Annotated in this window: 207 protein-coding genes, 2 tRNA genes and 5 pseudogenes (2 of these 214 cut by a window edge); 120 read left to right on the forward strand and 94 right to left on the reverse strand. The window is 73.8% G+C overall.

What is annotated here, in order from left to right:
- Positions 1–322 carry the 3' portion of a DUF1648 domain-containing protein gene (locus AC067U_RS15710; RefSeq protein ID WP_478830239.1) on the forward strand. Its footprint begins 155 nt before the window's first position, so only the last 322 of its 477 coding nucleotides appear in the window; its start codon lies off the left edge, out of view; its stop codon occupies positions 320–322.
- 33 nt (positions 323–355) lie between these two features.
- Here the strand turns inward: AC067U_RS15710 and AC067U_RS15715 are convergent, their stop codons facing one another.
- Complete coding sequence (locus AC067U_RS15715; RefSeq protein ID WP_478830240.1) at positions 356–2896, reverse strand: DUF4118 domain-containing protein; 2541 nt, start codon at positions 2894–2896, stop codon at positions 356–358.
- A gap of 432 nt (positions 2897–3328) precedes the next feature.
- Here AC067U_RS15715 and AC067U_RS15720 point away from each other — a divergent pair, with 432 nt between their 5' ends.
- The gene (locus AC067U_RS15720) at positions 3329–5263 is read left to right on the forward strand and encodes an APC family permease (RefSeq protein WP_478830241.1); all 1935 of its coding nucleotides are present in this window, start codon (positions 3329–3331) and stop codon (positions 5261–5263) included.
- A gap of 224 nt (positions 5264–5487) precedes the next feature.
- Here the strand turns inward: AC067U_RS15720 and AC067U_RS15725 are convergent, their stop codons facing one another.
- Positions 5488–6072, reverse strand: coding sequence for a TetR/AcrR family transcriptional regulator (locus tag AC067U_RS15725; RefSeq protein WP_478830242.1), 585 nt, complete (start codon positions 6070–6072; stop codon positions 5488–5490).
- 121 nt (positions 6073–6193) lie between these two features.
- Between AC067U_RS15725 and AC067U_RS15730 the strand changes: the two genes are divergently transcribed.
- Positions 6194–7045 (forward strand): class I SAM-dependent methyltransferase, encoded by an 852-nt coding sequence (locus tag AC067U_RS15730; RefSeq protein WP_478830243.1) that lies wholly within the window; start codon positions 6194–6196, stop codon positions 7043–7045.
- A 34-nt stretch (positions 7046–7079) separates the two neighbouring features.
- Here AC067U_RS15730 and AC067U_RS15735 read toward each other — a convergent pair whose 3' ends face one another.
- The 3 genes from AC067U_RS15735 to AC067U_RS15745 all read right to left on the reverse strand — a co-directional run bounded on the left by AC067U_RS15735 (position 7080) and on the right by AC067U_RS15745 (position 10913).
- Positions 7080–8102 (reverse strand): hypothetical protein, encoded by a 1023-nt coding sequence (locus AC067U_RS15735; protein ID WP_478830244.1) that lies wholly within the window; start codon positions 8100–8102, stop codon positions 7080–7082.
- Positions 8099–9397: an MFS transporter gene (locus tag AC067U_RS15740; protein WP_478830245.1), complete on the reverse strand. Its 1299-nt coding sequence runs from the start codon at positions 9395–9397 to the stop codon at positions 8099–8101. Before AC067U_RS15740 ends, AC067U_RS15735 begins: the two co-directional genes overlap by 4 nt.
- A gap of 97 nt (positions 9398–9494) precedes the next feature.
- The gene (locus AC067U_RS15745) at positions 9495–10913 is read right to left on the reverse strand and encodes a CBM96 family carbohydrate-binding protein (RefSeq protein ID WP_478830246.1); all 1419 of its coding nucleotides are present in this window, start codon (positions 10911–10913) and stop codon (positions 9495–9497) included.
- Positions 10914–11302: 389 nt separating this feature from the next.
- Here AC067U_RS15745 and AC067U_RS15750 point away from each other — a divergent pair, with 389 nt between their 5' ends.
- The 3 genes from AC067U_RS15750 to AC067U_RS15760 all read left to right on the forward strand — a co-directional run bounded on the left by AC067U_RS15750 (position 11303) and on the right by AC067U_RS15760 (position 14566).
- Positions 11303–12343 carry a vWA domain-containing protein gene (locus tag AC067U_RS15750; protein ID WP_478830247.1) on the forward strand — a complete coding sequence of 347 codons (1041 nt, stop codon included), beginning with the start codon at positions 11303–11305 and terminating at the stop codon, positions 12341–12343.
- 110 nt (positions 12344–12453) lie between these two features.
- A complete protein-coding gene (locus AC067U_RS15755) occupies positions 12454–13605 on the forward strand; it encodes an oxygenase MpaB family protein (protein WP_478830248.1) in 1152 nt (383 codons plus the stop codon).
- Positions 13606–13744: 139 nt separating this feature from the next.
- Complete coding sequence (locus tag AC067U_RS15760) at positions 13745–14566, forward strand: endonuclease/exonuclease/phosphatase family protein (protein ID WP_478830249.1); 822 nt, start codon at positions 13745–13747, stop codon at positions 14564–14566.
- A 158-nt stretch (positions 14567–14724) separates the two neighbouring features.
- Here the strand turns inward: AC067U_RS15760 and xdhC are convergent, their stop codons facing one another.
- The 3 genes from xdhC to AC067U_RS15775 are packed head-to-tail and all read right to left on the reverse strand — an operon-like array spanning position 14725 to position 19461.
- Positions 14725–15585, reverse strand: coding sequence for a xanthine dehydrogenase accessory protein XdhC (gene xdhC, locus AC067U_RS15765; protein ID WP_478830250.1), 861 nt, complete (start codon positions 15583–15585; stop codon positions 14725–14727).
- Between the two features lies 1 nt (position 15586).
- Complete coding sequence (gene xdhB, locus AC067U_RS15770) at positions 15587–17977, reverse strand: xanthine dehydrogenase molybdopterin binding subunit (RefSeq protein ID WP_478830251.1); 2391 nt, start codon at positions 17975–17977, stop codon at positions 15587–15589.
- On the reverse strand, positions 17974–19461 hold the full coding sequence (locus AC067U_RS15775; protein ID WP_478830252.1) for a xanthine dehydrogenase small subunit: 1488 nt from the start codon (positions 19459–19461) through the stop codon (positions 17974–17976). Before AC067U_RS15775 ends, xdhB begins: the two co-directional genes overlap by 4 nt.
- Positions 19462–20764: 1303 nt before the next feature.
- Between AC067U_RS15775 and AC067U_RS15780 the strand changes: the two are divergent.
- The 3 genes and pseudogenes from AC067U_RS15780 to AC067U_RS15790 all read left to right on the forward strand — a co-directional run.
- A pseudogene (locus AC067U_RS15780) lies at positions 20765–21336 on the forward strand (MBL fold metallo-hydrolase); the annotation flags it as partial.
- 292 nt (positions 21337–21628) lie between these two features.
- Entirely contained in the window at positions 21629–22639 is a 1011-nt protein-coding gene (locus AC067U_RS15785) for a LacI family DNA-binding transcriptional regulator (RefSeq protein WP_478830253.1), read from the forward strand.
- Positions 22640–22823: 184 nt separating this feature from the next.
- Positions 22824–23129 (forward strand): hypothetical protein, encoded by a 306-nt coding sequence (locus AC067U_RS15790; protein WP_478830254.1) that lies wholly within the window; start codon positions 22824–22826, stop codon positions 23127–23129.
- 189 nt (positions 23130–23318) lie between these two features.
- On the opposite strand, the gene AC067U_RS15795 is transcribed toward AC067U_RS15790, so the two are convergent.
- Positions 23319–24293, reverse strand: a complete 975-nt coding sequence (locus tag AC067U_RS15795) for an alpha/beta hydrolase fold domain-containing protein (RefSeq protein WP_478830255.1) — start codon at positions 24291–24293, stop codon at positions 23319–23321.
- Positions 24294–24696: 403 nt separating this feature from the next.
- On the opposite strand from AC067U_RS15795, the gene AC067U_RS15800 reads away from it, so the two are divergent.
- Entirely contained in the window at positions 24697–26112 is a 1416-nt protein-coding gene (locus AC067U_RS15800; RefSeq protein ID WP_478830256.1) for an amidase, read from the forward strand.
- A gap of 118 nt (positions 26113–26230) precedes the next feature.
- Here AC067U_RS15800 and AC067U_RS15805 read toward each other — a convergent pair whose 3' ends face one another.
- The 4 genes from AC067U_RS15805 to AC067U_RS15820 all read right to left on the reverse strand — a co-directional run bounded on the left by AC067U_RS15805 (position 26231) and on the right by AC067U_RS15820 (position 29922).
- Entirely contained in the window at positions 26231–27247 is a 1017-nt protein-coding gene (locus tag AC067U_RS15805) for a hypothetical protein (RefSeq protein ID WP_478830257.1), read from the reverse strand.
- Positions 27248–27261: 14 nt separating this feature from the next.
- On the reverse strand, positions 27262–28122 hold the full coding sequence (locus AC067U_RS15810) for a papain-like cysteine protease family protein (RefSeq protein ID WP_478830258.1): 861 nt from the start codon (positions 28120–28122) through the stop codon (positions 27262–27264).
- A gap of 348 nt (positions 28123–28470) precedes the next feature.
- Positions 28471–28641, reverse strand: a complete 171-nt coding sequence (locus tag AC067U_RS15815) for a hypothetical protein (RefSeq protein ID WP_478830259.1) — start codon at positions 28639–28641, stop codon at positions 28471–28473.
- Positions 28642–29022: 381 nt separating this feature from the next.
- Entirely contained in the window at positions 29023–29922 is a 900-nt protein-coding gene (locus tag AC067U_RS15820; protein ID WP_478830260.1) for an EamA family transporter, read from the reverse strand.
- Positions 29923–29941: 19 nt separating this feature from the next.
- Between AC067U_RS15820 and AC067U_RS15825 the strand changes: the two genes are divergently transcribed.
- On the forward strand, positions 29942–30469 hold the full coding sequence (locus AC067U_RS15825; RefSeq protein ID WP_478830261.1) for a MarR family winged helix-turn-helix transcriptional regulator: 528 nt from the start codon (positions 29942–29944) through the stop codon (positions 30467–30469).
- Positions 30470–30554: 85 nt separating this feature from the next.
- Here the strand turns inward: AC067U_RS15825 and AC067U_RS15830 are convergent, their stop codons facing one another.
- A complete protein-coding gene (locus tag AC067U_RS15830; protein WP_478830262.1) occupies positions 30555–31082 on the reverse strand; it encodes a hypothetical protein in 528 nt (175 codons plus the stop codon).
- 92 nt (positions 31083–31174) lie between these two features.
- Between AC067U_RS15830 and AC067U_RS15835 the strand changes: the two genes are divergently transcribed.
- A complete protein-coding gene (locus AC067U_RS15835) occupies positions 31175–31606 on the forward strand; it encodes a GNAT family N-acetyltransferase (RefSeq protein ID WP_478830263.1) in 432 nt (143 codons plus the stop codon).
- Positions 31607–31652: 46 nt separating this feature from the next.
- Here the strand turns inward: AC067U_RS15835 and AC067U_RS15840 are convergent, their stop codons facing one another.
- Complete coding sequence (locus tag AC067U_RS15840; protein ID WP_478830264.1) at positions 31653–32393, reverse strand: hypothetical protein; 741 nt, start codon at positions 32391–32393, stop codon at positions 31653–31655.
- Between the two features lie 494 nt (positions 32394–32887).
- On the opposite strand from AC067U_RS15840, the gene AC067U_RS15845 reads away from it, so the two are divergent.
- Complete coding sequence (locus AC067U_RS15845) at positions 32888–33787, forward strand: polysaccharide deacetylase family protein (RefSeq protein ID WP_478830591.1); 900 nt, start codon at positions 32888–32890, stop codon at positions 33785–33787.
- Positions 33730–34158 (forward strand): annotated as a pseudogene (locus tag AC067U_RS15850) (glycosyltransferase family 2 protein); the annotation flags it as partial. The gene AC067U_RS15845 and the pseudogene AC067U_RS15850, both read left to right, overlap by 58 nt.
- Before the next feature lie 39 nt (positions 34159–34197).
- On the opposite strand, the gene AC067U_RS15855 reads toward AC067U_RS15850, so the two are convergent.
- From AC067U_RS15855 to AC067U_RS15870, 4 genes are all read right to left on the reverse strand, one after another.
- Positions 34198–35022: a crotonase/enoyl-CoA hydratase family protein gene (locus AC067U_RS15855; protein WP_478830265.1), complete on the reverse strand. Its 825-nt coding sequence runs from the start codon at positions 35020–35022 to the stop codon at positions 34198–34200.
- Between the two features lie 129 nt (positions 35023–35151).
- Positions 35152–35469 (reverse strand): SH3 domain-containing protein, encoded by a 318-nt coding sequence (locus AC067U_RS15860; protein WP_478830266.1) that lies wholly within the window; start codon positions 35467–35469, stop codon positions 35152–35154.
- 201 nt (positions 35470–35670) lie between these two features.
- The gene (locus AC067U_RS15865) at positions 35671–36471 is read right to left on the reverse strand and encodes a VOC family protein (protein WP_478830267.1); all 801 of its coding nucleotides are present in this window, start codon (positions 36469–36471) and stop codon (positions 35671–35673) included.
- 204 nt (positions 36472–36675) lie between these two features.
- The gene (locus tag AC067U_RS15870) at positions 36676–37434 is read right to left on the reverse strand and encodes a CAP domain-containing protein (RefSeq protein WP_478830268.1); all 759 of its coding nucleotides are present in this window, start codon (positions 37432–37434) and stop codon (positions 36676–36678) included.
- Between the two features lie 647 nt (positions 37435–38081).
- Here AC067U_RS15870 and AC067U_RS15875 point away from each other — a divergent pair.
- Together AC067U_RS15875 and AC067U_RS15880 are read left to right on the forward strand one after the other, a co-directional pair.
- On the forward strand, positions 38082–38591 hold the full coding sequence (locus tag AC067U_RS15875) for a hypothetical protein (RefSeq protein ID WP_478830269.1): 510 nt from the start codon (positions 38082–38084) through the stop codon (positions 38589–38591).
- A 185-nt stretch (positions 38592–38776) separates the two neighbouring features.
- Positions 38777–39439: a lysophospholipid acyltransferase family protein gene (locus AC067U_RS15880; protein WP_478830270.1), complete on the forward strand. Its 663-nt coding sequence runs from the start codon at positions 38777–38779 to the stop codon at positions 39437–39439.
- Between the two features lie 80 nt (positions 39440–39519).
- Here AC067U_RS15880 and AC067U_RS15885 read toward each other — a convergent pair whose 3' ends face one another.
- Positions 39520–41727, reverse strand: coding sequence for a D-alanyl-D-alanine carboxypeptidase family protein (locus AC067U_RS15885; RefSeq protein ID WP_478830271.1), 2208 nt, complete (start codon positions 41725–41727; stop codon positions 39520–39522).
- A gap of 157 nt (positions 41728–41884) precedes the next feature.
- Here AC067U_RS15885 and AC067U_RS15890 point away from each other — a divergent pair.
- Positions 41885–42403: pseudogene (locus AC067U_RS15890) on the forward strand (cytochrome P450); the annotation flags it as partial.
- Positions 42404–42417: 14 nt separating this feature from the next.
- The gene (locus AC067U_RS15895) at positions 42418–42618 is read left to right on the forward strand and encodes a ferredoxin (protein ID WP_478830592.1); all 201 of its coding nucleotides are present in this window, start codon (positions 42418–42420) and stop codon (positions 42616–42618) included.
- Positions 42619–42646: 28 nt separating this feature from the next.
- On the opposite strand, the gene AC067U_RS15900 is transcribed toward AC067U_RS15895, so the two are convergent.
- The gene (locus tag AC067U_RS15900; protein ID WP_478830593.1) at positions 42647–43402 is read right to left on the reverse strand and encodes a class I SAM-dependent methyltransferase; all 756 of its coding nucleotides are present in this window, start codon (positions 43400–43402) and stop codon (positions 42647–42649) included.
- Here AC067U_RS15900 and AC067U_RS15905 point away from each other — a divergent pair.
- The 8 genes from AC067U_RS15905 to AC067U_RS15940 all read left to right on the forward strand — a co-directional run bounded on the left by AC067U_RS15905 (position 43328) and on the right by AC067U_RS15940 (position 50030).
- Positions 43328–44398, forward strand: coding sequence for a pentapeptide repeat-containing protein (locus tag AC067U_RS15905; RefSeq protein WP_478830594.1), 1071 nt, complete (start codon positions 43328–43330; stop codon positions 44396–44398). The two genes, AC067U_RS15900 and AC067U_RS15905, sit on opposite strands and share 75 nt — an antisense overlap.
- Positions 44399–44655: 257 nt before the next feature.
- Positions 44656–44877 (forward strand): hypothetical protein, encoded by a 222-nt coding sequence (locus AC067U_RS15910; RefSeq protein WP_478830272.1) that lies wholly within the window; start codon positions 44656–44658, stop codon positions 44875–44877.
- 33 nt (positions 44878–44910) lie between these two features.
- Complete coding sequence (locus tag AC067U_RS15915; protein WP_478830595.1) at positions 44911–45096, forward strand: Dyp-type peroxidase domain-containing protein; 186 nt, start codon at positions 44911–44913, stop codon at positions 45094–45096.
- Between the two features lie 17 nt (positions 45097–45113).
- On the forward strand, positions 45114–45302 hold the full coding sequence (locus tag AC067U_RS15920) for a Dyp-type peroxidase domain-containing protein (protein WP_478830596.1): 189 nt from the start codon (positions 45114–45116) through the stop codon (positions 45300–45302).
- On the forward strand, positions 45257–45850 hold the full coding sequence (locus tag AC067U_RS15925) for a Dyp-type peroxidase (RefSeq protein WP_478830273.1): 594 nt from the start codon (positions 45257–45259) through the stop codon (positions 45848–45850). The genes AC067U_RS15920 and AC067U_RS15925 overlap by 46 nt, the downstream gene beginning before the upstream one ends.
- Positions 45851–46034: 184 nt before the next feature.
- Entirely contained in the window at positions 46035–47342 is a 1308-nt protein-coding gene (locus AC067U_RS15930) for a molybdopterin molybdotransferase MoeA (RefSeq protein ID WP_478830274.1), read from the forward strand.
- 139 nt (positions 47343–47481) lie between these two features.
- Entirely contained in the window at positions 47482–47988 is a 507-nt protein-coding gene (locus AC067U_RS15935; protein ID WP_478830275.1) for a GNAT family N-acetyltransferase, read from the forward strand.
- A gap of 842 nt (positions 47989–48830) precedes the next feature.
- Positions 48831–50030: a S8 family peptidase gene (locus tag AC067U_RS15940; protein ID WP_478830276.1), complete on the forward strand. Its 1200-nt coding sequence runs from the start codon at positions 48831–48833 to the stop codon at positions 50028–50030.
- Positions 50031–50211: 181 nt separating this feature from the next.
- On the opposite strand, the gene AC067U_RS15945 is transcribed toward AC067U_RS15940, so the two are convergent.
- On the reverse strand, positions 50212–51171 hold the full coding sequence (locus AC067U_RS15945) for a GlxA family transcriptional regulator (protein ID WP_478830277.1): 960 nt from the start codon (positions 51169–51171) through the stop codon (positions 50212–50214).
- A 96-nt stretch (positions 51172–51267) separates the two neighbouring features.
- Between AC067U_RS15945 and AC067U_RS15950 the strand changes: the two genes are divergently transcribed.
- Positions 51268–51771 carry a PaaI family thioesterase gene (locus AC067U_RS15950; RefSeq protein WP_478830278.1) on the forward strand — a complete coding sequence of 168 codons (504 nt, stop codon included), beginning with the start codon at positions 51268–51270 and terminating at the stop codon, positions 51769–51771.
- Between the two features lie 165 nt (positions 51772–51936).
- On the opposite strand, the gene hypE is transcribed toward AC067U_RS15950, so the two are convergent.
- From hypE to AC067U_RS16025, 15 genes and pseudogenes are all read right to left on the reverse strand, one after another.
- Positions 51937–53010 (reverse strand): hydrogenase expression/formation protein HypE, encoded by a 1074-nt coding sequence (gene hypE, locus AC067U_RS15955; RefSeq protein ID WP_478830279.1) that lies wholly within the window; start codon positions 53008–53010, stop codon positions 51937–51939.
- Between the two features lie 163 nt (positions 53011–53173).
- Positions 53174–54286 (reverse strand): annotated as a pseudogene (gene hypD / locus AC067U_RS15960) (hydrogenase formation protein HypD); the annotation flags it as partial.
- Entirely contained in the window at positions 54283–54654 is a 372-nt protein-coding gene (locus AC067U_RS15965; protein WP_478830280.1) for a HypC/HybG/HupF family hydrogenase formation chaperone, read from the reverse strand. The gene AC067U_RS15965 and the pseudogene hypD, both read right to left, overlap by 4 nt.
- Before the next feature lie 73 nt (positions 54655–54727).
- The gene (gene hypF, locus AC067U_RS15970; RefSeq protein WP_478830597.1) at positions 54728–57154 is read right to left on the reverse strand and encodes a carbamoyltransferase HypF; all 2427 of its coding nucleotides are present in this window, start codon (positions 57152–57154) and stop codon (positions 54728–54730) included.
- Between the two features lie 26 nt (positions 57155–57180).
- On the reverse strand, positions 57181–57981 hold the full coding sequence (gene hypB / locus AC067U_RS15975) for a hydrogenase nickel incorporation protein HypB (RefSeq protein ID WP_478830281.1): 801 nt from the start codon (positions 57979–57981) through the stop codon (positions 57181–57183).
- Positions 57982–57984: 3 nt separating this feature from the next.
- Complete coding sequence (locus AC067U_RS15980; RefSeq protein WP_478830598.1) at positions 57985–58386, reverse strand: hydrogenase maturation nickel metallochaperone HypA/HybF; 402 nt, start codon at positions 58384–58386, stop codon at positions 57985–57987.
- A 179-nt stretch (positions 58387–58565) separates the two neighbouring features.
- Positions 58566–58673, reverse strand: a complete 108-nt coding sequence (locus tag AC067U_RS15985) for a DUF6893 family small protein (protein ID WP_478830282.1) — start codon at positions 58671–58673, stop codon at positions 58566–58568.
- A gap of 47 nt (positions 58674–58720) precedes the next feature.
- Entirely contained in the window at positions 58721–59245 is a 525-nt protein-coding gene (locus tag AC067U_RS15990) for a hydrogenase maturation protease (RefSeq protein WP_478830599.1), read from the reverse strand.
- 8 nt (positions 59246–59253) lie between these two features.
- Complete coding sequence (locus AC067U_RS15995) at positions 59254–60753, reverse strand: hypothetical protein (protein WP_478830283.1); 1500 nt, start codon at positions 60751–60753, stop codon at positions 59254–59256.
- Positions 60750–61541: a DUF6084 family protein gene (locus AC067U_RS16000; protein ID WP_478830284.1), complete on the reverse strand. Its 792-nt coding sequence runs from the start codon at positions 61539–61541 to the stop codon at positions 60750–60752. The genes AC067U_RS15995 and AC067U_RS16000 overlap by 4 nt, the downstream gene beginning before the upstream one ends.
- Positions 61538–62254: a DUF5947 family protein gene (locus tag AC067U_RS16005; RefSeq protein WP_478830285.1), complete on the reverse strand. Its 717-nt coding sequence runs from the start codon at positions 62252–62254 to the stop codon at positions 61538–61540. Before AC067U_RS16005 ends, AC067U_RS16000 begins: the two co-directional genes overlap by 4 nt.
- Positions 62251–62886: a hypothetical protein gene (locus AC067U_RS16010; protein WP_478830286.1), complete on the reverse strand. Its 636-nt coding sequence runs from the start codon at positions 62884–62886 to the stop codon at positions 62251–62253. Before AC067U_RS16010 ends, AC067U_RS16005 begins: the two co-directional genes overlap by 4 nt.
- Complete coding sequence (locus tag AC067U_RS16015) at positions 62883–64667, reverse strand: nickel-dependent hydrogenase large subunit (RefSeq protein WP_478830287.1); 1785 nt, start codon at positions 64665–64667, stop codon at positions 62883–62885. Before AC067U_RS16015 ends, AC067U_RS16010 begins: the two co-directional genes overlap by 4 nt.
- Before the next feature lie 89 nt (positions 64668–64756).
- Complete coding sequence (locus AC067U_RS16020; RefSeq protein ID WP_478830288.1) at positions 64757–65830, reverse strand: NADH-quinone oxidoreductase subunit B family protein; 1074 nt, start codon at positions 65828–65830, stop codon at positions 64757–64759.
- 88 nt (positions 65831–65918) lie between these two features.
- Entirely contained in the window at positions 65919–67613 is a 1695-nt protein-coding gene (locus AC067U_RS16025) for an enoyl-CoA hydratase-related protein (RefSeq protein WP_478830289.1), read from the reverse strand.
- A gap of 500 nt (positions 67614–68113) precedes the next feature.
- On the opposite strand from AC067U_RS16025, the gene AC067U_RS16030 reads away from it, so the two are divergent.
- The 3 genes from AC067U_RS16030 to AC067U_RS16040 all read left to right on the forward strand — a co-directional run bounded on the left by AC067U_RS16030 (position 68114) and on the right by AC067U_RS16040 (position 71168).
- The gene (locus tag AC067U_RS16030) at positions 68114–68482 is read left to right on the forward strand and encodes a hypothetical protein (protein WP_478830290.1); all 369 of its coding nucleotides are present in this window, start codon (positions 68114–68116) and stop codon (positions 68480–68482) included.
- A 125-nt stretch (positions 68483–68607) separates the two neighbouring features.
- Positions 68608–68681, forward strand: a tRNA-Gly gene (locus tag AC067U_RS16035).
- 3 nt (positions 68682–68684) lie between these two features.
- Positions 68685–71168: a hypothetical protein gene (locus AC067U_RS16040; RefSeq protein WP_478830291.1), complete on the forward strand. Its 2484-nt coding sequence runs from the start codon at positions 68685–68687 to the stop codon at positions 71166–71168.
- A gap of 453 nt (positions 71169–71621) precedes the next feature.
- On the opposite strand, the gene AC067U_RS16045 is transcribed toward AC067U_RS16040, so the two are convergent.
- Positions 71622–72188 carry a TetR family transcriptional regulator gene (locus AC067U_RS16045; RefSeq protein ID WP_478830292.1) on the reverse strand — a complete coding sequence of 189 codons (567 nt, stop codon included), beginning with the start codon at positions 72186–72188 and terminating at the stop codon, positions 71622–71624.
- Positions 72189–72372: 184 nt separating this feature from the next.
- Here AC067U_RS16045 and AC067U_RS16050 point away from each other — a divergent pair, with 184 nt between their 5' ends.
- Entirely contained in the window at positions 72373–73359 is a 987-nt protein-coding gene (locus AC067U_RS16050) for an aldo/keto reductase (RefSeq protein ID WP_478830293.1), read from the forward strand.
- Positions 73360–73397: 38 nt separating this feature from the next.
- Here the strand turns inward: AC067U_RS16050 and AC067U_RS16055 are convergent, their stop codons facing one another.
- On the reverse strand, positions 73398–74528 hold the full coding sequence (locus AC067U_RS16055) for a PI-PLC domain-containing protein (protein ID WP_478830294.1): 1131 nt from the start codon (positions 74526–74528) through the stop codon (positions 73398–73400).
- A 191-nt stretch (positions 74529–74719) separates the two neighbouring features.
- On the opposite strand from AC067U_RS16055, the gene AC067U_RS16060 reads away from it, so the two are divergent.
- Positions 74720–78823 carry a Pls/PosA family non-ribosomal peptide synthetase gene (locus AC067U_RS16060; RefSeq protein WP_478830295.1) on the forward strand — a complete coding sequence of 1368 codons (4104 nt, stop codon included), beginning with the start codon at positions 74720–74722 and terminating at the stop codon, positions 78821–78823.
- A 58-nt stretch (positions 78824–78881) separates the two neighbouring features.
- Positions 78882–80219: a M1 family metallopeptidase gene (locus tag AC067U_RS16065; protein WP_478830296.1), complete on the forward strand. Its 1338-nt coding sequence runs from the start codon at positions 78882–78884 to the stop codon at positions 80217–80219.
- A 27-nt stretch (positions 80220–80246) separates the two neighbouring features.
- On the opposite strand, the gene AC067U_RS16070 is transcribed toward AC067U_RS16065, so the two are convergent.
- Positions 80247–81002: a GntR family transcriptional regulator gene (locus AC067U_RS16070; RefSeq protein ID WP_478830297.1), complete on the reverse strand. Its 756-nt coding sequence runs from the start codon at positions 81000–81002 to the stop codon at positions 80247–80249.
- Positions 81003–81243: 241 nt separating this feature from the next.
- Between AC067U_RS16070 and AC067U_RS16075 the strand changes: the two genes are divergently transcribed.
- The 7 genes from AC067U_RS16075 to AC067U_RS16105 all read left to right on the forward strand — a co-directional run bounded on the left by AC067U_RS16075 (position 81244) and on the right by AC067U_RS16105 (position 88940).
- On the forward strand, positions 81244–82401 hold the full coding sequence (locus AC067U_RS16075) for an ABC transporter substrate-binding protein (RefSeq protein WP_478830600.1): 1158 nt from the start codon (positions 81244–81246) through the stop codon (positions 82399–82401).
- Positions 82402–82493: 92 nt separating this feature from the next.
- Complete coding sequence (locus AC067U_RS16080; protein ID WP_478830298.1) at positions 82494–83417, forward strand: ABC transporter permease; 924 nt, start codon at positions 82494–82496, stop codon at positions 83415–83417.
- On the forward strand, positions 83405–84259 hold the full coding sequence (locus AC067U_RS16085) for an ABC transporter permease (RefSeq protein WP_478830299.1): 855 nt from the start codon (positions 83405–83407) through the stop codon (positions 84257–84259). Before AC067U_RS16080 ends, AC067U_RS16085 begins: the two co-directional genes overlap by 13 nt.
- 8 nt (positions 84260–84267) lie before the next feature.
- On the forward strand, positions 84268–85395 hold the full coding sequence (locus AC067U_RS16090; RefSeq protein ID WP_478830300.1) for an ABC transporter ATP-binding protein: 1128 nt from the start codon (positions 84268–84270) through the stop codon (positions 85393–85395).
- A 251-nt stretch (positions 85396–85646) separates the two neighbouring features.
- The gene (locus AC067U_RS16095; RefSeq protein WP_478830301.1) at positions 85647–87533 is read left to right on the forward strand and encodes an HAD-IA family hydrolase; all 1887 of its coding nucleotides are present in this window, start codon (positions 85647–85649) and stop codon (positions 87531–87533) included.
- A gap of 13 nt (positions 87534–87546) precedes the next feature.
- Positions 87547–88125, forward strand: a complete 579-nt coding sequence (locus AC067U_RS16100; protein ID WP_478830302.1) for a GNAT family N-acetyltransferase — start codon at positions 87547–87549, stop codon at positions 88123–88125.
- A gap of 77 nt (positions 88126–88202) precedes the next feature.
- The gene (locus AC067U_RS16105; RefSeq protein WP_478830303.1) at positions 88203–88940 is read left to right on the forward strand and encodes an SAM-dependent methyltransferase; all 738 of its coding nucleotides are present in this window, start codon (positions 88203–88205) and stop codon (positions 88938–88940) included.
- Between the two features lie 34 nt (positions 88941–88974).
- Here the strand turns inward: AC067U_RS16105 and AC067U_RS16110 are convergent, their stop codons facing one another.
- Positions 88975–89211, reverse strand: coding sequence for an NUDIX hydrolase (locus AC067U_RS16110; protein ID WP_478830304.1), 237 nt, complete (start codon positions 89209–89211; stop codon positions 88975–88977).
- 233 nt (positions 89212–89444) lie between these two features.
- Complete coding sequence (locus AC067U_RS16115) at positions 89445–90095, reverse strand: TetR/AcrR family transcriptional regulator C-terminal domain-containing protein (protein WP_478830305.1); 651 nt, start codon at positions 90093–90095, stop codon at positions 89445–89447.
- Positions 90096–90166: 71 nt separating this feature from the next.
- On the opposite strand from AC067U_RS16115, the gene AC067U_RS16120 reads away from it, so the two are divergent.
- A complete protein-coding gene (locus AC067U_RS16120) occupies positions 90167–91675 on the forward strand; it encodes an FAD-dependent oxidoreductase (RefSeq protein WP_478830306.1) in 1509 nt (502 codons plus the stop codon).
- Between the two features lie 58 nt (positions 91676–91733).
- On the opposite strand, the gene AC067U_RS16125 is transcribed toward AC067U_RS16120, so the two are convergent.
- From AC067U_RS16125 to AC067U_RS16140, 4 genes are all read right to left on the reverse strand, one after another.
- On the reverse strand, positions 91734–92813 hold the full coding sequence (locus AC067U_RS16125) for a sensor histidine kinase (protein WP_478830307.1): 1080 nt from the start codon (positions 92811–92813) through the stop codon (positions 91734–91736).
- On the reverse strand, positions 92806–93501 hold the full coding sequence (locus tag AC067U_RS16130) for a response regulator transcription factor (protein WP_478830308.1): 696 nt from the start codon (positions 93499–93501) through the stop codon (positions 92806–92808). Before AC067U_RS16130 ends, AC067U_RS16125 begins: the two co-directional genes overlap by 8 nt.
- Positions 93502–93553: 52 nt before the next feature.
- The gene (locus tag AC067U_RS16135; protein ID WP_478830309.1) at positions 93554–94261 is read right to left on the reverse strand and encodes a VanZ family protein; all 708 of its coding nucleotides are present in this window, start codon (positions 94259–94261) and stop codon (positions 93554–93556) included.
- 187 nt (positions 94262–94448) lie between these two features.
- The gene (locus AC067U_RS16140; protein WP_478830310.1) at positions 94449–94841 is read right to left on the reverse strand and encodes a RidA family protein; all 393 of its coding nucleotides are present in this window, start codon (positions 94839–94841) and stop codon (positions 94449–94451) included.
- A 146-nt stretch (positions 94842–94987) separates the two neighbouring features.
- Here AC067U_RS16140 and AC067U_RS16145 point away from each other — a divergent pair, with 146 nt between their 5' ends.
- Positions 94988–95476 carry an STAS domain-containing protein gene (locus AC067U_RS16145; RefSeq protein WP_478830311.1) on the forward strand — a complete coding sequence of 163 codons (489 nt, stop codon included), beginning with the start codon at positions 94988–94990 and terminating at the stop codon, positions 95474–95476.
- A 41-nt stretch (positions 95477–95517) separates the two neighbouring features.
- Here AC067U_RS16145 and AC067U_RS16150 read toward each other — a convergent pair whose 3' ends face one another.
- The 3 genes and pseudogenes from AC067U_RS16150 to AC067U_RS16160 all read right to left on the reverse strand — a co-directional run bounded on the left by AC067U_RS16150 (position 95518) and on the right by AC067U_RS16160 (position 101868).
- Positions 95518–97806: a SpoIIE family protein phosphatase gene (locus AC067U_RS16150; protein ID WP_478830312.1), complete on the reverse strand. Its 2289-nt coding sequence runs from the start codon at positions 97804–97806 to the stop codon at positions 95518–95520.
- A gap of 163 nt (positions 97807–97969) precedes the next feature.
- Positions 97970–100591, reverse strand: a pseudogene (locus AC067U_RS16155) (ATP-binding protein); the annotation flags it as partial.
- Positions 100592–100767: 176 nt separating this feature from the next.
- A complete protein-coding gene (locus tag AC067U_RS16160; protein WP_478830313.1) occupies positions 100768–101868 on the reverse strand; it encodes a carboxylate-amine ligase in 1101 nt (366 codons plus the stop codon).
- Positions 101869–102039: 171 nt separating this feature from the next.
- Between AC067U_RS16160 and AC067U_RS16165 the strand changes: the two genes are divergently transcribed.
- The 4 genes from AC067U_RS16165 to AC067U_RS16180 all read left to right on the forward strand — a co-directional run bounded on the left by AC067U_RS16165 (position 102040) and on the right by AC067U_RS16180 (position 104386).
- Entirely contained in the window at positions 102040–102597 is a 558-nt protein-coding gene (locus AC067U_RS16165; protein WP_478830314.1) for a hemerythrin domain-containing protein, read from the forward strand.
- Positions 102598–102784: 187 nt separating this feature from the next.
- Complete coding sequence (locus tag AC067U_RS16170; protein WP_478830315.1) at positions 102785–103411, forward strand: nucleotidyltransferase family protein; 627 nt, start codon at positions 102785–102787, stop codon at positions 103409–103411.
- Positions 103380–103643: a BON domain-containing protein gene (locus AC067U_RS16175; protein ID WP_478830316.1), complete on the forward strand. Its 264-nt coding sequence runs from the start codon at positions 103380–103382 to the stop codon at positions 103641–103643. Before AC067U_RS16170 ends, AC067U_RS16175 begins: the two co-directional genes overlap by 32 nt.
- Positions 103640–104386, forward strand: coding sequence for a metallophosphoesterase family protein (locus tag AC067U_RS16180; RefSeq protein ID WP_478830317.1), 747 nt, complete (start codon positions 103640–103642; stop codon positions 104384–104386). Before AC067U_RS16175 ends, AC067U_RS16180 begins: the two co-directional genes overlap by 4 nt.
- 69 nt (positions 104387–104455) lie before the next feature.
- On the opposite strand, the gene AC067U_RS16185 is transcribed toward AC067U_RS16180, so the two are convergent.
- A complete protein-coding gene (locus AC067U_RS16185; protein ID WP_478830318.1) occupies positions 104456–105202 on the reverse strand; it encodes an HAD family hydrolase in 747 nt (248 codons plus the stop codon).
- Positions 105203–105329: 127 nt separating this feature from the next.
- Here AC067U_RS16185 and AC067U_RS16190 point away from each other — a divergent pair, with 127 nt between their 5' ends.
- The 3 genes from AC067U_RS16190 to AC067U_RS16200 all read left to right on the forward strand — a co-directional run bounded on the left by AC067U_RS16190 (position 105330) and on the right by AC067U_RS16200 (position 106746).
- Positions 105330–105524, forward strand: coding sequence for a CsbD family protein (locus AC067U_RS16190; protein ID WP_478830319.1), 195 nt, complete (start codon positions 105330–105332; stop codon positions 105522–105524).
- Positions 105525–105666: 142 nt separating this feature from the next.
- Complete coding sequence (locus tag AC067U_RS16195; RefSeq protein ID WP_478830320.1) at positions 105667–106224, forward strand: hypothetical protein; 558 nt, start codon at positions 105667–105669, stop codon at positions 106222–106224.
- 6 nt (positions 106225–106230) lie between these two features.
- The gene (locus tag AC067U_RS16200; RefSeq protein WP_478830321.1) at positions 106231–106746 is read left to right on the forward strand and encodes a hypothetical protein; all 516 of its coding nucleotides are present in this window, start codon (positions 106231–106233) and stop codon (positions 106744–106746) included.
- A gap of 95 nt (positions 106747–106841) precedes the next feature.
- Here the strand turns inward: AC067U_RS16200 and AC067U_RS16205 are convergent, their stop codons facing one another.
- Genes AC067U_RS16205 through AC067U_RS16215 form a run of 3 tightly spaced genes read right to left on the reverse strand, consistent with a single transcriptional unit; the run spans position 106842 to position 108759 of the window.
- Positions 106842–107081, reverse strand: coding sequence for a DUF6480 family protein (locus AC067U_RS16205; RefSeq protein ID WP_478830322.1), 240 nt, complete (start codon positions 107079–107081; stop codon positions 106842–106844).
- A 32-nt stretch (positions 107082–107113) separates the two neighbouring features.
- Positions 107114–108160 carry an NAD-dependent epimerase/dehydratase family protein gene (locus AC067U_RS16210; RefSeq protein WP_478830323.1) on the reverse strand — a complete coding sequence of 349 codons (1047 nt, stop codon included), beginning with the start codon at positions 108158–108160 and terminating at the stop codon, positions 107114–107116.
- Positions 108157–108759, reverse strand: coding sequence for a hypothetical protein (locus tag AC067U_RS16215; RefSeq protein WP_478830324.1), 603 nt, complete (start codon positions 108757–108759; stop codon positions 108157–108159). Before AC067U_RS16215 ends, AC067U_RS16210 begins: the two co-directional genes overlap by 4 nt.
- 298 nt (positions 108760–109057) lie before the next feature.
- Between AC067U_RS16215 and AC067U_RS16220 the strand changes: the two genes are divergently transcribed.
- From AC067U_RS16220 to AC067U_RS16240, 5 genes are all read left to right on the forward strand, one after another.
- On the forward strand, positions 109058–109705 hold the full coding sequence (locus AC067U_RS16220) for a HemK2/MTQ2 family protein methyltransferase (protein ID WP_478830325.1): 648 nt from the start codon (positions 109058–109060) through the stop codon (positions 109703–109705).
- The gene (locus AC067U_RS16225) at positions 109689–109928 is read left to right on the forward strand and encodes a CDGSH iron-sulfur domain-containing protein (RefSeq protein ID WP_478830326.1); all 240 of its coding nucleotides are present in this window, start codon (positions 109689–109691) and stop codon (positions 109926–109928) included. The genes AC067U_RS16220 and AC067U_RS16225 overlap by 17 nt, the downstream gene beginning before the upstream one ends.
- The gene (locus tag AC067U_RS16230; protein WP_478830327.1) at positions 109925–111010 is read left to right on the forward strand and encodes an iron-containing redox enzyme family protein; all 1086 of its coding nucleotides are present in this window, start codon (positions 109925–109927) and stop codon (positions 111008–111010) included. Before AC067U_RS16225 ends, AC067U_RS16230 begins: the two co-directional genes overlap by 4 nt.
- Before the next feature lie 163 nt (positions 111011–111173).
- A complete protein-coding gene (locus AC067U_RS16235; protein WP_478830328.1) occupies positions 111174–111584 on the forward strand; it encodes a hypothetical protein in 411 nt (136 codons plus the stop codon).
- 81 nt (positions 111585–111665) lie between these two features.
- Positions 111666–112373, forward strand: a complete 708-nt coding sequence (locus tag AC067U_RS16240) for a DUF6766 family protein (RefSeq protein ID WP_478830329.1) — start codon at positions 111666–111668, stop codon at positions 112371–112373.
- A 15-nt stretch (positions 112374–112388) separates the two neighbouring features.
- Here the strand turns inward: AC067U_RS16240 and AC067U_RS16245 are convergent, their stop codons facing one another.
- Both AC067U_RS16245 and AC067U_RS16250 read right to left on the reverse strand, forming a co-directional pair.
- Positions 112389–113084, reverse strand: a complete 696-nt coding sequence (locus AC067U_RS16245; protein WP_478830330.1) for a UdgX family uracil-DNA binding protein — start codon at positions 113082–113084, stop codon at positions 112389–112391.
- A 126-nt stretch (positions 113085–113210) separates the two neighbouring features.
- The gene (locus AC067U_RS16250) at positions 113211–113630 is read right to left on the reverse strand and encodes a MarR family winged helix-turn-helix transcriptional regulator (protein WP_478830331.1); all 420 of its coding nucleotides are present in this window, start codon (positions 113628–113630) and stop codon (positions 113211–113213) included.
- A gap of 159 nt (positions 113631–113789) precedes the next feature.
- Here AC067U_RS16250 and AC067U_RS16255 point away from each other — a divergent pair, with 159 nt between their 5' ends.
- The 6 genes from AC067U_RS16255 to AC067U_RS16280 all read left to right on the forward strand — a co-directional run bounded on the left by AC067U_RS16255 (position 113790) and on the right by AC067U_RS16280 (position 118612).
- Entirely contained in the window at positions 113790–114284 is a 495-nt protein-coding gene (locus tag AC067U_RS16255; RefSeq protein WP_478830332.1) for a DUF6153 family protein, read from the forward strand.
- 133 nt (positions 114285–114417) lie between these two features.
- The gene (locus AC067U_RS16260) at positions 114418–115092 is read left to right on the forward strand and encodes a DUF305 domain-containing protein (RefSeq protein WP_478830333.1); all 675 of its coding nucleotides are present in this window, start codon (positions 114418–114420) and stop codon (positions 115090–115092) included.
- A 179-nt stretch (positions 115093–115271) separates the two neighbouring features.
- The gene (locus AC067U_RS16265) at positions 115272–116621 is read left to right on the forward strand and encodes an MFS transporter (RefSeq protein ID WP_478830334.1); all 1350 of its coding nucleotides are present in this window, start codon (positions 115272–115274) and stop codon (positions 116619–116621) included.
- 2 nt (positions 116622–116623) lie between these two features.
- Positions 116624–117454, forward strand: a complete 831-nt coding sequence (locus tag AC067U_RS16270) for an SDR family NAD(P)-dependent oxidoreductase (RefSeq protein WP_478830335.1) — start codon at positions 116624–116626, stop codon at positions 117452–117454.
- 234 nt (positions 117455–117688) lie between these two features.
- Complete coding sequence (locus AC067U_RS16275) at positions 117689–118279, forward strand: DUF5709 domain-containing protein (protein WP_478830336.1); 591 nt, start codon at positions 117689–117691, stop codon at positions 118277–118279.
- Positions 118280–118375: 96 nt separating this feature from the next.
- Complete coding sequence (locus AC067U_RS16280; protein ID WP_478830337.1) at positions 118376–118612, forward strand: hypothetical protein; 237 nt, start codon at positions 118376–118378, stop codon at positions 118610–118612.
- Between the two features lie 99 nt (positions 118613–118711).
- Here the strand turns inward: AC067U_RS16280 and AC067U_RS16285 are convergent, their stop codons facing one another.
- The 3 genes from AC067U_RS16285 to AC067U_RS16295 form a co-directional block, all read right to left on the reverse strand.
- Entirely contained in the window at positions 118712–119518 is an 807-nt protein-coding gene (locus AC067U_RS16285; RefSeq protein WP_478830338.1) for a class I SAM-dependent methyltransferase, read from the reverse strand.
- Positions 119519–119752: 234 nt separating this feature from the next.
- On the reverse strand, positions 119753–120424 hold the full coding sequence (locus AC067U_RS16290; protein WP_478830339.1) for an NADPH-dependent F420 reductase: 672 nt from the start codon (positions 120422–120424) through the stop codon (positions 119753–119755).
- 21 nt (positions 120425–120445) lie between these two features.
- Positions 120446–120877 carry a VOC family protein gene (locus AC067U_RS16295; RefSeq protein WP_478830340.1) on the reverse strand — a complete coding sequence of 144 codons (432 nt, stop codon included), beginning with the start codon at positions 120875–120877 and terminating at the stop codon, positions 120446–120448.
- A gap of 247 nt (positions 120878–121124) precedes the next feature.
- Between AC067U_RS16295 and AC067U_RS16300 the strand changes: the two genes are divergently transcribed.
- The 3 genes from AC067U_RS16300 (at position 121125) to AC067U_RS16310 (ending at position 127432) form a co-directional block, all read left to right on the forward strand.
- Positions 121125–122363, forward strand: coding sequence for a serine hydrolase domain-containing protein (locus tag AC067U_RS16300; protein WP_478830341.1), 1239 nt, complete (start codon positions 121125–121127; stop codon positions 122361–122363).
- A gap of 81 nt (positions 122364–122444) precedes the next feature.
- A complete protein-coding gene (locus AC067U_RS16305) occupies positions 122445–124916 on the forward strand; it encodes a SpoIIE family protein phosphatase (protein WP_478830342.1) in 2472 nt (823 codons plus the stop codon).
- A complete protein-coding gene (locus tag AC067U_RS16310; RefSeq protein ID WP_478830343.1) occupies positions 124913–127432 on the forward strand; it encodes a SpoIIE family protein phosphatase in 2520 nt (839 codons plus the stop codon). Before AC067U_RS16305 ends, AC067U_RS16310 begins: the two co-directional genes overlap by 4 nt.
- Before the next feature lie 36 nt (positions 127433–127468).
- On the opposite strand, the gene AC067U_RS16315 is transcribed toward AC067U_RS16310, so the two are convergent.
- Positions 127469–128377, reverse strand: coding sequence for a Vgb family protein (locus AC067U_RS16315; protein WP_478830344.1), 909 nt, complete (start codon positions 128375–128377; stop codon positions 127469–127471).
- A gap of 47 nt (positions 128378–128424) precedes the next feature.
- Positions 128425–130098, reverse strand: a complete 1674-nt coding sequence (locus AC067U_RS16320; protein WP_478830345.1) for an ABC-F family ATP-binding cassette domain-containing protein — start codon at positions 130096–130098, stop codon at positions 128425–128427.
- Positions 130099–130224: 126 nt separating this feature from the next.
- On the opposite strand from AC067U_RS16320, the gene AC067U_RS16325 reads away from it, so the two are divergent.
- Positions 130225–130920 (forward strand): TetR/AcrR family transcriptional regulator, encoded by a 696-nt coding sequence (locus tag AC067U_RS16325; protein WP_478830346.1) that lies wholly within the window; start codon positions 130225–130227, stop codon positions 130918–130920.
- Here AC067U_RS16325 and AC067U_RS16330 read toward each other — a convergent pair.
- A complete protein-coding gene (locus AC067U_RS16330) occupies positions 130877–131356 on the reverse strand; it encodes a MarR family winged helix-turn-helix transcriptional regulator (protein WP_478830347.1) in 480 nt (159 codons plus the stop codon). The two genes, AC067U_RS16325 and AC067U_RS16330, sit on opposite strands and share 44 nt — an antisense overlap.
- A gap of 95 nt (positions 131357–131451) precedes the next feature.
- Between AC067U_RS16330 and AC067U_RS16335 the strand changes: the two genes are divergently transcribed.
- Complete coding sequence (locus tag AC067U_RS16335; RefSeq protein WP_478830348.1) at positions 131452–132312, forward strand: SDR family NAD(P)-dependent oxidoreductase; 861 nt, start codon at positions 131452–131454, stop codon at positions 132310–132312.
- Between the two features lie 27 nt (positions 132313–132339).
- Here the strand turns inward: AC067U_RS16335 and AC067U_RS16340 are convergent, their stop codons facing one another.
- Positions 132340–133173 carry an SDR family oxidoreductase gene (locus AC067U_RS16340; RefSeq protein WP_478830349.1) on the reverse strand — a complete coding sequence of 278 codons (834 nt, stop codon included), beginning with the start codon at positions 133171–133173 and terminating at the stop codon, positions 132340–132342.
- A gap of 122 nt (positions 133174–133295) precedes the next feature.
- On the opposite strand from AC067U_RS16340, the gene AC067U_RS16345 reads away from it, so the two are divergent.
- The 8 genes from AC067U_RS16345 to AC067U_RS16380 all read left to right on the forward strand — a co-directional run bounded on the left by AC067U_RS16345 (position 133296) and on the right by AC067U_RS16380 (position 141440).
- A complete protein-coding gene (locus AC067U_RS16345) occupies positions 133296–134213 on the forward strand; it encodes a DUF6891 domain-containing protein (protein WP_478830350.1) in 918 nt (305 codons plus the stop codon).
- A 282-nt stretch (positions 134214–134495) separates the two neighbouring features.
- A complete protein-coding gene (locus AC067U_RS16350) occupies positions 134496–136055 on the forward strand; it encodes a S8 family peptidase (RefSeq protein WP_478830351.1) in 1560 nt (519 codons plus the stop codon).
- A gap of 115 nt (positions 136056–136170) precedes the next feature.
- The gene (locus AC067U_RS16355; RefSeq protein WP_478830352.1) at positions 136171–137151 is read left to right on the forward strand and encodes an NmrA/HSCARG family protein; all 981 of its coding nucleotides are present in this window, start codon (positions 136171–136173) and stop codon (positions 137149–137151) included.
- 68 nt (positions 137152–137219) lie between these two features.
- Entirely contained in the window at positions 137220–139115 is a 1896-nt protein-coding gene (dnaK, locus tag AC067U_RS16360; RefSeq protein WP_478830353.1) for a molecular chaperone DnaK, read from the forward strand.
- Between the two features lie 181 nt (positions 139116–139296).
- Positions 139297–139752 (forward strand): hypothetical protein, encoded by a 456-nt coding sequence (locus AC067U_RS16365; protein WP_478830354.1) that lies wholly within the window; start codon positions 139297–139299, stop codon positions 139750–139752.
- A gap of 135 nt (positions 139753–139887) precedes the next feature.
- A complete protein-coding gene (locus tag AC067U_RS16370) occupies positions 139888–140421 on the forward strand; it encodes a type 1 glutamine amidotransferase domain-containing protein (protein ID WP_478830355.1) in 534 nt (177 codons plus the stop codon).
- Between the two features lie 10 nt (positions 140422–140431).
- The gene (locus tag AC067U_RS16375) at positions 140432–140932 is read left to right on the forward strand and encodes a rho GDP-dissociation inhibitor (RefSeq protein ID WP_478830356.1); all 501 of its coding nucleotides are present in this window, start codon (positions 140432–140434) and stop codon (positions 140930–140932) included.
- Positions 140925–141440 (forward strand): DUF6328 family protein, encoded by a 516-nt coding sequence (locus AC067U_RS16380; RefSeq protein ID WP_478830357.1) that lies wholly within the window; start codon positions 140925–140927, stop codon positions 141438–141440. Before AC067U_RS16375 ends, AC067U_RS16380 begins: the two co-directional genes overlap by 8 nt.
- Here the strand turns inward: AC067U_RS16380 and AC067U_RS16385 are convergent.
- Together AC067U_RS16385 and AC067U_RS16390 are read right to left on the reverse strand one after the other, a co-directional pair.
- On the reverse strand, positions 141404–142357 hold the full coding sequence (locus AC067U_RS16385; RefSeq protein ID WP_478830358.1) for an LLM class F420-dependent oxidoreductase: 954 nt from the start codon (positions 142355–142357) through the stop codon (positions 141404–141406). The two genes, AC067U_RS16380 and AC067U_RS16385, sit on opposite strands and share 37 nt — an antisense overlap.
- 207 nt (positions 142358–142564) lie before the next feature.
- On the reverse strand, positions 142565–143677 hold the full coding sequence (locus AC067U_RS16390; protein WP_478830359.1) for a carboxylate-amine ligase: 1113 nt from the start codon (positions 143675–143677) through the stop codon (positions 142565–142567).
- 343 nt (positions 143678–144020) lie between these two features.
- Here AC067U_RS16390 and AC067U_RS16395 point away from each other — a divergent pair, with 343 nt between their 5' ends.
- The 3 genes from AC067U_RS16395 to AC067U_RS16405 are packed head-to-tail and all read left to right on the forward strand — an operon-like array spanning position 144021 to position 150091.
- On the forward strand, positions 144021–144863 hold the full coding sequence (locus AC067U_RS16395; protein WP_478830360.1) for a hypothetical protein: 843 nt from the start codon (positions 144021–144023) through the stop codon (positions 144861–144863).
- Positions 144863–147205 carry a bifunctional serine/threonine-protein kinase/ABC transporter substrate-binding protein gene (locus tag AC067U_RS16400; RefSeq protein WP_478830361.1) on the forward strand — a complete coding sequence of 781 codons (2343 nt, stop codon included), beginning with the start codon at positions 144863–144865 and terminating at the stop codon, positions 147203–147205. The genes AC067U_RS16395 and AC067U_RS16400 overlap by 1 nt, the downstream gene beginning before the upstream one ends.
- Before the next feature lie 6 nt (positions 147206–147211).
- Positions 147212–150091, forward strand: coding sequence for a protein kinase domain-containing protein (locus AC067U_RS16405; RefSeq protein ID WP_478830362.1), 2880 nt, complete (start codon positions 147212–147214; stop codon positions 150089–150091).
- 106 nt (positions 150092–150197) lie between these two features.
- Here AC067U_RS16405 and AC067U_RS16410 read toward each other — a convergent pair whose 3' ends face one another.
- Complete coding sequence (locus AC067U_RS16410; protein WP_478830601.1) at positions 150198–151223, reverse strand: PHP domain-containing protein; 1026 nt, start codon at positions 151221–151223, stop codon at positions 150198–150200.
- A 94-nt stretch (positions 151224–151317) separates the two neighbouring features.
- On the opposite strand from AC067U_RS16410, the gene AC067U_RS16415 reads away from it, so the two are divergent.
- Both AC067U_RS16415 and AC067U_RS16420 read left to right on the forward strand, forming a co-directional pair.
- On the forward strand, positions 151318–151884 hold the full coding sequence (locus AC067U_RS16415) for a YbaK/EbsC family protein (protein WP_478830363.1): 567 nt from the start codon (positions 151318–151320) through the stop codon (positions 151882–151884).
- Between the two features lie 52 nt (positions 151885–151936).
- Positions 151937–152305, forward strand: coding sequence for a YbjQ family protein (locus AC067U_RS16420; RefSeq protein ID WP_478830364.1), 369 nt, complete (start codon positions 151937–151939; stop codon positions 152303–152305).
- Here AC067U_RS16420 and AC067U_RS16425 read toward each other — a convergent pair.
- Positions 152269–152778 (reverse strand): DUF3224 domain-containing protein, encoded by a 510-nt coding sequence (locus tag AC067U_RS16425; protein WP_478830365.1) that lies wholly within the window; start codon positions 152776–152778, stop codon positions 152269–152271. The genes AC067U_RS16420 and AC067U_RS16425 overlap by 37 nt on opposite strands.
- A 90-nt stretch (positions 152779–152868) precedes the next feature.
- On the opposite strand from AC067U_RS16425, the gene AC067U_RS16430 reads away from it, so the two are divergent.
- From AC067U_RS16430 to AC067U_RS16440, 3 genes are all read left to right on the forward strand, one after another.
- Positions 152869–153936 (forward strand): helix-turn-helix transcriptional regulator, encoded by a 1068-nt coding sequence (locus AC067U_RS16430; protein WP_478830366.1) that lies wholly within the window; start codon positions 152869–152871, stop codon positions 153934–153936.
- 158 nt (positions 153937–154094) lie between these two features.
- Positions 154095–154556, forward strand: coding sequence for a sortase-dependent protein (locus AC067U_RS16435; RefSeq protein ID WP_478830367.1), 462 nt, complete (start codon positions 154095–154097; stop codon positions 154554–154556).
- A 1-nt stretch (position 154557) separates the two neighbouring features.
- Positions 154558–155310, forward strand: a complete 753-nt coding sequence (locus tag AC067U_RS16440; RefSeq protein ID WP_478830368.1) for an RNA polymerase sigma factor — start codon at positions 154558–154560, stop codon at positions 155308–155310.
- Between the two features lie 217 nt (positions 155311–155527).
- Here the strand turns inward: AC067U_RS16440 and AC067U_RS16445 are convergent, their stop codons facing one another.
- The 3 genes from AC067U_RS16445 to AC067U_RS16455 form a co-directional block, all read right to left on the reverse strand.
- Positions 155528–155881, reverse strand: coding sequence for a hypothetical protein (locus AC067U_RS16445; protein ID WP_478830369.1), 354 nt, complete (start codon positions 155879–155881; stop codon positions 155528–155530).
- Between the two features lie 72 nt (positions 155882–155953).
- Positions 155954–156619 carry an MSMEG_1061 family FMN-dependent PPOX-type flavoprotein gene (locus tag AC067U_RS16450; RefSeq protein WP_478830370.1) on the reverse strand — a complete coding sequence of 222 codons (666 nt, stop codon included), beginning with the start codon at positions 156617–156619 and terminating at the stop codon, positions 155954–155956.
- A gap of 62 nt (positions 156620–156681) precedes the next feature.
- Positions 156682–157149 (reverse strand): MarR family winged helix-turn-helix transcriptional regulator, encoded by a 468-nt coding sequence (locus tag AC067U_RS16455; RefSeq protein ID WP_478830371.1) that lies wholly within the window; start codon positions 157147–157149, stop codon positions 156682–156684.
- A 201-nt stretch (positions 157150–157350) separates the two neighbouring features.
- On the opposite strand from AC067U_RS16455, the gene AC067U_RS16460 reads away from it, so the two are divergent.
- Positions 157351–158622 (forward strand): MFS transporter, encoded by a 1272-nt coding sequence (locus AC067U_RS16460; protein WP_478830372.1) that lies wholly within the window; start codon positions 157351–157353, stop codon positions 158620–158622.
- A 143-nt stretch (positions 158623–158765) separates the two neighbouring features.
- The gene (locus tag AC067U_RS16465) at positions 158766–160427 is read left to right on the forward strand and encodes a beta-N-acetylhexosaminidase (protein WP_478830373.1); all 1662 of its coding nucleotides are present in this window, start codon (positions 158766–158768) and stop codon (positions 160425–160427) included.
- A gap of 9 nt (positions 160428–160436) precedes the next feature.
- Here the strand turns inward: AC067U_RS16465 and AC067U_RS16470 are convergent, their stop codons facing one another.
- The gene (locus tag AC067U_RS16470; RefSeq protein WP_478830374.1) at positions 160437–161258 is read right to left on the reverse strand and encodes a glutamate ABC transporter substrate-binding protein; all 822 of its coding nucleotides are present in this window, start codon (positions 161256–161258) and stop codon (positions 160437–160439) included.
- A 342-nt stretch (positions 161259–161600) separates the two neighbouring features.
- Between AC067U_RS16470 and AC067U_RS16475 the strand changes: the two genes are divergently transcribed.
- From AC067U_RS16475 to AC067U_RS16500, 6 genes are all read left to right on the forward strand, one after another.
- Entirely contained in the window at positions 161601–162512 is a 912-nt protein-coding gene (locus AC067U_RS16475; RefSeq protein ID WP_478830375.1) for a hypothetical protein, read from the forward strand.
- 61 nt (positions 162513–162573) lie between these two features.
- Positions 162574–162646, forward strand: a tRNA-Arg gene (locus AC067U_RS16480).
- 31 nt (positions 162647–162677) lie between these two features.
- Positions 162678–164441 carry an ankyrin repeat domain-containing protein gene (locus AC067U_RS16485; protein WP_478830376.1) on the forward strand — a complete coding sequence of 588 codons (1764 nt, stop codon included), beginning with the start codon at positions 162678–162680 and terminating at the stop codon, positions 164439–164441.
- Between the two features lie 4 nt (positions 164442–164445).
- Positions 164446–164760, forward strand: coding sequence for a hypothetical protein (locus AC067U_RS16490; RefSeq protein ID WP_478830377.1), 315 nt, complete (start codon positions 164446–164448; stop codon positions 164758–164760).
- 360 nt (positions 164761–165120) lie between these two features.
- Entirely contained in the window at positions 165121–165606 is a 486-nt protein-coding gene (rraA, locus tag AC067U_RS16495) for a ribonuclease E activity regulator RraA (protein ID WP_478830378.1), read from the forward strand.
- A gap of 59 nt (positions 165607–165665) precedes the next feature.
- Positions 165666–166229 carry a TerD family protein gene (locus AC067U_RS16500; protein ID WP_478830379.1) on the forward strand — a complete coding sequence of 188 codons (564 nt, stop codon included), beginning with the start codon at positions 165666–165668 and terminating at the stop codon, positions 166227–166229.
- A 57-nt stretch (positions 166230–166286) separates the two neighbouring features.
- Here the strand turns inward: AC067U_RS16500 and AC067U_RS16505 are convergent, their stop codons facing one another.
- The 5 genes from AC067U_RS16505 to AC067U_RS16525 form a co-directional block, all read right to left on the reverse strand.
- Entirely contained in the window at positions 166287–167003 is a 717-nt protein-coding gene (locus AC067U_RS16505) for a transglycosylase SLT domain-containing protein (RefSeq protein WP_478830380.1), read from the reverse strand.
- 333 nt (positions 167004–167336) lie between these two features.
- A complete protein-coding gene (locus tag AC067U_RS16510) occupies positions 167337–168488 on the reverse strand; it encodes a phosphotransferase enzyme family protein (RefSeq protein ID WP_478830381.1) in 1152 nt (383 codons plus the stop codon).
- Positions 168485–169573, reverse strand: coding sequence for an NUDIX domain-containing protein (locus AC067U_RS16515; RefSeq protein ID WP_478830382.1), 1089 nt, complete (start codon positions 169571–169573; stop codon positions 168485–168487). Before AC067U_RS16515 ends, AC067U_RS16510 begins: the two co-directional genes overlap by 4 nt.
- A 174-nt stretch (positions 169574–169747) precedes the next feature.
- Positions 169748–170125 (reverse strand): VOC family protein, encoded by a 378-nt coding sequence (locus AC067U_RS16520; RefSeq protein ID WP_478830383.1) that lies wholly within the window; start codon positions 170123–170125, stop codon positions 169748–169750.
- Between the two features lie 9 nt (positions 170126–170134).
- Entirely contained in the window at positions 170135–171127 is a 993-nt protein-coding gene (locus tag AC067U_RS16525; RefSeq protein ID WP_478830384.1) for a dihydrodipicolinate synthase family protein, read from the reverse strand.
- A gap of 71 nt (positions 171128–171198) precedes the next feature.
- On the opposite strand from AC067U_RS16525, the gene AC067U_RS16530 reads away from it, so the two are divergent.
- Both AC067U_RS16530 and AC067U_RS16535 read left to right on the forward strand, forming a co-directional pair.
- Positions 171199–172206, forward strand: coding sequence for a LysR substrate-binding domain-containing protein (locus AC067U_RS16530; RefSeq protein WP_478830385.1), 1008 nt, complete (start codon positions 171199–171201; stop codon positions 172204–172206).
- 49 nt (positions 172207–172255) lie between these two features.
- Complete coding sequence (locus tag AC067U_RS16535) at positions 172256–173341, forward strand: S-(hydroxymethyl)mycothiol dehydrogenase (protein ID WP_478830386.1); 1086 nt, start codon at positions 172256–172258, stop codon at positions 173339–173341.
- Between the two features lie 98 nt (positions 173342–173439).
- Here the strand turns inward: AC067U_RS16535 and AC067U_RS16540 are convergent, their stop codons facing one another.
- Complete coding sequence (locus AC067U_RS16540) at positions 173440–174237, reverse strand: choice-of-anchor D domain-containing protein (RefSeq protein ID WP_478830387.1); 798 nt, start codon at positions 174235–174237, stop codon at positions 173440–173442.
- A gap of 337 nt (positions 174238–174574) precedes the next feature.
- Here AC067U_RS16540 and AC067U_RS16545 point away from each other — a divergent pair, with 337 nt between their 5' ends.
- The 4 genes from AC067U_RS16545 (at position 174575) to AC067U_RS16560 (ending at position 178466) form a co-directional block, all read left to right on the forward strand.
- Positions 174575–175879 (forward strand): alpha/beta fold hydrolase, encoded by a 1305-nt coding sequence (locus AC067U_RS16545; protein ID WP_478830388.1) that lies wholly within the window; start codon positions 174575–174577, stop codon positions 175877–175879.
- A 224-nt stretch (positions 175880–176103) separates the two neighbouring features.
- Positions 176104–176826, forward strand: coding sequence for a PIG-L deacetylase family protein (locus AC067U_RS16550; protein WP_478830602.1), 723 nt, complete (start codon positions 176104–176106; stop codon positions 176824–176826).
- An 86-nt stretch (positions 176827–176912) separates the two neighbouring features.
- Positions 176913–177746, forward strand: coding sequence for an enoyl-CoA hydratase/isomerase family protein (locus AC067U_RS16555; protein WP_478830389.1), 834 nt, complete (start codon positions 176913–176915; stop codon positions 177744–177746).
- Between the two features lie 132 nt (positions 177747–177878).
- Complete coding sequence (locus AC067U_RS16560; RefSeq protein WP_478830390.1) at positions 177879–178466, forward strand: putative glycolipid-binding domain-containing protein; 588 nt, start codon at positions 177879–177881, stop codon at positions 178464–178466.
- Here AC067U_RS16560 and AC067U_RS16565 read toward each other — a convergent pair.
- Positions 178456–179403 carry an SDR family oxidoreductase gene (locus AC067U_RS16565; protein ID WP_478830391.1) on the reverse strand — a complete coding sequence of 316 codons (948 nt, stop codon included), beginning with the start codon at positions 179401–179403 and terminating at the stop codon, positions 178456–178458. The two genes, AC067U_RS16560 and AC067U_RS16565, sit on opposite strands and share 11 nt — an antisense overlap.
- A gap of 72 nt (positions 179404–179475) precedes the next feature.
- Positions 179476–181143 carry a serine/threonine-protein kinase gene (locus AC067U_RS16570; RefSeq protein ID WP_478830392.1) on the reverse strand — a complete coding sequence of 556 codons (1668 nt, stop codon included), beginning with the start codon at positions 181141–181143 and terminating at the stop codon, positions 179476–179478.
- A 283-nt stretch (positions 181144–181426) separates the two neighbouring features.
- On the opposite strand from AC067U_RS16570, the gene AC067U_RS16575 reads away from it, so the two are divergent.
- From AC067U_RS16575 to AC067U_RS16585, 3 genes are read left to right on the forward strand one after another with little or no spacing between them, the layout of a single operon-like run.
- Positions 181427–182395: an NADPH:quinone oxidoreductase family protein gene (locus AC067U_RS16575; protein WP_478830393.1), complete on the forward strand. Its 969-nt coding sequence runs from the start codon at positions 181427–181429 to the stop codon at positions 182393–182395.
- Positions 182395–183585, forward strand: a complete 1191-nt coding sequence (locus AC067U_RS16580; protein ID WP_478830394.1) for an acyl-CoA dehydrogenase family protein — start codon at positions 182395–182397, stop codon at positions 183583–183585. The genes AC067U_RS16575 and AC067U_RS16580 overlap by 1 nt, the downstream gene beginning before the upstream one ends.
- Positions 183582–184694 (forward strand): acyl-CoA dehydrogenase family protein, encoded by a 1113-nt coding sequence (locus tag AC067U_RS16585; protein WP_478830395.1) that lies wholly within the window; start codon positions 183582–183584, stop codon positions 184692–184694. Before AC067U_RS16580 ends, AC067U_RS16585 begins: the two co-directional genes overlap by 4 nt.
- A gap of 196 nt (positions 184695–184890) precedes the next feature.
- Here the strand turns inward: AC067U_RS16585 and AC067U_RS16590 are convergent, their stop codons facing one another.
- Positions 184891–185124, reverse strand: a complete 234-nt coding sequence (locus AC067U_RS16590; RefSeq protein ID WP_478830396.1) for a hypothetical protein — start codon at positions 185122–185124, stop codon at positions 184891–184893.
- A gap of 136 nt (positions 185125–185260) precedes the next feature.
- Between AC067U_RS16590 and AC067U_RS16595 the strand changes: the two genes are divergently transcribed.
- The 3 genes from AC067U_RS16595 to AC067U_RS16605 are packed head-to-tail and all read left to right on the forward strand — an operon-like array spanning position 185261 to position 187094.
- A complete protein-coding gene (locus tag AC067U_RS16595; protein ID WP_478830397.1) occupies positions 185261–185800 on the forward strand; it encodes a GNAT family N-acetyltransferase in 540 nt (179 codons plus the stop codon).
- A 44-nt stretch (positions 185801–185844) separates the two neighbouring features.
- Positions 185845–186213 (forward strand): tyrosinase family oxidase copper chaperone, encoded by a 369-nt coding sequence (locus tag AC067U_RS16600; protein ID WP_478830398.1) that lies wholly within the window; start codon positions 185845–185847, stop codon positions 186211–186213.
- A gap of 14 nt (positions 186214–186227) precedes the next feature.
- On the forward strand, positions 186228–187094 hold the full coding sequence (locus tag AC067U_RS16605; RefSeq protein ID WP_478830399.1) for a tyrosinase family protein: 867 nt from the start codon (positions 186228–186230) through the stop codon (positions 187092–187094).
- Positions 187095–187184: 90 nt separating this feature from the next.
- Here the strand turns inward: AC067U_RS16605 and AC067U_RS16610 are convergent, their stop codons facing one another.
- Positions 187185–187463, reverse strand: a complete 279-nt coding sequence (locus AC067U_RS16610) for a chaplin (RefSeq protein ID WP_478830400.1) — start codon at positions 187461–187463, stop codon at positions 187185–187187.
- 171 nt (positions 187464–187634) lie between these two features.
- Between AC067U_RS16610 and AC067U_RS16615 the strand changes: the two genes are divergently transcribed.
- A complete protein-coding gene (locus AC067U_RS16615) occupies positions 187635–189209 on the forward strand; it encodes a carboxylesterase/lipase family protein (RefSeq protein WP_478830401.1) in 1575 nt (524 codons plus the stop codon).
- Here the strand turns inward: AC067U_RS16615 and AC067U_RS16620 are convergent.
- Entirely contained in the window at positions 189181–190275 is a 1095-nt protein-coding gene (locus tag AC067U_RS16620) for an alpha/beta hydrolase (RefSeq protein ID WP_478830402.1), read from the reverse strand. The two genes, AC067U_RS16615 and AC067U_RS16620, sit on opposite strands and share 29 nt — an antisense overlap.
- Positions 190276–190401: 126 nt before the next feature.
- Between AC067U_RS16620 and AC067U_RS16625 the strand changes: the two genes are divergently transcribed.
- Positions 190402–191436: a TolB family protein gene (locus AC067U_RS16625; RefSeq protein ID WP_478830403.1), complete on the forward strand. Its 1035-nt coding sequence runs from the start codon at positions 190402–190404 to the stop codon at positions 191434–191436.
- Positions 191437–191518: 82 nt separating this feature from the next.
- On the opposite strand, the gene AC067U_RS16630 is transcribed toward AC067U_RS16625, so the two are convergent.
- Positions 191519–192208: a GNAT family N-acetyltransferase gene (locus AC067U_RS16630; protein ID WP_478830404.1), complete on the reverse strand. Its 690-nt coding sequence runs from the start codon at positions 192206–192208 to the stop codon at positions 191519–191521.
- Positions 192209–192349: 141 nt separating this feature from the next.
- Here AC067U_RS16630 and AC067U_RS16635 point away from each other — a divergent pair, with 141 nt between their 5' ends.
- The 4 genes from AC067U_RS16635 to AC067U_RS16650 all read left to right on the forward strand — a co-directional run bounded on the left by AC067U_RS16635 (position 192350) and on the right by AC067U_RS16650 (position 195739).
- Positions 192350–193150: an alpha/beta fold hydrolase gene (locus AC067U_RS16635; protein WP_478830405.1), complete on the forward strand. Its 801-nt coding sequence runs from the start codon at positions 192350–192352 to the stop codon at positions 193148–193150.
- Between the two features lie 124 nt (positions 193151–193274).
- Positions 193275–194522 carry an MFS transporter gene (locus AC067U_RS16640; RefSeq protein ID WP_478830406.1) on the forward strand — a complete coding sequence of 416 codons (1248 nt, stop codon included), beginning with the start codon at positions 193275–193277 and terminating at the stop codon, positions 194520–194522.
- 51 nt (positions 194523–194573) lie between these two features.
- A complete protein-coding gene (locus AC067U_RS16645) occupies positions 194574–194984 on the forward strand; it encodes a VOC family protein (protein ID WP_478830407.1) in 411 nt (136 codons plus the stop codon).
- A gap of 47 nt (positions 194985–195031) precedes the next feature.
- The gene (locus AC067U_RS16650) at positions 195032–195739 is read left to right on the forward strand and encodes a (2Fe-2S)-binding protein (RefSeq protein ID WP_478830408.1); all 708 of its coding nucleotides are present in this window, start codon (positions 195032–195034) and stop codon (positions 195737–195739) included.
- Positions 195740–195745: 6 nt separating this feature from the next.
- Here AC067U_RS16650 and AC067U_RS16655 read toward each other — a convergent pair whose 3' ends face one another.
- From AC067U_RS16655 to AC067U_RS16670, 4 genes are all read right to left on the reverse strand, one after another.
- Positions 195746–196786 carry a hypothetical protein gene (locus AC067U_RS16655; protein WP_478830409.1) on the reverse strand — a complete coding sequence of 347 codons (1041 nt, stop codon included), beginning with the start codon at positions 196784–196786 and terminating at the stop codon, positions 195746–195748.
- Positions 196787–197005: 219 nt separating this feature from the next.
- Complete coding sequence (locus tag AC067U_RS16660; protein WP_478830603.1) at positions 197006–198757, reverse strand: S8 family peptidase; 1752 nt, start codon at positions 198755–198757, stop codon at positions 197006–197008.
- A 217-nt stretch (positions 198758–198974) separates the two neighbouring features.
- The gene (locus AC067U_RS16665) at positions 198975–200840 is read right to left on the reverse strand and encodes a pentapeptide repeat-containing protein (protein ID WP_478830410.1); all 1866 of its coding nucleotides are present in this window, start codon (positions 200838–200840) and stop codon (positions 198975–198977) included.
- A gap of 350 nt (positions 200841–201190) precedes the next feature.
- Positions 201191–202552: a cation:dicarboxylate symporter family transporter gene (locus AC067U_RS16670; protein WP_478830411.1), complete on the reverse strand. Its 1362-nt coding sequence runs from the start codon at positions 202550–202552 to the stop codon at positions 201191–201193.
- Between the two features lie 137 nt (positions 202553–202689).
- Here AC067U_RS16670 and AC067U_RS16675 point away from each other — a divergent pair, with 137 nt between their 5' ends.
- Complete coding sequence (locus tag AC067U_RS16675) at positions 202690–204360, forward strand: sensor histidine kinase (RefSeq protein WP_478830412.1); 1671 nt, start codon at positions 202690–202692, stop codon at positions 204358–204360.
- A complete protein-coding gene (locus AC067U_RS16680) occupies positions 204357–205079 on the forward strand; it encodes a response regulator (protein ID WP_478830413.1) in 723 nt (240 codons plus the stop codon). The genes AC067U_RS16675 and AC067U_RS16680 overlap by 4 nt, the downstream gene beginning before the upstream one ends.
- On the opposite strand, the gene melC2 is transcribed toward AC067U_RS16680, so the two are convergent.
- Together melC2 and melC1 are read right to left on the reverse strand one after the other, a co-directional pair.
- Complete coding sequence (gene melC2 / locus AC067U_RS16685; protein WP_478830414.1) at positions 205037–205882, reverse strand: tyrosinase MelC2; 846 nt, start codon at positions 205880–205882, stop codon at positions 205037–205039. The genes AC067U_RS16680 and melC2 overlap by 43 nt on opposite strands.
- Entirely contained in the window at positions 205879–206298 is a 420-nt protein-coding gene (gene melC1 / locus AC067U_RS16690; protein ID WP_478830415.1) for an apotyrosinase chaperone MelC1, read from the reverse strand. The genes melC2 and melC1 overlap by 4 nt, the downstream gene beginning before the upstream one ends.
- A 247-nt stretch (positions 206299–206545) precedes the next feature.
- Between melC1 and gad the strand changes: the two genes are divergently transcribed.
- Together gad and AC067U_RS16700 are read left to right on the forward strand one after the other, a co-directional pair.
- On the forward strand, positions 206546–207934 hold the full coding sequence (gad, locus tag AC067U_RS16695) for a glutamate decarboxylase (RefSeq protein ID WP_478830416.1): 1389 nt from the start codon (positions 206546–206548) through the stop codon (positions 207932–207934).
- 38 nt (positions 207935–207972) lie between these two features.
- Positions 207973–208539, forward strand: a complete 567-nt coding sequence (locus tag AC067U_RS16700) for a hypothetical protein (RefSeq protein WP_478830417.1) — start codon at positions 207973–207975, stop codon at positions 208537–208539.
- Between the two features lie 154 nt (positions 208540–208693).
- Here the strand turns inward: AC067U_RS16700 and AC067U_RS16705 are convergent, their stop codons facing one another.
- Entirely contained in the window at positions 208694–210499 is a 1806-nt protein-coding gene (locus AC067U_RS16705; RefSeq protein WP_478830418.1) for a sigma-70 family RNA polymerase sigma factor, read from the reverse strand.
- Positions 210500–210767: 268 nt separating this feature from the next.
- Positions 210768–211646: an IclR family transcriptional regulator gene (locus AC067U_RS16710; protein WP_478830419.1), complete on the reverse strand. Its 879-nt coding sequence runs from the start codon at positions 211644–211646 to the stop codon at positions 210768–210770.
- Positions 211647–211741: 95 nt separating this feature from the next.
- On the opposite strand from AC067U_RS16710, the gene AC067U_RS16715 reads away from it, so the two are divergent.
- Genes AC067U_RS16715 through AC067U_RS16725 form a run of 3 tightly spaced genes read left to right on the forward strand, consistent with a single transcriptional unit; the run spans position 211742 to position 213591 of the window.
- Positions 211742–212401, forward strand: a complete 660-nt coding sequence (locus AC067U_RS16715; protein WP_478830420.1) for a bifunctional 4-hydroxy-2-oxoglutarate aldolase/2-dehydro-3-deoxy-phosphogluconate aldolase — start codon at positions 211742–211744, stop codon at positions 212399–212401.
- Entirely contained in the window at positions 212398–213387 is a 990-nt protein-coding gene (locus AC067U_RS16720) for a PfkB family carbohydrate kinase (protein ID WP_478830421.1), read from the forward strand. The genes AC067U_RS16715 and AC067U_RS16720 overlap by 4 nt, the downstream gene beginning before the upstream one ends.
- A 36-nt stretch (positions 213388–213423) precedes the next feature.
- Entirely contained in the window at positions 213424–213591 is a 168-nt protein-coding gene (locus AC067U_RS16725; RefSeq protein ID WP_478830422.1) for a hypothetical protein, read from the forward strand.
- A gap of 92 nt (positions 213592–213683) precedes the next feature.
- Here AC067U_RS16725 and AC067U_RS16730 read toward each other — a convergent pair whose 3' ends face one another.
- Together AC067U_RS16730 and AC067U_RS16735 are read right to left on the reverse strand one after the other, a co-directional pair.
- On the reverse strand, positions 213684–214961 hold the full coding sequence (locus tag AC067U_RS16730; protein WP_478830423.1) for a serpin family protein: 1278 nt from the start codon (positions 214959–214961) through the stop codon (positions 213684–213686).
- Positions 214962–215052: 91 nt separating this feature from the next.
- Complete coding sequence (locus AC067U_RS16735) at positions 215053–216420, reverse strand: glycoside hydrolase family 18 protein (protein WP_478830424.1); 1368 nt, start codon at positions 216418–216420, stop codon at positions 215053–215055.
- 134 nt (positions 216421–216554) lie between these two features.
- On the opposite strand from AC067U_RS16735, the gene AC067U_RS16740 reads away from it, so the two are divergent.
- The 6 genes from AC067U_RS16740 to AC067U_RS16765 all read left to right on the forward strand — a co-directional run bounded on the left by AC067U_RS16740 (position 216555) and on the right by AC067U_RS16765 (position 221565).
- The gene (locus tag AC067U_RS16740) at positions 216555–217427 is read left to right on the forward strand and encodes an MBL fold metallo-hydrolase (protein WP_478830425.1); all 873 of its coding nucleotides are present in this window, start codon (positions 216555–216557) and stop codon (positions 217425–217427) included.
- A gap of 391 nt (positions 217428–217818) precedes the next feature.
- Positions 217819–218610 carry a sugar phosphate isomerase/epimerase family protein gene (locus AC067U_RS16745; RefSeq protein ID WP_478830426.1) on the forward strand — a complete coding sequence of 264 codons (792 nt, stop codon included), beginning with the start codon at positions 217819–217821 and terminating at the stop codon, positions 218608–218610.
- 164 nt (positions 218611–218774) lie between these two features.
- Positions 218775–218957 (forward strand): hypothetical protein, encoded by a 183-nt coding sequence (locus AC067U_RS16750; protein ID WP_478830427.1) that lies wholly within the window; start codon positions 218775–218777, stop codon positions 218955–218957.
- A 195-nt stretch (positions 218958–219152) separates the two neighbouring features.
- Positions 219153–220109, forward strand: coding sequence for an aldo/keto reductase (locus AC067U_RS16755; RefSeq protein WP_478830428.1), 957 nt, complete (start codon positions 219153–219155; stop codon positions 220107–220109).
- Positions 220106–221140, forward strand: coding sequence for a D-2-hydroxyacid dehydrogenase family protein (locus tag AC067U_RS16760; RefSeq protein ID WP_478830429.1), 1035 nt, complete (start codon positions 220106–220108; stop codon positions 221138–221140). Before AC067U_RS16755 ends, AC067U_RS16760 begins: the two co-directional genes overlap by 4 nt.
- A complete protein-coding gene (locus AC067U_RS16765) occupies positions 221137–221565 on the forward strand; it encodes an ankyrin repeat domain-containing protein (RefSeq protein ID WP_478830430.1) in 429 nt (142 codons plus the stop codon). Before AC067U_RS16760 ends, AC067U_RS16765 begins: the two co-directional genes overlap by 4 nt.
- Before the next feature lie 72 nt (positions 221566–221637).
- Here the strand turns inward: AC067U_RS16765 and AC067U_RS16770 are convergent, their stop codons facing one another.
- The gene (locus AC067U_RS16770; RefSeq protein WP_478830431.1) at positions 221638–222546 is read right to left on the reverse strand and encodes an ABC transporter permease; all 909 of its coding nucleotides are present in this window, start codon (positions 222544–222546) and stop codon (positions 221638–221640) included.
- Positions 222543–225189 carry the 3' portion of an alpha/beta fold hydrolase gene (locus AC067U_RS16775; RefSeq protein ID WP_478830432.1) on the reverse strand. The gene runs 116 nt beyond the window's last position, so the window shows 2647 of its 2763 coding nt (coding positions 117–2763); the start codon falls outside the window, past its right edge; the stop codon is at positions 222543–222545. Before AC067U_RS16775 ends, AC067U_RS16770 begins: the two co-directional genes overlap by 4 nt.

The raw sequence follows: 225189 nt of genomic DNA on the forward strand, positions 1-225189 counted from the left end.
CGACGGCTCCATACCCTTCTGGGCCGCGGCCCTCCTCCCCGGGCTGATCTGGGCCGCGGCCGTCCTGGCCGTCGTACTGGTGCGGTGGTGGCGCGGTGGAGCGGGCGCGAGCAGGAAACCGCGGGCCGGGACCGCCGTGACCCTGCTGTCCGGCGGAGTCTTCCTCGCCGGCGCGCAGGCGTCCGTGGTCCTGGCGAACCTGGACCACGCGGACTGGCGGCAGGCCGGATCGCCGAGCGCCTGGGTCGCGGCCGCCTGCGCGGCGACCGTACTCGCGGGTGCGGGCGGCTGGCTGGCCGTCCGTGGCCGGCGCCACCCCTGAGACCGAACGCCGTCGGCGCAGGTGCTCGCCTCGTCAGGCGGCTGCCGAGGGCGGAAGCGCCGCGGTCACCTGTGGCTGCTCTCCGGCCATCGGGAGGGTGAGCACCATGGTGAGGCCGCCGCCGGGGGTGTCCTCGGCGGTGAGGGTGCCGCCGACGGCCTCGGTGAAGCCGCGGGCGACGGCGAGGCCGAGGCCGACCCCGGCCCCGCGGGGGGCGTCGCCGTGCCGTTGGAAGGGTTCGAAGATGCGGTCCTTGGCCTCGTCCGGGACCCCGGGGCCCTGGTCCACCACGCGGAGTTCGACGCGGTCGTGCAAGGCGCTGGCGGTGATGAGGACCGGGTGTCCGTCGCTGTACTTGACGGCGTTCTCGACGATGTTGGCGACGGCACGTTCGAGGAGGCCCCGGTCGACCGCGACCATGGGGAGGGTCTCGGGGATGTCGAGTTCGACGCTGTCCTCCGGTACGCCGCCCAGGGCCATCGGCACGACCTCGTCGAGGTCGGTCTCGCGGATGAGGGGGACGACGGTGCCGGTGTTGAGGCGGGACATGTCGAGGAGGTTGCCGATCAGCGCCGCCAGGCGGTCCGCACCGGCTTCGATGCCTTCCAGCAGCTCGGCCCGGTCCTCTTCGGACCAGTCCACGTCCTCCGAGCGGAGGGAGCTGACGGAGGCCTTGATACCGGCCAGCGGGGTGCGCAGGTCGTGGCTGACCGCGGCGAGCAGGGCGGTGCGGATGCGGTTGGCCTCGGCGAGCCTGCGCGCCTCCTCGGCCTCGCCGAGCAGCCGCTGCCGGTCGAGCACGACGGCGGCCTGGGCGGCGAACGCGCCGAGCACGCGCTGGTCCTGGGCGGGCAGGACCCGTCCGGTCAGGGCCAGAGCCAGGTTCTCGCCGATCGGCATGTCGACGTCGGCGTCCTCCGGGCGGGCGACGGGCCGGCTGCCGACGGCGGCGACGGTGGTCCAGGGCTCGACCTCGCCGGCTCGTTCCAGGAGCACCACGGAGTTCATCGCGAACGTCTCGCGGAGCCGTTCCAGCAGCGCGTCCAGGGAGTCCTCGCCCCGTAGGACGCTGCCGGCGAGGAAGGACAACACCTCGGACTCGGCGCGCAGCCGCGCCGCCTGGTGGGTGCGGCGGGCCGCGAGGTCCACCACCGACGCCACCGAGACCGCCACCCCCACGAAGATCGCGATGGCCACGATGTTCCTCGGGTCGGCGATCGTCAGCCGGTGGAGGGGCGGGGTGAAGAAGTAGTTCAGCAGCAGCGAGCCGAAGGCCGCCGAGGCGAGCGCCGGCAGCAGCCCGCCCAGCAGGGCCGCCGCCACCGTGCAGGTCAGGAACAGCAGCATGTCGTTCGCCAGGCCCAGGTCCGGGAGGACCTGGCCCAGCAGCAGGGCGAGCAGGACCGGGCCGAGGATGCCGACCGTCCACCCCCAGACGATGCGGGCGCGGCCGAGCCGTGCGCCGCGGGCGATGGGGAGCCCGCGGCCCTTGGCGATGGCGTCATGGGTGACCAGGTGGACGTCCAGGTCCGGCCCGGACTCACGGGCGACGGTCGCGCTCACGCCGGGGCCGAAGACGTACTGCCAGGGCTTGCGCCGGCTGACACCGAGGACGATCTGGGTGGCGTTCACCCCCCGGGCGAACTCCAGCAGGGAGCCGGGGATGTCGTCGCCGATCACGTGGTGGAAGGTGCCGCCGAGGTCCTCGACCAGGGTGCGCTGGACGGCGAGTTCCTTGGGGGAGGCGGAGGTGAGTCCGTCGCTGGCGGCGATGTAGACGGCCAGGACCTCGCCGCCGGCGCCCTTCTCGGCGAGGCGGGCGGCGCGGCGGATCAGCGTACGGCCCTCCGGGCCGCCGGTGAGGCCCACGACGATCCGCTCGCGGGCCTGCCAGGTGGTGCGGATGTCGTGCTCGCCGCGGTATTCCCGCAGGTACTCGTCGACCCGGTCGGCGGTCCAGAGCAGGGCCAGCTCGCGCAGGGCGGTGAGGTTCCCCGGGCGGAAGTAGTTGGACAGGGCGGCGTCGACCTTGTCCGCCTTGTAGACGTTGCCGTGGGCCATCCGGCGCCGAAGCGCCTGCGGGGACATGTCCACCAGCTCGATCTGGTCGGCCCGCCGGACGACCTCGTCGGGGACCGTTTCGCGCTGCCGCACGCCCGTGATGGTCTCGACGACGTCGCCCAGGGACTCCAGGTGCTGGATGTTGACCGTGGAGACCACGTCGATGCCCGCCTGGAGGAGTTCCTCGACGTCCTGCCACCGCTTGGTGTTGCGGGAGCCGGGGACGTTGGTGTGCGCGAGCTCGTCCACCAGGGCGACCGCCGGCCGCCGGGCGAGGACCGCGTCCACGTCCATCTCGGCGAAGGTGGTGCCCCGGTACTCCAGCTCCCGCCGCGGTACGACCTCCAGGCCGTGCAGCATGACCTCCGTACGGGGCCGGTCGTGGTGCTCGACGAAGCCGACCACGCAGTCGGTGCCCCGTTCGATCCGGCGGTGCGCCTCGGCGAGCATCGCGTAGGTCTTGCCGACGCCGGGTGCCGCGCCGAGAAAGATGCGGAGCTTGCCGCGTCCCATGATCGTGACTCTTCTTCCGTTCAGGTTCGAAGCGGTGGCCCGTGCCGGCTCGGTGATGAGGTACCGGGGTGGGAGCGGTCCGCCTCAGGCCTCCGCCGGAGCCGGGCCATGTGAACACGCAGGTGGTTCGTGTTCTCACTGTAGATCGGCCGGCAGACCGCGAGCCGCTGACCGCGTGCAGAGGCCTTGACGAGGTCCGTACGGGTGAGGCGGGACCTTCGGCGCGGCCGTCACGCCGATGGCCGTCAGCGGCCGGTCGTACGCTGCGCCCCGTTCCTTCGCGCAGCACGCCACCGGAAGGAGGCGTTAAGGGCGCGTCAGGATTTCGTCAGAGGAGCCTATAGGCGTATTGGCCGTGTTTCGGCTGCGTACGCTGACCCAGCCGTCGACGCCGACGGCCGAATCCGTGCCGTACGACAGGAGCGCCCCGCCATGGCCACCCCTGCCCGCTCCTCCCGCCTTCGCGCGTGGATGCTGGAAGGCTTGACCGACCGCCGTCACAAACAGCAGCAGCAGCCGGAGAAGGCCCACGAGGGCAAGCCCTGGTACCGGGTGATGTGCCTGACCGGCCTGGACTACTTCTCCACCCTCGGCTACCAGCCCGGCATCGCGGCGCTCGCGGCCGGGCTGCTGTCGCCGCTGGCGACGATCGTGCTGGTGCTGCTCACCCTGTTCGGCGCGCTGCCGGTCTACCGCCGGGTCGCCAAGGAGAGCCCGCACGGAGAGGGCTCGATCGCGATGCTGGAACGGCTGCTGTCGTTCTGGAAGGGCAAGTTGTTCGTGCTGACCCTGCTCGGGTTCGCCGCGACCGACTTCCTGATCACCATCACCCTGTCGGCCGCCGACGCGACCGCGCACATGGTGGAGAACCCCCACCTCACCAGCACCCTGCACGGGCACGAGGTGCTCATCACCCTGATCCTGATCGCCCTGCTCGGCGCCGTGTTCCTCAAGGGCTTCAGCGAGGCCATCGGGCTCGCCGTCGCCTTGGTCGTCTCCTACCTGCTGCTCAACGCCGTCGTGGTCGCGGTCGGCCTGTGGCAGGTGGTCACCCACCCGCAGGTGATCACCAACTGGACCAACGCACTGACCACCGACTACGGCAACCCGGTCATGATGATCGCCATCGCTCTGGTCGTCTTCCCCAAGCTGGCACTCGGCCTCTCCGGCTTCGAAACCGGAGTCGCGGTCATGCCGCACGTGGAGGGCGAGACCGGTGACGACCCGGACAAGCCGGCCGGACGGATCCGCGGGACCAGGAAGCTGCTGACCACCGCCGCGGTCATCATGAGCGTCTTCCTGATCTGCTCCAGCTTCATCACCACGCTGCTGATCCCGGCGGACGCCTTCGAGTCCGGTGGCGAGGCCAACGGCCGGGCCCTGGCCTACCTCGCCCACGAGTACCTCGGCTCGGCGTTCGGCACCGTCTACGACATCTCCACGATCCTGATCCTGTGGTTCGCCGGCTCCTCGGCCATGGCCGGGTTGCTGAACCTGATGCCGCGCTACCTGCCCCGCTACGGCATGGCCCCGCACTGGGCGCGCGCCCTGCGGCCGATGGTGATCGTGTTCACCCTGGTCGCCTTCCTGGTGACCTGGATCTTCGACGCCGATGTGGACGCGCAGGGCGGCGCCTACGCCACCGGTGTGCTCGTCCTGATCACCTCGGCCGCCGTGGCCGTGACCATCGCCGCCCGCCGCGCCCGCGAACGCGGCTGGACCATCGCCTTCGGGATCATTTCCGCCGTCTTCATCTACACCACGGCCGTGAACGTGGTCGAGCGGCCGGACGGCGTGAAGATCGGCGCCTGTTTCATCGCCGGCATCATGGCGCTCTCACTCCTGTCCCGTCTCGCCCGCGTCTTCGAGCTGCGTGTGACGGACGTCGAGCTCGACGACATGGCGCAACGTTTCATCCGGGACACGGCCACCCGCACGATCCGCTTCATCGCCAACGAGCCGGACAACCGCGACAAGGCCGAGTACCGGGAGAAGATCGACCAGATCCGTGCCGACAACGACACCCCGACGGGCGACGACTTCGTCTTCGTGGAGGTCACCGTCCTGGACCCGTCGGAGTTCGAGGCCGGCCTGAGGGTCAGGGGCGAGGTCATGCACGACCGGTACCGGGTCCTCACCCTGGAGTCCTCCTCCGTCCCCAATGCCCTCGCCGCGCTCCTCCTGCACGTCCGTGACGAGACCGGGCAGCGGCCGCACATCTACTTCGAGTGGACCGAGGGCAACCCGCTCGCCAACTTCCTGCGCTTCTTCCTCTTCGGGCAGGGCGAGGTCGCCCCCGTCACCCGCGAGGTCGTCCGAGGCGCCGAGCCCGACCGGGCCCGCCGCCCGCACGTCCACGTCGGCTGACGGGCCCTCCAGGCCTGCGGCACATCCTTGCGGCGGTGCGTTCCGGGCTCGGCCGGGACGGCGGCAGCGGCACCTCGGCCTGCGCCGAGCCGGACCATCGGGGTTCGCGGCCAGCGCGGACGCCCACCGGCGCTGCGCCGCGCCGGGTCCGTCGCTGACCCCGCTCGGCCGGCAACTGCGCACCGGCCTGCAGCCGACCTGCTTCGCACGCCGGGGCCACCTGCTCAGGACGGGCCGGTCAGGGCGCGGACCAGTCGCTCGACCCGGTCCCGCGGGGGAGGGCTGCCGGGGCGGCTCGTCATCAGCAGGTGGTGCAGGGTGCCCACGATGGCCAGGGCGGCCACACCGGTGTCCGTGCCGGGACCGATGCGTCCCAGGCGCTGCTCGGCGTCGAGGTAGGCCTCGATGGAGTCCTGGATCGTGTCGAAGCCGGGGGCGCCCCCGGCCCAGGCCTCGCGGACCCGCAGGGCCGCCGCGGGACGGGTCACCGCCAGGCCGACGACCCCGGGGTCCAGGGACAGGACCGCCGCGGCCAGCTCCACCAGGTTGCCGCCCACCGAGCCCTCGCCCACCCTGCCGGGGAGCGTGGCCGCCAGCGCGGCCGAGCGGGTGAAACGGTCCAGCACCAGCTCCGCCACGAACTCGTCCAGCCCGGCGAAGTGGGTGTGCAGCACCCCCTTGGCGCAGTCCGCCTCGGCCGTGATCGCCCTGCTGGTCAGGGCGGCGGCCCCGTCCCGGGCCAGGACGCGCTCCGCCGCGTCGAAGAGCCGCTCGCGCAGATCGGGGATGGCCACTCCACGTGGTGACACCAAGTCCTCCCGGAGAACAGGGGATTGCAAGTATGGGCAGTCGCCCATACTGTTTGGGCGTGCGCCCATCCTAAGGTTCGGGCCGTCGATCCCGCATCCCCACGCACAGGAGGTCCCATCCATGCACGGCATCGCGAACACCGGCCAGGCCGAATCCTGGAACGGATACGAGGGCACCCACTGGGCCGCCCACCAGCACCGCTGGGACGCCGTCAACGCCGGATTCGACCAGCTGCTCTTCGACGCCGCGGCCATCACCCCCGGCGAACACATTCTCGACATCGGCTGCGGCGCCGGATCCACCACCCGGCAGGCCGCCCGCGCAGCAGGTCCCGACGGCCTCGCCCTGGGCCTCGACCTCTCCGGACCCATGCTCGAACGCGCCAGGGCGAGCGCCGAAGCCGAAGGCCTGCACCACGTCCGCTTCGAACACGGGGACGCCCAGGTCCACCCCCTCGCGCCCGGCGCCTTCGACCTCGCCATCAGCCGCTTCGGCATCATGTTCTTCACCGACCCCGCCGCGGCGTTCGCGAACATCGCCGGCGCACTGCGCCCCGGCGGCCGCGTGGCCCTGCTCTGCGCCGCCGAGCCCGAGGGCAACGAATGGCTCACCGCCCTGGCCGCACTCGGCGACATCCTGCCCCTGGACGGCTTCGGCAAGCCCGGAGGGCCGGGCATGTTCTCGCTCGCCGAGCCCGGCGCGGCGGCCGCCCCCCTGGCCGCGGCGGGGCTCCACGACGTCCGCGCCAGACACGTGACGGCGTACGGGACCTGGGGGCGCGACGCGGCGGACGCGGCCCGGTTCCTCCTGGACTCCGGGCCCGGCCGCCACCTCGTCGCCCAGGCCGGCCCCGGCGCCGGCGAGCACGCCAGGGCCCGCCTGACCGAAGTCCTGCGCCCCTACGAGGCCGACGGCGTCCTGCGCCTGCGCGGCACCGGCTGGATACTGACGGCCTCCGCCCCGCACGCCTGACGGCCCGCCGCGCCCGGGCCGCCTTCCGGCCGCCTCAGCCCGTCGCGGGAAGAGGCGCGGGGGAGTTGGCGCCCTGGACGAGGACACGGGGTGTGCCGCTGCCGTCGGCCGGGACCGTCCACACGTCGTTGGTGCCGTCGCCGCGCTGGAGGCCGTACGCGAGGGTGCGGTCGTCCAGCCAGGCCGCCTGGTCGTCCACCGACCTGGTCTCGGCCGACTCCGTGCGGCGTCCGGTGGCGAGATCGAGGACGGACAGGCGCCAGCCCTTGGCCGGGTCCGCGCCGACGGCCTGCTTGAAGGCGATACGGGTGCCGTCGGGCGACAGCGACGGGCATTCCACGTTGTCCGCGTTGTCGGTCAGCACACGCAGCGTCCGGGCCGCGACGTCCCCCTCCGCCAGGGAGCGAACGCCTCCGCTGGAGACCGTCGCGTAGAACCGGTTGGAATCGGCGGCGAACGTGACGCCCCAGACGTTGGTGTCCGCCGCACGGTGGCGCCGGCCGTCACGGAAGACCGCGAACTCCTCCAGGGAGCCGATGACCTCCCCCGTGCGCATGTCGAGGATGCCCGTACGGGTCGAGAAGCCCCCGCCGGCGTACGAGTCCCCGCCCACGAACAGCGTCCAGCCGACCATGCGGCCATCGGCGGAGACCCGGGTCCGGTTGGGGAGCCCGGTCAGGGACACGCTGCGCTTCACCCGGAGCTCCTCGTCGAGGACCAGCAGCCGGGGAGCGCTGAGCGCTCCGGCGGGCGTGAGGCAGGAGGTGGTGCCGCCCGCGGTGTACGCGCGGTCGCAGTGCTGCGAGGTGACGGTACGCGGGCCCGCGGGGTCGGCGAGCGACACCGTGGACAGCAGGCCGTTGCTCAGCACCCGGAGCCCGGGGCCGCCCGGACGGCCGGCGCCCGGGGAAGCGGCGGCGACCGGATCGGCGCCCGCGCCGGCACCGGGCTCCGCGTTCCGGCGGGCCACGAGGACGGTGGTGGTCGCCAGCGCCGCGAGCAGGACGGCGGCGATCACCGTGACGAGTATCCTGGCGCGCCGGCTGGGGGCGTTCATGAGGTGGTACGAGTCCTTTCGTCCGGGTTCGGCTGGGAGTCGGGGGCATCGGCGGACCGGGGCACGAGCAGGAACGCCGTCGCCACCCCGGCGAGGACGACGGCCACCGCCGCACCCCGGCTCGCCGCGGTCGATCCCCAGGCCTGCCACGCCAGTCCGAAGAGCACGGACGAGCCGAGGTAGGCCAGGGCCTGACCGCTCTGGATCAGTGCGATGCCGGTCGTCCGCAGCCGTTCCGGCAGGACCGGTCCCGCGAGCGCCATCAGCACCCCCTCCGTGGCGGCGTAGAAGGCACCGTTCAGACCGACGGCCAGGACCAGCAGCAGCGGGCCGTCGAGCGGGCCGTGCAGCAGCAGGTAGACGACCGCCAGCACGCCGTAGCCGCCCAGCATCACCGGCAGCCGCCCGACCCGGTCGGCGAGGGCACCCAGCGGGGCCGCGAGGAGGAGGTAGGAGAGGCTGGTCCCGACGGCCAGCAGCGGGAACCAGCCGATGGACAGCTGCTCGCGCCGCTGCAGCAGCAGGTACACGAAGCCGTCGCCGATGGTGGCCAGACCCAGCAGGCAGGCGGCGGCCACCAGCCGCCGGACCGGCCGGGCGCGCAGCAGCCCGCCGACCGCGCGCGGCGAGACGGTGCCCGCCGGCGGCCGGGCCTCCCGGTGGTCCCGTACGAACAGGACGAGGACCAGCACGCCCAGGGCCGCGATGCAGAAGCTGGTGACGAAGACGGCGTCGAACGACTGGGCGGCGGCCGTCAGGACGGCCAGCGCCACGAGCGGACCGGCGAACGCACCGATGCTGTCCATGGCCCGGTGCACCCCGAAGGCCCGGCCGAGGGCGTGCTCGGGCGTGGACAGGGTGATGAGCGCGTCGCGCGGCGCCGTGCGCAGTCCCTTGCCGGCACGGTCGGCGGCCAGCACCAGACCGATCGACGAGGCCGAACCGCCCACCGCCACCAGGCCGAGCTTCGCCAGCGCCGACAGGCCGTAACCGGCCCCGGCGACCGCCTTCCGCCGGCTGACCCGGTCGGCCACGTAGCCGCCGACGAGTCGGAGCAGGGCCGTGGCCCCGGTGTTGAGCCCGTCGAGGACTCCGTAGGCGGCTGGGCTGAGCTGCAGACCGAGCACGAGGTACAGGGGCAGGACCGCGGTGACCATCTCCGCGGAGACGTCGGTGATCAGGCTGACGGTGCCGAGCGCGAGGACATTGCCCCCGACCAGGGTCCACCGGCCGCGCCGGCCCGGTCCCGCGGTGTCGGCCGGCAGCTCCGTCCTGCCGATGGTGGAGAGATACACGGTGTGGTGACCTCCGGATGGGATGGGGTCGCAGAGGCCGCAGGCCGCCCGCCGCCGAAGGCGGCGTGCGGGCGGCGTGCGGCCCGGGCGGGCGGGATCAGTGGCAGGTGCCGGTGCCGCTGTCGTTGTAGGTCTTGCCCGCCTCCGGGACGAACTGCCAGTCGTAGCCGTTCGCGCGCAGGGTCAGCTTGAGCACGCCGAAGGTGTCGTTGTTGCGGGCCTCGCTGTTCGGCTGGATGGTGCCGAAACCGTAGAGGCCGGCGCCGCCCATGCCGGCGACGAACTGCCGCAGGCCGCGCGCGGAGTCCAGCTGGCCGCTCGGGTTCTGCGGGGCGAACCGCTCGTACTGGTGGTTGTGGCCGGTCAGGATGACCTCGGCGTTGTTGTCGTACAGCGCCTGGACGAGCGGGCCCGTCGAGGGGTCGCCGGCGTGGCTGGAGCTCGACGTCCAGCGCGGCTTGTGCCAGTAGGCCACCGTGCACGGCTTGTTGCTCGCGGCCAGGTCGGCGCGCAGCCACTGCTCCTGGGCGGACCCCACGCCCATGGCCGTCTCGGAGTTGAGCGCCACCACGTGCCAGTTGCCGAGGTCGTACGAGTAGTAACCGCGGCCCGAGGGACCCGCGTTGGCTCCGAAGTAGTTGTAGTAACCCGTGGCACCGGAGGTGTGGTAGTCGTGGTTGCCCGGCGCCGGCTTGGTGCGGGCCTTGTGACGGCCCCACGTCGGCTCGTAGTACGTGGCGAAGTCCGAGGCGGTGCCGTCCGGATAGGCGTTGTCGCCGAGCGTGAACACCGTGCCGGGGATGGTGTCGAGGAGCTTGGCCGTCGCGGTGTCGCCGGAGCCCGAGGTGGCGATGTCGCCCGCGCCGACGAGCACCGGGTCGCCGGACGGCGGGGTGGTTCCGGTCGGCGACGGCGTCGGGGTCGGCGTCGGCGTCGGACCGGCGCCCGTCTCGATCACCAACTGCGGTGCGGTGGAGCCGCTTTCGCGGGAGTCGTAGTCGGCCCCGTTGCTGCTCGACGAGGTGACGCCGATGCCGAACGTGCCGTTGCCCGTGACGTACGAGGTCACGTCCACCTCGTACCAGGTGTTGCGGGAGACCGCGCCGAGGGTCCCCAGCACGGCACCGTCGATGGACGGCCGGTTGGCGTACGTGACCGAGGTCTCGGACCACGAGGTGTTGGACATCGCGCGGAACGTGCCGCCGCTGCTGCTCTCCGCACCCGACACGTCGTCGACGTGGACGCGGAGCTTCGCCTTGGTGACCGGCTGGGTGAGGCCGGAGACGGCGAACTTCAGCAGCGTCTGCTTGACCGGGCTGTTGTCCACGCCGAGTTGCTGCGAGGCACCATAGTTCGTCGCGGTGTTCTGACCGTCGACGTAGGTGTCCGCGGTCGCGGTGAAGGTGGTGCCCGCCGCCGAGGCGGCGGGGGCGAGAACGGTCAGGGCGGCGGCGGCCAGGGCGGCCGAGGAGACTGCGCCGACGAGAGCCACCGTGGTGGTCTTCCGACTGGGCATGCGAAACCTTTCGCTCGCGGGACGAGGGCGTCACGGAACGTAAGGGCGCCACGATGCGCCCCGATGATGCCTTGAGGTTGCTCAGGTGTCCCTTGAATGAACCGCCGACGTCGCCGCCCCGACCACTGTCGGCCATGCCGGGACCGGCCCCTTGACACGAGTTCGCACGGTCGTGACGGCACGTCGGCCCACGATCCCCGCAGCGCGGAGCCGGCGGTGCACCTCGTCCCACTCGGGCGTGACGGGCGGCGGCGCCGGAGAACTCGGCCCACAGCCCCGCGCGGGCGAGGAGAGGCGAGGAGGGGCGGCACCGGCGGTCCGGGAGCGTTGTCAGTGGTGGGTGCGAGGATCGGGGTACCGAAGCGGAGAACGGAAACGGGGAGTTCGCCATGTCCGGAAACCAGAACTACATCAATCACGTCGCCCTCGTCCTGGACGCCAGTTCGTCCATGTCGCACCTGAGCAACAAGGTCATCGAGGTCGCCGACCAGCAGATCGCCTATCTGGCCCGCCGCTCCGAGGAATTGGACCAGGAAACCCGCGTCACGGTGTACGTCTTCTCGAACCGGGTGGAATGCGTCGTCTACGACAAGGACGTGCTGCGCATGCCGTCCCTCAAGGAGGTCTACCGGACCGGCGGAATGACGGCCCTGCTGGCGGCCACGCTGAAGTCGCAGCACGAGCTGGCGCAGACGGCCCAACTGTACGGCGACCACAGCTTCCTGACGTTCGTGCTGACCGACGGGCAGGAGAACGCGAGCCACCGCTGCCCGGGCACCCCTTCCAAGAACCCCCGTGACCTGGTGCGGTCCGTGGCCTCGATGATCGAGACGCAGGCGGACAACTGGACGCTCGCCGTCCTGGTCCCGGACCAGATGGGCAAGCGCGAGGCCATGCAGTACGGCTTCCCGAAGGACAACATCGCCATCTGGGACGCCACGAGCACCCAGGGCCTGCAGGAAGCCGGGCAGGTCATCAAGGAGGCCACCGAGAAGTTCATGGTGGGCCGCACCAAGGGAATCCGCGGATCGCGGGCCGTGTTCTCCACCGGCGCGGACGCGGTGAACAGCGACACCATCAAGGCGGCCGGCCTCAAGCCGGCGGAATCGTCGACGTACCGGCTCGTTCCCGTGACGCGTGATACGGCGATCCGGGAATGGGTCATCGAATCCGGGCACACGTACCGCACCGGCTGCGCCTTCTACCAGCTGAGCAAGTCGGAAAAGATCCAGGCGCGGAAGCAGATCGCGGTGCTGGAGAAGAAGTCGGACAACATCTACACGGGGCCGGAGGCCCGGACCCTGCTCGGCCTGCCGGACGCCGAGGCCCGCGTGAAGCCCGACCACAACGATGAGTTCACCATCTTCGTGCAGAGCACCAGCGTGAACCGGAAGCTGGTGCCGAACACCCGCCTCCTCATCATGACCTGAGACGTGTTTTTCGGCCATCGCCACCCTCGTTTCCCGTCGGCGCGCACGGGCGGAGCGCCGGGACACCGACACTTTCGTCGGACGATCCCGACGGCGAGGAGGCCGCTGCCATGCCGCACACCGAGGAAACCCTGGACGCGCTCAGGCGGGAAGGGGACCCGCTCGCCGACGGGGTGGTCGCGGAGCTCGCCGCCTCGGGAAAAACGGGCGAAGTCAACAGACTGCTGCGCGAGTTCACACGGAACGACCAGGCGTTTCCGGACGATCTGCCGGAGTGCGTGCGGGCCTACCTCGCCGCCACCGACCTCCTGCCCGACTGGGCCGACCCGGAGCGGATCGCGAGCGCGCACGCGTTCTTCGTCGACGACGGGGTGCACGTGGCGTCCGTCCTGTCGTACGGGGCGATGGTCGACTGCTATGCCGCCCCCGTCCCCTCACGGATCCTGGACCTGACCCACCGCCTGAACCGGCCGCACCGACGGCTCGCGGAGACCTCGCAGTTCGTGCTGCGACTGATGGACGAAGACCCGTACGGGGCCGGTGGTTCGTTCGTGCCGACCTTGCAGAAGACCCGCCTCATCCACGCAGCCGTCCGCCACCTCGTCGCGGGCTCGGGGCAGTGGGACGCGGAGCGCGACGGCGTCCCGGTCTGCCAGGAGGACATGCTCTCCGCGATGCTGATCTTCTCGGTGCACGTCCTGGACGGCATGGAACGGCTCGGGATCTCGGTCACCGAGCGGGAGGCGGCGGACTACTACTACGTGTGGCGGGTCGCCGGAGCCATGCTCGGCATCCGCGAGGACGTCATGCCGGCCACGCTCGCGGAGGCGCGCGAGGTGGACCGGATGATCGTCCGGCGGCACTTCGCGCCCTCGCCCGAGGGCATCGCCCTGACCCGCGGCCTCATCGACTTCTACGAGCAACTCGTGCCCGGCAAGGTCTTCGACGGCATCGTGCCGGCCATGATCCGGCAGGTGGTCGACCCCCGGGTCGCCGACGCCCTCAAGGTGCCCCGGCCCGGCCTGTTCAGCCGGATCACGGCCACCGGAGTCCGCCTCGTCCGCCGCCTGGAACGAGCGGAGGACGACAACGCCGCCGCCCGCGCCGTCCTGGACAAGGCCGGCCGGCTCCTCCTCTCCGGCAGCGTCCGCACTCTCACCGGTGGGGAACGCACCGCGCTCGACATCCCCACCGCCCTCCGCGAGCAGTGGGCTGCCGCGCCCCCGGGATGCCCCATGGGCGGCACCGCTCCTCGCACTTGAGGTCCGGGAGCCCGAGCACTGACGGGTGCCGGTGCCGGGGTCGTAGGGTGGTGCCGGAACACGTCCGATGACCCGGTGCACGGCGAGGTCCGGTGGCGTGGGCGTCGTCGAGGAGGAGGCGTAGGTGTTCGGCAGGGGCATGCGCTTGCTCGTGGGCGCCTCGATCGTGGCCTGCGCGGTGCTCGTCGGCCCCAGCGCGCCGAGCGGTGCCCCCTTCGCCGGGGCGCGGCCCGTCGAAGGCGTCGGTGAGGCCGTACCGAACCGGGTCATGACGTGGAACATCTGCAACCCCTGCGGGGCCGGGAACGCAGACCGCGCCGCGGAGATCGCCACGTACGCGCCGCAGGTCGTCGGCTTGCAGGAAGCGTGCGTGCGGGACGTCGAGGCGATCCGCAACCGGCTGGAGAGCCGGTACGGGCTGGTCTACCACGTCGAGTACGGGACAGTCCTGCGGAACTGGGGCCGCTGCGGGGGAGTGCCGTGGCGTCCGGGAGGATTCGGGCAAGCCGTACTCTCGGCGGCACCGATGAGCGGCCTCGTCACCGCGGAATACCCCGACGGCGGGTCCGAGGACCGCGGGTACATGGCGGTCACCACCACGGTGGGCGGCAGGCCCGTACGGGTGTTCAACACGCACCTTGCCCAGCGACGCCAGGAAGCGGTCCGGGCGGACCAGGTCCGCGTACTGGCCGCGGCCGTCGCCCGCCACGACCGCGCGATCGTGCTCGGCGACTTCAACGCGGTGCCGGACGCCGCCGAACTCACCGCGATGTGGGCACGGGCCACCGATACGGACCCCGCGTGCCGCCCGTCGTCCACCGGCACCTGCGAGCCGACCACCGACTGGCAGAGCAAGTTCGACTACGTCTTCCTGCGGGGCGTCGTCCCGCTCGGACACCGCGTGCATCCGACCGCGTACTCGGACCATCACCTGGTGCACGCCGACGTGGACACCAGGTGAGCGCGAGTCCGGCGGGTCCCGGCCGGTAACACGCCCCACTACGGGTAACACGTGTAACTCGTCGCACCTGTAACCCGTGGGCTGTGCAACGCATCCGGAGACCACGAGGCCGGGCGCGGTGATCCACGCCCGGCTTCCCGGTTCCCGTTACACGTGTCCTAGCGACTGCCGGCGCGGACGTACTCCGCCGCGACCGCGTCCGGCACCACCGCGCGGCGTTCCCGCTCGAAGGTCATGATCAGGTCCGCCGCGACGCTCACCGCGATCGTGGCGGGTTCCTTGCCGGTGATCTCGGTCATCCCGATCGGCGTCTTGATCCGGTCGATGGTCTCCGCATCGTGGCCGCCTTCGGTGGCCAGACGCTGCTTGAACCGGGACCACTTGGCGGACGAGCCGATCAGCCCGACCGAACCGAGACCGGGCGTACGCAGCGCGGCGTCACACAGCGCGGCATCCTCGGCGTGATCATGGGTCATGATCAGCACGTGGGTGCCGGGTGCCAGCTCCGCGAGCACCTCCTCCGGAAGCAGCAGCGTGTGGTGCACGTGGACGTCCGCCACCGCATCCGAGAGAACGGCGAGCCGTTCCTCGGTGAGCTGCTCGGGCCGGGTGTCGATCAGATGCAGATCGATGCTGTGGCGGGCCAGGATGCGCGCCAGCTCCAGTCCGACGTGACCGACCCCGAAGACCGCCACCGCCGGGACCACCGGCAGCGGTTCGAGCAGCACGCTGACGGCACCGCCGCAGCACTGCACGCCGTGCCGACTGGTCACCTTGTCGTTGAGGGCGAAGTCCATCAGCTCCGGCTCCGGATCGGGCATGCCGATCACTTCGCGGGCCCGGTCGATCGCGACGGCCTCGATGTTGCCACCGCCGATCGATCCCCAGGTCTCGGTCTGACCCACGACGAGCTTGGCGCCGGCCTTGCGGGGTGCGTGGCCGCGCACGGTCGCGACGGTCACGAGCACGCCGGGTTCCCGGCGAGCCCGCAACCGCGCGACCGCGGCCACCCACGTCATGTCAGGCATTACTCAGGGCGGTTGCGTCGGAAGCGATCTCGCTGTCGCCCGGCTTCGCATCAGCGTTCCGAGCCGTCTCGATCGCCCAGTACACAGCCTCCGGCGTCGCGGGGGCACCGAGCTCCACGCTGACTCCGGCCGGGCCGAACTCCGAAGCCGCCTGCCGCAGCGCCTCACGGACCGAGAAGGCCAGCATCAGCGGGGGCTCACCCACGGCCTTGGAGCCGTAGACGGCACCCTCCTCGGTGGCGTTCTGCATCAGCGTGACGTTGAACTCCTCGGGCATCTCCGAGAAGCTCGGCAGCTTGTACGTGCTCGCCGCCTGGGTCAGCAGTCGGCCCCGGTTGGGTCCGTTGCTGGTGTCCCAGCGCATGTCCTCGAGCGTCAGCCAGCCGGCGCCCTGCACGAAGCCGCCCTCGACCTGACCGATGTCGATCATCGGGGACAGGCTGTCGCCGACGTCGTGCACGATGTCCACGCGCCGCATGCGGTACTTGCCGGTGAAACCGTCCACCTCGACCTCGGTCGCGGCAACGCCGTAGGAGAAGTACTTGAACGGCGAGCCCCGGAACGTCTTCGCGTCCCAGTGCAGACCCTCGGTCCGGTAGAAACCGGCGGCCGACAGCTGGACCCGCTGGAAGTACGCCGTACGCACCAGGTCGTCCCAGGCCAGCTCCTTGTCGCTGCCCAGGACGCGGGCGACGCCCTCGACGATGCGCACGTCGGAGGCGTTCCCCCCGAGCTGGCCGGCGGCCACCTGCACCAGCCGCGCGCGCAGCTGCTCACAGGCGTTCTTGATCGCGCCACCGTTGAGGTCGGCACCGGAACTGGCCGCGGTGGCCGAGGTGTTGGGCACCTTGTCGGTACGCGTCGGAGCCAGCCGGACCTTGCTCAGCGGGATGCCGAGCGAGGTCGCGGCGACCTGCATCATCTTGGTGTGCAGGCCCTGGCCCATCTCGGTGCCGCCGTGCGTGATCAGGACGGAGCCGTCCTTGTAGATCAGCACCAGCGCGCCGCCCTGGTTGAAGGCGGTGAGGTTGAACGAGATGCCGAACTTGATGCCGGTCAGCGCGAGCGCCCGCTTGGTGTGCGGGTTCGCGGCGTTGAACGCCTCGATCTCGCGCTTGCGCTCGGCGATGGAGGCGTCCTCCTTCACCTGCTGCCAGATGCCGGAGATCCGCTCGGCCTGGGTGACCGGCTGACCGTACGGGGTGGTCTGGCCGAGGTTCGGCTGGTAGAAGTTGCGCTCGCGCAGCTCCATCGGGTCCAGGCCGAGCAGGGGCGCCACCCGGCCGAGGATGTCCTCCATCACCAGCATGCCCTGGGGGCCGCCGAAGCCGCGGAAGGCGGTGTTGGAGGTCTTGTTGGTCTTGGCGATGCGGCCGGCGACACGCGCGTTGGGGATCCAGTACGTGTTGTCGATGTGGCACAGCGCGCGGGCGACCACCGGCTCGGACAGGTCCAGGCTCCAGCCGCCGTCGCCGGTCAGCGTGGCGTCCAGGGCCTGGATGCGGCCCTCGGCGTCGAAGCCGATCTTCCACGTCGCGTGGAAGCCGTGGCGCTTGCCGGACATGGTCAGGTCCTGGGTCCGGTTGAGCCGGAGCCGGACCGGACGGCCGGTCAGCTTGGCGCCGAGCGCGGCGATGGCCGCGAACCCGTGCGGCTGCATCTCCTTGCCGCCGAAGCCGCCGCCCATCCGCAGGCACTGCACGGTCACTTCGTGGCTCTGCAGCCCGAGGACGTGCGCGACGATCTCCTGGGTCTCCGACGGGTGCTGCGTGCTGCTCTGGATGAACAGCTGCTCGTTCTCGTCGACCAGGGCCAGCGCGGCGTGCGTCTCCAGGTAGAAGTGCTCCTGGTCGGAGAACTGGAACTCGCCCTCGAAGACGTGCGCGGACTCGGCGAAGCCGGCCTCGATGTCGCCGGTCTCCATCAGGGGACGGGCGCCGTGGAAGCTCTCGGCCGCGATCGCTTCCTTCACCGTGATCAGCGCGGGCAGTTCCTCGAGCTCGACCTCGACGGCAGCCGCACCGAGCCGGGCCGCTTCCAGGGTCTCGCCGAGCACCCAGGCCACGGCGTGGCCGTGGAACATGACCTCGTCGGGGAACAGCGGCTCGTCGTGCTTGATGCCGGCGTCGTTGACGCCGGGCACGTCGGCGCCGGTCAGCACACGGACCACACCGGGCACGGCGAGCGCGGGCTCGGTGCGCAGCGCGGTGATCCGGCCGTGGGCCTTGAAGACCTGTACCGGGTAGGCGTGCAGGACGTCCTTGGTGCGGTACACCAGGTCGTCGGTGTAGAGGGCGTTACCCGTGACGTGCAGGTACGCGCTCTCGTGCGGCATCGAAATACCGACGGTGGGCTTCTCGGGGCGCTCGGACAGATGGCTCATGACGACACCGCCTCGGTGGTCTCGGCGAACAGCTTCAGCAGGCTCTGACCGAGCATCGCGGAGCGGTACTCGGAGCTGGCACGGTGATCGCTCATCGGCGTGCCCTGGGCGCGCAGCACCTCGGCCGCGGCCTCCACGGTCTCCGCCGTCCAGGCCTTGCCCTCGAGGGCGGCCTCGGTGGCGAGCGCGCGGATCGGGGTGGCGGCCACGCCGCCAAGGCCGATGCGGGCCTTCCGGACGATGCCGTCCTCGATCTCCAGCGCGAAGGCGACCGCCACGCTGGAGATGTCGTCGAACCGACGCTTGGCGATCTTGTGGAAGGCCGAGACGGGCGACAGCGGGAGCGGGATGCGCACCGCGCGGATCAGCTCGTCCGGACGGCGCACGCTCTGCCGGTACCCGGTGAAGTACTCGGCCAGCGGGACCTCGCGCTCGCCGTCGGCGTCGGCGAGCACCAGCGACGCCTCCAGTGCGAGCAGCACCGGCGGGCTGTCACCGATCGGGGAGCCGGTACCGAGGTTGCCGCCGAGGGTGCCGCTGTTGCGGATGAGCCGGGAGGCGAACTGCGGGAACAGCTCGGCCAGCAGCGGGACGCTGCCGTCGAGGCGGCGCTCGATCTCGGTGAGCGTGACCGCGGCACCGATCTCGATGTGGTCGGCCTCGACCTTCAGCTCACGCAGCTCGGGCAGCCGGTCGATGGCGACCACGCACTCGGCGCGCCGGGAACGGATGTTGACCTCGACGCCCCAGTCGGTGCTGCCGGCGACGACCACGGCCTCGGGGCGCTCGCGCAGCAGCTGCGTCGCCTCGGCCAGGGTGCTCGGCCGCAGGAACGTGCTGCCGTCCTGGGTGTACTCGGTGGCGGCCGGCTCGGGCGCGGGCTGCTCGCGGCGCTGCGCCAGCGGGTCGTCCTCGGTGGGCGCACCGACGGCGTACGCGGCATCGCGGATCGGGCGGTAACCGGTGCAGCGGCACAGGTTTCCGCTCAGCGAGTGCAGATCGAACCCGTTCGGGCCGTGCTCGTGGTCGCCGCCCTCGGCCGCGTGCGCGTCCGAGTCCGACTCCGGGGCCGCGTCCGCGCAGCGGTTGGGCCGGTAGTACTCGGAGGCCATGCTGCAGACGAATCCCGGGGTGCAGTAACCGCACTGGGAGCCGCCGCGGACCGCCATCTCCTCCTGCACCGGGTGCAGCGTGGCGGGCTTGCCGGGCTCGCCGGGGGTCGCGAGACCCTCGGCGGTGATGACTTCCTGACCGTCGAGCGCCGCGACCGGGACCAGGCAGGCGTTGACCGCCACCCAGTCGGTGGGCTTGTTCACCCCGGGACGTGCCACGAGGACCGAACACGCGCCGCACTCACCCTCGGCACAGCCCTCCTTGGTGCCGGTGAGGCCGCGCTCGCGAAGGAAGTCCAGCACGGTGGTGTGGGGAGCAGCCGGCGAAATCGGTGCTTCTTTCCCGTTGACCGTGATCCGGGCCGCTGTCATGACGCATCCCCATTTCGGTGCGCAGTCGATCTGATTGTCCTAGACGCCATTTTTCAGGAGCTTTCTAATTCGGTGACGCAGCTCAAGAGCCCGGAGAGCGCACATCAGCACGAGACGGCGTGCCGCAGGCGGTAAGAGGAACCGAAAGATACCGGGGCCGCAAACGGGCACGCCGGGAAAAAAGGGGGCTTTTCAGCAGCCGTGTGCTACACGACCCGGAGCCCATGCGATCTCGTGGGCGAGGCGCAGCAGTTCGGAGATGATCGACATCCGACTTCGCCCCCTTCGTCAGCTCACGAGTCGGTCGTTCGAAACTACGACGCCGCAGGTACATCGGTCAAGCTGACGTGCAGAGACATGGTGAATCCACCGAAGTCGGACCATGTCGGACAGCGGATCGCCTATATGGGCGAGGCCGCGGCCAGGTCTCCTTCTGTCGGCCGTGAGTGGGCCCCTCGGCCGGGAGGCCTGGCGCGCGATTCCGGCCCCCGCACCCCGCCGGCTGGATAGGGAACGCGCAGTTGCCATTGGCCAAAACACCTCGCCTGGCATCTGCTAGCTGAATGCGGCAAGAAAGTAGGCAGTTGCGCTTACTTCGGGTGGGATGCGTGTTCTGCCGTCGTCGAGCCGCGCTCCTGGCGCGCGTCCGCTGCGGCGCCGATGTTACGGAGAAGGGCGCCGACGCGCCGGCGTGGCGACCTCCGATGGCAACTTCACTGCAGGTCACGTGCCGACTACGTACACCGTCCGGCCGATTCCAGAACCTGAGAAGGAATCGAGCCGGTCTTGACGGAAAGATCAGGCCTTGTTTGACTCGCCGCCGACGGATTCGCAAGCGCGCATCACAATCGCGGGCAATCGACTTTCCGCACAGGCGTCGGGATCGTTGAGATATGCCGGTGTCAAGTGATACTCGCGCCGGAGAGCGAGGGGCGCCGTTGATCGGCGCCGTTGCCTCACCCCGCATTCCAGTTCACCACTCCCGTCGTGGCGGAGGTTCGGGGTGAGTGCGGGTGGGCGAAGCGCCCCCGATCGTGTTGCCGACCCTGCGCCATGCCGAGACCGATGACCTTCTCCGGAAACCCGACCTGATCCACAACGGCGTTCGTTTCACGGCGCAGAGCGAAATCTTCGACGGGCCGCTTCATCGGGCAATTCGCCGATCGGCTTCCCCCGCGTACCGTGGCGGCCGCGATGCCACCCGAGGACACCTAAGGTCAAAGCTTTGCGTTAGAGGGTCGTGCGGCTGTAACGGTGACTTTAATGCAAGCCGCTTGCGTTTAGGGCCGAGGGGTGTTGCCCCATGCCTACCTGGAACGTCGGCGACGTCACCGTTCACCGCATCGACGAGACCCTCCTGCCGCCCGCCACCGGACCATGGCTGCTGCCGGACGCCACCCCCGAGGTCGTCGCCGGACAGGACTGGCCGCGCCCCCACTTCGCCGACGGCGAAGGCGTCCTGCGCCTGCACGGTCACACCTTCGCGTTCACCACCGGCGGGCTGCGCGTCCTGGTGGATACCGGCATCGGCAACGGCAAGGAGCGCGCCAACCCCGCCTGGCGCGACCTCGACACCGACTACCTCAGGCGTCTCGCGGCCGCCGGATACGCCCCGGACTCGGTCGACCTGGCGGTCCTCACCCACCTGCACGCCGACCATGTCGGTTGGAACGCGCGTGCGGTGAAGGCGGTTGGGTTCCGACCTTCCCCCGCGCCCGCTACATCACCTCCCGCGCCGAGAGGGAGTTCTGGGCCGGCCAGGACATGGAGGAGGCGCGCCGGCAGATGTTCCGGGACTCCGTGGACCCGGTGGAGGAAACAGGGCTCCTCGACCTCGTCGACGTCCCCGCCGAGGGTGCCGTCATCGCCCCCTCCGCCTGCTCCCGACACCCGACTCCCGCCCGTCCCCGCCGACGCCTGCCGGACCGAGCCGCACTCGGTTACACGTGCCTGAACAGCCCGGTCGTGGCGGTCGGGGGTGTCGGCGGGCGGGAGGGTCGGCCGGGCCCGTGCAGTCGGCGTCGCTGCATGGCCCCGTGAGGCACCTTCACGGGTGGCTTGTACGGTCCTGCGGTGACTTGCGGCACTTCCTGGTAACGCGTGTAACCTGGGAGGTGCCGGTCAGTCGGTCAGATGAGGACGAGACAAGGGACGAGGCAGGAGCGCCATGGGCAAGGAGCCGACCACACCGACGGCCGTCACCAGCGCGGATGTGGCGCGCCTGGCCGGGGTGTCGCGGGCGACCGTGTCCTTCGTGCTCAACAACACGCAGGCGCACCGGGTCAGCGAGAGCACCCGCGCCCGGGTGCTGGCCGCGGCCCAGCAACTCGGCTACGTACCGCACGCCGCCGCCCGCTCGCTGCGGGCCGGCCGCAGCAACCTCGTGCTCATGCCGGCCTCCGTTGCCGCGGCCGGGCGCCTGGTCAGCGCCTGGGTCGACGACCTGGAGAGCGAGCTGGAACGCCACGGATACGTGCTCGTGCTGCACGCCGGCCGGTTCCCCGACCCGGTGAGCGCAGCCCGGGCCTGGGCCGAGCTGCGCCCGGTGGCCGTGCTGGCCCTGGACGGTGACAGCCTGTCCGGGCAGGCCGTGGACGTACTGACCAGGGCCGGAGTGCGCGGAGTGGTCGCGTTCGGGTCCCGTGAAGTGCCCGGCGCGCACACCGTCGAGCTCGACCAGGCGCGCATCGGCGCGACCGCCGCCATGCACCTGCTCTCCCGTGGACGCCGAAGCCTCGGCGTGATCATGCCTCAGGAACGAGGTCTGGCCGCCTTCGCCCGGCCGCGGCTGGCCGGAGCGGAGGGGGTCGCCGCCCGCAGTACGGCCACCGTCAGCGCGCTGGAGCTGTCCTTCACCCACGAATCCGCTGCCGAACTCGCGGCGAACTGGCGGTATGACGTGGGCCTGGACGGGGTCTTCGCCTACAACGACGAATACGCCGCCCTGCTCATGCACGCACTGCAGGCCGCGGGGGTTTCCGTGCCGCAGGACGTGGCCGTCGTCGGCTGCGACGACCTGGTGCTGTCGGCCCTGCAGCAGCCCGCGTTGACGTCCGTGCGGCTGGACCTGCCCACGCCCGCGGAAGTCGCCGATGCCCTCCACGGGCTGGTGGAGCGCGGCGTACCGCCGCAGGTTCGGGGCGTGGAGCCGGTACTGGTGCCCCGTCAGTCATCCTGAGCGGGCCGGCCTGCCTGAAGGCGCCGTTCACCCTGGGGCTACACGTGTTACCTCTTCGCGGCGCAGTAGCGGGGTGAAGGCCCATCACAGCAGGAGGGCGATTCCGGCCCCCGTGGTGGCGCCGGCCAGGGTGTCGCTGGGTCAGTGGGCGTGCAGCCAGGCGCGGCTCCACATCATCGCCGGCGTGAGGGCGGCGCCGGCCGCCCACCAGCCGCGCCGCCGGCCCGCGGGAACGAACAGGGCGGGCGACCGCGATCACCACGAGGAGGGCAGTTTCGGCCGAGTGCCCGGAGGGGAACGCACCGTGGTCCACCCGGACCAGGGGGTAGGCGGGACGACGCGGCCGGTCCACGCCGAGCTTCAGGGCCTGGACGACCAGGAGGATCAGCAGCCCGACCGGGACCACCACGCCCAGCGGTCCGCCGAACCAGTCGAGCGCGGCCGCGACGACGGCGTACGGGCTGTCGTGCGGGCCGCCCATCCACCGTAGCCACGCGTCGTCCAGGGCCTGGAAGGCCGGCCGCTCGGAGCGGGTGAGCAACACGGCCGTGAGGATGGCGGTGATGAGGAGGAAGAGGGCTCCGAGCAGGAGCGGGCGGTCTTGCGGCTCCCTCTCGCGGGCGGGGTGCGCGGGGCACCGTCGTGACGGGGCCCCGCGCCGGTGGTTCGGCGGCTCTGCTCAGGCGCCCAGGTGGCGGGCGAGGAAGGCGACGCTCTCGGTGACGATCGGCGTCACATCGGGGGTACCGAGGAAGATGTGGTCGGCGCCCGCGACCGGCCGCAGGGTGGCCTGTCCGCCCGCGCGCCGGAGGGCGGTGGCGAGGGTTTCGCTCTGGCTGTAGGGCAGGAGGCGGTCCGCCGTCCCGTGGACCAGGAGGAACGGGGGCGGGGTCGCGGTGGCCGCGTAGGTGACCGGGCTGGCGGCGCGGGCGAGTTCCGGCCACTGCGCCGGGGTGCCGCCCAGCAGGGCGCCGAACGGATCGGGGTACTCGGAGCCGTCCGGCGCGGGCGGCATCGGCAGCGGGTGGGAGAGCAGCGCGCCCAGGTCCGTGGCCGGGTACCAGCAGACGGCGGCCCGCACGGTGCTGTCCTCGCCCTGGACGCCCACGGCACCCTCCAGTGCCGCCGTGCCGGCGTTGGGGTCCGGCCGTACGAGCCCGGCGAGCGCGGCCAGGTGGCCGCCTGCCGACTCACCCATCACGCCGATCCGGTCCTTGTCGATGCCGAGCTCGGCGGTGAAGCGGCGGACGTAGCGGATGGCGGCCTTCGTGTCGTGCAGCTGAGCCGGGAACGGGGCCTCCAGTCCGTGCCGGTAGTCGATGTTGACCAGGGCGAGGCCGGCGCCGAGGACCGCGCCGTGCAGCAGGTCGACCGGCACGGTCGGCGGCGGATAGCGGCGGTCGCCCTCCAGCCAACCACCCCCGTGGATCCATACGACGGCGGGGACGGGCCGGTCGGACGCCGGGACCTGGACGTCGAGCAGGCACGGTCGGTAGCCCAGCGTGGCCGAGTAGGTCAGTCCGTCGAAGCGACGTACTCCGTCCTGGCCGACCAGCGGCGGAGTGGGGGCGCGGAAGGGCGGCGGCGGCCATGCTCCGAGGTCGGGTTCGGCGGCCGATCGTCCGGCCGGGGCCGCGGAAGGCGCTTGCGTCATGTCCCCCTGCTTTCTATGGGTGGATGAGATGGTGTTGTTACACGTGTAACACGAGAGGTGTGATGTAGTAAACGTCTCCGAAGATCGAAGGGATTGGCTGGCGTGGCCGCGAGGTTACACGAGACATCTCGGGGGCGGGGGTGTCTCGCTCGCGTGTCGGCGGCCGGCCTCCGACGCGTGCGGAGCGTGGCGATCCGCCACCCAGAGGCGGAGATGGGGATGGGGGTGCGGGTGGAGACGGATGCGGATGCGGGAAGGAGGTGAACGCAGATGCGGAATGCGGCATCGGCGTAGACCGGCCGGGTTTCCGAACGTCGCGCGGCGTGGCGAAACCCTCGCGTGTTACCCACTGGTAAGCAATGATGGCGGCCAACCATCCACGCGGCCGGGGGCTGAGGTAACGGTGACGACTTTCGACGAACGGGTCATGGTGCACGCTTTCCGCGACGACGCCCTGGGGGAGCACGACGCCGTCGGTCTCGCCGCGGCGATCAGGCGGGGCGAGGTGGGCGCCGCGGAGGTGGCCCGGGACGCGGCGGAACGGGTGAGGGTGGTCGAGGCACGGCTCAACGCGGTCCAGGCGCACGTCGAGGCCCCGCTTCCCGCCGCCGGCGCGGGCGGGGTCTTCGCCGGGGTGCCGACCTTCGTCAAGGACAACACCGACTACCGGGGACTGCCCACCGGTCACGGCAGCGCGGCCTTCACCCCGCGGGCCGCGCGCAGGCACGCGCCGTTCGCCCGCCAGTTCCTGAGCAGCGGTGTCACGGTGCTGGGCAAGACCCGGCTGCCCGAGTTCGGGTTCAGCCCGACCACCGAGTACGAGGAAGCCGAGCCGGTCCGCAACCCGTGGCACACGGGCCACTCGGCGGGCGGTTCGTCGGGCGGCAGCGCGGCACTGGTAGCCGCCGGAGCGGTGCCGATCGCCCACGCCAACGACGGTGGCGGCTCGATCCGGATCCCCGCCGCCTGCTGCGGCCTGGTCGGCCTCAAACCGACCCGGGGGCGGGTCGTGGCGAACGCCCAGAGCCGCCAACTGCCGCTCGACATCGTCAGTGACGGGATCGTCAGCCGTTCCGTGCGGGACGCCGCCGCGTTCCTCGCCTCCGCCGAGACGTACTGGCGCAACCCCAAGCTGCCGCCCGTGGGCCTGGTCGAAGGCCCTTCGGGGCGGCGGCTGCGCATCGGGTTCCTGCTGGACTCGCCGAACGGTGTCCGCTCCGACGACGCCACCCGCGCCGCGGTCACCGACACGGTGGCCGCCCTCGAACGGCTCGGCCACACCGTGGAGCCGGTCGAGCTGGCCATCGACCCGAGCTTCACCGACGACTTCCTCACGTACTGGGGACTGCTGTCCTTCCTCATCGGTGTCACGGGCCGGACGCTCGGCGCGGACTTCGACCGGCGCCGCATGGACGCCCTGAGCCGGGGGCTGCGGGAGGAGTACCTGCGGAACTGGCGGCGGACGCCGGGCGTGCTGCGGAGACTGAGGCGTACGGAGGCCGCCTACGCGGCGGCGTTCCGCGGCCGGGACCTCGTGCTGTCGCCCGTGCTCGCCCACACCACGCCGCCGATCGGACACCTCGGCCCGGACGTTCCCTTCCCGCAGCTGATCGAACGGATCCTCGCCTACGTGGCGTTCACCCCGGTCAACAACGTCGTGGGCACGCCTTCGCTCTCGGTGCCCGCCGCGCGCGCGACGGAGGAGGGTCTGCCCATCGGTGTGATGTTCTCCGGCCGCCCCGGAGGTGAACGGAAGCTGCTGGAGCTCGCGTTCGAGCTGGAGGCCGACCGCCCCTTCCGACGTATTCAGGACCTGTGACGGCGGACGTCAGCCCCCGGGTCCGTCGGACGGCGATCGGCGGGGGTGCGGACGGACGCGGGTTCCGGTGCCCGCGCCGCCCGTACCCTCGGTCATCGGATCAGGTCATCGGATCAGGTCATCGGATCAGGTCATCGGATCGGGCCCGGCTCCCGCGCCGCCGGCGGGCGTACACCACCGCACCGGTGGCCGCCGTCAGAGCCGCGGCTGCCGCGGCCGCCCCGGTCGCGGCGGGGTTCCCGGATCCGCCGGCCGCCGGTATCGCGGCGGCGGCAGCCGTCCCGGCCGGCTGCTCCTCGGTCAGGCCGGCGTACCCGCCGGCCAGGCCCTTGCGGTCGTACTCCGAGCCGGGCAGCTTGTCGCCGTAGCGGGCGGCGACCAGCTTCTGGTAGGCGGCCAGGGGAACGGAGTGCTTGCCGCCGAGGCCGGTGACCGCCTCCTTGTTGAGCGGTTCGACCATGCCCGCGGCGGTGAGCCGGTACCAGGCGTGGATCTGCGGCTCGGTGAAGCTGCGGGCCTGCGGGGTGCCGCGTTCGGCGAGGCTGACGTCCGTGTCCCCGTCCCGGATACCGGCCAGCTGCCAGCCCTCGGCGCCGACGTTCTGACTGCCGGCGCTGCCGTTGCTGTTGCTGTTGCTGTTGCCCTTGCCGTTGCCGCTGCTTCCCGCGGGCGAAGGGTTCCCCCGGGGTGCGAGCAGAACCGCGGCCTGCCGGCCGTCGGTGGCGGTCACCCGGGAGGCCAGGTAGGAGAGCCGCAGGGCGGTCTGCGGGGTCGCTCCCGTCCGGCCGGCCACGAACTCGGGGCTGATCTCGAACATCGGCACCGGGTCCTTGAGGTCGAACCCGGGAGGGGCGGCGGCCTGGGCGGGTGCGTTCCCGGGGGCCCCGGGGGCGCCGAAGGTACCGCCGTCCGCTGCGGCGGCGGCCCCGGGCTGCCGGGACGCGACCAGGAAGCGGGAGACGGTGTCGCGGACCTGGTCGGTACGGAGGGTCTGCTGGGCGGACTGGTATCCAGCGATGCCGCCGCCGTCCGCAGCCTGTGCGGAAACGTTTCCGCACAGGGCGGCGGCAAGGGCGGTGGTGGCGAGGACGGCCGCCCGGACGGCCGAGTGCCGGGCACGTCGCATGGTCTGCATGGTCGGTCTTCTCCTCAGCCCTGGATGCCGATGCGCGAGTGGGTCCACTGGAACGAGTTGTTGTTCACGTAGGTGTTGTAGTTCCACCAGGTGTAGGTCTGCGTGGTCTGCCAGGGGTCACCGACCGCGATCATGTTGCTGGCCTTGTCGTAGCCGTAGATGACGTTCATGTGGCCACCGCCGCTGCGCCAGCCGAACCGCACGGCGAACGGGCGGCCCGCGGCGATCTCGGCGGTCGACTCGCCGAACGAGGCGTTGCGGTACAGGCTGCGGCCGCTGTTGCCCAGCCCCGTCCCGGCCAGGCCGTTGGCCATGTCCTCCAGCGTCGCGGGCTGGTTGTTGCAGTCCACCCAGCGGCCCTGGGCGGCGAGCCGGCAGAACTGCTCCTGGCTGACGGTCCGGCCCCAGTACTTGGCGATGGTCACGCCGGAGGCGTCCCAGCACCACTGGGTCCTGACCTGCTTCTGCATGTCGATCCGGAGCGTCTTGGCCGTCGCGGGCTTCGGGTTCGGATCGGGGTTCGGCTTCGAGCCGCAGACCGGCAGGCCGGTGGTGTTCTCCTGGATGAACGCGTCGGCGATGTAGTACGAGCCGGTGTAGATCCAGCGCTGGTTGTTCTCCACGGTGTCGCCCGTGGTCCGGCAGGACATCTCGATCCGGGCGCCGGCCTTCGAGGAGCCGGTGATCCGGGCCGAAAGGGAGGGCTTCGCACGGTGGTTGACGGTGCTGAAGCGGCCCTGCCCGCCGTAGACCGTGCCGGTGACCGAGCCGGCGTGGGCGAGGGCGCCGAACCCGAACAGTGCGCCGCCGGAGAGCGCGGCGGTGACCGTGGCTATCAGTGCCTTTTTGCGGCGGGACGCGCGACGTCTGTGCATTGTGCTCCTTGCTCCGAGGGGTGGGGAACTCCCTGCCTGGCGGGTGCCGGGAATCCTGCCAGAGAGAAAGAAGCGAGCGGACGCCCTTGCTCTACGCGCGAAGATGTCGTTGATTGAACTACCGGAGCAAGGGAATTGACGATCCGTCACATGCCTTGCAGTGGAAGGGACTTGAGATGACAGCAGTCGCTGGTCCAGGCCATGTCCGCAGGTCCGGCAGCGTGTGGAATTTGCGGAAACTTGACGATGTGCAGCCAATCATTAGACGGGCTGTCAAATAGCCGAATCGCCGAGCGTATATGTCCTGTGACTCTCCATCATTTCCGGTCGGAGAATTTCGCGGAGACGTCAGCGGAACCTGTCCTTGGCCTTCTCCTTCACGCGGCGTGCCCGGCCGCGTGCTTCCAGAGCGGCGCCCTTGGCCGCCAGGGTGTTCTCGCCCAGGGCGCGGGCCGTCTTCTTCACGGCCTTGCCGGCCACGATCTCGAACTCGGCCTTCGCCCTCTCGCCGACACTCATGGTCGCCTCCTCTCCAGGCGTCCACGCGCGCGACCGAGTACGCCTCGCCGGCGGCCGCCCCGGGTGCGGACCTCCATCCGACCGCGACGCCGCACGCGGTCCGCAGCTGCTCGCCGGTCGCCGTGGCCCTACCGCCTTCGGCGGGCGCCTACCCGGTCCGGACGGCTTCAGACGCCGTTCGGCCCCCGCCCCGCCCCACCCGCCCCGGCGCGGCGCGGTGTGCGGTGCGGTGTGCGGTGCGATGCGCGGCGCGATGCGCGGCGCGATGCCGGACTGGGCTGCCGCGGAGCATGCCGGGCCCTGCGGGGTGTTGCGGCGTTCGGGGGCGTCCTGCCCCTGCCGGCCGGCCCGAAGCCCGGTCCGTCCGGGTGTCGGGCCCCGTCACGCGGTCACTCCTCCGCGCGACCGTCGCCGGGACCGGGCTCGTCGCCGGTGCCCGGTCGAGGGCCGGCCCAAGGCGACTCCGGCCAGGACGAGGGTCAGCCCGCACAGTTGCCGGCCGGTCAGTGCCTCACCGGCGACGAGGGTGCCCAGCAGGACGCCGGTGACGGGGTTGAGCAGGCCGATCAGGCCCACCGTCGCCGCGGGCAGGTGCCGCAGCCCGGTGAACCAGGCGGCGAAGGCCAGCGCCGTGCCGACCAGGGCGACGTAGGCGAACGCGAGGAGCCCGGACGCGGTGACCGGTGGGGGAGCGCCCTCCACGGCCGCGGCGACCGGGAGCAGGAACAGGCCTCCGGCGGTGAGCTGCCAGGCGGTCGAGGCGAGCACATCGGTCCCGGTGCTCCACCGCTTGGCCAGGACGTGTCCGAAGGAGGACACCAGCATCGCGGTGGCCGCGGCGAGGACGCCGGGCACGCTGACCGCGCCCGCCCCCGCGAGCAGCATGAGGCAGACCCCGCCGAGGCCCACCGCGGCGCCCGCCAGGTGCGCGGTGCCGGGCCGCTCGGCCACCAGGGGCCAGGCGATCAGCATCATCGTGAGGGGGGAGACCGCCATGACGGTCGAGGCGACGCTCGTCGGGAGCAGCTGGGAGGCGGCGTAGACGAGGACGAAGAAGACGCTCACGTTGAGCAGGCCGAGCACCGCGGACCGCCCCCACCAGACGCCGTGCGGCCGACGCCGGCACAGGGCCAACAGGACGAGGCCGGCGGGCAGGGCCCGCAGGGCGGCCCCGTACAGCGGATGGCCGGCCGGCAGGAACGCGTGGGTGACGAAATAGGTGGTTCCCCAGGCCACCGGCGCGACCGCGGTCAGCGCCGATCGGCGCACATTGGCTTCCATGGAAGGTAATATAGCTTCCATGGAAGATATTGAGTCCTCGGACGGGCACCGGCCCCCACCGCCGGACCGTGTGGCCCGCATCCAGGCCGACTGGCGTCGCGAACGCCCCGACCTCGACGTCGGCCCGCAAGCGGTCATCGGCCGGCTGCACCGTCTGGGTGACCGGATCGGGGCGGAACTCCGCCTCGTCTACGAGCGCTACGGCCTCGGCGAAGGGGAGTTCGACGTCCTGTGCGCGCTGCGCCGTGCCGGCGAGCCCTTCGAACGGGCCCCCGGCGAGCTCGCCGCGCACACCATGGTCACCACCGGCGCGATGACGAAGCGGATCGACCGCCTGGAGCGGGCCGGGCTCGTCACCCGCCGCCGTTCCGGCGACGATCAGCGCGGCCGGATCGTCGGCCTCACCACGGCCGGGCGCGACCTCATCGACCGGGCGTTCACCGACCACATGCGCAACGAACGCCGCCTGCTGGACCTGCTGTCACCGGCCGAGGCCGCCGCACTCGAAACCCTGCTCACCGCCTGGCTCTCCCGGTTGGAGGGCTGAGCCGGACGAACCGGGCCGGACATGGGCTGATTCAGTCGGGCCGAGCCGAGCCGGACAGGCGGGCGGGGCGAGTCAGACGTGCGAGTCAGACGCGCCGGGCGGGCGCGGAAGCCTTCCGGGCGGCGGCCGGCGCGGGCCGGGTGGCGCCCCGCGGCCAGACGATCTCCACGGGCAGTCCGGCCGTGCGGGCCGCGGCCACGGTCTCGGCGGTCCCGCCCCGGCCTCCCGGCAGGCCGTCCCACACGGCGACCAGCAGCCGGGCGCGTCCGAGCAGTACACGGTTGGCGGCGGCGTAGGCCGCCGTCGACGCCTGCCGGTAGGGCATGACCCTGACCGTGGAGGCGGCGCCGAGCAGCCGGTCGAATTCGGCGGCGTAGTGCGGTGCCACCATGCGGTCGCGGTAGTCGGCCGACGGCAGCACCGCCTCCAGCCGGCCACCCGCGTCGAGGACGGCGGCGGCGAACAACGCGTCCGCGCCCTCCGCCAGGCAGGAGAGTCCGATAAGCCCGTCCGCGGGATACCGGGCCAGGACGGCGTCCACGGCCTCCCGGATCGGAGCCACGCTCCCGGGGCTGATCCGCACATGACCCGTCACGGCCACCGTCGTCGTCATGCTCCGCCCCTCCGCCCCGCCACACCCTCATGCAGCCTCCGCCAGCCGCTATTCAGTTGTAGCAGGCGGACAGGTCCTGCTTGGGTCGGGCCATGAGCGCTGATCTGCCCCTCGGTTACGACGTGTCCACGGACCCCGCTCGGCTCGACCGCGCGGTCATCCACCAGTGGCTTTCCGGGGACGCGTACTGGGCGCGCGGCCGGTCCCGGGACAAGCAGGACACCGCCATCGACAACTCCCTGAACTTCGGGGTCTACGACCGTGCCACCGGCGCCCAGCTCGGCTACGCCCGTGTCGTCACCGACGCGACCACCTTCGCCTGGCTGTGTGACGTCTACATCGCCCGGGGCAGCCGGGGGAAGGGCCTGGGCCACGCGCTGGTCGACGCCGTCTGCGCCCACCTCGAACCGTTCGGGCTGCGCCGCGTGCTGCTGGCCACCGCGGACGCGCACGAGATCTACGCCGAGTCGGGCTTCGCGCCGCTCGCGACGCCGGGCAAATGGATGGCCCTCGGCGAACAGTAGGCAGGCCCTCTTGCCCGCTCCGGATCCCTCTGCCCGCTCCGGTTCGTCAGTCGCTCCGGTCCGTCAGCCGGTGCCGGTCGTGTCCCAGGCCGTGGTCAGGCCGTCGAGCCAGGCGGGCGGCAGTTCGGCGGCGTCCCACTCCTCCCTCAGTGAGGAGGCGTTCGAGCACGGCGAGGCTGGTGGGGGAGTGCAGGAGGGAGTAGCGGCCGTGGATCGCGGTCGGGCTGCCGGGCCCGTACTCGGAGTACAGCCGTTCCAGCCGCGCGCGGTGGGACGAGGCGAACCGGGTCAGCCGTCCCGCGTACGCGGCCCGGTGCCGGGCGCTCATGGTGCCGAGGACAGCGTGGAGCACCTGCTCGGACACCTCGGGGTCGAGGTCGGAGAGCGTGGTGAAGGAGAGGTGGAGGGGGGTCACCGCCACCTTGGCCCGCTCCACCTCCATCCGCCCGACGGGGGCGCGGGCCTCCGGTGAGTCTCCCGGCGCGTCGGCGCCGACCGCCTCCCGCAGCGCCCGTTCGGCGATGGCGCCGAGTCCCTCGACGGCGGCCTGGGCGCCGTCGAGCCAGCCGGACGCGTAGGGCTCGCCCTTGTCCTCCGGGGCGTGCTCCTCGATCCGGCTGATCTCCTCGTGCGCCTCGGCGAGTGCGCCGGCCTCGACGAGCTTGATCAGCTCCTCCGCGTCACCGGAGTAGACCCCCGCCCGGGCCAGGAGCTGGACGAGGGTCGTCTTCGCGTTGAGGACGCTGACCGCGTCCAGCTGCTGCAGGTCTTCGCCGGCGGCGGGCATGGGTTCCTCCTCGGTGATGGGGGCGCCGGGAGCGAGCCTACGCAGCCCGGCGCGTCCATCCGTCACCCGCACCGGTGCCCGACGCGATGTCGGGGACCGACCGGCCGCCGCGACCGGCCGGTGCGTCCCGCCCGCGGCTCGGCGCCGGGCTACTCGGGACCGCCACGGGGCCACCCCGGCGTCACCCCGGCGTCACCCCGGATCGGACCGGCCAGCGCTCGCGCATGGTCGCTGTCTCGCCCTGGAGTCGAGCGTGATCTCGTAGATGTCGCCGTAGCAGGCGTAGGGCCGCTTGACGACGCTGTGGTCGCGCAGGCAGCCGTCGATGTGTGCTTCGACTTTCCCGCCGGCGCAGTCGCACAGGACGGGGTGCGCGGCGCGGCGTCGGCGGCCGGGGCACCCGAGTCCGGCCCCGTCTTGTGGACACGTCCGGCCGCAGGCAGCGGCGGGTGCGCAGATGGGGGTACCTGCTGGTCCTGCCCGCCGTCGCCTACATGGCCCTGCTCCTCGGCACCCTGCTCGGCGGCCCCTCCCACCACGCCCCCTTCCTCCCGTCCGCGCCCGCCACCGCCCCCGCCCTCCGCCGACGCCACGGCCGGTGCCGGCGCACGCCCCGCCCCGTCCGCCGGCCGCCGGACCTCGCCTCCGGCGCCGGCCACGGCCACCGCCGGTGGTCGGGCGCCGACCGGCCGGCCCACCGGGGCCGCGCCGACCGGGCCCACGACCGGACCCGGACCCACCAAGCCGACGCCGGGCGGCGGCCGCGGGCGCGGCACCGCTCCGCCCGGTCAGGGCGGCGGAAAGCCGACCAGCCACCGCTGACGTGCCACAGGGACGACGACCACACCCCCGACGCGGCCACCCGTGAGCGCGGGACGTCCGCCTCCGTACCCGCCGCGATCGGCTCCGGCGGGCCGGCGATCGATGGGGCGGCCGGCCGCGCCACCGCCCCGGCGCCCCGCACGGTCTCCCTGACCTTCGACGACGGCCCCGACCCGGTGTGGACGCCGAAGGTCCTCGACGTGCTGCGGCGGTACGGCGTGCACGCCACCTTCTTCACCTTCGGCACCCGGGTCGCCGAGCACCCGGAGCCGGCCCGCCGGATCGTCGAGGAAGGCCGACAGGTCGGTCTGCACGGCTTCACGCACACCGACCTCGGCACCGCCTCACCTCACCCTGGCGGCGCTCGCTCGAACTGCGGCAGGACCAGCTGGTCGCCGCGGGTGCCACCGGGTGACCACCCCGCTGCTGAGGCCCCCGTACTCCGGCCTGTCCTGGCTGCTGGTGGCAGTGGGCGATCAGCGCGCTGCGGGCCGTCGCCGTGTTCGTGGCCGCGCGGCGTCATGTACGCAAGCGCCGGAAGCCGTGCGGCCCGCCGGTCGTGGAGCCGGTGAGCGTGATCGTGCCGGCGTACAACGAGAGCGCGGGCATCAAGGCGGCGGTCCGCTCCCTGCTGGCCTCCGACGACCTGGTCGAGATCGTCGACGACGGCTCCATGGACGGCGCCGCCGACATCGTCGAGGCCCTGCGGCTGCCCGGCGTACGGGTCATCCGACAGGAGAACGCCGGCAAGCCGGCCGCCCTGAACACCGGTATCGCCGCCGCCTCCTGCACCCTGCTGGTCATGGTCGACGGCGACACCGTCTTCGAACCGGACGCCGTCCGCATGATCGTCCAGTCCTTCGCGGACCCCCGCGTGGGCGCGGTGTCGGGCAACGCCAAGGTGGTCAACCGGGGCGGCCTGCTCGGGCGATGGCAGCACATGAGGCCGACGAGCCCGCGCGCCGGGTCCGGGTGGTCCGGATCAGTCGGCGAAGGAGCCGTGCCGGCCCGCGCCGGAGGAGAAGCGCGCGGCGCCGGAGAGCGTTTCGCCGGCCGAGAGCGGGACCATGCCGTGCCGGAGCTCGGCGGCCAGGGCGTCGGGCTCGGGCAGGCCGTGCTGTTCCCGTACGGACAGGCGGTCGTGGCGCAGGCAGAGCTGCGGGAACGCGGCGATCTCGCGGGCGAGTTCCTCCGCGGCCCGCCGGGCCTGCCCCGGCGGTACCAGGCGGTTGGCGAGCCCGATCGCGTGGGCCTCGGCGGCGGGGACCGGGCGGCCGGTCAGGATCAGGTCCATGGCGCGGCTCTCGCCGATCAGCCGGGGCAGCCGGACCGTGCCGCCGTCGATCAGCGGGACTCCCCAGCGGCGGCAGAACACCCCGAAGACCGCGTCCTCCTCGGCCACCCGTAGGTCGCACCACAGGGCCAGTTCGAGTCCGCCGGCCACGGCGTGGCCGGCGACCGCGGCGATGACCGGCTTGGTCAGGCGCAGCCGGGTGGGTCCCATCGGGCCGTCGCCGTCGGGCTCCACGCGGTTCCCGCGGCCGGTGCCGATGGCCTTGAGGTCGGCGCCCGCGCAGAAGGTGCCGCCCTCGCCCCACAGCACCGCGACCGACGCCGCGTCGTCCGCCTCGAACGCCCGGAAGGCATCGGCCAGTTGCCGGGCCGTGGGCCCGTCGACGGCATTGCGGGCAGCGGGCCGTGACAGCACCACGGTCGTCACGGGGCCGTCCCGCTCGACGCGGACGGTGGGGGCGTCGGTGGTGTCGGTGCTGTCGGCGGTGTCCTGTGCTGCCGGGGTATCGGTCATGGCGGCATTCTCACGCGGCGGCGGGGTGATGACCAGACCGGTGATCATGGCGTGGCGGTGCCGCCCGCCCCGTTCCGGCACGGGGCGGCGCCACCCGGCGGCACCGGTTCGGCATCCGGCACCGCCGGTTCAGCACCAGGGCAGGAGGGTGTAGTTGTGCACGTACCGGGCCGACACCCAGCCGGAGCGGCCGTGCAGCCGGTACCAGAGGTTGTTGCCCTCCACCCACTGGCCGTTGGCCTGGCAGGACAGCCGGAGCTCCTTCCACGGGTCCAGGCTGCCGACGATCCGGGCGGACGTGGTGGGGTGGGCGCGGACCTTCACCCCGGCCGAGCTCACGACCAGGCCGTTGGCGTGCGACGTCGTCGCCGCGGCGGTCCCGGCGAAGGCCAGCGCCGATGCGGCGGCCGCCGCGCCCGCGACCACGGTCCTGCTGAATCGGCCCACCAGCGTCTCCCATCCCACGACCGACGGGGCCGCCGGAAAGCGGCACCGGCGACGACCCTGCGGCACCGTCCGCGGTGCCACGGGGTCGGCACACCGGGCGTTCCCCCGATCGGCGGATGCCGGAAGCCGCCGGAAGCTGACAGAAGCCGCCGGAGGCACCGGAGGCCCCCGAAGCGGTCGGAGGCCGCCGGGCCGCCGTGGTCAGCTGCGGCTGGCCGGGGTCAGCAGCACGAAGTCCGCGTTCGACGGGTCGAGGCACACGGCCAGCCGGCCGACGCCCTCCGCGTCCTCCGGGCCCATCTGGACGGACCCGCCGTTCTCCCGCACCGCGGCGACCGCCGCGTCGCAGTCCGCGACCGCGAAGACCGGGTGCCAGTACGGCCGCCCGTTCGCCAGCGACAGCTGGTCCGCGGGCATTTCCATCAGGCCGCCGTGCATGCGTTCCTCGGGCAGCCCGGCCGGGGTGATGAGCGTGTACGTGCCCCCGCCGCCCGGCAGCCCCATGTCGCTGAACTGCCAGCCGAAGACACCACCGTAGAACTCCTTGGCGGCCGCGGCGTCGCTCGTGTACAGCTCGGTCCAGGACAGCGAGCCCGGATCGTCCACCAGCTCGACCCCCTTGTTGGTCCCCGGCTGCCAGACGGCGAACTGGCCCCCGAGCGGGTCGCTGTACTGGGCCATCCGGCCCCACTGCTCGAGGTCCATCGGCGCCACCCGCACCGTGCCCCCACCGCTCTCGACCGCCTGTGTCGTGGCGTCGGCGTCGGCGACGGTGTAATAGATCATCCAGGCCGAGCGGGCGCCTTCCTCGGTCAGTTTGCCGAGGCCTGCGACGATCTTGCCGTCCTTCCGGAACATCCCGCCCTCCATCTCCTCCCCCTCGCCCATGGACTCGTAGTCCCACCCCAGGACGGCGCCGTAGAAGGCCGCGGTGGCCCGGACGTCGGGCGTACCGAGGTCGATGAAGCACGGCGAGCCGGGGACGAAGTCGGTGGTGATCATGGGAATGTCCTTTCGCAGACCTCGTGTGACCTCAGCCTGGCACGGCCCACTGACACGCGCTTCTCGGCCGGGCGGCCGGCCCCGGGCTCCGGAGAGGGCCGGGCGAGGGCGGGACGAGGGCGGGACGCGGCCTGCGAGAGGCGGGGCGAGGGCGGGGCAAGGCGGAGGAAAGGACGAGGGGGAGGGAAAGGAAGGGGGCGGGCGTCAGCGGGACGCGCCGAACACCTGGGTCCAGTAGTTGTTCGGCTGGGCGAGGCCGACGCCGATCTCCTTGAAGGAGCAGTTGAGGATGTTCTGGCGGTGGCCCGGGCTGTTCATCCAGCCGTTCATCACCTGCTGGGGCGTCCCGTAGCCGTAGGCGACGTTCTCGCCGTAGGTGCTCCACCGGTAGCCGGCGCGGGTGATCCGGGTGCCGGGGTCGGAGCCGTCGGAGCCGGTGTGCGACATGTTCCGGTGGGCGGCCATGTCCTTGCTGTGGTTCTGCGCGGCGGCCGTCAGCTTCGCATTGACGGTGAGGGACGAGCAGCCGGCCTTCGCGCGCTCCTTGTTGACCAGCGCCACGACCTGGGCCAGGGGACCGGACACCGGGGTGGAGGCGGTCGGCTTGGGGGTGGTGGTCGGGGTCGGAGGCTTCTTCGTGGGCTTCTTGGTCGGCTTCGGGGCGGTCGTCGACCCGGGCTTCGTCCGGTCGGGGCGCGGCGTCTTCGTCGCCGGGGTCCGGGAGCGGTCGGCGTGGCCGCTGCCGCCGGTGCGGTCCTGGCCGTCGGCGGTCGCGGACGGCGTGGACCGTACGGCGACGGGTACGGACGGCTGTTCCGGCCGACTCTGGGCCGCGGTCCTTCCGGAACCGGACTCCTGCGTGTTCAGGCACGCCATCGCGGCCGTGGGTACGCCCACGATCCCCACGGCGAGGGCGGCTATCGATATTTTCCTGTAATGCGTGCTCTTGCGGTGCTTCTTCATGCGTGACCTCACTCGGTGTTCGCGAAGCTCCCCTGCGCCTGAGCTCCCAAGGGGCAGGGCGGGCGGCCATTCTTAGAAGCCCCGCAACGGCGTCGCAAGTCACCTCCGCCAGCCTCCGAAAACTTGTTGAAACCGAGCTTGAAATGCGGGGACGGACATGCAGCCCGTCTTCCGACCCGCTTCCGGGCCGGTCTTGACTGTTCGTCAAAAACCCTTCTGAGGTGCCCGGATGCTGAGACGCGCCGCGACGGCCGGGCTGCCCATTCCGGCGGACAGGGGGAATGTCGAGGTCAAACTCGACAAATCTCGATATTCCGCCGGCGTGGCATCGCCCCGTGCCTGCCGTTCCGCGGAAATCGCGCGTGATGCTTGTCACCGTTTCCGGAGGGAACCGCGAAGCGGAATCCTCCGCAGGTCACTGCCGTCGCATTCCGCTGCGGTCCGCCGGTCCGTCGCCGGCCCCTCGCCGGTCCGTCGCCGGCCCGGCGAGGCCCTCTGGTGGGCGCGCGGGACGGTCGGGCACCATCACTGCTCGGCTGACCCACTGCTCGGGCAATGCTCGGCCGACGCACCGACCGGCTGACGCACTGCCCGCTCCGCTGCCCGACAGGCTCCGTCACGTCCGACGTCCGCAGGAGGCATCCCAAGTGAAGGCCCGTTCCCTCGTCACCGCTCTGCTCCTGGTCCTCGGCGCACTGTTCGCACCGGGCTTCGGTGTCCTGACCGCCGCCACCGAGGCCCGCGCCGCCACCAAGATCAGCCATGCCACCGCCACCTCGATGTTCCGGCAGACCGGTATCACCTGGTCCTCCTCGGGCAACTGCTCCGACCGGAACAACCCCACGTGTACGTCCTTCGAGCAGCTCAACCTGGCCACGGCGCAGGGCGCCCAGACCCTCAAGCGCGCGAGCGGCTGCGCCCTGACCATCACCGGCGGCACGGAGACCGGACACGCGGGCGGTGCTTACTCCCACTGGAACGGCTACAAACTCGACTTCTCCCGGGGCACCTGCCTGACCAACTACATCAAGAACACCTTCGCCTACGCCGGAGTGCGCGGCGACGGCGCACCGATGTGGAAGTCCGGCGCGGGCAACGTCTACGCCGACGAGGGCAACCACTGGGACGTCCTCTACTACACCTGCGGCGGCTGCTGAGCCTTCCCCGGCGCGTGCCGCATGAGTACCCGTACTCATGCGGCACGGGGCCGCGCACGGCGGACCGTGAGGCGGGGTCCGGGGAGCAACGCGGCCGGGAGGTGAGCACGCGCGCCGATGTCCGGCGGCACGGGTCCCACGAGCATGGGGGGCGACGCGGCCCACCACCCCCGGAGAGGACCTCCATGCTCGGACGCATCGCCGCGGCAGCCGTTCCCGTACTCGGCCGCCTCGGCGTCTCCCGTGACGCATCGTTCCGGTACGAGCCCGGCACGGTGTTCGTCGCCAACCACACCTCCCTCGCCGACCCCGGCCCGGTGCTGGCGGCCCTGCACCGGCAGGGGATCGGGGTCACGGTGCTCGCCACCGCCGGTCTGTGGCGCGTGCCCGTCCTGCGGGGCCTGCTGGAACGAGGGGGGCACATCCCCGTCCACCGGGGCTCCGCCCGCGCGGCCGAAGCCCTGGACGCCGCGGCCCGGGTCCTCGCCTCCGGCGGCGACGTCCTCATCTACGGAGAGGGCCGGCTCCCGCTGCGCAGGGACGCGGCCGAGGCCCCGCCGGAGGAGTTCCGCACCGGTCCGGCACGTCTCGCGGCGCGTGCCGGAGCACCGGTCGTGCCCGTCGGCCAGGCGGGCGCGCGGCGCATCTCCTCCGGGAGCGGCACCAAGCAGGTGGCGGGGTTCCTGACCGCACCGGTCCGGCAGCCCCGCCTCCACGTCCACCTCGGTGCCCCGCTCGACCTGCCCGCGGACATCGGGGCCGCGACCACGGCCGCGCACCACGGCGTCACCGCCGCCTGGCGCACCGCGGCCCGGCGGCTGGGCGAACCGGCCGCCTTCACCGCCTGACCCCTTCGCCCCCCTGACCGGCCGCTCCGCCGGGAGCCGCGGTCCGCGGCGGGTCCCGGCGGGGTCCGGGGCGTGGACGCTCAGCGCAGGCGCAGCAGACGGGTGCCGATGGACGGCTCGGTCAGGCTCCGCTGGAGCGCCACCGGGACGGACTTGGCGGCCGGTCCGGACCCCACGGTCAGCGTGCCGACCTCGGTGCCCGCCGCGGCCTCGCGCGGCAGCCCGCCGGACCGGGTGGTCAGCTCCAGCCGGATCCGCTGGCCCGGCAGCCCGAGGAGCTCGCAGTCCCGGACGGCCACGACCGGGATCCGCCCGCCCAGCCCGTCGTCCACGTGTGCCACGACCTGCCCCTTGCGTACCGCCGGTGTCTTCACCAGTCCGTTCCGGACGGTCTCGATGATCTTCTTGCTGTTGGTCTTCACCAGCTTGAGGCTGTTGAGGGCCTCCGGGTCCGGCGGCGGGGCGTGCTGGTCCATGAGCGCGCCGATGACCAGCGCGGTGTCGTTCCCGACGGTCTTGTACGCGGCCCACAGCAGGGTGCCGCCCGCGGGCGTGCTCGAACCGGTCTTGATGCCGCGGATGCTCATGTTGGCCAGCAGCAGGTCGTCATTGTTGTTGTTGATGGGCTGGGGCAGTCCCGGGATCTGCGCGTTCGGCATGGCGACGATGGCGCGGAACGCCTCGTACCGCATGACCGCCTCACCCAGCTTCAGCTGGTCGGCGGCGGTGCTCACGGTCCCGGCGTCCAGTCCGCTGGGGTCGGTGTACACGGTGTCCGCCATGCCCAGCTCCTTGGCGGCCGCGTTCATCTTCGCCACGAAGGCGGCCTCGGAGTCGCTGCCGGTGTCCCAGCGTGCGAGGAGCCGGGCGATGTTGTTGCCCGACGGGATCATGAGCATCTTGAGCATGTCCTGCTGGCTGAAGCCCGTTCCGGCCCGCAGGCCGGTGATCCGCGACTCGCTGCCCGAGGTGCCGTCGGCCACCGCCTTGTCGTCGACCTCGATCCGTGGTCCGGCCTCGTTCTTCTTGAGCGGGTGGTTCTTGAGGATGACGTACGCCGTCATCACCTTGGCGACGCTGGCGGTGGGGACGGGCTTCTGCTCGCCGAAGACGGCCGCGTCACCGGACCCGGCGATCCGTACGGCGCCCTGCCCCTTCTCGGGCCAGGGCACGGTGATGTCTCCGGCGACGGTGTGGGAGGTCCCGGCCTCGGTGGCGGACATGGTGACGGCGGGCAGGGGGCGGAGCAGCTGGGCCGCCGCGCCCAGTCCGAGGAGCAGGAGCAGCGGCGGGGTCCAGATCTTCACCCGCCGGGCCGCCTTCCGCGGCAGGGTCGGCGGCGCGGGAGGGGTGTTGGTCAGCTGCGCGAGCAGGTCGAGCGGGGCGGGCCGCTCGGCGGTGACCTGATCGACGGGCCGCGCCGGCCCCGGCTCCGGCCCCGGCCCCGGCTGCCGGGACTGTGGCTGCGGGTGGCCGGACTTCTGGCTCTGCCGTGCCGGGTGCTCGGCGCCGGGCTTTGACGGCTTGACTGTCGGCGCGGGCTCAGGCGCGGGCTTGGGCTCCGGCGCGGGCTTGGGCTCAGGCTCGGGCGCTCGCGGCGGAATTCGCTCGCCTGCCGGTTCCGGTGCCTGGTCGGGCGTGGGCTCGCACTCCGGGTCCGTCGGCGGCTCGGTGGCAGCCTCGGCCTCGGCCTCGGCTTTGGCTTTGGTCTCGGGTGTCCGGTCGTGTTCCGTCCCGGACGTGCGCTCAGGTTCCCGTACTGACGCCGATCCAGAGGTCGGCTCCTCCGCCTCCTCCGCCTCCCCCGTCTCCTCCGGCTGCGGACCAGGCAGCGCCTCGGGCTCGCGTATGCGGCCAACGGTGCGCGGGGCATCGGCCGCGGCCTCCTCGCCTCGCACACCTCCAGTGTCTTCCGCAGTCGCGTCGTCCCCCGGCTGCTCCCCGGCCTGCGGGCTGCCCTGGTCGTCCGCCTCCTGCCCGTCCCCAGCGCCGCCCCGGGCGTCCGCGCGCTGTTCGCGGTCCGGCCTGTCCTGAGTGTCCGTACGCCCCTCGTCCTCGGCGGGCGTTGCCGGCTCGGACCCGTCTTCACCCCCGAGCCGCTCTCCGTCCTGCGTCCCGCCGGTACCGGACGCGTCTTCGTCGGTCTCGTCGGCCTCACCGGCCCGATCGGCCTCGTCGACCACGGGCGCCGCAGCCGGCGGTACCGCCAGGATCCTCGTCGGCTGGTCCGCCTCCCGCCGGGCCTCCGCCTCGGCGCCGTCGTCCTGCTTCCCCGATGTCGTCGTCATCAGCCGTGCCGCCCTGCCCGTTCTGTGTCCGCCTGGTCCGCCGGCGCCCGTGCGCGGCGCCGTCGACCGTCCAGATCAATTCCGGGCCGTCCGGGTTTCGTTCTTCCTCCTTCTGTAACCATTCGGTCATGTACCGGTCGCTGACGGCCCGGAGGCGTTCCCGATCCCGACCGCCCTGTTCCGCGACGTGCCCCGGCGCCGCACGCCCCTGCTCGGCCTGGACGACCCCGAGCACAACGTCCAGCGCCGGATGCTCATCCCCAGCTTCTCCGTCAAGCGGGCCAACGCGATGCGCCCGCGACCGCCTCCTCGCCTACCTGCACGGTCTGATCGAGGCCAAGCGAGTACGGCCGGGCGACGGCCTCCTCGACGAACTGGTCGCCGAACACCTCGCCGCGGGACGGTTGAACACCGACGAGGTGGCCGACCTGGGCCTCATCCTGCTCGTGGCGGGCCACGAGACCACCGCGAACATGATCTCCCTCGGGGTCTTCACGCTGCTCCGCCATCCCGAACAGCTGGCCCAGCTCCGAGCCGACCCGGCCCTATGGAGATCGCCCTCGGCACCCTGCTGCGCCGCCTCCCCGGGCTGCGCCTCGCCGCGCCCGCCGAGCAGATCCCGTTCAAGCCGGGTGACACCCTCCAGGGCATGATCGAACTCCCAGTGGCGTGGTGACCGCCGCGGGGCCCGTGCACATCGTGATCGACACCGGCCGCTGCATCGGTTCCGGCCAGTGCGCACGGACCGCCCCCGGGGTGTTCACCCGGGACGAGGACGGCCTGAGCGCCCTCCTCCCGGGCGCAGGGGACGCGCCGGACACCGCCGCCGTCCGGGAGGCGGCCCGCGCCTGCCCGGTGGCCGCCATCACCGTCCGGGCGGCCCGCACCTGACGCCCGGCCGCGCCTCCCCGCCGGCTGTTCAGCGCCGCGGGACGGCGCGGACCAGGAAGTGGTTCGGGGCGTCCTCGTACTCGTCCGGGTGCCAGCCCGTGGTTTCGAGCGCCGCACGGAGGTTGTGTTCGGCGAGGAGGTCGTCGGGGTCGAGGGGGCGGCCGTGGCGGGCGGCGCGCTCGGCGCGGCCGGACGGGTGGAAGAGGAGCAGGACCCCGTCCGGGGCGGTGACGCGGGCCCATTCGCGCAGGGCCGCGAGCGGGTCGGGGAGGTGGTCGAGCAGGCCCGCCGAGAAGATGCCGTGTACGGACCCGGCGGACAGCGGGAGCCGGGTGCAGTCGGCGGCCAGCAGGTGGCCGTGGTGGGTACGGCCGTGCCGGGCGGCGGCCGTCAGCATCGCCGGGGTGACGTCGATGCCGAGAACGCGGCCCCGGGGGCCGACCTGGGCCCGGAGCGCGGGCATGGCCCGGCCGGTACCGCAGCCGAGGTCCAGCGCGAGCCCGCCGCGTACCGGCCGGATGCGCGCGACCGCCGCCTCGTACGCGGGGGTCTGGTACGCGAACCGCTCCTCCCAGGCGTCGGCCCGGCGGGTGAAGAACGCCCGGGTGGCGGTGTGTTCGGCGCGGGCGGTCACCAGAGCCGCGAACCGGCCCAGGATCTCCTCGCCCCAGGGGCCGAGGACGGGCCGGGCCGGGGAACCGGCCTCCGGGTGGCCGCCTTCCACTGCGCCCGGCTCCACGGGGCTCGATTCCACGGTGCCAGGCTCCACGGCGCCCGGCTCCACCGCGCCCGGCGGCCCGGCGCCCGGCTCCGTGGTGCCGTCCTGCGGCAGGAACCGCACCCCCCATGCGCTGACGCCGATACGGAACGCCTGCTCCGGGTGGCCCTCGCAGGAGGCCAGGACCACCGCGCCGGCGGGCAGTTCCAGGGGATCGTCGGCGGGCCGCAGGCCAGGGGAGGGCAGGGGAGCCCCGCCGAAGAGGGGGTCGGTGAGGACGGCCGGGGTGAACTCAACCGGCCTGCTTCCGCCGGGTTCGCCGGAGGGGGCGCGGGCGGCCGTGCCCGAGCCCGCGCCCCGGGCCAGCAGGCGGGCGCCGGAACCCAGCGCGAGCACGGGCACCTCAGCGTCGAGGGCCGCACGTACGAGCGCGGTACCGGAGGCGGCCGAGGGGAAGGCGCCCGGAGTGGGGGACCGCGGGCTGCCCAGGATGATCAGGCCCTCCACCCCGCCGAGGTCGGTGGACGGGTCCTCGCCGTCCGCCGTCAGGACCGTCCGGGTGGCCAGACCTGCCGAGGCGAGCACCTTGCGCACGGCGAGCGGGGCCTCCGCGCAAGCGTGCTGTATGACGACGACCGCCATCCATCCCTCCTTACATTCGAGCCTGCCCCGTTGTTTCGGCTGGCATCTACGCCAGGATGCGCCCATGGAGGGTGCATATGCCAGAGCGTCTTCATCCGTGGGACGGCCCGGGGGCGGAGTCGGCTCGGCCACGGGGCGGTGACGGGCCCGCCGCGGCGTGGGGGCGGGAGGTGCCGGAGGGTGGCGGATGGCGCCGGAAGGGCTGGGAGACAGCACAAGGCCCCTGTGCGCCGAACACCGCTGATCGGCGCGCAGGGGCCTCACCGGTCATCCCGTGGCGGAGAGAGCCGCTCTTACGCCCCGGGGACCGGCGTGCGTGTCAGTCAACCAAGATCCGCCCGCTGGGGGAACTGGATTCGGACACGAAACGGGCTGTCGCAGCCCGTTTCCTTTCAGTTAATCATCCAAGATTCCGCCTGAGGCGCCCAGAGGGGCCTTCGTGGCCGATTCTGTGGATTCCGACCGGGCGGCCGGAGGAGGGTTGGAGGTTCCGCAGCACCTGCGACGGACTGCCGGCAGATGCCATTCGTTCGACATCGGCAAGCCTCGACGAGTGGCCGCAGTCGCGGTCCTGGTGCTCGCCGGCTGCGGAGACAGCGAGCCGTACACCGTCGAGGTCGAGTACACCCGCGCCAAAACGGGCCGCTGCGCGGCGTGGTCGCGGCGACCACCGGGCCGTGTTCGCCTGGGCGGAGCTGGACCCGGACTTCGCCAGATCGCGGATGCTGCTGGCCGTGTCGGAGAACGGCAAGCCCCTCGAGGACGCGGCCGGTCCGCGCCTGGTGGTTCCGCAGGACACCCGGCGTGGCCGCTACGCCTCCGAGCTGAACCAGCTGTGGGTCGGCTCCGTGGACGCCGCGGTCGACGGCACCGGCGGGGCGAACGGCGTCGCCGGCTGACCAGGAGGCGGACGGGGCCGCGCCGCGGCACTCCTGCTCCGCTGGACGACGACGGCCGGGCACCTCACCCGCGGCGACGCCCCGCCGCCCGAGCTCGAACTGCCCGGCTCCCGCGCCGCCGAGACCGGGGCTCCGGCCGGCGCCCGCCCGGCCCGGCTCACCCTGACCTTCGGCCTGGGCCCGGCCCTCTTCGACCGGACCGGCCTGACCGCCCCCTGACCCGCGGCACTCGCCCGCTGCCCGCCTCCCTCGAGGACCGTCTCGACCCCGCCCGCAGCGACGGGGACCTCCTCCTACAGATCGGCGCCGACGCCCCCTTGGTCACCGCACACGTCCTGCGCACCCTGCAGCGGTTCGCCCACGGCGAGGCCACCCTCCGGTGGACCATGACCGGTTCACGGCCGCCGACGGCCACCCCAACCTGATGGGCCAGATCGACGCCACCGACGACCCGGACGCCCCCCGCACCCTGCTGTCCGGCCCCGGAGTGCCGGCCTGGGTCGTCGGCGGCTCGTACGTGGTCATCCGGCGCATCCGTATGCTCCTCGACCACTGGGACACCCTGCCGCCCGCGCACCGGGAGCAGGCGCTCGGCCGGCACACGGCCGACGGTGCGCCGCTGACCGGCGGCACCGAACGCCCGCCCGTGGACCTCGCCGCCGTGCGCTCCGACGGGGTTCCGGTGATCGCCACCAACGCCCACGTGCGGGTCGCCGCCCCCGCCTCCAACGGCGGCTCCACCATGGTCCGGCGCAGCTGGTCTTACCACGACGGGCTGCGCGCGGACGGCACCCCTGACGCCGGGCTGCTGTTCGCGGCCCCGGCAGTCGGGCCCGCGTACCGGCTGTCCCCGTCCAGCACCGGCTGTCCCGTGGCGACGCGCTCTCCGGGTGCCTGGTGCACGAGTCGTCCGCGCTGTTCGCGGTGCCCGGCGGGATCTGCCCCGCCGGCCACGTCGCCCAGGCCCTGCTGAAGGGCTGCCCCCGGGCGCGCCGCGGGCCCCGGTACCCGCCTCCCCTCCGCGCCGGCGGGCCGCGAGGTCGCGGCAGCGCGGCCGGGCGGGCTCACGGCCGAGTCACGCCGGCCGTGAGCGAGCCGGAGCGCAACGGCAACCGTCCCGGCGGCGCACGGAAACGCGGAGGGCTGAAGGTCGTCCCATGTCTTCCGCGACCGCCACGGCCCCGACGCCCACCCCGAACGCCCCCGCGCCGGTCTGCGCGCCACCCGCCGCGCCGCGGTCCCCGGCCGTGCCCTGGGCGGCTGCGAGGGCACTGGCCCACAGTGCACCGCGGCCGGTCACCGCCCGCACGGTGCCGCTGCGCGCCGCGGCCGGGCTCACCCTCGCCGAGGACCTGCGCACCCTGCATCCGCTGCCCTCGTTCGACACGGCCGCCATGGACGGCTACGCCGTGGCCGCCGGGCCGGGACCCTGGCGGGTCCGCGGGGCCGTCCGCGCGGGCGCCGTGTGGGCGGGCGTACTCGGGGCGGGGGAGTGCGTGGAGATCTCCACCGGGGCTCCGGTACCGGCCGGGACGTGGGCCGTCCTTCCCCTGGAGTCGGCCGAATCGGTGGAATCGGCGGAGTCGGCTGATTCGGCGGATCCGGCGGACCCGGTGCGATCCGGCAGTGGCGCCGGCCGGGTCTCGGGGCCGGTGCTGCCACCCGGCCGCCATGTCCGCCGCACCGGCGAGGACGCCCCGGCCGGCCGCCGCCTCGCGCCGGCGGGCACCCGGACCGGCCCCGCGCTGCTCGGGCTCGCCGCCTCCTGCGGCCACGACACCCTCGCCGTGCGGCCGCGCCCGCGGGTCGGCGTGCTGGTCACGGGGGACGAACTGGACCACGCGGGCCCGCCGGGCCCAGGGCGGGTGCGCGACGCCCTCGGACCGATCCTGCCCCCGCTGACCGCCGCGCTCGGCGGCGAGACCGGCCCCGTCCGGTACGTCGCCGACCGGCCGGCGGGGCAACTGGCCCGGGCCGTGCGCGCGATGCGGGAGGCCGACGTCGTGGTGGTCACCGGCTCCACGTCCGTCGGCGTCACCGACCAGCTGCGCCGGTTCCTGAACGACGCCGGTGCCCGGATGGTCGTCGACACCGTCGCCTGCCGGCCGGGACACCCGATGCTGCTCGCCGAACTCGCCCCGGACCGCTGGCTGGTGGGGCTGCCCGGGAACCCGTACGCCGCCCTGGTCGCCGCCCACACCCTGCTCGGCCCGCTGCTCGCCGGCCTGTCGGGCCGTGCCCTGGACCCGCTTCCGCAGATCCCCGTCCGGGGCCGGGCGAGGCCCGCTCCCGGACGGACCCGGCTGGTGCCGGTCGCCTGGGAGGGCGCCGGGGCCAGGATCGCCGACGGGCACGGCGCGGCATCGCTACAGGGGGCCGCCGTGGGGGACGCGCTCGCCGCCCTCCCGCCCGGGTGGGCCGAGGGCGATCCGGCACCGCTGGTGCTGCTGCCCGGCCACTCCTGACCGCCCGTCACCCATCACCCGTCACCCGGCGGCCTGCACACGGATGTCAGGCGGCAGGGGACGTCGAGCAGCCGGCGAAAGGGAGCGGTGAACGGAACTTACCGGTGGCGCCGTCCGGCGTGCAGTGGAGAATGCGTCCATGCACATCAGAGCCGTGCGCCTGGACGAACTGCCCGTCCTCCAGGACATCGAGAGGGCCGCCGGGCAGTGCTTCCGAGATCTCGGCATGCCCGAGATCGCCGAGGACGAGCCGCTCCCGCTCGATGAGCTCGCCCGCTACCACCACACGGGGCTGGCCTGGGTCGCGGCCGACGACGCCGACGCCCCGGTCGCCTACCTGATCGCCGACCGCGTCGACGGCAACCTCCACATCGAGCAGGTCTCGGTACACCCGGACAGCGCGCGTCGGGGTATCGGCCGACTGCTGCTGGAGCATCTGGTGGCCCATGCCACGAGCGAGGCGGTACCCGCCCTGACCCTCACCACGTTCACCCACGTCCCCTGGAACGCCCCCTACTACGCACGCTGTGGTTTCCGGCTCATGGACGACAGCACGCTCACTCCCGGCCTGCGGAACATCCGCGACCGCGAAACGGAACACGGCCTGGACCGATGGCCTCGGACCTGTATGCGCCGGGCACTGTGACATCACGGTGACGGGATCAAGAGGCGGCGGACGGTTCGGCGACAGCCCGGAAACTCGGACGGCAATGGAGTCACCGTCATCGAGGTTCAGTCCCCCGCTCACGGAGCCGGACTCGTCGACCTCACCGTGATGCTGTGGTGCGAGGACGCCCCGCCCGGAGCGGGGGACGTGTGGGACCTGATCCTCGCGGGTCGCCCGAACCGCACCGGCATGTGGCACGAACTCGCTCCCGAGTTCGATGAGCGGGGCGTAGACCTCGTCCTCCGGTGAGTGCCCGCGCCAGGATCGGTGGCTTGCACGGAGGATCGGAAGGAAGCCGCCCCGAACAGCAGGGACTCCGCGCGGACGGCGGCCGACCGGCCCAGGAAGTCGGCGGTGCTGCGCTCAGCGGCGCGCGGCGTCACCGGCCCGCGCAGACGGACCCGACGGCCGTGCTCGGGCCTGTAGAAGGCGAGTCCGGCCCGCGGGCAGGCAGTCAACTGGCGGTCAACTGGCGGCCCTTGAGACTGAATCCGTGCTCGGCGAACTGCCGGCCGGAGCCGTCCACCCCTTGTGACCCGGCAGCAGATGCGCAATCGGTCCATGGAGCCGTCGACGGGAGGGGCGGGGCCGTACCGACGTCCGGAATCCGGAGCGCGCCGGTCGCCCGGCGAACGTGGCTGCTTGGTGAGGGAGTTCGGGAGCAGCTGTGTGCGAGGTGAAGGCGATGCGGGGGCCTGTGCAAGAAGTCTTGTTGAACTCGCCCCGAACCGGGGTTCGTTCTTGATTTGCTCCTGTCAATCGGAAGAGGGTTGCTTCGAACGTTTGACGCCCCACACGTCAACCGGAGGAGAACTCCCTTCATGGCAACTCACAAGCGTCCCAATCGACTTCGCTACGCATCGATCGCGACGGGAGCCGCTGCCGCAGTGGTCGCGGCCCTGTTTGCGGTGCCACTCGCCGGGGCGGCGACCCCCGCCGAGGGCACCGTGTACGGACTCGGCGCACCGGGCGCGGTGGACGGCAGCTTCGTCGTCATACTCGACGCATCCGCGAACAAGGAGGACCTGGCGAAGAAGTACGGAGGCACGCTGGAGCGCGCCTACGGCTCCTCCGTCAACGGCTTCTCCGCCTCAGGGCTCACCGAGAAGGAGGCCAGGCGGCTCGCCGCCGACCCCGCGGTCGGCACGGTCGTACAGAACAAGCGCTTCACCATCAACGAGACCCAGGAGAACCCCCCGTCCTGGGGGCTGGACCGGATCGATCAGACCGAGACAGCCGGTGACAAGAAGTACACCTACCCGGACAACGGTGGCGAAGGAGTGACCGCCTACGTCATCGACACCGGCGTCAGGATCTCGCACCAGGACTTCGGCGGCCGGGCCGCCCACGGCTTCGACGCCGTGGACAACGACGACAGCGCCGACGACGGCAACGGGCACGGCACCCACGTGGCGGGCACCATCGCGGGCACGTCCCACGGGGTCGCCAAGAAGGCCAAGGTCGTCGCCGTGCGGGTGCTGGACGACAACGGGTCCGGCACCACCGAGCAGGTCGTCGCGGGCATCGACTGGGTGACGGAGCACCACTCCGGCCCGTCCGTGGCGAACATGAGCCTCGGCGGCGGTGTGGACGAGGCACTCGACGCGGCGGTCAAGCGGGCCATCGACTCGGGCGTCACCTTCGCGGTGGCCGCCGGCAACGAGTCCCGGGACGCCGGTCAGGGCTCGCCCGCCCGGGTCCCGGAGGCCGTGACGGTGGCCTCCAGCACCGAGGGCGACGAGCAGTCGGACTTCTCCAACTTCGGCTCGGTGGTGGACCTGTACGCGCCCGGCTCGGAGATCACCTCGGCCTGGAACGACAGCGACACCGGCACCAAGACCATCTCCGGCACCTCGATGGCCACCCCGCACGTCGCCGGTGCCGTGGCCGTCTACCTGGCCGGCCACCCCTCGGCGACACCGGCCGAGACGGCCGCCGCACTGACCGGGGCGGCGACCGAAGGGGCGGTGAAGAACCCCTCCGCCGGCACCGTGAACAAGCTGCTGAAGGTGGCGCCGTAACCGGCACCGGCCCGCCCGGCCCCTCGCCCGTCCCTTCGGGGGACGCGGCGGGGGGCCGCCGAATTTCCCGCAGGCCGTGTCGTGTCCTGCCGGCCATGCGCCCACTGCACCGGCGCCGCGTTCATTCCTCCGCTCATGCGATCGGAGGACGGTCCGGCGGCGGCCAGGTGCGGCCGGCCGTTCAGCCCCGCAGGTGCCGGACGCCGATCCCGCGGCGGTCGCGGAGCAGGGTGCGCAGCGGTCCCGGGCCCTCGTAGCCGACACGGCGCGCCACCGCCGTCAGCGGGAGCGAGGTCGTCCGGAGCAGGTGCTCGGCCTGCTCGACCCGCAGGTCCTGCACCAGGCGGATCGGCGAACACCCCAGGATCCGGGTCACGGTGCGCTGCAGGGTGCGCTCGCTCACCCCCAGCTCGCGGGCGGCCTCCGCGATCGACAGCGGCTCGCCGATACGGGCCCGCACCCATTCCTCGAACGCCGACACCAGTGGATCGTGCCGGGCCAGCGCACTGGGGATCGTGTACGTGGCCTGCGACGCCCGGTCGTCCACCACCAGGTACCGCCGGACCAGGTCCGCGAGTGCGGGACTGTGCATCCGTACGATCGCCAGCGCCAGGTCGAGGTGGCTGAACGCCGCGCCGGCCGTGGTGACCCCGTCGCTGGTCGTCACCATGCGGCTCTCGTCGACGGCCACCTTGCGGTAGCGCTCCCGGAACACCGGGGCCAGCCACCAGCTGGTGGTGGCCCGCAGCCCGTCCAGCACCCCCGATTCGGCCAGCAGGAACGTACCCGTACAGGCGGTGGCGAGCGGGGTGCGCCGTTCCCTGGCCTCGGCGAGCATCCGGCGGGCCGCCCGGTGCGCGGGCGAGCCGACCACGTCCACCAGCGCCCCGGGCCGCCGCTCCATCAGCGCGGGTACCACCAGGATGTCGGCGTCCTCGGCCTCCGCGAGGCTCTCCGCATCCACCCGGTGGCCGAGCCCGGTCCGTACCCGCCGCCGTACCCCCACGGTGCGGATGTCGAACTCCGGCGGTGCCGCCCCGGCCACCTGACGGCGCAGGGCGTTCGCGGAGTGGAGCACGTCGAGGACTCCGGCGACCCCGGAGTCGAAGGCCCCGTCCAGGACGAGCACGGCTGCTTTCACGCCGTCACCCTAATGGACGCCGTGGTGTCGGAATCAGTGCGGAAGCTGCCGGTTCCGACACTCCCGGGCCGGGCCGGCCGCTCCTAGGGTCGAGCCATGACCACGCACCACACCACCCGGACCCGTACCCACAGCTGGCGGCCGCGCCCGGAGATGACGCCCGAGATCCTCTCGATGAGCGGCCTGGAGATCCTCCGGGCCGCCATCGAGGGGGACCTGCCCGACGCGTCGATCATGAGCACGCTGGGCTTCCGGCTCGTCGAGGCCGGCGACGGGTTCACCGTGTTCGAAGGCGACCCCGGCGACCACCTGCTCAATCCCATGGGCACCGTCCACGGCGGGTTCCTCGCCACCCTCCTGGACTCGGCCCTCGGTTCGTCCGTGATGACCCGCCTGCCTGCCGGGAGCACGTACACCACGGTCCAGCTGGGCGTGCACATGATCCGGCCGGTGCTGTCCGACACGCCGGCGCTCCGCTGTGAGGGCCGCGCCCTCCACGTCGGACGGACCACCGGCACGGCCGAGGCCCGGGTGGTCGGCACCCGCGACGGCAAGCTCTACGCCCACGCCACGACGACCTGCGCGATCCTCCGCCCCTGACCGTCCGAGGATTTCACCATCCGGATTTCACGACCCGAGCACTTCGCGCCCCGAGCACCTCACCGCCGGTGACCTCACGACCTGAGGACCTCACGACCCGAGGACCTCACGACCCGAGGACCTCGCGATCCCGGCGGCTGAGGGGCGGAGCACCGGCATCGGGGATCAGCAGATGCGCGGCAGCTGCTCCCCGACCGGCAGGTCGACGACGCGGGTACCGCCGAGCGCCGTGCGCGCCACCACCAGACCGGGATGGTCCGGGACCGCCTCACCGATCACCGCCGCGCCGTGGCCCAGCGGGTGCGCGCGCATCGCGTCCAGGACCGCGTCGGCGTGCTCGCGGGGTACGAACGCGACGAGCTTGCCCTCGTTGGCGACGTACATCGGGTCCAGGCCGAGGATCGCACAGGCGTTGGCGACGGCCGGCGGAACGGGGACCGCGGTCTCCCGGATCACCACCCCGGTACCGGAGGCCGCCGCGATCTCGTTGAGGGCGGCTGCCAGGCCGCCGCGCGTGGGGTCGCGCAGGACGTGCAGGTCCGGGGTGACGGCGAGCATGGAGGCGACGAGCCCGCCCAGGGCGGCGCAGTCGCTCGCCACGTCCACCCCGAACTCCAGCCCCTCCCGGACGCTCATGATCGCGACCCCGTGCAGGCCGATCCCACCGCTGACGATCACCACGTCGCCGGGGACCACCCGCTCCGGACGCAGGTCCACGCCCGCCGGGATCAGCCCGATGCCCGCCGTGTTGACGTAGATCCCGTCCCCGTGGCCAGCCTCCACCACCTTGGTGTCGCCGGTCGCCACCTCCACGCCGGCGGCCCGCGCGGCGGCCCCCAGCGCCTCCGCCACCCGCGCCACCGTGGCGACCTCCACCCCCTCCTCCAGGATGAACCCGCAGGACAGGTAGGCGGCCTGGGCCCCGCACATGGCCAGGTCGTTGACCGTGCCGTTGACGGCCAGGTCGCCGATGCTGCCGCCGGGGAAGAACAGCGGCCGTACGACATAGGAGTCGGTGGAGAAGGCCAGCCGGGCTCCGCCCAGGGTGAGTTGGGCGCCGTCACCCATACCGGCCAGCGCCTCGCCGCCGTACGCGGGGGCGAAGACGTGCCGGACCAGTTCGGCGGAGAGCGCGCCGCCCCCGCCGTGGCCCATCACCACCCGAGGGTGGTCGCGCAGCGGGGCCGGGCAGGTCCAGCCCGTCACATCCAGGGGTGCGGTCCCAGCGGTCTCAGGCAACGGGGCTCGTCTCCAGCGTCGTCGGGTCGGTCGAGGCCGGCACCGCGGGCGCGGGCCGGGCGGGTGAGGTCAGTGCGCTTCCGGCCAGTGCGTTCCCGGCCGGGGCGTTCCCGGCCAGTGCGCTTCCGGCCGGGGCGTTCCCGGCCAGTGCGCTTCCGGCCGGGGCGTCGGCGGTCCGCCGCGGGGACGGGTCCAGCCGCCGGTAGAGGTAGTACGCGGCGCACGCGCCCTCGCTGGACACCATCGTGGCGCCGAGCGGGGTACGCGGAGTGCAGGTGGTGCCGAAGGCCGCGCACTCCCGCGGTTTGATCAACCCCTGCAGCACCTCGCCGCTGCGGCATTCCGCGGGCTCCCGGGTGTTGATGCCGGTCACCGAGAACCTGTGCTCGGCGTCGAACTCCCGGTACTCCTCCGCCAGCCGCCAGCCGCTGTCCGGGATCACCCCGATCCCGCGCCAGGCCCGGTCGGTGACCTCGAAGACGTCCGCCAGCATGGCCAGCGCGGCCGGGTTCCCCTCGGGGCGGACGGCCCGCGCGTACGCGTTCTCCACCCGGTGTTCGCCGCGCTCCAGCTGCCGCACCGCCCGTCGTACGCCCTCCAGGATGTCCAGCGGCTCGAAGCCGGTGACCACGATCGGCACCCGGTGCCGGTCCGCGAGCTCCGGGTACTCGGCCGTGCCCATCACGCTGCACACGTGCCCGGCGGCGAGGAAGCCCTGCACCCGGCAGCTCGGCGAACCCATGACGGCCTCGATGGCCGGGGGCACCCGGACGTGGGAGACCAGCAGGCTGAAGTTCGAGATGCCGTGCCGCCGGGCCTGATGGACCGTCATCGCATTGGGCGGCGCGGTGGTTTCGAAGCCGATGCCGAAGAACACCACTTCCCGGTCCGGGTTCTGCCGGGCGATCTTCAGGGCGTCGAGCGGTGAGTAGACCACCCGGACGTCACCGCCCTCGCCGCGCACCCGGAACAGGTCCTTCCCGGTGCCCGGCACCCGGAGCATGTCCCCGAAGGAGCAGAAGATCACCCCGGGGCGGGAGGCGATCTCCAGGGCCTTGTCGATCACCTCCAGCGGGGTGACGCACACCGGGCAGCCCGGCCCATGGATCAACTCGATTTCCTCGGGCAGGAGTTGGTCGATGCCGTGCCGGATGATGGTGTGCGTCTGGCCGCCGCACACCTCCATCAGCGCCCAGGGCCGGGTGACCGTGGCCCGGATGTCGTCGAGCAGGCGCCCGGCCAGCTCCGGGTCCTGGAACTCCTCGATGTACTTCACCGCTGCGTCTCCTCCTGTGCCACGGCCACGGCCACGCCCGCGGCGCCGCCCGCCGAGGCTGCCGCCGCCTCCTCGCCGAAGGGCCAGACACCGTCGTCCGCCTCGGCGGCTGCCTGCTCCCATGGGTCGCCGAACTCTTCCTGGAGCATGCCGAGTTCGGCGAAGAGCTCCAGGGTCTGCAGGGCCGAGGCCTCGTCCAGGCGCTGGAGGGCGAAACCGACGTGCACGATGGCGTACTCGCCGACCCGGAGGTCCGGCAGGTACTCCAGGCAGACCTCCTTGACCACACCGCCGAAGTCCACGGTGGCCATGCGGGTGCCGTCCCGCTCACCGATGTCGATCACTTTGCCGGGTACCGCCAGGCACATGGCTCCTCCTCGCTGTGGGTGTTCCGGCTCTACGGGTTCTGGCTCTACGAGTTCTGGCTCAGTGGGTTCTGGCTCAGTGGGTTCTGGCCACGGGGGTTACACGTGTTGCCGCTGCGGCGCCCTCCCGCGCGGCCGCGACCATGAGCTGGCCCAGCGCCAGGCCGCCGTCGTTCGGGGGCACCTGCCGGTGGCGCAGCACGGTGAAGCCGGCCGCCCGGAGCAGTCGGGCGCACGCCGTGGACAGCAGGGTGTTGGCGAACACGCCGCCGGTGAGGGCGACCGTGCCGAGCCCGTACCGGTCACGGGCCATCGTGCTCAGGTCGGTGACGAGCCGGGCGACCGCGGTGTGGAACCGGGCGGCGATGACGGCCGGCGGGGTGCCGGCCCGGACGTCGGCCACGACGGCGGCCAGCAGCGGCGCGGGATCGGCGGCCAGCGGCTCCGGGTCCGGGGCGCCCGCGCCGGACGCGGCCCGCGGGCCGCGCAGCGCGAAGCGGTAGCCGGAGGCCGGACCGGCGTCCGCGGCCGGCGCGCCCACCGCCGCGGACTCCAGCTCGATCGCGGCCTGCGCCTCGTACCCGGCAAGGTGGCACACCCCGGCCAGGGAGGACACCGCATCGAACAGCCGGCCCATGCTGGACGTCGGCGCGCAGTTCAGGTTCCGCTCCAACTGACGGCGCAGCACGGGGAGTTCCGCCGGCGGGCAGGCGGCCGTACAGGGCAGCTCCGGCGCCCAGTCCAGGCCCGCCGCCCACAGGTGGGCCAGGGCCATCCGGTACGGCCGGCGCACCGCGGCGTCCCCGCCGGGCAGCGGCACGTACGACAGGTGCGCGAACCGCCGGTGCCCGCGGTAGTCCGCGACGAGCACCTCGCCGCCCCACACCGCCCCGTCCGTCCCGTACCCGGTGCCGTCGAAGGCGATCCCGATCACCGGGCTGCCGCCGTCCAGGCCGTGCTCGGCCATCGCCGAGGCGATGTGCGCGTGGTGATGTTGCACGTGTAGAAGACCGCGCCCGTCCGCCGCCGCCCGCTGCTCCGCCCAGCGGGTCGACCGGTAGCCGGGGTGCAGATCGGCCGCGAGCAGCCGCGGGGTGACACCGGTGAGGGACTCCAGCTGCGCTCCGGTGCGGGCCAGGACGGTGCGGGCGGCGAGCGAGTCCAGGTCGCCAAGATGAGCGGACAGCCAGGCCCGCCGGTCCCGGCCCAGGCAGAAGACGTTCTTCAGGTCCCCGCCCGCGGCCAGTACGGGCGGAACGGGCAGCGGGAGGGACAGCGGCAGCGGGGCGTACCCGCGGGACCGGCGCAGCACCAGCGGTTCCCCGTCACACACCCGCACCACCGAGTCGTCGCAGGGGACGTGGATCGGCCGGTCGTGGGCGAGCCAGCCGTCGGCGATCCCGGCGAGCAGCTCCAGCGCCTCCGCATCGTCGGTGACGATCGGCTCCCCGGAGAGGTTCGCGCTGGTCATCACCAGCAGCCGGGGACCGGGCGGATCGCCCGGCAGGCCGAGCAGCAGGTGGTGCACCGGGGTGTACGGCAGCATGAACCCCAGGTCGGGGCAGCGCGGGGCCACTTCGGGAGCGACCCCCCGCCCGCCCCCACCGGTACGCCGCCGCAGCAGGACCACCGGCCGTACCGGCCCGGTCAGCAGCCGCCGTTCCTCCGGCCCGGCCACGGCCAGCGCCTCCACCGCGGCCAGGTCCGGGGCCATCAGGGCGAACGGCTTGTCCCCACGGGCCTTGCGCCGGCGCAGCTCGGCCACCGCCGCGGAGCTGGTGGCGTCACAGGCCAGGTGGTAGCCACCGAGTCCCTTCACGGCCAGGATCCCGCCGTCGGCGAGCAGTCGGCGGGCCGCGGCGACGGGGTCCGCGGCGTCGGGGGCCCCGGCCTCGGGGTCCGCGCCGTCCTCCTCGCGCGGCGGGCGGCCGGTCAGGAACCGCAGCCGGGGCCCGCAGGCATGACAGGCCACCGGCTGGGCGTGGAACCGCCGGTCGGACGGATCGGCGTACTCGCGGGCGCAGTCGGGGCACATCGGGAAGCCCGCCATCGTGGTGTGCTCCCGGTCGTACGGCAGCGAGGTGACGATGGTGAACCGCGGCCCGCAGTGGGTGCAGGTGATGAACGGGTGCCGGTGGCGGCGGTCGCCCGGGTCGGCGAGTTCGCGCAGACAGTCGGCGCAGGTGGCGGTGTCGGGGGAGACCAGGGTGCGGGCGGCGCCCTCGCCGAGGGAGGCGAGGATGTGGAACCCGAGGGTGCCGGCGGTGGGGAGTTCGTCCTGGTGGACCGCCTCGACCAGGGCCAGCGGCGGAGCGTCGGAGGCGAGCCGGTCACAGAACTCCCGTACGGCCGCGGCCGGCCCCTCGACCTCCGCGATCACGCCCTCGGGGGTGTTGGTGACGTGCCCGGCCAGCCCCAGCGCGGTGGCCCGGGTGTACACGTACGGGCGGAAGCCCACGCCCTGGACGACACCGCGCACGGTGACCCGGCGACGCTGGAGCATGTCCATGGTGCTGCCGCTCCCGCCGGTCAGCGCTGCCCGACCGGGACCGTGGGCGTGCCGGGCCCGTGGCCATGAGCATGCGCATGCCCGTGGCCGTCGTCGTGCCCGTGCCCGTGCCCGTGGCCCGTGTACGAGTCGGGCCGTTGTGCCATGACCGGCGCGTGCGCCGCGCCTCCCGCGTGGACGGCCAGTGCCCGCTCCAGCACCAGCCCGAGGCCGGAGCCGCGCCTGGCCGAGGTCAGCACCACCTCCACCCCCGGGTTGACCCGCTGGACGTTCCCGCGGAAGGCGGCCTCGTCGAACTCGGCCGCCTCCGCGAGATCCGCCTTGGTGACCACCACCAGTTGGGCCAGCCCGAAGGCCGTCGGGTACTTCAATGGCTTGTCCTCGCCCTCGGTCACCGAGGCGAGCACCACGCGCAGGCTCTCCCCGAGGTCGTAGGACGCGGGACAGACCAGATTGCCCACGTTCTCCACGAACAGCAGCGGGGTTCCCTCGGGCAGCCAGCCGTCCAGGTGCCGGCCGAGCATGCCCGCCTCCAGGTGGCACAGCCCGTCGGTGAGGACCTGCTTGACGGGAACGCCGGAACGGGCCAGCCGCACCGCGTCGTTCTCGGTGGCCAGGTCCGCGGTGAGCGCGGCCGCCCCCACCCCCCGGTCCCGCGCCAGCTCCAGTTCCCTCTGCAGCAGTTCGGTCTTCCCGCTGCCGGGGCTGGAGAGCAGGTTGACGACGGTGGTGCCGGCCGCGGTGAGCCGGGCGCGCAGCGTCTGAGCGGTCTCGTCGTTCCGGGCGAGCACCGCCTGCTTCAGGTCGACCTCACGGCACATGGTTCAGCGCTCCTCGGGAATCGGTTCGCGGGTCCGGGCAGCGGCGCACGAAGGGCCGTCCTCCCAGGTCACACCGGCGATCTGCAGCTCACGGCCGGTCAGCAGCTCGGTGCCGGCCGCGCCGCCGCAGCCGGGACAGCACAGGTCCGGCGGCATGCCGACGGCCCACTCGGCCGTGCAGGAGGCGCAGCGCGCCCGGGCGGGCACCGTGGTGGTGACCAGTGCGGCGCCTTCCAGGACCGTGCCGGCACAGGCGAGTTCGAAGCAGAACGCCAGCGCGTCGGGCACCACGCCCGCCAGCTCGCCCACCTGGAGCCGTACCTCGCCGACGGCGGTCGCGCCGCCGGCCCGGGCCGCCTCTTCCACCTGGTTCACGACCGCCATGGCGATCGACATCTCGTGCACGGTCCTCATGCCTCCGTCCTGCCGCGGCTCATTACAGCGGCCGGAGCGGGCCGTGGCGGGCGGGCACGCCGTGGCGCCGCGCACCCGTAGGCCATTCGGGCGGGTGCGCGGCGCCACGGGGAGCGGAGCCGGACGGGCGGATCGGATCCGCGGATCGGATCCGCGGACCGGTGCGCGGTTCAGATCCTGCGGATGTGCAGGTACCGCCTGAGGTCGGGCAGCAGCCGGGCCATGACGGCGGCTGCGATGGCGGCGAGGAACGCGCCGCCGGCGGCTGACTTGTTCATGGGCATCTCCTCAGTTCAGCGGTTCCGAAAATCAGACGTTCTGGAGTTCAGCGGTTCTGGAGTTCAGCGGTTCCGATCAGGTCCAGGACCATCCGTACGGCCTCCGGCACGGCGGCGGCCACCGGGCCGCTGAGCCCGATGCCCTCCTCGACGCAGGCGGGTTCGCAGCCCAGGACGAGGACCCGCCGCGGCGGGGACCCGCCCGTCCCCGCGCACAGCGTGCCGAGCAGGGCGAGCACCGTATCGGGGGTCATGTGGTGGCCGTCGAGCACCGGGGCCCCGCCGGGGCCGGGGGACACCGGTCCGGCGGCCCCGTCCGGCTCGATCAGGTACAGGGTCCCGGGCGGGCCGCCGCGGGCGGTGGCGTCGACCAGGACCACGGTGTCGTACCCGTCGAGCATCTGGTACGCGAGGTGGACGCCGCGCACGCCGAAGTCCACCGCCTCGGTGCCGTCCGGCAGCGGGTGCCGGGCGGTCAGTTCGCGCACCGTCTCCACCCCGAACCCGTCGTCGCCGAGGAAGACGTTCCCGATGCCCGCGACCAGTGTTCCGCCCTTCACCGCTGCGTTCACCGCTGCGTTCACCCTTCCACTCCCCCTTCCGCTCGGCCTTCCCCTCGCCCTTCCACCAGGGGAGTGACCTCGTCCGGCTTGAAGTACAGGAAGCGGCCCTGCTCGCGGCGGATGTCGGCGCCCGGGTCGCCCTCCACCGTGACGGCGAGGTGCACCTCCCCGTCCACGTCGTGCAGCACCGCCTCCACCAGCGCGGGGCGGTCATGGAGGAACAGGTCCTGGGCGTCCGTGCGGCGGGCCCCGGGGCGCAGCAGCACCCGGCTGCCCGCGCCCACCGGCACACCGTCCACCCGGATGCGTTCCGGGGGCGGCGGGCCCGCGTCCGCCCCGGCGGGATCCCACCAGGGGGAGTCCGGCCGGAACAGGGCTTCCTCGTCGGGGAGTCGAGGTTCCGCGGGGCGCGGGAGCCGCCCTTCCGCGGCCGCCTCCCCGGTGATCTCGCGCAGGGAGCGCACCGCCCCGTGCAGCCGGTCCAGGACCTCCGCGGGCAGCGAATCGGCGAGGTCGATCACGGCGGCGGCCCGGTCGTCCGTGCCGCGCGCCTCGCGCTTCTCGTCCTCGGTCAGGGCGGCGGTGCGCAGGGCCAGGATCTCGTCGATCTCGGTGGCGTCGTACATGGCCCCGGCGCTCTCGGGTGCGATCGCCGGGTGGTCCTCCAGGATGATCGGGGAGGACAGGACCACGTCGGCCCGGCCGGGCCCGCCGGCGAGCACCGGCCAGGTGTGCCGGTTCTCGCACGCGGCCACCTCGGGCCGGGCCCACTCGGGGGGTTCCGTCATCGACAGGAAGGACCCGGCGTTCAGGCCGAGGAGCAGGTGGGCGCCGACCAGGGAGCGGGGCAGGGCCGCGTCCCGGTCGGCGGCCTCGATGCCGTCCTCCGGCTGCCAGCCGCTGGTGTTCTCCACCACGGCGGTGAGCCGGAACGCCCGGTAGGGGACGTCGAGTTCGGTGGCGTGCAGCCGGACCGTGCCGTGCACCGGGGCGCCCCGCCGGACCAGCCGGCCCACGGTGCGGCCGGTGTCGTCGAGGACCGGCTCGGTCTCCTCCCGGGCGGGCCGGGAGAAGGGGAAGACCAGCGCGTCGCCGGCGAGCCCGGCCACCGGCACCCGGAACTCCAGCCGCTCCTCGGTGGCCTCGTCCCAGGGGACCAGGACCCGGTCGGCCAGGTGCAGGGCATCGGTGTCGGTGAAGCCGCCGGGGCCGGCGCGCTGGACGGTACGCCGCAGGGCGTGCAGGAAGCGCAGCTCGACGGCGATCTCGGCGGCGCCCCGCGGCTCCATCAGCAGCTGGGTCTGCGCGGCCGAGTGCTCGCCGTGGGCGGGCCCCCAGGCCGGCGGGACGAGGACGCCGAACTGCCAGCGCAGCCGGTTCTTCGCGGCCGAGGCCCGGTAGGGGTAGAGCACGTAGCCCTCGAACAGGACGGCGTCGGCGACCTGCCGGGCGTGTGCGAACGGATCCCCGTCGGCCGTGCCGGAAAGGCCGGCCGGCGGGGCCTGGATGGCGGTCATCGCTGGGGCCTCTCACGGGAACGGGACAACAGGGCGACCGGCCGTACCGGAACGGAGCCGGGCGGCAGCGGGGGCGGCGGCGCAGGTGGCGCGGGCGGCGCGGGACGCGCGGAGGATCCGGGCGAGCCCGGAGGTCCGGGCGGTGGCGTGCTGCCCGGGCCCTCCCCGGCAGCCGCCAGCAGGGCGGCCACCGTCGCCTCCCAGGAGACGAGGGCGTGCCGGGAGCGGTAGGCGAGCAGTGCGTCCATCGTGTCGCGGGGCAGCCGCAGCCAGCCGCAGCCCGGGAAGTGCTGCTCCATCATCTCCCGCCACACGGCCACCGGAAGGCCTACGGCGGCCTCGCGGTCCCAGGGCACGGGAGCGACCCGGAAACCCCCGGCGCCGGTGAACGCCGTACCGGAGAAGAGCAGCAGCAGCGGCGCCTCGCCCTCGCGGAGCGCCGCGAAATAGCGGGTGGCCGCGATGTCCAGGTCGTACGTGCACGGCACCGGCATGTCGACCTCGGTCGAGCCGGTGAACGAGGGCACCATCAGCGACACCTGGGCGAACTGCAGCGGGTTCAGCGTGGAGTGCCAGCGGGAGCGCTCGCCGAACAGGTCGGTGAGCCCGGCCGCCTCCTTCGTCCCGTAGTCGCGCCGGGCGGGTTCGATGCGCAGCTGGCAGCGCAGCGCGAGGGCGTGCACGCGGGTGTCGGGGGCCGCGTCGATCCGCAGCCGGAACAGCAGGGTGGGGCCGGCCGCGTACGGGTCGGCGCGTACGCCCGTGCAGGAGAAGCGGAGCTCCGTCACGGCCGCACCGCCCCGCCGCCGCCGGGTGCCTGCGCGACCGTGCGGGCCTCGGCGCGACCCGCCCCGCCGTCGACGGGCCGGGCCCGCCGCTCGACCTCCGCGAAGAACTCCCGCAGCGCGGCCCGTGCCTCGGCCCCGCCGTCGAAGCCCTGCCAGAGCATCCGCATCCGGCCGACGAGCCGGTAGCAGACGTCGATCGGCACCAGGTGGCAGCTGGTCCGGCCGTCCTCCCGGTGCAGGAGCAGCGCCTCGACGTCCGGCCGCAGCGTTCCGGCGAGCGGTGTGGTCGCCAGCACCGACTGCCACAGCCCGGGGTCCAGTTCGCTCTCGGTGGCTCCCGCCGGGCTGGGGTAGAGGGCGACGAGCCGGTCGAGGGCGGCGTTGCGGAAGAAGAACGCCACCCCGACGGGGATCTGGAGCCGGTCCCAGGCGGCGTCGTCCAGCCGGTGCGCGGGATCGGACAGGTACCGGTCCGGCACGGCCCGGAACCTCCCGGTGGCGGCCTCGGGCCGGTCGAACAGCATCGTGCAGGCGGGGCAGGCGCACACCAGCGTCCGCCGCTCGACCTCCACCAGGTGGCGGTGCCCGTCCCCGGCCACCTCCGTCCCGCACAGCTCGCACCGTTCGGCCCGCGGCGGCCGCGGGCCGGTGAACCGGCGCAGCCCGCCCGGCCGCCGGGCCGGGGCGGCCGCCCCCGGAGCGGGGGCGCTCACCGGGCCCGGGCCGTGGCGGTCGCGGTGCTCGCTGCCGGGGGCCGGCCGATCTGGAGCAGCGGCGCGCTCGGGGCGGCCGGCTCCAGCTCCACCGACGCCACCTCCGGCGCCAGCGCCGCGAAGTCGTCCTCCAGCGCCCGTACGTCGGGCCCGCCGCAGCCACAGCCGCCGCCCGAGCCCGCGCCCTCGGCGGGGCGCAGCCTCAGGGCACCCGTGGCCGGGTCGAAGGCCACCAGCTCCACCGGCTGCGCCGAGGCCGCCAGCACCCGGCCGACACGCGTGCGCGCGTCCTCCGGGTGCAGGTCGTGCAGCGCCAGCAGGCTGCCCACCAGCGCGTCGTCGAGCAGCGGGGCGAGGCGGGCCGCGTCCAGGCCCGCCACCACCCGGGCCAGCCCGGCCCCGTAGAACTCCATCAGCACCCGGACGAGTTCCTCGGCGGCCGCACACGCCGCCCGGTCCCCGGTCGCGGCCAGCCCGTCGAGGATCTCCTCCACCCGCCGGCCCGCCTCGGCGGCGTCGGCGGGGCGGGAGCCACGTACTGCGGCCGCGGCCGGTACTCCGGCGGAGCCCCGTGCTCCGGCCGCGAGCGGTGCTCCGGCGGCGCCCGGTGCTCCGGCAGTGGTCGCGCTCATCCGCCCAGTCCGCTCAGCCCGGTGGGCACGTGCATCTGCTTGACGGTCTTCCCGCTGCCGACGTACATGTGCACCCCGCAGGGCAGACACGGGTCGAAGCTGCGCACGGTGCGCATGATGTCGATGCCCTTGAAGTTCTCCGGGGAGTTCTCCTCGAAGATGGGCGTGTTCTGGACGGCGTCCTCGTACGGCCCCGGGGTGCCGTAGGAATCGCGCACGCTGGCGTTCCACGGGGTCGGCGGGTACGGGTGGTAGTTGGCGATCTTGCCCTCGCGGATCACCATGTGGTGCGAGAGCACCCCGCGTACCGCCTCGGTGAACCCGCAGCCGATCGACTCGTCCGGCACCTCGAACTTCTCCCAGGTCTGGGTGCGTCCGGCGCGGACCTCGGCGAGCCCCTGCTCGGCGCAGTGCAGGGCGATGCCCGCCGCGTACGCCTGGAAGTACGTCCGGGCGCGGTTGCGCTCCAGGGCGTTGCTCCACTTGGGGATCCGCCACTCGAAGGTGGTCTCCGGCTTGGTCATGGTGCGCGGCAGGTTGATGACCACGCTGTGCCCGGTGGCCTTCACGTACCCGACGTCGACCAGACCGGACAGGGCCGTGGACCACAGGCGGGCGATGGGGCCACCGCCGGTGTCCAGGGCCAGGTGGTCCTTGCCGTCGAACCAGCGCGGGGACATCACCCAGCTGTACTTGTCGTCGAAGTTCCGCTTCTGCGGGGCCGGGATGGTGTGCTGGTTCCACGGGTGGCGCGGGTCCACCGGGTTGCCGAGCGGGTCGTGCGTGACGAACTGCTCCTGCCCGGCCCAGTCCTCGTAGTACGAGCTGCCCAGCAGGATCCGGATGCCGAGGTTGATCTCGGTGAGGTCGTTGGTGACGAGTTTCCCGTCCACGATCACGCCCGGGGTGACGAACATCTTCCGTCCCCAGTCGGTCATGTTGGCGTAGGTGAAGTCGCAGTACTCGGGGTCGTTGAGGGCGCCCCAGCAGCCGAGCAGCACGCGGCGGCGGCCGACCTCCTCGTACCCGGGCAGCGCCTCGTAGAAGAAGTCGAACAGGTCGTCGTGGAGCGGCACCACCCGCTTCATGAACTCCACGTACCGCATCAGCCGGCTCATGTAGTCGGTGAACAGCTGCACCGACGCGACGGTGCCCACACCGCCCGGGTAGAGCGTGGAGGGGTGCACGTGGCGGCCCTCCATCAGGCAGAACATCTCCCGCGTGTACCGGCTGACCTGGAGCGCCTCGCGGTAGAACTCGCCCTCGATGGGGTTGAGGGAGCGCATGATGTCGGCGATGGTGCGGTAGCCGTGCTCCGCGGCGTGCGGGGCCTCGGTGCGCTCGGCGAGCTCCAGCACCCCCGGGTTGGTCTCCCGGACCATCTTCTCGCAGTAGTCGACCCCGACCAGGTTCTCCTGGAAGATGTTGTGGTCGAACATGTACTCGGCCGACTCGCCGAGGTTGATGATCCACTCGCCGAGGTGCGGGGGCTTCACCCCGTAGGCCATGTTCTGCGCGTACACCGAGCAGGTCGAGTGGTTGTCCCCGCAGATGCCGCAGATCCGGCTGGTGATGAAGTGCGCGTCCCGCGGGTCCTTGCCCCGCATGAACACGCTGTAGCCGCGGAAGACCGACGAGGTGCTGTAGCACTCGGCGACCCGCTTCTGCTTGAAGTCGATCTTCGTGTGGATGCCGAGACTGCCCACGATCCGGGTGATCGGATCCCAGGACATCTCCACCAGGCCACTGCCGTCACCGGCCGCCTTCGTGTTCGCTGCCATCGTGTCTGCCGTGACCCTTCCTGGTTACCGGGAGGTGAGGGATGAGGGGGGTGAGAGGGGAGCTGTGCGTGCGGAACGGGCGGGAGGGGTCACCACGGCGGCCGGTAGCCGGTGGTGATCTTCGTGCCGGTCCGCCGCCACTTGGGCTCCTGGTCCACCGTGTGGGCGGTGACCGCCCGGAGCTTGCGGATCACCGCGCCGTACGCGCCGCTGGCCGTGGCGGACAGCTTCGCGCCGGGCGGCTCGTCCATGAACGGCATGAACTTGTCCGGGAAGCCCGGCATGGTGCACGCGATGCAGATGCCGCCCACGTTGGGGCAGCCGCCGACGCCGTTGATCCAGCCCCGCTTGGGTACGTTGCACTTCACGACCGGACCCCAGCAGCCCAGCTTCACCAGGCACTTGGGGGAGTCGTAGGTGTGCGCGAACTGGCCCTGCTCGTAGTAGCCGGCCCGGTCACAGCCCTCGTGCACGGTGTTGCCGAACAGCCACGTCGGACGCAGCTTGTCGTCGAGCGGGATCATCGGGGCCGAACCGGCCGCCTGGTAGAGCAGGTAGGTGAGCGTCTCGGCGAAGTTGTCGGGCTGGATGGGGCAGCCCGGCACGCACACGATCGGGATCCCGGCCTGCGACTTCCAGTTCCAGCCCAGGTAGTCCGGCACGCCCATGGCGCCGGTCGGATTGCCCTCCATGGCGTGGATGCCGCCGTACGTCGCACAGGTGCCGATGGCGACGACGGCCAGGGCCTTCGGCGCCAGCCGGTCGATCCACTCGCTGGTGGTGATGGGCTGGCCGGTCTCCGGGTCGTCGCCGAAACCGCACCAGTAGCCCTCGCGCTTGATCTGCTCGTTGGGGACGGAGCCCTCGACGACCAGCACGAACGGATCGATCTCGCCGCGCTCGCCCTTGAAGAACCACTCGATGAACGTGTCGGCGCCACCCACCGGCCCGCACTCGAAGTCGATCAGCGGCCAGTGCACCTGGATCTTCGGCAGACCGGGCAGGGCGCCCGTCACGATCTCCTCGATGCTCGGCTGCATGGCAGCGGTGAGGGCGACGGAGTCCCCGTCACAGCTCAGGCCGGCGTTGATCCAGAGGATGTGGATCGTGGGGTCGTCCGCCGCGGTGCGGTCGTCCGCCGCGACCTCGGTTGCTGCGTTCATGCGGATGCCTCCTCGGGGAGGTGGTCGGGGAGGGGCCGCTGCACGGCCCCACCCCTCTTGCTAGCAGGGGGTAGGGGTTCGTGCGCGGTCATGTACGGCCGGACCGGTGACCACGCACCGTGAGGTGCGGCGGGGCGCCGGTGAGGGGCTCCTTGCGGACGAAGGCCCGGCGCAGGGCGTGGAAGGGCGCGCCGGGGTCGTCGAACACGGCCCGCATCCGGGCGAGCTCGGCTTCCCGGTACGAGGCGAGCGGCCGCTCCGCCTCCTCGCGCTCGCGCCGCTCCTTCTTGGCGGCGATCCGGACGTGGACCCGGGGCAGCGCGGCCAGCCGGACGGCCAGCCGGGCCGTCTCCCCGGCGAACGCCTCCGGAGAGCAGGCGATCGTACGGTCGGCCAGACCGGCGCGGACCGCCGCGGCCGCGCCCATCGGCAGCGCGTCGCCCATCAGCCGTTCGGCCGCCGCCGCGCCGGCCCGGCGCGGCAGGGTGTACGTCCAGTACTCCGAGCCGTACAGGCCCATCAGCCGGTAGTGGGGGTTGAGGACCGTGCCGGCCCGGCACCAGACCTCGTCGGCGGCCAGTGCCAGCATCGCGCCGCCGGCCGCCGCGTTGCCGCCGAGGGCGGCGACGACCAGCCGGTCGGTGGTCGTCAGCACCGCCTCCACCAGGTCGTCCATCGCGTTGATGTTGGCCCAGGACTCGGCCGCCGGATCCGCGGCGGCCTCGATGACGCCGAGGTGGATGCCGTTGGAGAAGAAGTCGCGGCCGCCGCCGAGGACCAGTACGTCCGTGGGGCGGGCGCAGGCGGTCCGGTAGGCGTCCAGCAGCCGCCGGCAGCGGTCGGTGCTCATGGCGCCGCCGGGGAAGGAGAAGCTCAGGAAGCCGACCGCGCCCTCCTCGTGGTAGCCGATGTCCGACCAGGTGCGGTGCCCCACGGGTCCGGGCGGGGCCGGCACCTCGGGCAGGTCCGGCAGCCGGTCGCCGAGGGCCACGGTGGCCGGCAGCTTGACCGGGGCCGGTCCGCCGGCGGTGCGGCGGGCCCGCAGCTCCGGGATCCAGACGGCGCCGTCGACGGTGGCCCGGCAGACCGCGCCGGCCCGGGTGGCGAGCAGGGCACCGGGGGCGCCGCGCAGCCGGTCCTCCGGGTGGCCGCCGTGCAGGAACCACTCGGCGCCCAGCAGTTCGTCCCGTACGCCGGGCTGGGAGTCGGCGGCCCGCAGCCGGGCCAGCACCCGGGCGGTGGAGTCCCGCGCCCAGTCGATGCGGCGGTCCGCCTGCCGCACCGGCGGGCGGGCCGTCCCCGACGCCTGGGGGAGCGGCGCGTACGTCCCGGACGCGAAACGCTCCACGGCCAGCAGGACGGCCTCCAGGGCGGCGTCGGCGACCTCGCCCCGGTACAGCGCGCTCTTGCCGACCGGAGGCACCTCGCACGCCACGGTCGCCCACACGTCGCCCGCGTCCATCTCGGCGTTGGCCTGGAGCACGGTGACCCCCCAGCGGGCGGCACCCTCGTGCAGGGCGTGGTCCAGGGAGGACGGGCCCCGGTCGCCGGGCGGACCCGGGTGCACGATCAGGCAGGTCCGCCGCGACCAGACCTCTTCGGGCAGCGCGGTGCGCAGCATCGGCGCCACGACCAGGTCCGGGTCGTGCCGGTCGACGGCCGCCGCGAGGGACACCCCGGGCACGGCGAGCTCCACGGCCACCTGGTGGCCGTGGTCGCGGAGCTCGGTGTGGACGCGCTGGGTCAGGCTGTTGAAGGCACTGGCGACGAGCAGGATGCGCACGTGGTCTCCGGCGGTCGGGGTCGGTGGCCGGTGGAGCTCGGCCGGTGCTGCGGGGCGGGTCCGGCGGCGCCGGCGGGCGGAACGCGGCAGCCGCGCCCCACCCCGTGACCCGTGCATGACCGGCCGCCAGCGATGATCCGGGACGAGGTCCCGCCCGGCGGCGGCGCCGGGCAGCCGGGTCACTCGAAAGCGGTCCCGGCCAGGGCCGGTCGGCGGGCGCGCCCGACAGCTCGGCGCCGGGGGCGCGCCGGCTTCGGCGGCAGGCCTCGGGTGGCGTGCGCCTGCCCAGGAGAGGACGGTGGGTTACACGTGCTGATTGCCCGTTCCGTGGCTCTGGTCGGTACTGGCTGCTGCATTGCGGGGCCCTCGCCGCACTGCGCCTACAAGGGCCGGGCCAGTGGGTTACACGTGCAGAATCCGCGAACCTCACGCCGCTCACGGTCACCACCGGGCCCCTGCGTGGCAGGTGTGCCGGGTACCAGAGCGGGCAGGCGCCCGGCATGGCCTTCCAGCACCCCGCGAAACGGCGTGACGCCGGCCGGGGCGGCCGGTTCGAGCGGCTCGCCGAACTGGCCTCCAACTTCACCAGCTCCGCCCTGTTCTCCTGCTTCTGCGTCGCCCTGGTCGCCACCTTCGTGGCCGTGCACCTCGCCGGACTGCCCATCGAGTGGCAGCACCTCATCGGCGACGCGATGGGTGCGGTCTCGCTGCTCCTGCTGGCCCTGCTGAAGAACTCCGAACGCCGCGCCGAACACGCGATCCAGCGCAAGCTCGACGCGATCGCCACGGCACTGCTGGAGGAGGAACACCGGCCGGGCCGGGCGCGGAAGGGCCTGGAGGAGGCCATCGGCATGGACGAGGAGGTGTGAGGGAGCGCCAGGGCGCCGGGGGGGGCGGGAGCGGGCGCCGCGGAGGTGACGGGGGCCGCGCGGCCTGTGCCCCGCAATTCGATTGCCGCGCCTGGGGGATCGTCCCTAGGGTCGTCTCCATCGAACGGCGTGTAGCTCAGTCAGTCAGAGCACCGGGCTTCCGACCCGGGGGGCGCAGGGGCGGATCCTGCCACGCCGGCTTATGAACGAGAACGCTGACCAGCAGCATCCGACGACCCCCGGCCGTCCCGCCGGCTCGCCCACGACCGCGGCGACCGGCCTCGCCACCGCCTCGCCGGCCTACGCCGCGGGCCAGTTGGCACGTGCACTGCGCACCTCCGTGACGCACGCCGACCCGGCCGCCCGCGACCGCGCCGTCGGCCGGATGCAGAAGTGGCGTGCGGTGCTCGCGGGCATGGCGGACGGAAGCCTCACCATCGGTTCGCGCACCCCGGTCGCCGGACTGCCCGCCTGGGTCACCCCCGAGGTCGTCCGCGGCGGATTCGCCACCGGAACGCCCGCCGCGGCCGGGCCCCTCGCCCCGTACGAGGCGGATGCCGCCCGCCGGGCCGGCGTACCCGCCGACCGTGCGGCGCTCTTCGCGCACGCGCTGACCGAGCAGGGCCTCGCGGACCTGTGGCAGCTGCTGGACACCGGCCGTTACGAGGTGTCCCTGCCCGAGGAGGCGGCCCTGCTGACCGTCGCCTGGCTGGTCCGGGCCGACGACTTCGACACCGCCGCGGCCCTCGTGACGGAGCTTCAGCCCTTCGCCGACCGGCTGCGCTTCCTGCCCCGCCCGGCCGGACGGCCCGCCCCCGACGCGAGCGCGGTACACCGGCGGAGCGTCGGCGAGGTCTCGGACGCGCTGCGCGCCCGGGGGCCCAAGGCCGCGATCGAGACGCAGCGGGAAGCCCTGGGCGTCTGGCGGCCGTTCGACGACGAGCTCCTGGGCTACTGGCTGCGGTACGGCGAGCCGACCGCTCAGGGTGAGGCAGAAGCGGCAGGTCAGACCGGCGCACGTCCAGCCGGCGTACGTCCTGCCGACACACGACCTGCAGGTGGCCGTGCGGCCGGCCGGGGCCCGTCCGTCCCGCGCGTGCCCGGCGCCCGTCACAGCGACGAGGCACGCGGGCGGGCCGCCGCCCTGCTGGAGCACTACCGCGCCCTGGCCGCCGCCCACACGCGGTGCCGTAAGCACCGTGACCCGAAGTCCAACACCGGCATCATGCTGCGGGCCCTGGAGGAGGCCGCCGTCGGCCGCCCGCTCGCGCCCCGGCTCGCCGGACTGCTGCGCCACGCGGTGACCTCGGCGGTCGCCAAGCGCGGCCTGCCCGGTTCGGAGCGCCACTCCGGGCTGCGCGCCGTGCAGGCCCGCCAGGCGGCCCTGCCGGCCCACCACGAGATCGCAGCCGCCGTGGCGGACCGGCTCGCACCGCTGGACCAGCGGGCCGGCACGCCCGACGTGGACGGGCCGCTCGCCCCGGTCACCGAGGCGGAGGCCGCCGGGACGGGGCTGCCCGTCGGCACCGTCGTCCCGCCGCGCCTGCGGCAGGTGGTCCGCACCGCGCTCAGCGCACCGCCGGAGGAGCTCGTCGCGCGCGGCCTGGTCCCGTCCGCGGAGGTGCTGGCCGAGCTCGTCCCCCAGCTCGTGGCCAACGCCACGGCCCAGCGGTACGCGGACCCCGCCCTGCGCACCCTGGCGGCGGCCACCTACCGGGCGTTTCGGAACCGGCGTTCGCTGCTGCTGCTCAACCTGGCCCACCAGGTCCGGGTGGACGAGCTGCCGTGGGTCCGCGCCGTCGCCGGCCACGGCAGCGACGCGGACACGGAGGCTCGGGCACGGGCGGCGGCCGAGGCCGCGCTGCGCCGGCTCGGCGATCTGGCCGTCGGCGCGTTCCCGGGGACGCTGCTGCCGAACCCGCTGGTGCGCGAGATGTCCCACCTGGCCCGCCGGGCCGACCTTTCCGCGCCGTTCACCGAGGAGCTCGCGGCCGACATCTTCATGGGGACCTTCAGCCCGAAGTTCCTGACCGCCGCGCGCACCGCCGCCGACCTCCTGGAGGGCAGCCTCTACGCCCGGTACTACGGCATCGACTGCGCGGCGGTACGGAGCATGGCGGTGCTCCACGCCGCCGAAGGCCTCGGCCGGAAGGGTGCGGCCCGGACCGCCCCCGCGTTCGACCGGCTGTGCGGGGAGCGGGCCGGGACGGACGGGGCCCGCTCCTGGTCGCCGGCCGGCAACGGCACGGTCATCGAGCAGGCGCAGATCCTCACCACCCACAACCTGGCCGTCCTGGTGCGACACGCCGGCATCGCCCCCGAGGCGGGCTGGGAGGCCCTGGCCGAGGAGAGCTTCACGGCGGTGTGCCGGCTCGTGGCCCGCGTCCACGGCCACCCGCGCCCGCTCGGCACCATCAAGGACGCGGCGTACGCGTGGCGGCAGATGCTGTTCTTCCTGTCGCTGTGCCCGCCCGGCCGGCAGGCGGCGCTCGTCCAGCGGATGGCGGCGGAAGCCGCCGCGCAGCCGTGGCACACGGCCGCCCGCCTGGCCCCGGCGGTCGCCGGACTGCGCCTGGTCGCGGCCGGCGGCACCTTCGAGGCCGACGGCACCGCACTGGGCGGCCTGGCCCGCCGCTTCCAGGGCTGGACCACGACGGGCCACTGGATGCGTTCGGCCGACCGCTGAAGGGTCGGCCGTGCCGGCCCCAGCGGCGCCGTCGAGGTCCCTGAAGGGGGCTTCGCGCCGATGGGCCGGCCGAACTGCGGCCACCCGATGCGGGCAGGCCGTGAGGCGGCTGATGCGGAGGCTTCCCGCCCTTCGGTTCGGAAGTTACACGTGCAGATCCGAGCGTGACGGCCGTCCGGCTCGCTCGGCCGCGCACTGCGAACGTCCGTACCGGATCCGCCGGTCTGCGCCGCTGGGTGGGTTACACGTGCCGGGTCGTGGTGCCGAGGTGAAGGCGGGGCTCGCCGGCTTCCGGCAGAGCACATCTCCGTCGCCCGGATGCCATCGGTCGGCATGAGAGCCTCACACGGCTGCCCGGCCCCGACCTGTGGTGGTGGCGACACCCCCGCATCCTCACCGGGGACCTGGGGCGTTCGCTTGGTCCGGCGGGCGCCGTCGGCGGCACGCGCCGAGTTACCGGGCGGTCTGCCGCGGCTCGGTAACTCGTGTAACTGCATCGATCACCGCGGCCCGGTGCGCACCGCGCCGCTCCTCGCTCCAGTCGGATCCGGTGGCGGTGGTGAACCAGGCCTGGGCCAGCGCGAGCACCAGCGTCAGTACGTCGCCGGGGGCGTGGGCGGCGTCCACCCGGCCGTTCTCCTGCTCCGCGGCCAGCGCGGCGGTCTTGCGGACGTAGGCGGCGGCCTCCGGCTCCGTGGCCCCGGGCCGCTCCAGCCGCTTCCAGGTGACCAGCCGCATCAGCCGGGGGTCGGCGGTGAGGTGGTCGAAGATCGCCCCGGCGTAGCGCGGCAGGTCCTCGGCGTCGAAGGGGATCGACTCCGCGCCCGCGTCCAGCGCCTGCTGGATCACCTGGTCGAAGAGCTGCTCTTTGTTGCCGTAGTAGACGTAGATCATCCGCTTGTTCGCCCCGGCCGCCTCGGCGATCCGGTCGACCCGGGCTCCCGCGATGCCGTACTCGGCGAACTCGGCGAACGCCGCCTCGAGGATGCGCGCCTTGGTTGCCTGGGAGTCACGTGCCATGGGGCTCAGGCTAGCAAGTAACCAACCAGTTATTGACAAGCTCGACGCCCCTCACCATGATGGAACTAACCAGTTGGTTACTCATCGGGCCGCCGCCGGCGACCCGCTCGAAATCCGCCACGCCGATCCACCATGGACGTGGGCACGGACGTGGACGTGGACGTGGACTACGGAAGGAACCGTCATGGAACTGCGCGCACTGGGAAGCCAAGGCCTTCAGGTGGGAGCCCAGGGCCTCGGCTGCATGGGGATGTCCGCCTTCTACGGGGCCACCGACGAGGCCGAGTCGATCGCCACCATCCACCGGGCCCTGGAGCTCGGCGTCACCATGCTCGACACCGCCGAAGGCTACGGCCCCTTCCGCAACGAGCAGCTGATCGCCAAGGCGCTCGGCGGCCGGCCCCGCGAGCAGGTGGTGATCGCGACCAAGACCGGCATCGAGATCGACGACGACGGTAACCGCGTCGGCTTCAACGGCAGCCCCGAGTACATCCGGCGCGCGGCCGAGCGCTCGCTGCGCCATCTGGGCACCGACCACATCGATCTCTACTACATGCACCGCATCGACCCCGGCGTGCCCGTCGAGGAGAGCATCGGCGGCATGGCCGAGCTGGTGGCCGAGGGCAAGGTCCGCTACCTGGGCGTCAGCGAGGCCGCGGCGGCCACCATCCGCCGGGCGCACGCCGTCCACCCCCTCACCGCGGTGCAGACCGAGTACTCCCTCTTCGAGCGGGGCCTGGAGGCCAACGGGGTCCGGGACACCCTGGACGAGCTCGGCATCGGCCTCGTGGCCTACTCCCCGCTCGGCCGCGGCTTCCTCTCCGGCGCCGTCAAGAGCCCCGACGACTTCGCCGAGGACGACTTCCGCCGTACCGACCCCCGTTTCCAGGGCGAGAACTTCGCCGCGAACCTGGCCGTGGTCGGCGAGGTGCGCCGGCTGGCCGAGGAGAAGCGGGTCACCCCCTCCCAGCTCGCCCTGGCCTGGGTCCTGCGTCAGGGCGCGATCGCGATCCCGGGCACCAAGCGCCGCACGTACCTGGAGGAGAACGTGGCCGCGACGGAGGTGACCATCACGGCCGAGGACATCGCCGCGATCGAGGCGGTGGCCCCGCGCGGCGTCGTGGCGGGGGACCGGTACGCCCCCGAGCTCATGGGCTGGCTCGACGGCTGATCCCGGCCCTCCCGGCGGTCCCGCCCCTGGCCGGGTGCTCAGGGGCCCGCGTTGAGCTCCGCGACGATGGAGGCGGGGGAGTGCCCGCCGTTGTCCGACAGGCGGTGGAAGTCCACCGATACGTAGTTCGGGGTGCGGCCGCCGGACGCGGCGCGGCACTGGCCGGCGATGCGGTCGCGCAGCTTGCCGCCGTTGTCCAGGGCCGCCGTGAGAACGGTGGGCACGTTGCGGTGGTGGCTCATCGTGAACAGCCGCCGGAATCCGGGCTCCTGTCGGTCCAGCGGGATGCCCGGCCAGCGGCTGACGCAGGAGACGTCGTTGCCGAGGTCCCCCATGCTCCAGTAGTTGGCCACCGTCCAGGACTTGTCGTCCATGACGCCCAGGTGCTCGCGGTCGGACCGGTCCGAGAAGATCAGCAGGCGCTTGTTCGCGGTCACCAGGTCGGCCACCCTCGGCCAGCCGTGCTCCCGTACGCCCCACTGGTCGGGGCGGAAGAGGAGGTCGTTCAGGCCCCTGACCCTGGCCAGGGAGTTCCCCAGCTGACCGGCGCTGACGTAGTCCTCCAGGAAGACGGTCACCACCTCCTGCGGGTGGGCGGCGAGGAAGTCCACCACCGTCTGCATCGTGCCGTGGAAGGACTGCCGGGGCAGGGCGTACGTGGCGCCGGCGAAGGTCTTGCAGTCGCCGTGGCACAGGTACACGTCGCTGGGGTAGCAGTCGCTGCCGAAGCTGATGACGCACAGCCAGGTGCTGCGTTCGTACCAGTGCGTGTCCAGGCTCAGACCGCGGACGCCGTTCTCCAGCTGGTTCCGGACGGACTCGGCCTGGTTGACCGAGGTCCAGCGGGAGTCCTCGTAGTTGGTGAAGGAGTTGTGGGTGGTCAGGAAGGCGGTCTCGTCGAGCCGGCGGTCGCCCCAGAGGGCCGCCGCGGCGGCGGCCGTCGGGCGGGTGACCGCGACCGGGGCGGTGGTCACGGCCGGGGCTCCCGGCGGGGAGGCGGCCGGGGCCGAGGCGGCCGCGGTCGCCGCCGTGCCGAGGAGGACCAGCAGGAGGAGGAAGACGAAGGAGCGGCGGCCTGCTCTTCGTGGGAGCGCGGGCCGGGCGGTCCGCGTGCGGCCGGGCGGCGGGGTGCGGTCCCGTCCAGGTAGCGGCATGTCCATGTCAGTCATGGCGGGGAGGGTAGCGCGCGGGCCCGGCCGGTTCCAGGGTGAGGGCCGACGCCCCCGGATACGCAGAAGACACCGATCGTCACGCCAGGTGCACTAAACTGACGGGCTGTTTGGCGCTTTAGCGGAACAACCCGGAAGAAACCGGGCCACCCCGACACCCGGACGGGTTCCGGAGCGAGACGTGAGGGCCGATGGCAGCCACACCCGAGCACGGTGAACTCACTCTGACCGACGACGGCACGACGCCCGGGAGACCCGGGCAGGAGGAGACCGGCAAGTCCGCCCGGTTCACCACCGGGCCCGCAGCCCCGCCGCGCACCCTCGTCGACGTCTTCGACGCCACCGTACGGGCGCACCCCGAGGAGCCCGCCCTGGACGACGGCACCGCGCGGCTGACCTACCGGGCGCTGGCCGCCGAGGTCGAGCGGCGGCGGCGCGCCCTGGTGGCGGCCGGCATCGGCCTCGGCGACCGGGTGGGCGTCCGCGTGCCGTCCGGCACCAACGAGCTGTACGCCGCCGTCCTCGCGGTGCTCGCCGCCGGTGCCGCCTACGTACCGGTGGACGCCGAGGACCCCGACGAGCGCGCCGAACTGGTCTTCGCCGAGGCCGGGGTACGGGCCGTTCTGGGCGCCGGAGCGCGCATCGACCTCACGGGCGGTACCGCCGACACAGCAGGCACAGCAGGCACAGCAGGCGCGGCAGGCACAGCAGGCACAGCAGGCGCGGCAGGCACAGCAGGCACAGCAGGCGCGGCAGGCACAGCGGGCGCGGCAGGCGCGACCGGCGCGGCCGAAGCCGCGGCCCGGACCGACGCAGCCGCCGCGGCGGCCCGGACCGGCCCGGCGTCGCGCCGGCCCGGCCCGGAGCACGACGCCTGGATCATCTTCACCTCGGGATCCACCGGCAAACCCAAGGGCGTCGCCGTCAGCCACCGCAGCGCCGCCGCCTTCGTGGACGCCGAGGCCGCGCTGTTCCTTGCCGAGGAGCCCCTCGGACCCGGTGACCGGGTCATGGCCGGGCTGTCCGTCGCCTTCGACGCGTCCTGCGAGGAGATGTGGCTGGCCTGGCGCCACGGCGCCTGCCTGGTGCCCGTGCCCCGCTCGCGGGTGCGCAGCGGCGCCGACCTCGGCCCCTGGCTGGTGGAGCAGGAAATCACCGTGGTCTCCACCGTGCCGACCCTGGCCGCCCTCTGGGAGCCCGAGGCACTGAACGAGGTCCGGCTGCTGATCTTCGGGGGCGAGGCCTGCCCGCCCGAGCTGGGCCGGCGCCTGGTCACCGAGGGCCGCGAGGTCTGGAACACGTACGGCCCCACGGAGGCCACCGTCGTCGCCTGCGCCTCGCTGCTGACCGGGGAGGAACCCATCCGGATCGGCCTCCCGCTGGACGGCTGGGAACTGGCCGTGGTCGACGGGGCCGGCGAACCCGTTCCCATGGGCGGCAGCGGCGAGCTCGTCATCGGCGGCGTGGGCCTGGCCCGCTACCTCGACCAGGTGAAGGACGCCGAGAAGTACGCCCCGCTGGAGGCCCTCGGCTGGCCCCGCGCCTACCGAAGCGGCGACCTCGTCCGGGCCGAACCGGAAGGCCTGGTCTTCCTCGGCCGAGGCGACGAGCAGGTCAAACTCGGCGGCCGCCGGATCGAACTCGGCGAGGTGGACGCCGCCCTGCAGGCCCTGCCCGGAGTCTCCGCCGCTGCCGCCGCCGTACGCACCACGGGCGGCGGCACCCAGCTGCTCGTCGGCTACCTCGTCACCCAGCCGGGCTGGGACCGCGCGGCGGCCGTGGACCGGCTCCGGGCCGCACTGCCCGCGGCCCTCGTACCGCTGCTCGCACCGGTCGACGAGCTGCCGACCCGCACCTCCGGCAAGGTGGACCGGGACGCGCTGCCCTGGCCCCTGCCCGGAGCGGACCCCGCCGACGGCCCCGCCACACAGCTCCACGGCACCGAGGCCTGGCTCGCCGAACAGTGGCACGCGATCCTCGGCGTGTCCGTCACCGGACCCGACGCCGACTTCTTCGCGATCGGCGGCAGCAGCCTCGCGGCGGCCCGCCTCACCACCCGGCTCCGCACCCGCTTCCCGGCCGCCGCCGTCCTCGACCTGTACCAGCAGCCCACCCTGCGCAAGCTGGCCCGGCGCCTGGAGAAGGCCGCGCAGGAGGACACCGCGGCCCGGACGATCACCCCCGTGCCGCTCCGCACCCAGGTGGCACAGTGCCTCCTGATGCTGCCGCTGGCCACCCTGGTCGGTCTCCGCTGGACCGTGGCGGTGCTGGCCCTGGGCAACGTACTGCACCGCCACGGGGCCTACCCGTGGGCGCCGACCGCCTCGTGGTGGCTGGTCGCCGCCGGTGCCGCCGTGTTCTTCACCCCGCCCGGCCGGCTGGCGCTCGCGGCCGGCGGCGCACGCCTGTTGCTGCGCGGGGTGACGGCCGGACACCACCCGAGGGGCGGCAGCGTGCACCTCCGGCTGTGGACGGCCGAACGCCTCGCCGAATGCGCCGGCGCGCCCTCGCTCACCGGCTCCTGGCTGGAGCGCTACGCCCGCGCCCTCGGCGCCAAGGTCGGCCCCGAGGTGGACCTGCACTCCATGCCCCCGGTCACCGGCATGCTCAAGCTCGGCCGCGGCTGCGCCGTGGAGCCCGAGGTCGACCTCTGCGGGCACTGGCTGGACGGGGACCGCCTCGTCATCGGCCCGGTCAAGGTCGGCGCGGGTGCGGTGGTCGGGACCCGCAGCGTGCTGTTCCCCGGCGCGCGCGTCGGCAAGCGGGCCGAGGTGGCCCCCGGCTCCTCGGTGACCGGACAGATCCCGACCGGCCAGCGCTGGGCCGGGGCGCCCGCGGTCAAACTCGGCCGGGCCAAACACAACTGGCCCAGGGAACGCCCGCCCCGCTCGCTCCACTGGCGCGCCATGTACGGGGCGACCGGTTTCTGCTTCGTGGCCCTGCCGGTGTGCGCGGGCGTCCCCGCGCTGCTGGTGGCGGCCCCCTTCGTGCCCGCCGGCGCCGGTCCCGGCCGGGCCCTGGCCGGAGCCCTGCTCGCCGTCGTACCCGCTGCCCTCGCCTTCGGTCTCGCCTACGCCCTGCTGCTGTTGGGTGCGGTCCGGGCGCTCAGCATTGGGCTGCGCACCGGCAGCCACCCGACGCACAGCAGGGTCGCCTGGCAGGCGTGGACGGTCACCCAGCTGATGGACCTGTCCCGGCAGACGCTCTTCCCGCTGTACGCCGGCCTGATCACCCCGGTGTGGCTGCGGCTGCTGGGCATGCGGATCGGCCGGGGCGCGGAGGTGTCCACGGTGCTGGCGCTGCCGAGCCTCACCACCGTCGGAGACGGCGCCTTCCTCGCGGACGACACCCTGGCCGCGCCCTGCGAACTGGGCGGTGGCTGGGTGCGGATCGGGACCTCGGAGATCGGCCGCCGGGCCTTCCTCGGCAATTCCGGGATGACCGCACCGGGCCGCACCGTCCCCGACGGCGGGCTGGTCGGGGTGCTGTCCGCCACGCCGAAGAAGGCCAAGAAGGGCAGCTCCTACCTGGGTCTGCCGCCGGTCCGGCTGCCCCGCCCGGCCGCGGACACCGACCCGCTGCGGACCTACGACCCGCCCGCCCGGCTGCTGTGGGCGCGCGGCGCGGTGGAGCTGTGCCGGCTCCTCCCGGTGTTCTGTTCGGCGGCGCTGGCCGTTCTCGCCGTGGCGGCGCTCGCCGCGCTGCTCGCCGTGGCGGGCGGCCCGGGCGGCCCGGGCGGATGGCTCGCGGCGGCGCTCTCGGGCCTGGTCCTCCTCGCCGCGGGCACCGCCGCGTGCGCGGTCGCGGTGGCGGCGAAGTGGCTGCTGGTGGGCCGGCACCGGGCCGGGCAGCACCCGCTGTGGAGCGGCTTCGTGTGGCGCAACGAGCTGGCCGACACCTTCGTCGAGGTGCTGGCCGTGCCCTGGCTGGCCGGATCCCTGTCCGGTACGCCGCTGCTGGTGCTGTGGCTGCGCGCGCTGGGGGCCCGGATCGGCCGGGGCGTGTGGTGCGAGAGTTACTGGCTGCCCGAGACGGACCTGGTCGTCCTGGGTGACGCCGTCAGCGTGAACCGCGGCTGTGTGCTGCAGACACACCTCTTCCACGACCGGATCCTGCAGACGGATACTGTGGTCCTCCAGGAGGGCGCCACCCTCGGCCCGGGCGGGATCGTCCTGCCCGGGAGCACGGTGGGGGCCCGCAGCACACTGGGCCCCGCCTCCCTCGTGATGGCCGGCGAATCCGTCCCCGAGGACTCCCGCTGGCTGGGCAATCCGATCGAGGCGTGGCGGTCGTGACCGGTCGGCCCCCAGCACGAGGCCGCCCACGAGCACAGGGCAGGGAGCGGAAGCGGCAGTGAGCGGCCAGCAGACAGCGGGGTCCGACCCGTACTTCCCGGCCAACGGCGACGCCCGGTACCGCGTGCACCGGTACGAACTCGCCCTGGACTACCGGCCGGGCCCCAACCGGCTGGCCGGCACGGCCCGGCTCAGCGCGATCGCCGGGCGGTCGCCCCTCACCGAGTTCCACCTCAACCTGGCCGATTTCCGGATCGGGCGGGTGGCGGTGGACGGACGGGCCCCGCAGTACACCCACCGGGGCGGCAGGCTCCGGATCCGGCCGGCCAAGCCGCTGCCGGCCGGCGCCGCCTTCACCGTGGAGGTGCACTGGTCGGGCAACCCGAAGCCGGTCCGCAGCCCCTGGGGCGGTATCGGCTGGGAGGAGCTGGCCGACGGCGCGCTGGTGGCCAGCCAGCCGGTCGGCGCCCCGTCCTGGTACCCGTGCAACGACCGGCCCGCCGACAAGGCCGCGTACCAGATCTCGGTCAACACGCCGTCCGCCTACACGGTCGTGGCCGGCGGGCGGCTGCTCACCCGGACCGCCAGGGCCAGCACGACCACCTGGGTGTACGAGCAGCCCGCGCCGACCTCCAGCTACCTGGTCGGCCTGGCGGTGGGCACGTACCAGATGGTGCTGCTGGGCGACCCCGGGCTCGGCGGCGTCCCGCAGACCGCCCACGTGCCGCCGCACCTGCTGCCGCGCTTCTCCCGGGACTTCGCGCGCCAGCCCGTCATGATGCGGGTCTTCGAGGAGCTGTTCGGCCCGTACCCGTTCGGCGAGTACGCGGTGGTGATCGTCGACGAGGAACTGGACGTGCCGGTGGAGGCCCAGGGGCTCGCCCTGTTCGGCACCAACCACGTGGACGGTGCCCGCGGTTCGGAGCGCCTCATCGCCCACGAACTGGCCCACCAGTGGTTCGGGAACAGCGTCACCATCGCCGACTGGCGGCACATCTGGCTGAACGAGGGATTCGCGAAGTACGCCGAATGGCTCTGGTCGGAGCACTCCGGCGGCCGGCCCGCGCAGGAGCTGGCCGCGGTGGCCCACCGGCTGCTCGCCGCCAGGCCGCAGGACCTGCGGCTGGCCGATCCGGGCCGCAAGCTGATGTTCGACGACCGGCTGTACGAGCGCGGGGGCCTGGTCCTGCACGCGGTCCGCTGCGCCCTGGGAGACACCGCGTTCTTCGCCATGCTGCGGGCCTGGGCCGGGGCGAACCGCCACGGGGTGGTCACCACCGCCGCCTTCGCCGCCCATGTGGCGCAGTACGCGACCGAACCGGTGGACGGCCTGCTCCAGGCCTGGCTGTTCGAGCCGGGCCTGCCCGCGCTCCCGGGCCCGCCGGCCGCGGGGTGAGGCGCGGGACGGCGCGCGGGGCCGTGCTCAGTCCTCCGTGAGGGCCGGGCCGGTGCGGCGCGCCAGGGCGTTGTTGCCGATGGAGTTGTGCACGCTGAAGCTCACCGCGTCCGAGCGGTACCGGTCGTCGGACCATTCGACCGGGCGGCCCTCGCGGGTGGTGGTGATCCGGCGCACCCGCAGCAGCGGGCTGGTCCGGCGTACGTCCAGGAGTTCGGCGTCCTGGGCGCCGGCCGCGACCGCGTCGATCAGGTGCTCCCCGTAGGCGAACACCAGCCCCGTGTCGTCCAGCAGACGCTGCGTCACCGACGGGCAGTCCGGCTCGATGCGCTCGACGGCGGGTGCGATCCAGTCCGCGTACACGGTGCGTTCCAGCAGGACGGGTTCGCCGTCCAGGCCGCGGACCCGCAGGACGTGCAGCACGGGTGTGCCGGGCTTCACCTGGAGCCGCACCGCGTCGCGGTCGTCGGCGGGCCGGTACTCCGAGGACACCACCCGGCCGGTCGCGGTGCGGCCCATGGAGCCGGCCCACTGGGCGAAGCTGCGGAGTTCGGCGAAGCTCTGGCTGCGGCGGCTGGCCAGCACCACCCGGCGGGCGCCCTGCCGGGAGCCGATCAGGCCCTCGGTGGTGAGGGCGAGCACGGCCTGGCGGACGGTGCCCCGGGAGACGCCGAACCGGGCCGCCAGCTCCGTCTCGGCGGGCAGGAGCGCACCCACCGCGTACTCCTCGCGGTCGATCGCCCGGCGCAGTTCCTCGGCGATCTCTTCGTGCCGGGCCGTCATCGGTGTCAGTCCACCCTTCGTCGCCAACGCTGACTGTGCGCTATGCGGATGTCACATACAGCGTAAGCGGATATCCGGCGGAACCGGAACGTGGGGAGAGTGTCCAGGTCAACGGCCGAATATCGTCGCCTGCCGTTAACCGGAAGGTCATCGATGCCGGGCCTACTGGGGCCAACTTGTTCAGACAAGTTGCCATCCCCTCGATGCGCCCCCGCGCCGCCTCCCAGGAGAGACCGTGTCCCTGCCGAGACACCCGAGCAACACCGCCCTCGCCGGCTGCCTCGCCGTCGTCGCCGCCCTCACCCTCACCGCCTGCGGCGCCGCCCCCGAAAAGGCGTCGGCCAAGACCGCCACCGGCAAGGACGCGGCCACCGCGACCTCCGCCGCCGACTTCGGCGGCATGGACGCCCTCGTCGCGGCCGCCAAGAAGGAGGGCGTGCTGCACGCGATGGCCCTGCCCCGCGACTGGGCCAACTACGGAGCCCTCCTCGACGGCTTCACGCAGAAGTACGGCATCAAGGTCGAGGTGGAGAACCCCGACGGCAGCAGCCAGGACGAGATCAACGCCGTCACCAGCCGCAAGGGCCAGGACCGCGCCCCCGACGTCCTCGACCTCGGCACCTCCTTCGCCATCAGCGGCGCCCAGCAGGGACTCTTCGCCCCCTACAAGGTCGCCGCGTACGCCGACATCCCCGAGGGCCAGAAGGACGCCCAGGCCCGCTGGTACAACGACTACGGCGGCTACGTCTCCATCGGCTGCGACGCGGGGCGCGTCAAGAACTGCCCCACCACCTTCAAGGACCTCCTCAAGCCCGAGTACAAGGGCCAGGTGGCCCTGAACGGCAACCCGACCAAGTCCGGCTCCGCCTTCGGCGGCGTCTACGCGGCGGCGCTGGCCAACGGCGGCTCCCTCGACGACATCCAGCCGGGCATCGACTTCTTCGGACAGCTGAAGAAGAACGGCAACTTCACGCCGGTCGAGTCCACCCCGGCCACCGTCGAGAAGGGCGAGACGCCCATCAGCATCGACTGGGACTACCTCAACGCCGGCTACGCCGAGCAGTTCAAGGGCAAGGGCATCGACTGGAAGGTGTCCGTCCCCGAGGACGGCAAGTACGCCCAGTTCTACGCCCAGGCGATCAACAAGGACGCCCCGCACCCGGCCGCCGCCCGGCTGTGGCAGGAGTGGCTCTACAGCGCCGAGGGCCAGAACCTGTGGCTGAAGGGCTACGCCCGTCCGGTCCTCATGCCCGCCCTGGAGAAGGCGGGCACCCTCGACAAGGACGCCGCCGCCAAGCTCCCGGCGGTCTCCGGCACCCCGGCCTTCCCCACCGAGGCCCAGTCGACCAAGGCCAAGGGCGTCCTGGCCCAGGGCTGGGGCAAGGCCGTCTCCGGCTGACCCGCGTCCCCCTGCGCAGCGACACCCGCACCGACACCCGCACCTCCACACCCAGCCCACCGGCACTCCGACCCATCGACGTGATCACCGACATGAGCACACCTCCCGCCGCCGCCGCGCCCCCCGCGGCCGCGGCCGTGCCCGCCGCCCCCGCCGCCCGCACCGGGCGGCGGGCCCGCCGGGCCGGCGGAGCCCTCGCCACCGTCCCCCTGCTCCTCTTCACCGCGGTCGCCTTCGGCCTCCCCGCCGTCGCCATGCTCGACGGCGCCTTCACGGTCAAGGACCCGGCCACCGGCAGCACCGCCTACACCCTCGACAACCTGACCGCCTCCTGGCAGGGCGCGTACCTCACCGCACTGCTCGGCAGCGTGAAGCTGTCCGCCACCTCGGCCGTACTCGCCACGGTGCTCGGACTCCTGCTCGCCCAGGCCGTCGTCACCTCCCGGCACCGGGCCCTGCGCGAAGCCGTCCTCACCGCCTCCGGCGTCCTGGCCAACTTCGGTGGCGTCCCGCTCGCCTTCGCCTTCGTCGCCACCCTCGGCAACTCGGGCGTCCTGACCCGGAAGCTGGGCCTGGCCGACACCGGCTGGAACCTCTACAGCTTCTGGGGCCTGGTCCTCGTCTACCTCTACTTCCTCGTGCCCCTGATGGTCCTCACCATCACGCCCGCACTGGACGGCCTGCGCACCCAGTGGCGCGAGGCCGCACGCAACAACGGCGCCACCGGCCGCCAGTACTGGCAGCACGTGGCCCTGCCCGTCCTCGCCCCCTCACTGCTCGGCGGCTTCGTCCTGCTCTTCGGCAGCGCCTTCGCCGCGTACGCCACCGCCGCCGCGATGGTCGGCAGCTCGGTCCCCCTGGTCACGCTGCAGATCGCCGACGCGATCTCCGGCAACGTGCTCATCGGACAGGAGAACGTGGCCCTCGCCCTCAGCCTCGACATGGTCCTCGTCGCCGGCCTGGTGATGGCGGTCTACCTGCCCCTGCAACGACGGAGCGCCCGATGGCTCGCCTGACCACGACCACGGCGAACGCCGTGACCAAGACCCCCTGGCGGGCCCTCGTCCTGGCCGTGGCGGGACTGTACTTCCTGGTGCCGCTCGCCGCCTCCGTGATCTTCACCGTCGACGTCCCCGGCCAGGGCCTGAACCTCGACGCCTACGCCCGCATCCTCGACACCGAGGGCTTCCTGCCCAGCCTCCTGCTCTCGCTCGAACTCGCCGCCGCCACCATCGCGCTGGTCCTCCTCCTCATGGTCCCCGCGGCCGTCGCGCTGCGGCTGACCGCGAGCCCGCGACTGCGGGCCGTCGTCGAGGTGGTGTGCTCACTGCCGCTCGTCGTCCCGCCCATCGCCTTCGTCGCCGGCATCGGAACCGTCCTGAAGTGGGGCCCCGAACACCTCTCCCGCACCCCGCTCTTCCAGACCTTCGTCGCCGTCCAGAACCCGGACTTCCCCGTCGTCCTCGTCCTCGCCTACGTCGTGATGGCACTGCCCTTCGTGTACCGGGCCCTGGACGCGGGACTGCGCGCCATCGACGTGCGCACGCTCGTCGAAGCGGCCCGCAGCTGCGGCGCGAGCATGCCGCACGCCCTGGTCCGGGCCGTGCTGCCGAACCTCCGCGGCGCCCTGCTGAACGCCGCGTTCCTCACCCTCGCCCTGGTCCTGGGCGAGTTCACCATCGCCCAGCTGCTCGGCTTCCGGCCGTTCGCCGTCTGGATCGTGAGCACCAGCGGCTCGAACGCCCAGATGTCCGTGGCCGTTTCCGTGCTGAGCCTGCTGGTGACCTGGCTGCTGCTCCTGCTCCTCGCCGGCCTCGGCGGCCGCCGCTCCCCGTCCCCGACCACCGACCGGAAATGACACCCCTCATGAGCCTCACCGCCCCCTCGCAGGCCACGGCCGCCGTCCCGGCCGACGGGTCCGCCGCGGCCGCCACGGCCGGCGCGGCCACCGTGGAACTGCGCGGCCTGCGCCGGTCCTTCGGTGCCACCACCGCCCTCGACGGGCTCGACCTGACGGTGCGTCCCGGTGAACTGCTGGCGCTGCTCGGCCCCTCCGGCTGCGGCAAGACCACCGCCCTGCGCATGCTGGCGGGCTTCGAGACCCCGGACGCCGGCGAGATCCTCGTCGACGGCGAGGACATCACCAAGGTGCCGGCGCACCGCCGCGACGCGGGCATGGTCTTCCAGTCGTACAGCCTCTTCCCGCACCTGACCGCCCTCGACAACGTGGCCTTCGGCCTGCGCATGCGGGGGGTCCGCGCCGCCGAGCGGCGCGCCCGGGCCGCCGAACTGCTGGACCTGGTCGGCCTCGCCGACAAGGGCGACCGCTACCCCCACCAGCTGTCCGGCGGCCAACAGCAGCGCGTGGCCCTGGCCCGCGCCCTCGCCCTGCGCCCCCGCGTCCTGCTCCTGGACGAGCCGCTGTCCGCCCTCGACGCCAAGGTGCGGCTGACCCTGCGCGAGGAGATCCGCCGCCTCCAGCAGGAGCTGGGCATCACCACCCTGTTCATCACCCACGACCAGGAAGAGGCGCTGTCCATGGCCGACCGGGTCGCGGTCATGCGCGCCGGACGGCTGGAGCAGATCGCCGCGCCGGCGGAGCTGTACGCGCGACCGGCGACGGCCTTCGTCGCCGAGTTCGTGGGCACCATGAGCCGCCTCCCGGGCCGGCTGGGCCAGGACGGCGCGACCGTGGAGGCCCTGGGCCGCCGCCTCCCCGTCGACGGCACCCCGCCCGCCGTGGCGGACGGCGCCGAGGTCGACGTCCTCGTACGCCCGGAGTCCTTCCGGGTCGCCGCGGACGAGGCCGGGCCCGACCGGATCCTGGGCAGCTCCTTCCTGGGCGCCACCGTCCGGCTCACCGTGGCCCTCGCCGACGGGACCCTGGTCAAGGCCGACCTGCCCGCCCACGACGCCTCCCCGCTGACCGCGGGCACCGCGGTCCGCCTCTCGCTGCCGGACCGGCCGGTCCTGGTGGCCCCCCGGACCGCCTGAGCCCGGCCCAGCGGCGGCTGCACCCGGCACCCGCCTTCCGCCCACCCGCCTCCGGCCCCGGGCCGACGCCGCGCGGGACCCGTGCGCGCTCCGCGCCGGTTCTCGGTTCCCGCCTTCCGCGCCCGGCTCCGGAACCCGATACCCCCATGCCCGATACCCGTGCCCGGAGCGGTGGTTGGCGACCCCGCCCTGCTCCGGCCCACCGCCCCGCAGTACTGTCGATCAACACCCCGCTCCTGAAAGAGATCTTCGTGACGCCCCTCCAGACCCCCGCCGGGCCGGCGCTCCAGGCCGTCCTCTTCGACATGGACGGCACGCTCGTCGACACCGAGCAGCTCTGGTGGGACACCGTCGAGGAAGAAGCGGCGGGGCTGGGGTACGCCCTGGCCGAAACCGACCGGGCGGACGTACTGGGCCGTCCCGTGGAACACACCGCCGGCGTGCTGGCCGCGCGTACCGGAGGCTCCGCCGCCGCGATCGCCGCGGCGCTCCACCGCGCCTTCGCCGAGCGGGTCCGCGCCCGGGTCGTGCCCCGGCCGGGTGCGCTGGCCCTCCTCGGCGCCCTGCACGACGAGGGCGTCCCCACGGCCCTCGTCACGGCCTCCCCGCGGGAGGTCGCGGACACCGTGGTGGCCGCCCTCGCGGAGGCGGGCCACGGCGGGTTCACGGTCACCGTCACCGCCGACGACACCGCACTCACCAAGCCCAGCCCCGACCCCTACCTCGCGGCCTGCCGGGCCCTGCGCGTTCCGCCCGCGGCCTGCGTGGCCGTCGAGGACACCCCCACGGGCGTGGCCTCGGCCGAGGCGGCCGGCTGCCAGGTCCTGGCCGTGCCCTCCGTCACCCCGATCGCGTCGGCCCCCGGCCGCACCGTACTGGACTCCCTCGAACAGGCCACCCCGGAGGGGCTGCGCGCCCTGGTCGCCGGCGCGCCCGCGCCCCGCTTCCTCGTACCGGAGCTCACCACCCACCGCGCGCGGGCCGGCCGGCCGTTCACGGCCACCGTCGCGGGCCTGGTGCGCGGTGCCGCCCTCCCGGTGACCTTCGCCGCGGGCGCCGACCGCCCCGAGTGGCTCACGGTCCACGCCGACGGCACCCTGAGCGGCGTACCGGCACCCGCGAAGGCTCCGGCGGACCGTCCGGCCGCGGGCCCCGAGGCCGCCACCGCCACGGTCACCGCGGTGGACGCGCACGGTGCCACCGCCCACCTCACCGTCCGCATCCCGGTGGTGCGCCAGGACGCGCCCCCGCTCGACCGGATCCGGGTGATGAGCTGGAACCTGTGGGTCGGCGGCGGGTTCGTCGACGACCACCGCGACAAGCAGCTGGCGGTGCTGGCCGGCGCGAACGCCGACGTGGTCGGCCTCCAGGAGACGGCGGTGCACGCCGGGCCCGAACTGGCCGCCGCCCTCGGCTGGTTCCACCACTCCGCCGGAGAGAACCTCGCGATCCTGAGCCGGTACCCGGTCACAGCCGTCCTCGGCGACCCCGAGGTCGGCTTCTACGGCGCGGCCGGCGCCCGCATCCGCCTCGACGAGCACCCCGACGGCACCCCGCACGAGCTGGTCCTCTGGACGGCGCACCTCAACTACACCCCGTACGGCCCCTACGACGCCTGCTTCGACGGCCTCGCCGAACCCGAACTGATCGCCCGCGAGGTGGAGTCCGGCCGGGTCCGCGAGATCGAGGAGATCCTCGCGGCCATGGCACCGGAGCTGGGCGACGCCGACCGGACCCCGGTCGTCCTCACCGGCGACTTCAACACCCCCTCGCACCTGGACTGGACGGCGCACACCGCCGCCGCCGGACTGCACGGGGGGCACGGCCCGGTGTCCTGGCCCGTCTCCCGCGCCGTCGAACGCGCCGGCCTGCGCGACTCCTACCGCGAGGCCCACCCCGATCCGCTGACCGACCCCGGAACCACCTGGTCGCCCGTCCACCCGCGGCACGAGGACGGCAGCGGCCGCCCCGAGCCCCAGGACCGCATCGACTTCGTCCTCCACGCCGGCCCGCGCCTGACGGTGATCGACTCCACCGCCCTGGTACACGGCCGGATCAGCCCGTGGCCGGACGTCGCCGCCAACGACTGGCCCTCCGACCACGCGGCGGTGGTGACGACCTTCCGGTACGCGCGGTAGGCGGGCAGCGCGCGTGCAGATCGTCTCCCACCCCGAAGAGGCCGTTCCGGCCGCACTGCGCGTGCAGGTCACGGCCCTCCAGGACCAGGCCTGGCCGCCCCCGCCGGGCTCCGCCCGATCCCACGGGCCCTCGCACGACCCGGACCTGCACCCCCTGTCGATGCTCCTCCTGGACGGGGGAACGGTCCTGGCGGCACTGGACATCCTCTTCAAGGAGATCGTCCACGCGGGCGAGCGCTACGCCGCCGGCGGCCTGAGCACGGTGGTGACGGGACGCGAGGCCCGGAACCGGGGCCACGGCCGCCGCCTGGTCGCGGCGGCCCGGGAGACGATGCGCGAACGCGGCCTGGACCTGGGCCTGTTCACCTGCGACCGCCCGCTCCGGCCCTTCTACGAGAGCGCGGGCTGGCACCCGCTCCCGGGCACGGTACTGATCGGCGGCACACCGCAGACGCCCTTCCCCAGCGACCTGCCGGGCTTCGACAAGGTCACCATGGCCTGCTTCTTCTCCCCCAGGGCCCGCCGCGCCGAGCCGCTGTTCCACCACACCCGCATCGCACTCCACCCGGGGGAGACCGACAGGCTCTGGTGACGGCGCTGCCGCCGATACCGGTACGGGTGCGCGGAAATGGCGTGCGGGCACGAGGTACCGGATGGCACGCTCCGGCGGTGAACCGTGAACAGATCTCCAGGCTCGCCCATGCCCACCACCCGATCGCGGCCCCGCTCGACGACGACTCGGTGCGCCACCTGCTGGCCGGCGCTCTGCGGGCCGACGCCCGCCGTGTGCTCGACCTCGGCTGCGGCGGGGGAGAGTGGCTGCTGCGCGCCCTGACCGCTCATCCGCATCTACGGGCCGAGGGCGTCGACATCGCCGAGAGCGGCCTGGCGCACGCCCACCGGGCCGCGGCCCGGCTCGGGGTGGCGGACCGCCTGGTCCTCCACCCCGAGGACGCCGCGCACTTCACCTCCACCCACCCCTTCGACCTGGTCCTCTGCGTGGGCTCCACGCACGCCTTCGGCGGCCTGCTGCCCACCCTCGAAGCTGCCCGGGGTCACCTCGCCCCGGGCGGCCGGGTCCTCGTGGGCGACGGGTTCTGGGAGGGCGAACCGTCCCCCGGTGCCGCCGAACTCCTCGGCGACCTCGCCGACCTGCCGACCACGCTCGACCGGGTCACCGCGAACGGCTGGGTCCCGGTCCAGGGCCACATCAGCTCCCGCCGCGAACTCGACGCCTACGAATGGGCATGGACGGGTTCCCTGGCCGCCTGGGCCCTGGACCACCCCACCCACCCGGACAGCGCCCAGGCACTCGCGGCGGCCACGGCCCACCGCGACGCATGGCTGCGCACCTACCGCGACGCGTTCGGCTTCGTCACCCTCGTCCTCCGCCCGGCGCCCCACTGACCCTCGAGCCCTCCAGGACCTGCCTTCGCGGTGATCAGGTCCAGCCGAACTCGGTGTAGAGGCGGCCGGCCCGGATACCTTCGATGGCGGCCCGGGCGTAGGGGACGACCGGGTCCGGGAGGGCGGCGGCCGGCCACCAGCCCCAGGACACGCAGCGGTCGGGCTCCCGCACCTCCGGAGTGCCCGACCACCGGCGGGCACGGAACACCAACTGCATGCGGGGCTGCCCGCCGGGCCGGTCCACGACGTGCACGACGTGCGCCAGTTCCACATCGGCCGGCTCGATGCCGAGCCCGGGTCTCCTCGCCTTCGCGGTCCCCGCCGGGGATGCTCCACGTTCCCGGGTCGCAGATCCTTTTGTTCGCGTCCCGCAGGTGCAGGAGGTACCGGCCGTGCGAGTCCACCAGGAGCGCGGCGGTGCCTCGCGGTTCGGCGTCGGACGAGTCTGCCACTGGTGCCTCCGGAGGGGTGGTCGACGGGACCCGGTGCCGCCCGGGCGGGGGGTCAGCGGATGCCGTAGCGGGCCTCGATGCCTGCGATGAGCAGGTGGAGGCTTTCCTCGAAGCCCTGCTCGTAGTCCTGGAAGAGGTCGGCGCCGGCGGCGGCCGCGAGGGGGAAGTCCGCCATGCGCGCGGCGCGTTCGTCCACGTCGTAGCCCTCGCGGCGGTCGCCCGGGAGGGGTTCGACGCCCTGTTCCTCGGCGACGAACCCCAGGGTGAAGAAGTAGGCGGTGGTGAGGGCGCGTACGGCCTGGGGAAGGGTGAAGCCGGCGGCGGTGAGGGCGCGTAGGTTCTCCTCCAGCTGGACCGCGTGCTCGGTGCCGGTGAAGCGGGAGCCGCTGTAGACCTTCGCGCCGTCGCGGTAGCCGAGCAGGGCGGCCCGCAGGCCGGTGTTGGCGGTCGTGAGGCGTTCCTGCCAGGTGGCGTCGTCGGCGATCCGCTGTCCGGTGGTCATCCGCCGGTACATCTCCGTGGCCATCTCGTCCAGGAGTTCCTGCTTGTTCTTGAAGTGCCAGTAGAGGGCCGGCGCCTGGACGCCCAGCTCCTTCGCGATCGCGCGGAGGGTCAGTCCGTCGAGTCCGACCTCGTCGAGCAGCCGCAGTGCGGTGTCGACGGCCTGCTTCTTGTCCAGTTTCGGGGTTCTCCTGGTGACCACGCTTGACAGCTTAACACCGTTAAGCGCAAGCTGGGCGGGCCCTGCAACTTAACGGCGTTAAGGAGTTTGTCGTGGAGACGTACGCATCCGGATCCGCCCCGCACACCGGCGTGCTGATCGTCGGCGCGGGCCCCACCGGGCTCGCGCTGGCCGTCGACCTGGCCCGGCACGGAGTGGACGCCCTCGTCGTGGAACGGGCCGGCTCGCTCTTCCCCGGGTCGCGCGGCAAGGGCCTGCAGCCCCGCACCCTGGAGGTGCTCGACGACCTCGGCGTCCACGACGCCGTCCGCGCGGCCGGCGCCCCCTACCCGGTCGGGATGATCTGGCAGGACGGCACCCGCGCCGGCGAGCACCGCATGTTCGACGAGGCCGAGCCGAGCGAGGGCGCGCCGTACGCCGAGCCCTGGATGGTGCCCCAGTGGCGGACGCAGGAGATCCTCGCCGCGCGGCTCGCCGGGCTCGGCGGCCGCATCGCCTTCGGCCGGGAGCTGACCGGCATCGAGCAGGACGCGGACGGCGTGACAGCCACGTTCGCCTCCGGCGCACCCGTCCGCGCCCGCTACGCCGTGGCCGCGGACGGCGGCCGGTCCGCCGTGCGGCGCGCCCTGGGCATCGGCATGACCGGCGAGACGGTCGACCCGAACCCGATGCTGGTCGCGGACGTCCGCATCACCGGCCTCGACCGCGACCACTGGCACGTCTTCCCGCCGGCGGACGGCGAGGGCTTCCTCGCGATCTGCCCGCTCGCCGGTACCGCCGACTTCCAGGTGGTCGCCCAGTTCCCGGAGGGTACGGCCGCGGACCTCTCCCTCGACGGGATCCGCAAGGTGGTGGCCGCACGCTCGCACCTCGCCCCCGAGGACGTGACCGAAGTGCGCTGGGCCTCCGACTTCCGGCCGCGGGCCGCCATGGCCGATCGGTTCCGGGAGGGCCGCGTCTTCCTCGCCGGCGACAGTGCGCACGTGCACTCGCCCGCGGGCGGACAGGGCCTCAACACCAGCATCCAGGACGCGTACAACCTGGGCTGGAAGCTGGCCGCCGTACTGCGCGGGGAAGCGCGCGCGTCCCTGCTCGACTCCTACGAGGAGGAACGCCTGCCGGTCGCCGCCGAGATGCTCGGCCTGTCCACCCGCATCCACCGGGGGCAGGCCCGCCGGGGCGAGGCCACCCGGCAGCTCGGCATCGGCTACCGGGGCTCCGCCCTCGCGGTGGAGACCCGCACCGGCCTTGCCGAGGAGGCCCTGCGGGCGGGTGACCGCGCCCCGGACGGCACGCGCGCCGGCATCCGCCTCTTCGACGAGTTCCGCGGAACGCACTGGACCCTGCTGACCGTGGGCCCCGACCCCGCCCCCGCTCCCGTCCCGGTTTCCGCTCCCGTCCCGGCCCCCGCTCCGGACGCACCCCGGACCCTCCCCGGACTCCCGGAACTTCCCGCCCTTCCGGCCGTCCGCACGGTCCGCATCCCCTCCTACGAGGCGTACGGCGACGGCGTCTTCCTGATCCGCCCCGACGGTCACATCGCCTGGGCGGGTACCACCTCCGAAGGGCTGGCCTCCTACGTCGCCGCCCTCGCCGGCTGAAGGCCGCCGCTCCCGTACGGGGCGGAGCCGACCGGCGGAGGGCCCCGCTCGGGGATGCCTACGGAGCGCCCGGAAGCCGGGCCGTGACGAGGAGACCGCCGGCGGGGCGGGGGACGAGCTCCAGGGTCCCGCCGTGGGCGCGGACGATGCTGTGCACGATGGCGAGGCCCAGGCCGACGCCGGCGTGCTCGTCGGCGCGGACGCGGTCCGTGCCGCGCCGGAAGGGCTCGGTGAGGGTCGGGACCAGTTCCGGTGGCACGGGAGGGCCCGTGTTCTCGACCCGCAGCACGCTCGCATCCTGCCGCGCTTCGGTGTGGACCGTCACCGTGCCGCCGGCCGGAAGGTTGTGGACCACGGCGTTCTGGACGAGGTTCGTCACCATCCGCAGCAGGAGCTCCGCGGAGCCGCCGGTCCGGGTTGCCGCGCCGGTGACCTCCAGCGTGATCCCGCGCTGTTCGGCGAGGGGGAGGAGGGTTTCGGCGGCCTCTTCGGCGACGAGGGAGAGGTCGCAGCTCTCGCGGCCGACGTTCCCGCGGTCGCTGCGGCTGAGCAGCAGAAGGGCCTCGGTGAGGCCGATCGCACGCGTGTTGACGGTGTGCAGGCGCGCGAGGAGTTCGTCCCGGTCCCGTGTGGGGTCCCTGCGGGCGACGTCGAGCAGCGTCTTCGAGATGGCCAGCGGCGTGCGCAGTTCGTGGGAGGCGTTCGCGGCGAACCTCTGCTGCTCGGCGACGTGCGACTCGAGCTGTCCGAGCATGGTGTCGAACGCGTCGGCGAGTTCACGGAACTCGTCCCGGCGGCCTTCCATCCGGATCCGGTGGGACAGCGATCCGCTCCCGGCGGTCCGGGCCGCGGCCGTGATCCGGGTGAGCGGTGCGAGCATCCGGCCGGCCAGGAGCCATCCCCCGACGAGGCCGAACACGAGCAGGAAGCCCATCGCCGCAGCCGCGGCGGGGGCGAAGGTGTGCACCAGGAGGTAGCGGTTGGGCGAGATACCGAGGAGGCCCTGGGGGTTGTCGGGTACGTAGCGCAGCAGGAACCCCCACACCACGGCCAGCAGCAGGGCGCCGGCGAGGGCGAGGAACCCGGCGTAGCTGAGGGTGAGTTTCAGTCGGGCGCTGAGCCCTGCGCGTCTAGGCATCCGGGCTGTCCGGGCGGATGGCGTCGGGGGTGGTGCCGATGCGGTAGCCGACACCCGGCACCGTGGCGATGAGCCATGGTTCGCCGAGCCGTTTGCGCAGTGCGGAGACGGTGATGCGGACGGCATTGGTGAAGGGGTCGGCGTTCTCGTCCCAGGCCCGCTCCAGCAGCTCTTCGGTGCTGACGACACCGCCTTCGGCCGAGATGAGGACGTCGAGCACGGCGAACTGCTTGCGGGTGAGCGCAACGTACCGTCCGTCGCGGAAGACCTCGCGGCGGAACGGGTCGAGGCGCAGGCCCGCGATCTCGCGGACCGGCGGCCGGGCGTACGCGCGCCTGCGGTCGAGCGCCCGCAGGCGCAGGACGAGCTCCCGCAGCTCGAACGGCTTGGTGAGGTAGTCGTCGGCGCCGAGCCCGAACCCGGACGCCTTGTCGTCGATCCGGTCGGCGGCGGTGAGCATGAGGATCGGGATACCGCTGCCGGAGTCGACGATGCGCCGGGCGACCTCGTCGCCGGAGGGTCCGGGGACGTCGCGGTCGAGGACCGCGAGGTCGTAGGAGTTGACGCCGAGCAGCTCCAGGGCGGAGTCGCCGTCGCCGGCGATGTCGGCGGCGATCGCCTCCAGCCGGAGTCCATCACGGACGGCCTCGGCCAGGTAGGGCTCGTCCTCCACGATCAGTACGCGCATGTCCGAAGCCTAGGCAGCACGGCGTATCGCCGACGTATGCGAGGAGACCGGCTCAGGCGGCCAGGGTCGGCGGCGCGGGGCGGGGCCGGTCCGACGGCGCTTCCACCGGGCTGCGCCACCAGCGGCGCGACGCCAGCGCGGCCAGGGCGGCGCCGGTGGCGTTGACCAGTACGTCGTCCACGGAGGACACCCGGTCCAGGCTCAGGACGTACTGCGCGGTCTCGACGAGGACCGAGCAGCCCGCCCCGAGCGCCAGGATCCGCGGTACGGACGCCAGCGCCGCGAACCGCATCGGGGCGAAGAACCCCAGCGCAGCGAAGGCCAGTAGGTTGCCGCCGATCCCGATCGGCCCCATCGTGGCCAGGTCCTGCAGCGGTACCAGGCTCACCCGGCCGGGGACGATCCCGGCCCCGGCACCGGGCGTCATGATCATCCAGACGAACGGCACCGTCCCGTGGACCATGCCCACCTCCGCCAGCGACATCCGCCACGCCCAGGTGACGCCCGCGGCACGCCGACGGCGCGCCAGAGCCCACACCACGAGCAAGGCCAACGGCACCGCGACCAGCGTGACGAGCACCACGCCGTTGAACGTGCCGAAGCAGCCCTGCCACCGTCCGGCCAGGCACATCGGAGCGGACATCAGGAGCGGCCGCCGCACGATGAACAGGGCACCGGCCAGGCCGAGGACCGCCAGGGTGAGGGGCACGACCCCGCGCGTGCGGCGGGGTGGTACGGAGGGGGATGCGTCGTGGTTCATGCCCCTCATGGGAGACGGAGGGCCGTTGCGGTGGCGTATGCGGTTTTCGATACGCCGACGATAACGGTACACGTGTAACGCGATGGCTCGTGGGCAACGCCTTGTCGCAGAACGCCACTTCGGCGGTCAACACTTCGGCGGTCAACACGTTCAGCGGTCAACACGTCGGCGGTCGGTACGTCGGCCGTCAGTCGAGGATGGCGTCGATCTCCACCTCGACCAGCCAGTCGGGATCGATGAAGCGTGACACCTCGACGAAGGTGCACACCGGACGCACCGAAGCGAATCGCTCCCCGTGCGCCCGCGCGGCTTCCTTCCAGCGCGTCACGTCCGTGAGCATGACGCGCGTCCGCACGACGTCCTCCAGCGAGGCCCCGGCCTCCTTCAGCGCGGCTTCCGCGATGTCCAGGCACCGCACGGTCTGGGCGTGGACATCTCCCCTCCCCACGGTCGTGCCGTCGTCCCCGATCGGAGCCGTGCCGGCCACGGCGACGTGCTTCCCCTTGCGGACCGCCCGGGAAAAGCCGATCTCGGGTTCGAGCGGTGAGCCGGAACTGACCATCTGCCGAAGGTGATCCATGGCGCCATGCTCCCACGTCACCGGTCCGGCAGTTGTGACGCGCGGACGGGGCGGTGCGGGGCGGACGTTCCGGCGGTGCATGGGCGGGGGGTGACCGGGTAGGCGCACGGTGCGCAGCCGTGGCGCGCGTGCGTACGGAGGTCGGCATGACATCGCGATGGGCATCGGAGGCCGGGGTACCCGGCGGGGAACCGGAGGGATCCGGCGCCGAACGGTTCGCGGTGGAGGTGCGTCCCGTTCCGGGTGCGGTCGTCGTGACGCTCTCGGGGGAGCTCGACTACGACACCGCCGCCCCCTTGCGGTCGGCCCTGGAGGCCGCGCTGGCAGGCCCCGGGCCGTCCCGGCTGGTGGTGGACTGTGCCGGGCTGCGGTTCTGCGACTCGACGGGCCTGAACGTCCTCCTGCGTGCCCGCCTCGCCGCCCGTGCGGGAGGGGGCAGCGTGGAACTGGCCGAAGTACCCGATCAGGCGGCCCGGCTGTTCCGCATCACCGGCGCCGACCAGGTCCTCCCCGTACACCCCGACGTGGCCGCGGCACTGAACGGCAGCGGCAGTGCCGACGACAGCGGCAGCGCCGACGACAGCGGCAGCAGCAGTGGCAGCGACGGCGGCGGCCCCGGCGGGACCCGTTCCTGAGCGGCTACCGGGCAACTGCCCACAGCTCCCCGGCAGCCGCCTCAGGAGACCCGCACGACCACCAGGCTCGTGTCGTCGTCGGTGTCCCCGAGCACCGCCGCCATCAGCCGGTCCGCCCGTTCGTCCACCGGGCCGGGCCGCAGCTGCTCGGCCGCCCGGCGCAGCGTCTCCAGGCTCTCGTCCAGCCCGATGTGACGCCGTTCGACGAACCCGTCCGTGTAGAGGAGAAGGGTGTCCCCGGGCCGCAGACGGGTGGCCGACTCCTCGTACGCGGCCTCCGGGACCGCGCCGAGCAGGACGTTGTGCGGACCCTCCAGGAACCGGGCCCGCCTCCCGCGGAGCAGGAGCAGCGGAGGGTGGCCGGCGCCGGCCCAGCACAGCGACCGGTCGCCGGGGTCGAACAGGGCGCACACGACCGTCGCCGTGGGCTGCCCCGGCGCGTGCAGGGCGACCTCGTTGAGCCAGGTCAGCAGCCGGCCCGGGGTGCCGCCGGTGAAGGCCAGGCCGTGCAGCGCCCCGCGCAGGGCGATCATGGCGGTGGCCGACCCGATGCCGTGCCCCGCGATGTCACCGACCGTGACCAGCACCCGCCCGTCGGGCAGCGACTGCACGTCGTACCAGTCGCCGCCCACCCGGTACTCCGCGGCCGCGGGCCGGTAGCGGGCGGCCACCCGCAGCCCGGGCGGGGTCTCCAGGGCCGGGGCCTGCGGGACGATGGCCTGCTGGAGCCCCAGCACCAGGCGGTTGCGCAGTTCGGCCTCGGTGTGCGCGGCGGTGAGCTGGTCGAAGGTGGCGGTGAGCGCGAGTTCGGCGTGGTGCTCTGCCGACACGTCCTGGTAGACGCCGGTGATGCCGGTGAGGGTACTGCCGGTGAGCACCGGCTCGGCGGCGATCCTGACCCGGCGCACCCCGCCGTCGCCCCGGAACACCCGGACCAGGATCCGGCCGCCCTCGTGGCGGTCGGTGAGCCCGGCCAGCAGCCCGTCGAACCGTACGGTGTCCTCCGGGTGCAGGCGGCGCACCAACCCCCGCAGCGGCACGGGCGGGTCGGCGGGGTTCAGGCCGAACACCGCGTACGCCTGCTCGCCCCAGCGGGTACCGCCCCGCACCAGGTCGTCCTCGAAGACGGCCAGCCGGTCCAGGCGCGTCAGGGCCCGGATCACCGGCGGGCCGCGCAGGTCGTCGGTCCGCCACAGCACTGCGCTGTGCCCACGCCCCAGAGGAAGCACCCGTACCTCGGCCAGTACGGCCGCGGCGGGCGCCGGCGGGGCACGGCCGGCGTCCGCCGGCAGTGCGGGTGCGTACTGCGGCGCCCCGGTGGCGTCGGCCCGTGCGATCAGCCCGGCCAGTTCCTCGTACACGGCGGGGAGGACCTGGGCAGTGGTCCGCCCGGAAGGATCCTGCAGCGGGCCCAGGACCCGCAGGGCGGGCGGGTTGGCGTAGTCGACGACGTGCACGGGGGCGAACCCGCCCGGCGCTCTGTCCGCGGGCGGAACCACCACGCTGACCAGCATCGCCGGCAGGACGAGTTCGGCGAGCACGGAAGCGAGCCTCGGGGGCAGGGCAGGCCCGTCTTCCGTCCGGTCCAGCACGGGCTCGGCCGCCCGGCACAGGGAGGTGACGGCGGCCCGTACGCCGTCGTCGAGGGGCACCGGCCCGGGCCACACCACCAGCGCGAGCCCCGTGAGCCGTCCGGAGCGGCCGAGCGGGACCAGCCCACGGCCGGAGTCGGGACGCCGACCCGGCAGCCGCCCCTCCGCTCCCGGGCCGTCGGGGAACCAGGCGGGCACGCCCACGCTCAGGACGCGGTGCAGCGGGCCGTCGGCCTCGGGTGGGATCCACTGCCAGTGGCCGGCCTCCAGCGGGGTCGCCCCGGCCTGCCCGGCCAGTTCCAGGCAGTCCGTCTCGGTGCGCCGCCACAGGTAGACGGCTTCGGCGCCGAGCCGCCTCAAGCCGCCTGCCAGCAGGCTCTCGGCCGCGTCCCCGGCCGTTTCGGACACCAGGACCCGAGTGGTTCCCCGGCGGATCCGCCGGGCCTCGGCGGGCGGCAGCGAGGCGGGACCGAGGGTGCCGGGGTCGGTGTGGTCCCGATCCGGGCCGGCCGCAGCGTTGACGATGTCGGCGGCGAGGTCGACGGCACTCAGCCCGGTCGACCCGGCCAGCTCGAGCAGGTGGTCGTGGGCCTCGGCCGGAGACATGCCCCGCTGGGCCATGAGGACCCCGGCCGCGAGGTCCGTCAGGCTGCGCCGCGCGCGGTCGGCGCGCAGCGCCGCCACCTCGGCCGTGAGGTCCGTGACGGCCGAGGAGAGTTCGCTCTCGGACAGGGCCATCGGGGCTCCAGGTTCCGTCCGACCGGGCGCCGTTCCCGCGTGCTGCGCCCGTGTGCCGCTGCACCCCGATTCTAGATCCCCGGACCACGGGTGCGGCCCGGCCCCGGTGACGCCCCGGCACCGGTCCGGCACCGGCCCGGCACCGGTCCCGCACCGCGGGGCGTCACCGGGGCCGGAGCCGGGCTTGCAGCGTCATGAGCAGCTGCTCCGGGGCGACGGGTTTGACCACGTAGTCGGACGCGCCGGCGGCCAGCGCCTCGGTCCGGTCGCCGGGCATCGCCTTGGCGGTCACCACCACCACGGGTACGTCCCGCTGCCGCGGCATGGCGCGGATCGCCCGGGTGGTCGCGTAGCCGTCGAGGCCGGCCAACATCAGGTCCATCACCACCAGGTCGACTTCCGGGTGCGCGGCCAGCAGTTTGATCCCGGACTCGCCGTCGTCCGCGATCAGCACGTGCATGCCGGCCGACTTCAGGACCTCGGTGAGCGCGTGGACGTTGCGCGTGTCGTCGTCGATCACGAGGACCGTCCGGTCCCGCAGGTCCTCGTCGGCCTCGCCGCCCGCCGCCGCTGCGGCCACCGTGTCGGAGGCGTCGGACCTTCCGGTACGGGCGCGTTCCTGTGCGTCGTCGGCCGCGGCCCGGGCCCGCGCCTCCGGCTTGCCCCCGTGCTCCGGCAGGTAGAGGGTGAAGCGGCTGCCCCGGCCCTTGGTGCTCTCGACGGTGATGGTCCCGCCGAGCAGGCGTGCCACCTCGCGGCTGATCGACAGGCCGAGTCCGGTACCGCCGTACGCGCGGGCGGCGCCGCTCTCGCCCTGCTGGAAGGCGTCGAAGACCGATTCGAGCTGCTCGGTGGGGATGCCGATGCCGGTGTCGGCGACCGTGAACGCCAGCACCGGATCCGCCTCGCGCAAGGAGGCCGGCAGTTCCTCCCCGGACACCCGCTCGACGCGGAGCGAGACACTGCCCGCCTTGGTGAACTTCAGGGCGTTGGACACCAGGTTGCGCAGCACCTGCCGCAGCCGCCCCTCGTCGGTGACCAGCCCGGCACCCGCCTCCGGTCCCGCGCTCACGGTGAAATCCAGGCTCCGTTCCTCCGCGACGGGCCGGAAGGTGACGTCCACGTAGTCCAGGACCTGCTGCAGGGAGACCGGCTCCGGGTGCACGTCCATCCGGCCGGCCTCGACCTTCGACAGGTCGAGGATGTCGTTGATCAGCTGGAGCAGGTCGGATCCGGCGGAGTGGATGACGGTCGCGTAGTCCGCCTGCTTCTCCGTCAGGTTGCCCTCCGGATTCCGGGCGAGGAGCTGGGCGAGGATCAGCAGGCTGTTGAGCGGGGTGCGCAGCTCGTGGCTCATGTTGGCCAGGAACTCCGACTTGTAGAGCGATGCCCGGGCCAGCTGCCGGGCCCGCTCCTCCAGTTCCTGCCGGGCCTGCTCGATCTGACGGTTCTTCCGCTCGATGTCCCGGTTGCGTTCGGCCAGCAGGGCCGCCTTCTCCTGGAGTTCGGCGTTGCTGCGCTGGAGCTCGCGCTGCCGCGACTGGAGTTCCTGGCCCCGGGCGCTGAGCTCGGCGGTCAGCTGCTGGGTGCGTTCCAGGAGCTCGTCGGTGCGGGCGTTGGCGACCAGCGAGCTGACGTTGGCCCCCAGGAACTCGGTGAACCGTTCCAGGAAGTCACGGTGCACGGGCGCGAACGGGTGGACGGCGGCGAACTCCAGCGCGCCGAGCACCTGCCCCTCGACGACCACGGGAAGCACGATGAGGGTCGACGGGTCCGCGCCACCCGTGCCGGAGAGGATCCTCGCGTACCCGGGCGGCAGTTCGTCCACGACGAGGACGGCGTGGTCGGCGGCGGCCTGGCCCACGAGGGACTGGCCGAAACGGAACCGGCGGGGGCCGGCCGCGGGAGCGTCGGGGAGCCCGTACGAGGCGATCGCGACGAGCTCGGGGCCGTCCGGGCCGTCCGAGGCGAGGAAGAAGCTGCCGTACTGGGCGCGGACCAGCGGCGAGACCTCGCGCATGATCAGCTCGGCCACCATCGGCAGGGTCCGGGGCCCCTGGATGCCGGTGGAGATACGGGCGAGGTTGGTCTTGAGCCAGTCCTGTTCCTCGTTGGCCCGGGCCGTGGCGCGCAGCGATTCGACCATCGCGTTGATGTTGTCCTTGAGCTCCCCGACCTCCCCGGGGGCGTCCACGGTGACCGTACGGGTCAGGTCGCCGCGGGCCACCGCGCTGGTGACCTCGGCGATCGCCCGCACCTGGCGGGTGAGATTGCCCGCCAGCTCGTTGACGTTCTCGGTGAGCCGCTTCCAGGTGCCGGCCACGTCCGCGACCTCGGCCCGTCCGCCGAACCGTCCCTCGCTGCCGACCTCGCGGGCCACCCGGGTGACCTCGGCGGCGAACGAGCTCAGCTGGTCGACCATGGTGTTGATGGTCTCCTTGAGCTCCAGGATCTCGCCGCGCGCGTCCACCCTGATCTTCTGGGTGAGGTCGCCACGGGCCACCGCCGTGGCGACCTGGGAGATGTTGCGGACCTGCACGGTCAGGTTGTCCGCCATGCTGTTGACACCGTCGGTCAGCTCGCGCCACACCCCGCCCAGGGCCGGGACCCGGGCTTGCCCGCCCAGCCGTCCCTGCCCGCCGACCTCCTGGGCGACGCGCGTCACCTCGGTGGTGACCAGCGACAGCTGGGCGACCATCCCGTTGTAGACGACCGCGATCTTGCCGGGCAGTCCGTCGGCGTCCTCGGACAGCCGTGTGTCGAGATGGCCGTCTCGCACGGCGGTGAGGCCCGCGAGCAGCTGCTCCAGTATCCGCTCTGTCTCGTCCATCGACGGTCCCGGAATCCGCTGGGGAATTCCACTCTGGCACGAGATCGGCGCGGCGGCCCCGTACGGCCACCACCGCGCGGAATGACGCAGGTCAGCGGGGCGGGTGGAACACCTGGCCGGGCACCCGGCCGCTACACCGAGGCGGTGGCCAGCGCCAGCTCGTCGACCACCTCGGTGAGCCGGCCGTGCCGGCCGAGCACGGCCCGCTGCCGGGCGGCGCCGCTGCCCTCGGTCCGCAGCCGGCCCAGGAGGCCGTCGACCAGGCCGAGGTCCCCGGCCGCCGCCAGGCCCGGTGCCGCGCGTTCCACCAGCCGGTCCACCAGCAGCAGGGCGGGCAGCTCCTCGCCGCTGAAGGCGTCGAGGCCCGGCCCGTCGAGTCCGTGGACCGCCGCGAGCTCGTGCGCGGCCCGCAGCCGCTGCTCCGGCACCCGCGGCGGGGGCAGGCCGTCGGCCACCTCGGTCCGCAGGCTCTCGGCGAGGCCGCGCACCAGAGCCGCGACCAGGATCACCGTGTCCACGTCGGCGTTGGTGTCCGCGACCCGGATCTCCAGGGTGGGCACGTGCTCGGAGGGGCGGGCGTACCAGTAGACCATCCGGCGGTCCATCAGGATCCGGTGTTCGACCAGGGCGCCCACGTACGCCTCGTACTGTGCCTCCTGCAGCAGCGGGGCCGGGCCCACCGTGGGCCAGCGCCCGAACTCCATGTACCGCCAGCTGTCGAAACCGGTGTCCCGGCCGAGGGAGAACGGGGAGTTGCCGGTGAGCGACTGCAGGACCGGCAGCCAGGGACGCATATGGCCCGCCAGCGCCAGGGCCGTGCCCCGTTCCATGGCGCCGATGTGGACGTGGCAGCCGCAGACGAGGCCGTCGTAGTCGCCGACGATGGCGGCGAACTGCCGTGCCATGCGCCGGTAGCGGTCCGAGTCCGTGACCGTCAGCGGGCGTTCGGGCGGCACCACGGGAGTTCCCGTCGCCACCAGCCGGCAGCCGGACTCCTCGGCGGCGGCCGAGGCGATCCGCCGGAGCCGGGCCAGTTCGGCACGCAGCTCCCGCGTGCCGGCCACCGGCACCGTGCAGACCTCCACCTGGGAGGCGAAGAACTCCGTCTGCACCTGTTCCCCGAGCTCCCGCGCGGCCGAGGCGATCACCGCTGCGGCCCGCTCCGCGGGGCGCCTGCTGGCCTGGTCCACCAGCAGGAACTCCTCTTCCACCCCCATGGTCAGCACACTCATCACGGTCTCCTCGCCGCCCTGCGCCTACCCGCTCGGGCCGCACGCACGCACCCCGGCCCGCCGCACCGGTCGGGCGGGGGCCGCATGGCGGCGGGGGAGGTGGGCAGGCGCGCCGGGTACGGCCGGCGGGAGGGTCCCGCCGGGACGCCGACAGGGAAACGGAGCACCACCATGGGACACGGTGGAGACGTGATCCGAGAACTGACCGCCGACCACGACGAGGTCAAGGACTTCTTGCAGGAGCTGCGCGGCACCACCGCACCGGAGCAACGCCGCACCGTCGCGGACAAGCTGACGATCGAACTGGTACGCCACTCGGTGGCGGAGGAGCAGTACCTCTACCCGGCGGTGCGTGAACACATCGCCGGCGGCGACGCGATCGCCGACAGGGAGATCGCCGACCATGCCGCCGTGGAGGAGATGCTGAAGAAGCTCGAGGGCCTGGACCCGGCCGGGCAGGAGTTCACGCACTGCGTGGAGGAGCTGCGCACGGAGGTCCTGGCGCACGTCAAGGACGAGGAGGAGAACCTGTTCCCCTCGATGCGGCGCAGCTGCCCGCAGCAAGCCCTCGACGACCTCGGAGACAGCATCCGCATGGCGAAGAAGCTCGCCCCGACCCGCCCGCACCCCGGCAGTCCGCAGACGCCGCCGGCCAACAAGCTGCTGGCCCCCGGGCTGGGGCTGGTGGACCGGGCCCGTGACTTCGTCACCGGCCGGGGCAAGGACTGACAGGGTGAGGACTGGCAGGGTGAGGAGTGGCGGGCAAGGACTGACGGGCAAGGACTGACGGGCTGAAGGTGTGACGGGCCCCTGTCCCGGCCGGACCCCGGGCTCAGCCGCGTGTTTGGGCAGCCCGGCCAGGGGCAGGCGCCGGGCTCCAGAGGGACATCCCGTGCTCCCCGAGGCGGTGAACGCCGTGACCGACACCGACAGCGAGGCCCTTCCCCGGGACCACACGCAGGCGATCCTGGAGACGACCAAACGGGTCGCCGCTCTCCTCAAGGAATCCGGGGTCCCCTTCGCGCTCGCCGGAAGCGTCGCCGCGTTCGCCCACGGAGTGCCCGCCCGGTTCCGCCACGACACCGACTTCTGCCTGCGGCGCCAGGACGCCGACGCCGCCGTGAAGTCTCTCGCCGCCGGCGGGATCACGGTCCTCGACGCTCCGGAGGACTGGCTGGTCAAGGCGCGCGACGGAGCGGAGGTCGTCGACCTGATCCTCGACACGGCGGGCCGGCCCGTCGACGAGGAACTGCTCCAGCGCGCCGAAGTCCGCGCGGTGGACTCCGTACGCATGCCGGTACTCGCGCCCACGGACCTCATGGACAGCCGTATGAACGCCCTGTGCGAGCACTACTGCGACTTCGCCGACCTCCTGCCCATGGCCCGGATGCTCCGCGAGCGCATCGACTGGGCCCACCTCGACCGGCGCTACCGCAGCCGACCCCTGCCCGACTCCTTCCTCTACCTGCTCGAGCGCATGCAGGTGATCGAGCCCCGCGAGGAGGCCCGCCGTGACCCCGCACCGCACCACGACGACGCCTGAATACCAGGCCCAGCACCTGCGCGACCGGCTCGCGCACGACGAAATCGCCGAGCTGGGCGTCCGGGTCGAGGTCCGCGGCGACACCGTCGTCCTGTGGGGGGCGGTGTCCGACCGGGGGTGCCGCGAGACCGTCCTGCGCATCGCCGAGGACGTCCTCGCACCCCTGCCCTGGCGCCACGACCTGACCGTCGTCAGCGCCCGGCCGCCCGACCACGGGGAGGAGCTGCCGTGATCCGCGTAGCAGCCGTGGGGGACATCCACCTCGCACCCGGCAGCGAGGGAACCTTGCGTCCCGCCTTCGAGACCCTCGGTGAACACGCCGACCTGCTGCTCCTCGCCGGGGACCTCACCCGTCACGGCACCCCGGCCGAGGCGGCCGTCGTCGCCGGCGAGGTTGCCGGGCTGCCCGTGCCCGTCGTGGCCGTCCTGGGCAACCACGACCACCAGAGCGACCAGCCCCAGGCCGTCACCGACATCCTCGGCGAGGCCGGTGTGACCGTCCTCGAAGGCGCGGCGGCCGTCTTCCGGGTCGACGGCGCCGCGGTGGGGGTGGCGGGCGCCAAGGGATTCTGCGGCGGCTACGCCGGCCGCTGCGCCAGCGACTTCGGCGAACCCGAGATGAAGGCGTTCATCCTCCACACCCGCCGCTCCGCCGACACCCTGCGGGACGCCCTGCGCGGTCTGGCGGCGGCCGGGGCCGACCTGCGCATCGCGCTCACGCACTACTCGCCCGTGCCGGACACGCTGGCCGGCGAACCCCCCGAGATCCACCCCTTCCTCGGCAGTTACCTGCTGGCCGAGGCCATCGACGAGGCCGGAGCCGACCTGGCCGTCCATGGACACGCCCATCTGGGCACCGAGCACGGGATGACCGCGGGCGGCGTCCGGGTCCGGAACGTCGCCATGCCCGTCATCGACCGGGCCTACGCCGTCTACCACCTGACGCCGCGGGGCGCGGGGACGACGGCGGGGTGACCGGGGGGCACCGGGCCGCCGGGACGGCTGAAGCCGGCGGAGGGTGCGGAGGGTAGGGACGTACGGGTCTCAGGCGGCGATCCGGGCGAACGGCCCGGTGCGGAGGGTGTGCAGGAGCTCCGCCGGGTCCGCGTGGACGGTGTCGGCCCCCGCGGCTTCCAGGTCCACCGCCGGGATCCCGCCGCAGAGCAGTGCGACGCAGCAGCCCACCGATGCCCGGCGGCCGGCCCGCATGTCCCAGACGCTGTCCCCGACGAACACCGCCCGGCCCGGCTCGGCACCGGCCAGTTCCAGGGCCCGGTGCACGGGCTCCGGGTGCGGTTTGCCGTGCTCGACGTCGTCGGAGCTGGTGGCCGCGTGGATCGCGTCGTCGGCGCCGATGGCCCGGCGCAGCGCCGTCAGTTCCCTTCCGGAGGCCGAGGTGACCAGGACGACGCGCCAGCCGTCGTCGGCGAGCGCGTGCAGCAGGTCCCCGGCGCGCGAGGTGGCCGCGATCCGGTCGAAGTAGGTGGCGTAGAGCACGTCGTGGGCGGTGCTGATGCCGTCCTGCTCGTCCCGGCCGTGACCCGGGCCGAGGAGGTGCTCCACCAGGTCCGGGGCGGGCAGGCCGAGGGCGTGGTGCACGGCGTGCATGGGGATGCGGTGTCCGGCCTGCCGGAACGCCTCCCACCAGGACGTCACGTGCAAGGGGTTGGTGTCGGTGAGGGTTCCGTCGACGTCGAAGAGCGCGGCGCGGACGCCGTCGGCCGAACCGGCCCGGTGGATCGGCCCGGACGTCTCCGTCTCGTTCACCGCCATGCATCCGATGTGGGCCATACCCGGAGCCTACCCGTGTCGGCTCCTTCAAACTTCGCTCCCCGTTCGGGTGTACGGGCGGGTTCCCGGGGCAGGCGCGACAGCGGAGACGTCTGCGCGACGAGATGGTCTGAGAAGGGAGCACGCCATGGCCAAGAAGGCCAAGGGCAAGATGGAACAGCTCAAGGGCAAGGGCAAGGAAGCCGTCGGCAAGGCCACCGGAAGCGACCGGATGAAGACCGAGGGCAAGATGGACCAGGCCAAGGGCAAGGCCAAGGAGACGATGGGCAAGGCCGAGGGCCACGCCCGAGGCATCGACGAAGGTCTGCGCGGCAAGAAGTAGGTCCGCGCCGCGTCACGGCCACGGCCGACCTCGCTCCGGACAACCGGACGAACGAAGGGCCCTCCGCCACGGCGGAGGGCCCCGCGTTTGGCGCGCGACGGTCCGGGAAGGCGCGCGGCAACACACGCTCCTGGAGGACACGATGTCAACCGGAACATTGCTCGCGATCATCATCCCCGTCGTCCTCGTGTTGATCGCCATCGGAGTGGCACTGTGGATGCTGGCCCGCCGCCGTCGGCTGCAACGGGAGTTCGGCCCCGAGTACGGGCGGGCCGTGGAGGAAACGGGCGGGCCGCTGAAGGCCGACCGTGAACTGAGCAGCCGCGAGCAGCGGCACGACGCGCTGCAGCTGCGCGAGCTCCCGACCGAAGTCAGGCGCGAGTACGTCCAGTTGTGGAACCGGGAGCAGGAGCACTTCGTGGACCAGCCCGGCGACGCGGTCGCGCAGGCGGACCTGCTGGTCACCCGGCTGATGCGGGATCGCGGCTATCCGACCGAAGGCAGTTACGACCAGCGCCTGCAGGACCTGTCCGTGGAACACGGCCGGACCCTGGAGCACTACCGCAGCGCACACGAAGTGCAGGTACGCAGCGCGGACGGCGAGGCCACCACCGAGGAGCTGCGGGGTGCGATGGTGCACTACCGCGCGCTGTTCGACGAGCTTCTGACCCCCGCCGGCTCCGCACGAACGAATGAGTGAGACCCCATGCGACACGACACCCGTGAACAGACCGGCGAACTGACCACCGAGGACCTCGCCAACCCGTCCGCCGGCCGGACCGGAGAGGACACCGCCCCTCCGCCCCTGTACCCGGGCGAGGCCACGGAGGAAAGGAGCGGCCGGTACGAGAGCGAGCGGTCCGACAGGGACCGGGACGACGTCGCCGAGGAGGCGACCGGGGAACCGGCCGTGGCGGAGACCTCCTCCGGTACTCCGTCCGCCCCGCCCGACGCGGAGCCCCTGATGCGGGAGTCCGAGGCAGCGGACTTTCGCGACCAGTGGACCCGGATCCAGGGCGGATTCGTGGACGACCCCAGGGAATCCGTCCGCGAGGCGGACGCCTTGGTGGCCTCCGTGATGCAGCACCTGGCCGGCACCTTCGCCGAACACAAGGAATCACTGGAGCGGCAGTGGCAGAGCGGCGAGGAAGTGGCCACCGAGGACCTCCGCCTCGCCCTGCAACGCTACCGGTCTTTCTTCAACCGCCTGCTGAGCACCTGAACGGATCAGCGCGACAGGACGCGGGCCCGCATCGCGGGTCCGCGTCCTTCGTCCCTCGTGTCCGGGGGCGTCCCTCGTGTCCAGGGGCTCGTGGGTCACATGGCCACCAGGATCCCGTACACGAGGAAGAAGAGCGCCACGACCACCGCCAGGATGATGATGGCCACGAGCGGACCCGCGCCCCAGCCCTTCTTGAGGGGACGGTACGGGCCGGCGCCGGAGGAGGTGCTCGATTCGGCCGGCGGGGTTTCGCCGACCGGGACGGAGCCGCCCCCGTCCAGGCCGGTGCTGGTGCGAGGATCAGGGTCCGGGTTGTACGGGGTGTTGGCAGTCATGTCTCCTTCTCTCTCCACCCCCCGTCGCTTGATCAGGCCTGTCGGCCCGTGCCGTCGCCGCCGCCGGACCCGGCTCCCGCTCCGACGAGGGGCGGGGTGTCGAGTCCGGCGCCCTGGCGGAGACCTTCCAGGAAGGCGCCGACCGCTTCCGTGGCCGTACGGGCGGGCACCCAGCCGAGCTCCTCGCGGGCCCGGCCCGCGTCGAGGAGCGGCAGCCGCAGGACGGCGTCCAGCAGTCCGGGCGCGGCCGGGGCCAGGTGCATCCGCCAGGCCGCGGCCAGCGCGGCACGAGCCGCCCCCGCGGGGAGCGGCACGGTCCGGGCGTGCAGCAGCTCGGCCACGGCCGCGGTGTCCAGCACCGGGTCGGCCACCAGGTTGAACGGTCCGCGGACGGGCCGCACCACCGCCGCCCGGTACGCCTCGGCGGCGTCGTCGGTGTGCAGGGCCTGGAATCGGAGCCCCGTGACGGCGGGCAGCGCCGGCACGAGGCCGGGCCGGACCAGCCGCCAGGGGAGCAGCGGGCCCGCGAAGATCCGCCGCTGTTCGGACGCCGACGCCGTCTTGAACTGGAAGCCCGGCCGCATCCGTACCACCCGCATGTCCGGGTGGGCGAGCTGGTAGCCGTCGAGGTACCGCTCCAGGTACGCCTTCTCCCGGGTGTAGGCGGCACCGGGCCAGCCATGGGTCGGCCAGGACTCGTCGACCGGGCGGCCGTCGCCCGGTCCGGGTGAGTACGCGCCGACCGAAGAGGCGTACACCAGGGCGTGGACCCCGGCGCGGGCGCAGGCCTCGAAGACCCTTACGCCGCCCAGCACGTTGGTGCGCCAGGTCTCCACCGGGTCGTGGGTGGGCTGGAACTTCCACGCGAGGTGCACGACCGCGTCCGCGCCGGCGAACAGCTCGGCCAGGTCGGTCCGCCCGGGGTCGATGTCGGCCGTCGCCCAGCGAACCCCGGGCACGTCCAGGCCGGGCCGCCGGCGGGCGACGCCGAGTACGTCCGTGACCATGGGGTCCGCGGCCAGGGAGCGGACCACGCTCGTCCCCGCGTTGCCGGTGGCGCCGGTCACCACGACCCTCATGACGCCCACCCCGCCTTGCGGAACGGCACGTGCAACCGGCCGTGGCCGGCGGTCTGCCGGTGCAGGGGAGGCCGGGAGCCGGGCACGAAGGTGCGGTCGACCGCGGCCAGGCGCAGCCCTTCCAGCAGCTCGATCTGCCGTCGGGCGCGGGCTGCCAGCCGGTCGACGGATTCGGTGACGATCCGGTCGTCGGTGCGGGAGACGTTGTGGAGGGAACGCCAGAGGGCGAGCTTGCCCTCCACCCCCAGGCGGAGCGCCTCCAGTTCGAGCACGTCGCTCAGGGGCGAGCGGGAGACCAGCCGGCCATTGGGTTTGACCCGGGCCAGTTTCTCGGCGAACCGGACCGTCATGTTCCGAGCCCGTTTCACGGGCACGTCGAGGGCGGTCATGATCTTCATCAGGTGCTCGCGGTCCTCGGCGATCTCTTCCGCGAGTTCCGCCAGGCGCGGCCCCGCGGGGCCGCCGTGGTGGACCCGGGCCATCCGGCGGACGAGAGCGACCCCGCCTGCCGCCCCCGCGTAGTGGTCGTTGAGGTAGATACCGAGCAGGCGTTCCGGGTCGGGGGAGGAGGACCGGGAACGGCCGGGGGCGGAATGCATGTCACCAGCTCCGATCGAGGGGGGTGGCGGTGCGCGCCGCGCGAGGGCGGCAGTCGGCGCCCCGGGGAGAGGACGCCTTCCGTGCGGTTTCCGTCCTGTGGGACGTCCCGGAACCGCCCACGCGACCGCGTCCGTTTCCCCGGCGCCTTCCCCGCCCCGGGGGCCGGAAACGGACGTGCAGCCTGATCTCCCACGGCACCCGATCCGGATCTCCGGTACCGGGCTCGACCGGGGCCACCCGCACGTCAAACCCGGGCGGCGTGGCATGGCCTCCGCCTGCCGGGGCACGCGCAGTCACATGACCACCCTGTCCCTGTTGCCCGGCGTGTACCGGCCGAGGGCCGACACCCGGCTCCTGGCCGATGCGCTGGCCGAGGAAGCGATCACTCCCGGCACCGCCGTGCTGGAGATCGGCACCGGCAGCGGTGTACTGGCCCTGCTGGCGGCGCGCCGCGGCGCGGCGGTGACCGCCGTGGACATCTCCCGGCAGGCGGTGCTCACCGCGCGGATGAACGCCCGGCGCAGCCGCCTGCCGCTGTCCGTGGAACAGGCCGACGCCGCCACCTGCGCCCCGGGCCGCCACTTCGACCTGGTCATCAGCAACCCGCCCTACGTACCCGCCCCTCACCCCCGCGGCACTGGCGAGGCATTGGCCTGGGACGCCGGCCCCGACGGACGGGAGGTCATCGACGGCCTCTGCCGGCGTGCCGCCGGCTGGCTCGGGTCGGGCGGGGTCCTGCTGCTGGTGCACTCCGCTCTGTGCGGTGCCGCCACCACCGTGGCCCGCCTGCGCGAGCAGGGCCTGACCGCGCGCGTCGTGCGGCGGGCCGACATCCCCTGGGGCCCCGTCCTGTCGGCCAGGCGGTCCTGGCTGTACCGCCAGGGCCTGGCCCCCGCGTCCGCAACCAGGGAGAAACTGGTGGTGATCCGTGCCGAACGCCCCTGACCGCCAACCGGCCGAGCAGCCCCCGGCGGGCCCGCAGGCTCCCGCCCGGCGCGTCCTGATCGACCCCCAGGGTCCGGTCCTGGTAGAAGGACCCGTCGAAGTCGTCGCGCCTGACGGTACGACCGCGCGCAGCGACCGCTTCATGGTGGCGCTCTGCACCTGCCGCCGCAGCCGCACCTACCCGTGGTGCGACACAAGCCATCGGCGCAGGGAGCGATCGTGACGGCGACAGCGGCAACCACCGCCGGCACCGCCACGACCTCCCTGCCGCCGTGGCACGCCGAGTCCCGCGGCCCGTTGAGCTCCGCCCTCACCGCCGCCCTGCTCGCCGCCAGCGACGCACCGGACCGCGTACGCACCGCGGCCGCGGCGGACAGGGACCGCACCGACCCTTGGGGAGACGACCTCCACCTGGCCCTCTACCTCCTCTACGAACTGCACTACCAGGGCCTGCCCGAGGTACCCGACGCCCTCGAATGGGACCCGGACCTGCTGCGTTTCCGCGCCCGGCTGGAACAGGTCTTCCTCGCCGAGCTCCACCGCGCCCTGCCCGGTCCGCGCACCGTCGCGGAGGTCTTCGCCCCGCTGCTGCGCGAGCCCGCCGACCCGACCGGCAGCGTCAGCGCCTATCTCGCCGCTCACGGAAGCCTGGAGCAGGTCCGTGAGTACGCCGCACTGCGCTCGCTCTACCACCTCAAGGAAGCCGATCCGCACGCCTGGGCCATCCCCCGGCTGACCGGCCGGGCCAAGGCCGCGTTCGTGGCCGTCGAGTACGACGAGTTCGGTGCCGGCCACCCCGAGGCGATCCACGCCCGGCTGTTCGCCGACCTGATGGCCGACCTCGGACTGGACCCCGGCTACGGCTGCTACCTCGGCCACGCCCCCGGAGCCGCCCTGGCCACGGTCAACCTGATGTCCCTGTTCGGGCTGCACAGGGCCTGGCGCGGCGCCCTCGCCGGACACTTCGCCTGCGTCGAGACCACGTCACCGCCCGGCGCCAGACGCATGGTCAAGGCGCTCACGGCCCGCGGAGCCGGCCCGGCCGCCGTTCGCTTCTACGCCGAGCACGTCACCGCCGACGCCGTCCACGAGCAGATCGCCCGGCGCGAGATCATCGGCGGGCTTCTGGAGGAGGAGCCGCAGCTGGAGGCCCAGGTGGCCTTCGGCTGCGAGGCCATGCTCCTGCTGGAGGACCGCCTCTCCGACCACATCCTCACCGCCTGGCGGCAGGGGAGGAGCGCGCTGCGGCGACCGCTTCCGCGGACGCCGGCCGCATACCGCCCGGCCGGGGGCGCGCGCCACTGAGGCGCCGCGGGCCCGGCCGATGACCGCCGGCGCAGGACCCACCGGCGGACAACGCACCGGCAGGTGATCGGAGGCGCAAGCGGTCCGATCAGGGGAGGGGCAGTGCGTGGCGGCACGGACCCCGGCCGGGGGTCCCGCAGGATGGCCGCGGAAGGCGGTGTCGATGGGCGCGAGAGTGCCGGGCAGAGGAGCGCTGTGGCTGGTGCTGGCCGTGTGGCTGGTCGCCTGCGGTGCTCCGGCTTCCGTGCGGGACCAGGCCGCGCGGGCGGCGGCCGGGTTCAGCCGGGCCCTCGCCGCGGGTGACCATTCCGCGGCCTGCGCGCTGCTCGCCCCCGACACCCGCGAGGAACTGGAGCAGAACGCCCGGCAGGGCTGCCCGCGGGCCTTGGCGGAGGAGGGGCTGCAGCCGGCCGGCCCGGTGCGGGGCGCGGAGGTGTACGGGCGGCAGGCCCAGGTCCTGATGGCGCGGGACACCCTGTTCCTGTCCCGGTTCGACGGCGGGTGGAAGGTGGTCGCGGCGGGTTGCCGGCCCGACCCCGGCAACCCGTACCGGTGCACGCTGAAGGGGGCATGAGATGCGGGTGATGTTCGTCGGCTGTCTGACCGTGGTGCTCTGCGGGCTCGTGTTCTTCACCTGGGCCGGGCTGGCTCACCGGTGAGTGTCGGCGGCGGAGCCGGCGGGACGGAGCGCCCGGGGTTCCTGCGGGAGAACGGGCTCACCCTGGCCTTCGGCGCGGGCTTCGCGGTGGTCCTGGCGGCCCAGGCGGTGGCCGGGCACGCGGAGTTCAACGAGACGCTCGCCGTCGACGGGATGCAGCGGATCGGCCTGGGGGAGTATCTGTTGTCCTCGGACTTCGCCGTCGACGTGACCGAGAACTGGCAGTCCGAGTTCCTCCAGTTCTTCCTGTACGTCTTCGGGACGGTGTGGCTGCTCCAACGCGGCTCCCCGGAATCCAAGGTGATGCACAAGGCGGGACCGGAGTCGGACGAGGACCAGCGGGTGGGTGACCACGCGAGAGCCGACTCCCCCCGCTGGGCCGGCACCAAGGACTGGCGCCAGGCCGTGTACGGCCGCTCGCTCGGGATCGTGATGGCCGGCCTCTTCCTGCTGTCCTGGCTGGCCCAGTCGATCGCCGGCGTGGCCGCCTACGACGGGCAGCGGCTGAGGCAGCTCCAGGCGCCGGTCAGCTGGGCCTCGTACCTCTGCTCCGCCGACTTCTGGAACCGCTCCCTGCAGAACTGGCAGTCCGAGCTGCTCGCCGTGGCGGCCATGGCGATCCTGTCGGTCTACCTTCGGCAGCGCGGCTCCCCGGAGTCCAAGCCGGTCGGAGCCCCGCACCACACCACAGGAGTGGAGGGCTGACCGTCCGGCGCGTGCTCAGGACCCCAGCGCGCCCGCGGCCTTCCGTAGATCGGCTACGAGACCTTGGTAGGCGGACTCGCGGTCCGTCGAGCGCAGGACGGCCGACGGATGGATCGTGGCGAGGCCCAGTCCGTGCGCCGGCCCGCCGTCCCCCCGTGCGGGCAGCGGCACCACGAGGCCGCGCCGTTCGCCGACCCGGAAGGCCGGTCCCCACAGGGCCTTGCCCGCCGTCGCGCCGAGGGCCACCACCAGCTCCGGGTCCACCAGACGCAGCTCCGCTTCGAGCCAGGGGCGGCACGCGGACAGCTCGCGCAGGCTGGGCTGCTTGTGGATCCGCCGCTTCCCTTCCCCCGTCGCTCGTACGTACTTGAAGTGCTTGACCGCATTGGTCACATAAGCGGGCTCCTCCGCCAGCCCCGCGTCCGCCAGCGCCCGGTGTAGCAGCCGTCCGGCCGGGCCGACGAAGGGCGCGCCCTGTCGGTCCTCCTGGTCACCGGGCTGCTCGCCGACCAGCATCAGCCGGGCCGCGGCGTCCCCCGCCCCGAAGACCGTGCCCGTCGTACCCTCGTACAGCGGGCAGCCACGACATCCGGCAGCGGCCCGCCGGTGCGCCTCGAGTCCGCCACGGCGTGGCAGGAACGGGCCGGCGTCGTACGGGGTGGCCTCAGCCGCCCCGGTAGCGGTCTGTCCTTCACGGCCTTCCGCGCACATGCTCCGGCTCCTTGGGGTCGGATACCCCCATGGGCGTCTGCGCCGTCGACGCCGTTTCAAACGCCGTGCGCCGGCAACGGCCCCACGGTGACGGCTCCGCCGGGCGCGTGCGTGTCATGCGCGGCGTCATTCGGAGGCGCGGGGCGCCGATTCGAGATTGCGGGTTATGCGCTCCAGCACGAGGACCGCCGTGCGGTATTCCTCCGTGGTGATGCCGCTGGTGGACAGTGAGCGGAACGCTTCGACGCGTTCCTCGACCTTCGCCATGCGCCGGCGGCCGTCGGGCGTGAGGGCGAGCCCGTCCGGGCCGGGGCGGCTCGCCCAGCCGTCGGCGAGGAGGGTGTCGACGGCGGCGCGCAGGGTGGCGGGGGTGGCGTTGGCGGCGAGGGTGGACAGGACGTCCGCGTCCGTCGCCCCCTCCGTCCTCCGGATGACGTTGAGGGCCTGCCAGGCGACTCTGGTGAGTCCGAACTCGCCGAGCATGCCGTCCATGTAGCCCGTGAGGGCCTTGTCGGTGCGGTTGAGCCAGTAGCCGATGGGCTTCATGCCGGTACCCCCGATAGCGTTTCCCTGTGTTGCGCATTTGCTGCGTCACGCAGAAGAATACCCCAGGATTCCCTGCGTCACACAGGGAATTTCTCCAGGGATTTCCTCCGGCGGCCGGCCCGCGAGTCCACCGGGGGAGCGGGGCCGTACGATGTGCGCATGATCTCCGCCGCGCCGCCGTCGAGCCGCCGCAACGCCGGGTACGGCCTTGCGCTGCTCGTGCTGGCGGTGCTGGCCGGAGTCCTGGGCATGCACGGCCTCGCGCCGGGGGCGGCGTTCGCGGGCCCCCCGACGGCCTCCGGGGCCGTCGGTCACGGCACCGGAACGGCCGCCGGCCCCGGCAGCGGCGCCGGCGGTCACCATGCCGGTGGCCGACACGCGAACGGACACCACGCCGGCGGCCCGGCCGCGGCCGTGACCCGCGCGGCGGCCGGGGACTGCTCCCACATGGCTGGCGGTACGGGCCACGCGGGCGGCCACGCCGACGCGATGTGCACCGCCGCCGGTGTCGTCACCCCGTACGCGCCCCCGGCCCCGGCCCCGGCGCTCACCACCGGGCCCGCCCCCGCGCTGTTCCCCTCCGGAGCGGCCGGAGCCCCCGCGAGCGGACGCGCACCGCCCGACCTCGCCGAACTGCAGCTCCTGCGGATATAGGACCGCCCGCACGGCACCCCCCCGCCCCGGCATGGCCGGCGGCTGTGCCGGGGCAGGGGTGCCGCGCTCCGGCACGTCCTCGTTCGTACCGTTGCGTGCCCGTCCGGGCCGCGCACCAAGGAGTAGCACCGTCATGAGCAACCAGCGTTCTCTCGTCCGCCGCACCACCGCCGTCATCGCCGCGGCCGGGGCCGCCCTCGTCCTGGCCGCCTGCGGGTCGGAGGACGGCGGCCCGGCCGCACACGGCGGCCACGCCGCGCAGTCGCCCGCCGCGTCCGCCCCGGCGTCCCCGTCCGCCCCGGCTTCGGCCAAGCCCGCCCAGGGACAGCACAACGCCGCCGACGTGGCCTTCGCCCAGGGGATGATCCCCCACCACCGGCAGGCCGTGGAGATGGCCGACCTCGCCCCCACCCGGGCCCAGTCGGCCGAGGTGAAGAAGCTCGCCGAGGAGATCAAGAAGGCCCAGGACCCGGAGATCAAGACCCTCGGCGGCTGGCTGACCGCCTGGGGCGAGCAGGTGCCCGCCGCGGGCGCCGCGGACCACTCCGGACACGGCGGGACCGGTGCGGCGGGCGGCGGCGGAATGATGACCGCCCAGGAAATGGCCGCGCTGAAGGGTTCCACCGGCAAGGCGTTCGACACCGCCTTCATGGAGTTGATGATCAAGCACCACGAGGGTGCGGTCACGATGGCCAGGACGGAGAAGACCGACGGGTCCTACCCGGAGGCCAAGACCATGGCGGACGCCATCATCACCTCGCAGAGCGCCGAGATCACCCGGATGAACGCCCTGCTCGGCAAGGGCTGACCCGCCCGGGCGGGCGGGGAGCGGCGGACCACCCGCCGCATCCCGCCCGCCCATGGCTCCGACCCCACCGCCGACCCCACCGCCGACCCCACCGCCGGCCCGCGGCCGCCCGCTCCGCCCCCTTTCCGAACGGCCCAGCACCGCGCGCCACCGCACCGGGCGCTCCGTAGCGTGGCGCTGTGGAAACAGCCGAGGCACCCTCACCCGCCGCCTGGCGGAACCTGGTCGTGGCCACCACCGGATTCACGCTCACCTTCTGGGCCTGGAACCTGATCTCCCCGCTGGGCAGCGACTACCACGACCGGCTCGACCTGACCTCGGTCCAGCAGTCGCTGCTGGTCGCGGTCCCCGTCCTGGTCGGATCGCTCGGCCGGGTCCCGGTCGGCGCACTCACCGACCGGTACGGGGCCAGGCTGATGTTCCCCCTGGTGTCCGCGCTGACCGTGGTGCCGGTGGTGCTGCTGATCCCGGCCCGGAACTCGTACGCCGCGACCCTCGCGGTCGGGTTCCTGCTCGGCCTGGCCGGCACGACCTTCGCCATCGGCGTGCCGCTGGTCAACTCCTGGTTCCCGCCCGCCCGGCGCGGCTTCGCCCTCGGCGTGTTCGGCATGGGCATGGGCGGCGTGGCGCTGTCCGGCTACTTCACCCCGCGGATCGCGCGGCACGGCGAGGCCCTGCCGTACGTGGTGGTGGCGGTCGCGCTGGCCGCGTACGCCCTGCTCGCGGTGCTGCTGATCAGGGACCGGCCCGGCCGGCCGCTGCCGACCGCCTCGCTGGGGCAGCGGCTCGCGAGCGCCGGCCGGCTTCGGGTGACCTGGGAACTTTCCGCCCTCTACGCCATCGGCTTCGGCGGGATCGTCGCCTTCGGGGTGTACCTGCCGACGTACCTGAAGACCTGGTACGGGCTGTCGCCCACCGACGCGGGCACCAAGGCCGCCGGGTTCGCCGTGCTGACCGTGATCGCCCGGCCGTTCGGCGGCTGGCTGGCCGACCGGGTGCACCCGGCGGTGGTCACCTCCGGGGCGCTCGGTTTCGTGGCCCTCCTCGCCATCGTCCAGGCCTTCGACCCGGCGCTGGACCCGGTCGGCACGCTCTGCCTGCTGGGTGTCGCGGCCGGGCTCGGCACCGCCAGCGGCAGCGTGTTCGCCCTGGTGTCCCAGGTGACGCCGCAGCCGCAGGTCGGCAGCGTCACCGGCATCGTCGGCGCGGTCGGCGGCCTGGGCTGGTTCGTGCCGCCCCTGGTCATGGGCGCCGTGTACGCGTCCGAGGACTCGTACTCGATCGGCTTCATGCTGCTGTCGGACCTGGCCCTGGCCGGCTGCGTGTACGCGTACGGGCGGATGCGTACCGTACGGCCGAGCGGGACCGTGACAGCGGTGGACACGCCCCCGGACGGTACGGCCGGGGGCGTGCCCGCGGGCGGTGTCGCGGCGGTAGCCGCAACTCCCGGGCGCGCAGGGCGCACGTCCGACCCGGTACCCGAGCTGAGGAGCCCGGGGGAGCCGGGCCGCCGAGGCGGCAAGGAATGACCATGCGCACCTCTGACCGGGCCGGCACCCTCCGGCCGCTGGCCATCGTGACCGGAGCCTCCAGCGGGATCGGTCTGGAACTGGCCCGGGAGCTCGCCGTCCACGGCCACGACCTCGTCCTGGCGGCCGAGGACGACGCCCTCTACGAGGCCGCCGACCGGATCCGCCGTCACGGCACCCACATCCTCGCCGTCCGGGCCGACCTGGCCACGGAAGCCGGGGTCGAGGAGGTGTACGACGCCGCGTACGAGACCGTCCTGGTCCGCGACACCCCGGTCGCGGTGGCCGTGCTCAACGCCGGGATCGGGCACGCCGGAGCGTTCCTGGAGGCCGAACCGGCCGAGCACGCCCGCGTCATCGACCTCAATCTCTCCTCGACCGTGTACCTGGCCCGGCTGCTGCTGCCGGCCATGGTCGAGCGGGGCCGGGGCCGGATGCTGGTCACCAGCTCCGCCACCGCCGACCTGCCCGGCCCGTTCCACGCCGTGCACAACGCCTCCCAGGCCTTCCTGAAGTCCTTCGCGCTCGGCCTGGACCGCGAGCTCGAGGGCACCGGAGTCACCGTCACCGCGCTGCTGCCCGGGCTCACGGACACCCGCTTCTTCGTCCGGGCCGGCCTGCTGGACACCCGCCTCGGGCGGTCCCGCAAGACCGACCCGGCCCTCGTGGCCCGCCAGGCCTGTGCCGCCCTCCTCGCCGACCGCCCGCGGGCCCTGGTGGGACCGCGGCGCGCCCGGATCAAGGCCCGGGCCCTCGGCCTGCTTCCGGTACGCCTCCGGGCGGGGGTGCACCGGTGGTGGGCCGAGCCGGGAGGCGGTCAGCGGGGCCTGTGAGGGTGGCCGGGGGAACGCCCCGGAGGTGTGTCCCGTCCGGATTCCTCCGCAGCGAGGTGCGGTACCGGGCGGAGCGGGTCACGCTGATCAGTAAGAGGTGGCTCCACGGCCCGGCACCACAGCCCGGCACCACAGTCCGAACCGGAAGAACAGCAGCCACGCCGTTCCGATCCGCCCGGACCAGGCGTGAACCTCCGCTCCGAGATGAGCGGGAACCCGAAAGGAGGCAGCCCGATGAGCGAGGTCGAAGCCCAGGGCGACGACGTCTACCAGCCGCAGGCGGAGGCCGAACGGGCGGAGTCGCAGCCGGACATGGAGAACGCCCTCGGTGAGCCGGGCCTCGACGAGACCATGGACACCGGCTATTCGCCGCCCGACCGGCCGCTGGCCGTGGCCCGCTACGGCACCACGGCCGCGGAACAGCGGGCCGGGGAGACCCTCGAACAGCGGCTCGCCCAGGAGGAACCCGAACAGGACCCGCGTGACCCCTCCGAGCGCGGCAACACCGCGGCGCCCGAGGCCCCGGCGGACACCGACCTCGAAGCGGCGGACCTCTCGGACTCGGACCGCGAGCCGGGCGGCCGCCGGGACGGCGAGGAGGTCTCCGACGAGGACGTCACCCGCGACCCCTTCGGCGACAGCCCGACGGCGGGCCGCCTCCGGGCGGGCCGGCTGACCGCGGCCGACGAGTCGGACCCCTCCCGGCACATCTCCGTGCTGGCCCATGACACGGGGATCGACGGGGGCGCGGCATCGGCGGAGGAAGCGGCGGTCCACGTGATCGAGGACTGGCAGATCGGTCCCGCCGGAGCGTCCGAGGACTGACCGGGCAGCGAGGGCACAACACGAGTAACCGGCAGCAACTGCCGGAGCGCGCCCGGTGAACAGGGCCGGAGTCAACACGAGTAACAGGAGGTCGCCATGGAGGACCAGGGCGGTGCCGGCGGCGTGCCGCTGCACCACGGCGGAAGCGAAGAGGAACGGCGCCGACCGCACGTGACCGGGTCCGGCACGGGCCGGTCCCGGAGTGCACCGGACGGGAAGGAGCGGCTCACCCGGGCCGCGGACACGGACGAGGCGAGCCGCCTGGACCGTCCGGAGCGACGGGAGGACGAGCGCAGCGGCGAGACCCGGTGGCGGAGCCCCCAGGACGACTGACTGACCGGTCTGGGCGCTCTGGACGGGTCGGGAACGGTCGGTCCCGGCCAACCGGCAACCGGCTCCCGCGGGCAGGACGCGGCCGCGACGGCCCGCCCGTCAGGACCGGGCCGACCGCGGCGCCCGCGCCCGTACGGCCGCCACACCGAGCGGGAACGACAGATGGCCCGGCTCGCGCATCGCGGACAGGGCGCCGGAGACGTCCGTGTCCGTCAGGGCGCCGGTCTCCAGCAGGCGCGGCCCGAGGGCGGTCAGGGTGAGGGACCACCACGTGCCCATCGGCGATCCGGGGCGCACCGCGGGCAGTGTGACCTCAACGGATATGTCCTCGTAGCCCAGCCGGTGGAGCACCTCGGGAGCGCGCAGGCCCCACTCCGCTTCCATGCCGTACGACCCGGCGAGGAGCGCGCAGGACTCCTCCACGGACCGGCGGACCGGGTCGCCCTCGGGCAGCCGGGCGGCGGGGAAGTGGACGATCTCCTCCAGCAGGAGCGTCCCGCCGGGAGCCAGCCAGTCGCGCATCCGCTCCACCACGCGCTCCCGCTGCGGGAGGTGCATCAGCACGCAGCGGGCGTGGATCAGGTCGAAGGAACCGCCGGGGAAGTGGTCCTCGACCACGTCGTGGCGGAGCACGCGGACACCCGCCGGCAGGTCCGCCGACAGGTGGGCGGTGTCGAGGTCGGTGGCGGTGACCTGCCCCCGGGGACAGAGCGCGGCGAGCCGGCCCGCGATCGTACCGTTGCCGGCGCCGACCTCCAGGACCCGCGCGTCCGGGTCCGGGCCGACCGCCTCCAGTCGGCGGAGGGTGTCGGGGTCCAGGGCGGCGGCCAGTGCACCCAGCCGCGCCGCCTCGTCGGGGTTGGTGCGGCCGAGTTCGTCGGCGTAGTGGCTGTCGGCGGTCGGCACGTGGCAACTCCTGGTCCGGACGGGTGAGTAAGGCGCAATCCGACGTTACGCCCTGTCCCGCCCGGATCCTTTCAGCAAGGGCTCGACTCCGGTCTTCTTCCGAATCGTTCAAGCCAATTCGGTCCGGGGTCCGAGGCGTGACCGTGCTCCCCTTCTCCCTTCCCTTCCCTTCCTGCTCTTGTTCCCCCTCTCTCCCCTCTCTCCCCTCCCCTTCCTTCTCTCCCTCTCGCCCCCTCAGCCGCGGAAGGCGTCCCGCCGCCCCGGGGAGGCTGCGGCCAGTGCGCGGGTGACCTCGGTGATGCCGGCGCGCAGGCCGTAGACGGGGGTACCGGGCTGCTGCCGCCAGGACTCGTCCAGACCGCCCGCGTCGACGGTGTCGAAGCCGAGTTCGTCGATCAGAGCCCGCACCTTCTTCTTCGCCGCCGGGTCGTCGCCGGCCACCGGCAGGGCCATCCGGTCCGGGGCGCCCGGCGGGAGCGGCCGGTCCAGGAGGTCCTGGGCGAAGGTGCCGTTGAACGCCTTGACCACCGGATGGCCGACCTGCCGCTCCGTCCAGCGGCTCTCGGTCAGGCCCTCGTCCTCGATCCCCGGGATCCGGCCGTCCCTTTCCCGTGGGTAGTAGTTGCCGGTGTCGATGACGGCGAACCCGTCCGCGGCGCCGTCGAACAGCCCTTCCGGCAGGTACGGAACGCCCCGCAGCGGAACGGCCACCACGACCACCGACGCACCGTGCGCCGCCTCCGAGGCGGGCACGGCGGTGGCCCCGGTCTCCTCCGCGAGCGCCTTGAGCGTCTCCGGGCCACGGGAGTTGGCCACGGCCACCTCGTGGCCGAGGGCGCACAGCCGCCGGGTCAGATTGCCGCCGATGTTGCCCGCGCCGATGATGCCGATCTTCATGAAGTCCACAGCCTCTCCGTCAGCGTTCCGTCAGCGTTCCGTCAGCTCCGAGGGAGCTTCCTGGACGACCCACCCGTTGCCGTCGGGGTCCTCGAAGGTGAGGAACGAGTTCCACGTGCCGCCCTTCCCGTCCTCCCATCCCTTCTCACCGACGTGCCGGACGGGGGAGACGTCCACGCCCCGGCCGGTCAGTTCCGCGTGCGCCGCCTCGATGTCGGTGACACAGAGCTGCGGGCCGTGCAGCGTGCCCGGCGCCATCTGCCGCGTGCCCGGCGCCGGGGGCATCCCCTGGAGCAGGGCGACGGAGCAGCGTGAGCCGGGCGGCGTCAGCTGGATGATGCGCACTCCGGGGGCGACCTCGTCGTCGAGGTCGACGGTGAAGCCGACCTGGTCGGCGTAGAAGGACTTCGCCCGGTCCAGGTCGGAGACGGGGACCGGGATGACTTCAAGCGTCCAGTTCATACGGTCCACCGTCGCCCACCGCCCGCTCCGCGCGCAGGCGAATCGCCGCGATTCCCCACCGACGACGTATGTGTGGACGGCCTGGTCAGTGTGGACGGTGGTGACGGTGCGTACGGCAGGCCCCCCTCGTGGCCGGAACCGGCTCAACCATCCCGAGCACGCTCAACCCGCCGCCATCCCCCCGGGTCATCCCCCGCGAACCGGGCCGGCACCGGCCGCCCCGGCAGCACAGGAGGGGGATCCACCCATGACAGGTCGTACGGCACACACCCACACCCGCATCCGTACCCGTACCCGCACCCACACCCGTACCCGCACTGCCCTGGCACTCACCGCGGCAGCCGCGCTCGCGGCCACCGGGCTCACCGCACTCACCGGCACCGCGTACGCCGCCACCCCGGACGGCGGCGGCCACCGCGCCACCCAGCGCGCCCTGGAGGAGGAGGTCCGGTCCGGCGCCCCCGGCGCCCTCGCGGTGGCCCGGCGCGGAGACCGCACCTGGGCCGGCGCCGCCGGTCTGGGCGACCTCCGCACCGGGGAGAAGCGGACCCCCGAGGACCGCTTCCGGGCGGGTTCCATCACCAAGACCTTCGTCGCGACCGTCCTGCTCCAGCTGGAGGCGGAGGGCCGCCTCGACCTCGACGACCCGGTGGAGCGCTGGCTCCCGGGCCTCGTCCGCGGCCAGGGACACGACGGCCGTACGGTCACCCTCCGCCGGCTGCTCAACCACACCAGCGGGATCTTCAACTACACGGAGGACGAGGAGTTCGGCCGGCAGCTCCTCGGCCGCGGATTCCTCCGCCACCGCTATGACACCTGGCGGCCCGAGCAGCTCGTCGCCACGGCCATGAGGAACAAGCCGTACTTCACCCCCGGCACCGGCTGGCACTACTCGAACACCAACTACATCCTCGCCGGGCTCGTCATCGAGAAGGCCACCGGCCGCCCCTACGCCCGGGAGATCGAGCGGCGGATCCTCCGCCCGCTCCGTCTCGACGCCACCGAGTTCCCCGGAACGCGGACGGACATGCCCGAGCCCTCCGCCCGCGCCTACTCCAAACTGTCCGAGCCGGGCACGCCCCCCGACCCGGCCGCCCGCACCTACGACGTCACCCGCCTCAACCCCTCCTGGGGCGGAGCCGCCGGCGAGATCGTCACCGACGCCCGCGACCTGAACGACTTCTACCGGGCCCTGTTCTCCGGCCGCCTGCTCCCGCCCCGGCAGCTGCGGGCCATGACCGACACCGTCCCGGTCCCCGACATCCCCGGGGCCGGGTACGGGCTGGGCGTCATCCGCGCCAAGCTGTCCTGCGGCACGGAGGTGTGGGGCCACGACGGCGGGATCCACGGCTCCGGCTCCAGTGCCGTGACCACGCGCGACGGCCGCCGGCAGCTCGCCATGAACTTCAACGGGGACTGGTCCGGCGACCCGCGGAACGTGACCGAGGCCGAGTTCTGCGGCAGCCCGCGGAACCCCGGACGGTAGGCACCACCGCCGCCCGGACGCGGTGAGGATGCGCCCCCGGACGGGAAGGGCGCATCCTGGCTGTGTGACCGGGAGAGCGGCGTGACCGGGAGGCCGGATGACGGCGGACGGGTTCCGGACGAATTGGCCCTGGTGCTCGCCCAGGCCACGGTGGGCGCCATCGAAGCCGTCGGCGGCTACGCCGGCGGTGTGTACCTGCGCTCCGGCACCACCGGTCTGCTGCGGCTGGCCGTGATCGGCGGACTTCCCGGGCCGCTCTTCCGCCCCTGGTGGCGCATGCACGCGAACCGCCCGTACCCGGCCGCCGAGGCACACCGCACCGGCCACGCCGTCCTCCTCGCCAACGCCGAGGAGGCCACCCGGCGCTACCCCCAGCTCATGGCCGGGCTGCCCTTCCCGTTCGGCTCCCTCTACATGCCCGTCGTCGCCGGACCCGAGCGGTACGGCGTCATGATGGTGCTGCGCGCCGCCACCCCGGAAACCCTCGTCAGCGGCACCGACCGCCGCCGGATCCGGGACGCCGCGCGCGAGCTGGCAGCGCGGCTGTCCCGGCTCGCGGCGGCCGGCACGCCCGTGGTCTGGGAGGGCGAACCGGCCGGCGTCACCCTCCCCTCCCAGGCGACCAACCGGCTGCGCGCCGGCCGCTTCCACTGGGACCTCGACACCGGCATGGTCACCCCTGACGCCGCCCTCTGCGCCATCGCCGGACTCGATCCCGAGGACTTCCCGTCCGGCCTCGACGAGCTCACCCCCGGCTGGCGCCCGGAGGACCGCACCGGCCTGTCGGTGGTCGCCCGGGAGCTCGCCGACCCGCACGGACCGCCCGCCCGCCGCCTCGCCATGCACGCCCGGGACGGCCGACGGCTCGTCCTGGACCTCGAGGCCCTGCCCGCGCCCGGCGGCGCCACGGGCCGCCGGCCGCTGTCCGGCCTGGTCCTGGACCTCGGCCGGGGCCCGCTCACCGACCAGGCCGCCGACCGGCTGCCCCAGGCCCTGCTGTCCCTGGACCGGCTCGGCCGGGTCACCTACGCCAACGACGGGGTCCCCGCGCTGCTCGGGCACACCCGTGCCGAGCTGTCCGGCCGGGTGCTGTGGGAGGCCCTGCCCTGGCTCGGGCACCCCGCGTACGAGGACTACTTCCGCGCCGTCATGATGGGCACCGACTCCGTCCAGTTCATGGCCCGCCGCTCCCCGCACGAGTGGTTCTCGGTCTTCCTGTACTCCGGTCCCGGCGGCATCACCGTCACCGTCACCGCCGAGGAGCACCCGGCGTACGCCCCCGGTTCGCTGGTCCGCCCCGGTTCCGGGCCGGGCTCCCCGGCCGACGCCGCAGGCGCCCTCTACCGCCCCGTCGCCCTCGCCATCGCCCTCACCGAGGCGGTCACCGCACGCCAGGTGTCGGCCGTCGTGACGGAGGAGCTGCTGCCCGCCTTCGGCGGCCGTCAGCTCGCCATCTACCTGCTGAACGAACGGCACCTCTTCCTCGCCTGGGAGACCGGCTTCCCCCAGGGGTTCCTCGACCCCTTCGACGGGGTCTCCCTGGAGGTCAGGCTGCCCGGCGTGGAGACCCTCACCTCCGGCCGCCCCATCTTCTTCGAATCCATGGAGCACCTCGCCGCCGCCTACCCCGGCATCCCGCTGGACGCCAGTGTCGGCGCCCGTGCCTTCCTGCCGCTCATCGCCTCCGGGCGCCCGGTCGGCTCCTGCATCCTCGGCTTCGACCGGCCCCGCCTCTTCAGCCCCGAGGAGCGGACCGTGCTCACCGCGCTCGCCGGGCTCATCGCCCAGGCCCTCGAACGCGCCCAGCGCTACGAATCGGAGGCCGCGGTCGCCCGCGGACTGCAGGACGCCCTGCTCCCGCGCCACCTGCCGGTCGTCGACGAGGTGGAGACCCTCGGCCGCTACCTGCCCGGCACCGCAGGCATGGACATCGGCGGCGACTGGTACGACGTCATCGAAACCGTCCGGGGCGGACTCGCCGTGGTCATCGGGGACGTCCAGGGCCACGGTATCCCGGCCGCCTCCACCATGGGTCAACTACGCAGCGCGGTAAGGGCGTTCGCGCTCAGCGGCAATGACCCGGAGGAGGTGGTCGGCGGCACCAACCGCCTCCTCATCGACCTCGACCCGGGCCAGTTCGCCAGCTGCTGCTACATCCTCCTCGACCCGGCCAGCGGAGCCGCCCGGGCCGTCCGCGCCGGACACCCGCAACCGCTGCTCCGGCACCCCGACGGCCGGACCGAAGTCCTGGACCTGCCGGGCGGAGTCGTCCTCGGCGTCGACGCCGAGGCCACCTACCCCGTCACCGACCTGCACCTCGAACGGGGCGCCGTCCTCGCCCTCTACACCGACGGACTCGTGGAACAGCCGGGCACCGACATCGACGTGGGCGTCGAACGGCTGCGGTCCCTGCTCGCCGACTGCGGCGCGAGCAGCCTCGGCGAGACCGCCGACCGGCTCATCCGCGAGGCCGGCGAGGCCGCGGACCGGCCCGACGACGTCGCGCTGCTGCTGGCCGCGCGCCACGTTCCGGAATGGAGGCGGCCATCGTGAGCGGGGTCCACGGCTTCGGCGAACTCCACGGCCCCCTCGACGTGTCCCGGGCCGCCATGGCGGTCCTCGACGGCCAGGGCCGGGTGGTGGGCTGGAGCCCGGCCGCCGCGGAACTCCTGGGCCACCCGGCCGACGCCGTGCTCGGACGCCCCTTCACCGACCTGGCCGCCGCCCCGGCCGGGCGGGCCGGCGGCACCGGCGGCACGGCGGACACGGCCGGTACCGGCACCGGCGCCCTCTCCGGCACCGGCGACCTCGCCGCCATGGACGACCTCGCCGCCATGGACGACCTCGACGTGGGGGAACTGCGGCCGGGCCTGCGGCGCGCCCTGCGGCTCCGCCGCTGCGACGGCGGCACCCTGCGCACCGCCGTCGCCGTGCTCAGCCTGTCCCCCGCCCACGGCCACGAATACGCCGGCCCGCCCGCCGAGGACCTCTGGGGCGGCGCCGCGGCCCGCCCGGAGCGCCTCCTGGCCATGGCCGACGCCGCCGAGGCCGAGCAGTGGGACGCCCTGCAGTCGATGCTCCGCGGCCTGGCCACCCAGTCCCCGGTGGGCCTGGCCATCTACGACACCCGCATGCGCGTGGTGTGGACGAACATCGCCCTCGTCGACGAGATGGGCCCCTCCGAATACGTCGGCGTCGGCCCCGACGACATGGTCACCCACGGCACCGTCCTCTCCGTCGGGGCCCCCGGCACCCTCGAAGAGGTCATGGACGGGGTCCTGCGCACCGGTGAGCCCGTCATCGAACTCCACTACCGCGGCCGCCCGCCCTCGGACCCCCACCGCGACCACGTCTGGTCCTGCTCCTACTACCGGCTCCAGGACGCGGCCGGCACCCCGCTGGGCGTCTGCGAGGAGAGCGTCGACATCACCGACCGCTACCTCGCCCAGCAGCGCCTCGACCTGCTGGTCCGGGCCGGCAGCAGCGTGGGCACCACCCTCGACATGGCCCGCACCGCCCGGGAGTTCGCCGCCGTCACCACCCCGCACTTCGCCGACTCCGTCACCGTGGACCTGCTGGACACCGTGCTCGACGGCGACCGCCCCACCCCCGGCACCTCCCACGACGACCGCCTGGTCCGGGTCTGGCCCCCCGGCCGGCGCCCCGTGCTCCACGCCCCCTCGTCCGCGGAGGCCCGCGCCCTGGCCACCGTACGGCCCGTCCACGAAGGAGCCCGGCTGGCCGTGCCGCTGCGCGCCGAGGGCGTCGGCCTGGGCGTGGTGTCCTTCGCCTGGGAAGACCGCGGCACCCCCTTCGACCCCGGTGAACTGGCCGTGGCCGACGAACTCGCCGCCCGGCTCGCGGTGTGCATCGACAACGCCCGCCGCTACGCCCGCGAACACGCCGCCGCGCTCATGCTGCAGCGCAGCCTGCTGCCCCGGCTGCTGCCCCAGCTGTCCGCCGTCGAACTCGCCTACCGCTACCTGCCCGCCGACAGCAGTGCCGGTGTCGGCGGCGACTGGTTCGACGTCATCGCCCTCTCCGGGAGCCGGGTCGCCCTGGTCGTCGGCGACGTGGTCGGCCACGGCCTGGGCGCCGCCGCCACCATGGGCCGGCTGCGCACCAGCGTCCGCGTCCTGGCGCGGATGGACCTCGCCCCCGACGAACTCCTCTCCCGGCTCGACGACCTGGTCACCCAGGGCACCAACGAACGGGCCGCGCTCCGGATCGAGGGCGAGGAACACCCCGAGGACGAAGCCCTCGGTGTGACCTGCCTGTACGCCGTCTACGACCCGGTGTCCGGAACCTGCACGATGGCCCGGGCCGGGCACCCGCTGCCCGCCGTCGTCGATCCGGACGACGGCACGGTGACCTTCCCCGAACTGCCGCCCGGCCCGCCGCTGGGCCTCGGCGGTCTCCCCTTCGAGGCCGGCGAGCTCACCCTCCGGCCCGGCAGCCTGCTCGCCCTCTTCACCGACGGGCTGGTCCGGGCCCGCGACCGCGACCTGGACGAGCAGCTCGACTCGCTGAAGGCCGCACTCGCGCGTTCCGGCCGGCCCCTGGACGACCTGTGCGACGAGGCGGTGGAGGCGGTGCTGCCGTCCGGACCCACCGACGACGACGCGGCCCTGCTGCTGGTCCGGACCCGTGTCCTGGGCCGGCACCAGGTGGCCGAGTGGGAGCTGACCGAGGACCTCCAGGCCGTCGGCCGGGCCCGGGCCGCGGCCGCCGCCCAGGTTCGCGCCTGGGGGCTGGACGAACTCGTCTTCACCACCGAACTGGTGGTCAGCGAACTGGTCACCAATGCCATCCGGCACGCCGCGCCCGGACCAGTGCGCCTGCGCCTGATCCGCGACCAGACCCTGATCTGCGAGGTGTCCGACAGCGGTCTCACCTCACCGCACATGCGGACGGCGGCGGGCGACGACGAAGGTGGCCGCGGCCTGTTCCTGGTGGCGCAGACCACCCAGCAATGGGGCACCCGCTACACGGCCACCGGCAAGACCATCTGGGCCGAACAGGCCCTGCACCCGGCCAAACACCCGACGTCGGAAGTCCATCCGGAGTGACCGGCCCCGCCGCCGTGCGGCCCGGCGCGCCAGTCGCTACACCCCGCTCACGTCCCACCGGGTGACCGAGCCGCTCTCCAGGGCGACGTACAGCGTGCCGTCGGCCCCGAAGGCCAGGCCGTGCGGTTCGCAGCCGGGGTCCGGGAGGGGGACCTCGGTGATCCGCCCGTCCGGGGTGACGCGGCCGATCCGTGCGGCGGCCCACTCGGTGAACCAGCAGGAACCGTCCGGTGCCACGGCCACCGCGTGCGGCCGGCACCGCGCGTCCGGCAAGGCGTGCTCGGTGACCTCGCCGTCCGGCGCCATCCTCCCGATCAGCCCCGTGCCGATCCCGGCGAACCACAGGGATCCGTCCGGCGCCGCCGCGAGCCCCACCGGGGCCGTGCCGGGCGTGGGCAGCGGGTACAGCCGGACCTCGCCGGCCACCGTGATCCGCGCGAGGGCGTCCGCCTGGTTGAGCGTGCACCACAGGGCGCCGTCGGGGGCGGCCACGATGAAGGACGGGAAGGCGCCCCGGCACGGCAGCGGGTATTCGGTGACCTCCCCGTCCGGGGTGATCCGGCCGACGCGGTCGGTGTGCAGCGCGGTGAACCAGAGCGCGCCGTCCGGTCCGGCGGTGATCCCGTACGGGCCGGATCCGGCGCCGGGCAGGGCGTACGAACGCGACCGGCCGTCGGGGGTGATGCGGCCGATCCGGTGGTCCCGGTTCCGGGTGAACCAGAGCGCGCCGTCGGGTCCGGGGGTGATCAGGGACGGTCCGCAGTCGGGAGAGTCGAGCGCCCATTCGTCGAGCTGCCCGTCCGGGGTGAGGCGGGCGATGCCTCCGCCGTGCACGAGGGTGCACCAGAGGTTGCCGTCGGGCCCGGCGGCCAGGGCGTACGGGCCCGACCCGGGGGTGAGGACGGGGTACGTGCGGAGCAGGTGGGGGGAGGTGGTGTTCGTCAAGCGGAGTCCTTCGTGGAACGGTGGAGGGCGGGGGAAAGACAGCGGGGCTATGCGGCCGCGGCGGCCGGCTCCGGGGTGTGCAGGCCGAGCCGCTCGCCCTGCCAGCGGGCGCACAGCCGCCGGTCGTGGCTGACCACGACCACGGCACCCGCGAACGAGGCCAGCGCCGCCTCCAGCTCCTCGGCCAGCGCCGGGGAGAGGTGGTTGGTGGGCTCGTCCAGCAGCAGGACGTCGGCGGGTCCGCCCGGATCGGTGACCAGCCGGGCCAGGGCCAGCCGCTGCCGCTGGCCGGCCGACAGCGTGCCGACCGGAGCGGTGAGCCGGTCCGGGGCGAACAGGCCGAGCGAGCGCAGCCGTTCGGTGTGCTCCTCGGGCGTGCCCGGGCGGCCTTCGGAGAAGGCGGCGAGGAGGGTCCGGGCGGGTGCTCCCGGGTCGGTCCGCTGCGCCAGCAGGCCGGTCCGGCCCCGTCGTACGACCTCCCCCCGGTCAAAGGCGACCGTTCCGGCGAGCACGCCGAGCAGGGTGCTCTTGCCCGCGCCGTTCGGGCCGGTGACCAGCAGCCGGCCGCCGGCCGGCACGGTCAGGTCCAGCGGCGCGAGCCGTCCCGCCACCGCGACGCCGTCGGCCGCGAGCACCGCACCGTCCCGGCCCGGGGAGGCGTCGTGCGGCCGGTCCGTGTCGTGTCCGCCGGCGGTGCCCGGTACGGCGCCGAACCGCAGCGGCTCGGCCGGCGCGGGCACCGGCCTGGCCAGCAGGCGGGCCAGCCGCTCCTCGGCGTTGCGCACCCTGCTCGCCAGGGACTGCTGCACCCGGCCGGCGGCCCGGTCGTAGGCCATCTTGTTGCCGTCCTTGATCGCCCGGCCGGGAGCGACCCGGCGGGCGGTGACGGCGGCGGTCGCGCGCAGCCGGTCCGCCTCCGCGCACCAGGCGGCGTGGGCCTGGACGCGGCGCTGCCGGTCGGCGGCCCGCTCCGCGAGGTAGCCGGCGTAGCCGTTGCCGTAGCGCACCGCCTTGTGCAGGTCGCCGTCGACCTCCAGCAGGGAGGTGGCGACGCGTTCGAGGAACTCCCGGTCGTGGGAGACGGCGACGGTGATCCCGCGGCGGGCGCGCAGGTGGTCCTCGAGCCAGGTCAGGGCGTCCCCGTCGAGGTGGTTCGTGGGCTCGTCGAGCAGCAGTACCCCGGGGGAGGAGGCCAGCAGCGCGGCCAGCCGGAGCCGGACCTGCTCGCCGCCGGAGAGGGCGCCGACGGTGCGGTCGCGGGGCAGGCCGAGCAGTCCGAGGCCGTGCAGGGCGCGCTCGACGCGGGCGTCGGCCTCGTAGCCGCCGCGCAGTTCGAAGGCGGTGAGCAGGTCGGCGTAGGCGCCGAGGACCTCGTCGGTGGTGTCGCCCTCCGCCATCCGGGCCTCCAGCCGGCGCATCCGGCCTTCCATGGCGCGCAGTTCGGCGAGGGAGCGGTCGACGACCTGCTGCACCGTCATGCCGGCGGGGAGGGTCTCCTCCTGGGCGAGGTATCCGACGCCGCCGTCGGCGCGGACGGTGACCGTGCCCCGGTCGGGGCGCTCGGCGCCGGCCAGCAGCCGGAGCAGGGTGGACTTGCCGGATCCGTTCTCGCCGACGATGCCGAGGCGGGTGCCGTCGGTGACGGAGCAGTCGACGGAGTCGAGGACGAGGCGGCCGTTGTAGGACTTGGTCAGGTCAAGCGCGGTGAGCTGTGCGGTCACGGAGCGGCTCCAGGGGGCCGGGGGCGGGAGGAAGGGCGGGGGAGGCGGAGCGGGCGAGCACCACGGGAACCACGGAAACCATCGGAGAACTCCTTATCGCGACGACTGTTGCGTTAAGATCGTTGCATGGATGCCAGTGCGCGAGCAAGCGAAGATTCCGGCCACTCGGACCACTCCGAACCGGCCGCCCCGCGGCGCCGGACGGGCGGCCGCAGCGCCCGGGTCCGCACCCAGGTCCTGGAGGCCGTGGGGGAACTGCTGGTGGAGGGCGGGTACGACGGGCTGACCGTCGACGCGGTCGCCGAACGCGCCGGGGTGCACCGCACCACGGTCTACCGGCGGTGGCGTGACGTCGGGGGTCTGCTGGCGGACCTCCTCGACGCGGCGTCCGACGACACCTGGAGCCCGCCCGACACGGGGTCGCTGGAGGGTGACCTGACCGCCCTCAACCAGGAGGTGTACGAGGCCCTCGCCGGCGGCGGCCCGAACGTGACCACGGCCCTGATCGCCGCGGGCTTCCGGTCGGCCGAGGCGGCCGGCGCCCTGTCCCGCTTCTGGGAGGGGCGTTACGCGCGCTGCGCGGTGGTCGCCGTCCGTGCCGCCGGGCGGGGCGAACTGCCGGGCCCGGCCGACGCCCGTGCGCTCCTGGTCGCCGCGACCGCCCCGCTCTACCACGAGCTGCTGCTCCTGCGGGCCGCCCCGGACCCGGCCCTGCCCCGCCGGGCGGCGGCGGGTGCGGCGGCGGCGGGGCGTGCGGGCGCGTTCAGCGCGCCCGGCTTCAGCGCGCCCGGTGCTCCGACAGGCGCTCCTTCTCGGCCTTGAGCTTGCGCCACACCGTGCCGAGCGCCGCGAGGTCCGCGTCGTCGAGGAGGTCGGTGAACACCGGCGCCAGGACCTCGCGGCGGGTGGCGTCGGCCCGCTCGAAGGCCCGGCGGCCCGCCTCGGTCAGCGCGACCTCCACCGACCGGGCGTCGCGGGCGGAGGGGGTGCGGGTGACCAGGCCGCGGCCCTGGAGGGCGTCCACGACCCGGGAGACCTGGCTGCGGCTGAGCATGGTGCTGTTCCCCAGGACCGAGGCGGGCACCGGATCGGGACTGGAGGCCAGCCAGAGCATGACCTCGAACCAGGACACGGGGAGGTCGTGCTCCTTGGTGAGGGCGCGGTCGACCCGCTCGGTGAGGACCGTGCCGGCCCAGACCAGCCCGTAGAAGGCGTAATCGGCGTCAGGCATCTCGGCCTGGGTGAGCTTCTTCGGCATGGACCGAGTGTATGGGTTGCGTGTGCGCGCACATAAATTTATAGTGTGTGTGCACGCACATAAATGCGGAGAACCCGAACCCGAAGGGCACCACCATGTCTGCCACCCCCCACACCACCGGCACCAAGACCGTCCTGATCACCGGCACCTCCTCCGGCATCGGCCTCGCCGCCGCCGTCGCCGCGGCCGGGGCCGGCTGGCGTACGGTCGCCACCCTGCGCGACCCCGCCCGCGCCGACGCGCTCCGCAAGGCCGCGTCCGAGGCCGGCGTCGAGCTCGACGTCCGGCAGCTGGACGTGACCGACGAGGCCTCCGTCGCCGCCGCCGTGGACGGCGTGATCGCCGACTACGGCCGCCTGGACGCCGTGGTCAACAACGCGGGCGCCGGACACGTCGGCACCCTGGAGAACGAATCGGTCGCCGAGGTCCGCACGGTCATGGAGGTCAACTTCTTCGGCGTGCTGAACGTCTCCAAGGCGGCGATGCCGCACCTGCGCGCCACCGGGGGCCGCCTGATCACCGTCACCAGTGTCGGCGGCGTCATCGGCCAGCCGTTCAACGAGGCCTACTGCGCCGCGAAGTTCGCCGTCGAGGGCTACATGGAGAGCCTCGCTCCGGTCGCCCGCACGGTCGGCGTGAGCGTGTCCGTCGTCGAACCCGGCGCCGTGGCCACCGAGTTCGTCAACAACATCGGCCTCGACCTGGAGGCCGAGTTCGCCGCGGCCGGTGTCTACGCCGACGCGATGCGCCACTACGTCGAGCGCACCGTGGGCCGGTTCATGGACGGCGCCCAGACCCCGGCCGGTGCCGCCGAGTCGGTCATGGAGGCCCTCACCGCCGAGGACCCCGCGTTCCGCATCCAGACCTCCGACTGGGCCCGCGAGTTCACCGGCACCAAGCTGGCCGACCGGGACGGCTCGGCGGTCCAGGCCATGACCGCGGCATGGGTCTCCTGACCCGGGGCCCGTCCGGCCGCGCACGGATCAGCGGAAGGCGGCCGCGTTCTCCCCGGCCCACGCCCGGAACGGCCGGGCCGGGACACCGGTGACCCGGGCCACCGTGTCACGCACCAGCTGGATCTCCTCGTTCACGTCACCGCCCATGACGTCGAGGACGGCGTCCGCCGCCTCGGCCCCGAAGGCGGCGGTCATCGGGGCACACGCCTGCGCGCGGCTGATCTCCATGAAGGGGACCTCCCGGCCCAGGGCGGCCGCGATGTCCGCGGCCTGCTGCCGGGGGGTCACGGCCTCCGGCCCGGTCAGGGCGTAGGTGCGCCCCCGGTGGCCGGCCCGGGTCAGGGCCACCCGGGCCACCGAAGCGATGTCGGCCGGATGGATGGTCGGCAGAGCGGTGTCCGCGAACGGCGCGCGCACCGCCTGCCGTTCGCGGACGGCGGAGGCCCACATCAGGGTGTTCGAGGCGAACTGCGTCGGACGGAGGACCGTCCAGTCCATGCCGCCGTCCTTGACCAGCTGCTCCACGGCCAGGTTCCCGCGGGCCGGGCCGAGGTGCGGATGGGTCTGGACGGTGATCGACGACACCAGCACCACGTGCTCCACCCCGGCCCGGCGGGCGGCCTCGACCACAGCGGCGTCGGAGCCCAGCCCGGGTACGAGGAACAGCGAGCGCACGCCTTCCAGCACGGTGCGCAGCGACCCCGGCTCCGCCAGGTCGCCCTCCACGGCCTCGACCCCGGGGGGAACGGCGGCCCGCGAGGCGTCCCGGGTGAGGGCCCGGAGCGGCCCTTCGCCGGAGGCGCTGAGCTCCTCCACCAAGGCGCTGCCGATGTTCCCGGTGGCTCCGGTCACGAGGATCACGATCCCGTCCTTCCTTCCGTTCCGATGGCCCGTCCCGGCCACCCTGCGGGCTCGACCGCGGTCGAGGTCAAGACGGCGGTTCCCGGGGGCCGGTTGTCAGAGTGGTGTGCCAGGGTCGAGACATGCTCGAGATCGTGGTGATGACGGAGAAGCAGGAGCGGCACGTCCGCGTGTCCGCCGGGGAGCTGGCCGGGCTGGTGCGGCGGATCGGCGGTGCCGGGGACCGGTTCCTGGTGGTCCAGCGGGTGCCGGACCTGCCCGACGTCTTCATGCAGGTGTGGCACGAGACCGGTGGTGAATACACGCTGGAGCACCGGGACGGTGCCGCCGACCGGCAGTTCCGGTCCGTCCTCGGCACCCCCGAGGCGGTGAGCGCGGCGATCGGCGGCTGGGCCCGGCAGGAGGCCGGCTGGGACGCCGGTCCCGCCTGGTCGCCGCTGGACACGGGCCCGGTGCGCGAGGTGCCGCCGCTCGACCTGGAGGAGGACGAACTCGAGGAACTGGAGGAGCGCGTCCGCGAGGTGCTCGTCGGCGGCTACGCAGACCGCGGGGAACTGGCCGAGATCGCCGAGGACTACCTGGTCTCCGGGGACCACCGGCCCCTCACCCGCGAGCAGGCGCAGGCGCTGGCCGACCGGATGTGGCTGGAGCGCGTCGCCGAACAGGCCGGCTGGCAGGGCGAAACCGACCCCGAGCGGCTCACCCGCGCCTTCACCGCCCTGGACGCCGCCGGCATCACCGCCCGCGAGAACTTCACCTGCTGCCGGAGCTGCGGCAATTCCGAGATCGGCGGCGAGGCCGGGCCCGGAGCCCGCGGCTTCGTCTACTTCCACACCCAGGCCACGGACTCCGCGGCGGCCGGCCACGGGCTGATGCTCTACTACGGCGGCTTCGACGGCTCCTCCGAGACCACCCTGGCCGTCGGCCAGGAGGTGGTGGCCGCCCTCGAAACGGCCGGCCTCCGCACCGAATGGGCGGGCGACCCCGGCCGGGCCATCACCGTCACCCCGCTCGACTGGCGCCGCCGCCTGGTCGGCTAGGGCCCCGCCAGGAACCGGGGGCCGGGGGCCCCCGGGAAGTCGCGCCACCGCATGTCTCCGGATGTCCTCCGGGCGATCAAGTGGAGTGGCTTGCAAGGGAGTTCGGCGTACGACAGGCTCTTCCCCGGGGGGAATCACGTATCACGCGCCGCGGTCCGGCAGCGCCGTGCTGTCCGTACGCGGATCCCCCTGTTCACCCGGTCCGGCGCGCCCTCTCGCGCGCCCCGGACCGTCGACCCGTGTCGCAGGGGCGCGGGTCGTGAGTGGGGGGAGTAGGAACTGATGTTCCCCAGAATTCGGTTACGGCGTGGCACGGCCACGACCGTGGCACTGCTCGCGGCGGCGGCCACCGTGGCGGGCGGGCTCGCGTCGCCCGCCGCCGCAGCCGAACCGGAAGCCGCCGTCCTGTACGCCGGAGCGCCCAACGCGGTCGCCGGCAGCTACATCGTCATGCTCAAGGACACCGGCGCCCAGGCCTCCGCCCGGAAGGGCCCGGAGCTGGCCAAACGCTACGGCGGAAAGCTGGACCACACCTACGACGCGGCCTTCCAGGGCTTCTCCGTGGAGCTGTCGGCACGGCAGGCGCGGCAGCTGGCCGCGGACCCGGCCGTCGCCACCGTCGTGCAGAACCGCCGGGTGAAACTGGACGCGACCCAGCCCAACCCGGGCTCCTGGGGCCTGGACCGCATCGACCGCCGCCGACTGCCGCTCGACAAGCGCTACGACTACCCGGACTCGGCGGGTACGGGCGTCACCGTGTACGTGATCGACACGGGCGTGCGGATCTCGCACACCGACTTCGGCGGCAGGGCCCGCTACGGCTTCGACGCCATCGACGGAGGCGGCGCCGACGACGGCCACAGCCACGGCACACACGTGGCGGCGACCGTGGCCGGAAAGACCTACGGAGTCGCCAAGCAGGCGAAGATCGTGGCCGTGCGGGTGCTCAACGACCAGGGATCGGGCACCACGGCGCAGGTCGTCGCCGGCATCAACTGGGTCACCAAGAACGCCGTCAAACCGGCCGTGGCCAACATGAGCCTGGGCGGCGACGCGGACGTCGCCCTGGACACCGCCGTACGCAACTCGGTCAACTCCGGGATCACCTACACGGTCGCGGCGGGCAACGACAACGAGGACGCCAACGGCCACTCCCCGGCCCGGGAGCCCGCGGCGATCACCGTCGGCGCCACCAACGACATCGACAGCCGGGCCTCTTTCTCCAACTACGGGAAGCTGGTCGACATCTTCGCGCCCGGCGAGGACATCTACTCGGCGGGCAACTGGTCGGACTACGACGTCCAGGTCAAGTCGGGCACCTCGATGGCGGCCCCGCACGTGGCCGGCGCCGCCGCGCTCTACCTCTCCACCCACCGCACCTCCACCCCGGCGCAGGTGGCGACGTACCTGACCAACACCGCGGCCACCCGTTCGCTGCAGAACATCGGCTCCGGCTCGCCGAACAAGATGCTCTTCACCGGGACGCCGTGGACCCCGGGGCCGCGCTTCTGGAACGGCACCAACCAGACGATCGACGACAACACCATCTGGTCCGCCATCAAGGTCACCAACGTGCCCGGCAAGGCGCCCGCCGACCTCGACGTCGAGCTCAACATCAAGCACGAGTGGCCGGCCGACCTGAAGGTGGAGATCCGGGCCCCCGACGGCAGCTGGTACCGGCTCCGCCAGGAAGGCACGTACGACGGCCGGAGCGGTGCCATCATCGGGATCTTCCGCGTCAACGCCTCCTCCGAGATCGCCAACGGCACCTGGAACCTGAGGATCCAGGACAAGAGCGACTACTTCGGAGGCTACCTCGACAGCTGGGCCATCGGCTTCTAGCCGGTTCCCCGCGTGCGCCGGAGATCCGGTCACCGGTACGCCGGGCGGGGCGCGTCCCCGCCCGGCGCACCGCTACCGCCCCGCGCCCGCGCGTGCGCATAGAGTGAGCGAAGGTATGCGTACGGCGACCGAGGGGACGAGCGTGACGTCGAAGAAGATCATCACGGTGTTCGGTGCGACCGGCCGGCAGGGCGGCGGCATGGCGCGCGCCGTCCTGGCGGATCCGGACTCCGGATTCACCGTCCGCGCGGTCACCCGCCACCCCGACTCCGCCCCGGCCCGGGAACTCGCCCGGCTCGGGGCGGAGGTCGTCCAGGCCGACCTCGACGACGGGGCGAGCCTCGGCCCGGCCTTCGAGCACGCCTACGGCGCCTTCTTGGTGACCAACTTCTGGGAGCACATGTCCGCGGAACGGGAGAAGGCCCACGCCGACGCGCTCTCCCGGGCGGCCGCGCACGCCGGGATCCAGCACGCGATCTGGTCCACGCTGGAGGACACCCGCGAGTGCATCCCGCTCGACGACGACCGGATGCCCACGCTGCAGGGCTCGTACAAGGTGCCGCACTTCGACGCCAAGGCGGAGGCCGACCGCTACTTCACCGAGGAGGGGGTCCCGACCACCTTCCTCCGCACCACCTTCTACTGGGAGAACCTCTTCGGCGCCTTCGCGCCGCAGCGGGCGGACGACGGCGTCCTGGAGCTGGCGTTCCCGATGGGGGACAAGCGGCTGGCCGGCATCGCCGCCGACGACATCGGCCGGACCGCCCTGGAGATCTTCAAGCGGGACACCGACCTGATCGCCGCCACCGTCAGCATCGCGGGAGAGTTCCTCTCCCTCGCCGACATGGCCGCCGTACTCACCGAGGCCGTGGGCGAGACCGTCCGGTACCGCCCGCTGACCCCGGACGCCTTCCGGGCCCTGGGCTTCCCCGGCGCCGACGAGGCGGGCAACATGTTCCAGTACTACGCCGACTGCGAGGACCGCTTCACCCACGCCCGCGACCTCGACGCGGTCCGCGCCCTGAACCCCGCCCTCCAGGACTTCCGCACCTGGCTCGCCGGCCACGCCGAGGAACTCCGCCTCGCCTGGAAGTGACCGCCGGGCCGCCGCATACCCGGCCCCGCCCCGGGAACGCGCCCGGTGACAGGCTGGAGGTGGCAGCGATGGTGCGATCGGTCGGCATCGACCTGGGCACGACCAACTCCGTGGTGGCCGTGCTGGAGGGCGGGGAGCCCACCGTCATCCCGAACGCCGAAGGCGCCCGGACCACCCCGTCCGTGGTCGCCTTCGCCAAGGGCGGCGAGGTGCTCGTCGGCGAGCTCGCCAAACGTCAGGCGGTCACCAACGTGGACCGCACCGCCCGTTCGGTGAAGCGGCACATGGGCGACCCGCACTGGCGGTTCCCGCAGGACGGCGACATCGACGGCAAGCACTACACGGCGCAGGAGGTCTCGGCCAGGGTGCTGCAGAAGCTCAAACGGGACGCCGAGGCCTACCTGGGCGAGGAGGTCACCGACGCGGTGGTCACCGTTCCGGCGTACTTCAACGACTCCCAGCGCACCGCGACCAAGGAGGCCGGGGAGATCGCCGGGCTGAAGGTGCTCCGCATCGTCAACGAGCCCACCGCCGCCGCCCTCGCCTACGGCCTCGACAAGGAGAACGACCAGACCATCCTGGTCTTCGACCTCGGAGGCGGCACCTTCGACGTGTCCCTGCTGGACATCGGTGACGGGGTGGTGGAGGTCAAGGCCACCAACGGCGACACCGACCTCGGCGGCGACGACTGGGACCAGCGCCTCGTCGACCACCTGGTGAAGCAGTTCAAGAACGGCTACGGCATCGACCTGTCCAAGGACAAGATGGCGGTGCAGCGCCTGCGCGAGGCCGCGGAGAAGGCCAAGATCGAGCTTTCCTCCGCGACCGAGACCACCGTCAACCTGCCGTACATCACGGCCTCCGCCGAGGGCCCGCTGCACCTGGAGGAACGGCTGACCCGGGCCCAGTTCGAGCAGCTGACCGAAGACCTCCTGGAGCGCTGCCGCAAGCCCTTCCACCAGGCGGTCAAGGACGCGAAGATCGAGGTCTCCGACGTGGACCACGTGATCCTCGTCGGCGGGTCCACCCGGATGCCCGCGGTGACCGAGCTGGTCAGGTCCCTCACCGGCAAGGACCCGCACAAGGGTGTGAACCCGGACGAGGTCGTGGCGATCGGCGCCACCCTCCAGGCCGGTGTCCTCAAGGGCGAGGTCAAGGACGTCCTGCTCCTCGACGTCACCCCGCTGTCCCTCGGTATCGAGACCAAGGGCGGCATCATGACCAAGCTGATCGAGCGCAACACCACGATCCCGACCAAGCGCTCGGAGATCTTCACCACGGCCGAGGACAACCAGCCGTCCGTGCAGATCCAGGTCTACCAGGGCGAGCGCGAGATCGCGGCGTACAACAAGAAGCTCGGCATGTTCGAGCTGACCGGCCTGCCGCCGGCCCCGCGCGGTGTCCCGCAGATCGAGGTCTCCTTCGACATCGACGCCAACGGCATCATGCACGTCACGGCCAAGGACCTCGGCACGGGCAAGGAGCAGAAGATGACCGTCACCGGAGGCTCCTCGCTGCCGAAGGACGACATCGCGCGCATGGTGCACGAGGCCGAGCAGCACGCCGAGGAGGACCGCCGCCGCAAGGAGGCCGCGGAAACCCGCAACCAGGGCGAACAGCTCGTCTACCAGACCGAGAAGCTCATCCGGGACAACCGGGAGCAGATCCCCGCCGACATCACGGCCGAGGTGGAGACGGCCCTCGGAGACCTGAAGGAGAAGCTCAAGGGGGAGGACACCGGAGCCATCCGGACTGCCGTGGACCGGGCGAGCGCCGCCGCGCAGAAGATCGGCACCGCGATGTACGCCAGGGCGCAGCAGGAGCAGCAGGCGTCCGGCCGTCCCCGGGACGCCGGCACCGGCGGCGGGCCCGCCGCCGGCGACGCGGACGGGGGCGAGGACGTCGTCGACGCGGAGATCGTCGACGACGACACCCGCGAGGGCCCGAGGGGTCACGCGGCCTGAGGCCGGGCACAACCCGGGAGAACGGCGCGGCCGCGGGCCCGGGCACCGCCGGTCCGGACGGGCGCACCGGCGGGACCGCCGGTCCGGGCACGGCCCCGGCAGGTCCGGGCACTAGCCGGCCCGCGGCTGGGTAGGCGCATCCGGCAGAGAACCAGGCGGCACCGAGGACGAGGAGCCTGCCATGAGCGGCGACGGCCTCTCCGACCGAGAACGGTCGATCCTGACCGGGATCGAGCAGGACCTGCGCGGGGACGCGGTCCTGGACCGGCGGCTGCGGACCATGCGGCGCGGCGTACGGCCCTGGGGCCGGACCCGGCACGTCCGGCACCTGCGGCACTCCCTGCGCGCGCACCGGATGGCGCTGGCCGGGGGAGTCATGGGCGTGGTCTCGCTGGGCCTGTTCCTGGCCGCGGCATCCTCCGCGTCACCCCTGCTGGCCTGGGCGTTCGCCCTCGCCTGGACCGGCACCCTGGCGTGCGGGATCACGCTGGTGCTCCGCTGGTGCCGCCGGGTGACGGCCTCCCTGGAGGCCGGGCAGGCCGACCTGCGCACGCGGGCCGGAGAGGACCCGGACGGTCGCGGCGAGGGCGACGGCGGTGACGGTGCCGATGGGGGCCGCCGGGCACCCCCCGTTTGATCCCGTCTCCTCGGGGAAGGCGCGGGGGCGGAACCTCGCCATGCCGGTGACGGTCGTGCCCGCGCCGGGTCTCCCGGACCCGCCGCGTGCCCGGGTCCCTCCAGGGGGAGATCCACAGAAGAGGACGTGAGCGCGATGAGGGTGGCCTTTCTGATGGCGCCGCACGGCGTCGAGCAGGTCGAGCTGGTCCGCCCCTGGCAGGCCGTGCGCGACGAGGGCTGGGAGCCCCGCCTGGTGTCCACCGAACCCGGTAAGGTCCAGGCCTTCCACCACCTCGACAAGGCCGACACCTTCCCCGTGGACGACGTGGTCTCCCGGACCCCGGCGGAGGATTTCGACGCCCTGGTCCTGCCGGGCGGCCTCGCCAACCCCGACGCGCTGCGCCTGGACGAGAAGGCCGTCGCCTTCACCCGGCGCTTCTTCGGCCTGGGCCGGCCGGTCGCCTCCATCTGCCACGCCGCCTGGACCCTGGTCGAAGCCGACGTGGTGCGCGACCGCACCCTCACCTCGTGGCCCAGTCTGGCCACCGACATCCGCAACGCCGGGGGCACCTGGGTGGACGAGCGGGTGAGGGTCTGCCACGCCGCGCCCGGCACCCTGATCACGAGCCGCAAGCCGGGCGACCTGGACGCGTTCTGTGCCGCCTTCGTGCAGGAATTCCGGAGGTGAGCCGGCCATGATGACCGAGGACACGTTCGAGCTGGTCGATGTGGCCCTGCAGTCGGAGGAGCTGGGACGGCTGACCGTCCCGCTGGCCGCCCCGTCCCCGGGCCCCTTCGAGCTCCCCGAGGGGGCCGTGGTCAGCGTGGCGCTGACCTTCCACCTCCGGGAGGCGGTCGACGGGCTGGTCTTCGTCGACACCAGGCGGCGCGAGGGCCGGGTCGTCGCCCGGACCCGGACCGCGCTGGGCAGCTTCCGTCCGGGCGGCCCGTACGAGATCCGCCTGCCGGCCGAGCGGCTGCCCGTCGGCCGCGCGGAATGCGGGACGTACGAGGTCACCGGCACCTTCGTGGACGGCGAGGGCCGGGAGCTGTCCCAGGAGAGCCACCGCTTCCGGATCGTCCACCAGCCCCGGATCCTGCACCGGCGGCACCACCCGCGTCAGGAGCCGCCCTACGAGGAGCACCCGCACCACGAGCACGAGTCGCTGGAGCAACCCCTGGAGAAGCCCAATGCCTGAGCGGGACGCAGAAGGCGGCGCGGGGGACAGGGAGCGGGGGGAGAACGTCCTGGAGCAGGCCGACCGGCGCTGGAACGAGCTGCTGCAGGAGCTGCGCGTGGCCCAGACCGGGGTGCAGATCCTGTTCGGATTCCTGCTGGCGGTGGTCTTCCAGCCCCGGTTCGCCGGGATCGGGGACGTGGACCGGGCCATCTACGTGATCACCGTGGTGCTGGGCGCGGCCACCGTCGGCGCCCTCGTCGGCCCGGTTTCCTTCCACCGCCTGGTGGCCGGCCGCAGGCTGAAGCCGGAGACCGTGGTCTGGGCCGCCCGCCTGACCATCGTCGGTCTGGTGCTCCTCTACCTGACGATGGCCTCGACCTTCCTGCTGATCCTGCGCATGGTGCTGCCCAACGAGCTCGCGCTGTGGCTGGTGGTGCTGATGGCGCTGTGGTTCGCGCTGTGGTGGTTCGCCATCCCGCTGTGGGCGCGTCAGCGCGTGACCAGGGGCAACACCGAATCCCGGTAGAAGTCGAAGAACCCCTGCTGCTCGGACCCGATCTGCGACACGTGCACCCGGTCGAAACCGGCGTCCACGAACTCCTGGAGCCGCCGTGCGTGCTCCTCCGGGTCCGGCCCGCAGGGCAGGGCCTCGGCCACCATCTCCTCCGTCACCAACTCGGTCGCCTGTTCGAAGTGGGCGGGAGTGGGCAGCACCTGCTGCAGCTCGCCGGGCAGTCGCATGCTGGGCCACAGCCGGTGCGCCGTACGGACGGCCTCCGCCCGGTCCCGCGCCCAGCACACCTTGAGCCCGGCGTACACGGGCCTGCTGCCGTCGGCGCCACGGAAGCGCCGTACCGCGTCGGCGTCCGGCGCCATGGTGATCAGGCCGTCGCCGATGCGGGCGGCCAGGTCCGTGGCCTTCGGCCCGAACGCCGAGATGTCGATGGGCGGCGGGATCTCCGGGAGGGTGTAGAGGCGGGCGTTCTCCACCGTGTAGTGCCGGCCGCGGTGCGAGACCTCCTCGCCGGTCAGCAGCAGGCGGATGACCTCGACCGCTTCCTCCAGCATCTCCAGCCGTACGTCGGCGGCCGGCCAGGACCCGCCGAGGATGTGTTCGTTGAGGGCCTCGCCGCTGCCCAGGCCGAGCCGGAACCGCCCTTCGAGCAGGACCGCGGAGGTGGCCGCGGCCTGGGCGATCACCGCCGGGTGCACGCGGACGGTGGGGCAGGTCACGGCCGTCTCCACGGGCAGCCGGCTGGTCCGGGACAGGGCCCCGATCACGCCCCAGACGAAGGGACTGTTGCCCTGCCGGCCGATCCACGGGTGGAAGTGGTCGGAGATCCACAGCGACCGGAAGCCCGCCTGTTCGGCCTGTTCGGCCTGGCGGAGCAGCTGGGCCGGCCGGAAGTCCTCGCACGAGAGGAAGTACCCGAACTCGGTCATCGCCTGATCACCACCATGGGGGCGCCCTCCTGGGGGGACGTGCCGGACGGGACCGAAGGACCGACGGACCGCCGGACCGGACGGGGCGGGCAGGACCGGGTGGGGTGGGGAGGGGAGGGGCTCGGGTCCCGCTGCACGGGCGGCTGCCCGGCGGGGGCCCGATCATGCGCGGCGCGCGCCCGCGAAGCGAAACCGCGTGGCGCTGCGCTAGCCGTCGTTGCCGCAGGTGGCGGAGGCGAGGGCGTCCACCACGCTGCGGAGCCGGCCGCGGCGCTCGTGCACGGCCCGCTGCCGGGCCGCCCCGTCGCCCTCGGCGAACAGCCGCCGCAGTACCTGTTCCGCCAGGGGGAGGTCGCCATTGGCCTCCAGGCCGGGCGCGGCCTGCGCGAGCAGCAGCTGGACCAGCCGCTCGGTACTGATCTCCTCGCCGGTGACCGGGTGCAGCCCGGAACCGCGCAGCCCGTGGGCCGCGGCCCAGGCGTGCGCCAGGACCAGCTGCCGGTGCGGAACCGGGGGCGGCGGCGTTCCGTCGGCCACCGCGGGCAGCAGGGACTCCGCGAGCCCGCGGACCAGGCTGGCCAGCAGCACCACCGTGTCCAGGTCCGCGTTGACGTCCGCGACCCGCACCTCCAGGGTCGGCACGTGCTCGGACGGGCGGGCGTACCAGTAGATCATCTTGCGGTCGAGCAGCACCTGCCGGTCGACCAGGTCCTGCGCGTACGCCTCGTACTCGGCCTCCTCCGCCATGAGCGGTGCGGGGCCGGCGGTGGGCCAGCGGCCGAACCGTACCGATCGCCAGCTGGCCAGGCCGGTGTCCCGGCCGCCGGAGAAGGGGGAGTTCCCGGAGAGCGCCTGCAGGGCGGGCAGCCAGGGGCGTATGTGGCCGGTGAGCCCTACGGCCTGGGCGCGGTCCAGCGTGCCGATGTGCACGTGGCAGCCGCAGGCGAGCCCGTCCTGGGGGTCCACGAGGGAGGGGTAACGCCGGGCCATCCGCTCATAACGGTCCGAGGTCCCGCTCACGGCCAGGGGCCGGTCCGGAGGGCGTACGGGGGTGCCGGACGCGATGATCCGGCAGTCGGCGTCGGCCGCGGCCTCGGCGACGGTACGCCGCAGCCGGGCGAGCTCGGCGCGCAGCGCGCCGCAATCGGCGGTGGGCAGGCTGTTGACCTCGACCTGCGCGTTGAAGAACTCGGCGTGGATTTGCTCGCCGAGCGATTCGGCCGCGGAGGAGACGACCACGGACCCGCGGTCCGCAGGCGCCCCACTGGTCCGGTCGACCAGCAGGAACTCCTCTTCGACGCCCATCGTGAGCAGACTCATGGCAGAACTCCTCGCGACGCCTGGCCGTGCGGTGCCCCATAGGAATACCCCGAAATGTCCACCCCACACCCCCCTCACGCCTCACACATCCCACACCCCACCTCGGCCCCAGCGGAGCCCCGACCGGGGTTCGGGGGCGGAGCCCCGAGGGGTCCGGGGCGGAGCTCCGGTTCCGGGACGGGTTCCCCCGGACGGAGTCCGCGGGAGGGCGGGGCGGGAAAAGCAGTGCACGGAGCAGCCACGGCAGCCGGCGGCCGGTCTTCCCAACCTGCTTACAGGACAGCGACCTTGACCGTACGATCTCCCCGTGGGGGGACAGGGGAGACACATACGACGCCGTGCGTTGCGCACCCGCGGCCGCGCCGTCGGCGCCACCATCGCCGCTCTGCTCGCACTCGCCGGCTGCTCGGCCGACGGCCCTGACTCCGCCGAGGGGCCGACCGGCGGCACGGGCCCGACCGGCGGCACGCAGGGCGCGTCCGGCACGCCCGCGAGCCCGGCGACGCCGAGCACCGGCCCCACCGCCACCAGCGCCCTCATCCCGCCCGTGGACGAGGCGAAGCAGCCCAAGACCGCCGCCGAGGCCCGCGCCCTCCTCGACCGGATCCTCCTCGGCGAGAAGGACCTCGGGCAGCAGGTCGCCCGCAGCAGCCCCTTCGAGAGCGACCCGGCCCGCTGGGCGGTGCTCGACCAGGACTGCGTATGGCAGACCGGCACCCTCCCCGAGGACGTCCTCGCCACCCGCACCCGGTACTTCCACATCCCCGCCGCGGACGGCCGCGGCCTGGTCCGGATCAACGCCACGGTCACCGTGCACCGCACCCGCACGGAGTCGGGCTGGGAGACCGCCCGAGCCATGGAGGAGGTCCTCCGCTGCCCCACCCAGAAGCTGCGCGACGGCGAACACCTCCAGCACCTCCTGGGCAACTCCCTCTACTACGGCGATCAGGCGAACGCCTGGACCGAGGACGCCTTCTCCGAGATGGGCGAGTACGTCAACACCGCCGAGGGCGGCAAGCCGTACGACTACACCTGGTCCCAGGCCCAGTACGGCCCGGTCACCCTGGCCGTCGCCGTCAAGGGCGCCCAGGGCTACACGCAGCAGCAGCTGACCACCTTCGTCGTCCAGGGCACCAGCCACATGTCGCTGCGGGCCGGGCAGGCTCTCGGAAAGGCGGCGGGCTGATGCCACTGGACCGGCTGCACCCCTCGGACCCCTCCCGGATCGCCGGATACCGCCTGCTCGCGCGGCTCGGCGCCGGCGGTATGGGCGCCGTGTACCTCGGCCGTACGGATGACGGCGCGCTCGCCGCGGTCAAGGTGATCCGCTCCGAATACGCCGACGAGGCCGACTTCCGGGCCCGCTTCCGCCGCGAGGCGGACATCGCCGCCCGGGTCGACAGCCCCTGGGCGGTCCGCGTCCTCGGCTCCGCCCCCGACGCCGCCGAACCATGGCTGGCCACCTCCTTCGTCCCCGGCCCGTCCCTCGCCGAGGCCGTCGCCGCCCACGGTCCGCTCCCGCTGCCCGCCGTACGGATCCTCGGCCGGGCCCTGGCGGGGGCGCTGGAGGTGATGCACGAGCAGGGCCTCGTACACCGGGACGTGAAACCGGGCAACGTCCTGCTCGGCATGGACGGGCCCCGCCTGATCGACTTCGGGATCGCCCGAGGCGGCGACCACACCGTGCTCACCTCCACCGACGTGGTCATCGGCACCCCCGGCTTCCTCCCGCCCGAGCAGGCCGGCGGCAGTCCCGCCGAACCGGCCGGTGACGTCTTCTCGCTCGGCTGCCTGCTCGCGTACGCCGCCACCGGCGTGCTGCCCTTCGGCGGCGGCGCCGTGGACGCCGTCCTCTACCGCACCGTGCACGACGAGCCGGAGTTCGGCCCGCAGGTGCTCGCCGACCCCGAGCTCACCGCCCTCCTGCGCACCTGCCTCGCCAAGCACCCCGACATCCGCCCGGGCGCGGCCGAGATCGCCGCGGCCCTGACCGAGGACGCGCCGGGCCGGGGCACCGACTGGCTGCCCGACCCGGTCGTCGCCACCATCGGCGACCGGGCCGCCGAACTGCTCTCCCTCCCCGGCATCGACGAGACCGTCGCCGACCCGGAAGCGGCCCCCGCTCCGGAACAGGCACCGGCACCCGGGGCGGACACCGGCCGGCCGTCCCGCCGCCGGTTCCTCGCCCTGGTCTCCGGAGCCGCGGTGCTGGCCGCGGGCGGCGGCGTGGCCGGCTGGCTGGCCCTGCGTGACGAAGGGCGGCCGAAGGGCACGGGGCCGGGTGGCGGAACCGCCGGTCGCCCTTGGGCGATCGGTGTGCACGCCGACCTGTCGGGCCCGGGCAGGACCGCCGGCCAGGCCCAGGACCGCGGGGTCCGGCTGGCCGTCGACGCGTTCAACTCCCGCAAGGACAAGCCGTTCACGCTGTCCGTGGTCACCGTGGACGACGGTGGACGGGCGGACCGCGCGGTGGCGGCCGCGAACGAACTCATCCGCAACCAGGACGTGTTCGCGGTGATCGGCCCGACCGTCAATGCCTCGGTTGGTCCCTGCCTGGAGCTGTACGGAGAGGCCGCACTGCCGCTGCTCAGCGTGTCCTCACTGGCGACCGGCTACGGCACCGCCGACCGCCGCAGCTTCTTCCAGCTCTGCCCCCTCACCCCGTCCCAGGCGCTGGCGGTCAACATCAGCCTGGCCGGGACGCAGAAGGTGCGCCGGCTGGGGCTGCTCTGCGACCGGGACGGCGACGCGGACGGCTGGCAGACGGTCCAGCTGATCACCCGCACGCTCGGAGCCTTCACGCCGGACGCGACGTACTACAGCCGCGTCGTCCCGCGCGGCACCACTGACCTGGCGCCGGTGGTCAAGGACCTGCTCGCGCACGACATCGACGGGTTCTTCTACGCGGGGGTCCCGGCGAACGCGGGGAAGGTGGCCGCGCTGCTGGCCGCCGGCGGCTTCAAGGGCCCCCGGGCGGTCGACTACACCATCGCGGGCCCCGAGTTCCTCGCCGCGGCGGGAGCGGCGGCCGAGGGCTGGCAGGCCTTCGCCCCGTACATCGAGCCGGGGGCGCCCGCCGTCGCGGAGATGGCGAAGGCGCACCGGGCGAGGTACGGCTCGCCGCCCGCGATCTGGACGGCAGAGGCCTACGACGGGGCCCGGCTGGTCATCGACCGGCTGGTGACGGCCGCTGCGGGCGCGACGGACGCCACGCCGAGCAGCGCCGCGAGCGCCACGGCGGGCGCCGGGGCGGCCTCGGCGAGTGCCGTGCCGGGCGGCGCCGCGAGCACCACGCCCAGTGCCGGTGCCGGCGGCGGATCCGCCCCCGGCGGCGGACGCCCGACCCGCGCGCACCTCCTGGAGGCACTCGGCCAGGGCACCTTCAAGGGGATCACCAAGGACTTCACCTTCGACGTGCAGCCTCCGCCACTGCACCGCAGTATCAAGGGACACCTGTTCTTCGAGTACCGGGTGGAGGGCGGGCGCATCCGCTCCCTGGGCCCGGTCACCCAACCGGCGGCGGGATAACGCCCGATGCGCCCGCTCACCTCGGCCGATCCCGCCGCGATCGGCGGCCACCGGCTGCTGGGGCGCCTCGGCTCGGGCGGCATGGGCACGGTGTACCTGGGCCGGTCCCCGGCGGGCAACCTGGTCGCCGTGAAGGTGATCCGCGCCGACCACGCGGCGGACCCGGCCTTCCGTGCCCGGTTCCGCCGTGAGGCGACCGCCGCCGGGCGGCTGGCCGGACGCTGGGTGGTGCCGGTGGTCGCCGCCGACCCCGAAGCCCGCGAACCGTGGCTGGCCACCCCGTTCGTACCGGGCCCCTCACTGGCGGAGGCGGTCGCCGCGTACGGTCCGCTGCCGGCCCCGACCGTACGGACGCTGGGCGTGCGCCTCGCCGAGGCGCTGGAGCAGGTCCACTCGGCCGGGCTGGTCCACCGGGACGTCAAGCCGGGGAACATCCTGCTCGCCCTGGACGGTCCGCGCCTGATCGACTTCGGCATCGCCCGGGAGACCGGGGCGACCGCGCTGACGGCCGCGGACGCCGTGGTCGGCACGCCGGGCTATCTGGCGCCGGAGCTGGCCCGCGCGGGCGCCCAGGCCCCGGAGCCGGCGAGCGACGTGTTCTCGCTGGGCTGCGTCCTGGCGTACGCGGCCACGGGCCACGCCCCGTTCGGTGGCGGCCACCCCGCGGCGGTGGTCTACCGCAGCATCCACGACGATGCCGAACTGGACGCCGTGCCACCCGACTTGCGCCCGGCGATCGCCGCCTGCATGGCCAAGACCCCGCCGGCCCGCCCCACCCCGAGCGAACTCCGCGCCCTGCTGGGCTTCCCGGTTCCGGCCGCACCGGCCGACGCGGTCCCGGCCGGCGACGCGGCTCTGACCGCCGACATTCCGTCCGACGCGCCCCCGTCCGACGCGCCCCCGTCCGGAGGGGCCGGCTCCGACGTCGGCCCGGCGGACGGGCCCGTGGCCGGTGCCGCCCAGGAGGCGGTGGCCGAGCGGGGGCACACCCGAGGGGCCCGTGCGGGGGCGGGGTCCGAGCCGGGGCAGACGCAGGACTCCCGGTGGGAGTCGGGAGCTGTGGACCCGGCAGGTCATGCCGCGCCCACGGCGAGCCGTCCGGCGGCGGCGCACCTCGCTCCTGCCGACGCACCTGCCCGCCCCGCCGCGCCTTCCGCAGCTCCCGCAGCTCCCGCAGCTCCCGCAGCTCCCCCTGCGGCGGACGCTCCCACGGTCACTCGGATTGCCCGGCAGATCCCCGTACCGGCCGGCCCCTGGACCCCCGGGTCGCAGGTGCCCGCTCGTCCCCCCTCCGAACCGGACACTCCCGCCGTCCCGGCCGCCCCGGACTCTGCCGACGCCGCGGCCGACGCCCGAGCATCGACCGTCCTCGACGCCGGGGCAGCGGGTCAGGACCGGACCGCCGACGGGCGGGGTGCGGGCCGCGCGGCCTCCCACGTCGCCCCGTACGCAGCGCAGGCGAGCACCGCGCAGACGGCCGAGGCGGCACAGACTGCCGAGGCGGTACAGGCCGTCGAGGACTGGCTGCCGCCGGGGTTGCGGAGGCTGATCGCCGAGCGGTCCGCGCGTGCGCTCGACCTGCCCGCGCCGGAGGTCACCCAGGCGGAAGGCGGTGGGCCGGCCGGCGCGGGCTCGGTGACGCCGGCCGAGGAGGGACCCGCGCGAACCGGGCTGAGCCGCAGGCGGTTGTTCGCCTTCGGCGGGGCCGCGCTGGCGGCGGCGGCCGTGCCGGTCGTCCTGCTCCGCGGCGGTGACGAGGCCGGGGCCGGCACGGGAACGCCGCCCGCCCGGAACCTGCCCACCCTCACCCTCGCCCTGCAGGCCGACCTGACCGGCCCCGGCAAGGCCACCGGCCAGGCGCACGAGCGCGGCGCGCGGTTGGCCGTGGAACGCCACAACGCCCGCCCCGACGCCCTGTTCCGGCTGGCGCTGAAGGTCGCCGACGACGCCGGAGACGCCGCCCGCGCCGAGCGGGTGGCGCGGGAACTGGCCGCCGACCCGGCCGTCACCGCGCTTCTCGGCCCGACCTGGGACGCCGCCTTGACCACCGTCGCGAACGCCTGCCTCGCCGCCGACCTCACCCAGCTGGCGGTTTCCGTCGACAGCCCCGAGAACGCCCCGGTCACCTGGCGGACCCTCTGCCTGACCCGCCCCGCCGACGTCCAGATCAGCTTCCCCGTCATCCACTACCTCTCACAGGTCCGGCCCTCGCCCCGTACGGCCGTGGTCGAGGACGAGGCCGGCGGCGCGACGGCCTGGCGGATCAGCCAGTCCCTGCAGCAGAGCCCGCCCGCCCAGGGCACCGTGACGGTCCACCGGGTCCCGGCGGCCGGCAGCGGCTCCGACATCGGTGCTGCGGCGGCAGCCCTGACCGCGGCCGGGGCCGATGCCGTCGTCCTCACCGCGACCTCGCCCGAGCGTGCCGCCCGGTTCGCCCGTGCGCTCGCCGAGGCCGGGTTCCGCGGGCCCCGGGTCGGAATCCAGCACGTCATGGAACCCGGCTTCCTGACCGCTGCCGGTGCGGTGGCCGAAGGCTGGGTGTTCGGCGCCCTGTTCACCGACCCGCTCGCCGTTCCGGCCGCCGCCGAGTTCACCGCGGCCCACCGGAAGGCGTACGGGGGACCGCCCGCCCGCTGGGCCACCGAGGCCTACGACGCGGTCGGCCTCGTCGCCACCGCTCTCGCGGCGCTGGCGGAGGAGGGGCGCGACCGGGCGGGCCTGTCCCGCCGGATCTTCCGCACCCCCTACCGCGGCCTGGCCAAGCCCATCGAGCACAACCCCGACTCCCGTTCGCTGATCCACGGCCGGCTGGGGCACCTCTACCGGGTCGAGTCGGGTGCGTACCGCTACCTCGGGATCTACGCCGACGTCCGCGCCGGCGCCTGAGCACCTTCCCCCGCGGGGAACCGCAGCACGGGCGTCGTGCGGGGCCTGCCCGAAGTCGCCCGGGCGTCCGTACGGTCCGCCGCGGCGGTTCCGGCGCCGGCACCGCTCAGCCCCGGGCCCCTGACCCCGTCCAGGCCAGCAGCCGTTCCAGCGGCCAGGTGTTGACCACCCGGTCCGCCGGCACCCCGCATTCCTCCGCCCGGGCGCACCCGTGGATCTGCCAGCTCAGCTGGCCCGGCGCGTGCGCGTCCGTGTCCACGGAGAACAGCACGCCCGCGTCCACCGCCTGACGGAGCAGCCTGCGCGGCGGATCCAGCCGCTCCGGGCGACTGTTGACCTCCACCGCCGTGCCCGCCTCCGCGCACGCCGCGAACACCGCCTCCGCGTCGAACTCCGATTCCGGCCGCCCCCGCCCGGTGACCAGCCGGCCCGTGCAGTGCCCCAGGACGTCCGCGTGCGGATTGCGCACGGCGGCCACCATCCGGCGGGTCATCGCCCGCTTCTCCATGCGCAGTTTGGAATGGACCGACACCACCACCAGGTCCAGCCGGTCCAGCAGTTCCGGCTCCTGGTCCAGGCCGCCGTCGTCGAGGATGTCGCACTCGATGCCCGTGAGCAGCCGGAACGGCGCCCAGCCGGCGTTCAGTTCCGCCACCACGTCCAGCTGTTCGCGCAGCCGTTCCGGGGACAGCCCGCGCGCCACCGTCAGCCGCGGGGAGTGGTCGGTGAGCACCGCGTAGGCGTGGCCCAGTTCGATCGCCGTCCGCCCCATGTCCTCGATGGTGCTGCCGCCGTCCGACCAGTCCGAGTGCAGATGGCAGTCCCCGCGCAGCGCCGCCCGCAGCGTCTCGCCCCGCCCGTCCGTGGTGAGCGGCCGGGCCGCCTCCTCCTCCAGCCGCTGGAGGTAGTCGGGGATCCGCCCGGCCAGCGCCTCCGCGATGACCCCGGCGGTCTTCGGGCCGATCCCCTTGACCGCCTCCAGGGTTCCGGCGTCCGCCCGGGCGGCGGCCTGGCCCTCCGGCATCTCCGCGACCCGCGCCGCGGCCGTACGGAAGGCCTGGACGCGGTACGTGGGTGCCTGGGCGCGCTCCAGCAGGAAGGCGATCCGCCGCAGCGCGGCCACCGGATCCATCGGCGCCTCCTGCTTCCGTCCCGTACGCCGCCGGGCACCTCCGTGTCCGCAGTCCAGGATCCCACCGGCGGGCCGCTGGTGCATGATTGCGATCATGCGCGCTCCGATCGGACCCTTCGACCACGCCCGCCCCGCCCCCGACTGCCTGGACGAACTGACCCGCCCGGTGGCCGAGGCGGTCCGCTCCTGGCACGGCACCGTTCCCGGCGAACAGATCCTCTACGTCGACACCGACCCCGCCATCGCCGACACGGCCGCCTTCGTGGCGCACTTCGGCCAGGACCTGCTCGACGTCTCGGCGAACTGCGTGATCGTCGCCGCCCGGCGCGGCGGCGAGACCTCGTACGCCGCCTGCCTGATCCCCTCCGGCGCCCGCGCCGACGTCAACGGCGCCGTACGCCGCCGGCTCGGCGCGCGGAAGGTGTCCTTCGCGCCGATGGACACCGCCGTGGAACGGACGGGCATGGAGTACGGCGGGATCACCCCGATCGGGCTCCCGGCCGACTGGCCGCTGCTGGTGGACCCGGCCGTGGCCGACCTGCCGTACGTCCTGGTGGGCAGCGGCCGCCGGCGCGGCAAGCTGATCGCCCCGGGCAAGCTGTTCGCCGAGCTCCCGGGGGCGGAGATCGTCGAGGACCTCTCCCTCCGGCCGGCGGGTTGACCACGGGGCCGCCCGGGATGCGGGCCGGGGGCGCCCGCAGCAAGGTGGTGCCATGGGAATCGAGGATTTCGGCGGAGGACCGTCGACGGCGTCCGGGGTCCTGGTGGTGACCACGAACGACGTGCCGGGATACCGCGTCCAGCAGGTCATCGGCGAGGTCTTCGGCCTCACCGTCCGGTCCCGGCACCTCGGCAGCCAGATCGGCGCGGGTCTGAAGTCGATGATCGGCGGTGAGCTCAAGGGACTCACCAAGACCCTGGTCGAGACCCGCAACCAGGCCATGGACCGGCTCATCGAGCAGGCGCGGTCCCGGGGTGCCAACGCCGTGCTGATGATGCGCTTCGACGTGACCGAAGCCGCCGACGTCGGTACCGAGGTCTGCGCCTACGGCACGGCCGTGGTCATCACCGCCGCTGCCTGAGCATCCGGCCCGCGGGATTCGCCGCCCTCACCCTTCTCGGCGCCCTCGCGGTCCTCGCCGTCCTCGCCGTCGAATCCGTAGTCGAGGACGTACGCGACGGACTGCGCGCCGTGCGGGGTGGTGAAGCCGCCCCTGCCGCGCAGTCCGGTCAGCTCACCGGTGCCGGAACCCGGCACCACCTCGAAGGTGCAGCGCGTGCCGGCCGCATCGAAGGTGCCGGTCTCGGCCAGCACGAAGCTGCCCTCGCGGCCGCCGACGCTGCCGGTGAGCAGCTCCATGCCGGCGAACGAGCCCGCCGTCTCACCGAGGTAGGCGATGGTGTAGCGGCAGAGGGTGCCGGCCGCCTCGATGCCGCCGGAGAAGCTGTTCCTCACCGAGGCCTCGGCCAGCCGCGGTACGGCGTCCGCCGCGCCGGCCGGCTGCTCGGTCCAGTCGGCGAACACGAAATGTCCGGCGGCCTGCGTGGTGCTCATGGGTGTCCTCCCGGGGGATGTGATCGGAGCGGGTCGCTCGGGCACCATCGTTCAGGCCGTACCTGACACCTTCTGTCATATACATGGACCATGCGCGCGGACCGTCTCCTCACCCTCCTCCTGCTCCTGCAGAACCGCGGCCGGCTGACGGCCCGTGAACTCGCCGCGGAACTGGAGGTGTCGGTCCGTACCGTGCACCGGGACGTCGAAGCGCTGGGCGCGGCGGGGATTCCCGTGTGCGCGGACCGGGGGCCGGCCGGTGGGTACCGGCTGCTGGACGGCTACCGGACCCGGCTCACCGGTCTGACCGGCACGGAGGCGGACTCGCTGCTGTTCGCGGGGGCGCCGGGCCCGGCGTCCGACCTGGGCCTCGGCGCGGACCTGGCCACGGCGCGGCTCAAACTGGAGGCCGCGCTGCCGGCGGCGCTGGCGGGCCGGGTCCGGCGGGTCCAGGACCGCTTCCACCTCGACGCCCCGGCCTGGTTCCGGGACGCCGACCCCGTCCCGCACCTGGCCCGGATCGCGCAGGCGGTGTGGGACCAGCGGGTGATCCGGGCGGACTACCGGCGGTGGCGCGGCGAGGTCAGGCGCGCGTTGCGCCCGCTGGGACTCGTCCTCAAGGGCGGCATCTGGTACCTGGTGGCGCAGCCGGACGACGCCCCGGCCCCGGTCCCGGAGCAGGCCCCGGCCCCGGCCCCGGAGCAGGCCCCGGCCCCGGTCCCGGAGCAGGCCCCGGCCCCGGCCCCGGAGCCCCGCACCTACCGGGTGTCCCGCTTCCGCACGGTGGAGGTGGGATCGGAGCCCTTCGACCGCCCGCCGGAGTTCGACCTGGCCGCGTACTGGCAGGAGTCCATCCGCCGGATGGAGGCCGCGTGCCGCCACCAGACGGCACGGCTACGGCTGTCCCCGCAGGCGGTACGGCTGCTGCCCATGCAGTTCGGCTCGGCGGGCGCCCGGGCGCTGGCCGGGGCGGGGGAGCCGGACGCGGACGGCTGGGTGGAGGTGGAGATGACCGTGGAACACGACCAGGTCGCGGTGAGCGACCTGCTGCGCCTCGGCCCGCACGCGGAAGTCCTCTCCCCGCCGCACCTCCGGGCCGCCCTCGGGGAGGCCGTCGCGGCCCTGTCGGCCCTGTACGCGCACCCTGGCCGCCCCTGATCCGTCCCGTTTGATCCCGCTTCCTCCGGCCCGGCCGGGGAAGCGGGAAACTCCGGCGGAAAAACTTCGGCGACCACGGCAACCTCCCGGGGGGTCGCACGTCGTGGGGGGTGAAGGGCGCGATCCGGCGCCCTCGTCCCCCGACCCGGGAGCAATACGTGCACAACCTGAAGCGCGCAGTCCTCACCGCCGCCGTCACCGCGGCACTGGCGGCCGTGGCCGTACCGGCGTCCGCGGCGTCCGGGCCGAGCGCCACCCCCTCGGCGGCGCCGTCGGCGGTGCCTAGCGCCCCGCCCACCGCGACCCGGTCCGCCGCGCCGTCGGCGGTCCCCAGCGTCCCGGCGAGCCCCCGGCCCACGGCGAGCGCGAGCAGCCCGGCCGGTGCCAAGCCGACGCCGAGGCCCAGCATGCCGCCGTCCGCCACCCCGTCGGCAGCCCCCTCGGGCGTCCCCACGGCCGCGCCCTCCGCCGTTCCCTCGGCCGTCCCCTCCGGCACGCCCGAGCTCGCGCATACTGGTGGATCCGGTGCGACCAATGCCGCCATAGGCGCCGGAGCCGTCGGCCTCCTCGGGGCCGGGGCCGGGACCCTGTTCCTCGTCCGGCGGCGTGCCCTGCGCTGACGTGCTCGACCCGAGGAACCCCGTGCTGCACCACGCCCTGCCGTTCCGCTCCGCCGCGCCCGGATTCCCCCGGGCCCGGTGGGGCGGCCGGCGGGGCGTGCGCGCCGTCCTGCGTGGAGCACGGCTGCTGATCCTGGGCGGCCGCGAGCCCGCCGCCCCGCCCGCACGGCAGGCGCTCCCGCACGCGCCCGCGTACGGGCCCTCGTACGGGGCTTCGTACGCGGACCCGTTCGCGCACCCCTCCGGGTACGGGGAGGACGACCCGCGCCCGCCCACCGTGACCGGGCTCTACCACGCGCACCGGCTCGCCATGGTCCGCCTCGCGGTACTCCTCGTCGACGACCTGGCCACCGCCGAGGACGTGGTCCAGGACGCCTTCACCGCCCTCTACCGGCGCCACGGCGAGCACATCGCCGAGGTCGACAACGCGCTCGGCTACCTGCGGACGGCCGTGGTCAACACCTCCCGCTCGGTGCTCCGGCGCCGCCGGACCGCCCGGGCCTGGACCCCGCCCCCGCCGACCGACGTGCCCTCCGCCGAGGACCACGTGGTGCTCGACGAGGCGCACCGCGAGGTGCTCGCCGCGCTCGGCCGGCTCACCCCGCGCCGCCGCCAGGTGCTGGTCCTGCGCTACTGGGCCGACCTCAGCGAGGCGGAGATCGCCGAGACCCTGGGCATCAGCAGGGGAGCGGTCAAGTCGAACGCCAGCCGCGCCCTGGACGCGCTGGAACGGATCCTGGAGGGACGGATATGACGGCCGACGATGTGACGGCCGGGCGGGGCGAGCGGGGCGAACGGCCCGTGGAGCGCCGGCTCCGGCAGGCCCTCGAGGCCCGTGCGGAGTCGGTGACCGTACGGGACCTGCGCCCGGCGGCGCCCCCGCGCACGGTCCGGCAGCGACTGTGGTGGCGGAGCCCGTTCGTCCGGGCCGGGCTGGCCGGCCTCGCGGCGGCCGCCGTGGCCGGTGCCGTCTACCTGGGGGTCGCGCCCGAGCCGCCGGGCCGGCGCCCGGCCCCGCCGGCCGCCCCGCCCAGCCTGGAGCCGACCCGCTCGGAGCCGGACCGGTCCAGCGCCACCCCGGGGCCCCCGGCGCCGTCCGGGTCCCCGTCGAGGGCGCCGTCAGCGGTGCCTTCGGCTCCGCCGGGCGTGACTCCCGGGGCGCCTCCGGCGTCGTCCCCGGGGGCGACGCCGAGCAGGTCCCGGGGCGGCAGCCCGACCCCGAGCCGGAGCGCGCCCCGCAGCCCCACGCCCGGCGGTACGGCCGGCCCCACCGGCGGATCCGGCGCAGCCGCCCCGCCCAGCGCCACGCCCAGCCGACTGCCCACCGGCTGAGGGGAGCCGCCCGGCCGCGGGGCTGCCCCCGCCACCGCGCGGCTGTCACCGGTACCGCCGGGCTGTCACTCGTACCGGTGCTCCAGGGATTCCCGTTCGTCCCGTCGGATCTGCTCCAGCGTCAGGCCGGGCAGGTCCAGGTGCGCGAGGGTGATCTCGGCGGAGCTCGGCACGGCGTCCTCCGGCAGCCAGTTCCCGGGCTTCCAGGCGTTGCCGCGCAGGAGTGCCTTCGGACAGTGCTGGTAGACGTCCTCCGCCTCGACCACGATCGCGCTGCGCGGCGGCTTGCCGACCGCCGTCAGCTGCTCCAGCAGGCGCGGGTCGGTGGTGACGCAGGCCCGGCCGTTCACCCGCAGCGTGGTCGGCCGCCCGGGGACGAGGAAGATCAGGCCGGCCTGGCCGGTCTCGACGATGTTGTGCATGCTGTCCAGCCGCCGGTTGCCGGTGGCGTCGGGGATGGCGAGGGTGAACTCGTCCAGCACGGAGACGAACCCGGCCGGGCCGCCCCGCGGGGTCACGTCGCAGCGCCCGTCGGCGCCGGTGCTGGCCAGGAACACGAGGGAGGAGTGGGCGATGAAGGCGCGGGCGAGGTCGTGGATCCGGTCCACGGACTTGCGCAGGGCGTTCTCGCCGGGCAGTTCGTAGATGTCGCGGAGCCGGGCCGTGTCGTGCACGGCTCCGGCCTCCAGGGCCTCGAATATGCGGCCGGCCGGCCGCGGCGTGGTCGTCACGTACCGGCAACCTATCCGATTGCCGATCTTGAGGGAACGCTCAGCGGGCGCCGGGTTCGCGGTCAGCGCCCCGGGGTCTCCGCCGCCAGCTGTTCCACGGCCCTGACCAGTGGAGCCAGTTCGGGGTTGAGCGCGGCCGCGTCGAGCGCCTCACGGAGCGCGGCGGCGTTCGTCGGGCGGGCGTCCTCCAGCAGGGCCAGGCCGGCCCCGCTGACGTTGGTGTAGATGCCGCGGCGGTCCGTGGGGCAGAGGTAGCGGGCCAGCAGACCTCGCTCCTCCAGCCGGGTCACCAGCCGGGTCGTCGCGCTCTGGCTCAGCACCACGGCGTCGGCGACCTGCTTCATCTGCAGGTGGCCGCCCGGTCCGTCGTGCTGCCGGCTGAGGACGTCCAGCAGCGAGTACTCCCGCACGCTCAGCCCGTGAGCCGCCTGCAGGGCCCGCTCGATGTGGGACTCGATCCGCCCGTGCAGCAGGGAGAGGGCGCACCAGCCCTGGGCGGGCCCGGTCAGGGCGCTGTCGGTCGCGGTCATGGCTCCAGGATAGGCCAAGAGCGCAATAGCCCGCGCTTGCAAATATCCCGCGCGTGCAATTAATGTGGACGCAGGCAAACGGCGAACGCATGCGATCCGTGCGGCCGCCGGCCGCCCCGGCGCGCACCCGCCGTGCCCCACCTCCGAGCCCCGCGTGCGCGGCGCCCCGCACCCCACGCCACCCCGCCAAGGAACCCCTCCATGCCCCTCGCACTCCTCGCCCTGGCCATCGGCGCCTTCGGCATCGGCACCACCGAGTTCGTCATCATGGGCCTCCTCCCCGAGGTCGCCGCCGACTACGGGGTCTCCATCCCCACCGCCGGCCTCCTGGTCACCGGCTACGCCCTCGGCGTGGTCCTCGGTGCCCCGCTGATGACCGCGCTCGGCACCCGCGTCCCGCGCAAGCGCATGCTGATGGTGCTCATGGGCCTGTTCGTCGCGGGCAACCTGCTCTCCGCGCTCGCGCCCTCCCTCGGCGTGATGCTGGCCGGCCGGGTGGTCGCCTCCCTCGCCCACGGCGCCTTCTTCGGCATCGGCGCGGTGGTCGCCGCCGGACTGGTGGCCCCCGAGAAGAAGGCGGGCGCCATCGCCGCCATGTTCACCGGCCTGACCGTCGCCAACGTGGTCGGCGTGCCGCTGGGCACCCTGGTCGGCCAGACCCTCGGCTGGCGGGTCACCTTCCTGGCCGTCGCCGCCCTCGGTGTCCTCGGTCTGCTCGGCATCGCCCGCCTGGTGCCCGAACTGCCCCGCCCCGAGGGCGTCCGGATCCGCCACGAGCTGGCCGCCTTCCGCAACGTGCAGGTCCTGCTCGCCATGGCGATGACGGTCCTCGGCTTCGGCGGGGTCTTCGCCGCCATCACCTACCTCGCCCCGATGATGACCGAAGTGGCCGGCTTCGCGGACACCTCCGTGACCTGGCTGCTCGTGCTCCTCGGCCTCGGCATGGTGGCCGGCAACCTGATCGGCGGCCGGTTCGCCGACCGCGCCCTGATGCCCATGCTCTACGTGTCCCTCGGCGCCCTCGCCCTGGTCCTCGCGCTGTTCACGCTCACGGCGCACGACCGGACCGCCGCCGCGGCCACCCTCTTCCTGATCGGCGCCCTCGGCTTCGCCACCGTGCCGCCACTGCAGAAGCGGGTACTCGACCAGGCCGCCGCAGCCCCCACGCTGGCCTCCGCCATGAACATCGCCGCCTTCAACCTGGGCAACGCCCTCGCCGCCTGGCTCGGCGGCCTGGTGATCGCCGCCGGTCTCGGCTGGACCGCCCCCGACTGGGTCGGTGCCGCCCTCGCCGCCGCCGCGCTGGCCCTGGCCGTGCTCTCCGGCGCACTGGAGCGCCGTACGGCCGCCCGCTCCGGCCGGATCGTCGCGGCCGGGAGCCCGGTCCGGGCCGCCCCGGCCACCGCCGCCACGGCCCGGGTGCCGTCCACCGCCACCGCCACCGCCACCGCGTCGGCCGCCGAGACGCACTGAACTCGCGCCGCCCCGCCCCCCGTGCGACGTTGGTACGTACGGGGGACGCGGCCGTTCCGGACCCGTACGGCCTGCGGGAACCCCGTCCGGGTCCGACGACTCGTCGGGTCCCAGACGTCTGTCGAGGAGCACTCGGTCGAAGCATGCGGAAGCTCGGGAAGCGGCACCGGAAGGGCCACACGACCGCGACGGCCACCGCCGCCGCGGTGCTCCTCCTCGCCCTCCCCGGCTGTTCGGAGGCCGGCTCCGAACAGGTCGGCTCCCCGGCTGTCCCGGGCCCGGCCACCAGCCCTCCGGCCGCCCCCGACAGCAGGGCCGCGCCCACCACGGCCCCCGAGCCGTCACCGACCCCGACGTACCCGCTGTCGACCGCCCCGCAGACCGTCCCCGCCGTACGCGAGCACGTACCGGCCCGCGGCCCCGGCTGGCGGCCCGCCGCCGGAGCCCGGGTCGTGGTCGCCGCCGACAGCCCCGGCCTCACCGACGAGGGCAGGCTGACGGCCACCGAGCTCGGGCTCGCCTACGGCGGCACCGCCGCCCCGAAGCGCGGCGACGTACAGCTCGACCTCCAGGCCACAACGCCCGGTGCCACGGCCCCGGAGTCGTACGCCCTCACCGTCCGCGACGGCCAGGTCAGGATCACCGGCCCCGACGAGGCGGGCGTCTTCTACGGCACCCGCACCCTCAAACAGGCCGTCAAGGCCGCCGGATCGATCGGCGAGGGCACCGTCCGCGACCGGCCGGCCAAGCCCCAGCGCGGCCTCAACCTCGACATCGCCCGGAAGCACTTCACCCCCGAGTGGATCGAGGACCGGCTGCGCACCATGGCCGACCTCAAACTCAACCAGCTCGGCCTGCACTTCTCCGACGACCAGGCCTTCCGGATCGAGTCCACCAGCCACCCGGAGATCGTCTCCACCCCGCACCTGACCAAGGCCGAGGTGCGGCGGATCGTCGCCCTCGCCCGGAGCCTGCACATCGACGTGGTCCCGGAGATCGACTCGCCGGGCCACCTCGGCGCCGTCCTCCGCGCCCACCCCGAGCTCCAGCTGCGCAACGTCAACGGCAAGGCCGTCCAGGGCGCCGTGGACATATCCAACCCGGCCTCGGCCGAGCTCGTCGACGAGCTGCTCCGCGAATACCAGCCGCTGTTCCCCGGCCGTGCCTGGCACCTGGGCGCCGACGAGTACCAGGCCCTGGTGGTCCGCGACCCCGAGGCGTCCTTCCCCCAGCTCGCCCAGGCCGCCCGGCAGCGCTACGGCGCCGGGGCGCGGGTGCAGGACCTGGCCACCGGCTGGCTCAACGACCGCGCCGCCGTGATCCGCCCGTCCGGCAAACAGCTCAAGGCGTGGAACGACGGCTTCTTCCCCGGCGGCGTCACCGCCCCGGCCCGCGACATCCAGGCCGAGTACTGGACCGGCAAGGAGATCGGCGCCCGCCCGCCCACGGCCTACCTGGCCGAGGGCCGCAAGGTGGTCAACCTCAACGACGAGTACCTCTACTACGTGCTCGGTGAACCGAACCAGTTCACCTATCCCACCGGCCGCAGGATCTACGAGCAGTGGACCCCGCTGGTGCTGCGCGGCACCACCCCGGTGCCCGCCCGCTACCAGCCGCAGATACTCGGCGCCCGGCTCGCCGTGTGGGCCGACCGGTCCACGGCGCAGACCCAGGCCCAGGTGGCCGCCGGCATCCGGCTGCCGCTGGCCGCCCTGGCCCAGAAGGTGTGGGACGAGCGGACGCCGCGGCCGACCTGGAACGAGTTCACCGCCCAGGTCGGCCGGGCCCTCGGCGGGACGCCCTGACCGGCCGGGTCAGCGGCCCTCGGTGATCTGCGGGGCGGGCTCGTTCTTGAAGTTCACCGCACCGAAATTGCTCTGGACGGCCTTCTCCCAGGACCCGTCCTGGACCATCTTGCGCAGCGCCGCGTTGATCTTCGTCTGGAGCTCGGTGTCGCCCTTCTTCAGGCCGATGCCGTAGTGCTCGTTGCTCAGCTTCAGCCCGGCGAGCTTGAACTTGCCCTGGTTGATGTCCTGCGCCGCGTACCCGGCGAGGATCGCGTTGTCCGTGGTCATCGCGTCCAGGACGGCCTCCTTGAGCGCGACCACGCACTCCGAGTACCCGCCGACCTCGGTGATGCCCGCCTTCGGGGCCAGCTTGGTCCGGATGTTCTCGGCGGAGGTGGAACCCGTGACGGAGCACAGGTTCTTGTTGTTGAGGTCCTCCGCCTTCTTGATGCCCGACTCGGAGGAACGGATCAGCAGGTCCTGGTGGGCCACGAAGTAAGGGCCGGCGAAGTCCACCTTGGCCTTGCGCTTCTCGTTGATCGAGTAACTGGCGACGATGAAGTCGACCTCGTTCTGCTCGAGCATGAGCTCCCGGTCGGAGCTGTAGACCTGCTTGAACTCGATGCGGTCGGGCGTGTAGCCGAGCTCCTTGGCGACGTACCGGGCCACGTCCACGTCGAATCCGGAGAACTTGTCGCCGGGCTCACGCATGCCGAGTCCCGGCTGGTCGAACTTGATGCCGATGGAGATCTTCGGCTTGTCTTCGTCGCCCTGGAGGACTCCGCACCCGGTGGCGGTCAGAACGAGGGCGGTCACTGCGGCAACCGCACCGGCCTTGGGAACCTTCATCATCGACTCTCTGTCTTACGGAACGTGGCTCTGAGGAAGCTAGAAAGGCCACGAAGGAAGCGTCACTAGTTCTGAGGAAAACTTGAGGATAACGATCCGGTGTGGCCGAAGGATCTTCGGCCGCGGCGGCTCGTGGACGGAGGGGACACCGTGGCGGGATCCGTGCGGATCGAAGGCAATGCACTGCTGCTCGGGGACGGGGCACAAGTCCGTTTCATCCGGACATTGCGGCTTCCGGAGGTGGGGACGCACCCGCTTCCACCCGGATTGGGGGAGTTTCCGCTGCGCCGGATCGAGGACTGCCCCGGCCCGGTACCCGAGGAATGGCGGGCACGCGGTGGCGTGATCCTGCCCGTGTACCTGCGCGAGGCGATGTGGATGGCCTTCGGCGGCAGCCGGGAGCCCACCGCCCTGCAGATCGGCGTGGGCAAGGTGTGCGCGGTGTCGGGGGAGCGGTGGACCGGCCGGCCGGCCCGCCGCCCGCAGAACTACGTGGTGCTGCCCCGCCAGCCCTGGCTGGACGGCATCAACTCCGGCAAGGGCACCGTCCGCCAGTTCGTCGCCGTACCCCTCGGCCTGGGCGCGACGGTGGAGGGGCAGGTCACCGGCGAGGAGACCACCGGGGGCGTACAGCTCCAGGCCTTCCCGCTGAACGACGCCCGGCTCGCGGAATGGCGCGAGGAGCAGCGCCGTACGGCGGCGGAGGAGGTGCGCGGCGCCGGCACGGCCGGTGGCCCGCCCGGCGGCTACGGAGGCTACGGCGCCACCGTGCCGATGTCCGCGCCGCCCGCACCCGGAGCCGTACCGGCACCCGCGGGCGCCCCCGCGCCCCGGCCCGGGGCCGGGCCCCGGCCCGCTGCCGCGCCCGCGCCCGCCGCGATGGGACTGGGCGTCGGCGGGTCCATGCGGCAGGAGGTCTACCGGGACGAACGGCCGCTGTCGGACTGGTCGCAGGACCCGGCGGGCCGGGTGTTCGTCCACCTGGTGACCCCGCCCGAGTGGGCGCGGATCACCGGCGAGCCGGCCCCTCCGTCGCCGGTCGACCGGGCCGCCTACACCAGGGCCGGGCTGCCCTGGTTCGACTACTACGACGAGGACGCCACCGACCTCGCCCCGGCCGACACCCTCGGAGCGGTCAAGCCGGTGGGCGAATGGCTCGGCGACGACCACACCCCGTGGGTTCCGCCGGTCCCCGGGCAGGTCCACCCGCTGGGCGACGCCCCCGGCAAGCCGGTGACCGACGGCGACTGGTGACCGGCCGCCACGGCCGACCGGCCTCCGGCCCCGCCGGGGTGATCGTTAGGATCATCCCCGCGGGGTCGTAGCGCAGAGGTCGTCGCGCCAACGCTGCGAGCTGGAGGACGCCGGTTCGAATCCGGTCGGCCCCGCACCCGACGCGCAGTGCCAGGAGGGGACACGATGAGCAGACGACCCCCGCCCGGCGGGATGTACCGCGGGGACCTGGTCGGCTGGCAGACCGTCCGCCGGTACGCGGTGCCGCGCCGCATGATCGAGGACGCCACCGCCCGCCGCCTGGCCGGCGACTGGCGCGGCGCCTGCGCGGCCGCCGCCGTGGATTTCCTCTTCGACCCCGCTGCCGTGGCGGACCGGTACGGCGCGGACCTCGCCGCCCGGCTGGCGGAGGACCTCCGCCACCTCGCCCCCGACCTGATGCGCTGGCACGCACCGCGGATCTGGGGACAGACCCCGCTGGAGCCTGGCCGACTGCTGCTCCTCGCCCGCTACGGACCGGCCGGGCCCATGGCGGACCCCGCCGGCCCGTACCTGTACGCGCGGACCCCGAAGACCGCCTTCGGACCCCAGCGGCTCCGCCTGGGCTTCGGCACCCTCGGGGCCGACACCTGGCGGCGCGCCCCCTACTGGGCTCCCGTCGAGGACTGGACGGCGGCCCGCTACCTGTGGGACGCCCGGCACTCGGCCGGTCTCCGGGAGTCCGCCGCTGCGGGCGGCCGCGGCCACCGGCTGCCGTTCTTCGCGCCCGACGGCAGGCCGCTGCACACGGACGAACTGCCCGCGGCGGACCCCGGACCGGCCGCCGACCCGGTGGCACGTGCCGAATGGAGCGCGGTGCTGGCGGCCCGGCGCGAGCTCGGGGCTGCCTGGGCGGCGGCCGGCATCGACGACCACTACGTCCGCAAGAGCGGCGAGATCCACGTCAAACCGAGCACGGTCCTCAACTACCTGGTGGCCGACGTGACCCGGCTGGCCCCGGAGACCGCCCGGCTCGCCGCGGCCGGCGTCGGCGCCCGCTTCGCCCTGCACGCCTTCCCCGCGTACGTCCTGTTCGAACCCGTCGACGGCGGCCGGGTCCGGATGACCCGGCTGGAGGGAGACCTCCCCGACGACGTGACCGCACTGCCCGGATACGCCTGGCGGCGCCTGCCCGACCCGGTACTGGTCCGGGAAGGCATGCTCACCCCCCGCGAACTCCACCCGCTGGTCGCGGCGGCACTCTTCCCGGAGGCCGGACCGGCGTCCGGCCCGCCCGACCCGCCGGCCCCCGCACCCGTCCGCGTCCGCTGCGGCCGGGAATGGCACGAGGTCGACCACCGGGACGGCGCCCTGCACCTCCCGCACGAGGGCGGGCCGTCCGCCGGGACCGAGGGCGACGGGTCCCGGGGCTCCGAGCCCGAAACCGGCTGCCACGCCGTACGGCGCGTCTGGACCTCGGACCGGGGACGGCTCCCGCGGGCCCTGCAGGCGCAGCGCCAGGACCTGTACCTCCGTGCCCAGCACGGCGACACGCACGGCGTGCTCGCCCTGCTCGACTCCGGGTTCGACCCCCGTGCCCACGGCAGCGGCGGCCGCAGCCTCCTCCACGTCCTCCACCTGGTCGATCACGGGGCACTGCTGCCGCGCCTGCTGTCGGCCGGGCTGGACCTGGAGGCCCGCGACAAACTCGGCCGCACCCCGCTGCTCGCAGCCGTCCACGGAGGCGGTTCGGCGGCCCTGGTCCGCGACCTCCTCGCGGCCGGGTGCAGGATCGACGTCACCGACGACAGCGGGATGTCCCTGGCCCAGATGATCAGCCGCTACGGCCGCACCGACCTGGACTTCCTCGCCGCCCGCCTGGACACGGAATGCCCCGGCATCGGCTCCCGGGCCTGGGACTGGGCCAACGAACGCCTCGCCGCCCGCGGCCGGGGAGGGCGTCCGGGCTGACTCCGTGTCTCAGCCGACCGGGGCCGTCGACCTCGCCGCCGAGGGCTTCGAGGTGGGGTTCGACGAGGGGCTGGTCGACGGCTTCGGGGCCGTGGTGGGCGTGGCGGACGGCTTCGGGGCGGCGGTGGGACTGGCGGACGGCCTCGGGGCCGTGGTGGGTGCCTTCGTCGTGGGCGAGGGCTGCGGAGTGGCGGTCGGGCAGCAGCAGCTCGTCGGGGCCGGAGCCGGGGCCGGTGTGCTCGCGGTGGCGTTGGTGACGAAGGACAGGGTCGCCATGGCCAGGGCGGCTATGGACGTGCCGAAGGCGGCCTTGGCGTAGAAGTTCTTCATGTCGCTCCTTCGATCGGGTCGGCTTGATCCGTGCAAGCAGGAGCCCCGCCCTCGGGACTGGGGAGCGGGGCTGCGCAAGTGGTGCGGGTGGTGCCGGTGGTGCTGTGGGTTAGACGCACCGAACGCCCGGACCGTTGTACGCGTTTTCGTGACATGTCTGGGCCGGTGCGGCCACGCCCCGACCGCCGTGGGACAGCCGGACACCGGCCGCGCCGCGGCACCGGCGCCCGTGGAACCATGGGGCCGACCGGCCGTGACCGGTCCGGGCGCCGCCGTCGTCGCCCGGTCCCGATCGGCCCCGAGGTCCCCGGCCCGCCAGGACCGGGGACCCGAGGAACGGAGATTCCGCATGTCCATCACCCCCGTCCCCACCGCCGACGCCTACGACGAGTACGGCGAGCGGCTGGCGATCTGTGAGCTGCAGTTCCGGCAGATCGGCGGCCGCCGCGTCTTCGCCGGTCCGGTGCGGACGGTCGTCTGCCGCGAGGACAACGCGCTGCTGCGCGAGCTGGTGCACACGCCCGGCGAGGATGCGGTGCTGGTGGTGGACGGCGGCGGTTCGCTGCGCACCGCGCTGGTCGGGGACCTCATCGCGGGCGCGGCCGAGAGCAACGGCTGGGCCGGACTGATCATCCACGGCGCGGTCCGCGACAGCGTGGCGCTCGGCGGCTTGGACCTGGGCGTCAAGGCGCTGGGCACGGTCCCGCGCAAGAGCGGCAAGACCGGCGCGGGCACGGTGGACGAGCCGGTCTCCTTCGGCGGGATCACCTTCCACCCCGGGGACACCCTCTACGCCGACGACGACGGCATCGCCGTCCTTCCGGCCAAGGGGTAGCCGGGGCGCGCCGCGGCCCGGGGGTAGGGTGGAACGCCCGGTCGAGGAGGGGAAGTTCGATGAGCGCACTGCGCAAGGGACTGGCCAAGGTCGAGGTGGCGCTGAAGTGGGACCCGAGTCCCGCCGGAGCGCCGCCGCACGACCTCGACATCGTCGCGGCGGTGTACGAGGCGGGCGACCGGCAGGGCGCCTCCGGCGCTTCCGGCGGCCCGGCGGCCCCGGCCGGGGCCGCCTACCTGGTGCACTTCGGTACCCGGTCGCCTGACGGCACCATCACCCTCAACCGGGACAGCCGCACCGGCCAGGGCTTCGGCTTCGACGAGGTGATGACCCTCGAACTGGACCGCATGTCCGACCGGCTGCGCCGGGTGGTGGTCGGCGTGGTCGTCCAGGACACCGGATCGACTCGGACATTCGGTGATGTTCCCGGCACCGCGGTGCGGATCCGGGAGGGTTGGACCGACCTGTTTCAGGACGATTTCTCCGCCGTCGCGGAGGCCTCGGCGGCGACCGTCGCCGAGTTCGTGCGCGGGGACGACGGGAGCTGGTCGATCCGGGCGGCCGTGCACGGGTTCACCGGCGGCGGCCCTGAGCAGTTCGCCCGGATCGTGGGCGCCGTCTGACGGCCGGGGCCCCGGTCCCGTCCGAGCGGCGGGGCCGGGGCCTTCGTCGGCGTCGGCTCAGTAGGCGCCGTTGACGTTGTCGATCGAGCCGTAGCGGGCGGCGGCGTAGTTGGCCGCGGCCGTGATGTTCGCGACCGGGTCGTACGGGTCGAAGGGCGTGCCCGCGACGTGGTAGGCCTTGAAGGTCGGATCGATGACCTGGAGCAGGCCCTTGCTGGGGATGCCGTTCCGGGCGTTGATGTCCCAGTTGTTGATCGCCCGCGGGTTGCCGCTGGACTCCCGCATGATGTTCTTGTGCAGCCCCTGGTAACTGCCCGGAATGCCCTTTTCCTTCATGATGGCGAGGGACTGCTTGATCCAGCCGTCGAGGTTGTTCGCGTAGAGCGGGGTGCGCGTCGACCGGTCCGCGCGGGCGGCCGGGGCCGCGGCCCTGCCGTCGCCGTCCAGCTTGAGCTTGGTGCCCGGGCGGATCAGCGACGGGTTGCTGCCGATCGCCGCCTTGTTGTCCGCGTACAGCTTCTTCCAGCCGCCCTTGAGGGAGTACGTCTGGGCGATCTTCGACAGGGTCTCGCCCGGCGCCACGGAGTGGACGGTGGGCGCGGCCTTCGTCGCCGCCGTGGCCGCGGTCGCGGCGGTCGCCGTCGCGGGGGCGGCCTGTGCGCCGGTCGCGCCGATCAGCGGCATCACCAGGGCGGCGCCACCCGTGCCGGCGAAGGCGAATCCGCGGGTGAGCCGGTTGTTCTTGGGGCGGCGGTGCTTACCTTTTCCGGGCATGGCGCAATTCCTCTGGCATTTGGGTGAACCCATCGGGATTGCGGAGAACCTAAGCGAGTCTGACCTGCCGGAACAAGGCTCCAATTCCCTAATATGACCGGTCTCACTGATCAATTCCCATACGTTATTAATGTGTCGCAGCAGGCAAAACGGACATGTGAATTCCTCCCAATTGATCGCGTGCGGCCGGGTTCGGTCGATCGTCGGGAACCGTGGCGCACGCGCTCGTGCATCGGCCGCGCATCCGCCCCGCATTCGCTGTACGTCCGTCGTGCATTCGCCGCGTACCCGCCCGGCCGGTAATTCCCCGACGGCGGCCCGCAATTGTCCGCCCTAACCGCCGAACAGCGTTTTCCGGACGGCCCGTTCCGCCTCCGGCAGCCGCTCCAGCAGGATGCCGACGGCCCGGTCCCGGTCGAGCGCGTACGCGCGCAGCGACCGGGTGACGGCCTCCGGCCGCTCCAGCGGTTCCGTCAGCGGGTACACCGCCCCGGCCAGTACGCACAGGGCCGTGCGCGGTACGGCGGCCAGCTCGCCGGGCGGGAACCCCGGCCGGGCCTCCCGATAGGCCGCGACCAGCCGCGCCAGCCCCGACGGCCAGTCCGCCCGCAGCACCACCGTGCGCGGATCGCACCCGATGCGGGCGATCTCCCAGACCACCGGCCGGGGTGACGGCGGGCGGAAGTCGATGACGGCGGCGACCCGTTCGGCGCGCAGCAGCAGATTGGGCGAGGCGAGGTCGCCGTGCACGGTCTGGACGGTGAGCCGGTCCGGCAGCCCGGCGGCCAGCTCCTCGACGCGGGGGAGCAGGGCGAGCCGCTCCCGGGTCGCCGCCAGGGCCCATGCCTCGAAGCCCTCGCGCGGCCGTGCCTCGTACCGGGCGACCAGCCGGCGCAACCGGGTCCGCCGGTGCTCCGGATCGAAGACGACGGAGGGCGGGGCCGCGTGGGGCGGCGCGCCGCGCGGATGTCCGGCGAGGGCGGTGTGCAGCCGGGCGAGGGTCCGGCCGACCGCCTCCCAGCGACCGCCGTACAGACCGCCCTCCGCGGTCTCGGCATCCTCGACGTAGGCGGACACGGAGACGGCACCGGATTCGGGGGCGTGGCGGCCGGGGGCGCCGCGGTGGCCCGGGGTACCGCGGACGGGGATGCCCGCGATCAGCCGCCCGTCGGCCGTCGGCCGCACCTCCGGCACGGGCACTCCCGCCCGCCGGGCGAACCGGCCGAGTTCCAGGGCCCGTTGTTCGGCGTCCAGATCCGTGCCGGGCGGGTAGGACTTCACGAACCAGCGCCGCCCGCCCCGGTCGGTGACGATCCGGTTGACGGTGGCCGTGCCCGCGGGACCTGGTTCCACCGCTCGCGCCACCAGCCCGTACGCCTCGGCGAGCAGCGGCAGCGGGTCGCGGGGTTCGTCGCCGGGCTCGTCGCAGGGCTCGTGGTGGGGCTCGTGGTGGGGCTCGTCCGCGCGAGCCGGGTCCGTACTCACGACGACCGCGCCTCCCGCTGCCCGGCCCAGGGCCGGCCCGCGTGCAGTTCCAGCGGTCCCGTCCCCTCGCGCAGCGCGTCCAGGCACGCCACGATGCGCCGCCGCAGCTTCGCCTTCACCAGGCCCGCGAGTTCCTCCCGCCCCGCCAGCCGCCATTCCCGCAGCTCGTCCGGGGGCAGCCGGATGCGGCCCAGGTCGGCCTCGCTCAGCACCCCGCCGTCGAAGGTGAACGACACCCGGGCCGGATACGGGGCATGGCTCGTCCAGTTCACCGCCAGCAGCCGGCCCGGCTCCACGTCCAGCGCGAGCTCCTCCAGGACCTCCCGCCGCGCACCCTCCCGCGGGCTTTCCCCGAGGTCGCTGTCCACCCCGCCGCCCGGCAGGTTCCACCGCCCGTCCTTCCGGTACGCCGGCCGGACCAGCAGCACCCGGCCCGCGGCGTCGGTGAACAGCATGTGCGCCGCGGTGAACGCCTTGGGCCGACTGGCCCGGTGGCTGGCCGCGTCCAGCGCGTGCGCGTGCTCCAGTTCCGCCCGCCGCGCCGGATCCAGCGCGGCCGGGGAACCGGGCTGGGGCACCCCGTTGACCAGGTGCGCGATCGACCCCGCGTACAGCGCGGCCAGCGCCGCCCGCAGCCGGGGCGCGACCCGCTCGGGCAGTAGCCGTACCGCCTCCTCCGGGGTGTGCCAGTGCGCTTCCGCCACCTCCCCGTCGGCGTAGGACAGCCCGCCGGCCTGCTCGTCGGTCAGCGGACCGACCAGGTGGACGTGGGCCACCAGCGAGCGGCCCAGCTCCCCGGGCGCGCGTGCGTCCACGGCGAGCAGCCGGCCCACCGGAACGTCCAGCCCCAGCTCCTCCTTGAGCTCCCGCGCCAGCCCCTCCTCGGGGATCTCGGCGTCCTCGACCGTGCCGCCCGGCAGCTCCAGCCCCTCCTTGTACGAAGGGGTCAGCAGCAGCACCCGGCCCGCGCCGTCCAGGACGACTCCGGTCGCCGCGACCAGCGGGGCGGGCTGTGCCGCGTAGTACGCCCGGACCTCCTCGGGCGTCGGCCGGGATGCGGGCGGCGGGGGCACGGGAACGGGCACGGTGGTTCCTCCGGAATGCGGGGTGACGCAGGTCCAACGCCCGAGCCACCCGTCGTGACACGGTCTCGGGCGGTACGGATGCGGGCCGGGTGCCCGCAGGCACACCCGCCGGCACGCGCCGGTCCGCCCGCCGGCGCGGTCCCTGCCCGCCGGTCGCCGGCCGGCAGGGGACTCTCAGAGCGAATGGGCCCGTTCGTGCCGAGGCTCGTACAGTCGCAGCACGCCCCCGCCCGGCAACCGCAGCGCGGTCAGCAGCCCCCAGCTCAGCTCGGTGACCGGCTCGGTGAACTCCACGCCCCGCGCCGTCAGTTCCGCGACCGTCGCGGCCACGTCCTCGCACATCAGGAACAGCTCGTGCGCGCCCGCACCCTCGCCCGGATGCACCGCGAGCTCGGCCGGCGGCAGCTTGAAGACCAGCCAACCGCCTCCCGCGTCCACGTGCGGATACCCCAGGACGTCACGGAAGAACGCCCGGTCCGCCACCGCGTCCCGGCTGTGGATGACGACATGTGCCCCGTTGATCATCTGCGTGCCCTCACTCGGCTCGTCCATGCCCGCCGGTCACACCGTACTGATCACCGACCCCAGTTCCCGGGTCCGGCGCAGCGCAGTCGCCACGATGCCGGCGCCCGCGGGCAGCAGAGGCAGCCGTACGTCCGGGGTGGGGATCCGGCCCTGCGCGTGCAGCACGCCCTTGAGCACCGTCGGGTTGGGCGCGGCGAACACGGCCGCCGACAGGCGGGCCAGCGCGTGGCCGAGCTGCCGGGCCGACGTCACCTCGCCCGCCCGCCAGGCGGCTTCGAGCCCCACGAACCGGTCCGTCGCCAGGTGGGCCGAGGCGAGGATCGCGCCCGGCGCGCCCATCGCCAGCATCGGCGACACGTACGCGTCGTCGCCCGCGAGCACCGCGAAGCCCTCGGGCGGGTCCCCGAGCAGCGCGACCGCCTCCTCGCCGAGGCCACCGCCCGCGTACTTCACCCCGGCGACCCCCGGCAGCCCGCCCAGCGCCCGCAGCGTCTCCGCGTCCAGCGGCTGACCCGTCCGGTACGGGACGTGATAGACGATCAGCGGCACCGGAGAGGGCGCCGCCAGTCGCTCGAAGTGCGCCAGTACCCCCGCCGGCGAGGGCCGCACGAAGGACGGCACGCTCACCAGCGCCGCCGTCACCTCCGCCCAGCGGCCCAGCCGGGCCAGTGCCTGCGCGCTCGCCCGGGTGTCGCTGCTCCCGGCCCCGACGGTCAGCGGTACGCCGTGCTCCCCGCACACCCGGGCGCACACCCCGGTCACCAGGTCCCGCTCGGCGTCGTCCAGCGCGGCCGCCTCCGCGGTGGTGCCGAGTGCGACGATCCCGGCGGCGCCGGCGTCCAGCACCTCGTGCGCGAGCCGTTCCAGCGCCTCCGCGGAGACCGCTCCTGCGGAGTCGAAAGGAGTGACGAGCGGTACGTGGATGCCGCGGATGTCGTGGATGTCGTGGATGTCGTGGATCGGGTGCGGGGTCCGCGTACCACGGGTGGTTCGGGCTGCGCCGGTGAAGTGATCGATGTCCTGTGCCATGGCCACGAGCCTGAAGGCACCCGACCGTCAAATCCAGTTCACATTCCTTACTCCACGCATAAGCTGAACCGATGCTCGATGTACGCCGTCTGCGCCTGCTGCGCGAACTCGCCCGCCGCGGCACCATCGCGGCCGTCGCCGAGGCCCTCTCCTTCAGTCCTTCGGCGGTGTCCCAGCAGCTCTCCGTCCTCGAACGGGAGGCCGGCCTGCCGCTGCTGGAGCGCACCGGCCGACGCGTCCGGCTCACGCCGGCGGGGGAGAACCTGGTCCGGCACGCCGAAGCCGTCCTGGAACGGCTGGAACGGGCCGAGGCCGACCTCGCCGAGGCCCGCAGCGGCCTGGCGGGTGTCCTGCGGGTCGGCGCCTTCGCCACCGCCACCCGGGCCATCGTCCCCGCCGCACTGGTTTCCCTGGCCCGTCGGCACCCGGGGCTGGAGCCGATGGTCTCCGAGACCGACCCGGCCGCGGTCGGCCACGCCCTGCGGGCCGGCGACCTGGACGTGGCCCTGGTCCACGTCTACGACTTCGTCCCGGCTCCCGCGGAGCCGGGCCTGGCCACCGAGCCGCTCTGCGCCGAGGCGATGTACCTGGCCACACCATCGGCGGCCGACCCGGCCGGCCCGGCGACACACGGCCCCTCGCCGGCATCCGCAACGGATACGGATACGGAAACGGGCACGGGCACGGCCGCGGGCACGGACACAGTCACGGCCACGGACATCCAGACGGCGGTGCTGCGCGCCGCCCGGCACGAACCCTGGATCACCGCCACCAGCGGCACCATGTGCCACGCCATGACCGTGCGGGCCTGCCAGGCGGCCGGGTTCACCCCGCGGATCCGCCATCAGGTCGACGACTTCGCCACCGCCCTCGCGCTGGTCGCGGCCGGCCAGGGCGTCTCCGTGGTCCCGCAGCTCGGCGTCCCCGGCGAGGCGGGCCCCGCCGTCCGCCTCACCCGGCTGCGCATGCAGCGCCGTACCCGCATCGCCTTCCGCCGCGGCGCCGCCGCGCACCCGGCAGTGGCGGCGTTCGCCGCCGCGCTGCGCGATGCCGTACCGCGGGAACTCCGCCCGGAGTAACGTGCGTAGGTCCGGCACGGTCCACGGCAGACGAAGAGCGGGGTACGACGTGACGCAGCAGGTACGAGGAGTCATCGCGCGGGGCAAGGGCGCACCGGTGGAGATCGCCACGGTCCTGGTGCCCGACCCCGGGCCGGGCGAGGCGCTCGTGAAGGTCCAGGCGTGCGGCGTCTGCCACACCGACCTCCACTACCGGGAGGGCGGGATCAACGACGAGTTCCCGTTCCTGCTCGGCCACGAGGCCGCCGGGGTGGTCGAGGCGGTCGGCCCCGACGTCACCTCGGTCGCCCCCGGTGACTTCGTCGTCCTCAACTGGCGTGCCGTGTGCGGCAGCTGCCGGGCCTGTCGGCGCGGGCGGCCCTGGTACTGCTTCGCCACGCACAACGCCTCCCAGCCGATGACGCTGGAGGACGGCACCCGGCTCTCGCCGGCCCTGGGCATCGGAGCCTTCGCCGAGAAGACCCTCGTCGCGGCCGGCCAGTGCACCAAGGTCGACCCGGCCGCCTCGCCGGCCGCGGCCGGTCTGCTGGGCTGCGGTGTGATGGCGGGCCTCGGCGCGGCGATCAACACCGGGAACGTCGGCCGGGGCGACTCGGTGGCCGTCATCGGCTGCGGCGGAGTGGGCAACGCGGCGGTGGCCGGGGCCAGGCTGGCGGGGGCCGCGCGGATCATCGCGGTCGACCTCGACGACCGCAAGCTGGAGTGGGCGAAGGGCCTGGGCGCCACGCACACGGTCAACGGGGCGAAGGAGGACGTGGTCAAGGCCATCCAGTCCCTGACCGGCGGCAACGGCGCGGACGTGGTCATCGAGGCGGTGGGCCGCCCGGAGACGTACGAGCAGGCCTTCTACGCCCGCGACCTGGCCGGCACGGTCGTGCTCGTCGGCGTCCCCACCCCGGACATGCGCCTGAACCTCCCCCTGCTCGACGTCTTCGGGCGCGGCGGCGCGCTGAAGTCCTCCTGGTACGGGGACTGCCTCCCGGAACGCGACTTCCCCCTGCTGATCGACCTCTACCTGCAGGGCCGGCTCGACCTGGACGCGTTCGTCTCCGAGACGATCCCCCTGGACGGCGTCGAAGCGGCTTTCGCCCGGATGGAACGCGGCGAAGTGCTCCGCTCGGTCGTCACCTTCTGACACGAACGGACGTGACGCGGGCGTCCGTACCCGCCGAGGCGGGCCCGACACGGATGCGGACGCCCATGGCCGTGCCCCCGGGCCGGCCCCGAACAGCCCTAACGAACGACCCGGGTGGTCCGGGTGTCGGTGTAGGGAACGGCCTGGTTCGCGGCGGTGACGGTCGCCGTCGTGGTGATCAGACTCGGCCGGTCCGGGGCGGTGACCCGCACCCTGATCGTCCGGCTGTCGTTGGGCGGGAACGTCGCGAACCGGGTCATGGCACCGGCCTCCGCCTCCACCTGTTCCAGCGGCACCGCGGGCGGCCGCGGTCGGCCCTGAACGACGCGCATGACGGTCCGGCCGATGGTGATGCGGACGTCACGGGCCGTGGCAAGCCCGGTGTTGGGGATGAACACCTGGTACTCGTACGTCTGGCCGGGCGCCACGGTCTCCGGAACGATGACGAACGCGGCGAGCTCGACCTCGTCCTCGAAGGCGAAACCCGAGAGGCTGACGGCCTGCGAGCCTTGCCCGTCGTGGGGCAGGGTGAGCGTCCCCGAGTGACTCCCGGCCGATGAGGGGCGGAAGACGACGTTGACGACGCAGCTGTCGCCGGGATCGACGGTCGAGTTCGAACAGGAGTCCTCGGGTACCTCGAATGCGTCGGGCAGCGTGATCTGGCCGACGTGCAGCGGCATGTCGCCGGTGTTGCCGAGCTGAACGGCGCGCGGCGAGCTCCGCGCGCCGACCACCACGTCCTCGAATCCGATGGAAGCCGGAAAGATCTGGGCGACCCCCTGCGCGGCAGCAGGGGTTGACGTCCCCGCCAGCGGCAGAGCGATCGCACACACGGCGACCACGGATACGAGCCGTCTGCGCAGCGACCCACGAACGACCTTCAGGGAAAGTGCCATACGGCCAGCACAACACCGTGCCGGTCAGCGGGGCCGCCACGGCCCTCCGGCACCGCTACGGAGAGCACCCGTTCGGCGGGTGCAGGGGGGCGATCGCGCCATCGGCGGCGCCGGGCTCCGGACGGACGACGCAGCGGGTCGGCCGGGTAGCCGACGAGGAGGTCCGGGCGGCCGGCCTCCGGGAAAAGCGCCCGGACCAGGGCCGGAGCCCAGGCGAGGGCGTGGTTAGACTCGGCCGGGCCACGGGGCGCCGCAATGCTCCGGCCGGACCGCACCCCGGCGGGCAGCCGCAGCCGGACCGCGCCACCGCGCGCCCGGACCGATCTCAGGGAACCGCGTGACCACCACCTACCGCCAGCCGGGCGTCGTCCTCACCGACCACCACTTCACGGTCCCCCTGGACCACGACGACCCGGCCGGCGAACAAATCGAGCTGTACGCCCGCGAGGCCGTCGCCACCGGCAAGGACCCGGCGGACCTCCCCTGGCTGATCTACCTCGAAGGCGGCCCCGGCTTCGGCGCCCGCCGGTTCACGGGCCGCCAGGCCTGGCTGGAGCGCGCCCTGCGCGACTACCGGGTGCTCCTGCTCGACCAGCGCGGCACCGGCCGCTCCACCCCCGCCAACCGCCAGACCCTGCCGCTCCGCGGCACCGCCGACCGTCAGGCGGAGTACCTCGCCCGTTTCCGCGCCGACTCCATCGTCCGCGACTGCGAGGCGATCCGCCCCGCCCTCACCGGCGGCGCCCCCTGGACCGTGCTCGGCCAGAGCTTCGGCGGCTTCTGCACCACCCACTACCTGTCCACCGCTCCCGAGGGCCTGAGCGGCGCACTGATCACCGGCGGCCTGCCCTCCCTCACCGCCTCCGCCGACGAGGTGTACGCGGCCGCGTACCCGCGCATGGAGCGCAAGAACCTCGCCCACTACGACCGCTACCCGATGGACGTCGAGCGCGTCCGCCGGATCGCCGCCCACCTCGCCGAGCAGCCCGCCACCCTGCCCGGCGGCCACCGGCTCACCGTCGAGGCGTTCCAGTCCCTCGGCATCCTCCTCGGCAGCGGCGACGGCAGCCACCAGCTGCACTACCTGCTGGAGAACGCCTTCGTCCGCACCCCCGCCGGCACCGCCCTCTCCGACGCCTTCCTGGAGGGCGTCCGCGAGCGCCTCTCCTTCGCCGGGCACCCGCTCTACGCCCTCGTCCACGAGGCCATCTACGCCCAGGACCCGGCCGCGCCCACCGGCTGGGCCGCCGAACGGGTCCGCGTCGGGTACCCGCGCTTCGACGCCGCCAAGGCGCTCGCCGGGGACGAGCCGGTCCTGTTCACCGGCGAGACCGTCCACCCCTGGCACTTCACCACCGACCCGGCGCTCGAACCGCTCCGCGAGACCGCCGAGATCCTCGCCGCCCGCACCGGCTGGACCCCGCTGTACGACCCGGCCCGGCTGGCCGCCAACGAGGTCCCGGTGGCCGCGGCCGTCTACCACGACGACCTGTACGTCGACACGGCCCACTCCCTGGAGACCGCCCGGGCCGTTCGCGGCCTGCGCACCTGGATCACGGACGAGTTCGAGCACGACGGCGTCCGTGCGGGCGGCACCCGCGTCCTGGACCGCCTCCTGGCCCTCCTCCACGGCGAAGTCTGACCGCGTACGGAGAACGGTCACCCCCGGGGAAGGCGTCCCGGGGGCTCTTGAGGAAGAACCCGGTCGAGTCCGGCAGCGCCGTGACACATCCGCGTCTCTCCACCGCCCCACCCTCGCACGGGTGGCCTATGGTGCGGATCATGACCGAGCAAACTGATCAGAACGGGCCCGCCGGACAGGACGGACAGGACGGACGGGGCGGACGGCCCGCCCAGTTGGAGCCGATGCCCACCGACTGGCAGCGCGCGCTGGCCGTGGTCGCCCACCCCGACGACCTCGAATACGGCTGCGCGGCGGCCATCGCGGACTGGACCGACGGCGGCCGCGAGGTGGTCTACGTCCTCGCCACCCGTGGCGAGGCCGGCATCGACACCATCGCCCCGGAGCAGTGCGGGCCGCTGCGCGAGGCGGAGCAGCGGGCGAGCGCCGCCGTGGTCGGCGTGTCCGAGGTGGAGTTCCTGGACCACCGGGACGGTGTCGTCGAGTACGGCCTCGGCCTGCGCCGGGACATCGCGGCGGCCATCCGCCGGCACCGCCCCGAACTGGTGATCACCCTGAACCACGGGGACGTCTGGGGCCCCGGCCCCGGCGGGTACTGGAACACCCCCGACCACAAGGCCGTCGGCCGGGCCGTCCTCGACGCGGCCGGCGACGCCGGAAACCGCTGGATCTTCCCCGAACTCATCTCCGAGCAGGGCCTGGAGCCGTGGAACGGGGTGCGGTGGGTGGCGGTCGCCGGCTCCAGCACGCCCACCCACGCCGCCGACGCCGGACCCGGCCTGGAGCGGTCGGTCAAGTCCCTGATGGAGCACAAGGCCTATATCGAGGTGCTGACGGACCAGGACCCCGAGGAGTACTGCCGGACGTTCCTCACGGGCAACGCCCAGCAGGCGGCGGCCCGCTTCGGCGGCCGTCCCGCGGTGACGTTCGAGGTCTTCCCGCGCTGATCCGTGCCCCGTAACCTGACCCCGACGATCCGATCTGATGGACCGTCAGTTGTGCTGTGGGGTCAGGCTGCGGGAGGGACGACCCGGTGATCGACACCCTGTCCACGGAGATCGCCGAGGGTGAGGAGCGGATCCGCCTCGACGTCGGCGACGGCCTCGCCGTCCTCACCCTCTGCCGCCCGGACAAGCTCAACGGCTGGAGCTGGGAGTCCACCAGGCAACTGGGCCTGCTGGCCGATCGCATCCGGTTCGACGACACCGTCCGGGCGGTCCTGCTCCGCGCGGAGGGCCGCGCCTTCTGCGCGGGCATCGATGTCACCGCCCCCGGCGGCGGCATCACCGGCGACTCGCCCGCCGCCCGCACCCGCGCCTATTACGAGGGCATCCGCTGGGTGCACGAACGCTTCACCGTCCTCAGCCGGCTCCCACAGCCCGTCGTCGCCGCAGTCCAGGGCTATTGCCTCGGCTTCGGCTTCGAACTCGCGCTGATGGCCGACATCCGGGTGGCCGCCGAGGACGCCGTGTTCGCCCTGCCCGAGGCGGGGCTCGGCGTCGCGGTCGACGCCGGCGGTGACCTGCGCATCGCCCGCGAGGCCGGCGCCGGCTGGGCGAAGTACCTCGCCCTGACCGGCCGCCGGATCGACGCCCGTACGGCGGAGCGGCTCAACCTCGTACAGCAGGTGGTGGACCGGGCGGCCCTCGACGCCACCGCCCGCGAGCTCGCGGCCGGGATCGCGGCGAACGCCCCGCTCGCCGTCCAGGGCATCAAACGCTCGGTGGACTCCTTCGCGGACGCCGCCCTGCCCGCCGCCCTGGACCGGGTGGCGATGACCGCGGCGCTCACCCTCACCTCGGAGGACTGCCGCGAGGGCTACACGGCGAAAGCCGCCCGCCGCCCACCCCGCTTCGAGGGCCGCTAGAACCGTGCCACCCGGCCCTGACCGCGGCCTCCCGGACGGCCGATCGCGGGCCGCCCGGGTGCGCCCCGCCGATCCCCGGTCCGGCCCGGCCGCCTCCCGGAGGACGGCCCGTACGGCGGGTACCTTGGTCCGGTGACCGAACACCATGTCGTGACCTGGGACGTGACGGCGAGCGGCGGGCTGGAGACCGCCTGGGTCGAGCTCGGCGGGGCGCCGCCCGCGCCCGCCGGCCTGCGGGCCCGCGGCCGGGCCGTGGGCACCGAGCCGCAGCCGTACTGGCTGTCGTACGCGCTGGAGACCGACGAGGAGCTGCACACCCGGCACCTCACCGTGCGCGTCGAGGACGCCTACCGGGTCCGGGAGCTGGACCTGCGCCGCTCGACGGCCGGGCACTGGACCGCGGACGGCCGCCCGCGCCCCGACCTGGAGGGCGCCCTCGACTGCGACCTCGGCCTGTGCCCGCTCACCAACACCATGCCCGTGCTCCGGCACGGCCTGCTCCGGGCGCCCGGCGAGCACACGTTCCTGATGGCCTGGGTGTCCGTGCCCGACCTGGCCGTCCGGTCGTCCCGGCAGGCGTACACCCACCTCCGTGCCACCGGGGGCGGCGGTGCCCTCGTCCGCTACGCCTCAGGGGACTTCTCCGCGGACGTCGAGTTCGACGCGGACGGCTTGGTGGTCGACTACCCGCAGCTGGCCCGCCGCCGGGTCAGCGCCTGAACGGCTCCCGCCCCAGCTGGGTGCGGACCGGCACCACCTGCGGGTTCACCACGGCCCGGCGCTGCCAGTTCGCGCCGTCCACCACCAGGGTGTGGCCGGTGATGAAACGGGCGTACGGGGAGGCCAGGAAGGTGGCCGCCCAGCCGAGTTCACGCGGCAGACCCGCCCGCAGCGCGGGCTGCCGGCGGTCCGCCGCCGCTGCCTGCCCGGCCCGCTCCAGCCCGTCCCGGATCGCCTCCGTCATGTCCTCGTGCGGGAAGAGGCCCGGTACCAGCCCGTTGATCCTGATGCCGTACGGGCCCCACTCCACGGCGAGGGTCTCCACCAGGTTCTTCACCCCCGCCTTGGCCGCCGCGGACGCGGCGAAGCCGGGACCGCCGGTCCACGCGTAGGAGGCGCCGACACTGACGATCGAGCCGGGGGTTCCCGCGGCCAGGTGGCGCCGGCCGAACTCCCGGGTCATGAACCAGGTGCCGGTGAGCGTGATGTCGACGACCGCGCGCCAGCCGTTGGGGGAGAGGTCCTCCGCCGGGCAGGGGAAGTTGGCCGCCGCGTTGTTCACCAGCACGTCGGGCAGCCGCCCGGCCGCCGCCTCGGCCTCGTCGAACACCTCCGCCACCCGCTCCGGGTCCCGGATGTCGCACACCGCGACCGTCACCCGGCCCGCGCCCGGTACGGCGGCCAGCTCCTCCCGGGCGGCGAGGAGGTGCTTCTCGTTGCGGCTGGCGATCAGCAGGTCCGCGCCCAGGCGGGCGAACTCGGCGGCCACGGCCAGGCCGAGCCCCGTGCCGCCGCCGGTCACCAGCACCAGCTGCCCGGCGTAGGTGCCGGCCGGGAGAGCGGCGGTCCCCGGCGGGGGAGGGGCGGGCAGGCCCGGCAGCCCGTCGCCCCTGGTGTTTCCGTCGCTTCCGTCGTTCGGATGTGCCGTGTCGGTCATGCGGGCATCGATAGCGCGCACGGGCGCGGATGGCCATGGGCGTGGCCGTGCGCCCTGCTCGTGCACGGTTGTTCAGCGGCCGGTGGTGGGGCTTTTCAGGGCCTTGGGAGGGCAGTTGGGGATGTCGGAGCCGTCCGCTGCCTCGGCCTCTTCGTCGCCGTTGAGGTAATAGGCGGACACCCATGCCCGACTGCTGTTCGGGCCCATGTCCGTCAGCAGCCACCAGGAGTTCCAGATGCTTCCCAGGCCGTTGATGTTTTCGCCCCGGACGCGGCAGTAGACGTGCCCACGGCCGGCCTCGAAGGTGCCGATGGGGTTGTGTGCCTTGGACGGATCGTCGCGGACGTAACCCCCCAGGACGAAGGTCACCGGCACCTTGGGCAGGTCGCCCCCGGATGGCGGCGAGGGCGTCGGGCTCGACGTCGTGCCGGGCGTGCCGGTCGCGGACGGTTGGACCGTCCCCCCGCCTGCCGTGGACCCGGTGCCCCGGTCCTCCTTCTGGGAGTCGACGTAGAGCACGGCCGAGACGGTGAGGGCCGCGGTGGACAGCACGGCGCTGACCGCGATCGCGGCCCGGCGCGGCCAGGCCGACCCGGCGGAGCCGGGACCGGCCGTCATCCGGTCGCCCGTACTGCCGTCCCGGACGGCTTGCTCACGGGCGTCCCGGCCGGCCATCGCACGGTCGTTCGGGATGCCTCCCGTACCGGCTCCCGTACCGGCTCCCGCACCGCCACCGGCTCCGGGCGGGGCTTCGGAACGGTGGTCCGGCTCCCGTACCGGCACGGGTGCCTGAGACGGGTCCACGAACGTGGACTCCGGGCCCACCGGCGCGGTCGTGCCCCGTACGGCGCGGGCGACCGGAGCCGGCAGCCACTGTTCGGGGACCGAGAGCTGGGCGGGGCGGTCGCCGCGCGCCGCGGTCAGCAGCTCCAGCAGTTCCGTCACGCCGGGCCGCCGTTCCGGCTCCTTGGCCAGGCAGCGCCGCACCACGTCGCGCAGCCCGGAGGGCAGGCGTGCGAGGTCGGGTTCGTCGTGCACGGCACGGTAGGCCACCGCGAAGGCCGGGCCCGACCCGAAGGGGCCTTCGCCGGTCGCCGTCCAGGCCAGGATCACGCCCAGCGAGAAGACGTCGGCGGCCGGCCCGACCGGGCCTCCGGTCGCCTGCTCGGGAGCCATGAACCCCAGGGTCCCGATGATGGCCCCGGTCGTGGTCAGCTTGCCGGCATCGGTTGCGGTGACGTCGGTGGCGGTGGCCACCGAGATCCCGAAGTCGATCACGCGCGGCCCGTCCGCCGACAGCATGACGTTCGACGGCTTCAGGTCCCGGTGCACCACGCCGACCCGGTGGATCGCCTCCAGCGCCTCGGCCAGCCCCGCCCCCAGTGCGAGCACCGAGTCCGCTGCCCAGGGCCCGTGCGCGGTCACGGCATCGTCCAGGGACATGCCGGGGACGTACGCGGTGGCCAGCCAGGGCGGGTTCCCGTCCGGATCGGCGTCCACCACGGCGGCGGTGAAGACGCCGTTCACCTTCCGGGCGGCGCCCACCTCCCGTGCGAACCGGCGCCGGAAGCCGTCCTCATCCGCCAGATCCGGCCGTACGACCTTCACCGCCAGGGCCCGCCCGCCCGGGGACCGGCCGAGGTACACCCGGCCCATGCCACCCGCACCGAGACGGGAGACGATCTGATATCGCCCCACCCGCCGCGGGTCCCCTGCCTGCAGGGCAGCGCCCATCGTCATTCCCCATCCCCCGTACGACCCGACCCATCGGGCCGGGAGACTATCCAGCCCACCGCCCGGCCGCCAGCCCGGGCGGCGCGGAAGCCCAGGTCCGGACCGCCGCCCGACCGCCCGGCCCGTCAACCCCCGTCCCCCGCCTCAGCCTTGTGGCGCGGTGGGCCCGGAACCGCACAGACCGTCAGAGACGGCCGGAACTGCCCCGGTGCGTCCGTACGGTTCCCACGGGTGCAAGCGACCGCTTAGTATGCCGCCAAGCACGGTCGACCGCGGCTGGAGGCCCCGGATGCAGGCATGGCGAGTACACACCCACGGCGAGCCCCGCGAGGTCATGCGGCTCGACGAGGTCCCGGAGCCGGAACCCCGCGACGGCGAGGTGAGACTCCGGGTCCGCGCGGCCAACGTCAACTTCCCCGACGCGCTGCTCTGCCGCGGCCAGTACCAGATCCGCCCGCCGCTGCCCTTCACCCCCGGGGTCGAGATCTGCGGCGAGACCGAGGACGGCCGCCGGGTCATCGCCAACCCCTCCCTGCCGTACGGCGGTTTCGCGGAGTACGTCACCGCGCCGGCGGCCGCGCTGCTCCCCGCCCCGGAGGCGCTCGACGACGGCCAGGCCGCCGCCCTGCACATCGGCTACCAGACCGGCTGGTTCGGCCTGCACCGGCGGGCCCGCCTCCAGCCGGGCGAGACCCTCCTGGTGCACGCCGCCGCCGGCGGGGTCGGCAGCGCCGCCGTCCAGCTCGGCAAGGCCGCCGGAGCCACCGTCATCGGCGTGGTCGGGGGCAAGGGCAAGGCCGTCATCGCCGAGGCACTCGGCTGCGACCTCGTGATCGACCGCACGACCGAGGACGTGGCGGCGCGGGTGAAGGAGTTCACCGGCGGGCGCGGCGCCGACGTGGTCTACGACCCGGTGGGCGGGGACGCCTACACCGCCTCCGCCAAGTGCGTGGCCTTCGAGGGCCGGATCCTGGTCGTCGGGTTCGCGAGCGGCGGCATTCCCACCCCCGCCCTCAACCACGCTCTGATCAAGAACTACTCGATCGTCGGCCTGCACTGGGGCCTGTACGCCGCCAAGGACCCGGCCGCGATCCTCGCCTGCCACACCGAACTCACCCGGCTCGCCGCCGAAGGCGCCGTCGCCCCCCTGGTCAGCGAGCGCGTCCCGCTCACCGGTGCCGCCGACGCCGTGCAGCGGGTGGCGGACGGCACCACCACCGGCCGCCTGGTCGTCGTACCGGACGGGGGAGACTCCTGATGGCACAGCCCCTCACCGCGGCCGGACTGGCCGCCCGCACCCGCGAGTTCCTCGCCGCCCACCCGCCCGCCGACACCGGCCGGGAGGAGTTCCTGCGGGCCCGCTTCGACGCCGGACTGGCCTGGGTCCACTACCCCGTGGGACTCGGCGGCCTGGCCGCCCCCCGCGCCCTCCAGGCCGTCGTCGACGCCGCACTCGAAGCCGCGGGAGCCCCCGACAACGACCCGCGCCGCATCGGCATCGGCCTCGGCATGGCCGCGCCGACCCTCCTCGCCTACGGCACGGAGGAGCAGAAGCGCCGGTTCCTGCGCCCGCTGTGGCTGGGGGAGGAGGTCTGGTGCCAGCTGTTCAGCGAGCCGGGCGCCGGATCGGACCTCGCCGCCCTCGGCACCCGCGCCGTCCGTGACGGTGACGGTTGGGTGGTCGACGGCCAGAAGGTGTGGACCTCCAGCGCGCACACCGCCCGCTGGGCCATCCTGATCGCCCGCACCGACCCCGACGCGCCCAAGCACCGGGGCATCACCTACTTCCTGTGCGATATGACCGCCCCCGGGGTCGAGGTCCGGCCGCTCCGCCAGATCACCGGCGAGGCCGAGTTCAACGAGGTGTTCCTCACCGGTGTCCGCATCCCCGACGCCCACCGGCTCGGCGCCGTCGGCCAGGGCTGGGAGGTCGCCCGGACCACCCTGATGAACGAACGCGTCTCCATCGGCGGCATGCGGCTGCCCCGCGAGGGCGGCATGATCTCCCGGGTCGCCGAGGTCTGGCGCGACCGCCCGGAACTCCGCACCCACGCCCTGCACGACCGGCTGCTCACCCTGTGGGTGGAGGCCGAGGTGGCCCGCCTGACCGCCGAACGCCTCCGCCAGCAGCTGGCCGCCGGAGCGCCCGGCCCCGAGGGCTCCGGCATGAAGCTCGCCTTCGCCCGGCTCAACCAGGAGATCAGCGGCCTGGAGGTCGAACTCCTCGCCGAGGACGGGCTGCTGTACGAGGACTGGACCATGCGGCGGCCCGAACTGGTCGACTTCACCGGCCGCGACGCCGGATACCGCTACCTGCGGGCCAAGGGCAACTCGATCGAAGGGGGCACCAGCGAGGTCCTCCTCAACATCGTCGCCGAACGCGTCCTCGGCCTGCCCGCCGAACCCCGCGACGACAAGGACCTCCCCTGGAAGGACCTGGCCCGATGACCGATCTGCTCTACACGGACGCCGAGGAAGAACTCCGTTCGGCGGTACGGTCGCTGCTCGCCGACCGCGGCGGCCCGGCGGCCGTCGTGGCCCGGCTGGAGAACCCGCGCCCGTACGACGACGGGCTCTGGCAGACCCTCGCCGCCGACATCGGCGCCGCCGGACTGCTCGTCCCGGAGAAGCTCGGCGGACAGGGCGCCGGCCACCGCGAGGCGGCCGTGGTCCTGGAGGAACTCGGCCGGGCCGCCACCCCCGCCCCCTACCTGACCAGCGCCGTCGTGGCCACCGAGATGCTACTGGCCTGCGCGCCGGAATCGGCGGAGGCGGCGGGCCTGCTCGCCCGGCTGGCCGAGGGGAGCGGCGTGTGCGTGGCGGCACTGCCGCTCACCCTGGGCCCGGGCGGTCCCGACGGGATCCCACCCGCCGGCGGCACCGTCGCGGCGGTCGCGGACGCGGTCGCCGCCGACACCTTCCTGGTCCGCTCCGGCACCGGCCTCTACGCGGTGCCCGCCGAGGCCGTCACCCTCTCCCCACGGGTGCCACTGGACCTGACCCGCCCGCTCGCCACCGTCACCCCGCAGGAGGGTGCCGGCATCCGGCTGGCCGGCCCGGACACCGCCCGCGCGGCGGTCGAGCGGGGCCTGCTCGCCGGGGCGGGCCTGCTGGCCTCCGAACAGCTCGGGCTCGCCGACTGGTGCCTGACCGAGACCGTGGCGTACCTCCGCACCCGGCACCAGTTCAACCGCCCGGTCGGCTCCTTCCAGGCGCTCAAGCACCGGCTGGCCGCGCTCTGGCTGGAGACCGCCTCGGCCCGCGCGGCGGCCCGTGCCGCGGCGGACGCCCTCGCCACGGACGCCCCGGACGCGCCGCTGCTCGTCTCGGTGGCCCAGGCTTACTGCTCGGGCGTCGCCGTGCGCGCGGCGGAGGAATGCGTCCAGCTGCACGGCGGCATCGGCATGACCTGGGAACACCCGGCGCACGTCTACCTCAAGCGGGCCAAGGCGAACGCCTCGGCCTTCGGGTCGGCCGCCCACCACCGCACCCGGGTCGCCGCCCTCACCCGCCTCCCGCCGCCCCGACCCGCTGACCCGCTGACCGCTGACCGCTGACCGCTGACCGCTGGCCCGGCCCGCCGGCCGGGCCGCGCCCCGTCCCGTCTCGCAAACCCGCGCCGCCGGCCCAGCACCGGTCGCGGACGAGTTCCTCGAACTCGTCCCGGCTCATGCCCCGGCCCAGGAGGGCGCCGGTGAACGGCCCGGCGCCACCGGGGCGGTGGTGCGGGCGGCGGGGCAGGGGAGCGCACCGCTAGCGGTGCCAGCGGAACTTGCCCCCGCCCACCCAGCGGACGGCTTCCGGATCGTCCAGGTCGTGGATCGTCACGCCGGCATCCGCGGCGATCATGATCACGTCCGTCATGGACTTGGCGAACCCGACGACCTCCCCGTCGACCTCGACGATGCGGAAGGGCGGGTCGCCGTCCTGCAGCCCCAGCACGGTGACCCGCGCGGAGGGGATGTACGGCATCGTGCCTTCGGTCATGCTGGAACGGTTCCACGCCACGGGCGCTCCCGCAATCGCACGGCGCACGGCCGCCGCAGCCGGGCGCCGGTCATCCGGACGCGGGCCGTCCCACCCCGCCCGTCCGTCCGCCCCGGGTGATCCCTACCCTGGCCGGATGACGACGGTCACGATCACCCCGCTGGACGCAGCCGGACTGCGTGCCCACCGCGCCGAACTCGCCGAGCTGCTCCTCGCCGTGGTCGGCGGCGGCGCCTCCCTCGGCTTCCTCACCGGCCTCGACCACGCGGGCGCCGCCGACTGGTGGGAGTCGCTGGAGCCCGCCCTCGCGGACGGGGCGCTCGCACTCTGGGTGTCCCGTACCGAGGGCGCCGGCGGCCCCGGCCCCATCGACGGCACCGTCAGCTGGTACCGCGAGACCAAGCCCAACGGCCGGCACCGCGCCGAACTGCGCAAACTGATGGTCCACCCCGCGGCCCGCGGCCGCGGCACCGCGCGGGCCCTGCTCGCCGTGGCCGAGGCGGCCGCCGCCCGGGCCGGCGTCGTCCTGCTCTTCCTCGACACCGAGACCGGCAGCGGCGCCGAAGCGGTCTACCGCAAGGCCGGCTGGACCGAGGCCGGCACCATTCCCGACTACGCCACCGACCCGGACGGGAACCTCCGCCCCACCACCCTCTTCTTCAAGCACCCGAGATGAACCGGCCCGGGTGACCTAGGCCGCCGCACCGCGTTAACTCCGGTATGAGAGCCAGCCTGTTCACCCGCCGCGCGGTGCTGCGCACCGCGTTCACCGCGACCGTCCTCGCCGGCACCGGAGCGGCCCTCTCCCCGCTGCTCCGGGCCCGCCGGCCCCGCCCCGTCACCGCCCCCGCCGAGGGCGTCGTCCCGGTCACCGAGGAGACGTACCGGGGCCGGCACATCGCCGTCGACCACGCCGGCGTCCGGATCGACGGCCGCACCCTGCACGTGATGCGCCGCGCGGACGGCAGCTACCTGAGCGCGGTCAACCACTTCGAGTCCTTCGCCACGCCCCTGGAGCTCGCCCGGGCCGCCGTCGACGAACTCGGCACCGGCCGGCTCTCGGCCGTGCCCGCCCTGCACCACGCCTGAACGGAGGGACCCGCTTGTACACCCGGCAGAACCAGAGGAACCTCACCTCCGCGCAGAAGAAGCGGTTCGTGGCGGCCCTCCTGGAACTCAAGCGCAACGGCACGTACGACGCATTCGTCCGGACCCACGACCGCTACTTCGTGCCCGACCGGGACAGCAAGCTCCGGGTCGGCCACATGTCCCCGTCGTTCTTCCCCTGGCACCGCCGGTACCTGCTCGACTTCGAGGCCAAACTGCGCGAGCTCGACCCCGGCATCGCCATCCCGTACTGGGACTGGACCACCGACCGCAGCCCGGTCGGCGGCCTGTGGGCCGAGGACTTCATGGGCGGCACCGGCCGGGAGTCCGACCGGAAGGTGATGACCGGCCCCTTCGCCCACGACCGGGGGAACTGGAACATCACCGTCGGGGTCACCGAGGGCCGCTTCCTCACCCGCAACCTCGGCCGGCCCGGCAACCCGATCACCCTGCCCACGGCCGAGGAACTCCAGTGGGCGCTCGACGACCCGGTCTACGACACCGACCCGTGGAACTCCACCGCCCGCGACGGCGGCTTCCGCAACAAGCTGGAGGGCTGGGCGGCGCCCCGCAGCGAGAAGTGGCGCAACCACAACAAGGTCCACCAGTGGATCGGCGGGCACATGACCGGCGGGGCCGCTCCCAACGACCCGGTGTTCTGGCTGCACCACTCCTTCGTGGACCTGCTCTGGGACCGCTGGCAGCGCGCGCACCCCCGCTCCGGCTACCTGCCGGCCCGCCCCCTGGAGCTCACCGACCTCCAGCACGGCCGGGTCATCGCCCTGGACGAGCCCATGCCGCCGTGGAACATCACGCCGAGGGACATGCTCAGCCACCAGGGCCTCTACCGCTACGAGGGTTAGAGCGAGGAGCGTGGACGCAACGAGGCCGGGGAACACCGGGACACAGGGGAGGGGCCCCCGCCGACGGCGGGGGCCCCTCCGGAAGGTCGCTCAGTGGCCGTAGCCGGCGGTGTGCCCGCCGTTGCCGCCGGAAGCGTTCACGCAGGTGTTGCCGAAGGCCGGGTTCAGCAGGGCGATCACGTTGACGGTGTTGCCGCTGGCGCAGATCGGGACGTGCACCGGGACCTGGACCAGGTTGCCCGACAGGACGCCGGGGGACTCGGCGGCCACACCGTTCGCTCCGGCATCGGCGACGGCCATACCGGCACCGGCGGCCAGCACGGAGCCGGTGAAAGCGGTGAGGGCGGCTGCCTTCGCGATACGCGACATCAAAATCTCCTCGACACATGTGGGGTGCCGCAGCACTGCGGCGATTGACATGGCGTACAACGCGGGCGGCGCCGAGTGGTCACGGTCCGTCCACCTACCCGGTGAAGCCGCCCACGTGAGGGAGGATGGATCTCCCCGTGACCGACCGGCGGGGCAGGCTGGAGGACCACCATGGCGAACGGGCGCGAAACCGGGCACAGCAGCGGCCATGGCAACGGCCATGGCCACGTGCACGGCAAGGGGACGGTGCACGTGAAGACCCGGTACGGCACGGTCGCCGGCCGCTTCGAGCCCGAGGCCCGCTCCGGGCGGCCGGTCGCCGCCTTCCGCGGCATCCCGTACGCCGCCCCGCCCGTCGGCCCGCTCGCGTTCGCCGCCCCCGTACCCCCCGCGCCCTGGGACGGCGTTCGCGAGGCCACCGCCTACGGGCCGACCGCGCCCAAGGTGCCGTACCCGGAGCCGTTCGCCGACCTGCTGCCCGATCCGGACGTGCCCGGCGAGGACTGCCTCAACCTCAACGTGTGGACCCCCGACCCGGCGCCGGCGGCCCTGCTGCCCGTCATGGTGTGGATCCACGGCGGGGCCCTCACCCGGGGCTCGGCCGCCTGCCCCGTCTACGACGGCGCCGCCTTCGCCCGCGACGGGGTGGTCCTGGTCTCGGTCAACTACCGGCTCGGGGTCCTCGGCTACGGCCTGTTCCCCGACGCCCCGCCCAACCGGGGACTGCTCGACCAGATCGCCGCCCTGGAATGGGTCCGGGACAACATCGCGGCCTTCGGCGGCGACCCCGCCCGGGTCACCGTCTTCGGCGAGTCGGCCGGAGCCATCAGCATCGGCTCGCTGCTGGCCGCGCCGCGCGCCGCCGGACTGTTCGCACAGGCGGTGCTGCAGAGCGGCGCGCCGGAGGTACTGCCCCGGGACCGGGTGCGGACCATGGTCCGCCGGATGGCCGCACGGCTGAAGGTGCCCGCCACCGCCGCCGCGTTCGCCCACGTGGACCCCGCCGCCCTGCTGGCCGCGCAGGGCGCCGAACTCAAGCGTTCCAACGCGCTGCTCGGCGGCCCCGCCTTCGGCCTGGTGACCGACCCGGACACGATCCCCGACCACCCCCTCGACGCGCTGGCCGGGGGCGGCGCCTCCGCCGGCGTACCGCTGCTGCTGGGCTGGACCGCCGAGGAGTACCGGCTGTGGCTCGCCCCGACCGGGACGCTGCGGCTGCTGGACCGGCTCGGGCCGCTCGCCGTGGTCCTGGGCCGGACCATGGCCGGGAAGGACCGGACGGCGGTACGTGCCCTGCGCACCGCCCTTCCCGGCGCGGGCCCCGCGGACGTCTTCGGCCAGCTGCTCACCGACCGGCTGCTGCGCGACCCGCTGCGCAGGCTCGCCGCCACCCGGCCGGCCGGCACCCCCGCCCACGTCTACGAGTTCGCCTGGCCGTCCGGGCTGCCCGGCATGGGTGCCTGCCACGCCCTGGAGCTCGGCTTCGTGTTCGACACCCTCGGCGTGCCGGAGTCCTCCTGGCTGGCCGGCCGGGACACCCCGCAGTCCCTCGCCGACGAGATGCACTCCGCCTGGGTGTCCTTCGCCGCCACCGGCAGCCCCGGCTGGCCGGCCTGGGACGGGTCGGGCCCGCCCAGACGTTTCGGTGAGCCCGAGGACGCGGCGGAGGGCACCGGGGAGACCGGTGGCGCCGGTGGCGCCGAAGGCGACGGCGGGGCTACGGCGCCGGCACCGGTCCTTCCATGACCTTGCTGATGAACTCGATCGCCTGCTGCCCCATCGCCGGGACGTAGGTCTTCGCGTTGTGCTTGCCGCCCTGGATGACGTTCAGGTCCGTGTGGACGGGCCCCTTGCCGTAGGTGGCGATGAACTTCTTCACGTCCGGCAGGGTCTTCTTGTTGCTCTCGTCGGTGCCCACCTGGAAGGCGAGGTAGACGTCCGGGCCCTTGCTCTGGATCAGCCGCTGCGCCAGCAGTTCCGGGCTGTTCTCCGCCCTCTCCTTGTCGTGGCCCTTCCACAGCGGGGAGTCGGGGACGATGTCCGGGCCGGAGGCGATCACCGCCTTGAACTTGTCGGGGTGCTTCAGCACCGCCTTCAGCCCCGCGAAGCCGCCGGTGGAGGAGCCCATGAAGGCCCAGCCGTCGCGGGACTTGACCGTCCGGAAGTTCGCCCGCATCAGGTCCGGGACGTCCTCGGTCAGCCAGGTGCCCATCTTCGGCTGGCCGGGTATGTCGGAGCCGTCCCAGTAGATGCCCTTGTCGTCCGGGGCCGGGTTCAGCACCGGCATGGCCAGCAGGAACGGCTTGCCCTTGCCCTCCTGGTACCACTGGCCGATGCTCTTCTGCAGGCCCAGGTCGGTGCCCATCCAGTAGTTCTTCGGGTACCCGGCCCCGCCCGGCAGGGCGATCATCACCGGGAAGCCGCTGTGGGCGAACTTCGGGTCCCCGTACTCCTTGGGCGCCCACACCCACACCTTCCCCTTGAAGCCGGACTTCTTCCCGTCCAGCTCGGTGACGGCCACGTGCGTGCCGTCCGGGAGGGTCATCGTGTTCTTGAAGGAGGCGGCCGGGCCGGTCGGCATCAGCATCTTGGAGTCCGTCGGCTGCTCCCTGCCCCCGCTGCCGCCCCCGGGCTGCCCGAAGGACACCGGGTCGCCCTTGTCCGTGAACGGAGGGATCTCGTAGTGGGTCATCACGGAGGCGGCGGCCAGGCCCAGCGCGGCGACCGACACACCCGCGATCACCCACCCGCGGACTCGGTTCCTGCGGCGCGGCGGCTGGTGCTGCTCGGGCGAGTGCGGCGGGTACGACATGTGCGGTGATCTCTCCTGGTGCCGGTGATGCCCGTGGGGCGTTTCCGGATGGAGGATGCGGACAGCGCCGCACGGGTTCCGTACTTTTCCTTCTCTTGATCAGCCGCAGGGCTTACCTTGCCCGCCATGACGACTCGCCGCCGGTTGCTCGTCCTGTTCGCCGCCGTCTCGCTGCTCGCCGTACTGGCCGGGGCCGCGGTGCTGCGTGCGGCGGACCGGACCGCGGAGAAGGACCGCGTCCAGGCCGGCGCGCCGAGCGTCACCCGTGGCCGGGTCACGCTCGCCGCGGGCGGTGAGCGGCGCATCGCCTTCCGGAACATGGCCTGGGGGCCGCACCGGGACGAGCTCACCACCGTCCCCGCGGACCGGCCGGACGGCCCGCGTACCGCCTCCGGGATCAACTGCCTGCGCTTCCACGCGGCCGCCGGGACCGGCATCTGCCTCCAGTCCGGCGCCCGGGCCGTGGTGCTCGACGCCTCGCTGAAGGAGGTCTCGGCCCACCCGCTGGCCGGCCCGCCCACCCGCGCCCGGGTGTCGCCCGGCGGGCACCTGGCCGCCTGGACGGTGTTCGTCGGCGGGGACTCGTACGCCGGTACGGACTTCTCCACCCGCACCTCGGTGCTCGACCTGCGCACCGGACGGCTCGACGCCTCGCTGGAGGACTTCACCGTCCTCAAGGACGGCCGGGAGTACCGGGCCGCCGACGTGAATTTCTGGGGGGTCACCTTCACCCCCGACGAGCGGGGCTTCTACGCCACCCTGGCCACCGGGGGACGCACCCATCTGGTCCGCGGCGACCTCGCGGCCCGGACGGTCACCGTCCTCCGCGAGAACGTGGAATGCCCCTCCCTGTCACCCGACGGCACCCGCCTGGTGTTCAAGAAGCGCGTGCCCGGCCTGCCCGCCGAGGCGCCCTGGCGGCTGTACGCGCTGGACCTGGCCTCCGGCCGGGAGACCCCCCTCGCCGAGACCCGGAGCGTGGACGACCAGGTGGTGTGGACGGAGGCGGGCGCGGGCGCGGGCACGGGTGCGGACAGCGTCTCCTACGCCCTGCCCGGAGACTTCGGCGCCGACCTGTACGCCGTGCCGGCCGACGGGAGCGGTGCCCCGCGCCGGCTGATGTCCTCCGCGCTCGCCCCGGCCTTCCTGGGACCGCGCTGAGGCGGGGGAAGGCCGGGACGGGAGCCCGGGACGTAAGCCCGGGAGGGGCGGGAGGGGGTCGCCGGGGCGGGGTGCAGGACCGTTACGCCGGAACCAGCGTCTTGCGGCGGCGCCGGCGGGCTGGGGCCCGGGCGGCGAGCCGCAGCTCGATGATCGACCGTACGGCCGGCCACTCCTCGTCGAGGATCGAGTAGAAGGCCGTACTGCGCACGACACCGTCGAGCCCCCGCGAATGGGCCCGTCGGACCCCTTCGGAGGTGAAGCCGAGCCGTTCCATGGCGGCCCGGGACCGGGTGTTCCGGGCGTCCGCGCGGAGCGAGATCCGCCGGACGCCCCAGGTTTCGAAGGCATGGCGGAGCATGAGCAGCTTCGCCTCGGTGTTGATGCCCGTTCCCTGGGCACCCGGCGCCAGCCAGGTATTGCCGATCTCGGCGGCGTCGGGCACCGCCGTCATCGGATCCCCGTAGGGGACTCCGGGCACGGAAGGCCACACCAGCGGCCCCTGCCAGTAGTCGAGTTCCAGGAAGCGGGTCGAACCGACCACCACGCCGTCAGTGGCTCTGACGACGGCGAACGGAAGCGATCGGCCCGCGGCCTGATCGGAGAGGGCACGATTGATGTACGAATGGGCCGCCTCCAGACCGTGGGGTACCGGAGTGAAGGCGTAAGTCGTACGATCCTCGGCCCCGGCGAGGGCCAGGGCCTCAGCGTGGTGGGGGGCGAGGGGCTCGAGCCGCGTGGTGCGGCCGGCGAGGAGTACGGGTACGGGCACGGAGCCTTCGGTCCTTCGAATGAATGGGTGGTGGAACATCTTGCGCTCCTGACAGCACTCCCCGAGGAAAACGGGGATGAAAGGGAATCGGCGGTCAGGTGAACGCGCGAGTGGCTCAATGTATCCGTTTACCTTGATCCCATGAACCCCCTTGCTGCGAACGGCACAACACTCTTTTTCGAGGAGCACGGCCCGGAGGCCGGACCGCCCGTACTGATGGTTCACGGACACCCCTTCGACCGCACCCTGTGGCGCCCCCAGACGGCCGCACTGGCGGCCGCCGGATACCGGGTGATCGCCCCTGACCTGCGGGGATACGGGCAGAGCGGGGTCGTGCCCGGGGTCACCCCGTTCGAGGTGTTCGCGGACGACCTGATCGCCGTCCTCGACCGCCTCGACATCGGGTGCGCGGTCGTCTGCGGCGTGTCGATGGGCGGGCAGATCGCCATGGAGGTGCTGCGGAGCCACCCGGCCCGGGTGCGCGCCCTGGTGCTCTCCGACACCTCGCCCGTCCCGGAGACCGAGGAGGGCAGGAAGTTCCGCCGCGAGACCGCCGAACGCCTGATCGCCGAGGGCATGGGCCCGTACGCCGACGAGGTGATCGACAAGATGCTCGCGCCCTATAACGTCACGGCGAAACCGGAGGCGGCCGCCCTGGTGGACGGCCTGATGCGCGGCACCGATCCGCAGGGGGCGGCCGCCGCGCTGCGCGGGCGCGCACTGCGGCCCGACTACCGGCCGGCGCTCGCCGCCTGCCGGGTGCCCTGCCTGGTGGTGGTCGGCGCCGACGACGTGTACACGCCGGTCGCGGAGGCGGAGGCGCTGCACGCCCTGGTCCCCGGCTCCCGCCTGACGGTGATCGAGCGGGCCGGCCACCTGCCCGGGGTGGAGCAGCCGGAAGCCTTCAACCGGGCCCTGCTGGACTTCCTGCGGGGCCTCTGACCCGAACCCGGCCCCTCGACCCCCGGCCCCGGGCCCGGGCCGGGGGAGGGGGCCGTGATTGGCCCATGGAGGTGGCGCTGGATTGGACCTCCTGAACGGGCCACTCCGCTGATGGGATGGGGGCATGACAACGCGACTCCTGCCCCCGCCCGGAGCGCCGCGCCGCCTGGCAGCCGCGCAAGCGGTCAATTCCGTCGGTGACGGTGCGTACTACGTGTGTTCGGTGCTGTATTTCACCCGGGTGGTCGGTCTCTCGCCCGCCGAGATCGGGCTGGGGCTCACCGTCGCCTGGGCCGTCGGCTCGGTGGCGGGCGTCCCGCTGGGCGCGCTGGCCGACCGCAGGGGCCCGCGCGGCACCTCCGTGCTGCTGGCCCTCGCCACCGCCGCGGCCGTCGCCTCCTTCCTGGTGATCGACTCCTTCTGGCCCTTCCTCCTGGCCGCCTGCGGCTACGCGACCGCCCAGTGCGGGCTCACCGCGGCCCGGCAGGCCCTGTTGGCCGGGCTGGTCGGCCCGCAGGAGCGCACCCGGGTACTGGCGTTCCTGCAGTCCGTGCTCAACGCCGGGCTGGCGCTCGGGGCGGCCGTCGGCGGACTGGCCATCGCCGCCGGCACCGGCACCGCCTACCGGGTGGTGTTCGCCGTGGACGTGCTGGGCTTCCTGGCCTGCGCCGCGGTACTGCTGCGCCTTCCGCGGGTCGCCCCGGCTCCCGCGGCGGCCGCGGGGGAGCCCCGGCTGGCCGTGCTGCGCGACCGGCCGTACGCGCTGGTGACCTTCCTCAACGCGGTGCTGCTGCTCCGGATGCCGCTGCTCAGCCTGGCCCTGCCGCTGTGGATCACGGAACGTACGCACGCCCCGGGCTGGCTGGTGTCGGCGCTGTTCGTGCTCAACACCGGGGCGGTGATGCTCTTCCAGGTCCGGACGGCCCGGCCGGTGACCGGCCTGGACAGCGCGGGCAGGGCGGTGCGTTCCTCCGGGTGCGTCATGCTCGCCTGCTGCGCCGTCTTCGCGCTGTCCGCACTGCCCGGCTCCCCGTGGGCCGCCGGAGCGCTGCTGGTGGTGGGCGCCGTACTCCTGGTGGCCGGGGAGATGCGTCAGTCGGCGGGCGCCTGGCAGATCGGCTTCGCGCTGGCGCCGGCCGACCGGATCGGCCAGTACCAGGGCTTCTTCGGCACGGGCGTGCCGACGGCCCGCTCCCTGGGCCCGCTGCTGCTGACCTCGCTGCTGCTGCTCTGGGGCATCCCCGGGTGGCTGCTCCTGGGCGCGGTGTTCGCAGCCGCCTCGTACGCCATGGGTCCCGCGGTCCGGTGGGCCGTGCGCCGAACGGCTGCCGCGCCCGCCGAGTCCGCCGAGCCCGCTGTACTGTCGGGATGATCGGGAGCCCGGGCGGAAGCCCGGGGACGAACGACGGCGAGGAGGCCGCGGATGCTGCGCGGAGTCGCGACGATCGGCTTCTGGGCGGAGGACCTGGCGGCCGCCACCCGCTGGTACACCGAACTGCTCGGCTTCGGCCCCTACTTCGAACGGCCCGGCTACGCCGAGTTCCGGATCGGCGACCACCAGCAGGAACTCGGCATCATCGACGCGAAGTACGCACCGCAGGGTGCGGCCGCAGGCCCGGGGGGCGCCGTCCTGTACTGGCACGTGGACGACCTGGAGGCCACCCGCCGCCGGCTGCTGGACCTGGGGGCCGCCGAGTACCAGCCGGTGGTCGACCGCGGCTCCGGCTTCGTGACCGCGGCGGTGACCGATCCCTTCGGCAACGTCCTCGGCATCATGAGCAACCCGCACTACCTCGACATGCTGGGCCCGGACCTCCCGGACGAGCCGGCCTAGCGCGGGCACCCGGCCACCGGCCTCCGGCGGCCTGACATCATGCGTGCATGACCCTGACCCCGCCGACGCACGACATGGAGCAGGCGCTCCTCCGGCTCGCCGACGTGGGCGGGTTCTTCACCGTCCGGTGCGGCGCGGAACCGGCCGGCGGCGGCTTCCGCACGTTGGCCGAGCTGTACGCGGGCGGATCCGCCCTGGAGGCGTACGTCGCCGAGGTCGGGCGGCGGATGGGCGGGGCGGACGACCGGGTCGCCGCGTCCACGCTGCAGTTCGGCCTGGCCGCGCGGATGTGGTCGATCGGGCTGGGCGCGTACGTGCTGACCGGTGAGGTGCCCGAGCTGGACCCCGGCCGGGTGTGGTGGCGGCTGCCCGAGGGGCAGTCCGTGGAGCTGTGGCTGCCCGAGCCCGGCACACGGCCCGGCGCCGGTCTCGGCGAGACCGTGCTCGCCCACCTGGCGGGCCTTCAGGACAGCGTCCGCCACCGGTACGGCGTCTCGCCGCAGACCCTGCGCGGCAACTCCGCCTCCGGTCTGGTCGGGGCCCTGCGCGAACTGCTCAAGGGGGTCCCGGAAGCGGGCCCCGTGGCCGCGCCCGTGGTCACGGCCCTGCTGGACGAGGCCGGCCCGCTCGCCGGGACCGGAACGTTCGTCTACGAGGAGGGCCTCGGCGCGGCCTTCGTACGCCGCAACTGCTGCCTCTACTACCGGGCCCCGGGCGGCGGCCTCTGCGGCGACTGCGTGCTGCGCACCCGCTGATCCGGCTCAGTCCTCCCAGTCCTCGGCGTCGCCGCCGCGCATGGTGCGCCATCCCCGGAGGTCCTCCAGCGCCTGCCGCGCCAACTGGGCGTACTGCACCGGGCACTCCCACAGCTCGCGGGCCGAGCACTCGGCGGGCACGGGGGTGTCGGGGTGGTCTTCCGGCGCGTACAGGTGGACCACCGCGCGGTACCGGGACCGCGTGCTGGAATCGGCGGTGGACCAGGGGTGCCGCGGATGTTCGCAGGACACGTCCAGGTCCACGGTGGCGAGCGCCGCGGCCAGGTCGCGCGCGTACGAGGGCGGCAGACCCCCGTACGACTGGGCGATGCCCATCCACAGGCTCAGGAACACGCCGATCCGCTCCTCGTCCCGCACCTGCCCGGTGAGCCAACGGCGGGCGGACCACAGGGCGACCGGGCCGGTGTTGTCCTCCCAGCTGCGGTTGATCGCCTCCTGCATGGCGACGATGTCGAGGCTGCCGTCGTCCCGGACGAACCGCGCGTCCAGATGGGAGACGTCGATGCCGCCGAAGAGTTCCCGGTGCGCCTCGTGCAAGCAGCCCAAGGCCTCGTCGGTGAGGTCCGCGAGGAATCCCTCGCAGTCGAACGCCGCCGACTCCTCCTCGTCGAAACCGTAGTCCTCGGCGAACGCGGCCCGTCCGGCCTCGGTCAGCATGCTCACCCCGGCCTCGACCTGGTACTCCGAGTCCAGCTCCGTGGGGTGGGCGCCGGCCGGGCAGGTGCAGGAGGCCCGGTCCAGCTGCGCACGGAACCCGTCCAGGGCCCGTGTGTACGACGCGAACAGGGACTTGTTGAAGATCCGTGTGGAGAGGTACCAGCAGGTGGCGTTCAGGAGGAGCGTGTACCCGGTGCGTTCCCGGCGGCCCTCCGGGGTGCCCTCGCGGTCGAGCGCCTCCGCCGCGTCGGCGGCGAGGACGGCGAGGGTCGATTCGGGATCGGCGGAGGGGTAGTCGCTGACGATCCCGGACAGGTCGGAGATCAGTTCGCGGTGGTCGGCAGGCAGCGTGGGCGTCACTTCGGTCACGTCCGTAACCGACGGTGGCGCAGGCCGAACGGTTCCCCGGCGCCCGGGGCCGGTCGTCCGGTCGGTCTCCGGGCCGGACGCTCCCGGTGGCCTGTCAGTGGGCGGCGGTAGCGTGACCCCATCAACCACCACCCGATTGCTGCCGGGCCGGTGGCTACTCGAAATCCGCCCCGACGGACCCCATCCGGGGACAGCGCCCGTCGGGGCGGAGGAGAACCTCTAGAAGGTGAGGTTCCAGGCGTCGATCTTGCCGGTGTCGGCGTTGGCGTTGTCGTTCACGCGGAGCTTCCAGGTGCCGTTCGCGACCTCCGAGGAGGCGTTGACGGTGTAGGTCTGGAGGATGTTGTCCGTGCCGCCGCCGCTGCGGTTGTGCAGGGTGTAGACGGAGCCGTCGGGGGCCACCAGGTCCACCTTCAGGTCACCGATGTAGGTGTGCTTGATGTCCACGCCCACCTTGAGGGTGGCCGGGGCGTTGCCGGTGACACCGCTGACCGCGAGGGTGCTTTCGACGGTGGTGTTGTCCGCGATGGCGACGTCGGCCGTGTTCTCGAAGTACTTGCCGGGCGGCGGGGTGCTGCCGACCGCCTTCAGTGCGTCCACACGGCCCTCGCCGAAGAAGCTGTTCTTCGCCGTGGTGCCGGTGCAGCGGCTGTCCGACGGGCAGGCGAGGTCGGTGGCCTGCTCGCCGAGCTTCGCCCGGATGTCCGCCGGGGTGTAGCCCGGGTTGGCGCTGGCCAGCAGCGCGGCCACGCCCGCGACGTGCGGGGAGGCCATGGAGGTGCCGCTCAGCGAGGAGTACTTGCCGCCGGGGACGGTGCTGTACACGGACTCGCCGGGCGCCGAGACCTCGATGACGTCACGGCCGAAGTTGGAGAAGGAGGCCTTGGACGAGCCGTTGGTGCCGTTCGCCGCGACCGTGACCACGCCCGGCAGCTCGGCCGGGATGTCGAGGCAGTCGTTGGTGATGTTCCGGGTCACCGGCGTCGAGTCGTTGGGGCTCTCGGTGTCGGTGGTCTTGTTGGCCAGGTCGTAGTTGGCGTTGCCGGCCGCCGCGACCTGGAGCGAACCCTTGCCCTCGGCGTAGGCCTGGGCACGGCCCACGCCCTCCAGGATGGCGGCCTGGTCGAGGTTGTTCGGGCAGTTGAACTGCCACGGGTCCGTGTAGTAGCTGTTGTTGGTGACCTTGAAGCCGTGGTCACCGGCCCAGACCAGGCCACAGATGGTGTTCTCCGCGAAGAACAGGGTGCTGCCGGGCTCGGCGATGCGCACCGAGGAGATCTTCACGCCCGGCGCGACGCCGATGGCGCCCTTGCCGTTCTTGGCGGCGGCGACCGTACCGGCCACGTGGGTGCCGTGCTGGTCGACATCGCGCCAGGCACCGGCCCGGGTGTCCGTCTTGCCGTACGCGCAGGAGACCGAGTCGGCGGCGTTGAAGTTCGGCGCCAGGTCCTGGTGCTGGTCGTCCACACCGGTGTCCAGGATGCCGACCTTGACCGAAGCGGAGCCCGGGTTGACGGCCCAGGCCTGGTCGGCCTTGATCTGCGTCATGTCCGAACGCACCGGCTCGGTGGACGGGGCGGCGGACTGGGCCGGGTTGGCCGGGAGCGCCGGGTTGTAGGCGTCGGCCGGGACGTCGGAGGTCCGGGTCGCGCCGACCTTCTGCACTCCGCTGACCCCGCGCATCGCCCCGGCGAAGGTGCCGGAGGTCGAATGGGCGACGACCACGCCGATGGCGTCGAAGTAGGAGAAGACCGTGCCGCCGTTGGAGGCGACCGCGGAGCGTACCGCGGAGGTGTCCCCGGGGGCCGTGATCACGAGGTAGGAACGGGTGCCGGCGGCCCAGGTCGCACTCCTGGCCTTCGGCGAGGCGTTGTTCAGGGCGGCCCGGTTCTGCTGCTGAGCAGCGGCGGGCGCGCCGGACGGGGAGACGGGCGCCGTGTCGGCGAACGCGGCCGGAGCCGCGAACGTCATGGCGGCGCCGACCGCGGCCAGGGCCGCGAGGGTACGTCGGGGGCGACTGGATATGTGGGGTATCAATGCGTCCTCCGCTGACCCGGTGGTGCTGGTGGCACGTACCGGGTCGTACGAAACGAGTGGTGGACGCAAGATTGCAGAGAGAGGCCCCGCGAGGGAAGTACCTTTCACCGCAGTCGGTTTCGCGCGGAGATGGCCGAAAACCATCTGTTGCTCAGCGTTTGACGCGTCCCCGTACGGCGAGCAGGGCGAGGCCGAGCAGCAGGGGCTGGGTCAGCCGCGCGGCCATCTCGGTGTACGTGCCCACGGTGGTCAGGGCCTGGCCGGAAGAGCGGAACACCACGGAGTTGACGACCGTCCGCACCGACTTCTCCCCACGGGCCGCGGTGAGACGTCCGGTCAGCGGCCCGTCCGGATCGACGGGATCCGGAGTCCGGGTGGTCAGCGTCACGGAAGTGGTGGCCTGGCCGGAGGCCGTTCCGGCCGTGCCGGTGGTGACCGGTTCCGGGGCGGCCTCGGGCAGTCCCCACAGCATCATGGCCAGCACGGTGGCCGTTGCCGCGAGGAGGAACCAGGAGAGGGCCCGCGAGGCGCGCAGACCGTAGCCCGACACGCCCCAGTACAGCGTCAGCAACACCCGTTCACCGATGGGGCGGGCGGGGTCGATGCGGCGCATCTCCATCTCGCCGTAGTAGAAGTCCGCGGCGTCGGGCTCGTTCTTGGCGTCCTCCAGCGACTTCCGCAGCTGGCGGTAGGCCGGGGCCAGGGAGGCCGGTCCGGGCAGGGTGGTCCCGGCGGGCGCTGCCGACCATCCGGAGGCGCCGTGCGAGGCCCGCCAGTGCTGTTCCTCGGCCAGGGTGCGGCGGGCGGTCCACCGTACGGGTAATCGGCCGCGGCTCTGCAGGCCGGCCGGGGTCCGGGCGAGCCGGCAGTCGCCTTCCAGCCGGATCTGATCGAGGTGCGTGGCCTCGGAGAACCGGCAGGCGGTGAGGTCGACGTCGGTCAGGACGAGGTGGGCGGCGTCCACTCCGCCGATCGACTCCACCCGCACCCCGGGCGTGCGGCCGGCCAGGACCGTCTCCGGCACCAGGACCGCTCCGGGGACGGGGGAGAGGGCGGAGTGCGGTACGGGGAGGCCGGATTGCGGGCCTGCCGTGGTGAACGGACGGGGTCGGAAGGAGACCCGCAGGGGAGCCTCGCAGACGGCATCGCTGAGGTCGACCGCCGCGTACCGCAGCCGCAGGGAGGTGCGGGCCGGCCACCGGGTGCCCACGCACCGGAGCCGCGCCGTCGCCGCTTCGATGCCGACGGGCCCGCCGAACACGGCGCCGGACAGGTCGATCCCCTCCGCACCGACCATGGGCCCCAGCGAGGTCGCGGCAGGGAAGGCGGCCCGGGTGAAGAGGGCCCCGCGGTGGAACACGGCCGCCCCGAACCACGCTTCCGCCGCGAACGAGGCGCCCTGGAAGGAGGCCCCGCCCGAGAACAGGGTCCTCCGGAAGGAGACGTCGGCGTGGAACCGGGAACCCGTGAAGGAGGAGCCGGCGCGGAAGGCGGCGTCGTCGAACCACGTGTCCCGGTGGAAGGCGGCGCCGCCGAACCAGCAGTCCCCGGTGAACTCCGCCCGCCGGAACCAGGCGTCCGCCGTGAACGAGACCCCGTCGAAGAAGGCGTTGCCGCCGAACCGGCCGTCCTCGAAGGAGCAGTTGCCCAGGAACGACGCCTCGTCGAAGGTCACGGCACCGAGGAACCTCGTCTCGTCGAACGTGGCGTCGGATGCGAACCGGGCCCCGCTGAACCAGCATCCGCCGTCGAACCGGGCTCCGGTGAACCAGGCCTCGGCCTGGAAGGAGACCCAGGTGAAGCGGGCCGCCCCGCGGAAGCGGGCCCTGGTGAAGGCGACCGTCCCGAACACCGGCCGTCCGCTTTCCGGTTCGCGCAGCGCGGTCAGCAACCGGGCCAGCAGGTCCTCGGAGAACTCGGTGCCGCGGAAGTCGACGTCGTCGCCGGGGGCGAGCGAGGCCAGGAAGTCGTCGAGGTCCGGGGCGGTCAGATGGGCGAGGCAGGCGCCGTACGGCACGAGCCTGCGTCCGGGGCATCCGGCCGGGACGGCCGGAGAACGGTCGAGGCCACACTGCGGCCAGTCGGCTTGCGTCGGGGCAGCAGACGTCATGCCAAGGGGACGTACGGTTCGGCGCCGAGGGTTCCCGCAGGACGATGCCGGCCGGGCGGGGCACCATGGGGGCGAGCCCTGCCCGGCCGGACGGGTGGGTGCGCCGCCCCGGTGGGGAAGGGGGTGGCGCACCGGCCTCCGCGGGACCGTGATTCGGGTCGGCCGGCCGACCGCGGAGGAGTCGGAGGAGTCGGAGCAGTCGGAGGGATAGGAGGGATAGGAGGGATCGGAGGGGGAGGAGCGGGGGGGAGTCGGCGTCAGGCCGGAACCGGATCCTTCCCGTCCTCGGCGCTCTGGGCCGGGACCGCCGCCGGAGCCTCCCCGCCGTGGCCGTCGTCGAGCAGCGTGGTCTCGTCGAACGGCAGCCGCCCCGCCAGGACTTCGTCCGCCCGCGCCCGGTCGAACTCCTTCGTCCAGGTCCCGATCAGCACCGTCGCCACCGCATTGCCGGCGAAGTTCGTCAGGGCCCGCGCCTCGCTCATGAACCGGTCGATGCCCACGATCAGGCCGACCCCGTCGACGAGTTCGGGCCGGTGCGACTGGAGACCGCCCGCCAGCGTCGCCAGCCCCGCCCCGGTGACCCCCGCCGCGCCCTTCGAGGCGATCACCATGAACACCAGCAGCGAGACCTGCTCGCCGATCGACAGCGGGCTCCCCATCGCCTCGGCGATGAAGAGGGAGGCCATCGTCAGGTAGATCGCGGTCCCGTCCAGGTTGAAGGAGTAGCCCGTCGGCACCGTGATGCCGGTGACCGGCTTGGACACCCCCAGGTGCTCCATCTTCGCGATCAGCCGCGGCAGCGCCGACTCCGACGAGGAGGTGGAGAGGATGAGCAGGAACTCCCGGCCCAGGTACCGCAGCAGCCGGAAGATGCTCACCCGCGCGCACACCCGGAGCAGGGTGCCCAGCACCAGGAAGACGAACACCACGCAGGTGGTGTAGAAGCCCAGCATGATCACCGCGAGGGACTTCAGCGCGGCCGTGCCGGTGGAGCCCACCACCGCCGCGATCGCCCCGAACGCACCCACCGGCGCCGCCCACATGATCATCGCCAGCACCCGGAAGACCAGCTTCTGTACGTGCCCGATCCCGCGCAGCACCGGCTCGCCCGCCGCGCCCATCGCCTGCAGCGCGAACCCGCACAGCAGGGCCACCAGCAGCGTCTGCAGCACCTCGCCCTCGGTGAAGGCCGACACCAGCGTCTTGGGGACGATCCCGAGCAGGAAGTCCGTGGTCGACTCGGCGCCTCCGGCCTTCGCCTGCGCTTCACCCGCGCTGCGCACCGCGTCCGTCAGGTGCAGTCCGCTGCCCGGCTCCAGCAGGTTGCCCACCAGCAGGCCGATGGCCAGCGCCACCGTGGACATGACCATGAAATAGCCCAGGGCCAGCCCGCCCACCGCGCCGACCTTGGCCGCCTTGCGGACCGACCCGACGCCCAGCACGATCGTGCAGAAGATCACGGGCGAGATCATCATCTTGATCAGGTTCACGAAGCCGGTGCCCAGCGGCTTCAGCTCGACGGCCACGCCCGGGGCGGCGAACCCCGTCACGATGCCGAGCACCACCGCGGCGATCACCGCGATGTAGAGGTAGTGCGTTCTGTCCCGTCCGGCGGCCACGGTGCCTCCTGGTGTTGCGTGGTCGTGCCCCGCGCCGCTCCTGTTCGGCGGACGCGTTCGGGGAGACCATGTCGCAGTCTGTGACCCCGGTCACCCTTGCGTTCATTGAGTTCACGGCACGGTGCACACTGAGCGCCATGTTCCGGATCCCCCGCCCGCGCAGCCTGGCCGGCCAGCTGTTCGCCATGCAGGTGGTGCTGGTCGCGGTGGTCGTCGCGGGCTGTGCCGTGTTCGCCTATGCCGGGGCCCGCCGGCAGGCCGAGGAGGCCGCCGAGCGCCAGGCGGGCGCCGTCGCCCGCGCCGTCGCCGACTCCCCGTCCGTACGGGAGGCGGTACGCGGACCCGACCCGTCCGCCGCGCTGCAGCCGTACGCCGAACGGGTCCGCGCCGACTCCGGCGTGGACTTCGTCACGATCATGGCGCCGGACGGGCGGCGCTGGACCCACCCCGACCCGCGCCGGATCGGCGAGCGCTTCCTCGGCAACACCGGCCCGGCCCTGCGCGGCGAGACCTTCCACGAGACCTACACCGGCACCCTCGGGCCGTCCATCCGCGTGGTCACCCCGCTGCGCGACGGCGACCGGATCAGCGGCCTGGTCAGCGCGGGGATCACGGTCCGTGCGATCAGCGACCGGCTCGGCGGCCAGCTCACCGCGCTCGGCTGGGTCGCGGGCGGGGCCCTCGCCCTCGGCGGCGCCGGCACGTACGTGGTCAACGCCCGGCTGCGCCGCCACACCCACGGGCTGAACGCCCAGGGGCTGAGCCGGATGTACGACTACCACCAGGCCGCGCTGCACGCCGTCCGCGAGGGGCTGCTGATGCTCGACGGGCAGCGCCGGATCTCGCTGGTCAACGACGCGGGCCGGGAACTGCTGGGCCTGCGCGGGGACCTGGTCGGCGTGAACGTCGCCGACCTCGGGCTGCCCGCCCCGCTGACCGGCGCCCTGCTCGCCGACCGGGTACGGGTGGACGAGGTCCACCTCACCGCCGACCGCGTCCTGGTCGTCAACAGCTCCCCGGTGGCCGGCGGCGGCCGGCGCGGCACCGTGGTGACCCTGCGCGACCACACCGAACTCCAGGCGCTCACCGGCGAACTGGACCACGAGCGGGGCTTCACCCGGGCCCTGCGCTCCCAGGCGCACGAGGCGGCCAACCGGCTGCACACCGTGGTCTCGCTCATCGAACTCGGCCGTACCGAGGAGGCGGTGGAGTTCGCCACCGCCGAGCTGGAACTCGCCCAGGCCCTCACCGACCAGGTGCTCACCGCCGTCGGCGAACCGGTGCTGGCGGCCCTGCTGCTCGGCAAGGCCGCGCAGGCGCACGAACGGGGCGTGGAGCTGGTGGTCACCCCGGACAGCCGCAGCCTGCCGGCCGGGCCCGGCGGGCCCCCCGCCCGGGACCTGGTCACCGTGCTGGGCAACCTCATCGACAACGCCGTCGACGCACTGACCGGAACCCCGGGCGGGCGGATCTCGGTGACCGCCCGCCGGGACGGCGACGGTCTGCTGCTCAAGGTCGCCGACAACGGCCCCGGACTGCCGGCCGGGGTGGACGTGTTCCGGCGCGGCTGGTCGGGCAAGGGGGAGGGGCGCGGGCTGGGCCTGGCCCTGGTCCGGCAGACCGCCCAGCGGCACGGCGGCTCGGTGTCGGTGGCCGAAGTGCCGGACGGTGGCGCGGAGTTCAGCGTACGGATACCCCTGCGCGGGGCGGCGGAGCCGGCGCCGGACCGGGCCGACGGGGCGGATCCCGCCGGTGCCGGCGCGGGGGCCGGTGCCGGCACGGGTGCGGCCGCGGGAGGTGCGGAATGACCGGAACCGACTCCGGGGCACAGGCGGTGCGGGTGCTGGTCGTCGAGGACGACCCGGTCGCGGCCGACGCGCACGCGCTCTACGTCGGCCGGGTGCCCGGTTTCACCGTGGTCGGCACCGTGCACTCGCTCGCCGAGGCCACCCGGGTGCTGGACCGCACCCCGGTGGACCTGCTGCTGCTCGACCTGACCCTGCCCGACGGCCACGGGCTCCGTTTCGCCCGCACACTGCGCGCCTCCGGCCACCCCGCCGACGTGATCGCCGTGACCTCCGCACGGGACCTCGCGGTGGTCCGGGCGAGCGTCTCGCTCGGCGTGGTCCAGTACGTGCTCAAGCCCTTCGCCTTCCCCACCCTGCGCGAACGGCTGCTCCGCTACGCCGAGTTCCGCGCGGTGGCGGCGGCCGGCGAGGCGGCCGGGCAGGACGACGTGGACCGGGCCCTGGCGGCCCTGCGCGCCCCCCGTCCGGCCGCACTCCCCAAGGGGCTGAGCGCCCCCACCCTGGACCGGGTGTGCGCCCTGCTGCGCGCCGCCCCCGACGGGCTGACCGCGGCGGGGGCGGCGGAGGAGGCCGGCATCTCGCGGATCACCGCCCGCCGCTACCTGGAGCACCTGGTCGACACCGGCCGGGCGGCCCGCGCACCCCGTTACGGCCAGGTGGGCCGCCCGGAACTGACCTACCGCTGGCTGGCGGAGGCCGGCTCGGTGTCGAACGTGTAGAACTTCCGGTGGTCCAGCATGTCCGCCGGGGTCACGTCGTTCCACGGGCGCATCATGTCGTTCAGGTCGACCACGTTCGGCGTGCCGCCCGCGGGCAGGTACCGGGAGTCCGGGTGCCGCGCCTGCCATTCGGCCCACAGCTTGTCCACGTAGGCGTGGTGCATCCAGAACACCGGGTCGTTGGGGGAGACACCGGTGCCCATCTGCCCGCCGACCCACACGTGCACCCGGTTGTGCAGGTTGGCGCCGCGCCAGCCCTCCAGGTGGTTACGGAAGCCGTCGGAAGCGCTGTTCCAGGGTGCCTTGTCGTACTCGGCCATGCCGAGCACGTTCTCCACCTCGGCCCGGGTCGGCAGCTGTGCCACGCCGGCGCCGAGCGCGCGCCGCAGATAGGGCCGTCCGTCGACGCGGACCGATATCTCCCACTTGCCGCCCGAGTACGCGAACGGCCCGTCCAGGACCTGGCCGTCGCGGGCCCGGCCGGTGCCGCCGAGGAAGTCGGCGGCCCACAGGGAGGAACGGGAGGTCCGGTCGGCGGTCCAGTCCCAGTAGGGCAGGGCGACGGAGCCGTCCACCTTCTGGAGCTCCTGCTCGAACTCCAGCAGGAAGCGGCGGTGCCAGGGCAGGAAGGAGGGGGAGCGGTGGCCGACCCGGTCGCCCGAGTCGGTGTCGCCCATGATGAAGCCGTTGTGGGTGGTGACGAAGCGGTCGTAGACGCCGGTGCGCTTGAGCTCCAGCAGGGCCCCCACGAAGGCCTTCTTCTCGGCGGCGGTCAGGCTCGCCTGGTTCTTGCGGACGGTCATGCCGCACCGCCGAACGGGACGAGCGCGGCGCCCTGGAGCTCGCGGACCGCGGCCCGGGCCAGCGAGCGGACGTCGGCGTACGTCTCGTAGTGGTTGACGACGCTGATCCAGCTGCCGTCGGCGTTGCGCATCACGTGCAGTTCGCGCCCGTCGATCCGGACGGCCGGGGCGCCGGGCGACGCGTGGCCGCCGTGGTGTCCGCCGTGTCCGCCGTGGCCCCCGCCGTCCGCGGGGGTGATCTGTATCCGCCGGCCGAGGTAGACCTCGTCGACGGTGCCCGGCGCGGCGGCCGGGGCGGCGGAGGGGGACGGGGTGGTGCCCGCGGTGGTGACCGCGTGGGCCGTGGTCGCGAGTCCGAGGGCCGTGAGGGTGGCGGCCGAGGTACTCAGCGCACGACGCCTGGTGATCTTGTTCATGACCGCAAGGAGTACCAGCGCCGGTACGGGGAGTGGCCAAGATTCGGACATCACCGGATAAGTTGTGTTTTGAACACAATTGATGATCTTCCCGTTCGAGCCGGCTCCAGTGGCCCGAACGGGAAGATCTTGCTTCGAAAGCTTACTCGACGGGAGATTCTCCCGTTCGGCCGGGTGGTGATGAGCAGGCTCACACCGTCGACTCGTCCTGAACGTTCCAGTGCCAAATCTCCCATATAGTCCCGATATGGCACTTCATGAGATGAAGGACCCCCGTGATCTGGGCGCCGAGACCGACGTCTTCAGCTCCGCCCTGAGCGACCAGGTGCTGCCGAAGTACCGGATGCCCGACGGCCCCTCGGTCCCCCGCGTCGTCCACCAGCTGCTCCGCACCGAACTGCTCCTCGACGGCAACGCGGCGCAGAACCTCGCCACCTTCTGCACCACCTGGTCGGACGACGAGGTCCATACGCTGATGAACGAATGCCTCGACAAGAACATGATCGACAAGGACGAGTACCCGCAGACCGCCGAGATCGAAGAGCGCTGCGTGAACATCCTGGCCGATCTGTGGAACGCCCCGGCCGGGGCCAGCGCCACCGGCTGCTCCACCACCGGCTCCAGCGAGGCCGCCATGCTCGGCGGGCTCGCCCTCAAGTGGCGCTGGCGGGCCCGGCAGCAGGCCGCCGGCCGCCCGGCCGACCGCCCCAACCTGGTCTGCGGCCCCGTGCAGATCTGCTGGGAGAAGTTCGCCCGGTACTTCGACGTGGAACTCCGGCAGGTTCCGGTGGAGCCGGGCGCCACCGGCCTCCAGCCCCACCAGCTCGCCGAGTACGTCGACGAGAACACCATCGGCGTGGTGGCCATCCTCGGTGTCACGTACACCTGCGACTACGAGCCCGTCGCCGAGATCGCCGCCGAACTCGACCGGATCCAGGCCGAGCACGGCTGGGACGTCCCCGTGCACGTCGACGCCGCCAGCGGCGGCTTCGTCGCACCCTTCCTCCACCCCGACGTCGTGTGGGACTTCCGCCTGCCGCGCGTCGCCTCGGTCAACACCTCCGGCCACAAGTACGGGCTCGCCCCGCTGGGCGTCGGCTGGATCGTCTGGCGCACCGCCGACCTGCTGCCCGAGGAACTCGTCTTCCGGGTCGACTACCTCGGCGGCAACATGCCGACCTTCGCGCTGAACTTCTCCCGCCCCGGCGGCGAGGTCATCGCCCAGTACTACCTGTTCCTGCGGCTGGGCCGGGAGGGCTACCGCCGGGTCCAGCAGACCTGCGCCGACACCGCCGGGTTCCTCGCCGGGAAGATCGCCGAGATGGGGCCGTTCACGCTGCTCTACGACGGCACGGGCGGACTCCCGGCGGTCTCCTACACGCTCACCGACCCCGACGGCACCCCCTTCACCCTGTACGACCTCTCCGACCGGCTCCGGATGCGCGGCTGGCAGGTCCCCACGTACCCGCTGCCGGAGGGCCGCCAGGACACCGTCATCCAGCGCGTGCTGATCCGCCACGGCGTGACCCTCGACCAGATCGCCCTGCTGGCCGAGGACATGCGCCGCGCCATCGACCACCTCACCGAGGCGCCCCCACCCCCGGTCGCCCACCCGAAGTCCGGATTCCACCACTAGCCCACCGGCCGTTCACCGCCGTTCCCTAGCGTCCGGCCGTGACCACGTCGAACCAACACTCGCCCGCTTCCGGCCGGGCCCCGGCGCCCTCGGGCCTGGCCGGAGTCGTGGGCGCCGCCCTGCTCCTCGCCATCGGGGCGGTGCCGCTGCTGATGCTGCCGGAATCGGACCGGGTGGCCGCTGTGTCCACCGGCGAGGCCCTGGCGTTGTGGGCCTGCGCGCCGGTGGCGGCCTGGATCGGGCTGGCCCTCGTGGCGATGGGCTGCGTCGGGGCCCGGGAATGGTGGGTCCTGCGCACCCGGGGTGTCATGGCGGAGGGCAGCCGGCGGCCCGGCATCCCGGACGGCGGGGGCTCCGCGCGGACCGTCTACGCGTTCACCGCCGCGGACGGCACGCCCCACCGGCTGGAGGCCGCCGCGCCCGGTCCGGACACGGCCGAGATCACCTATGATCCGCGCGATCCGGAAGTGCACGCACAGTCGGACGACCTCCCCTCGTACATCGTCCTGGCGAGCCTGCTGGCCGTGTCCGGGCTCGGGGCGGGCGCGCTGAGCGCGTTCTTCTGGATCCGGTCCGGCGGTGAGCTGATCGCCCGCGCGTTCTGATTCCGACGGGTGGTCGGCGGCGGTCCCGGGGCGACGCGGTCGCCCACCCCCGCGCCGACCGGCCTGTTCGGCGGGCGGTGCCACGCTCCGGTGCCCGGATGCCGCCAGGACGCCCGGAGCGCCACGGGTCCGCACACCCCGTGCGGACGGCCCCCTACCGCTTGGCGCCGAAGTTCTGCGTCCACCAGGGGCCGCCGGAGCCCTTGTGGATGCCCACGCCGATGTCCTTGAAGGAGCAGTTGAGGATGTTGGCGCGGTGCCCGGAGCTGTTCATCCAGGAGTTCATCACCGACTCGGGGGTCTGCTGTCCGCGCGCGATGTTCTCGCCGTAGGTCGACCACCGGTAGCCGGACTGGGTGGTCCGGTCGCCGGGGTCCTCGCCGTCGGGGTTGGTGTGGTCGAAGAAGTCCCGGGCCGACATGTCGTCGGAGTGCCCCTGGGCGGCGTTCCGCAGCTGGGCGTCCTCCTTGAGCGGACCGCAGCCCGCCGCTGCCCGCTCCTTGTTGACCAGGGCCACCACCTGCGCCGCGAGGCCGGACGGGGTGGCGCCGCCGTTCGGCTTCACGGTGGACGGGCGGGGGCTCGGCTTGGCCGCACTCTTCGTCGGCGAGGGGGTCCCGGCCGGAGAGGCGCTCTTGGACGCACCGGCGGAGGGCGAGGCCGACGCGGAAGCGGAGGTGGATGCGGAAGCCGAGGCCGAAGCCGAAGCGGATGCGGACGTGGACGCGGAGGGCGACGGCGGGGCGGCGGGGTCCGAGGCCGCCGGAACGCCCAGCGGGGACGCCGGAGCGCCCTGCACGATCCGGTCCCCGGCCTCTTCGCCGTCCGGGGACCCCAGGTACCAGAAGGCCCCGCCGGCCACACAGGCCGCGGCCACGGCCCCGCCGACGGCCCGGCGCCTGCGCGCACCCGCGCGGGCCTTGCGCGCACCGGTGCGGAAGCCCTCGCCGTGGTGCCCCACGGTCGTGGCGGGGTCCGCGTCCCCGGCCCCGCCGCCGGCTCCGTTCCCGGCCCCGTCCCCGGCGTACGCGGCACCGGTGGTGGTGCCGTGCGCGCCCGTCGCGTCGTACGCACCCCGCGCGCCCTGCGGGCCGGCCGGTCCGCCCCACGCCGCCGGGGAGGTGCCCATGGCCGCCGTGGAGGAGGCCGCCACGGCGGACCGTACGCCGGCCAGCAGCGCCGCCGACACCGGTATCAGGGCCAGCCCGGCCAGCAGTCCCTCCGCCGGGACCAGGCCCGCCCACAGGCCCGAGCAGCGCATGCACTCCCGGGCGTGCCGGGCTATTCGCTTGCGCCACAGGGCCGAGGGCCGGCCGTCCCAGCCGGCCAGCACCGCCCGCAGCTCCTCGCAGGGCGGAACCGCGTCGAGTGCCCGGACCACCACCCGGGCCGCCTCCAGCTGCGCCTTCATCCGCTGTACGCGGACCGCCGTGTGCTGCGGGGTCAGTTCGAGGGCGGCGGCCACCTCGGCCCGGGTCAGCTCGCCGGCGCACTCCAGCCACCACAGCGACAACAGCCCGCGGTCGTCCGGTTCCAGCCAGCGGGTGGCGCGGGCCGTCTCCTGGCGCTGTCCGGCCAGCTGCAGCCGGACCACGGTGAGGTCGACGAAGTCGGCCCCCGGATCGGCGAGTTCCTCGGCGGCGTCCAGACCGTAGGGGCCGGTCTGCCGGTCCTGCCAGTGCGCCCGCACCCGGTTCATGGCGATGGCCACCAGCCAGGACCGGAAGCTCTCCGGGGAGCGGAGCCCGCCCAGTCCGTCCAGCGCGCGGAGCATGGTGTCCTGGACCACGTCGTCGACGTCCACGGAACCGCCCAGCGCCCGCCCGACAACGTTGTAGACGAGCGGGAGGTGCGCGCTGACGAGGTCGTCCTGCGCCCTGGGGTCGCCTTCACGGGCCGCCACGACGAGTGCTGCGAACTCCGCCGACCCCGCGGAACCTGCCGTGTGCTGTGTGCTCATGTCCAACTTCCCTGTCTTGCCGCCGGCCGATGATGCCCAATGCCCAGGAGACCGCCCAGAGGGAACTGGATAACACTTATCCGATAGTCGGATCGGAACGATAGGGCGAGCGGACGTGCGCGTGTCGCTGAACGGGCCCCCTCGGACCGGACATCCGGGACTCGATGGCCGGAAACCGGCGCCCGCCACGGCCTGCGCGGGCCGGCCGGGACGGGCCGGAGCGGCCGGGAAGGCCCGCGGCCGGGGCGGGCATTCGGGTGAACCCGCCTCAGAGCAGCGGGGCCAGGGCCTCCGCCGCCGCGCGTACGGCGGGGGCGTACGACTCCAGCTCCTCGCGGCCGGTCAGGAAGGTGACAGTGGTCACACTGACCCCGCCGACGGGCCGGCCCGCCGGACCGGGGACCGCGGCGCCGACGCACCGGATGGTCGGCTCGTTCTCCTCGTCGTCCACGGCGAAGCCCCGGGCCCGGACCCGTTCGAGTTCCGCCTCCAGGGCCGGCGCCGTGGTCAGGGTGTTCGGCGTGCGCCCGGCCAGCCCGGCGGCGCCGGTCAGCGCGCGCACCTCGGCGGCCGGGAGTCCGGCGAGTACGGCCTTGCCGATGGCCGTGGAGTGCAGCGGCATCCGCATGCCCACCCGTGAGGCGGTCCGGAACGGCCGGTCGCTCTCCAGCTTCCGGATGTAGGTGATGGTGTGTCCGCTGTGCAGGGCCAGGTGGACGGTCTGCCCGGTGGCCTCCCGCAGCCCGGCCAGGATCCGCCCGACGCTCTCCGGCTCGCCCCCGGTCACCAGCGCGGACAGGCCGCGCAGCCGAGGGCCCACCCCGTACCGGCTCTCGGCCTCCGCCCGTACGTAGCCCTGTTCGGCGAGCGAGGCCAGGATGCGGTGGGTGCTCGACTTCGGTACGCCGGCCGCGGCCGCGAGGGCGGTCAGCCGGTGGGGTCCGCCCGGCGCGGCGACCGCCTCCAGGATCCGCATCGACTTCTCCAGGGCCGTGCCGGCCGCGGAGGCCCGGCCGCCGCGCGCCGCGGCCGATGGCACTCGGTGCGTGCTGTCCGGGCCGTGCGGGCCGTCCGTGTCGTCGGTGTCGTGCGTTGCGTGCGTGCCGTCCGTGCCGAGCGTGGCGTGCGTGCCGTCCGTTCCGTCCATGGGCTTCGGATCCCCCTGAGTGGGTAGGTTCGGTGTGCGAAGTTCCGCTACACGATACTCAGTTCCATTGCGTGGAACGATTGGGGAGGGGATCCGTGGACCAGGTGACAGCCGTGGGCAGTCGGGCGGGGTTCGCCCCCGGCCACCCGTTCGCCGTCCTCGCCACCCAGCGGCTGCTGCCCGTACTCCGGTCCGCCGACGCGGACCTGGCCGTCAGGCGGACCGCCGCCCTGCTGGCCGCGGGCTGCCGGGCGGTGGAGCTGACCACCTCCACACCCGGCTGGGCCGATGCCCTCGCCCGTACGGCGGTGCTCACCGGAGCCGACGGCCGTCCCGCCCTCGTCGGCCTCGGAACGGTCACCACCGCCGCCCAGGCCGAGACCGCGCTGGACGCCGGAGCCGCCTTCCTGGTCTCGCCCTACCCGGCACCGGAGGTGCGCGCGGTCGCCGTCCGGCGTGACGCCGCCTTCCTCGAGGGCGGGTTCACGCCCGCCGAGATCGCCGCGGCCGTCCGCGCGGGCGGCGCCGCCAAGCTCTTCCCCGCGCACGTCCTCGGACCTGGCTTCCTGTGCTCCCTGGCGGCCGTCCTCCCCGGTGCGCTGCTCGTCCCGACGGGTGGCATCCGGCCCGCCGAGGTGCCCGACTGGCTCGAAGCGGGTGCCGCCGCCGTCGGCCTCGGCAGCGGACTGCCGGACGACCCGGCCGAACTCGCCTCGCTGTTCGCCGGCCCGCCCGACCGCGAGGACCGCCCGTGACCGGCCGTCCCGAGACTCCCGCCCGGGGCGGCTACGAGGTCCTGGTCCTCGGCGAGGTCCTGGTCGAGGTGCACTCCGGCCGTCCGTTGCGGGACGCAGTTCCCGGCACCCCGGCCCGGATCTCCTACTCCGGCGACGCCCTCAACACGGCCGCGGCGGCGGCCGCCGCCGGAGCGCGCACGGCTCTGCTGGCCGTCGTGGGCGAGGACGAGCTGAGCGTCCCGCTGCTGGAGCGGGCCGCCGGCCTCGGCATCGACGTCCGCCACGTCCGCCGTTCGCCCCGCCCCAACGGCGCCTACCTCCTGGCCGCGGACACCGAGGGCGACCGCGGGTTCGTGTACTGGCGTGCCGGGAGCGCCGGGTCCACCCTCTCCGCCGGGCACGTCGAGTCCTGGCTGCCGCTGCTCACCTCCGGAGCGGCCCTGATCACCAGCGGGATCACCGGCGCGCTCTCGGCGACCAGCCGCGACGCGGTGATCGCCGCCGCCGGGGCCGTGCACGCGGCCGGCGGGCACCTCTCGTACGACCCGAACTTCCGCGCCCGGCTGACCTCCCCGCGCGAGGCCCGTGAGCTGCTGGCCTCGATCGCCCCGCTGGCCGGGCTGCTGAAGACCTCCTGCCCGTCCGACGCCCGTGCCCTGGTCGGCACCGCCGACCCGGGGACGGCCGCCGCGCGGTACCGGGAGCTGGGCGCGCGGGCCGTCGCGGTCACGGCGGGCGCCGGACGGCTGCTGCTGCACGAGGGCGCGGGCCCGGGCCGCTTCCTCCCGGTCCCGGTGAACCCGGCCCCGGTCGACGCCACCGGTGCCGGGGACTGCTTCACCGGAACGGTCACGGCCCGGCTGGCCCTGGGCGACCCCTTGCCGACGGCCGTCAGGTACGGGGCGGCCGCCGCCTCCCTGTCGGTCTCGGGGCGCGGTGGCACGGGCCGCGTCCCGTCCTTCGCGGAGACGGCCGCCCTGGCGGCAGGCCAGTCCGCTCCCTGATCCGGGGGAGCCCGCAGTGCGTCACCCCTGCCCGAGGTGGCCGACCCCGGTGCGGGCGAGCCCGCGCACGCGCCGCGCAACCGGCCGACCTCGACGGCCACGGTGTTCACCGAGCCCGAGTGCGAGGGGGACTGCTTCACGCTCCGGCCGCTCGGGGGCCGGGGCTCCGAGCGGCTGAAGCTGCGCTCCGTCGTGTTCGGCTGACCCGCCCTGCCGGCGCGCTGCTCGCCGGGGCCGGTACCCGGACGGCTCTACGCCGCCGGGGCCGGGTCCTCGTCGTCCAGGTCCTGGTCGTCTCAGTCCTGGCCGTCCCGGTCCTCGACCTCCCAGGCCGCCGCTTCCTCCCGTTCCTTCTCTTCCTGGGACTTTTCCGGCTCCGGGGTGTGGGGGAGCGGTTCGCCCACCCAGCCCGCGGCCAGCACGAGCCGGGAGGACCGCTGTACCGCGAGGAAGCCGAAGGGCCGGTCGAACCGGAGGTCGACGGCCCGGACGCGGTACCGCGGGCGCGGCGGGATGCCGGCCCCCGCCGCGGCGAAGGCGGTGACGGCCGCGGCCTCGAACCCCTCGGCGTGGAAACGCGCCATCGCCGCCTGGCTGCCCGACCCGATGAGGAGCGGATCGCTGCTGATCCCCGGAAAGTGGCCGGCGGCGATGCGCGTGGCGGCAGTCTCCAGGCCGAACAGCCCGGCGTGGTCCAGGAGGTCGTGTTCGGCCTCCACGGAGAAGGCCACCGTGTCGATGTCGAGCCGGGGTTCCGGCCGGTAGGCCGCTTCCCGGCGGACATGCAGGCCCGGTCCGGCCGCGCCCCAGGGCAAGGAGAAGCCGTCGACCGAGGGTACGGCGCGGGTCACGGCGTCGATGCCGCCGGTCAGCACCTGCCCCGCGGCGGCCTCCGGCGCGCCGAGCACGAGGTGGACGTCCACTCCGCCGTCACCGACCACCTCCAGCACGGTGACCGGCCCGGTGGGCGCCTCGGCGACCCGGACGCGGTGCAGCAGCGAGGTGCTGCGGTGCAGCCCCACGACCTTCCGGCCGGCCCACGGACCCTCGTCCATCACTGCGGGCCAGTCGTGGAAGGGCCGGATCCACCGGAGCCGCAGGGCCAGGGCGGACGCGAGCACCAGCCTGGTGTCCTGGTTCAGTGCCACGGGCATCCGCTCGATGAGGCCGCCCGTCCGCTCGGCGGCCCAGCCGTCCAGCGCCTCGCCGTCCACGGCCGCGTCGCCGGTCAGGGTGCCGCGCGCGCCCTCGGGCAGTCGCGCCGCCCAGTCCGGTTCCAGCGGCAGTTCGCCGTCGGACCAGAGCCCGACGGCGGCCTGGAGACCGGGTACGCGCCCCAGCGCGGTGAGCAGTTCCCGCGACGCGGCGGCAGCCCGGTCGGCGGGTATGCCGAGCGCTTCGGCCAGCTCCCGCCTGGCCGGGCCGTCCGCGCCGTCCGCCAGCAGGGCGAGCAGCGGCCATACCCCGGCCGCGGTCAGCACCGTGCCGGTGCGGCCGTCGGGGGCGACCACGGCCCCCGCCCACCGGCCGGTCAGCCGGTTGACCGCGCGGACCGTCGAATTCCTCATGTTCATGGCGGGAGGGTACGTGGTGGGCGCCGCCGGGCCGGACCGGTTTTCCGCGGCCCGGCGGCGCCGGTCAGGGGCGGCCGGGCCGCCGGTCCCGTCAGCGGCCGCGCAGGCCCCGGTCGACGGCCCTGATCAGCTCGCCGTCCGCGGTGTCCGCGTCCAGCGACCAGAACATGGCCCCGCCCAGGCCGCGTTCGCGGACGTACGCCGACTTCGTCCGCAGCACCTGCGGGTCGTCGTAGGTCCACAGCGTGTTCCCGTCGAACAGCCAGGCGTGCCCGCCGCGCAGGTCCCGGTGCAGGGTGTACGTCCCGCTGCGAGCGAGCTTCTCGAGGGCCTCGTAGTCCTCGTAGCCGGGGGCCCAGGTGGCCGGTGCCGGGCCGGTGGCCGGCTGTCCCATACCGTCCCCGCCGCCGCTCACCCCGGTCCAGCCCTGCCCGTAGAACGGCATCCCGACCACCAGCTTGTGCGCGGGTGCGCCGCGCCGCAGCCAGGCGTCGACCGTGCCGTCCACGCTGAAGTCCCGGCGCGCGTACAGCGCGGACTGCTGGGCGGTCGTCCGCTCGCCCGACACGTGGAAGTCGTAACCCTGGAGGGTGACGAAGTCCAGGTCCCGCATGATGCGGCGGACGTCGAAGCCCGCGTCGATCTTGGCCGGGGCGGCCGGCACGAACGCGGTGAGCTCGTACTTCTTCCGCTGGGTGCGTCCGTACGCGTCCATCTGGGTACGGAACTCACGCACCAGCTCGGTGAAGTTGCGCCGGTCCTCGGGGCGGTACCTGGTGTCGGTGTCGCCCGCCGAGCCAGGCCACTCCCAGTCGAGGTCGATGCCGTCGAAGATGCCGGCGGCCGAGCCGGCGCCGCCCCGGGTGCCGTCCTGGGGGAGATCGCCCTTCAGGTACAGGTCGACGCAGGACTTGACGAAGGCGCGGCGCGACTCGGGGGTGAGCGCGGCGTCCGAGAAGTGGGTGGACCAGCTCCAGCCGCCGAGCGAGATCAGCACCTTCAGGTGCGGGTGCCTGGCCTTGAGTTCGCGCAGCTGGTTGAAGTTCCCGGCGACCGGCTGCTGCCAGTCGTCGGCGACCCCGTCGACGGAGTTCCCGGCGTCCAGCGGGCGGACGTAGTCGGCCCAGGCGTCCGCCTCGCCGGGGACGTTGCCGGTGAAGCACTTTCCGTCCGGGCCGACGTTCCCGAAGGCGTAGTTGACGTGGGTGAGTCTGGCCGCGGCGCCGCTCGTGTCGAGGTCCTGGACCTGGAAGTCCCGTCCGTAGACGCCCCACTGGGTGAAGTAGCCGACGCGCTTGAAGGGGCGGGCGCTGCGGCCGTCCTCGCCGGGGGCCGCGGAGGCGGCCGGGGCGGGGGCGCCGGCGGTTTCGGGGCGGGCACTGGCGGCGGGCGCGAACGCGGCCAGCAGGGAGAGGGAGCAGGCGGCGACGGCGAGCCTGCCGGACATGCTGCGGCGCATGGGTGTCCTTTGCGTCGGGGCGTGAAAGGTCCTGTGCGGTGCATGCCGGAAACTATTGGTCTGGACCAGGCGGGTCAAGGGTGAGTACCGGCCAGGCGGCGGAGGGGGCCCTTCCGGGAGTTAGGGTGCCGCTCATGGCCAGGGACACGAAAAGCGCGCCCGGCGGCGGAGCCGGCCCCACCCGCACGCTCGCGGACCGGAGCGGGCCGGTTTCCGAGACCGTGCCCCTCCGCCTCACCGTGCTCGGCAGCGCCACCCCGTACCCCGCCGTGGACAACCCCTGCTCCGGCTACCTCCTGGAGCACGCGGGCACCCGGCTGTGGATCGACGCCGGCACCGGCACCCTGGCCGCCCTCCAGCGGCACGCCCGGCTCGACCGGATCGACGCCCTCTGGATCTCCCACCTGCACGCCGACCACTGCGCCGACCTGCTCACCGCCTACTACGCCCTGCTGTACGCCGACCTCGAACCGGCCGCGCCGCTCCCGCTGTTCGGGCCGCCCGGGATCGCCGACCGGCTCGCCGGCTTCCTCACCAACGGCCCGCGCCGCAGCCCCGTCGAGTCCGCCTTCGCCGTTCAGGAGCTCTACGACGGCCACACCGTGCGCATCGGGCGGCTCCGCCTCACCAGCCGGTCCGTGGCCCACGGACTGCCCGCCTTCGCCCTGCGCGTCGACGCGCCCGGTACCTCACTGGCCTACTCCGGGGACTGCGAACCCTGCCCGGCCCTGACCGAACTCGCCGCCGGATGCGAGGTCCTGCTGTGCGAGGCAGACGGCACCTCCGAAGGCCACCACACCCCGGAACAGGCCGGCGAGACCGCCCGCGAGGCCGGCGCCGCCCGCCTGATCGTCACGCACGTCGGCCGCGGCATCCCGCCCGAAGAGGCCGTGACCCGCGCCGCCGGACGCTTCACCGGCACGGTCCACCACGCCGATCCGAACCGTACGTTCACCTTGGGCGCGGGCGCGGGCGCGGGGCCGGGCACCGGCACGGGCAACTGCTGACCCGCGACCGGTGCCTCCGGCCGGCCCGCCGCCACCCGTACACCGCCGCGGCGTTGTCCCGGGCCGGGCGGGCCCGCCCGGCGGGGCCCGTGGCCGCCGTCGCCATCGCGAGGAACCGCCGCCGGCCCGCCCCGGCCCCGGCGCGGGGGAGGTACGAGGCGTGCGGTGTACGGCGTACGGCACGCCGGACCGGCGAGCGGGGGACCGGCCCTCCGGCCCGCTCGGATGAGACGATGGCGCGGAACGCGAGGAGGCGCGGCACCGGGCGGTGAGCCTCGCCGAGGCCGCGGGACGTCCTCCCGGGGCCCGGCGGTGGCCCGGGCCACCCGCTTCGCGTCGCCTGAGCGGTTCGACCGGCCGCCCGCCCCCGCGAGGAAGCGACCATGACGTCATGAAGTACGCCTTCTCCACCCTCGGCCTTCCCGGCAGCACCGTCGCCGAGGCCGCCGCCCTCGCCGCCGAGCACGGCTTCGACGGAGTGGAACTCCGCGCCCACGCCGAGGAACCCCTCCATCCCGGCACCCCGAACGCCGACCGGGCCGCCGCGGTCCGTACCTTCGCCGCCGCCGGGGTCACCGTGCTCGCCGTCGCCGGCTACGCCAAGGTGGCCGCCGCCGGGGAGGACGATCCGATCGTCGCCGAGCTGCTCTCGCTGATCGTCCTCGCCGCCGACCTCGGTGCACCCTTCATCCGGGTGTTCCCCGGCGGCGGGCGCCTCCCCGAGCCCGAGGCCGACTCCCACGCGGTGCGCCGGCTCACCGCCGCGGCCCCGTTCGCCGAGCGCCACGGCGTACGGATCCTGCTGGAGACCCACGACTCGCACCGCACCGGAGCCGCCGCCGGACGGGTGCTGGACCGGGTCGCCCATCCGGCGGTCGGCGCCCTATGGGACGTGCTGCACACCTGGCTCGCCGGGGAGCAGCCGGACGAGTCGCGGCGGGCCCTCGCCGGACACCTGGGGTACGTGCAGGTCAAGGACGTGGCCTCGACGACCGAGCCGACCCCGCTCGGTCTGGGCGAGGGAGTGGTACCGCTCGCCGAGGCCGTGGCCTGCGCACCGGCCGACGGCTGGCTCTGCTGGGAGTACGAGAAGCGCTGGCACCCCGACGCCGCCGACCTGCCCGGCCGCCTCGGCCGCGGCCGGGAACACCTGGCCCGCCTCGCGGCCGGCGCGGCCACATGAGGCACCCGCGGAACCACGCGGCGACCGGCGCGCCGAGCGTCCGAGCCCGTCCGAGCCCGTCCGAGCCCGTCCGGGCCCACCGCCCGCACCGCCATGCGGATGCCCGTGCCCGGGCGTCGCGGGCAGGCTCCGGTGATGCCGACCGACATCAGCGGAATGATCGAATGCCGGCCGGGGGCCGGGCGTGGAGTCCGGACGACGAGGGCTCCGCCCGGGAAGCCGCCATCGACCTCCTCCTGCTCAACGAGGGCAACGCCTACGACGGCCCGGCCTGTCTCTTCGGAATCCGCAACCACTCCGACTTCCGCCCCCTGGCCGAAGGCCGTGTCGTCATCTGGTTCCACTAGTCGGCAGCCCGGCCATCGTCCGGCCGATGCCAGCCGGCCGGACGGCCGGGACCGGAATCCCCGGTCCCGGCGCGGCGCATGCTCACCCGCGGCCGGGACGGAGGCGAGGTGACGGACCGGCGGAGCCGTCCTGACGCGCCGCGAACCGAGCGGATAGCGTGTCGATCACCCACACACGAGGAGCGGAACGTACCCATGCGCTATCTCCCGCTTGGCAGTTCGGGCCTGCTGGTATCCGCGGTCGGCCTCGGCTGCAACAACTTCGGCGCCCGGCTGGACGCCGCGGCCACCCACGCCGTCGTCGATGCCGCGCTCGACGCCGGGATCACCCTGCTCGACACCGCCGACATCTACGGCAGCCCCCGCGGCTCCTCCGAGGAGCACCTCGGCCGCGCCCTCAAGGGCCGCCGCGACGAGGTCGTCCTCGCCACCAAGTTCGGCTACGACGCGGCCGACATGGGCTACGGCCCGGCCGCCGGGTCCAAGGGCGGCCGCGGCTATATCCGGCGCGCCGTGGAAGCGTCCCTGCGCCGCCTGGACACCGACCGCATCGACCTCCTCCAGTTGCACAGCCCGGATCCGGCCACCCCCATCGCCGAGACCCTGGCCGCGCTCACCGAACTCGTCGCCGAGGGCAAGGTCCGCTATCTCGGCCACTCCAACCTCAGCGGCTGGCAGCTCGCCGAAGCCGCGCACGTCGCCCGTGAGACCGGCGCCGTGCCGTTCGTGTCCGCGCAGAACGAGTGGTCGCTGCTGGAGCGCACCGTGGAGCGCGAGCTCGTCCCCGCCGCCCTGCACTACGGCGTCGGCGTCCTGCCGTTCTTCCCGCTCGCCAACGGTCTCCTCACCGGCAAGATCAGGCGCGGCGCCCCCGTCCCGGCGGGCTCCCGGCTGGAGGGCCGCGACTCCTACGTCACCGAGGAGCGGCTGGACGTCATCGAGGCGCTCGCCGCCATCGCCGACAAGTCCGGCCGTACGGTGCTGGAGCTCGCCATCGGCTGGCTCGCCGCCCAGCCCGCCTGCGCCTCCGTCATCGCGGGAGCCACCTCCGCCGAGCAGGTCCGCGCCAACGCGGCCGTCGCCGACCGGCCGCTGGAGCCCGAACTGCTCGCCGCGATCGAGGAGATCCCGGGCGTGGGGGTCCCCGCGTGAGCGCCGGCCGGGAAGGCGGACCGCTGCGCTGCGCCGTCCTCGACGACTTCCAGCAGGCGGCCACCGCCCTCGCCGACTGGTCGGCGGTCGCGGACCGGGTGGAGGTGGTCACCTTCGCCGACCACCTCTCCGACGAGGACGAACTCGCCCAGCGCCTGGCCGGGTTCGACATCGTGGTCACCCTGCGCGAACGGGTCCCCTTCCCGGCCGCCCTGCTCGACCGGCTGCCGCGGCTGCGGCTCCTCGTCGCGAGCGGCATGCGGAACTCGGTCATCGACTACGAGGCGGCCCACCGCAACGGGGTGACCGTGTGCGGCACCGCCAGCGCGTCCACCCCGCCCGTGGAACTCACCTGGGCCCTGCTGCTCGGCCTCGCCCGGGGCCTGGTCGCGGAAGCGGACGCGCTACGGTCCGGCGGGCCCTGGCAGAGCACCGTCGGAGCCGACCTGTACGGCCGGCGGCTCGGCCTCCTCGGCCTCGGCAAGACCGGCAGCCGGGTCGCGCAGGTCGGCCTCGCCTTCGGCATGGAGGTGTGGGCCTGGAGCCCCAACCTCACCCGGGAGCGCACCGACGCGGCCGGGGTCGGGCTGGCCGCCTCCAAGGAGGAGCTGCTGGCGGGCAGCGACTTCGTCTCCGTCCACCTCGCCCTGGGCGAACGCAGCCGCGGCCTGATCGGCGCGGCCGAGCTCGCCCTGATGAAGCCGGACGCCTACCTCGTCAACACCTCGCGCGCGGCCATCGTCGACCAGGAGGCCCTGCTCGACGCCCTGCGCGCGGGCCGGATCGCGGGCGCGGGCCTGGACGTCTTCGACGTCGAACCCCTCCCGCCGGACCACCCCGTCCGCACGGCGCCCCGGCTCCTCGCCACCCCGCACCTCGGTTACGTCACGCGCGCGAACTACGCGACGTACTACGGCCAGGCGGTGGAGGCCATAGCCGCTTTCCTGTCCGGCACCCCGGTCCGCCGCATCGGCCCGTACGCCGGCCACGACGAGGACCACGACGGGAAGAAGGGGGCGGGAAGCCGGTGAACCGCAGACGGCAGAAGAAGCTGACGGGGGCGCTGGTCTTCGCCGCGGGCATCGGGAACACCGCGCGGGTCCGGGCGCTGCTGCGGGCCGGCGCCCACCCGGGGACCGCCGACGCCTCCGGCACCACCCCGCTGTACGCGGCCGCCGTCCACGGCGCCGCCGACGCCGTACGCCTCCTGCTCGCGGCGGGAGCCGCGCCGGACACGGAGAGCGGCGGGCCCGGCTCGGAGGGCCTCCCGCTGTGCGCGGCGGCCTGCTGGGGCCACATCGACGCCGTCCGCGAACTCCTCGCCGGTGGCGCGGACCCCACCCTCCGCGAGGACGCCGGCACGGGCCTGACCCCGCTGGACTGGGCCCTCCGCGGCCCCCACCCCGAGACGGTGGAGCTCCTCCGAGCCACCAACGTCCCGGGACAACACACCTAGACCGAGCCGCCGTGCCCCTGCCCGGACCCGGGCAGGGGCACGGCCCCCCGCTCGTATCAGACGGCGGACCCGCTAGGACACGATGTCCTTGCGGGCGAAGCCGCGGAACGCGAGGGCCACGAGCACCGTCGCGTACGCCACCGACACCGCCGCCCCCTTCGTCATCCCGCCCCACTCCACGTGCGGCTGCAGCGCGTCCAGCCACGAGAACTGCCAGTGCGAGGGCAGGAACTCCCGCCAGTCGCCCAGCGCGGTCACCGCGTCCAGCACGTTGCCGACGATCGTCAGGCCCACCGCCCCGCCGACCGCGCCCAGCGGCGCGTCCGTACGGGTCGACAGCCAGAACGCCAGCCCGGCCGTCACCAGCTGGGACACGAAGACGAACGCCACCGCCAGCGCCAGCCGGGACAGCGCGTCCCCGGCCGGCAGCGTGCCGCCCGCCGGCAGCTCCAGCGGACCCCAGCCGTACGCCACCGTCCCCGCCGCCAGCGCCACGGCCGGCAGCAGCACGATCGCCGCCAGCGAGAACCCCAGCGCCACCACCAGCTTGCTCCACAGCAGCCGGGCCCGTGGCACCGGCGACGCCAGCAGGTAGCGCAACGAGGACCAGCTCGCCTCCGAGGCCACCGTGTCCCCGCAGAACAGCGCCACCGGCACCACGAGCAGGAAGCCCGCGGACACGAACAGGCAGGTCACCGTGAAGTTCGCCGCCGAGGCGGTGGCCGTGTCGATCAGGCTGATCCGGTCGCCGTTCCCGTCGGGCCCCGGTTCGCCGCCCACCGCGAACGCGATGATCATGACGAAGGGGAGGGCGGCCAGCACTCCGCCCATCACCAGCGTCCGGCGCCGCCGCCACTGGCGCAGCGCCTCCACCCGCAGCGGCAGGGTCCGCCGCGCCCGGTACCCCGGTGCCGCCTCGGCCGCCGCCGTCACCGCCGCCTCCGTCGCCCGCACGGTCTTCGCCGTCTTCGCCGCGTTCACGCCGCACCTCCGATCAGGGTGAGGAACGCGTCCTCCAGTCTCCGGTGCGGACCCACCCCGGTCACCGGCACCTCCAACCGGACCAGCTCGGCGATCAGTTCGCCCGCGCCCGCGCCGTCCAGCCGCACCAGCAGGCCCAGCCCGTCCTCGGATCCGACCACCGAACCCACTCCCTCCAGTGCCGCCACCTTCTCGACGGTCGGCCCCGTCACCGGTTCCGAGAGCGTCACCAGCAGGGTGTCGCCGCCGCCGGTGATCTCGGCCACCGGCCCCGCCTGCACCAGCCGGCCCCGGTCCATGACCACCAGATGCGTACAGGACTGCTCCACCTCCGACAGCAGGTGGCTGGAGACGATCACGGTCCGGCCGCCGGCCGCGTACCGGATCATCACGTCCCGCATCTCCCGGATCTGCGGCGGGTCCAGACCGTTCGTCGGCTCGTCGAGGATCAGCAGGTCCGGCATCCCCAGCATCGCCTGGGCGATCGCCAGCCGCTGCCGCATGCCCTGCGAGTACGTCCGTACCGCCCGCTCCAGCGCGTCACCCAGCCCGGCGATCTCCAGCGCCTCCGCCATCTGCGAGTCCCCGGCCGGCCTGCCGGTCGCCCGCCAGTACAGCTCCAGGTTCGCCCGTCCCGACAGGTGCGGCAGGAACCCGGCGCCCTCCACGAACGCGCCGACCCGCGAGAGCACCGGCGACCCCGGGCGCACCGCCTGCCCGAACACCCGGATCTCCCCGGCGTCCGGCGTGATCAGCCCCATCAGCATGCGCAGCGTGGTCGTCTTGCCGGCCCCGTTGGGCCCGAGCAGCCCCAGCACCTGGCCCTTCTCCACCCGGAACGACAGGTCCCGCACCGCGTACCGGTCCTTGGCCTTCGCGTACCGCTTGGTCAGGCCGGTGATCTCCAGCGGTACGCCGGCCAGGGCCGGTTCCGGGCGGGCCGCCGCCTGGGTTCCGCCGGGCGTCCGCCGCCGGCGCACGGTCAGCAGGAGGGCGGCGAGGACGGCCGCGCCGGCCGGCAGCCCCCAGGTCCAGCCGGGCAGCGGCGCGGCGGCCGTCCGCACGCCGTCCGCGACCGGCACCGACAGCGGGCCCCGCGCCGCGACGGTGTACGTCGCCGGGGCCGCCGGGGTGGCGTAGCCGAGGTCGGTGGCGGACAGTACCAGCCGCAGCCGGTGGCCGGCCTCCAGCCCGTGGTCGATGGCGGGGAGCACCAGGTCGACGTCCGTGCCGGCGCCCGCGTTCTCCACCCGGACCGGCGCCACGAGCTGACTGGGCAGCACCTGCTGCCGTCCGTCCGGCCCCACGTCGTACACCTTGCCGAACAGCACGGCCGCCCCGTCCGCCGCCGTCGACCTCACGTGGAGCCGCACGGTCGGGGTCCCGGTGATCCGCAGCGCGCGGTCCAGCGGTGCCGAGTCGAACCGGGCGTACTGGCCCGGGAAGTCGAGGGAGAGCCCGGTGCCGAGGGCGGCGAGCTGTCCGCCGATGCCGGGCAGCGCGGAGAGCGCGGGCGGGGCGCCGCCGGCCGGGTTCGCGAAGCTCTGCTCGCGGCCCTCCAGGGTGAACGCGCGCGGCGCGGACCGCAGTCCGGGGTAGCGGTCGGCGGTGGCCTGGCGCACCTGTACGGCGCCGTTGGTGGTGTCGATGCCGCCGGTACGGGTGACCTGGAAGGCCGGGCCGGTCGCGGCGGAGGCGTCGCCCTTGAGATGGCGGTCGAACCAGGCGGCGGTCCGCGCCTCCACCCGGGAGGCGTCCCGCACGCCCCCGTCGTGGCCGCCGGACGCCCAGTCGACCGCGACCGGGGCCCCGCCCGCGGTGATGGCCCGCGCCATCGCGTCGGACTGGTCCAGCGGGAACAGCGAATCGGTCTGGCCCTGCACGATCAGGGTGGGCACCTTGATCCGGGCGCCGGCCGCCGACGGGCTGCGGGCCTCCAGCAGCGCCCGGGCCTCCGGGTCGGGCCGGCCGGCCACCGCCACCCGCTCGTACATGGCGCACAGGACCGGCTGGAACCGGCCGCAGCCGGCAGCGGGGCCGCCCGGCCCGGCACCGGGTGGGGTCGGAGCCGCCGTACCCGGGGCCGGCTCACCCGCCGCGGCCTGCAGTCCGCCGGCCGTTCCGGTGGTGAAGAACACCCCGGCCCACAGCTTCTTGAAGACCCCGTTCGGGAACAGCGCGTCCGCGAGGTTCCAATAGGTGATCTGCGGGGCGATCGCGTCCACCCGCGGATCGTGCCCCGCGGCGAGGAGCGAGACCGCGCCGCCGTACGAGGCCCCGGCGATGCCGACGCGGGGATCGCCCGCCGCGTCGAGGGCGACCTCGGGGCGCGCCGCCAGCCAGTCGATCAGCCGGGAGACGTCCTTCACCTCGAACTCGGGGTCGTTCAGGCCGATCTGCCCGCCCGAGCGCCCGAACCCGCGCGCCGACCAGGTCAGTACGGCGTAGCCGTCGCGCGCGAGCCGCTCCGCCTGGGCGCGCAGATCGTCCTTGGAGCCGCCGAAACCGTGGGCGAGGAGCACCGCGGGGCGTTTCTCCGGACCGTCGGCGCCCTGCGCGCCGTCCGCGCCCTCCGCCGTGAAGTACGAGGTGTCGATGCGCGCACCGGGCATGTCCAGGACCTGGTCCTGCCGGTGCACGGCG

This window comes from Streptomyces sp. NPDC043853, from assembly GCF_056436025.1.

Bases quoted from the DNA above. Each gene is read 5' to 3' on its own strand.
- AC067U_RS15715 (WP_478830240.1), bottom strand. From the start codon at position 2,896: ATGGGACGCGGCAAGCTCCGCATCTTTCTCGGCGCGGCACCCGGCGTC.
- AC067U_RS15720 (WP_478830241.1), top strand. From the start codon at position 3,329: ATGGCCACCCCTGCCCGCTCCTCCCGCCTTCGCGCGTGGATGCTGGAA.
- AC067U_RS15730 (WP_478830243.1), top strand. From the start codon at position 6,194: ATGCACGGCATCGCGAACACCGGCCAGGCCGAATCCTGGAACGGATAC.
- AC067U_RS15735 (WP_478830244.1), bottom strand. From the start codon at position 8,102: ATGAACGCCCCCAGCCGGCGCGCCAGGATACTCGTCACGGTGATCGCC.
- AC067U_RS15745 (WP_478830246.1), bottom strand. From the start codon at position 10,913: ATGCCCAGTCGGAAGACCACCACGGTGGCTCTCGTCGGCGCAGTCTCC.
- AC067U_RS15750 (WP_478830247.1), top strand. From the start codon at position 11,303: ATGTCCGGAAACCAGAACTACATCAATCACGTCGCCCTCGTCCTGGAC.
- AC067U_RS15755 (WP_478830248.1), top strand. From the start codon at position 12,454: ATGCCGCACACCGAGGAAACCCTGGACGCGCTCAGGCGGGAAGGGGAC.
- AC067U_RS15760 (WP_478830249.1), top strand. From the start codon at position 13,745: ATGCGCTTGCTCGTGGGCGCCTCGATCGTGGCCTGCGCGGTGCTCGTC.
- xdhC (WP_478830250.1), bottom strand. From the start codon at position 15,585: ATGACGTGGGTGGCCGCGGTCGCGCGGTTGCGGGCTCGCCGGGAACCC.
- xdhB (WP_478830251.1), bottom strand. From the start codon at position 17,977: ATGAGCCATCTGTCCGAGCGCCCCGAGAAGCCCACCGTCGGTATTTCG.
- AC067U_RS15775 (WP_478830252.1), bottom strand. From the start codon at position 19,461: ATGACAGCGGCCCGGATCACGGTCAACGGGAAAGAAGCACCGATTTCG.
- AC067U_RS15785 (WP_478830253.1), top strand. From the start codon at position 21,629: ATGGGCAAGGAGCCGACCACACCGACGGCCGTCACCAGCGCGGATGTG.
- AC067U_RS15795 (WP_478830255.1), bottom strand. From the start codon at position 24,293: ATGACGCAAGCGCCTTCCGCGGCCCCGGCCGGACGATCGGCCGCCGAA.
- AC067U_RS15805 (WP_478830257.1), bottom strand. From the start codon at position 27,247: ATGCAGACCATGCGACGTGCCCGGCACTCGGCCGTCCGGGCGGCCGTC.
- AC067U_RS15810 (WP_478830258.1), bottom strand. From the start codon at position 28,122: ATGCACAGACGTCGCGCGTCCCGCCGCAAAAAGGCACTGATAGCCACG.
- AC067U_RS15815 (WP_478830259.1), bottom strand. From the start codon at position 28,641: ATGAGTGTCGGCGAGAGGGCGAAGGCCGAGTTCGAGATCGTGGCCGGC.
- AC067U_RS15820 (WP_478830260.1), bottom strand. From the start codon at position 29,922: ATGGAAGCCAATGTGCGCCGATCGGCGCTGACCGCGGTCGCGCCGGTG.
- AC067U_RS15825 (WP_478830261.1), top strand. From the start codon at position 29,942: ATGGAAGATATTGAGTCCTCGGACGGGCACCGGCCCCCACCGCCGGAC.
- AC067U_RS15830 (WP_478830262.1), bottom strand. From the start codon at position 31,082: ATGACGACGACGGTGGCCGTGACGGGTCATGTGCGGATCAGCCCCGGG.
- AC067U_RS15835 (WP_478830263.1), top strand. From the start codon at position 31,175: ATGAGCGCTGATCTGCCCCTCGGTTACGACGTGTCCACGGACCCCGCT.
- AC067U_RS15840 (WP_478830264.1), bottom strand. From the start codon at position 32,393: ATGCCCGCCGCCGGCGAAGACCTGCAGCAGCTGGACGCGGTCAGCGTC.
- AC067U_RS15845 (WP_478830591.1), top strand. From the start codon at position 32,888: ATGGCCCTGCTCCTCGGCACCCTGCTCGGCGGCCCCTCCCACCACGCC.
- AC067U_RS15855 (WP_478830265.1), bottom strand. From the start codon at position 35,022: ATGACCGATACCCCGGCAGCACAGGACACCGCCGACAGCACCGACACC.
- AC067U_RS15865 (WP_478830267.1), bottom strand. From the start codon at position 36,471: ATGATCACCACCGACTTCGTCCCCGGCTCGCCGTGCTTCATCGACCTC.
- AC067U_RS15870 (WP_478830268.1), bottom strand. From the start codon at position 37,434: ATGAAGAAGCACCGCAAGAGCACGCATTACAGGAAAATATCGATAGCC.
- AC067U_RS15880 (WP_478830270.1), top strand. From the start codon at position 38,777: ATGCTCGGACGCATCGCCGCGGCAGCCGTTCCCGTACTCGGCCGCCTC.
- AC067U_RS15885 (WP_478830271.1), bottom strand. From the start codon at position 41,727: ATGACGACGACATCGGGGAAGCAGGACGACGGCGCCGAGGCGGAGGCC.
- AC067U_RS15930 (WP_478830274.1), top strand. From the start codon at position 46,035: ATGTCTTCCGCGACCGCCACGGCCCCGACGCCCACCCCGAACGCCCCC.
- AC067U_RS15935 (WP_478830275.1), top strand. From the start codon at position 47,482: ATGCACATCAGAGCCGTGCGCCTGGACGAACTGCCCGTCCTCCAGGAC.
- AC067U_RS15940 (WP_478830276.1), top strand. From the start codon at position 48,831: ATGGCAACTCACAAGCGTCCCAATCGACTTCGCTACGCATCGATCGCG.
- AC067U_RS15950 (WP_478830278.1), top strand. From the start codon at position 51,268: ATGACCACGCACCACACCACCCGGACCCGTACCCACAGCTGGCGGCCG.
- AC067U_RS15965 (WP_478830280.1), bottom strand. From the start codon at position 54,654: ATGTGCCTGGCGGTACCCGGCAAAGTGATCGACATCGGTGAGCGGGAC.
- hypF (WP_478830597.1), bottom strand. From the start codon at position 57,154: ATGCTCCAGCGTCGCCGGGTCACCGTGCGCGGTGTCGTCCAGGGCGTG.
- hypB (WP_478830281.1), bottom strand. From the start codon at position 57,981: ATGTGCCGTGAGGTCGACCTGAAGCAGGCGGTGCTCGCCCGGAACGAC.
- AC067U_RS15985 (WP_478830282.1), bottom strand. From the start codon at position 58,673: ATGAACAAGTCAGCCGCCGGCGGCGCGTTCCTCGCCGCCATCGCAGCC.
- AC067U_RS15995 (WP_478830283.1), bottom strand. From the start codon at position 60,753: ATGACCGCCATCCAGGCCCCGCCGGCCGGCCTTTCCGGCACGGCCGAC.
- AC067U_RS16010 (WP_478830286.1), bottom strand. From the start codon at position 62,886: ATGAGCGCGACCACTGCCGGAGCACCGGGCGCCGCCGGAGCACCGCTC.
- AC067U_RS16015 (WP_478830287.1), bottom strand. From the start codon at position 64,667: ATGGCAGCGAACACGAAGGCGGCCGGTGACGGCAGTGGCCTGGTGGAG.
- AC067U_RS16020 (WP_478830288.1), bottom strand. From the start codon at position 65,830: ATGAACGCAGCAACCGAGGTCGCGGCGGACGACCGCACCGCGGCGGAC.
- AC067U_RS16030 (WP_478830290.1), top strand. From the start codon at position 68,114: ATGGCCTTCCAGCACCCCGCGAAACGGCGTGACGCCGGCCGGGGCGGC.
- AC067U_RS16040 (WP_478830291.1), top strand. From the start codon at position 68,685: ATGAACGAGAACGCTGACCAGCAGCATCCGACGACCCCCGGCCGTCCC.
- AC067U_RS16045 (WP_478830292.1), bottom strand. From the start codon at position 72,188: ATGGCACGTGACTCCCAGGCAACCAAGGCGCGCATCCTCGAGGCGGCG.
- AC067U_RS16050 (WP_478830293.1), top strand. From the start codon at position 72,373: ATGGAACTGCGCGCACTGGGAAGCCAAGGCCTTCAGGTGGGAGCCCAG.
- AC067U_RS16055 (WP_478830294.1), bottom strand. From the start codon at position 74,528: ATGACTGACATGGACATGCCGCTACCTGGACGGGACCGCACCCCGCCG.
- AC067U_RS16060 (WP_478830295.1), top strand. From the start codon at position 74,720: ATGGCAGCCACACCCGAGCACGGTGAACTCACTCTGACCGACGACGGC.
- AC067U_RS16070 (WP_478830297.1), bottom strand. From the start codon at position 81,002: ATGACGGCCCGGCACGAAGAGATCGCCGAGGAACTGCGCCGGGCGATC.
- AC067U_RS16080 (WP_478830298.1), top strand. From the start codon at position 82,494: ATGAGCACACCTCCCGCCGCCGCCGCGCCCCCCGCGGCCGCGGCCGTG.
- AC067U_RS16085 (WP_478830299.1), top strand. From the start codon at position 83,405: ATGGCTCGCCTGACCACGACCACGGCGAACGCCGTGACCAAGACCCCC.
- AC067U_RS16090 (WP_478830300.1), top strand. From the start codon at position 84,268: ATGAGCCTCACCGCCCCCTCGCAGGCCACGGCCGCCGTCCCGGCCGAC.
- AC067U_RS16125 (WP_478830307.1), bottom strand. From the start codon at position 92,813: ATGCCTAGACGCGCAGGGCTCAGCGCCCGACTGAAACTCACCCTCAGC.
- AC067U_RS16130 (WP_478830308.1), bottom strand. From the start codon at position 93,501: ATGCGCGTACTGATCGTGGAGGACGAGCCCTACCTGGCCGAGGCCGTC.
- AC067U_RS16135 (WP_478830309.1), bottom strand. From the start codon at position 94,261: ATGAACCACGACGCATCCCCCTCCGTACCACCCCGCCGCACGCGCGGG.
- AC067U_RS16140 (WP_478830310.1), bottom strand. From the start codon at position 94,841: ATGGATCACCTTCGGCAGATGGTCAGTTCCGGCTCACCGCTCGAACCC.
- AC067U_RS16145 (WP_478830311.1), top strand. From the start codon at position 94,988: ATGACATCGCGATGGGCATCGGAGGCCGGGGTACCCGGCGGGGAACCG.
- AC067U_RS16150 (WP_478830312.1), bottom strand. From the start codon at position 97,806: ATGGCCCTGTCCGAGAGCGAACTCTCCTCGGCCGTCACGGACCTCACG.
- AC067U_RS16160 (WP_478830313.1), bottom strand. From the start codon at position 101,868: ATGAGTGTGCTGACCATGGGGGTGGAAGAGGAGTTCCTGCTGGTGGAC.
- AC067U_RS16165 (WP_478830314.1), top strand. From the start codon at position 102,040: ATGGGACACGGTGGAGACGTGATCCGAGAACTGACCGCCGACCACGAC.
- AC067U_RS16185 (WP_478830318.1), bottom strand. From the start codon at position 105,202: ATGGCCCACATCGGATGCATGGCGGTGAACGAGACGGAGACGTCCGGG.
- AC067U_RS16190 (WP_478830319.1), top strand. From the start codon at position 105,330: ATGGCCAAGAAGGCCAAGGGCAAGATGGAACAGCTCAAGGGCAAGGGC.
- AC067U_RS16195 (WP_478830320.1), top strand. From the start codon at position 105,667: ATGTCAACCGGAACATTGCTCGCGATCATCATCCCCGTCGTCCTCGTG.
- AC067U_RS16200 (WP_478830321.1), top strand. From the start codon at position 106,231: ATGCGACACGACACCCGTGAACAGACCGGCGAACTGACCACCGAGGAC.
- AC067U_RS16205 (WP_478830322.1), bottom strand. From the start codon at position 107,081: ATGACTGCCAACACCCCGTACAACCCGGACCCTGATCCTCGCACCAGC.
- AC067U_RS16210 (WP_478830323.1), bottom strand. From the start codon at position 108,160: ATGAGGGTCGTGGTGACCGGCGCCACCGGCAACGCGGGGACGAGCGTG.
- AC067U_RS16215 (WP_478830324.1), bottom strand. From the start codon at position 108,759: ATGCATTCCGCCCCCGGCCGTTCCCGGTCCTCCTCCCCCGACCCGGAA.
- AC067U_RS16220 (WP_478830325.1), top strand. From the start codon at position 109,058: ATGACCACCCTGTCCCTGTTGCCCGGCGTGTACCGGCCGAGGGCCGAC.
- AC067U_RS16235 (WP_478830328.1), top strand. From the start codon at position 111,174: ATGGGCGCGAGAGTGCCGGGCAGAGGAGCGCTGTGGCTGGTGCTGGCC.
- AC067U_RS16245 (WP_478830330.1), bottom strand. From the start codon at position 113,084: ATGTGCGCGGAAGGCCGTGAAGGACAGACCGCTACCGGGGCGGCTGAG.
- AC067U_RS16250 (WP_478830331.1), bottom strand. From the start codon at position 113,630: ATGAAGCCCATCGGCTACTGGCTCAACCGCACCGACAAGGCCCTCACG.
- AC067U_RS16255 (WP_478830332.1), top strand. From the start codon at position 113,790: ATGATCTCCGCCGCGCCGCCGTCGAGCCGCCGCAACGCCGGGTACGGC.
- AC067U_RS16260 (WP_478830333.1), top strand. From the start codon at position 114,418: ATGAGCAACCAGCGTTCTCTCGTCCGCCGCACCACCGCCGTCATCGCC.
- AC067U_RS16270 (WP_478830335.1), top strand. From the start codon at position 116,624: ATGCGCACCTCTGACCGGGCCGGCACCCTCCGGCCGCTGGCCATCGTG.
- AC067U_RS16275 (WP_478830336.1), top strand. From the start codon at position 117,689: ATGAGCGAGGTCGAAGCCCAGGGCGACGACGTCTACCAGCCGCAGGCG.
- AC067U_RS16280 (WP_478830337.1), top strand. From the start codon at position 118,376: ATGGAGGACCAGGGCGGTGCCGGCGGCGTGCCGCTGCACCACGGCGGA.
- AC067U_RS16295 (WP_478830340.1), bottom strand. From the start codon at position 120,877: ATGAACTGGACGCTTGAAGTCATCCCGGTCCCCGTCTCCGACCTGGAC.
- AC067U_RS16300 (WP_478830341.1), top strand. From the start codon at position 121,125: ATGACAGGTCGTACGGCACACACCCACACCCGCATCCGTACCCGTACC.
- AC067U_RS16325 (WP_478830346.1), top strand. From the start codon at position 130,225: ATGGATGCCAGTGCGCGAGCAAGCGAAGATTCCGGCCACTCGGACCAC.
- AC067U_RS16330 (WP_478830347.1), bottom strand. From the start codon at position 131,356: ATGCCGAAGAAGCTCACCCAGGCCGAGATGCCTGACGCCGATTACGCC.
- AC067U_RS16335 (WP_478830348.1), top strand. From the start codon at position 131,452: ATGTCTGCCACCCCCCACACCACCGGCACCAAGACCGTCCTGATCACC.
- AC067U_RS16345 (WP_478830350.1), top strand. From the start codon at position 133,296: ATGCTCGAGATCGTGGTGATGACGGAGAAGCAGGAGCGGCACGTCCGC.
- AC067U_RS16350 (WP_478830351.1), top strand. From the start codon at position 134,496: ATGTTCCCCAGAATTCGGTTACGGCGTGGCACGGCCACGACCGTGGCA.
- AC067U_RS16355 (WP_478830352.1), top strand. From the start codon at position 136,171: ATGCGTACGGCGACCGAGGGGACGAGCGTGACGTCGAAGAAGATCATC.
- dnaK (WP_478830353.1), top strand. From the start codon at position 137,220: ATGGTGCGATCGGTCGGCATCGACCTGGGCACGACCAACTCCGTGGTG.
- AC067U_RS16365 (WP_478830354.1), top strand. From the start codon at position 139,297: ATGAGCGGCGACGGCCTCTCCGACCGAGAACGGTCGATCCTGACCGGG.
- AC067U_RS16370 (WP_478830355.1), top strand. From the start codon at position 139,888: ATGAGGGTGGCCTTTCTGATGGCGCCGCACGGCGTCGAGCAGGTCGAG.
- AC067U_RS16375 (WP_478830356.1), top strand. From the start codon at position 140,432: ATGACCGAGGACACGTTCGAGCTGGTCGATGTGGCCCTGCAGTCGGAG.
- AC067U_RS16380 (WP_478830357.1), top strand. From the start codon at position 140,925: ATGCCTGAGCGGGACGCAGAAGGCGGCGCGGGGGACAGGGAGCGGGGG.
- AC067U_RS16385 (WP_478830358.1), bottom strand. From the start codon at position 142,357: ATGACCGAGTTCGGGTACTTCCTCTCGTGCGAGGACTTCCGGCCGGCC.
- AC067U_RS16390 (WP_478830359.1), bottom strand. From the start codon at position 143,677: ATGAGTCTGCTCACGATGGGCGTCGAAGAGGAGTTCCTGCTGGTCGAC.
- AC067U_RS16400 (WP_478830361.1), top strand. From the start codon at position 144,863: ATGCCACTGGACCGGCTGCACCCCTCGGACCCCTCCCGGATCGCCGGA.
- AC067U_RS16405 (WP_478830362.1), top strand. From the start codon at position 147,212: ATGCGCCCGCTCACCTCGGCCGATCCCGCCGCGATCGGCGGCCACCGG.
- AC067U_RS16410 (WP_478830601.1), bottom strand. From the start codon at position 151,223: ATGGATCCGGTGGCCGCGCTGCGGCGGATCGCCTTCCTGCTGGAGCGC.
- AC067U_RS16415 (WP_478830363.1), top strand. From the start codon at position 151,318: ATGCGCGCTCCGATCGGACCCTTCGACCACGCCCGCCCCGCCCCCGAC.
- AC067U_RS16420 (WP_478830364.1), top strand. From the start codon at position 151,937: ATGGGAATCGAGGATTTCGGCGGAGGACCGTCGACGGCGTCCGGGGTC.
- AC067U_RS16425 (WP_478830365.1), bottom strand. From the start codon at position 152,778: ATGAGCACCACGCAGGCCGCCGGACATTTCGTGTTCGCCGACTGGACC.
- AC067U_RS16430 (WP_478830366.1), top strand. From the start codon at position 152,869: ATGCGCGCGGACCGTCTCCTCACCCTCCTCCTGCTCCTGCAGAACCGC.
- AC067U_RS16455 (WP_478830371.1), bottom strand. From the start codon at position 157,149: ATGACCGCGACCGACAGCGCCCTGACCGGGCCCGCCCAGGGCTGGTGC.
- AC067U_RS16460 (WP_478830372.1), top strand. From the start codon at position 157,351: ATGCCCCTCGCACTCCTCGCCCTGGCCATCGGCGCCTTCGGCATCGGC.
- AC067U_RS16465 (WP_478830373.1), top strand. From the start codon at position 158,766: ATGCGGAAGCTCGGGAAGCGGCACCGGAAGGGCCACACGACCGCGACG.
- AC067U_RS16470 (WP_478830374.1), bottom strand. From the start codon at position 161,258: ATGAAGGTTCCCAAGGCCGGTGCGGTTGCCGCAGTGACCGCCCTCGTT.
- AC067U_RS16485 (WP_478830376.1), top strand. From the start codon at position 162,678: ATGAGCAGACGACCCCCGCCCGGCGGGATGTACCGCGGGGACCTGGTC.
- rraA (WP_478830378.1), top strand. From the start codon at position 165,121: ATGTCCATCACCCCCGTCCCCACCGCCGACGCCTACGACGAGTACGGC.
- AC067U_RS16500 (WP_478830379.1), top strand. From the start codon at position 165,666: ATGAGCGCACTGCGCAAGGGACTGGCCAAGGTCGAGGTGGCGCTGAAG.
- AC067U_RS16505 (WP_478830380.1), bottom strand. From the start codon at position 167,003: ATGCCCGGAAAAGGTAAGCACCGCCGCCCCAAGAACAACCGGCTCACC.
- AC067U_RS16520 (WP_478830383.1), bottom strand. From the start codon at position 170,125: ATGGACGAGCCGAGTGAGGGCACGCAGATGATCAACGGGGCACATGTC.
- AC067U_RS16525 (WP_478830384.1), bottom strand. From the start codon at position 171,127: ATGGCACAGGACATCGATCACTTCACCGGCGCAGCCCGAACCACCCGT.
- AC067U_RS16530 (WP_478830385.1), top strand. From the start codon at position 171,199: ATGCTCGATGTACGCCGTCTGCGCCTGCTGCGCGAACTCGCCCGCCGC.
- AC067U_RS16540 (WP_478830387.1), bottom strand. From the start codon at position 174,237: ATGGCACTTTCCCTGAAGGTCGTTCGTGGGTCGCTGCGCAGACGGCTC.
- AC067U_RS16550 (WP_478830602.1), top strand. From the start codon at position 176,104: ATGCCCACCGACTGGCAGCGCGCGCTGGCCGTGGTCGCCCACCCCGAC.
- AC067U_RS16565 (WP_478830391.1), bottom strand. From the start codon at position 179,403: ATGACCGACACGGCACATCCGAACGACGGAAGCGACGGAAACACCAGG.
- AC067U_RS16570 (WP_478830392.1), bottom strand. From the start codon at position 181,143: ATGACGATGGGCGCTGCCCTGCAGGCAGGGGACCCGCGGCGGGTGGGG.
- AC067U_RS16575 (WP_478830393.1), top strand. From the start codon at position 181,427: ATGCAGGCATGGCGAGTACACACCCACGGCGAGCCCCGCGAGGTCATG.
- AC067U_RS16580 (WP_478830394.1), top strand. From the start codon at position 182,395: ATGGCACAGCCCCTCACCGCGGCCGGACTGGCCGCCCGCACCCGCGAG.
- AC067U_RS16585 (WP_478830395.1), top strand. From the start codon at position 183,582: ATGACCGATCTGCTCTACACGGACGCCGAGGAAGAACTCCGTTCGGCG.
- AC067U_RS16590 (WP_478830396.1), bottom strand. From the start codon at position 185,124: ATGACCGAAGGCACGATGCCGTACATCCCCTCCGCGCGGGTCACCGTG.
- AC067U_RS16595 (WP_478830397.1), top strand. From the start codon at position 185,261: ATGACGACGGTCACGATCACCCCGCTGGACGCAGCCGGACTGCGTGCC.
- AC067U_RS16600 (WP_478830398.1), top strand. From the start codon at position 185,845: ATGAGAGCCAGCCTGTTCACCCGCCGCGCGGTGCTGCGCACCGCGTTC.
- AC067U_RS16610 (WP_478830400.1), bottom strand. From the start codon at position 187,463: ATGTCGCGTATCGCGAAGGCAGCCGCCCTCACCGCTTTCACCGGCTCC.
- AC067U_RS16615 (WP_478830401.1), top strand. From the start codon at position 187,635: ATGGCGAACGGGCGCGAAACCGGGCACAGCAGCGGCCATGGCAACGGC.
- AC067U_RS16620 (WP_478830402.1), bottom strand. From the start codon at position 190,275: ATGTCGTACCCGCCGCACTCGCCCGAGCAGCACCAGCCGCCGCGCCGC.
- AC067U_RS16625 (WP_478830403.1), top strand. From the start codon at position 190,402: ATGACGACTCGCCGCCGGTTGCTCGTCCTGTTCGCCGCCGTCTCGCTG.
- AC067U_RS16635 (WP_478830405.1), top strand. From the start codon at position 192,350: ATGAACCCCCTTGCTGCGAACGGCACAACACTCTTTTTCGAGGAGCAC.
- AC067U_RS16640 (WP_478830406.1), top strand. From the start codon at position 193,275: ATGACAACGCGACTCCTGCCCCCGCCCGGAGCGCCGCGCCGCCTGGCA.
- AC067U_RS16645 (WP_478830407.1), top strand. From the start codon at position 194,574: ATGCTGCGCGGAGTCGCGACGATCGGCTTCTGGGCGGAGGACCTGGCG.
- AC067U_RS16650 (WP_478830408.1), top strand. From the start codon at position 195,032: ATGACCCTGACCCCGCCGACGCACGACATGGAGCAGGCGCTCCTCCGG.
- AC067U_RS16660 (WP_478830603.1), bottom strand. From the start codon at position 198,757: ATGACGTTCGCGGCTCCGGCCGCGTTCGCCGACACGGCGCCCGTCTCC.
- AC067U_RS16675 (WP_478830412.1), top strand. From the start codon at position 202,690: ATGTTCCGGATCCCCCGCCCGCGCAGCCTGGCCGGCCAGCTGTTCGCC.
- AC067U_RS16680 (WP_478830413.1), top strand. From the start codon at position 204,357: ATGACCGGAACCGACTCCGGGGCACAGGCGGTGCGGGTGCTGGTCGTC.
- melC2 (WP_478830414.1), bottom strand. From the start codon at position 205,882: ATGACCGTCCGCAAGAACCAGGCGAGCCTGACCGCCGCCGAGAAGAAG.
- melC1 (WP_478830415.1), bottom strand. From the start codon at position 206,298: ATGAACAAGATCACCAGGCGTCGTGCGCTGAGTACCTCGGCCGCCACC.
- gad (WP_478830416.1), top strand. From the start codon at position 206,546: ATGGCACTTCATGAGATGAAGGACCCCCGTGATCTGGGCGCCGAGACC.
- AC067U_RS16705 (WP_478830418.1), bottom strand. From the start codon at position 210,499: ATGAGCACACAGCACACGGCAGGTTCCGCGGGGTCGGCGGAGTTCGCA.
- AC067U_RS16710 (WP_478830419.1), bottom strand. From the start codon at position 211,646: ATGGACGGAACGGACGGCACGCACGCCACGCTCGGCACGGACGGCACG.
- AC067U_RS16730 (WP_478830423.1), bottom strand. From the start codon at position 214,961: ATGAACATGAGGAATTCGACGGTCCGCGCGGTCAACCGGCTGACCGGC.
- AC067U_RS16735 (WP_478830424.1), bottom strand. From the start codon at position 216,420: ATGCGCCGCAGCATGTCCGGCAGGCTCGCCGTCGCCGCCTGCTCCCTC.
- AC067U_RS16740 (WP_478830425.1), top strand. From the start codon at position 216,555: ATGGCCAGGGACACGAAAAGCGCGCCCGGCGGCGGAGCCGGCCCCACC.
- AC067U_RS16745 (WP_478830426.1), top strand. From the start codon at position 217,819: ATGAAGTACGCCTTCTCCACCCTCGGCCTTCCCGGCAGCACCGTCGCC.
- AC067U_RS16750 (WP_478830427.1), top strand. From the start codon at position 218,775: ATGCCGGCCGGGGGCCGGGCGTGGAGTCCGGACGACGAGGGCTCCGCC.
- AC067U_RS16755 (WP_478830428.1), top strand. From the start codon at position 219,153: ATGCGCTATCTCCCGCTTGGCAGTTCGGGCCTGCTGGTATCCGCGGTC.